This window comes from Metapseudomonas otitidis (assembly GCF_011397855.1).
In the GTDB taxonomy this organism is placed as follows: domain Bacteria; phylum Pseudomonadota; class Gammaproteobacteria; order Pseudomonadales; family Pseudomonadaceae; genus Metapseudomonas; species Metapseudomonas otitidis.
In genome coordinates, this window is record NZ_AP022642.1 from 5809962 (window position 1) to 6039346 (window position 229385).

Below are 229385 nucleotides of genomic sequence, written 5' to 3' on the forward strand. Positions count from 1 at the left end.
GGAGCAAGAGGGCAGCGACGCGGCACTGGTGGAGACCATCCTCGCCATCGGCCGCAACCTGGGCCTGGAATGCGTCGCCGAAGGCATCGAGGCGGACGCCCAGTACCAGTCCCTGCGCCGGCTGGGCTGTGCCCTGGGCCAGGGCTTCCACATCAGCGAGCCGCTGGACGGGCCGGCCTTCCTGGCCTGGCTGCAGCGCCGCGAGCGCGCCCTGGCCGACTCGGCCTGAGGGGCGGCTGGACGGGCCTCAGCCCTTGCCCTTGGTGCGAGTGAGGTTGGGGCCGGCGTGCTTTTCCAGGTGCTCGATGATGATGCCGGCGACGTCCTTGCCGGTGGTGGTCTCGATGCCCTCCAGGCCCGGCGAGGAGTTCACCTCCATCACCAGCGGGCCGTGGTTGGAGCGCAGGATGTCCACCCCGGCCACCGACAGGCCCATGACCTTGGCCGCACGGATCGCGGTCATGCGTTCCTCGGGGGTGATCTTGATCAGGCTGGCGGTGCCGCCCCGGTGCAGGTTGGAGCGGAACTCGCCGGGCTTGGCCTGGCGCATCATCGCGGCGATCACCTTGTCGCCCACCACGAAGCAGCGGATGTCGGCGCCGCCGGCTTCGCGGATGTACTCCTGCACCATGATGTTCTGCTTCAACCCCATGAAGGCCTCGATCACCGACTCGGCGGCCTTCTCCGTCTCGCACAGCACCACGCCGATGCCCTGGGTGCCTTCCAGCACCTTGATCACCAGGGGGGCGCCGTTGACCATGCGGATCAGGTCGGGGATGTCGTCCGGCGAGTGGGCGAAGCCGGTCACCGGCAGGCCGATGCCCTTGCGCGAGAGCAGTTGCAGGGAGCGCAGCTTGTCCCGCGAGCGGGAGATGGCGACGGACTCGTTGAGCGGGTAGACCCCCATCATCTCGAACTGGCGCAGCACCGCGCAGCCGTAGAAGGTGACCGAGGCGCCGATGCGCGGGATCACCGCGTCGAAGCCCTCCAGGGCACGGCCGCGGTAGTGGATCTGCGGCTTGTGGCTGGCGATGTTCATGTAGGCCCGCAGGGTGTCGATGACCACCATCTCGTGACCGCGCTGCTGGCCGGCCTCCACCAGACGACGGGTCGAATACAGACGCGGGTTGCGCGACAGCACGGCAATCTTCATTGGGCACCTGGGAGGGAATCGAACGCCGGCAGGGTCGGCTTGTCCTGTACGTAGCTGAGGGCGGGGTTGACCACCAGTTGCCCGTCCACCAGGGCCTTGGAGCCGATGAGCACGCGGTAGCGCATGGCCTTGCGGCAAGCCAGGGTGAACTCGATGGGCCAGGCGCGATCGCCCAGCACCACGGTGGTGCTGATGACGTAGCGGCTCTGGGCCTGGCCGTTGGAACTCTTGATCGTGCGCACCGAGACCAGCCGCGCCTCGCAGCGGTGGCGCCGCTGCACCAGGGTGCCCAGGTGCGCGGTGAAGCGCACCCAGCGCTCGCCATCGCGCTCGAAGGGCACGATGTCGCTGGCATGCAGGCTGGAGGTGCTCGCCCCGGTGTCGACCTTCGCTCGCAGACCGACCATGCCGAGCTCCGGCAGGGCGATCCATTCACGCAGGCCGACCACGGAGAGGTGATCGAAGGTCTTCACGGCGGGGATTCCGGTAGAGTTGCCGGCATTCTAGATGGGCCGTGTGACAACTGCATCCGCCACCGGCCGACGATGTGCGGGCGCCCGCAGGGTGCCCCGGAGGGAAAGCAACGATGCGCGAGAAAGACGACGACAAGGTGCGCCTGGACAAGTGGCTCTGGGCCGCGCGCTTCTACAAGACCCGCGCCCTGGCCAAGGAGGCCATCGAGGGCGGCAAGGTCCATCACCGGGGCGAGCGCTGCAAGCCGGGCAAGGAGCCACGGGTCGGCGACGAGTACGTGATCCGCACCGGCTTCGACGAACGTACCGTGGTGGTTCGTGCCCTGTCGGTGGTGCGCCGGGGCGCGCCCGAGGCCCAGGCGCTGTACGAAGAGACGGCGGACAGCATCGCCCGCCGTGAAGAAGCGGCCGCCCTGCGCAAGGCCGGGGCCCTGGGGGTGCAGACCGACGGACGGCCCACCAAGAAGCAGCGCCGGCAGATCCATTCCCTGCGCGGCGCCGCCAAGTAGGTCAGCGCAGGCGCTTGGTATCCAGCAGCGCCAGGCGGTTCACCAGCGGGATGTAGCCGCCCAGGCGCAGTGCCGGGCTGGCCAGCCATTGCAGCAGGTGCGCCAGGTGGCTGCCGGCCGGGGTGCAGAAGCCCCAGGCGATGACCACCAGGGTGATCACCAGGCCGCCGACCACATCGTCCGTCAGCCAGTGGGCACCGGCCACCAGGCGCGGCAGCATCAGCACCGTGGCGATGGCCAGCACGGTCACGCGCTTCCAGCCACGGGCGAAGATCGCCATGAACAGGCCCCAGAGCATCAGCACCGAAGCGTGGTCCCCCGGGAAGCTGCGGCTGGAACGGTCCTTCACCTCGAACACGCTTTCCAGCAGCGGGAACTGGTCGCTCAGCTGGATACCGCCGAGCACCACCGAAGGGCTCGCGTGCTGCCAGCCGAAGTGCACGCCGATCTTGGTGAACAGCGAGCGCACCACCAGCAGCATGGCCAGCAGGGCGATGAAGGTGAACAGCGCCGGGCGCAGCTCGTGGCGACGGAAGGTCCAGTCCTGGCGGATCAGCAGCGCCAGCATCAGGCCGCCGGCGAGGATGTCGAACAGGCGGGTGCTGGCGAAGGCCCAGAGCGCCATCCACACCGGGCGGCCTTCGAGAGAGCCATTCAGCGCCCGGTAGGCGGCATCGTCGGCCAGGTCCCAGAGTTCACGGGTGGTCGGCCACAGCCAGCTGGCCAGTACCAGGGCCGCCAGCAGGTGCAGCCCGAGCAGGGCCGGCCATCGCCAGGAGGCTTGGACGCGCATTGGTTTCTCCATAAAATTCCCATCCTCATCTATCGCGGGCAGCGGAATGGCGCGCTTTATAGTGCGCTGTCACCGATCTGTCACCCTCTTGTGGTTGCCCCCATGCCTATTTCCGACAATTCCCAGCGTTTTATCTTCGACGACACCGACGTACGCGGTGAAATGGTCTCCCTGGGCGAGAGCTACACCCACGTCCTGGCCAAGCACCCCTACCCGGAACCGGTGGCCCAGCTGCTGGGCGAGATGCTCGCCGCCGCCGCGCTGCTGGTGGGCACCCTGAAGTTCGACGGCCTGCTGGTGCTGCAGGCGCGCTCCAGCGGCGCCGTGCCGCTGCTGATGGTGGAGTGCTCCAGCGAGCGCGAGATCCGCGGCATCGCCCGCTATCACGCCGAGCAGATCGGCGCCGACGCCGACCTGCGGCAGCTGATGCCCGAAGGCGTGCTGACCCTCACCGTCGACCCCCGTCAGGGCCAGCGCTACCAGGGCATCGTCACCCTCGAAGGCGCCAACCTGGCCGAGTGCCTGTCCACCTACTTCGCCAACTCCGAACAGCTGCCGACCCGCTTCTGGCTCAACGCCGACGGCCGCAACGCCCGTGGCCTGCTGCTGCAGGCCCTGCCCGCCGACCGCCTGAAGGACCCGGAAGCCCGTGCCGCCAGCTGGCAGCACCTGACCACCCTGGCCGACACCCTCACCGCCGAGGAACTGCTGGGTCTGGACAACGAAACCGTCCTGCACCGCCTGTTCCACGAAGAGACCGTGCGCCTGTTCGACCCCCGCCCGCTGCGCTTCCACTGCAGCTGCTCGCGGGAGCGCTCGGCCAATGCCCTGGTCAGCCTCGGCCAGGCCGACGCCGAGGCCCTGGTGGAGGAACAGGGCGGCGCCGTGGTGATCGACTGCCAGTTCTGCAACCAGCGCTACCGCTTCGACGCCGCCGACGTGGCCCAGCTGTTCGCCGGTGGCGGCAGCCGCGCGCCGTCGGAAACCCGCCACTGAGCACCGTTCGGCGGAATTCGTAAGGCTGCTACCCATTTGTAGCGAGGGCGCCCCTGTGGATATGTCGCCGGGGCCCCCGCTGCATCGTCGCTTCAGCAGCTGCGGTCCGGAACGTGACCGGCAGGTGCGATTCAAGTCTTGTAGCGGTCTTTCGGCCCCCGATGAGTGGTCACGGAGAACCCCTCCAGCACCCCCTGATTTCGCCTGGAACCCAGGCAGGACGTGCCTTACATCCAGTCATCTCGCAATCGCCCGGTTTCCTCTGGCATAATCCGGCGCACTTTTTTCGCTGTAGCGGGTCGCAAGGCTCACTACATTTCGCATTGGAGGACTCGGCCTCTGGCCGACGGGGAACCACATGACGCAAGCCACTAAAGCCGTGTACACCGACATCAGCGCCGCGCAACTGGTCGAAGAAGCCATCCGCCGTGGCGAAGGTGAACTGGCCGCCAACGGTTCGCTGGTCGTGCAGACCGGCCATCGCACCGGCCGTTCTCCGGCTGACCGCTTCATCGTCCAGGAGCCGAGCACCGACGCCAAGATCGCCTGGGGCGCCATCAACCGTCCCTTCCCGGCGGACAAGTTCGATGCACTGTGGGCCCGTGTCGAAGCCTATGTGACCGAACGCGAGCGTTTCGTCTCCCACGTGCACGTCGGTGCCGACCCCGCGCACTACCTGGCCGTCAAGATGACCACCGAGACCGCCTGGCACAACCTGTTCGGCCGCTGCCTGTTCATCAACCCCGAGCAGTACAACCCGCAGGGCCGCCAGGAATGGCAGATCATCAACGCCCCGAACTTCGTCTGCGAGCCCGAGCGTGACGGCACCAACTCCGATGGTTGCGTGATCCTCAACTTCGCCCAGCAGAAAGTCCTGATCGCCGGCATGCGCTACGCCGGTGAGATGAAGAAAGCCATGTTCTCCGTGCAGAACTTCCTGCTGCCGGAAAAAGACGTGCTGCCGATGCACTGCGCCGCCAACGTCGGCGAAGACGGCGACACCACCCTGTTCTTCGGCCTGTCCGGCACCGGCAAGACCACCCTCTCCGCCGACCCGAGCCGTTACCTGATCGGTGACGACGAGCACGGCTGGGGCGTGGGCACCGTGTTCAACGTCGAAGGCGGCTGCTACGCCAAGTGCATCGACCTGTCCGAGAAGAACGAGCCGGTGATCTGGAAAGCCATCCAGTTCGGCGCCGTGCTGGAAAACGTCGTGCTCAACCCGGAAACCCGCCTGCCCGACTACAGCGACGACAGCCTGACCCAGAACACCCGTGCCGCCTACCCGCTGCACCTGGTGGAGAAGCGCGTCGAAGCCAACCGTGCCGGCGAGCCGAACGCGGTCATCTTCCTGACCTGCGACCTGACCGGCGTACTGCCGCCCGTCTCCATCCTCAACAACGAACAGGCGGCCTACCACTTCCTGTCCGGCTACACCGCCCTGGTCGGCTCCACCGAAATGGGTTCCGGCGGCGGTATCAAGTCCACCTTCTCCACCTGCTTCGGCGCCCCCTTCTTCCCGCGCCCGGCCGGTGAGTACGCCGAACTGCTGATCAAGCGCATCCAGGGCTTCGGCTCCAAGGTGTACCTGGTCAACACCGGCTGGACCGGCGGTGGCTACGGCGTCGGCAAGCGCTTCAGCATCCCCACCACCCGTGGCGTGATCGCAGCCATCCAGAGCGGCGCACTGGTGGGTGCCGAGACCGAGCACCTGGACATCATCAACCTGGACGTGCCGAAGGCCGTTCCGGGCGTCGAGACCGAGCTGCTCAACCCGCGCAACACCTGGGCTGACAAAGCTGCCTACGACGCGGCCGCCAAGGCCCTGGCCGAGAAATTCGTCGAGAACTTCAAGAAGTTCGACGTCTCCGACGCCATCCGCAACGCCGGTCCCAAGCTGTAAGGGACCCGTTGTACGAAGAAGCCGCCTACGGGCGGCTTTTTCATTGGCCACTGTCCCGTGCTGCAGCCCGCCACTGGCGTAGGGTGGATGACGCTCTTCTCATCCATCAACCGCGCTCCCGGGGACAGACAGTGATCGAGCTTGCTCCTCGCGGAACAACACCCGCTCCATCCTACTGACAGACCGGTCGGTGCCCTGCCCTGCAACGGCGCCACCGTGTTGCACTTCGGGCCATGATCGACAGCCCCCTCACAACGGAGTGACGCCATGCCCCTCGCCACCCTCGCCCGCGTCTTCGGCTACGACCGCTTCCGCCCCGGCCAGGAATCCGCCGTCAGCGCCGTGCTGGCCGGCCGCTCGGCCGCGGCGATCTTCCCCACCGGCTCCGGCAAGTCCCTCTGCTACCAACTGCCCGCGCTGCACCTGCCGCACCTGACCCTGGTGGTGTCGCCGCTGCTGGCGCTGATGCAGGACCAGCTGGCCTTCCTCCACGCCCACGGCATCGCCGCCGCCAGCATCGACTCGGCCCAGAGCCGCGAGGAGGCTGCAGAGGTCATGGCCCGCGCCCGCAGCGGCGAACTGAAGATCCTGATGATCTCGGTGGAGCGGCTGAAGAACGAACGCTTCCGCCACTTCATCCAGCAGGTGCCGATCTCCCTGCTGGTGGTGGACGAAGCCCACTGCATCTCCGAGTGGGGCCACAACTTCCGCCCCGACTACCTCAAGCTGCCGGACTACCAGCGCGAGTTCGGCATCCCCCAGGTGCTGCTGCTCACCGCCACGGCCACCCCGGCGGTGATCGCCGACATGCAGCGCAAGTTCGCCATCGACTCCGCCGACGTGGTCACCACCGGCTTCTACCGGCCCAACCTGCACCTGCAGGTGGAGCCCGTGGCCGGCGAGCAGCGCCGCCGCTACCTGGTGGACTGGCTGCGGGCCCGGCCCGGCAAGCCCGGCATCGTCTACGTCACCCAGCAGAAGAGCGCCGAAGAGCTGGCCGCCCACCTCACCCGCCAGGGCATCGACGCCTGCGCCTACCACGCCGGCCTCGACCACAGCGTGCGCGAAGGCCTGCAGCGGCGCTTCATGAACGGCGAGGTGAACCTGATGGTCGCCACCATCGCCTTCGGCATGGGCATCGACAAGGCCGACATCCGCCTGGTGGTGCACTACGACCTGCCCAAGTCGGTGGAGAACTACAGCCAGGAGATCGGCCGCGCCGGCCGCGACGGCCAACCCTCGGAATGCCTGGTGCTGGCCAACCGCGACGGCCTCAACGTGCTGGAGAACTTCGTCTACGGCGACACCCCCGAGCGCGACGGCATCGCCGAGGTGCTGCAGGAACTGCGCAGCGCCACCGGGCCCGACGGGCGCTGGGAGCTGATGGCCGGCGCCCTCTCCGAGCAGAGCAACATCCGCCCGCTGCCGCTGAAGACCCTGCTGGTGCAACTGGAGCTGCGCGGCCTGATCGCCCCGCTGTTCGCCTACTTCGCCGAATACCGCTTCAAGTACCTGATCGAGCCCGAGGCACTGCTGGCGCGCTTCGAGGGCGAGCGCCGGCAGTTCGTCCAGGCCCTGGTGGACACCTCCACCCGCGCGCGCACCTGGTGCACCGTGGACTTCGACCGGCTCTACCGCGACCACGCCGCCGAGCGTGCGCGGGTCGTGAAGGCCCTGGACTTCTTCCAGGAGCGCGGCTGGATCGAGCTGGAAAGCAAGCAGATGACCGAGGTCTACGCCCTGCGCCAGCCCGACTTCGACGCCGAGGCCCTGGCCGATGAGCTCTACCGCTACTTCCGCCAGCAGGAGGACAGCGAGATCGCCCGCATCCAGGCCATGCTCGCGCTGTTCGCCAGCGACACCTGCCTCAGCGCCCGGCTGGCCCGCTACTTCGGCGACCAGGCCGCCCCGGCCGCCTGCGGCCACTGCTCCGTGTGCGCCGGCCGGGTGGCGGTGCTGCCGCAGCCGGCACCGCTGGCGCCCCTCGCCGGACAGGATCTGGAAGGCCGCTGCCAGGCCTTCATCGAGCGCTACCGCGAGGCCAAGGGCCGCGCCCCCAGCGTCGACTGCCTGACCCGCCTGCTCTGCGGCATCGCCACCCCGGTGTTCACCCGCCTCAAGGCCCGCAGCCTGCCCGCCTTCGGCGCCCTGGAGGCCTACCCCTACGCCGAGGTGCGCCAGCAACTGGCCGATACCCGGAGGTGATGAATTCGATGTGTTTTATCGCCATTCCTCACTGGTCGGCGTTCACCGGCCTGCTTAGGATGGCGCACCCTTTCCACCGTTGCGCCTGACCAGGAGCCGACCATGCACATCGACGAAGCCATCCGTACCCGCCGCGCCATCAAGGGCTACGACACCCAGCACAGCCTGAGCCGCGAAGAGAAGGACGAACTGCTGAAGCTGGCCCTGCTCGCCCCCACCGCCTTCAACCTGCAGCACGTGCGCCTGGTGGAAGTCAGCGACCCCGCCCTGCGCCAGCAGATCCGCGAAGTAGCGTGGAACCAGGCCCAGGTGACCGAAGCCTCGATGCTGGTGGTGGTCTGCGCCCGCCTCGACGCCTGGGAACAGGACGCCGCCCGCGTCTGGGCCGACGCGCCGCAACCGGTGCAGGAATTCATGGCCGGCGCCATCGACAACTACTACCGTGGCAAGCCCCAGGTGCAGCGTGACGAAACCATGCGCAGCTGCGGCCTGGTGGCCCAGACCCTGATGCTGGCTGCACGCGGCCGTGGCCTGGACAGCTGCCCCATGGACGGTTTCGACTTCGACGCCGTGGCCAAGCTGATCAACCTGCCGGAGAACCACGTCATCGGCCTGATGGTCGCCGTCGGCAAGCAAGCCGTCGAAGCCAAGCCGCGCATCGGCAAGCTGGCCTTCGACGAAGCCGTGATCCGCGACCGCTTCTGATCCCCGCCCCACACCGGGCTGCGCACCCCAGGTGCGCAGCCCGCTTCGTTACAGCGCCTTCTCGAAGATCTTGGAGTTGCGCTGGTAGTTGTACAGCGAGGCCCGCGCCGCCGGCAGGCGCTCCACGCCGCTGGGCTGGAAGCCGCGCTCGCGGAACCAGTGGGCGGTACGGGTGGTGAGGACGAACAGGGTCTTCAGGCCCAGGGCCCGGGCCCGCTCCTCGATGCGCTCCAGCAACTCGTCCCCGCGACCGCCATGGCGGTACTCCGGGTTCACCGCCAGGCACGCCAGCTCCCCCGCCTCGGAATCGGCGATCGGGTAGAGCGCCGCACAGGCGATGATGTGGCCGTCGCGCTCGACGATGCTGAACTGGCCGATCTCCCGCTCCAGCACGTCCCGCGAGCGACGCACCAGGATGCCCTGCTCCTCCAGCGGAGTGATCAGCTCGATCAGCCCGCCCACGTCGTCGATGGTGGCCTCGCGCAGGGACTCGAACTGCTCCTGGTCCACCAGGGTGCCGCCGCCGTCACGGGTGAACAGCTCGGTGAGCAGCGAACCGTCCTCGGCGTAGCTCACCAGGTGGCTGCGCTTGACCCCGCTGCGGCAGGCCTGGGCCGCCGCGTCCAGCAACTCGGCCTGGTAGCCGTTGCCCAGCCGCGCCAGGTGCTGCGGCACCTGCTGCGGGCGCAGCTCGCGCACCAGCCGGCCGTGTTCGTCGATCAGCCCGCGTTCGGCGCCGAACAGCACCAGCTTGTCCGCGCCCAGGTCGATGGCGGCACGGGTCGCCACGTCCTCGCAGGCCAGGTTGAAGATCTCCCCGGTGGGGGAATAGCCCAGCGGCGAGAGCAGCACGATGGAGCGCTCGTCCAGCTGGCGGCCGATGCCCTTGCGGTCGACCCGGCGCACCTCGCCGGTGTGGTGGTAGTCGACCCCGTCGACGACGCCGATGGGCCGCGCGGTGACGAAGTTGCCGCCGGTGACCCGCAGCCGCGAGCCCTGCATCGGCGAGGCGGCGATGTCCATGGACAGCCGCGCCTCGATGGCGATACGCAGCTGGCCCACGGCGTCGATCACGCATTCCAGGGTGGGGCCGTCGGTGATGCGCAGGTCGCGGTGGAAGTGCGGGGTCAGCCCGCGCGCGGCCAGGCGTGCCTCGATCTGCGGGCGCGAACCGTGCACCAGCACCAGGCGTACGCCCAGGCTGTGCAGCAGCACCAGGTCGTGGACGATGTTGCCGAAATTCGGATGGGCAACCCCCTCGCCGGGCAGCATCACCACGAAGGTGCAGTCCCGGTGGGCGTTGATGTAGGGCGAAGCATGGCGCAGCCAGTTGACGTAGTCGTGCATGGGATTCCGAATGCCTGTGACGGGGGCGAAATGAACGGTGCTACTCCGGAAACGGAGCAGGTGGCGTTGCGTTTATCGTCGTCGCAGCAACATCAACGGAAGCCCTCCTGGGGAGTCATCTGGCGGGCACTTCTGAAACTACCTGCGTTGTCATCGCGGCGTTAAAAACCGGCTCAAAATGCTCATTTACCGTACGTAAACTGCGCTTTTTCGCCTGTTTTTGCCTTGCGCTGACGGCCTCGCCTACGTTTCAGAGGTGCCCTGGTTGGGTTGGGGTGATGCAGTAATGGCGGATCAACTGACGCAACAGCGCCACCGTAGGTGCGATCCGTGACAGTTCGAGGTGCTCGTCGGGCTGGTGTGCGCAGGCGATGTCGCCAGGGCCCAGCACCAGGGTCTGGCAGCCGAGGTGCTGAAGATACGGTGCTTCGGTGCCAAAGGCCACCGCTTCTGCGGCATGCCCGGTTAGACGTTCGGCGAGTTGCACCAGCTCGCTGTCGGCCGGCTCCTCGAACGGCGGCACCGCCGGATAGAGCGGCCGGTAGTCCAGGGACACGCCGTGGCGCTCGGCCACCGGGCGCAGGCGCTGGCCGATGGCCTCGCGCAGTACCTCGGGCTCCATGCCCGGCAAGGGCCGCAGGTCGAACTCCAGGCTGCACTGGCCGCAGATGCGGTTGGGGTTGTCGCCGCCGTGGATGCAGCCCAGGTTGAGGGTCGGCCCCGCCACGTTGAACAGCGGGTTGTGGAAGCGCGCCTGCCATTCGCGGCGCAGCGCCAGCAGCTCGCCGATGCCCTCGTGCATGGCCTCCAGGGCGTTGCGGCCCAACGCCGGGTCGGAGGAGTGGCCGCTCTGCCCGAGGATGTCGATGCGCTCCATCATCACGCCCTTGTGCAGGCGGATCGGCTTCAACCCGGTGGGCTCGCCGATCACCGCCGCCCGCGCCAGGGGCCGACCGGCCGCTGCCAGGGCGCGGGCGCCGGACATGGAGCTTTCCTCGTCGCAGGTGGCGAGAACGATCAGCGGCTGGCGTGGCACCTGCCCATCCAGCCCGCGCACCGCTTCGATCACCAGCGGGAAGAAGCCCTTCATGTCGCAGCTGCCCAGGCCGTACCAGCGGTCGCCCACCTCGGTGAGGGCGAGCGGGTCGGTTTTCCACAGCGCCGCGTCGAAGGGCACGGTGTCGCTGTGCCCGGCCAGCACCAGGCCGCCAGGGCCGCTGCCCAGGGTGGCCAGCAGGTTGGCCTTGCCCGGCGCCACGGTCTGGATCTCGCAGGTGAAGCCCAGCTCGCCCAGCCAGGCGGCCAGCAGCTCGATGACCGGCAGGTTGGACTGGTCCCAATGGGGCTGGGTGCAACTGACCGAGGGCGCGGCGATCAACGCAGCGAACTGGGTCTTCAGGTCTGGAAGGCGCATGGGGGTTCTCCACCGACGAGCGCCCATCATAAGAGCCTGTTCACGCGCTTGCGAGCTAGAGGCATGCAAGGCGAGAAACGGCGAAAAAGCACAGTTTACGTTGTGTAAATGAGCATTTTGATCGGACTCGCGCACGAGCGGGTTCTCAACGCCGCAGGCCCGACGCGCAGCCGAGCGTGGACAGGCTCGTGGAAGGCGCCACCGCTGGCAAAACCTCCCGGCAGGCCCCGCCGCGCTGCTGTAGACTTCACGCCCTCGACAGCCATCCCGCGCTGCACCAGAAAGTCCGGCCATGCAGAAAGAAACCGAAATCAAGCTCCGCGCCAGCCGCGAGACCCTCGACGCCCTCCGCGACCACCCGCTGCTGAAGAAGCGCATCAAGGGTGGCTGGGAGACCCGCGAACTGTTCAACCAGTACTACGACACCCCCGCCCGCGACCTGGCCCAGGCCCGCGTGGCGCTGCGCATGCGCCGCGACGGCGACCAGTTCATCCAGACCCTGAAGACCCGTGGCCAGAGCGTGGCCGGGCTGTCCGAGCGCAACGAGTGGGACTGGTACCTGCCCAAGGCCAAGCTGGACACCAAAAAGCTCAGCGACGAGTGCTGGCCCGCCAGCCTTGCCGAGCTGGACAAGAAGACCCTGGCCCCGCTGTTCACCACCGACTTCGTGCGCCAGCGCGCCGAAGTGGCCTGGGGCCGTGGCAAGGCCAAGGTGGTGATCGAAGCCGCCCTGGACCTGGGCAAGGTCATCGCCGGCGACCAGGCGGAAGAAATCTGCGAGCTGGAGCTGGAGCTGCGCCAGGGCGAGCCCGAGGCCCTGCTGGAGCTGGCCGAGGCCCTGGCCGCCGACCTGCCGCTGATGCCCTGCGACATCAGCAAGGCCGAGCGCGGCTACCGCCTGTATGACGCCCAGAGCTACAGCGTCAGCCTGCCCGCCCCCGAACTCGCCTTCGAACAGCCGCTGGACGACACTATCCCCGCCCTCGGCTGGACCCTGCTGGGCAACAGCCAGCGCCTGGCCGAGCAGTACCGCTTCAACGGCCACTGGAAGCTGCTGGCCGACTGGCTGCAGCAACTGGTCGACCTGCGCGCCCTGCTGGGCAGCCTCGGCCAGGCCGCTCCGCGCCCCACCAGCCATGAGCTGCGCCAGGCGCTGGATGCGTTGATCGGCGACTGGCGCCCGGTGGTCAACGCCGGCCAGGACGACGAAAGCGTGCGCCAGGCCGCCCCGGCGCGCTTCGCCGAGGAACTGGCCGGCACCCGCTGGGGCCTGTTCTCCCTGAAAGCCTCGCGCTGGCTGCTGGGCCGCAGCTGGACCCAGGGCCGCAACGCCCGCGGCGAGCGCCAGGGCCAGGCCGCCATCGGCCGCTGGCTTCCGCGCCTCTTGGCCGAGGAAGCCGTCGCCCTGCAACTGGACCGCTACCGCCGCCAGCCGGAAGACCTGGCCGAGCAGCTGCCGCGCATCGAGCGCCTGCTGGTCTGGCTGCGCCTGGCCCGTGGCGTGCTGGTGGAGGTGCCCGAGGTGGACCGCTGCTTCGGCGAACTGAGCAAGCTCGCCGAACTGGCCGCCCAGCCCCTGGACGACGCCAGCCGTGAAGCCCGCAGCGCCCAGGCCCAGCACCTGCTGACCCTGAAGGGCTGGAAACACCTGCTGAAGTGACCCGCCGGCCCGCCACCCCAGGTGGCGGGCCTGGAGCCCCCGCATGTTCAAGCACAGCCTCCGCTCCCTGATCACCACCTGGTTCACCGGCCTGCTGGCCTTGCTGCCGCTGGTCCTGACCCTGGCGCTGCTGGCCTGGATCGTCAGCCTGCTGAACCGCCTGGTGGGCCCCTCCACCCTCATCGGCCAACTGCTCGCCGCCCTCGGCCAGCCGTTCGCCAGCAATCCGGTCCTGGCCTGGTTCGTCGGCACCTTGGTGCTGCTGGGCAGCCTCTACCCCCTGGGCCTCGCCGTGCAGCTGGGCCTGCGCCGGCCGCTGGCCTGGCTGTTCGACCAGACCCTGCGCCGCACCCCGCTGATCGGCAACGTCTACAACGTCGCCGACCGCTTCGTCGGCATGCTCGACAAGGACAAGAACGCCGACATCACCACCATGCAGCCGGTGTGGTGCTTCTTCGGCGGCGACGGCGCCGCCGTGCTGGCACTGCAGCCCAGCTCCGAGCCCATCGAGCTGGAAGGCCGCGCCTACTGCGCCATCCTCGTGCCCACCGCGCCGATCCCGGTGGGCGGCGGGCTGCTCTACGTCCCGGTGGACTGGGTGCGCCCCGCCGACATGGGCGTCGACGCCCTCACCAGCGTCTATGTCTCCATGGGCCTGACGCCCCCGGGCGCCGCCCGCAAGGCCGCCGAGGAGCGCCCATCGCCGTGACCTGCAGGCCTGGTTACAATGCACGCCCCATCAGCCCCGGCTGGGGTTCCTTCGTCTTTACCGAGTGAGTCCGCCATGGTTTTCAAAGTGTTCGTAGATGGTCAGGAAGGCACCACCGGCCTCCGGTTGCTCGACTACCTGTCCGGCCGTTCCGACGTGGAGCTGCTGCGCATCGCCGATGACAAGCGCAAGGACCCGGCCGAACGTGCGCGCTTCCTCAACGCCGCCGACGTCGCCTTCCTCTGCCTGCCCGACGTCGCCTCCCGCGAGGCGGTGTCCCTGGTGACCAACCCGAACACCTGCATCATCGACGCCAGCACCGCCTTCCGCACCGACGACAGCTGGGCCTATGGCCTGCCGGAACTGGCCGCCGGCCAGCGCGAGAAGATCCGCACCAGCAAGCGCATCGCCGTCCCCGGCTGCCACGCCAGCGCCTTCATCCTCGCCGTGCGCCCGCTGATCGATGCCGGCCTGCTGCCCGCCGACTACCCGCTCTCGGCCTTCTCCCTCACCGGCTACAGCGGCGGCGGCAAAGGCATGATCGCCCAGTACGAAGCCGGCAATGACGCCAAGCTGATGAGCCCGCGCCCCTACGCCCTGGGCCTGGAGCACAAGCACCTGCCGGAAATGCGCGTCCAGGCCCGCCTGGCCCAGGCACCAGTGTTCAACCCCATCGTCGGCCCCTTCCTCAAGGGCCTGGCCGTGACCGTGCCGCTCTACACCGAGCGCCTGGCGCGCAAGGCCAGCGCCGCCGAGATCGCCGAGATCTACCGCCAGCACTACGCCGGCGAGCAGTTCGTGCGGGTGATGCCGGCCGGTGACGACGGCAACCTCGACGGCGGCTTCTTCGACGTCCAGGGCTGCAACGACACCAACCGCGTCGACCTCTTCGTCTTCGGCTCCGCCGACCGCCTGAACCTGGTCGCCCGCCTGGACAACCTCGGCAAGGGCGCCGCCGGCGCCGCCGTGCAGTGCATGAACGTGCACATCGGCGCCGACGAGGCCACCGGCCTCAACGCCTGACCCGCCGCACAACGAGAAAGGCCGGCCTCTGCCGGCCTTTTTTGTGCCTGCGGGGTTTGCATCACCCGTCCAGTAGCCCGGGCTTCAGCCCGGGGATGGTCCGCCCTGCTCCCGGGCTGAAGCCCGGGCTACACGCCAGGTGGACCGATGAAGCGCGGTCCGCCCTCCGCACGCCGGCTCATGGGCGGCTCCCGTAGGGGCGAATTCATTGGCTCTGTCTGCGTTAGCTGTTGTGGCTTTAATGCAAGCGCTCAAGCACGGCCCTTTCCGGGCGCCCAAGGGTTCGTGCCACCGACACCGCATGGGTTTCGCTTCGCTCGCGGAACGCCGCCCGCCCCATCCTACGAAAGCCCGTGCGCACCACATGGCGATGCGCTGGACGAAGAAGTTGGAGCAGCCGCCAACGCCCCTCCAGGAGGCCGAACGCAGTCGTTGCGCCGGGGGACGAGCGGCATGGATGCCGCGAGAGGCGCGCCAGGCCATGGATGGCCCATCGCGCCGGCCCCCAGAGCGGCGATGGAGTGAGGGAACCCCGGCGAAGCCGGGGCCGGATGATGGGGCAAGCGTTTTTGGTTCCTTTTTTGGCGATTGAAAAAAGGGACTCGCCCGGGGGGCGAAACCAGAAACATCATCAGAGCTCGGCAATCAGCTGGGTTCAAATCTTCTAGCAACACTTAACGCAGACAGAGCCAATTCATTCGCCCAAGGACTGCGCAGCAGTCCCGTCCCGTGCACCGTGGGCCCGCCCGGCAGGAGCGAATTCATTCGCGAAAGGGCCGCGCAGCGGTCCCGTCGTGACCTCGAGGAGCGGACCTACGGCCCGCTTGGCGACTGAAGTCGCCCCTACAAGGGTGCCCATGAAGGTTCCAGCACTACCCCTCCACCGGCAAGCAGGTGGTGGACTTGATCTCCGACAGGGCGACGATGGAGTTCACCTCCTGGATGCCCGGCACCATGGACAGCTTCTCGAAGAAGAAGCGCTCATAGGCCTCGATGTCCCGGGTGACGATGCGCAGCATGAAATCCACCGCCCCCATCAGCACATGGCACTCCAGCACTTCCGGGAAGCCGCGCATGGCCTCGGCGAATTCGGTGAGGTTGGAGCGGCCGTGGGCGTTGAGCTTCACCTGGGCGAAGATCTGCGCGTTGAGGCCGATCTTGCGCCGGTCCAGCAGGGTGACCTGGCGACGGATCACCCCCTCCTCCTTGAGCCGCTGGATGCGTCGCCAGCACGGCGACTGGGACAACCCGACGCGCTCGGCGATCTCGGCGGTGGAAAGCCCGGCGTCTTCCTGCAACAGGTCGAGGATGCGGCGGTCGTAGGCGTCCAGTTCCAAAGGCATGTTTTTCCCCTCATCAGGCAATACGGGGAAATTCTATGTGCAAAAAGCCGGATCAGCCCGCGAGATAGGCAGATATTTTGCCGCTTCGGCTGGGAAACTGTGCCCATCCCAACCGGAGCCCCCGCCATGTTCGAACGCGAATCCGCCGCCTGCCAGCCGCTGCCCGCAACCCCGTCCACCGAAGGGACGCGCAGCGACCCCTGGAAGCCCCACGAGGCCCCTCGCCCGCTGCGCTTCGCCGTGCACGCCGCCGCCGAACCGGACATGCTGCTGCGCCTGCTCGGCCACTTCGCCCAGTTGCAGGTGCTGCCGCGGCGGGTGGAGGCCCGCCACCTGGACGACGACCTGCGCATCGACGTGGTCCTCACCGACCTGCCGCTGCACCGCGCCGAGGTCATCGCCCGGCGCCTGCGCAGCCAGGTCGGCATCCTCGGCGTGGAGCTGCAGGTTACTGGCTGATCGGTCAGGCTGCCGACCGGGTCACGCAAACAGCTTGGCCCTGGGAGGGTGGTTTCGGGCATCCTTGGCACCCTGCGGGGAAGGCGCATTGACTACGCTTTCCCGTCGGGACTGCACGACCAAGGAGAACGCATGTCGGCTTTCGCATCGGCCGCCCAGGATCGCTGGCTGGATCTCAATGACCTGCTCCGGGAGCTGGTGAACCAGGGCCGGATCGCCCAGGACACCGCCGAGCAATGCCTGGCCATCCGCCGCAGCGCGGTGAACAACCAGCAGCACCCGCTGGAGTTCCTCGCCAGCCAGCAGGTGGACGACCTCAAGCGCCCCGGCCGCAAGCTGGAGCTGGAGACCCTCACCCAGTGGCTGGCCGACTATTGCGGCCAGCCCTACCTGCGCATCGACCCGCTGAAGATCGACGTCGCCGCCGTCACCCCGCTGATGTCCTACGCCTTCGCCCAGCGCCACAAGATCCTCGCCGTGGCGGTGGACAGCGAGAGCGTCACCATCGCCAGCGCCCAGCCCTTCGTGCACAGCTGGGAGAGCAACCTCACCCACGTGCTCAAGCGCCCCATCCGGCGCGTGGTGGCCAACCCCGCTGACCTGCAACGCTTCACCACCGAGTTCTACCGCCTGGCCAAATCGGTCAGCGGCGCCACCGCCGTGGACCAGAAGATCAGCGGCGTGGGCAACTTCGAGCAACTGCTCAAGCTCGGCGCCAGCGACCAGGAACCGGACGCCAACGACGCCCACATCGTCAACATCGTCGACTGGCTGTTCCAGTACGCCTACCAGCAGCGCGCCAGCGACATCCACATCGAGCCACGCCGCGAGCAGGGCACCGTGCGCTTCCGCATCGACGGCGTGCTGCACAACGTCTACCAGTTCCCGCCCCAGGTCACGATGGCCATCGTCAGCCGCCTGAAGAGCCTCGGGCGGATGAACGTGGCCGAGAAGCGCAAGCCCCAGGACGGCCGGGTCAAGACCAAGACCCCGGACGGCGGCGAGGTGGAACTGCGCCTGTCGACCCTGCCCACCGCCTTCGGCGAGAAGATGGTGATGCGGATCTTCGACCCCGAGGTGCTGCTCAAGAGCTTCGACCAGCTGGGCTTCTCCCAGGACGACCTGAAGCGCTGGCAGAGCATGACCCACCAGCCCAACGGCATCATTCTGGTCACCGGCCCCACCGGCTCGGGCAAGACCACCACGCTCTACACCACGCTCAAGCAGCTGGCCACCAGCGAGGTGAACGTCTGCACCATCGAAGACCCCATCGAGATGATCGAAGGCGCCTTCAACCAGATGCAGGTGCAGCACAACATCGACCTCAGCTTCGCCAGCGGCGTGCGCGCGCTGATGCGCCAGGACCCGGACATCATCATGGTCGGCGAGATCCGCGACCTGGAGACCGCCGAGATGGCCATCCAGGCCGCCCTCACCGGCCACCTGGTGCTCTCCACCCTGCACACCAACGACGCCCCCAGCGCCATCACCCGCCTGCTGGAACTGGGCGTGCCCTACTACCTGCTGCGCGCCACCCTGCTCGGCGTCATGGCCCAGCGCCTGGTGCGCACCCTGTGCCCGCACTGCAAGGCGCCCATGGAGCTGGAGGAAGAGGACTGGCAGAACCTCACCCGCCCCTGGAGCGCCCCGCTGCCCACCGGCGCGCACCGCGCCGTGGGCTGTCTGGAATGCCGCGACACCGGCTACCGCGGCCGTGCCGGGGTCTACGAGATCATGCTGCTGAGCGACGGCGTGAAGAGCCTGATCACCGCCGACACCGACCTCGTCGCCCTGCGTCGCCAGGCCTTCAAGGACGGGATGCGCAGCCTGCGCCTGTCCGGCGCGCAGAAGATCGCCGCCGGCCAGACCACGGTGGAGGAAGTGCTGCGCGTCACCCCCCAGAGCGAACAGAAATAACCACGGGACTCGGCGGCGCCCCGCGTATTTGCAGGCCACACTGAGCTGTGCAAAGGTGCCGGGCCAACCGACCTGGACCACGGGGCGCAACGCCCCGCCCGACACACTGCCAAGGAGTACAGCATGGGCATCAGTACCGTCGTCATCCTCTTCGTCGCCCTCGCGGTGGCCATCGTCTTCATGGGGTTCAAGATCGTGCCCCAGGGCTTCGAGTGGACCGTCGAGCGCTTCGGCCGCTACACCACCACCCTCAAGCCCGGCCTGAACATCATCGTCCCGGTGGTGGACCGCATCGGCCGTCGGGTCAACGTCATGGAAAGCGTGCTGGACATCCCCCCGCAGGAAGCCATCAGCGCCGACAACGCCATGGTGCAGATCGACGCCGTGTGCTTCTTCCAGGTGGTCAACACCGCCCAGGCCGCCTACGAGGTGAACAACCTCGAACACGCCATCCGCAACCTGGTGATGACCAACATCCGCACCGTGCTCGGCTCCATGGAGCTGGACGCCATGCTCAGCCAGCGCGACGCCATCAACGAACGTCTGCTGCACACCGTGGATGAAGCCACCGCCCCCTGGGGCGTGAAGGTCACCCGCATCGAGATCAAGGACATCAGCCCGCCCAACGACCTGGTCGAAGCCATGGCCAGCCAGATGAAGGCCGAGCGCCTGAAGCGCGCGCAGATCCTCGAAGCGGAAGGTTCCCGCTCCGCCGCCATCCTCACCGCCGAAGGCCAGAAGCAGGCCGAGATACTCCGCGCCGAAGGCCAGCGCGCCGCCGCCTTCCTCGAAGCCGAAGCCCGCGAACGGGCCGCCGCCGCCGAAGCCGAGGCCACCCGCGTGGTGTCCAACGCCATCGCCACCGGCAACGTCCAGGCGGTGAACTACTTCGTCGCCCAGAAGTACGTCGAAGCCCTCGGCAACCTGGCCAGCGCCAACAACAGCAAGGTGATCCTCATGCCGCTGGAAGCCAGCCAGGTGATCGGCTCGGTCGGCGGCATCGGCGAGATCGTCAAGGCCACCTTCGGCGACAAGAAGGGCTGATCATGCTGGCGTACCTGCAGAACCTCGCCTTCTGGGACTGGCTGGCCCTCGGCACCCTGCTGCTGATCCTCGAAGTCTTCGGCGCCGGCGGCTACCTGCTGTGGATCGGCCTGGCCGCCGCCGGGGTCGGTGCCCTGGTGTTCTTCGTGCCGGACCTGCCCTGGCAGGCGCAGTTCGTGCTCTTCGGCCTGCTCGCCGTGGCCACCGCCGCCTACTGGTGGCGGCGCCAGCAGGTGGCCGTGCGCGCCTCCGACCAGCCGGGCCTGAACCGCCGCGGCCAGGAGCTGCTGGGCCGGCAGTTCACCCTGTTGCAGGCCATCGAGGGCGGGCGCGGCAAGATCCGCGCCGGCGACTCGGTGTGGCTGGTGGTCGGCCCGGACCTGCCGGCCGGCAGCCACGTCCGCGTGGTCGGCCAGGACGGCGTGCTGCTGAAGGTCGAGCCCGCCCCGGCGGACTGAGCCCCTTGCCCCGGCCCCGGCGGCTGGCGTCCAATAGCGCCTCACCGCCGAGGAGCCGCCGATGTCCCGCCCTGCCACCGCCCGCAAGCCCCGCGCCAGCAGCCAGTTGCGCATCGCCGCCATCCTCGACGCCGCCCGGGGCCTGCTCGCCGAACAGGGCGTGGCCAACCTGTCGATCTACAGCGTCGCCGAGCGGGCGGAGATGCCGCCCTCCTCCGTCTACCACTTCTTCTCCAGCGTCCCGGCGATCCTCGAAGCGCTGACCGCCGACGTTCACGCCGCCTTCCGCGCCAGCCTGCAGCAACCGGTGGACCACGCCGCACTGCGCAGCTGGCGCGACCTGTCGCGGATCGTCGAGGAGCGCATGCTGGCGATCTACGACGCCGACGCCGCCGCCCGCCAGCTGATCCTCGCCCAGCACGGGCTCACCGAAGTGACCCAGGCCGACCGCCAGCTGGACATCGAGCTGGGCCACCTGATGCACGCCGTGTTCGAGCGCCACTTCCCGCTGCCCGCCCTGCCCGAGGACCTGAACGTCTTCTCCCTGGCCATGGAGCTGGGCGACCGCGTCTACGCGCGTTCCGTGCAGCAGCACGGCCACATCACCCCGCGCCTGGCCGAGGAAGGCATGCGCGTGTTCGACGCCTACCTGGGGCTCTACCTGCCGCACTGCCTGCCCAAGCGCGACGCCATCCAGGACGCCTGAAAAGCCGATAGTTATCGAGCTTAAAGCCTCTTCACGCTGTGCATGCGCTAAAAATCCCTTTCAAAACGGATTTTTATCGAATATAACGGTGCCATCCGCGCGACTGGACCGCGACCGATCGCACGGAATCCCCCGGAATGCCGATGAATATCCGGCACCGGTCCGCAACCGTTCGACGAGGTGTTCCATGTCCCGCATCGTTACCGTCGCCGCCACCCAGATGGCCTGCTCCTGGGATCGTGCCGCGAATATCGCCAATGCCGAGAAGCTGGTGCGCCAGGCCGCCGCCCAGGGCGCGCAGATCATCCTGATCCAGGAACTGTTCGAGACGCCCTACTTCTGCCAGAAGCCCAACGCCGACTACGCCCAGCTGGCCACCCCGGTGGAGGAGAACGCCGCCATCGCCCACTTCAGCCGGCTCGCCGCCGAACTCAAGGTGGTGCTGCCCATCAGCTTCTTCGAACGCGCCGGCCGTGCCCGCTTCAACAGCATCGCCATCCTCGACGCCGACGGCAGCAACCTCGGCGTCTACCGCAAGAGCCACATCCCGGACGGCCCCGGCTACCACGAGAAGTACTACTTCAACCCCGGCGACACCGGCTTCAAGGTCTGGGACACCGCCTACGCCCGCATCGGCGTCGGCATCTGCTGGGACCAGTGGTTCCCCGAATGCGCCCGCAGCATGGCGCTGATGGGCGCCGAACTGCTGTTCTACCCCACCGCCATCGGCAGCGAACCCCACGACGCCACCATCACCTCCCGCGACCACTGGCAGCGCGTGCAGCAGGGCCATGCCGGCGCCAACGTCATGCCGCTGATCGCCTCCAACCGCATCGGCCGCGAAGAGCAGGACGGCTACGACATCACCTTCTACGGCTCCTCCTTCATCGCCGATCAGTTCGGCCGCAAGGTGGCTGAACTCAACGAGGTCGAAGAAGGTATCCTTGTCCACCGCTTCGACCTCGACGAACTGGAGAAGGTACGCACCGCCTGGGGCGTGTTCCGCGACCGCCGTCCTAACCTGTACTGGCCGATCGCGACCCTCGACGGCGAAACCCTCTCCGAATGACCGACCCGGCGCCGCAGGCCGGCCTCATCAACGGCCTGCGCCCTCCACCAAGGACCGCCCCATGAGCACCCCGATCCGCACGCCCCGCGCCGATGGCTTCCACATGCCCGCCGAGTGGGCGCCCCACACCCGCACCTGGATGGTCTGGCCCGAGCGCCCGGACAACTGGCGCCTCGGCGGCAAGCCCGCCCAGGCCGCCTTCACCGCCGTGGCCAAGGCCATCGCCCGCTTCGAGCCGGTGACCGTGTGCGCCTCCGCCGCCCAGTACGAGAACGCCCGCGCGCGCCTGGACGACGCCAACATCCGCGTGGTGGAGATCACCACCGACGACGCCTGGGTGCGTGACACCGGCCCCACCTTCGTCATCGACGACCAGGGCGAAGTGCGCGGCGTGGACTGGGCGTTCAACGCCTGGGGCGGCTTCGACGGCGGCCTCTACTTCCCCTGGCAGCGTGACGACCAGGTGGCCCGCAAGATCCTCGAGATCGAAGGCTGCGCCCGCTACCGCACCGAAGGCTTCGTGCTGGAAGGCGGCTCCATCCACGTCGATGGCGAAGGCACCCTGATCACCACCGAGGAATGCCTGCTCAACCGCAACCGCAACCCGCACCTGAACCGCGAGGAGATCGAAGCGGTGCTGCGCGACCACCTGGCGGTGGACACCATCATCTGGCTGCCGGATGGCCTCTACAACGACGAGACCGACGGCCATGTGGATAACTTCTGCTGCTACGTGCGCCCGGGCGAAGTGCTGCTGGCCTGGACCGACGACCCGGCCAACCCCAACTACTCGCGCTGCCAGGCCGCGATGAAGGTGCTGGAGCAGGCACGCGACGCCAAGGGCCGCCAGCTGGTGGTGCACAAGATGCCGATCCCCGGCCCGATTCACGCCACCGAGGAAGAATGCGCCGGCGTCGACCTGGTGGAAGGCACCCAGGAGCGCGACCCGTCGATCCGGCTGGCGGGCTCCTACGTCAACTTCCTGATCGTCAACGGCGGCATCGTCGCGCCGAAGTTCGACGACCCGAAGGACGCCGAGGCCGAAGCGATCCTCAAGCGCCTGTTCCCGCAGCACGACGTGGTGATGGTGCCCGGCCGCGAGATCCTCCTCGGCGGCGGCAACATCCACTGCATCACCCAGCAGCAGCCGGCACCGCAGAAGCGCTGAGCCACCGCTGGATGAACGAAGCCCCGCGAACGCGGGGCTTTCTCATTCCGGCACAAGGCACTTTCCTGTGGGAGCGGTTTCGTCGGGCAATCCCCTACACCCCGAGGGCGCACCGTGCGTCATCACGAATGCGTTCCCACACGGATCGGTTTGTAGGGGCGAATTCATTCGCCCAAGGACCACGCAGCGGTCCCCAACGAACGAGCCCCCGCAAACGCGGGGGCTCTTCATGTCGGTACAAGGCACGGTCATGTGGGAGCGGATTCATCCGCGAAGGATCGCGCAGCGATCCCCGCTTCTCCCCACGATCACACCCCGCTGCCTCACAGCTTGGCGATGGACACCTCGGTGGACTTCACGAAGGCGATCACCTCGGAGCCGATACCCAGTTCCAGTTCGCGCACGGAGCGGGTGGTGATCACCGAGGTGACGATGCCGGCGGCGGTCTGCACGTCGATCTCCGACAGCACCGGGCCTTCGATGATTTCCTTGATGGTGCCCTTGAACTGGTTGCGGACGTTGATGGCTTTGATGGTCATGGCGTTTTTCCTTTGCTCGGGGTCGTGGGATGAAGATCAGAGAGCCCAGCGCAACTGCGTGGGCAGGGGTGAAACAGGTTCGGGTTCCGGCGGCGGCGCCGGCTGCGACAGCACGCGTTCGAGGACCTGGGCCTCCAGCGCCGCCAGCCGGGCCGAGCCACGGGTACGCGGCCGGGGCAGGTCGACCGTGAGGTCGAGGCCGATGGCGCCGTCCTCGATCAGGATCACCCGGTCGGCGATGGCCACCGCCTCGTTCACGTCGTGGGTCACCAACAGCACGGTGAAGCCGTGTTGCTGCCAGAGCCGCTCGATCAGTTGCTGCATCTCGATGCGGGTCAGCGCGTCCAGCGCGCCCAGCGGTTCGTCCAGCAGCAGCAGGCGCGGCTGGTGGATCAGCGCACGGGCCAGGGCCACGCGCTGCTTCTGGCCGCCGGACAGCGCCGCCGGCCATTCCCGGGCGCGGTCGGCCAGGCCCACCGCCTCCAGGGCTTCCAGGGCCTTGGGCCGCCAGTCGCCGGAGAGGCCCAGGCCGACGTTGTCGATCACCCGTTTCCAGGGCAGCAGGCGCGCGTCCTGGAACATCAGCCGGGTGTCCTCACGGGCCTCGGCCAGGGGGGCCGAACCGGCCAGCAGCTCGCCCCGGCTGGGCTGGTCGAGGCCGGCCAGCAGGCGCAGCAGGGTGCTCTTGCCGCAGCCGCTGCGGCCGACCACGGCGACGAACTGGCCGGCGGGGATGCGCAGGTCGATGCCCTTGAGCACCTCCCGCTCACCGAAGGATTTGCCGATGCCCTGCACCGCCAGAGGAATGCCGCGCTTGAGGTGCTGCGGCGTGGACAACGCATTCATGCCGCACCTCCCTTGGGCTGGTAGGCCGGGTGCCAGCGCAGCCAGGCGCGCTCCAGGCCCCGGGCGGCGAGATCGGCCAGCTTGCCGAGGACGGCATAGAGCACGATCGCCAGCACCACCACGTCGGTCTGCAGGAACTCCCGGGCGTTCATCGCCAGGTAGCCGATGCCGGCATTGGCGGAGATGGTCTCGGCGACGATCAGCGTCAGCCACATGAAGCCGAGGGCGAAGCGCACCCCCACCAGGATCGAGGGCAGCGCGCCGGGCAGGATCACCTGGCGGAACAGGCCGAAGCCGGAGAGGCCGTAGCTGCGCGCCATCTCCACCAGCGCCGGGTCGACGTTGCGGATGCCGTGGTAGGTGTTGAGGTAGATGGGGAACAGGGTGCCGAGGGCAACGAGGAAGATCTTCGCCGACTCATCGATGCCGAACCACAGGATCACCAGCGGGATCAGCGCCAGGTGCGGCACGTTGCGGATCATCTGCACCGAGCTGTCCAGCAGCCGCTCGCCCCAGGCGGAAAGCCCGGTGATGAAGCCTAGCAGCAGGCCGATGCTGCCGCCGATGGCGAAGCCGATGCCGGCGCGCCAGCCGCTGATGGCCAGGTGGGTCCAGATATCACCGCTGGCCACCAGGTGCCAGCCGGCGGTGACCACGGCGCTGGGCGCCGGGAGGATGCGGGTGGAAAGCAGGCCGGTCTCGACGGCGACCTGCCAGGCGACCAGCAACGCCACCGGCAAGGCCCAGGGCGCGAGGCGCTGGAGGATTGATTGGACGTTCATCTCGGCACCCTCAGCTCTGCGAGACCTTGAGGCGACGCTCGGGCAGCGCCTCGTTGGCCACCATCTCGCCGAAGGGGCTGACGAAGGCCAGGCCATCGCTCGCCTGCGGGCGCGCCACGTCCAGGTGGGGGAACAGCAGCTCCGCCACGCGGTAGGACTCTTCCAGGTGCGGGTAGCCGGAGAAGATGAAGGTATCGATGCCGAGGTCGGCGTACTCCTTGACCCGCGCGGCCACGGTGGGGCCATCGCCCACCAGTGCGGTACCGGCACCACCACGCACCAGGCCGACGCCGGCCCAGAGGTTGGGGCTGACTTCCAGCTGGTCGCGCTTGCCGTTGTGCAGGGCGGCCATGCGTTGCTGGCCGACGGAATCGAAGCGGGCGAAGGCCGCCTGGGCCTTGGCAATGGTGGCGTCGTCGAGGTGGGCGATCAGGCGGTCGGCGGCAGCCCAGGCTTCTTCGTTGGTTTCGCGCACGATGACGTGCAGGCGGATGCCGAAGCGCACGCTGCGGCCAAGCTTGGCGGCTTTCGCGCGCACCTGTTCGATCTTCTCCTTCACGGCGGCCGGTGGCTCGCCCCAGGTCAGGTACAGCTCCACCTGCTCGGCGGCCAGGTCCTGGGCAGCCTCGGAGGAACCGCCGAAGTACAGCGGCGGGCGCGGTTGCTGCAGCGGCGGGTAGAACAGCTTGGCGCCCTTCACCTGGATGTGCTTGCCGTCGTAGTCGACGGTCTCGCCCTCCAGCACGCGGCGCCAGATGCGGGTGAATTCGACGGAAGCCTCGTAACGCTCCTCATGGTTCAGGTGCAGGCCGTCGCCGGCCAGCTCGTCCGGGTCGCCCCCGGTCACCAGGTTGAACAGGGCCCGGCCACCGGAGAGGCGGTCGAGGGTGGCGGCCTGGCGCGCGGCGACGGTGGGCGAAATGATCCCCGGGCGCAGGGCCACGAGGAACTTCAGGCGCTGGGTCACCGGGATCAGCGAGGCGGCGACCAGCCAGGAGTCCTCGCAGGAACGGCCGGTGGGGATCAGCACGCCGCCGAAACCGAGGCGGTCGGCCGCCTGGGCGATCTGCTGCAGGTAGCCGTGGTCGACGGCACGGGCGCCCTCGGATGTGCCGAGGTAGTGGCCGTCGCCGTGGGTCGGCAGGAACCAGAAGAGGTTGAGACTCATCGCAATAACTCCAGGGTGAGCGCGCCGGCGTGGCGTAGCCGCGCGATGATGGTTCGTGTGCGGTAGCAGGGCCTTCCCCGCGCCGTCCGGGCGCGGGGACAGGCGTGGGTCAGGGTTGCTGGGCGACCTTGGCGGGCGGCGTCCAGATCACGTCCTTGATGCTGAGTTTTTTCGGGATCAGCTTCAGGTCGGTGAAGGTGTCGGCGATCTTCTGCTGCGCCGTGACCACCTCCGGGCTGAGGAACTGGGCACCGTAGCCCTGGCGCTTCACCGCGATGGCGGTGATGTCCCTGGGCAGGCCGAGCAGCGGTGCGACCTGCTCGGTCACCTTGTCCGGGTCGGCCTTGGAGTCCTCGCCCACGGCGCGGACCTCTTCCACCAGGGCGCTGATCACCTGCGGGTGCTGGGTCGCGTACGCCCGGGTGGCCAGGTAGAACTGGTGGTTATCCACAAGCTGGCTGCCGTTGCGCAGGGTGCGGGCCTGCAGCTGTTGCTCGGCGGCGGCCTGGAAGGGGTCCCAGATCACCCAGGCGTCGACGCTGCCACGCTCGAAGGCGGCGCGGGCATCGGCCGGGGGCAGGTACACGGGCTGGATGTCGCTGTACTTCAGGCCCGCCTCTTCGAGGGCGCGGACCAGCAGGTAGTGCACGTTGGAGCCCTTGTTCAGGGCGACCTTCTTGCCGGCCAGGTCCTTCACCGACTGGATCGCCGAGCCCTTGGGCACGAGGATCGCCTCGCTGGTGGGCGCCGGCGGTTCGTAGGCGACGTAGAGCAGGTCGGCGCCGGCAGCCTGGGCGAACACCGGCGGGGTCTCGCCGGTGACGCCGAAGTCGATGGAGCCGACGTTGAGGCCTTCCAGCAGCTGCGGGCCGCCGGGGAACTCGGTCCATTTGACGTCGATGCCCTGGGCGGCCAGGCGCTTCTCCAGGGAGCCCTTGGCCTTGAGCAGCACCAGGGTGCCGTACTTCTGGTAGCCGATCCGCAGGGTCTCGGCCTGTGCCTGGGTGATGGCGCCGAATGCCAGGGCCGCGGTGAACAGCGCAGCCAGGCTCCGACGCAAAGTGATGGTGCGCATGGCGCTCTCCTCGTACTTCGCTCGTGCTTGTGTGCGCCTGCTCGCCTCGTTGGCGGGAGAGTAAGGCCGGTTCGGTTGCTCCACAGGGAGCGGGTTGTTCGTGTCAGACGCTCCAGCGCGCGTGGCGCAGGGCGTTCGGGTCCAGCGGGCGCGGCCGGCGGGCCAGGGCCTGGTGGAACCGTTCAAGGGCTTCGTCCAGGCGCTGTTCCAGGGACGGGGCCAGTTGCACCCCGCCGTTCTCGAACGCCACCTGGCTGTCGTCGGCGAACACGCCGTGCTGCACGTCCTCGGCCTTGAGGGCCGCCAGGACCGGGCGCAGGGCGTAGTCCACCGCCAGCATGTGGGCCTTGCTGCCGCCGGTGGCGATGGGCAGCACCACCTTGCCGGCCAGGGCCCGCTCGGGCAGCAGGTCCAGCAGGGTCTTCAGGGCGCCGGCGAACGACGCCTTGTAGACCGGCGTGGCCACCAGCACCCCGTCGGCCTGGCCGACCTGTTCGATCAGGTGCTGCACGCGGGGGCTGTCGAAGCGCGCGTGCAGCAGGTCCTCGGCGGGGAAGTCGCGCACGGCGAACCCCGTCACCTCGACCCCGTGCCGCTCCAGCCAGTGCCGCGCACGCGCCACCAGGGCGGCAGAGCGGGAATTCGGGCTGGGACTGCCGGATAGGGTCACCACCACCATGGTCGTGCCTCCAGGCTCAGCGGTTGGGCTGCGGGGTCAGGCGCAGGTAGGGGCGTACGGCCTTGTAGCCGCGGGGGAAGCGCTGCTTGATCTCGTCCTCGTCCTTGAGCGAGGGGACGATCACCACGTCGTCGCCGTCCTGCCAGTTGGCCGGGGTGGCGACCTTGTGGTTGTCGGTCAGCTGCAGGGAGTCGATCACCCGCAGGATCTCGTTGAAGTTGCGGCCGGTGCTGGCCGGGTAGGTGATGATCAGCCGCACCTTCTTGTTCGGGTCGATGATGAACAGCGAACGCACGGTGAGGGTGTCGTTGGCGTTGGGGTGGATCAGGTCGTAGAGGTCGGACACCTTGCGGTCGGCGTCGGCGATGATCGGGAAGTTGACCACGGTGTTCTGGGTCTCGTTGATGTCATCGATCCAGCGGATGTGGGAGTCCACCGGGTCCACCGACAGGGCGATGGCCTTGACGCCGCGGGCGGCGAATTCGTCCTTGAGCTTGGCGGTCAGGCCCAGCTCGGTGGTGCACACCGGGGTGAAGTCCGCCGGGTGGGAGAAAAGGATGCCCCAGTTGCCACCGAGCCACTCATGGAAGCGGATGCGGCCTTCGCTGGAATCCTGTTCGAAGTCGGGGGCGATGTCGCCGAGTCGGATGGTCATGGTGTGGCTCCTCTGTCGTGGGGTGGCGTTCCGTGGAGCTCACTATGCGCAAGGTTTTTGAAAATTAAAAAGAATAAATGACAATTTATTTATAACTTTAAGAGCTATGCAGATCAGCTCACTTCCCTCCCCGCAGGAGCGCGCGCTGCTCGCCAAATCCGTGCCCCGGACGACCGCTTTGCCTGGCGTCGTGGACCGGCTGGGACGCCGTACCGCACGCCAGGCGAACACCTTCCCAGCAGGCCAACGCCCTGCCCTCCCCCGAATCCCAGGCACAAAAAAGCCCCGCCTCCGCCAGGGGCGGAAGCGGGGCTCGATGACGCCGCTTACAGCAGGGTCAGGGTGTAGCTGACGATCAGGCGGTTCTCGTCCTGGTCGCGGGTGGTGCCGCCGACGTCGCTGCGGAAGGCAGCGTTACGCCAGGAGAAGCCCAGGCCTTTCAGCGGGCCGTCCTGCAGGGTGTAGTCCAGGCGGAAGTCACGCTCCCATTCGCCGAGGTCGCCACCGGTGGGGTTGTCGATGCCGCTGCCCTTCAGGTAGGTGGCGACGGCCTTCAGGCCCGGTACGCCGGCCTTGGTGAAGTCGTAACCGTACTCAGCCACCCAGGTGCGCTCGCCGGCGCTGAGGAACTTGCCGATCTGACGGTCGGTGATCAGGTAGGCGGTGGCACCGTCGCCCTGGTTCAGGAACGGGAAGGCGCTGTCGCCGGAAACCTGCTGGTAGCCCAGGCTGGCGGCGTGGCTGCCCAGGGTGTAGGTGAACATGCCGCTCCAGGTGCGGTTGTCCACTTCGCCACGCAGCGGGTCAGTGCTGGCCCATTTGCCGGAGCTGCGGTAGCCCAGGCTGCGGCCGGCGGCGCTGGAGTTCAGGCCATCGGAAGTGCTGTAGAAGTAGCGCAGGTCGGACTTCAGGCTGCCCGGACCGATCGGCAGGTTGTGGGTCAGGCCCAGGAAGTGCTGCTTGTAGAAGTCTTCCAGGTTGCCGTAGTAGTACTGCGCGGTGAGGTCCTTGGTGACCTTGTAGTCGCCACCGGCGAAGTAGAACTTGTTGCTGAACTGGCCGTTCCGGTAGTTGGTGGGGCTGTTGGCACCACCGATGGACAGGCCACGGGCGTCGCTGGAGTTACGGCCCTTGGCGTGCTCGAGCTGGCCACCGGTCAGGGTCAGGCCATCGATCTCGTTGGAGGTGACCTGGCCACCTTCGAAGGTCTGCGGCAGCAGGCGGCCGTCGTTGAAGGACACCACCGGCAGCTTCGGCTGCAGGGTGCCGAGACGAGCCTCGGTCTTGGAGAAGCGGACCTTGGCGGTCAGGCCCAGGCTGCTGAAGTTATCCACAGCGCGGCCATTGCTTTCGGAGGGGAATACAGTGCCGCCGTAGGCATTGCTGCCGTTGTTGAAGTGGGTGCCCTTGCCGGAATCCAGGCGCACACCCAGCAGGCCCAGGGCGTCGACGCCGAAGCCCACGGTGCCTTCGGTGTAGCCGGAGGTGTAGTTGAGGATGAAGCCCTGGCCCCACTCTTCCTGCTTGGAAGGATTGGCAGTGCCTTCGCGGTTGTCCTGGTTGATGTAGAAGTTGCGCAGGCCGAGGGTGGCCTTGCTGTCTTCGATGAAACCGCCTGCAACGGCCTGTTGGGCCAGCAGGCCGCCAGCGATGGCCAGGGCCAGGGTAGATTTGTTCATGCAATGCTCCAGTGGTGCGTGTTTCTAGGTTGTTCTGGTCGGTGACGTGCACACCGCTATGTACAGACGACTAGCGAAGTGGAATGACCCGTGGGTCAGAAAATCCCCGTAGCGCCCCTTGCAGTGGGCCTGCCTCAGGTGGCGGCCAATCTAGGACAAGGGATTTAATTCTTAAAAAGAATTTATCGTCACGTTGTTGTAACTAAATCGAATAAAACGCCTGATAGCCTCCCTCTGGCGGGGAGCTGCCCTTGGACGGGTCACATCAGTTACTCGAAAGGGCGCGCAAATTACCGACTTTGGTCGCCTGGCGCCATCCCCAATGACTCGGCAGCGGACGGAATTCGCAGTCCCACGCCTCTCCTGGCCTGCAAAGGCGTCGGCACCCTCACGGCCGCTCATAAACTAATAACCAAATAGTATTTATTGAGCTGTTTTTAGATCATTTAGATTTCGCTTCACCGGACCACCGGACACCCTGAGAAAACCCCGATTCCCGTCCCGTGGCCCGGCCTCCGAACCGGCCCGTCGCCCGTTTAGGAGCACCACCATGATCAGCTCTCTGTTTCCCCGTCGCCTGCTGGCGGCACTGACCCTCGGCGGCCTGGCCATCAGCGCGCAGGCCGCGGATTTCACCGTCGCCTACCAGACCACCGTGGACCCGGCGAAAGTCGCCCAGGCCGACGGTGCCTATGAAAAGGCCAGCAACGCCAAGATCGACTGGCGCAAGTTCGACAGCGGCGCCGAAGTCATCACCGCCGTCGCCTCCGGTGACGTGCAGATCGGCTACGTCGGCTCCAGCCCCCTGGCGGCGGCCGCCACCCGCCAGCTGCCGATCCAGACCTTCCTCATCGCCACCCAGATCGGCGACGCCGAGGCCCTGGTCGCCCGCAACGGCGCCGGCATCGCCAAGCCCGAGGACCTGGTCGGCAAGAAGATCGCCGTGCCCTTCGTCTCCACCGGCCACTACAGCCTGCTGGCCGCCCTCAAGCACTGGAAGATCGACCCGAGCAAGGTGACCATCCTCAACCTCGCGCCGCCGGCCATCATCGCCGCCTGGCAGCGCGGCGACATCGACGCCACCTACGTCTGGGACCCGGCCCTCGGCGTGGCCAAGTCCAACGGCAAGGTGCTGATCAGCTCCGGTGAGCTGGGCAAGCTCGGCGCCCCGACCTTCGACGCCTGGATCGTGCGCAAGGACTTCGCCGAGAAGCACCCCGAGGCGGTCCGCGCCTTCGCCAAGGTGACCCTCGACGCCTACGCCGACTACCGCAAGGACCCGCAAGCCTGGCTGGCCGACAAGGCCAACATCGACAAGGTGGTGAAGCTCTCCGGCGCCAAGGCCGAGGACATCCCGCTGCTGCTGCAGGGCAACGTCTTCCCGCTGGCCGCCGACCAGGTCACCGCCCTCGGCGCGCCAACCACCCAGGCCATCAACCAGACCGCCACCTTCCTCAAGGAGCAGGGCAAGGTCGATGCGGTGCTGCCGGACTACGCCCCCTACGTGAGCGCCAAGTACGTCACCAACTGATCGGCTGCGCGTCGGCGGGGCGTTGTTGAAAACGACCTGGGCTTGCTCACCTGCAGCAGCCCCGGTCGTTTGCGACTGGCCCCGCTCCAACTCGCTCGATCCGACACATTCAGAAGAGCGTCGAAGAAAATGGCCTTACTCCAGCTGGAGCGCATCAGCGCACAGTACCCCGGCACGGCCGAGCCGGTACTGACCGACATCTCCCTCTCCCTCGGGCCACAGCAGCTGCTGGTCGCCCTGGGGCCTTCCGGCAGCGGCAAGACCACGCTGCTCAACCTCATCGCCGGCTTCGTGCCCCCCAGCGACGGTCGCATCAGCCTCGACGGCAAGCCCGTGCAGGGCCCCTCCGCCGAGCGTGGCGTGGTGTTCCAGGACGACGCCCTGCTGCCCTGGCAGAACGTCCTCGGCAACGTCGCCTTCGGCCTCGAACTGGCCGGCGTGCCCCGTGCGCGGCGTGAAGCCAAGGCCCGCGAGATGCTCGCCCTGGTCGACCTCGCCGGCTTCGAGAAGCGGCAGATCTGGGAACTCTCCGGGGGCCAGCGCCAGCGCGTCGGCATCGCCCGGGCCCTGGCCGCCGACCCGCGCGTGCTGCTGATGGACGAACCCTTCGGCGCCCTCGACGCCTTCACCCGCGAACAGATGCAGGAGCTGCTGCTGCAGGTCTGGCAGCGCGCCGCCAAGCCGGTGTTCCTGATCACCCACGACATTGAGGAAGCGGTGTTCCTCGCCACCGACCTGATCCTCCTGTCACCCAACCCCGGTCGCATCAGCGAGCGCCTGACCCTCGACTTCGGCCGCCGCTACGCCGCCGGCGAGAGTGCACGGGCGATCAAGTCCGACCGGGCCTTCATCGAAACCCGCGAACACGTCCTCGCCCAGGTCTTCGCCGAACGGCAAAGGAGAAGCGCATGAGCAGCCTCGACCTGCCCCTGCCGGAAAACAAGGCAGCGGCCGCCGCACCCCGCACCTGGCGCCTCTCCACCTTCGCCATCAGCAGCCTGACCCTCGTCGGCCTGCTGCTGGCCTGGTGGGCGGTGACCACCGCCGGCCTGATCGAGCCGCTGTTCCTGCCCAGCCCCCAGGCGGTGCTGCGCAAGGGCTGGCAGCTGGCCACCCAGGGCTACATGGATTCCAGCCTCTGGGCGCACCTGCTGGCGAGCCTGGCGCGCATCGGCACCGCCCTGCTGGCCGCCGTGCTCACCGCCATCCCGCTGGGCATCGCCATCGGCCGCAACCGCATCGCCCACGGCATCTTCGACCCGCTGATCGAGTTCTACCGGCCGATCCCGCCGCTGGCCTACCTGCCGCTGATCGTCATCTGGTGCGGCATCGGCGAGCTGTCCAAGGTGCTGCTGATCTTCCTCGCCATCTTCGCCCCCATCGCCATCGCCACCGCCACCGGCGTGCGCAACGTCAACCCGGCGCGCCTGCGTGCAGCGCAGTCACTCGGAGCCACCCCGGCGCAGCTGATCCGCCACGTGGTCCTGCCCAGCGCCCTGCCGGACATCCTCACCGGCGTGCGCATCGGCCTCGGCGTCGGCTGGTCGACCCTGGTCGCCGCCGAACTGGTGGCCGCCACCCAGGGCCTCGGCTTCATGGTCCAGTCGGCCGCGCAGTTCCTGGTCACCGACGTCGTGGTGCTCGGCATCCTGGTCATCGCCCTGGTCGCCTTCGCCCTGGAACTCGGCCTGCGCACCCTGCAACGCAAGCTCGTGCCCTGGCACGGGCAGAACCACTGATCGAGGCCCGTCATGCCCCTGCACATCACCCCCCTCAGCCCCGCCCTTGGCGCCCTCGTCGGCGGCGTCGACCTGCGCGAGCCGCTGAGTGCCGAACACCGCGATGGCATCGAGGCCGCCCTGCTCAAGCACCAGGTGCTGTTCTTCCGCGCCCAGCCCCTGGAGCCCACCCAGCAGGCACGCTTCGCCGCCCAGTTCGGCGACCTGCACATCCACCCCATCTACCCCAACATCCCCGAGCAGCCGGAAGTGCTGGTGCTCGACACCGCCGTCACCGACGTGCGCGACAACGCCCTCTGGCACACCGACGTGACCTTCATGGAAACCCCGGCCCTGGGCGCCGTGCTCAGCGCCAAGCTGCTGCCGCCGGTGGGGGGCGACACCCTCTGGGCCAGCAGCAGCGCCGCCTTCGAGGCGCTGTCGGCGCCGCTGCAGCGGATGCTCGAAGGCCTCACCGCCACCCACGACCTGGCCCGCTCCTTCCCCGAGGAGCGCTTCAGCCTGACGGCGGAGGAACGCGAGAAGCTGGAAGCGGCCAAGCGCAAGCACCCGCCGGTCAGCCACCCGGTGGTGCGCACCCACCCGGTCACCGGGCGCAAGGGCCTGTTCGTCAGCGAAGGCTTCACCACCCGCATCAACGAGCTGTCGGCGGCGGAAAGCGACGCCCTGCTGCGTTTCCTCTTCGCCCACGCCACCCGCCCGGAGTTCACCCTGCGCTGGCGCTGGCAGGAGAACGACGTGGCCTTCTGGGACAACCGCATCACCCAGCACTTCGCCGTCGACGACTACCGCCCCGCCCGCCGCGTGATGCACCGCGCCACCATCCTCGGCGACAAGCCGTTCTGAACGGTCCCCTCCCGCTCTGTTACGGAGCGGGGGCGAGCCGCTTGTCCACCGATCTTCGGACGGGTCCGAATGGCCTTCTGCCAGCCTTTTGCCAAGGCGCAACACAGTTCCTGAAACCGGTGTGAACGTCGTTGCAAAGCTGGCCGTTGACCCCTTTCGCGGGTGGAACTGTCGCTATGCTGGGGCCCCTAAAGCAGTGTGTTCCATCACCGTCAGGGCCCGTCAGCCATGAGTGCAGCCATCTACATCGTTCCTGAGAAACCCGTCGCCGGGCTCGATGATTTCGTCCACGGCAGTACCGTCGTCCAGGTGGACGAAGTCGAGGTCGACGACCTCTGCAAACGGCTCAAGGTGAAGTCGCTGTGGGACTTCGTCAGCCAGGATCCGAACGAGTTCGCCGACCTGCTCGAAGGCCTCGAACTGGACGACCAGCTCGCCTGCGAGCAGTGGTTCAGCCCCGAGGATGGGCTGCGCACCGTGCGTGCCCTGCAGGGGCACCTGGTGAGCCAGCCGCGTTCGCTGTCCAACGCCGATGCCTTCCTCGAAGACCTGCAGGACTACGAGTGGGTGCTCAGCGCCCTCGCCGAGCAGGACGTGCGCTGGCATTTCGCCGTCGCCGTCTGAGCCCTCCCCCGGGCCCGGGGCCGGTCAGAGCCGGTCCAGGGCCTGCACGAAGTCGCCGATGATGTCGGCGGCGTCCTCGATCCCCACCGACACGCGGATGGTCCCCTCGTGGATGTCCAGCTCCGCCAGGGCCTCGGCCGACAGGGCGCGGTGGCTGGTCTTGCCCGGGTGGGTGATGCTGCTGGCCACGCCGGCCAGCGAGGGCGCGAACGCGGTGCGCTGCAGGCCGCGGATCAGGCCGTCCACCTCCGCCAGGCCGCCCTTGAGGGTGAAGCTCAGCATGCCCGAGGCGCCCTTGGGGAACAGCCGCTGGGCCAGCGCGAAGTCCGGGTGCGAGGGCAGCCCCGGGTAGAACACCTTCGCCACCTGCGGATGGGCCTCCAGCGCTTCGGCCAGGGCCTGGGCGTTGGCCGAGTGCGCCTTCATGCGCAGGGCCAGGGTCTTGGCGCCACGGAAGGTCAGCCAGGCTTCGAAGGGGCTGGAACTGCCGCCGGCATTGATCTGGAAGCGCCGTGCCTGGGCGATCCACTCGGCGTCGCCGACGAGGATGCCGCCAGTGGCGTCGCTGTGGCCGTTGAGGTACTTGGTGGTGCTGTGCAGCACCAGGTCGGCGCCAGCGGCCAGCGGGTTGTAGAGCGCCGGCGAGAGGAAGGTGTTGTCCACCAGCAGCTTGAGCCCGTGGGCCTTGGCCAGCTTGGCCAGGGCGGGGATGTCGCTGATGCGCACCAGCGGGTTGGAGGCCGTCTCGGTGTAGATCAGCCGCGTGGCCGGGGTGATGGCCGCCTCCACCGCCGCCAGGTCGTTGATCTCCACCAGGGTGGCGCTGATGCCGAAGCGCGCCAGCTCCTTCTCGATCAGGCTCTGGGTGGTGCCGTACAGCTCGCGGCTGGCGATCAGGTGGTCGCCGGCATTCAGCCGGCCCAGCAGCGCCGCGCTCACCGAAGCCATGCCGGAAGCGGAGAACAGCGCCGCCTCGCCGCCTTCCAGGTCCCGCACCAGTTGCTCCAGCGCCGCCTGGTTGGGGTTGGCGATGCGGGTGTACATGTAGTTGTCCGGGTTGCCGGCGAGGAAGTCGTCCACCTGCTCCAGGTTGTCGTAGACGAACACCGAGGACTCGTAGATGGGCAGCGTCTTGGGGCGGGTGACCATCTGCTGGTCGACGTCGTTGCCGCTGTGCACCGCGCGGGTGGAAAGGCCGGGTCTGGATTCAGGCATGGAGTCCTCCGAGAAATCGTGCGGAATGTGGGCAATGCCACCACATAAAAAAGAACGCCGACGATAGTCGAGACTCGTCGGCGTGAGGAGAGGCGCGGCGTTCGCCGCACCACCGTGGCTTGCGGTTGATCAGAAGGCCGGCACGACCGCGCCGGAGTATTTCTGCTCGATGAAGGCCTTCACTTCCGGGCTGGTCAGCGCGGCGGAGAGTTTCTTGATGGCGTCGCTGTCCTTGTTGTCAGGACGGGCCACCAGGTAGTTCACGTAGGGCGAGCTGCGGTCTTCCAGCACCAGCGCGTCCTTGGACGGGTTGAGCTTGGCCTCCAGCGCGTAGTTGGTGTTGATCAGCGCCAGGTCGACCTGGTTCAGCACGCGCGGCAGCAGGGCCGCTTCCAGTTCCTTGAACTTGAAGTGGTGCGGGTTCTCGGCGATGTCCTTCGGGGTCGCCAGGGCGTTGCTCGGATCCTTCAGCTTCAACAGGCCGGATTTCTGCAGCAGGAGCAGGGCACGGCCGCTGTTGCTGCCCTCGTTGGGGATGGCGATGGTGGCGCCGTCCGGCAGGTCCTTCAGGGATTTGTACTTGCTGGAGTAACCGCCGAAGGGCTCGACGTGCACGCCCTGCACGATCACCAGGTGGGTGCCCTTGCCGCTGTTGAAATTGTCCAGGTAGGGCTTGGTCTGGAAGTAGTTGGCGTCCAGGCGCTTCTCTTCCACCTGCACGTTGGGTTGCACGTAGTCGGTGAACACCTTCACCTCCAGATCGACCCCTTCCTTCGCCAGCTGCGGCTTGATCAGTTCGAGGATCTCGGCGTGGGGCACCGGGGTGGCGGCGACGACGAGCTTCTCGCCGGCGTGGGCCAGGGTGACGGAAAGGGCGGCAGCCAGAGCGGTCAACAGCAGGGACTTCTTCATGATGTTCCTTGATCTCAGGGGCTCCGGCTGGATCGTCAGCCATGAGCGGGGGTTCGGGTCCCGGCCTGGATGGTGCCGGGTTGGAGCGGACGTTACGGTGATTTTTTATAACGAACAAATACCAATTTTTTATTCATATATTCTTTTATGGAATTAAAAGACACCCCAGCCCGTACCCGACACGGTCCCCGTGCCCACATCGAATGTCGCCCTCGTGAATTGCCTGACCCGGCCCGCCTCACTAGAGTGGCGGCCTGTACCAGACACCCTCGGATGCCCGCCATGCTCGCCACTGCCCTCGCCCGCTTTCCCCGCCTGGAACTGGTCACCGCACCGACCCCGCTGGAAAAGCTGGAGCGCCTCTCCCGGGAGCTGGGGCGCGGCCTGTACGTCAAGCGCGACGACCTGACCCCCTTCGCCCTCGGCGGCAACAAGGTGCGCAAGCTCGAATACCTCGCCCAGGACGCCCTGGCCCAGGGCGCGGACGTGCTGGTCACCGCCGGCGCCATCCAGTCCAACCATGTGCGCCAGACCGCCGCCCTGGCCGCGCGCCTGGGCCTGGGTTGCGTGGCCCTGCTGGAAAACCCCATCGGCACCACCGACCGCAACTACCTGGAGAACGGCAACCGCCTGCTGCTGGACCTGTTCGGCACCGAGGTGCAACTGGTGCCCAACCTCGACACCGCCGACCAGTTGCTGGCCGAAGCCGCCGAGCGCCTGCGCGCCGAAGGCCGCACCCCCTACGTGGTGCCCATCGGCGGCTCCAACGCCCTCGGCGCCCTGGGCTACGTGCGTGCCGGCCTGGAACTGGCCGAGCAGATCAAGGCCAGTGGCGAGCGCTTCGCCGCCGTGGTGCTCGCCTCCGGCAGCGCCGGCACCCACGCCGGGCTCGCCCTGGCCCTGGAGCACGCCCTGCCCGGCACCCGCGTGGTGGGCGTCACCGTGTCGCGCCCCGACGCCACCCAGCGCCCCAAGGTGGAAGGCCTGCTGCAGCGCACCGCCGAGCTGCTGGGCGTGCCGGTGCCCAACGGCCTGAAGGTGGAGCTGTGGGACCAGTACTTCGCCCCGCGCTACGGCGAAGCCAATGCCGGCACCCTCGCCGCCGTACGCCGTGCCGCTGCCTGTGAAGGGCTGCTGCTGGACCCGGTCTACACCGGCAAGGCCTTCGCCGGTCTGCTGGACGGCATCGCCCGCCAGGCCTTCGACGGCGACGGTCCGCTGCTGTTCCTGCACACCGGCGGCTCACCGGCGCTGTTCGCCTATCATCCAGCGGGTGATGCGAACCACGACTTATAACCAGAAATGCATTTTGTGGTTTTTTATGTATTTAAACGAATATATGGAACTCCCTTAGAGTGGCGACCCTCCATTCGCCAACTGCCCCCGCGAGGCCCCTTATGCACGCAGCAACTCTCCGTCGTCCCGCCCTCTTCGCCAGCCTGGCACTGGCCCTCGGTCTCGGCCTGGCCGGCACCGCCGCCGCCGACCTGAAGGACATCCAGCAGAAAGGCGCCCTGAAGATCGGCCTGGAAGGCACCTACCCGCCCTTCAACTACCAGGACGAGAGCGGCAAGCTCACCGGCTTCGAAGTCGAGCTGGCACAAGCCCTGGCCAAGGAGCTGGGCGTGAAGGCCGAGTTCCAGCCGACCAAGTGGGACGGCATCCTCGCCGCCCTGGAATCCCGTCGCCTGGACGTGGCCATCAACCAGGTGACCATCTCCGAAGAGCGCAAGAAGAAGTACGACTTCACCACCCCCTACACCGTCTCCGGCATCCAGGCCCTGGTGCGCAAGGGCAAGGAAGGCGAGATCAAGAGCGCCGCCGACCTGGCCGGCAAGAAGGTCGGCGTGGGCCTGGGCACCAACTACGAGCAGTGGCTGAAGGAGAATGTCCCGCAGGCCGACATCCGCACCTACGACGACGACCCCACCAAGTTCCAGGACCTCAACGTCGGCCGCATCGACGTGATCCTGGTGGACCGCCTGGCCGCCTTCGAAATGGTCGACAAGACCGGCGGCCGCCTGGCCGTGGCCGGCGAGCCCTTCTCCCGCCAGGAGTCCGGCATCGCCCTGCGCAAGGGCAACCCCGAGCTGCTCGCCGCGCTGGACAAGGCCCTGGCCAAGCTCAAGGCCGACGGCACCCTCAAGGCCCTGTCCGAGAAGTGGTTCAAGGCTGACGTGACCCAATGATCGAAGACGGCAGCCTGCAACTGGTGCTGGATTCCGCGCCCTTCCTGTTGAAGGGCGCGCTCTACACCGTAGTCCTCAGCCTCGGCGGCATGTTCTTCGGCCTGCTGCTGGGCTTCGCCCTGGCCCTGGCGCGCCTCTACGCCATCGCCCCGGTGCGCGGCCTGGCGCGGGTCTACGTGTCGTTCTTCCGCGGTACCCCGCTGCTGGTGCAGCTGTTCATCATCTACTACGGCCTGCCCCAGCTCGGCCTGGAGCTGAGCCCGCTGCTGGCGGCGCTGATCGGCTTCTCGCTGAACATGGCCGCCTACACCTCGGAAATCCTCCGCGCCGCCATCGCCTCCATCGACAAGGGGCAATGGGAAGCCGCCGCCAGCATCGGCATGAGCCGCAGCCAGGCGCTGACGCGCGCCATCCTCCCCCAGGCCGCGCGCACCGCCCTGCCGCCGCTGGGCAACAGCTTCATCTCGCTGGTCAAGGACACCGCCCTGGCCGCCACCATCCAGGTGCCGGAGCTGTTCCGCCAGGCGCAGCTGATCACCGCGCGCACCTTCGAGATCTTCACCATGTACCTGGCCGCCGCGCTGATGTACTGGGTGCTGGCCACCCTGCTGGCCCACGTCCAGGCGCGTCTCGAAGCCCGGGTCAACCGCCACGAACAGGACAGCTGATGATCACCGTCCGTAACCTGACCAAGTCCTTCAAGGGCCAGGCGGTGCTAAAGGGCATCGACCTGACCATCGAACCGGGCGAAGTGGTCGCCATCATCGGCCCCAGCGGCTCGGGCAAGACCACCCTGCTGCGCTGCCTCAACCTGCTGGAAGAGCCCGACGGCGGCACCCTCCAGCTGGGGCGGATCGAGATCGACGCCAACCAGCCCCTGAAGCAGCAGCAATGGCTGATCCGCCAGTTGCGCCAGCACGTCGGCTTCGTGTTCCAGAACTTCAACCTCTTCCCCCACCGCACCGCGCTGGAGAACGTCATCGAAGGCCCGGTGGTGGTGAAGAAGGAACCCCGCGAGCGCGCCATCGCAAGGGCCCGCGCGCTGCTGGCCAAGGTCGGCCTGGCGGGCAAGGAAGACGCCTACCCCAAGCGCCTTTCCGGCGGCCAGCAACAGCGGGTGGCCATCGCCCGCGCCCTGGCAATGGAACCGGACGTGATCCTCTTCGACGAACCCACCTCCGCCCTCGATCCCGAGCTGGTGGGCGAGGTGCTGACCACCATCCGCGGCCTGGCCGAGGAGAAGCGCACCATGGTCATCGTCACCCACGAGATGAGCTTCGCCCGCGACGTGGCCAACCGCGCGATCTTCATCGACAAGGGCGTGATCGTCGAACAGGGCGACGCCAAGACCCTGTTCAGCGCCCCGAAGGAAGAACGCACCCGGCAATTCCTCGCCAAGTTCCTGGTGGGCTAACGCCTATCGCTCTTGATCCTGTAGGGGCGACTTCAGTCGCCAAGCGGGCCACAGGCCCGCCCTGCGGAATCCATGGGACCGCTGCGCGGTCCTCGGGCGAATGAATTCGCCCCTACACGACCAAAGCCCATGCATGGGGCCTCTACGGCCGCCACACCGCGCTGCCGACATCCACCCGCTTCGGCAGCAGCCGGCTCTCCAGGAACAGGTCGGCCGTGCGCTGCTGGGCGGCGGCGATGTCGTCGGTGACCGGGCCGATGGGCGAGGCCGGGCGGTGCTGGAAGCTGCGCTCGATCACCGCCGGGGGCAGGCCCATGAACTTCGCCAGCAGGGCGATGCTGCCGTCGCGGTCGCTGCGGGTCAGGGCCTCGGCCTCGGAGATCACCCCCAGCACCTGCTGCACGAACGCCGGGTCGGCCTCGGCGTACCCCCGCGCGGCCAGGTAGAAGGGCCCGCTCAGCCCCAGTCCCTCGCCGTTGGCCAGCAGCCGTGCATGGCCCTCCAGTTCCATGGCCGAGTAGTAGGGGTCCCAGATCGCCCAGGCGTCCACGCTGCCCTGCTCGAAGGCGGCACGGGCATCGGCCGGGGTGAGGAACAGCGGCTGGATGTCGGCCATGGACAGCCCCGCCGCCTTGAGCGCGCGCAGCAGCAGGTTGTGGGCGCTGGAGCCCTTCTGGAAGGCCACCTTGCGCCCCTTGAGCTCGGCCACCGAGCGGATCGGGCTGCCCTCCGGCACCAGGATCACCTCGGCCTGGGGCTTGGGCGGTTCGGCGCCGACGTAGAGCAGGTCGGCCCCGGCGGCCTGGGCGAAGATCGGCGGGATGTCGCCGGTGGAGCCCACATCCAGGCTGCCGACGTTGAGCGCCTCGAGCATCTGCGGGCCGGCGGGGAATTCGATCCACTGCACCCGGGTGGCGGGGAAGCGCTGCTCCAGCAGGCCGTGCTCCTTGGCCAGCACCAGGCTGGCGGAGCCCTTCTGGTAGCCGATGCGCAGGGCCGCGGGGTCGGCCAGGGCGCTCTGTGCCAGGGCCAGCAGCGCCAGCAACGCGGCGCCCAGTCGAAGTCGTTGCATGGTCAGGCCTGCCAGTCGGTGGAGGGTTTTTCCCAGAGGTTGATGCCGCCTTCCACGGCGTGGCGGTCGATCTCCGCCAGCTCCTCGGCACTGAAGGCGAGGTTGTCCAGGGCGGCGACGTTCTCGACGATCTGCTCCGGGCGGCTGGCGCCGATCAGCGCCGAGGTCACCCGTGCATCGCGCAGGGTCCAGGCCAGGGCCAGCTGGGCCAGGCTCTGGCCCCGGCGCCGGGCGATCTCGGCGAGGGCGCGGGCGCGGGTGATGTTGGCCTCGGCCAGGTGCTCCGGGCGCAGCGAGGCGCCGCCGGGGCGGTTGACCCGCGCATCCGCCGGCACGCCGGCGAGGTACTTGTCGGTGAGCAGGCCCTGGGCCAGCGGAGTGAAGGCGATGACGCCGGTGCCCAGTTCCTCGGTGGTGGCCAGCAGGTCCTTCTCCACCCAGCGGTTGAACAGGTTGTAGGCCGGCTGGTGGATCAGCAGCGGCACCTTCCACTCCCGCAGCAGCGCGGCGAGCTCGCGGGTCTTGCCCGCCGAATAGGACGAGATGCCCACGTACAGCGCCTTGCCCTGCTGCACCGCGCTGGCCAGGGCGCCGGCGGTTTCCTCCAGGGGCGTGTCGGGGTCGAAGCGGTGGGAATAGAAGATATCCACATAGTCCAGCCCCAGGCGCGCCAGGCTCTGGTCGAGGCTGGCGAGCAGGTACTTGCGCGAGCTGCCGCCCTGGCCGTAGGGGCCGGGCCACATGTCCCAGCCGGCCTTGGTGGAGATCACCAGCTCATCGCGGTAGGCGCGGAAGTCTTCCTTGAGCAGGCGGCCGAAGTTGATCTCGGCGCTGCCGTAGGGCGGGCCGTAGTTGTTGGCCAGGTCGAAGTGGTTGATGCCCAGGTCGAAGGCGGTGCGCAGCAGGGCGCGCTGGGTGTCGAGGGGCGTGGCGTCGCCGAAGTTGTGCCACAGCCCCAGGGACAGGGCCGGCAGCACCAGCCCGCTGCGGCCGACGCGGCGATAGGGGATGCGCTCGTAGCGGTCGGGGGCGGCGATGTAGGTCATGGAAGGGTCTCGCTTCAGGTTGTCGGGGCCGCGCTGGCGCGTGGCCCCGGTGAATGTCAGGCGGGGCGGGCGAAGCGGTTCGCCGGCCGCGCCAGGCCGAGGTGTTCGCGCAGGGTGCGGCCCTGGTACTCGGTGCGGAACAGGCCGCGCCGCTGCAACTCCGGCACCACCTGGATGGCGAAGTCCTCCAGGCCGGCCGGCAGGTGCGGCACCAGCATGTTGAAGCCGTCGGCGGCGCGGCCTTCGAACCAGGCCTGCAGCTCGTCGGCGATCTGTGCCGGGGTGCCGATCAGGCTGTGGTGGCCGCGCCCGCCGGCGATGCGCCGGCCGAGCTGTGCCAGGGTGAGGTTCTCCTGGCCGGCCAGCTCGGTGAGCAGCTTCTGCCGGCTCTGCTGGCCGTCCTGGGTCAGCGGCAGCTCGGGCAGCGGGCCGTCCAGCGGGTATTCGGAGAGGTCGAAGTTGCCGAGCATGCGCCCCAGCAGGGCGACGCCGACGCGGGGCTCCACCAGCGTCTGGAACTGCTCGAACTTCTCCTTCGCCTCGGCCTCGCTGGCGCCGACGACGACGAAGGCGCCGGGCATGATCTTCAGCTCGTCCTCGTGGCGGCCGAACCTGGCCAGGCGCCCCTTGAGGTCGGCGTAGAAGGCCTGGGCCTTGGCCAGGGAGGTCTGCGCGGTGAACACCACGTCGGCGGTCTCGGCGGCCAGTTCGCGGCCGGTCTCCGAGGAGCCGGCCTGCACCACCACCGGCCGGCCCTGGGGCGAGCGGGCGACGTTGAGCGGGCCCTGCACGCGGAAGTGCTCGCCCTGGTGGGCCAGCACGTGGAGCTTGCCCGGGTCGTAGTACTGGCCGCTGGCCTTGTCGCGGAGGAAGGCGTCGTCCTCCCAGCTGTCCCACAGGCCGGTGACCACCTGGTGGAACTCCCGGGCGCGGGCGTAGCGCTCGGCATGGCCCAGGTGGGCCTCGCGGTTGAAGTTGAGCGCCTCGGCGGCGGCGTCGGAGGTCACCAGGTTCCAGCCCGAGCGGCCGCCGGAGATGTGGTCCAGCGAGGCGAACTTGCGCGCCACGTGGTACGGCTCGTTGTAGCTGGTGGTGACGGTGCTCACCAGGCCGATGCGCTCGGTGACGGCGGCCAGGGCGCTGAGCAGGGTCAGCGGTTCGAAGTAGGTGGAGCGGGCCATGTGGCTGGCGATGTCGCCGGTGGGCGCGGCGACGCTGTCGGCGACGAACAGGGCGTCGAACTTCGCCGCTTCGGCGATGCGTGCCAGGTGTCTGTACTGGGCGAAGTCGAGGGTGTCGGCGGGAACGTCCGGGTGGCGCCAGGCGGCCACGTGGTGACCGGTGGCCATCAGGAAGGCGCCGAGGGAGAGCTGTCGGGATCGGGTCATGGTGTCGTTACCGGGGTCGGTGGGGGTGCCGCCCGGCCGCTCTGCGGCGGCTCGGGCGGTTCCTGCACGCAGGCGCGGGTCAGAAGTCGAAATCCTTGCGCAGCTGGACGCCGAAGTAGCGCTCGTCGTCCCGTGGCACGGCGCGGTAGATGTAGCTGCCGCCGCTGGCCAGGGACTGGGCGTAGGAGGTGTCGGCGAGGTTCTTGCCCAGCAGCGCCACGCGCCAGCCGGCGTTGTAGTCGGCCAGGGCGACGCTGGCGTTCCAGATGCCGTAGGCGCCCTGCACGGTGTCCGGGTTCTGGTCGAGGCTGAACTGCACCTCATCCTGCCAGCTGTAGTCGGTGGACAGTTCCACATCCAGGCCGTTGTCCAGCGGGATGCTGTAGTCGGCGCGCACGTAGGCCTTCCAGTCCGGGGTGAAGGGCAAGCGGCCGCCGTCGATGTTGCAGGTGGCGGCGGCGCCGGGCGGGCAGTTGAAGTGGTCCACCCGCGCCTTGGTGTAGGCCAGGGCGGCGGACAGCTTGAGCTGGCGGGTGGCCTGGAAGCTGGTGTCCAGCTCCACGCCCTGGGTCTTCACGCTGCCGGCGTTGATCAGGCGGGTCACCACCTGGTTGGCCACGGTGTCGAAGAAGTTCGCCTGGTAGTCGTCGTAGTCGGTGTGGAACACCGCCAGGTTGGCACTCAGGCGCTTGTCCAGGGCGGTGGCCTTGAGGCCCAGCTCGTAGGAGTCGGAGGTCTCCGGCTTGAGCGCCCCGGTGTCGCGCGGCTGCATGTTGAAGAACACGTTGTAGGCAGGGCCCTTGTAGCCGCGCGAGTAGGTGGCGTAGCCCATCAGGTCGTCGCTGAAGTCGTACTGCAGGCCGGCGCGGCCGGACCAGCCGTCCTCGTCCACCGAACCCGAGCTGGCGGTGGAGGGCTGGATGCCGGTGACGGCGGTGGCGGAGGTGGACGTGCGGCGGTGGTCGTACTCCAGGTCGTCGTGGGTCCAGCGCAGGCCGAACAGCGCGCGGAAGTCGTCGGTGAGGTTGAAGGTGTTCTCGCCGAACAGCGCGACGCTGTCGTTGGTCACGCTGTAGTCGGCGCGGCCGCTGTTGGGGGTGCCGCCGTTGACCGACAGGCGCCGGTAGGTCTCCTCGGAGCGGCCATGGAAGTAGTAGGCGCCGACCACGTATTCGTTGAAGCCGCCCTTGGGCGAGGCCAGGCGGAACTCCTGGGAGTACTGGTCGTAGTCCACCTCGCCCTTGTCGTGGGAGGCGGTCAGCGGCAGCTGCGCCGAGCGGTCGCCGTCCTGGTACTGGGTGTTGTCCCAGCCGCGCCAGGCGGTGATGGAGGTGAGGGTGAAGTCGCCCAGCTTCCAGTCCACCTGCCCGGACAGGCCGCTGTTGGTGTCCTCGACGTAGGTCTTGTAGTCGCTGCGGATGTCGCGGTTGTGGTCGCTCGGCACCACCGGACGCAGAGCGCTGGCGAAGGCCGCGCTGCTGGTGGAGGTGATCACGCCGCTGGGCAGGGTGTCCTCGCCCTCCATGCGGTCGGCGATCAGGGTCACCTTGAGCGCGTCGTCCGGCTCGAACACCAGCTTGCCGCGCACGCCCTTGCGGTCGTAGCCGTTGACGTCATGGCCGTTGGCGAGGTTCTCGACGTTGCCGTCATAGCGCCCCAGCAGGGTGCTCAAGGAGCCTTTCAGGGTGTCGCTCAGGCGTCCGCCGATGCCGAAGCGCAGGCGGTTCTCGTTGCCACCGCCGAAGTGCGAGTAGTCCACGTAGCCGTGGCCCTGCTCGGGCGGGTCCTGGCTGACGATGTTGAGCACGCCGGCCGAGGCGTTCTTGCCGAACAGGGTGCCCTGGGGGCCGCGCAGCACTTCGATGCGCTCCAGGTCCAGCAGGTCCAGGGTGGACTGCCCAGGGCGGCCGAACACCACGCCGTCCACCACCGTGGCCACCGTGGGCTCGACCCCCGGCGAGGTGGAGATGGTGCCGACGCCGCGGATGAACAGCGAGGTGTCCTTGTTGGAGGCACCGGTGCGGTAGTTGAGGGTCGGCACCTGCTGGACGATGGCGCCGACGTTGTTGCGGTTGTCGCGCTCCAGCTGCTCGCCCTGCACCACGGAGACGGCCACCGGCACGTCCTGCAGGCTGGCTTCGCGGCGGGTGGCGGTGACGGTCACCGTCTTCAGCGTGGGCGCGGCCTTCCGGCCGTCGGCGGTGCTGTCGGGGGTGCGCTCGGCGGCCCCGGCGGCGCTCCCCAGCGCCGCCAGGAGGATGCCGATGGCCAGCGGGCTGCGGCGCCCGCCGTGGGAGGTGCGAAGGCCGCTGGAGGCGACCGGGAAGCTGAGGGGGTTCATGTTCGTTTCACTGCCCTGCGGAGACCAGACGTGCCTGCTGCTTGGCAGGCTCCTTGTGGGCTGTCGCGGTCTGGTCTCGCTCGTGCGAGTGGCAGCAAAAAGGCAGACAGCCGTTGGTTGTTAGCGCTAACATCGTCAGTATCCGAGCGACGCCAATAGATCGTCAAATAATTAAAAATTACTTTTATATGCCTACAAGGATGGTCAATCCATGAGCAGCCCCCGCAAGCGCCGAGGCGCGGGACGCGTCACCCTCAGCGCCGTGGCCGAGCGCGTCGGCGTGTCCGCCATCACCGTGTCGCGCTACTTCAACCAGCCGGAGCAGGTCTCCGAGGAACTGCGCGGGCGCATCGAAACGGCGGTGGCCGAGCTGGGCTACGTGCCCAACCTGGTGGCCGGCGGCCTGGCCTCGGCGCGCGGGCGCATCGTCGGCATGGTCATCCCCAACATCTCCGGGCCGATCTTCGCCAACACGATCCAGGGCTTCAGCGACACCCTGGCGCGCCACGGCTACCAGCTGCTGCTGGCCTCCAGCTACTTCTCCGAGGAACAGGAAGAGAGCGCCGTGCGCGCCTTCCTCGGCTGGTCGCCGGCGGCCCTGGTGGTCACCAGCCATTTCCACAGCCCCGGCACCGAGAAGATGCTCGCCGAGGCGGACATCCCGGTCGTCGAGGTCTGGGACTACCAGCCCGAGCGCGCGCCCATGCAGGTGGGGTTCCTCCACCGCGACGTGGGCGTCGCCGCCGCCCGCTACCTGCTGGACAAGGGGCACACGCGCATCGCCTTCGTGCAGAACAGCGCCGCCGGCGACTTCAGCGCCCTGGACCGCCGCGACGGCTACGCCGACACCCTGCGTGCCGCCGGCCACGAGCCCTGGGTCTTCGTGCCCAGCAGCGGGCTGGCGCCCTTCGAGGCCGGCAAGCAGGCCATGGAGGCGCTGATGAAGCGCTCCCCACGGCTGGACGCGATCATCTTCGCCAACGACAACCTCGCCGCCGGTGGCCTGCTCGCCGGCCAGCGGGCGGGCCTGGACCTGCCGGGCGACTGCGCGGTGATGGGCTTCGGCGACTACCCGTTCGCCGAGATGCTGCTGCCCAGCCTCACCACCATCCGACCGCCGGCGCTGGAGATCGGCGAGCGCGCCGCCACCCGGGTGCTGGAGGCACTGGGCGTGCTGCCGGTGGAGGGCGAGGTGGAGCGCCTGAATCTGCTCGACTGCCAGGTCATCGCCCGGGAAAGCGCGTAGAATCCGCGCGCCCTCGCAACAAGCCCTGCCTCTTGCCATGAATCCCTCGACCCTCCTCTCCCTCCCCCTGCTCGCCCTGGCCCTTGGCGGCTTCGTCGTCGGCAGCAGCGAATTCATCATCATGGGCCTGCTGCCCGAGGTGGCCCAGGACCTCTCCGTGAGCCTCTCCGACGCCGGCCTGCTGGTCAGCGCCTACGCCATGGGCGTGGTCATCGGCGCGCCGCTGCTGGGCCCGCTGCTGGGGCGCCTGCCCCGGCGCCAGGCGCTGCTGTGGCTGATGGGCGCCTACGCCCTGGGCAACCTCGCCTGCGCCCTGGCCCCCAGCTACGAATGGCTGCTGGCGGCGCGCATGTTCACCGCCTTCAGCCATGCCGGCTTCTTCGGCTGCGCCACCCTGCTGGCCGCCGAGCTGGCGCCGCCCCATCGCCGCGCCTCGGCCATGGCGCTGGTGCTCAGCGGGCTGACCATCGCCAACGTGCTCGGGGTGCCGGCCGGCGCCTGGCTGGGCCAGGCCACCAGCTGGCGGGTGACCTTCATGGTGGTGGCAGGCCTGGGCCTGCTGACGCTGCTGGCGCAGTTCCTCTGGCTGCCGGCCACTGCCAGGCCGCAGCCCAATGCCGCCGGCGCCTGGGACGGCATCTTCCGGCGCCCGGTGCTGCATGCACTGGGGGTGTGCAGCCTGTCGTCGGTGGCGCTGTTCGGCGTGTTCACCTACATCAGCCCGCTGCTGCGCGATGTCTCCGGCTTCAGCCCGGAGCACGCCAATTTCGCCCTGCTGCTGTTCGGCATCGGCCTGACCCTCGGCAACCTGCTGGGCGGGCGCCTGGCGGACAAGGGCTTCCGCTTCGCCCTGCCCGGGGCCTTCGCGGTGAGTGCGCTGTGCCTGGTGGGGCTGTTCGTCTTCGCCCAGGTGCCGGTGCTGGCGCTGGCCTGCCTGTTCCTCTGGGGCGTGGCGAGCTTCGCCATCTCCTCGCCGCTGCAGTTGCTGCTAGTGGAACAGGCCGGCGAATCCGCCAGCCTCGCCGCCACCCTCAGCCACGCGGCCTTCAACCTGGGCAACGCCAGCGGTGCCTTCGTCGGCGGCCTGTGGCTGAGCACCGGGATGGGCCTGGCCAACCTGCCGCTGATGGGCGTGGCCGTGCTGGTCGCCACCCTGCTGGTGTGCCTGCCCCTGCCGCGCCTGCGCGCCACCCGCGAGCGCCTCCAGGCGGCCGGGCAGATCCATTGATCCAGACTCCGTGAGATGAAGCGCCCGTAGGGTGGATCGCGCTTCATCGATCCACCGCCCAGCTCCGGGCCGCGCGCCGTGAATCGAGGACGATTGAGGGCTCGCGGTACGGAACCCCGGGAGCTGCGGGATCGGCCCGGGCGGGCTAGGCTCTGGCCTTTCCCACGCGACAGGAGCACGGACATGGAAGCGGAACGCCAGGCCATCGAGGCGGTGGTACGGGATTACGTGGAAGGCATGGTGCGGGCGGACGCGACGCTGCTGCGCGGCGCCTTCCACCCCGACAGCCGCATCGTCGGGCACTTCGGCCCGGACCTGCAGTGGATCTCGCCGGAAGCCTTCATCGCCGGCCTGCAGGCCAAGGGGCCGGTGGTGGCCGAGGGCGAAGCGCCGGTGTGGCGGCTGGAGTCCCTGGACCTGACCGGCGACACCGCCCTGGCCAAGGTCACCGACGTCTACGCCGGCCTGGACTTCACCGATTACCTCTCGCTGCTGAAGATCGACGGCCGCTGGCGCATCGTGCACAAGCTGTTCCACCTGCACGGCTAAGGCCTGTCTCCGGGTGGGTCGCATCGATCCACCCCTTGCCCCCTCGACGCCCTACCCCGCCAGCACCTCGGCGAACAGCTGGCGCAGGTTGTCCACATCGTTGGCCGCCAGCTGGCGCAGTTGCTGGGCGAGCTGTGCATAACTCGGTGCGGGCGGCAGGTTGAGGTGGTGCGGCAGGATCTCCTCGCCGTCGCTCACCAGCAGGGCGAAGTGGATGCTGTTCTCCAGCTCGCGGGTGTTGCCCGGCCAGGGGTAGCCCTCCAGCGCCGCCTGGGCCTGGGCGCCGATCAGCGGCAGCGGCAGGTCGAGGCGCTGGGCGTAGATGCCGAGGAAGTACTCGGCCAGCGGCAGGATGTCGTCCGGGCGCTCGCGCAGCGGCGGCAGTTCCACGCGCCCTTCGTTGAGGTACTGGTAGAGCCGCTCGTCGAACTTGCCGGCACGCACCGCCTGGGCCAGGTCGATGCTGGTGGCGGCCACCAGGCGCACGTCCACCGGGGTCGGCTGCTGGGCGCCGACGCGGGTCACCTCGCGGCTTTCCAGGGCCGCCAGCAGGCGCGCCTGGAGCGGCAGCGGCAGGTCGCCGATCTCGTCCAGGTAGAGCGTCCCGCCATTGGCCGAGCCGAACCAGCCGGCACGGCTGCTGGCCGAGCCCGCATGGGCGCCGGGGGCGTGGCCGAACAGCTCGGCCTCGGCGTAGGCCTTGCTGATGGCGCCGCAGTTGACCGCGACGAACAGCCCCGGCCGCTCGCTGGCGCGGTGGATCTGCCGCGCCAGCAGCTCCTTGCCGGTGCCGGTCTCGCCCTGGATCAGCACCGGCACGGCGGCCGGTGCCAGGTGTTCGATTTCCTCCCGCAGGCGCCGCGAACGGGCATCGACGAACACCAGCGCGCGGGCACGGATGCTCAGCGGGCTGCGGTCGGCGTCGGCGAAGGTCAGCAGGGGTTGGCCATTGGCTGGCTGGCTCATGGACGAAATCTCCCGCCGGGGCCTGCGCGCTGGCAGGTCCCGGACGTCACGCGATGAATGGAGGCGCGCCCGGCTCAGGCGCGCAGGCGGGCCAGTTGCTCGATGCGCCCCTGCAGGCGGTAGAGGTAGGCGAAGCCCTGCTCCCAGCGCTGGTGGCCGGACTTCACATTGATGTGCCCGGCGCCGGCGAGGATGGCCGGCTCGGCGCCCCAGTCACGGGCCAGTTGCAGGGCCCGCTGCGGGCTGGCCGCATGATCGTTGTCGGAGCCCACCAGCAGCGTGGGGAACGGCAGGGCCGTACGGGGAATCGGCGCGAAGCCGGTGAGCGCCTCCGGGCAGCCGGGGCGCTCCACATCCGCCGGGGCGACCAGCAGCGCACCGCGCACCCGGCGCAGCACGTCCGGGTCGGCCTGGGCCGCCCAGTGGGCCACGGTGACGCAGCCCAGGCTGTGGGCGACGAGGATCACCGGGGTGCGCTCGGCATCGATGGCGCGCTCCAGCGCCGCCACCCAGGCCGCGCGGTCGGGTTGGTCCCAGTCGGCCTGCTCCACCCGCTGCGCGTTGGGCAGCGTGCGCTCCCAGTGGCTCTGCCAATGGTCGTCAGGGGAGCCCTGCCATCCTGGCAGGATCAAGTAGCGAATGGCCTGGCTGCGCATGGCGAGCCCTCCTTGCGAGACGTTCGATGAAGGGCAGTCTAGGGGCTCGTCATATATCTGTTAAGGAATAAGAATTTATTTACTTATGCATTATTAGCTTATAGCTGCAGGTCATCCTCGCCCCGCCAGACCGAACGAGTAGGATGAGCCCCTCGCTCCCCAGCACCGGAACGCGGCGCCATGCAGATCGACGACGAGCTGACCCTGAAGAAACTGGAGACCTTCCTCGCCTTCATGCGCGCGGGCAACCTGTCCCGCGCGGCGGCGGCGCTGGGCACCAGCAACGTCAGCGTGCACCGCGCCATCCACTCCCTGGAGAGTGCCCTGCGCTGCCCGCTGTTCAAGCACGAGGGGCGCAACCTGACGCCGCTGGAAAGCGCCTACGTGCTGGAGGAGAAGGCCCAGAAGCTGGTGCAGGACGTGCTCGACATGGTGCGCCTGACCCGCGAGGCGGCGGGCTTTTCCGCCGAGCGCTTCAAGCTCGGTGCGCTCTATTCGCTGACGGTGAAGACCGTGCCGCAACTGGTGATGGGCCTGAAGATCCGCCGCAGCGAGCTGAACATCGACCTCACCCTGGGCTCCAACGCCGACCTGCTCTACCGCCTGAAGAACCTGGAGCTGGACGCCATGCTGGTGTCCCTCGACGAGAGCGTCAGCGACCCGGACTGCGAGCAGCTGCCGCTGTTCTCCGACGACATCTTCCTCGCCGTGCCCACCGACTCGCCCTTCGCCGAGCAGCCGGAGGTGGACCTGGCGGACCTGGCCGACTCCACCTTCATCACCCTCACCCAGGGCTTCGCCACCCACCGCGACGGCGCGCGGGTGTTCCAGCAGGCGGGCTTCGAGCCGAAGGTGGCGATGCAGGTGAACGACATCTTCACCCTGCTCAGCATGGTCAGTTCCGGGGTCGGCTACGCCCTGCTGCCCGGGCGCATTGCGGCGGTGTACGAGAACCGCGTGAAGCTCATCCCGCTGCAGGCGCGCTACCGTCTGCAGCAGCACATCGGCGTGGTCTTCCTCAAGGCCCGCGAGCGCGACCCCAACCTGCTCGCGCTGCTGGCCGAATGCCGCATGTACAGCCTGCGGCAGGGCCCGCACTGACCGCCGTCGAAAAACCCGGCGAGCCCCTCAGCCGGCCAGGCCGCGCATCATGAAGAACAGCAGCGACGGGCCCAGCAGGCAGCCCAGGGCGGTGTAGAAGGCGGCGGTCAGGCAGCCGTAGGGCACCAGCTTCGGATCGGTGGCCGCCAGGCCCCCGGCCACGCCGCTGGAGGTGCCCATCAGGCCGCCGAAGATCACCGCCGTGCGCGGGTTGTCGAGGCCGATGAAGGGCGCGACGAAGGGCGTCGCCACCATCACCAGGATGGCCTTCACCAGGCCGGCGGCGATGGACAGCGCCATCACCTCGGAGCTGGCGCCGATGGCCGCGCCGGTCACCGGGCCGACGATGTAGGTCACCGCCCCCGCGCCGATGGTGGTCAGGCTCACCGCGTCGGTGTAGCCGAAGGCCAGCGCCACGCCGACCCCGGCGACGAAGGAGGTGCCGATGCCGAAGAACAGCGCCACCACCCCGGACACGCCGGCGCGCTTGAGTTCCTCGATGTTCACCCCGAAGGCCGTGGCGACGATGGCGAAGTCCCGCAGCATGGCGCCGCCCAGCAGGCCGATGCCGGACAGCAGCGGCACGTCCACCAGGCCCTTCTGCCCGCCGGTCATCACCCCGCCCACGTAGGACAGCACCAGGCCGAGGAAGATGGCGATGGCCGAGCCGTGCAGGCGGCCGCGCGTCAGCTTGTCGGAGAGCCAGTAGGACAGCCACATGGTGACGCCGATGACGGCGAAGCCGCTGATCAGCCCGTAGCCGTTGATCACTTTCAGCATGGATTCGTACATGGCGGTCACCGTTGCAGAGGCTTCAGGGCATCAGCAGCGGCCGCCGCGTCGGGCTTCTTTTGGCCGAGGCGATCCAGCACCGGGACCATGGCGAAGCCGAGGACCACCGCCGCGATGCCGGCGAGGATCGCCATGGGCCCGCCGGACAGCGCGCCGAGCACGTTCTGCTGGGCGGCCATGGCGACCACGATGGGGATGTAGATGGCGCTCCAGAATTCCACGCCCTGCTCGCTCTTGGCGCCCATCAGGCCGCGCTTGTGCAGGGCGCTGCCGACGAAGATGAGCAGCAGCATGGCGATGCCGACACCGCCGACGTTGGCGGGAACGCCCAGGAGCTTGCCCAGGAGTTCGCCGATGAACAGGCCGACAAGGGTGCACAGGGCCAGGAAGGCCACACCGTAGATGATCATTGTTGTTGTCCTCGTGTTCGGGTCGAAGTGGCTTGTTTTTATCCTTCGAGTTGCACGGCGTTTATCGGGAGTGCTCCACCTCCTGGCGCAACAGGGCGTCCAGCGTATCCAGGCGGGCGCCCTGAAAGGCGATCACCGTTCCTTTTTCGAACACCCGCCGCGCCAGGCCGCTGAGCACGGCGCCGGGGGGCAGCTCGATGAACAGGCGCACGCCGCGCTCATAGGCGGTGCGCAGGGTGCCGTGCCAGTCGACCACGCGGCACATGTTGAAGGCGAGGTCGTCGCGCAGGCGCTCCGGGTCGTGGATCAGCCGCGCGGTGGTGCCGCTGAGGTAGCGGATCGCCGGGCGCCGCAGCGACACCTCGGCGAAGGCCGCCGCCAGCTCACGGGCCGGCGCTTCCAGCAGCGGGCAGTGGGACGGCACGCTCATCGCCAGGCGCTTCGCCAGGCCGGCCCCCAGGGCGCGGGCCCGCTCGGCGACGGCGGCCATGGCGGCGTCGCTGCCGGCGATGACGATCTGGTTGTCGGCGTTGAGGTTGCCGATGAACACCGGGCCCTCGGCCTCGGCCAGCAGCCCTTCCACCGTGGTCAGGTCCAGCCCCTGCAGGGCGGTCATGCCGTAGCCCTGTGGATAAGCCCGCTGCATCAGCTCGCCACGCAGGGCCACCAGGCGCAGGGCATCGGCGAAGTCCAGGGCGCCGGCCACCACCGCCGCCGGGTAGGCGCCGATGGACAGCCCGGCGACGTAGTCCGGCGCCGGGCTGCGCGCCAGCAGCAGGCGGGCGCTGGCGACCCCGGCGATGAGCAGGCAGAGCTGCACCGCACGGGTGGAGCGCAGGGCCTCGGCGCTGTCGAGCCGGGCCAGGTCCTGCCCCAGCACCTCGGCGGCCTCGTCCAGGCAGGCACGCACTTCCGGCGCTGCCGGCAGGGCCTGGAGCATGCCGGGCTGCTGGGCACCCTGGCCGGGGAAGGCGAACAGGCTGCTCATGCCACATCCTCCAGGGGCTGCCAGGGGTTATCCACAAGCCGCGCGCCAGCGTCGCACTTGAGCAGCACGCGACGGGCGCTGCCGCCCCACTCGCGCAGGGCCACGCCGCCCTGGGGGGTCTGCAGTTGCAGGTCGACGCGACAGGGCAGGTCTTCGAACAGCACCAGCAGCTCCCGCGCCCAGGCGCGCGGCAGGGGCTCGGTGGTGCGCAGCAGCAGGTCGAGGTCACTCTCCGCGTGCAGCACGTTGCGCCCGGTGGCGAGCTGGTAGCCCACCCCGCCAGTGGGGCCCCAGGGCAGGCCGAGGGCGTCCATCAAGGGCGTCACCTGGGCCAGGGCCCGCAGGGCCGGCAGTTCCCCCGGCGCGCGCAGGCGCAGTTGCTCGGGGGCGAGGCGTCGCTGCACGGCGGCGACCGGCATGCAGGCGGCGAAACGCTCGGCGCGGGTGGCGCCGCGCACCCCCACGGCCACCTGGCCCGCCGGGCAGCACGCACGGCGCACCACCACCGGTTGCCCGGCGGCCAGCACCTGCCGCGCCCAGGCCGGAGCCTCGGCGGGCAGTTGGTCCGGGGCCAGGCCCCAGAGCAGGTCGTGTGGCTGGAGGCGGTCCATGGCGGGCTCCCGGCCGGGCCTTACCACTGCGCCCGCAGCTGCGCGCGCACCGCCGAGGAGGCGGCGCGGTTCTCGGCGCCCAGGCGGTTGGACAGGTCGGTGCCGGTGCCGATGTCCGCCACGGCGCGCACCAGGCAGTCGCGCACCCGGTCGAGGTCGGCGGCGCCGGGGCTGTCGGGGTTATCCACAGCCAGGCGCTCCCAGAGCAGGCCGAGGGAGGCGTAGTTGTCCAGGTCGTAGGCCATGGGCGGCACCTTGGCCGCCAGGGCTTCCAGCTCGTCGACGCTGCGCAGGGTGATGCGCGCGGCAGCGGCCTTGCCCATGGCGTGGACCATCACCCCGGCATCGTCCAGGGCGATCAGCCGCTGGGCCTGGTACCCGTGGGCGAGAAAGGCGCCGGACATGGCCTTGCCCACCAGCAGGCCGATCACCGGGTGCCCGGCGAGGCGGGCACGGGCGTAGGCGTCCACCGCGCCGGCCAGGGCCTGGTGGATCCCCAAGGCTTCTTCGCGGCGGCCGTAGGCCTGGCTGGGCACGTCCACGACGGCCACCAGCACGCGCTTGTCGGCACGCCTGGCATCGGCCTGGATGGCGTCATCCACGGCCTTGGCCAGGCCCCAGCCTTCCAGCAGCCCCACCTCGCCGTTGCGGGCGCGGGGGAAGGGGTTGCGCGGGTCGGGCACCACGGCGATGAAGCGCGCGGCGCGGCTGCCCACCTCGCCGTCGATCACCTGCACCGAAGCGGGGAAGCCCGCCAGCGGGGTGCCGCCGGCCAGGCCGTGCAGCCAGTTCAGTCCTCGGCTCATTGCAGCTCTCCCTGGTAGAGGGCGCGCACCTGGGCGGCGTCCAGTTGGTCACAGTCCTCCCCCAGCCGGGCCAGGCGGGCGAGGAATTCGTCGGGGCGGCGGCAGCGCGGGGCGGCGGGTTCGCCGGCCGCCAAAAGGCCGGCCAGGGCCTCGCGCAGGGCCGCCACGTCATCGGCCACGTAGGCGTCGGCCAGCCCGCAGGCGTGGCGCTGTTCGCCACCGGTGAGGCTCCAGATGAAGGGCCGGTCGCGGGCGTCGTACTCCTCGATGCCGGCTTCCTGCTCGATCACCTGGGGGCCGTTGAGGCCCAGGCGCGCCTCGCGGGTCACCAGCAGGTGGCTGCACAGGCCGGCGGCGATGGACATGCCGCCGAAGCAGCCGACGGCCCCGGCGATCACGCCCACCACCGGCTGGTGCTGGCGCAGGGCGACGATGGCGGCCTGGATCTCGGCGATGGCGGCCAGGCCCAGGTTGGCTTCCTGCAGGCGCACGCCGCCAGTTTCCAGCAGCAGCACGGCGGCGGTGGGTATGCCCTGGCGGTTGTCTTCCACCGCCAGCTCCAGGGCGCCGGCAATCTTGGCGCCGCCGACCTCGCCCAGGCTGCCGCCCTGGAAGGCGCCCTCGATGGCGGCAATCACCAGGGGGCGGCTATCGAGGCTGCCCTTGGCCACCACCACGCCGTCATCGGCCTGGGGCACGATGCCCTGCTGCACCAGCCAGGGCGACATGACGCGATCGAAGGGGCCGAGCAGTTCGCGGAAGCTGCCGTCGTCCAGCAGCGCGCGGGCGCGCTGGCGGGCACCCAGTTCGACGAAGCTGCGGGCCGCCAGCAGGCGGGCGGTATCAGTCATGGGCCACCTCCTCCAGGGCCTGCTCCAGGCGCAGGCGCACCACCCCCGGCGTGGCGCCGAAGTCGTGGATGTCGATGTTCAGGGCCGGCAGCTGCTGGCCGGCGAAGAGGCGCTGGAACAGCTGCGTCCAGCGCGGGCCGCTGCCGTTCACCGAGGTGATCACCTGGATCGCCAGGGTGCCGGCACGGCCGGGCTCCAGCAGCACTTCCAGGTCGCCGGAGCCGACGCAGCCCACCAGGGCGCGGCCGCGAGCGGGTTGCCCGGCGGGGAATTCGAAGGTCAGGGTTTCCATGTCACAGGCTCCCGGCTTGATCGAGGAACAGGCAGGCGGCCAGCAGATCGGCGGCTCCGCCCGGGGATACGTTGAGGGCCAGCAGGCGCGCCTCCAGTGCGCGCAGCTGACGGCGCCCGGCGAGGCTGGCGGCGCCCCCGGCGGCGAGCACCGCGCGGGCACCGTCGCGGGTGGTCTGCAGCCCCTCCGGGCCGGCGCGCCAGAGCACGCAGGTGTCGGACAGCTCGGCCATGATCGCCAGCAGCGCATCGAGCCGGGCGTTCTGCTCGCCGGCTCCGGCCGCGCGGCTGCGCTGCAGCTGTGGCAGGCCGTGGTCGAGGGCGGCGGGGAAGCCCAGTTGTGCTTCTTCCCGCGCACCGCGCACACCGTAGCGACGGCACACCTCGGCCCCGTGGCTGCGCGGTGCGGGGGCGGCCGGGTCGTCGATCAGGGCGATGCGCGCGGCCCGCATGGCGATGGCGCGGGCGTCGCGGCTGTCGGGCTCCAGCGCCCAGGCCGCCACCAGCAGGCCGAGGGCCCAGATGGCCCCCCGGTGGGTGTTGACCCCGGCGGTGGTGGCGAGCATCGCCGCCTCGCCTTCGCGGCCGATGCGGCCCAGGGCTTCGCGCAGGGGCACGCCGACCTCGCCGTGCTGCAGGGCAGCCTCGGCCATCTGCCGGAAGCAGGGCCAGAGCGACAGCGCCGAGGCGTGCATCAGGCCCAGGTGCAGGTCGGTGTGGGCACCGCTGCCGCGCCGGTCCACCAGGCCCGGCTTGGGCGTGAGGTCGGCCTCGTCGATCAGGGCGTCCACCGCCCGGTCCGCCAGCCAGTCGGCCAGGGGCAGGTCGGCGTCGCGTAACGTGAGTGCGCTCATCACCAACTCCTGAAACGGGCGGGCGGGTTGTAGAGGCCGCCGGACCACTCCACCAGCTCGGCGATGCTCTTGGCGGCGAGCAGTTCGCGGCTGGCGTCGGTGCGGCGGATGCCGAGGTCCTCGGGCAGGGCAATCAGCCCTTCGCGGCGCATGCGCTCGGTGTCCCTGGGGTCGTGGCGCAGGCCGATGGCGGTGACCCCGGCGACGGCGGCGATCATGGCGCGGCGTTCCTCTTCGGAACGCGCCTTGTACAGGTAGGCGATGCCTTCCTCGGTGAGCAGGTGGGTGACGTCGTCGCCGTAGATCATGATCGGCGCCAGGGGCATGCCGGTCTTGCGGGCCACGTCGACGGCGTCGAGGGTCTCGACGAAGGTGGGTTTGCCGCCTTCCTGGAAGGTCTCGACCATCTGCACTACCAGCTTCTTGCCGCGCGCCAGCAGGGCCTCGGGTTCGGCGCGCATGTCCAGCCAGGCGGGGGTGGAGTGGCGCCGGCCGCGCGGGTCGTGGCCCATGTTCGGCGCACCGCCGAAGCCCGCCAGGCGGCCCCGGGTGACGGTGGAGGAATGGCCGTCGCCGTCCACCTGCAGGGTGGCGCCGATGAACAGGTCCACCGCGTACTGCCCGGCCAGCTGGCACAGCATGCGGTTGGAGCGCAGGGAGCCGTCGCGGCCGGTGAAGAACACGTCCGGGCGCTGGGCGATGTAGCCCTCCATGCCCAGCTCGGTGCCGAAGCAGTGCACGCTTTCCACCCAGCCGGTCTCGATGGCGGGGATCAGCGTCGGGTGCGGGTTGAGCGTCCAGTTGCGGCAGATCTTGCCTTTGAGGCCCAGGGACTCGCCGTAGGTGGGCAGGATCAGCTCGATGGCGGCGGTGTTGAAGCCGATGCCGTGGTTGAGGGACTGGACGTTGTGTTTCTCGTAGATGCCGCGGATCGCCATCATCGCCATCAGCACGTGCACCGGCTTGATGTGGCGCGGGTCGCGGGTGAACAGCGGCTCGATGTAGAAGGGCTTGTCGGCCACCACCACGAAGTCCACCCAGGAGGCGGGGATGTCCACGCGCGGCAGGTCGCGCACGTCGTCCACCAGCTGGTTGACCTGGGCGATGACGATGCCGTCGGAGAAGGCCGTTGGCTCCACCAGGGCCGGGGTGTCCTCAGTGCTGGGGCCGGTGTAGAGGTTGCCCTCGCGGTCGGCCATGAAGCCGGCCACCAGGGTGACGTTGGGGATCAGGTCCACCACCAGCCGCGAGTACAGCTCGATGTAGGTGTGGATGGCGCCGACTTCCAGCAGGCCGTCTTCCATCAGCTGGCCGATGCGCAGGCTCTGCGGGCCGGCGAAGGAGAAGTCCAGCTTGCGGGCGATGCCGCGCTCGAACAGGTCCAGGTGCTCGGCGCGGCTGACGCTGGGCATGATCATGTGCAGGTCGTGCAGGCGGCCGGGGTCGGCCTTGGCCAGGGCGCGGGAGAGGAAGTCCGCCTGCTTCTGGTTGTTGCCTTCGAGCACCACCCGGTCGCCGGGGGCGATCAGGGCCTCCAGCGCGGCGACGATGCGCTCGCCGGGCAGCACCGCGCCGTCGGCGAGGTGGTGCACGCGGTCGAGGCGGCGCTGCTTTTCCGCGCGCCGGCGCGACCACTGCGGCGGTGGGGAGATTGTCGTTGTCATTGGATGCTCCACGGGTTCCGCTGTCGTGGAGCGAACCTTAGGAGCGCGACCGGTGGGTCATCAATCAAGCCCGGCGGCGGATCGTTACGGCCAGATTAACGATCCGCTGCGGTGGGGGCCGGATGTAGGGCGGACCCCGCTTCACCGGTCCACCATGCGGAGTGGACCGGTACTCAGAACTCCAGGGTGCTGGAGAGCTGCACCAGGCGCGGGTCGCCGATGGAGACGTTGAAGTTGTTCACCGAGGAGCTGTAGTAGGTCTTGTCGAAGAGGTTCTTCACGTTGAGCTGGAGCTTGAGGCGCTTGTCGTTGCCCAGGGGCGTTTCGTAGCTGGCGAAGGCGTCGGCGACGGTGTAATGCGGCAGCTCGAAGGTGTTCTCGGCATCCCCCTCGCGGTCGCCGACGTAACGGCCCCCCAGGCCGGCACGCAGGCGGTCGCCGTCGAACAGCGGGCCGAAGTCATAGACGGCGGACAGCGAGGCGGTGTGACGGGCGACGTTCTGTAACGCGTTGCCCTTGAGCTTGGGGTCGCGGGTCACTTCGGCATCGGTGAAGGCGTAGGTGCCGATCAGGCTGAGGTTGTCGGTCAGTTGCCCGGTCACATCCAGTTCGATGCCCCGTGAGCGCACTTCACCAGCCCCGCTGGCGACGGTGTCGGATTTCCCGTCGATCGTCACGTTCTGGGTCACCAGGACGTTCTCCTTGACGATGTCGAACAGCGCCAGGGTGCCGGTGATGCGGCCGGGCATGTCCAGCTTGGCGCCGAGTTCCCAGCTCTTGCCCTCCTCCGGGGCGATGCCGTTGATGGACGCGGTGCCGGTCAGCGGCGCAATGGTGGAGTTGGGCTTGAACGACTCGGTGTAGCCGCCGTAGAGGGACAGCTCGTCGGTCATTTTGTAGACCAGGCCGACCCGGGGCACCCAGAGCTGGCCGTCGATGTCGGTGCTTTTCTTGAACGGGCGGCCCCGGCCGGCGAGCTGGTCGTAGAGCTGGTAGCGCGCACCGGCGATGAAGATCCACTGCTCGTTGAGGTGCACCGAGTCCTGGAAGAAGGCGGACTGGCTGACCACGCGGTCGGTCTGGTCGCTGTCGCCGGCGGCCACCGTGGTGGGCACCGGTACCTGGCCATACACCGGGTTCCAGGGGTTGAAGCCGAGGCTGGTGTTCTGGCGGATCAGGTCCTCGCGGAAGAACTTGCGGTACTCGTGGTCCACGCCCATCAGCAGGTCGTGCTGCATGCCGCCCAGCTGCACCTGGCCGTCCAGGTCGAAGGTGGCGAAGTGTTCGGTGCTCACCGCGCCCCGGGTGCCGTCCAGACGGCGCCGCAGCGTGCCGTTGGGGTTCTGGCTCTGCACCCGCGCCTGGTAATCGTCGTAGGTGTCGCGGTTGTAGCTGTAGGCGAAGTGGGCCTTCCAGGCCTCGTTCAGCTGGTGTTCGAGGTCGAGGATCATCAGGTCCGACCGGCCCTCGGTGACGTTGTAGGGCTCGTCCAGGCGGCGGGTGGCGGGCACCGCCAGGGGCTTGCCGTTGAGGAAGATGGTGCCGCGGTCGAAGGGGGTGCTGTACTCGCGGTGCTCGAAGCTGAGGTTCACCGTGGTGTCTTCGCCGTACCAGGCGAAGGACGGGGCGAAGGTCTTGTCGCGGCTGTGGCCGAAGTTGCGCCAGTAGTCGGCGTCGTCGTAGTCGGCGATCACCCGGTAGGCCAGGCCGGAATCCCCCAGCGGGCCGGTGACGTCGAGGGTGCCGCCGCTGCCGTCCTTGCCGTCGCCGTAGGTGGAGGCGCGCGCGGTGATGGCGCGGTAGGCCTGCAGTTGCGGCTTCTTGCTGATGACGTTGATCACCCCGCCCGGGTCGAGGATGCCGTAGAGCATCGAGGACGGGCCCTTGAGCACTTCCACGCGCTCGGCGCTGGCGGTGAGGTTGCGGCCCTGGATGGTGCGCATGCCGTCACGCAGGATCGAGCCGTCGCGGTTGTCGCCGAAGCCGCGCTTCATCACCGCGTCCAGGGTGCTGCCGAGGGTGTTGGCCTGGGTGATGCCGCTGACGTTGGCCAGGGCGTCGTCGAGGTTCTGTGGCTGCTGGTCCACCAGCGCCTGCGCCGGGACCACGGCCACCGCCTGGGGGATGTCCAGCAGCGGGGTGTCGCTGCGGGCCAGGCGGGTGGTGGGCGGTGGCTGGTAGCTGGCGGCGCTCTCCGCCTGGCGGGTGCCATCGACGTTCACCGCGCCCAGGTCGAGGGCGTCGGAGCTGGCCACCGGCACCAGCGTCAGGGTGCCCGGCGCCGCCTCGGTGAAGCTGAAGCCGCTGCCGGCCAGCAGGCGTGCCAGGGCCTGCTCGGCGCTCATACGGCCCTTCACGGCCGGCGCATTGCGCCCTTCCGGCAGGGCCTGGGTGTAGACCACCGCCAGCCCGGTGCTGCGGGTGAAGGCAGCCAGGGCCGGGGCCAGGGGCTGCGCCTCGATGGCGAAGACCTGCTCCCGCGCCAGCGCCGCCGGGGCCTCGGCCAGGGCCTGGGGCACCCAGGGTGCGCTCCCCAGGGCGAGCAGGGCCGAGACCAGTCCGAGGCGCTTGAAGGCGCCGCGCTGCAACCGCGATGAGCTGTGATTCATGTAAGGCGTACCCCTGGCTGTGGCTTCTCGTTGCGAATAAATCGCATTCCATCACCCCTACACGGATGCCGAGCGGGAACACCTCACCCCTGCCCTGAAGTTTTTTTCCACAGGCGGCAGGCGACGTCGGAGCGGCGCGGACGGTTTTCCACAGGCCACGGCGTTGCCATGACCGACAGGCGGGGGAGACGCGAGAAGGAAGGGCAGCGGAACGTGGCTGACAGCTCAGCGCAGGAGCATCACCCGGCCCAGCACTTCGTGGCGCTGGAAGCCGAGCACGGCGCCCAGGGCATCCACCACGGCGCGGGGGTCGTTGTTGGGGAAGCTGCCGCTGACCCGTTGCCCGGCGAGGTCGGTGTCCAGCAGCAGGATGCGGCCGGGGTAATAGCGGCCCAGTTCGTCGAGCACGTCGGCCAGCGGCGTCTTGTAGAAGGTCAGCCGGCCCTGGCGCCAGGCCAGCTGGGCCTCGGCATCCACCGGGTAGACCTCACCCCCGCGGCCGTCGAGGTAGCGCACCTGCTGGTTGGCGGTGAGCACCTGCTGCGGGGCATCCGCCCGGGCACGGACGCCCACCCGCCCCTGCTCCACGGTGACCCGTGCGCCGCCGAGCTGCAGGCGCACGCCGAAGCGGGTGCCCAGCACGCGCGCCTCGCCCCCGGCCGCTTCCACCACGAAGGGCGGCTCGCCATGGGTGACCTGGAAGTAGGCACCGCCCCGGTGCAGCACCACGTGGCGCTCATCGGCGCGGTAGTCGACGCTGAGGGCGCTGTCGGCATCCAGCACCACCCGGGAGCCGTCGGCCAGGGTGAGGGTGCGCACTTCCCCCGGCGCGGACACGTAGTCGGCGCCCAGGTCCTGCAAGCGGTCCAGCGGGTGCCAGCCGCCGGCCCACACCATCAGCACCAGGCTGGCGGCCATGGCCAGCACGCCACCCCAGCGGGCGCGCCGTTGCGAGGGCACGGAACGCGGCGCCAGGTACTGGCGCAGCTGGTCCGCCTCCTCGTCCGCCAGCAGCGCGGCGGCCGGCCAGGTGCGGCGCCAGAGCGCCTCGGCCTGGGCATAGGCATCGATGTGGCGGACGTCGGCGTAGAGCCAGCGCTCGAAGGCCTCGCGCTGGCCGGCGTCGGGATCGTCCTGCATGCGCCCCGCCCACAGCCAGGCCGCCTGTTCGACGGCGCTCTGGCGAGGGCTGGCCGCTGGCGGCCGCTGTGGATCGGGCTTCATCAGGTCGCGCTCCCGGGCGATGGGCCGGCGGAGGGCTCCGCCAGGCTGGCCTTGCAGGCCTCCAAGGCGCGCATCATATGTTTTTCCACCGCGCTCTGGGACAGCCCCATGGCCTGGGCGATCTCGCCGTAGGTGCGGCCGTGGATGCGGTTGAGCAGGAAGATGTGCCGGGTGCGTTCAGGCAGCGCACGCAGGGCTGCCTGCACGTGGCGCAGGTCGTGCCCGGCGGCCAGGGCCGCCTCCGGGTCGGTGGGCTCCGGCAGGTGCTGCTCGGCCAGCAGGCCGGCCTCGGTACGCGAGCGCGAACCCTCGCTGCGCAGGTGGTCGATGGCCATGTTGCGCGCGCTGCGCAGCAGGTAGGTGGCGAGGTCCTCCACCTGGGCGTCGGCGCGCCGCCAGAAGCGCAGGAACAGCTCCTGCACCAGGTCCGCCGCCGTGGCCCGGCAGCGCACCTGGCGATTCACCAGCGCCTCCATGCGCGAGCGCTCGGCGAGGAAGGTGCGCAGCAGCACCTCGCGCGGCGCGGCTTTCGCGCGCTCGGCCTCGGCAAGGGTCGGCGGGAGGGGCTGGTCGGGCATGGAGAAGCCGGCGGGGCCAGGAAGGGAGCGAGATGATAATGCTTATCAAATAGACCTGACTAGGGACGATCCCCCTGCCGCCGACCGGTGACTGCCTTTAAAATGGCCGCCCCATGGACGACACGACCCCACCCCGAATGGACAAACGCCTCACCACCCTAAGCAAGTACCTCAGCTACCTCCTGCGCCACCAGCCCGGCGCCATCGGCCTGACCCTGGACCGCGAAGGCTGGGCCGACCTCGACACCCTCATCCGCCTCGCCCGCGCCGCGGGCCAGGCCATCGACCGCGAGCAGGTGCTGGAGGTGGTGGCGAGCAACGACAAGAAGCGCTTCAGCCTCTCCGACGACGGCCAGCGCATCCGCGCCGCCCAGGGCCACACCGCCACCGGCGTGGCCATCGACTACGCCGAGCAGGTGCCGCCGGAGCACCTCTTCCACGGCACCGCCTCGCGCTTCATGGACGCCATCCGCGCCCAGGGCCTGCGCCCCGGCCGCCGCCACCATGTGCACCTCTCGGACCAGCGCGACACCGCCATCGCCGTCGGCACCCGCTACGGCCAGCCGGTGCTGCTGCGCATCGCCGCCGCACGCATGCACCAGGCCGGGCATCGTTTCTACCGGGCGGACAACGGCGTGTGGCTGGCCGATGCCGTGCCGCCGGCGTTCTTCGAGGTGGAGGATTGAGGGCCACGCCCCACCGCTCTGCCCCTCCGCCGGGGCAGTGAACGCGGTCGGGCAGGCTACAGGGCGCATCGGCCCCGCGTGGTCATAAAAAAGGCCGCCCGCCCCCTGCCTGAAGGCGGGCAGCCAATCCTTCAGCGAGCGGTGATCACCGCCAGCTTGGTGATCCCGGCCCGCTCGATGGAGGCCATGGCCTTGGCCACCGCGCCGTAGTCCACCTTGTCGTCGGCCTGCAGTTGCACCCGCAGCTCGGCGTCCTTGGCCTTGGCGGCCTCCAGGTTGGCCTGCAGCAGGTCGGGCTGGATCTCGTCCTTGTTGATGAACACCTTGCCCTCGCCATCGATGCTCACCACCAGCGGGTCCTTCTGGTCCGGCGGGGCGACGGCCTCGGTCTTGGGCAGGTTGATGGGGATGGCGTTGGTGAGCAGCGGCGCGGTGACGATGAACACCACCAGCAGCACCAGCATCACGTCCACCAGCGGGGTGACGTTGATCTCGGAAAGGACCTCGTCGCTGTCCTGGGTGGAGAAGGCCATGTCAGGACGCCTCCTTCACAGCGCCGGCCGCACGGGCCGGAGCGGGGCTGACGATCAGCCTGAAGGCGCTCTTCTGGGCCAGCAGGTAGAAGTCGTGGGCGAAGTCGTCGAGGTCGGCGGCGGTCAGCTTGAGGCTGCGTAGGAAGTAGTTGTAGACCAGCACCGCCGGCACCGCGACGGCGATGCCCACCCCGGTGGCGACGAGCGCCGCACCGATGGGGCCGGCCACGGTCTCCAGGCTGGCGGAGCCGGCCAGGCTGATGCCCTTGAGCGCCTCCATGATCCCCCACACGGTGCCGAACAGCCCGATGAAGGGCGACGTAGAGCCGATGGAGGCCACCACCGCCAGGCCCGACTCGAGGGCGCGGCGCTGACGCTGGATCTGCTGGCGCAGGGCGCGTTCGAGGCGGTCCTGGTGGTTGATCGCCTGGCTCAGGTCACCGGGCTGGCCACCGGGCACCTGCAGAGCAGCAAAGCCGGCGCGGGCCACATCGGCCACGGCCCCGCCATGGCCCTGCACCAGCTCGGCGGCGCTGTCCAGGCTGGTGGCGCTCCAGAAGCGCTTCTGGAACTGACGGTCGCGGTGCTTCAGGCGGGCGAACTGGATGGCCTTGACCAGGGCCAGGCCCCAGGTGACGACCGAGAAGCCGATGAGCAGCCAGATGACCAGGTGCTCGACGGAGCCGAAGGGGTTGCTGATTAGGTCCATGGTGCAGTCCTCACAGGGCGCAGGGCGCCGGTATTCAGTTCAGTTTGAAATCGATGGGCACGCTGACCCAGCCGTCCTGGGCCACGTCGCCGCGCTTGGCGGGGACGAAGGTCCAGCGCTTGACGGCCTTGACCGCCGCCTCGTCGAGCAGGTCGCGGCCGCTGCTCTTCTGCACCTGCACCTCGCTGGGCGAGCCGCTGGCCAGCACATGGACCCGCAGCAGCACCGTGCCTTCCCAGCCACGGCGCTGGGCGAAGGCGGGGTACTCCGGCGCCGGGTTGCGCAGGTAGCCGGCGTTGGCCGAGGGCGGCGTGACCGGAGCCGGAGCGGGCGGAGCCGGGGGTGCCGGCGGCGCGGGCGGGGCCTCGACCTTCGGCGGCGGTGGCGGAGCCTCCACCGGCTTGGGAGCCGGTTTCGGCGCGGGCTTGAGCACGGGTTTCGGCTTGGGCACCGGCTTGGGCGGCGGCGGTTTCACCGCCAGCTCCTCCACCACCGGCGGCGGCGGCTCGACGACCGGCGGCGGGGGTGGTGGCTCAGGGGGCGGCGGCTCCACCACGGGCGGGGCCGGTGTGGTGAATTCGATGGTCATCGGCGGCACCTGGGGCGGCACCTCGGGCAGCGGTGGCGTGGGCTTGCTGCTGACCCAGTAGAGGACGCCGGCATGCAGCACCAGGGCGAAGGCCCCCAGCAGCCACGCCTCGCGGCGACCGAGCACGCGGGCCTGGCCGCTGCGGAAGCGGGAGGCGGCCAGCGCCTGGCGCACCTGCACGCCCAGGTCGCGCACCTCACCCGGCGCGCGCACATCAGGCCTCGGCAGGCCACTTGCGCTGTCGGCCTTGAGGACATTGCCCATCGGCAGGACTCCTGGTTGAAGAAACCGGCCGGGGCCGGTGAACGAAAACGGGCGGCTGGGCCGCGTGAGGGCCGATCCAGAGCGGTCGGCCACGGCGGGAATGATTGGTTCGGACGCTTATCCCATAAAGTAATTTTTAATGATTTTGCAATTACTTTAAGGAATATAAATTCCTAACCAATTGATTAGTAAGGGGTTTTAAAACCGAATGCCTTGGCGGCATTGAAAATATGCCGGGAAGGCATCGAAAGACCGCGCAGGCGACGGTTTGAGATGAACGCCGTGTCGGGTGGACGTCGCTTTTCACACCCACCCGCGGTGTTGCAGGTGGCGCCAGCGGTGGACCGGTGAAGTAGGGCCCACGCCACCGATCCGCAGCCAGCCACAACGATGGGCTTCGCACAGCTCAGCCCATCCTACGGACGGAGCGGGCACGTAGGATGCGGTGAGCTCGGCGAACCGCATCGATGCGTGACAGCAGGGGCTCCCGTAGCCCGGGCTTCAGCCCGGGAAGCTGCACGGGATTCATCGAATACCCCCGAGCGAGTGGGAGCGGTTTCAACCGCGATGGGCGCAACCGCAGGAGCGAGCTCTGCTCGCGAAGCGTTAGCCCCGAGGTCGGAAGCGGGGGCCTCCCGGACTGAAGTCCGGGCTACGGCGGGGATCGGTAAAGTGGGTCCACGCCACCGATCCGCAGTCAGCCACAACGATGGGCTTCGCACAGCTCAGCCCATCCTACGGACGGAGCGGGCCAGTAGGATGCGGTGAGTTCGGCGAACCGCATCGATGCATGACAGGGGATGTAGGAGCGAGCTCTGCTCGCGAAACGTCAGCCCCAAGGTCGGGAGCGGGGCCTCCCGGACTGAAGTCCGGGCTACGGTGGGGATCGGTGAAGCGAGGTCCCTACCACCGATCCGCAGCCAGCCACAACGATGGGCTTCGCACAGCTCAGCCCATCCTACGGACGGAGCGGGTCGGTAGGATGCGGTGAGCTCGGCGAACCGCATCGATGCGTGACAGGGGTGCGGGGGTGGTTCAACCACGATGCAGGTGCTGATCGCGAACGAGACCGGGAAGCCGCCGGGCGACGAGCGTCGCCCTGCGGAGGGTGGCGGGGTCAGCCCTTGCGGGTGGTGCGGCTGCGCTGGCCGTCGATGCCCACCGGCACGTCACCGGCCAGGGTCACGCGGCGGACGATGCGCGGCTGGGTGTCGTAGTCGTCGACGGCGTAGTGCTGGGTGGAGCGGTTGTCCCAGATGGCCACGTCACCGGGCTGCCAGCGCCAGCGCACGGTGTTCTCCAGGCGCGTCACGTAGCCCTGGAGGACGGCGAAGATGTGCGCCGAGTCGGACTGGGACAGGCCCTTGAGGCGTTTGACGAAATGCCCCAGCAGCAGGCTGCGTTCGCCGCTGACGGGGTGCACGCGCACCACCGGGTGCTCGGTCTCGTAGACGGTGGAGGTGAACACCTTGCGGTACTCCTCCAGCTTTTCCACCGGGGCATTGGGGCGCACGCCGGCGTAGTCGTATTCGTTGCTGTGGATGGCCCAGAGCTTGTCGACCAGCTCGCGCAGTTCGCCCGGCAGGTCGTTGTAGGCGGTGGCGGTGTTGGCCCAGACGGTGTCGCCGCCGGCAGCCGGGGCCACCACGTTGCGCAGGATGGAGGCCTTGGGGTAGGCGTCGACGAAGGTCACGTCGGTGTGCCAGGAGTTGGCCCGCTGGCCTTCGGCGCCGTCGAGCTGCAGCAGGTAGCGGGTGCCTTCGCGCACCGGCACCGTGGGGTGGGCGACGGGGTCGCCGAGCAGCTTGGCGAAGGCCTCCTGGCCCTGGTCGTCGAGGTGCGTCTGCCCACGGAAGAAGATCACCTTGTGACGGACCAGGGCGGCCTGGATGGCGTCGACGGTGGCGGCGTCCAGCTCGGCGGAGAGGCGGATGCCACGGATCTCGGCGCCGATGCGTCCGGCGATGGGGTGGATGTCCAGCTGGATATCGGGCTGCTGGGTGGCCAGTGCTGCGTTGCTCATGGTGCGGTCCTCGCGTTGGGTGGGTGGTGCTGGGGGTCAGAAGTCGTAGCGCAGGGAGACGCCGGCGGTGCGCGGGGCGCCCACCGAGGCGGTGTAGGCGCCGTTCAGGTAGGCGAAGGCGCTCAGGTAGTAGTCGGTGTCGGTGGCGTTGCGCACCCAGATGGAGGCGTCCACCTGGCCGTCGCCCAGGTCGCGGCGCACGCCGGCCGAGAGGTTGACCAGGCCGTAGCCGTCGATCTTGGAAAGGTCGGAGTTGTCCAGGGTGCCTTCGGCCTCGGAGCGGTAGGCGTAGCTGGCGGTGAGGTAGGGCTCGATGCGGTTCTCCAGCTGCCACTTGTATTCGCCGCTGAGGTTGGCGATCCATTTCGAGGCGCCGACCACGCGCTCGCCGGTGAGGTCGCAGGTGGCCGGCGCGCCGGGAGCGGTGCTCACCTCGCCGGGGCACGGGGCGTCCTTGAAGCTGAGGTAGGTGACGTCGTTGTAGGAGCCGTTGAAGCGCAGGGTCAGCCCGCGCAGGGGCAGCGCGGTGGCCTCGAACTCCAGGCCGCGCGAGCGCACGCTGCCGGCGTTGGCCAGCACCTGCACGACGTTGGTGGAGCCCGGCGCCTGGTACAGGGTGGTGGCCTGGTAGCCGTGGATGCCGGTCCAGAACAGGTTGGCGTTGAGCTGCAGGCGGTTGTCCAGCAGGGTGCTCTTGAAGCCCAGCTCCGCGTCGTTGGCGCGCTCCGGCCCGACCACCAGGGAGTCGGCACCGGCCACCGGGGCCGAGCCCACCGCCAGGTTCACCCCGCCGGACTTCTCGCCATGGGCCAGGGAGGCGTAGCCCAGCAGGTCGTCGTCGAATTTGTAGGCCAGGTTCAGCAGGAAGGACGGTGCGGCGTTGTGCAGGCTGAGGTCGCCCGAGTCGTAGGCGCCCAGTTGCGCCGCGCGGATGGCGGCGGCCTGGCCGCTGACGGCAGCGCCGCCCACCGGGGCGAAACGCTCGACCTTGGCGTCCTTCTCCTCGTAGGTGCCGCGCAGGCCGGCGGTGAAGTCGAGGCGGTCGGTGAGGTGCCAGGTGCCCTGGGCGAACAGCGCGTAGCTGTCGGTCTCGATCTTGCCGTTGGCCTGGGTGCTGACGTTGTTGAAGGCGTTGAGGTTGGCACCGAGCAGGAACAGGTCGGCCCGAGACCCGTAGTCGGTGAAGGACTTGTTGCCGAGGTTCTGGTTGAACACGTAGGCACCGACCACATAGTCGAAGGCGCCGCCGGTGGGCGAGGCCAGGCGGATCTCCTGGGAGAACTGGCGGTCGTGCACTTCCACGCCGGTGTTGAGCAGCGCCGGTACGTTGAGGCTCTCGTCGTTGGCCGGGGTGAAGTGCCAGTAGCGGTAGGCACTGATGGAGGTGAGGGTGTAGCCGCCGGCGAGGTTCCAGTTGGCCTCCACCGAGCTGCCGCCCTGGTGCACGCTGACGTTCTGGCGGCCGTCGATGTTGACCTTCCTGTCGTCCGGGTCGCGCACCGGCGAGGCACCCGCCAGCGCCGCGCGCTGCCAGTAACGGGCCGGCGCGCCGTAGACCACCATGGTGCCGGTGCTGGAATCCTCCTCGTTGTAGTCGTTGATCCAGCGCAGGTTGAAGTCGTCGTTGGGCTTGAACAGCAGTTGCCCGCGCACGCCCTGGCGCTCGCCACCGTTGAGGTAATCACCGGTGTGGATGTTCTTGATGAAGCCGTCGTCGCGGGTGCGGTAGGCCGACAGGCGTGCGGCGAGGGTGTCGGTGAGGGCGCCGTTGACCGTGCCCTTGGCCTGGAAGTAGCCGTCCTGGCCGCCGGAGACCTCCACCGTGCGCTCGGGGCTGAAGGTGGGGGCGCGGGTGCTGATGTTGAGCACGCCGGCGGTGGTGTTCTTGCCGAACAGGGTGCCCTGGGGGCCACGCAGCAGCTCCAGCTGCTCGATGTCCAGCAGGTCGAACACGGCCATGCCCGGGCGACCGAGGTAGACGTTGTCGAGGTAGACCCCGGCGCTGCCTTCGAGGCCGTCGCTGGCCGGGTTGTTGCCAATGCCACGCACCGCGACGCTGGATTGCCGCGCATGGATGAACGCGACGTTGACGCTGGGTAGCACCTGCTGCAGGTCCTGCACCTTGTAGATGCGTTGGGCTTCGAGGTTTTCCCCGCCCAGGGTGGTGATCGGCGTGGGGACGTCCTGGGCGTTTTCCTCACGGCGACGGGCGGTGACGGTGACCTTCTGCAGGGCCACGTCCTCCTCGGCCTTCGGGTTGTCGGCAGGCCGCTCGGCGGCCCAGGCGGGGGCGCTGCCGAAGGCCAGCAGCAGGGCCAGGCTGGCGTCGAGGCGGCGCAGGGTGAAGGGCGGTCGCAAGGCGGTACGGCGGTTTCTCATGATCGGTTCCTTGGCATCGGGCCCGGCGCCGGGCCGAGCGGGGCCGCGTCACCCAGGCGGGCAACGGCAGCGCGGTGTTCAGGGAGTGCGGCGCGGCGCGGGGCGCTCAGCCGCTGGGACGGTGCCTCAGCGACACCCCATCCGGACGGACATGGGGCACGGGCACGGCGGCAAGGCGATGGGCATGGCAAGCGGTTTCATGGTGCAGGTCCCCCTCTGGGCTGGGCCATATGCTTATTCCATTTAAATCTTATTTATCTATTTAAGCTTCGTTGACGGAATAAGAGCCTGCATTTAAAACCAGCCCCCAGAGGCCGGCAAATGCCTTCGCCCTATATTTTCGATGCCGGAAGAGCATGTATGGACCTGCGCCAACTCCGTTACTTCGTCGCCCTGATCGAATACCGCAGCTTCGTCCGCGCGGCCGATGCCATGGGCATCACCCAGCCGGCCTTCAGCCGCAGCATCCAGGGCCTGGAGCAGGCGCTGGGCTGCCAGCTGGTGGACCGGGGCAACAAGGACCTGCGCCCCACACCGGAGGGCCAGGTGGTGCTGCAGCACGCGCTGCGCCTGGTGCAGGGCGCCAGCAACCTGGTGCACGAGATCAACCAGATGACCAAGCTGGACGCCGGCGAGCTGCACTTCGGCTGCGGCCCGGCGCCGGCGGCGAGCCTGGTGCCGGATGCGCTGGCAGCGTTCATCCGCCGCCATCCACGGGTGAATGCGCGCTTTGAGGTGAACAACTGGGAGACCCTGGGCCGTTTGCTGGCGCGGGAGGAGATCGAGTTCTTCATCGCCGACATCCGCCAGTTCGAGACCGATCCGAACTTCCAGACCCGCGAATTGAGCCCGCGCCGGGGGCGTTTCTTCTGCCGGACGGGGCATCCGCTGCTGGCCAAGGACAGCCTCTCCACCAACGACCTGTTCGACTACCCGCTGGCCGCCACGCGCTTGCCGGCGGGCGTGCGCAAGCTGCTGGCCGGCTTCAGCGGCAAGGCCGATTTCAGCCTCAACGTGGAATGCGAGCACGTGCCCGCGCTGGTGCAGGTGGTGAGCCAGACCGATGCGGTGGGCCTGGCCATGCTGGAAACCCTGGCGCCCCACCTGGAGCGCGGCGAGCTGGCGCTGCTGGGCTTTCGCAACCTGCCGGACAACCTGGACAGCCTCTCCGCCCGCTGCGGCATCGTCACCCGCACCGGCTACCGCCTCTCCCCCGCCGCGCGGGCGCTGATCGAGATCATCGTCGAGCGGGACCAGGCCGACGCGGCGCCAGAACGCCAGAGCGCCTGACGGACCCGGCCCGTGGGGGCACCTGTCGGTGGGCTGAAGCACACCCAAACGAATCGGCGCGCAGAGGCGAAGCCCATCATTGCCGGGCGCCCGGGGTGCGAAGCCCATCGTTGCAGGGCGCCTGAGGTGCGATGCGGTTCGCACAGCTCACCGCATCCTACGGACGGCTCCCAGGCGCATAGGGGGCGGCTCACCGCCCCACTATCGGGGCCAACCGCGACTCCGTCGGTGGGCTGAAGCCCACCCTGCGAATCGGAGTTCAGCGCGAGGCCTGGGCCTGCTCGGCCAGGGCGGCATCGAGGAAGCGCGGTTCGGCCCAGTCGCTCACCTGGAAGGGTTTGCGGATCAGGCGCTGTTCGGCGGCGAAGTCGACGCCCTTCTGCAGGCGGGCGAGGAAGTCGGCATCCAGGCGCGGGTCGAAGATCGTGTGGAAGCTGTCGTCCTTGAGGTCGGTGCCGAGGATCACCGGCGGGTAGCTGGCCAGGCGCGAGACCAGTTCGACGTAGGCCTGCTTGTGGTTGTCGTCGCGCAGCCACTCCACCGCCTGCTGCTGGGCCTTGACCAGGCGCGCGGTGATCTCGGGGTACTCGCGGACGAAGGCACCCGTGCCCACCAGCACCGCCTGGGTGCTGCCGGCGCCGCCCAGGTCGCGGGTGCTGAGCGGCAGTTCGGCGAGGCCCTTCTCACGCAGGGCGATGAGCCCGGCCAGACCCCAGGAGGCGTCCACCTGCTTGGCCGCGAGGGCGGCGTTGGCGGCGTTGAAGTCGAGGTTGATCACCTTGTAGTCGCGTTCGGACAGGCCTCGGCTGGCCAGCGCGTTGGCGAAGGACAACTGGTTGGCGGTGCCGCGGAACACCGCGACGCGCTTGCCCTTGAGGTCCTCCAGGGTCTTGATTCCCGAGCCGGGCACCACGCCCAGGTAGCTCTTCACGTCGCGGGCGGTGGCGCTGAGCAGGCGGGTGTCGAGGCCGCTGGCCTTGCCGATGATGGCGGCCAGGTCGCCGAGGTAGGCGAAGTCCACCTGGCCGTTGGCCAGGGCTTCGTTGATCACCGGGCCGGCGCCCTTGAAGAACAGCCATTCGACGCGGATGCCGTCGGCGGCGAATTCCTGTTCGAGGATCTGCCGGCTGCGCAGCACGTCCACCACGCCACCGCCGCTGTGTTCACTGCCGGCGCTGAGGTCGGGCACGGCGATGCGCAGGGTGCTGGGGGCGGCTGCCTGGGCAGGCAGGGCGAAGGTGCCCAGCCAGCCCGCCAACAAGGCGGGGACGAAGCGCCCGATGAGGCGCGGCAGGGAAAGGGACATGGCGGGGCTCCTGTGGATAAGGTCGATGGCGGCACCTTATCCACAGGCTGAACGGCAAATTAAATAATAAAAACTCATTCACTTATTCCCTGGATGCTTAAGCCAGCACTGCCGCACCCGCCAGGCCGGTATGCGCCGCGCGCATGGAAAATATTCGGCAAATGCATTTGCCGCCCTCCCCCGCCGCTCCCTATGAATAGCCCTTCTTATCCCTGGAACAGCAGAAGCCAGCGCTTCTTATGCCTCCGGGAAATATTCATGGCGCGCCGGGAGACCCGATGAGCACGATCCAGACGCCGTTCCCCACCCTGCCCCTGCCAGCCGTGCGCCGACGCCCCCGGGTCGGTGCCGTGCTGCTGCCCTGGGCCCTGCCCGCCGCGCTCCTGCTGCTGTGGTGGCTGGCCGCGCGGGGCCAGTGGATGTCCGGGCAGATCCTGCCGTCTCCGGCGCTGGTGTGGCAGAGCGCGGTGGAATTCGGCTCCGGCGAACTCTGGGCGCACCTGTGGATAAGCCTGCAGCGGCTGCTGCTGGGCTTTGCCCTCGGCGTGGCCGCCGGCACCCTGCTGGGCACCTGGCTGGGGCTGTCACGGCGGGCCGAGGCGCTGGTCTACCCGAGCTTCGTGGCCCTGGCGCAGATCCCCACCCTGGCGTGGATCCCGCTGTTCATGCTGCTGTTCGGCATCGGCGAGGCGCTGAAGCTGGTGGTGCTGGTCAAGGCCGTGGTGGTGCCGGTGACCCTGCACACTCTGGCCGGCGTGCGCGATGCCCAGCCACGCCTGCGCGAGGCGGCGGCGGTGCTGCGCCTGCCGCCGCACCTGCTGGCCTGGCGCCTGGTCGTGCCGGCGGCCCTGCCCGCCTTCATGGCCGGGTTGCGCCTGGCCCTGGCCACCGGCTGGACCTCGCTGCTGGCGGTGGAGCTGCTGGCCTCCAGCGAGGGCATCGGCTACCTGATGGTCTGGGGCCGCCAGCTGTTCATGCTCGACCTGGTGTTCGTCTGCATCCTGGTGATCGGCCTGGTGGGCGCGCTGATGGATCGCGGCATCAACCTGCTCGACGCCCGCCTGCTGTTCTGGCCGCACCCGGCCACCGCCGAGCGCCCGCGCGGCCCGCGCCTGCGGGGCTGGCAGCGCTTGCAGGCGGCGGTGCTGCCCCTGGTGTTGCTGGCGGTGTGGCAGGCCAGCAGCAGCCTGGGCTGGGTCGACGCCAATATCCTCGCTTCCCCGCTGGCGGTGCTGCGTGCCCTGCACCTGGGGCTGCTGGATGGCAGCCTGCCCACGGCCATGGGTGCCAGCCTCGAGCGCACCGTGGCAGGCCTGGCGCTGGGGGGCGGCGCGGGGCTGGCGCTGGGCCTGCTGCTGGGGCTCTCCGCCCGTGCCGAGCGCTTCGCCGGCCCCAGCCTCTCGGCCCTGCGCCAGGTGGCGATCTTCGCCTGGGTGCCGCTGCTCACCGCCTGGTTCGGCCTCGGCGAGGCGGCCAAGCTGGCCTTCGTCGCCCTGGCGGCCTTCTTCCCCCTGTTCATCGCCACCCAGCGCGGCGTCCTGGCACTTTCGCCGCAGCTCGGCGAGGCAGCGCAGGTGATGCGCCTCGGCCTGGGCCAGCGCCTGCGCCTGCTGGTGCTGCCGGGTGCGGCACCAGCGATCTTCGCCGGCCTGCGCCTGGGGCTGATCTACGCCTGGCTGGGCACCATCGGTGCCGAGTACTTCATGCCTTCGGACGGCGGCATCGCCAGCTACATGCTCGGCGCGCAGCAGCTGTTCCGCATGGACCAGGTGATGGCCGCCATGGTCCTGGTGGGCCTGGTGGGCGCGCTGCTGGGCACCCTCGGACAACGCATCGAAGCGCGCGCGACGCGCTGGAGAACCGCATGAACGCATTCCACCGGGTGTCGCCACCCGCCACGACCCGCGCGCCGACGGTGCGCTTCGCCGGGGTCGGCAAGGTCTTCGAGGTGGATGGCCAGGATTTCCAGGCCATCCAGGACTTCAGCCTGGATATCGAAGAGGGCGAGTTCATCGCCATCGTCGGCTCCAGCGGCTGCGGCAAATCCACCCTGCTGCGCCTGCTGGTGGGCCTGGACACCGCCTTCGACGGCCGCATCGAGGTGGACGGCCAGCCGGTGCGCGGCATCGGTGGCGAACGCGGCATCGTGTTCCAGGAGCACCGCCTGTTCCCCTGGCTGACGGTGGCGCAGAACATCGGCCTGGGCCTGGTCAACGAGAAGCTGGAACAGGGCGAGCGCGCCCGGCGCATCCAGCAGTTCGTGCAGCTGGTGGGGCTGGGCGGCTTCGAGGGGGCCTACCCGCACCAGCTCTCCGGTGGCATGGCCCAGCGCGTGGCCATCGCCCGGGGGCTGGTGGCGAGCCCGCGCATCCTGCTGCTGGACGAGCCCTTCGGCGCCCTCGATGCGCTGACCCGCCAGCAGATGCAGGACGAGTTGCTGGCCATCCGCGCGCGCCAGCGCATCACCACCCTGCTGGTCACCCATGACGCCGAGGAGGCCATCTACCTGGCCGACCGCGTGGTGGTGATGGCGCCCCGCCCCGGGCGCATCAAGCAGGTGGTGCCGATCGACCTGCCGCGCCCGCGCCAGCGCACCGGTCATGACTTCCACCAGGTGCGCGAGGCGCTGCTGCACCAGCTCACCGGCGATGGCGACTACCGCCCGCCGCAGCCGCCCCGGCTGGCCGACCTGCCCTTCGAATCCATCGCCCTCTGACCCTGGAGCCTCCATGAGCAAACGCCCGAACTTCCTGATCATCGTCGCCGACGACCTGGGCTTCTCCGACCTGGGCGCCTTCGGCGGCGAGATCGCCACGCCGAACCTGGACCGCCTGGCCTTCGACGGCCTGCGCCTGACCGACTTCCACACCGCGCCCACCTGCTCGCCGACCCGCTCGATGCTGCTCACCGGCACCGACCACCACATCGCCGGCATCGGCACCATGGCCGAGGCGCTGACCCCGGAGCTGATCGGCAAGCCGGGCTACGAGGGCTACCTCAACGACCGCGTGGTGGCGCTGCCGGAGCTGCTGCGCGAGGCGGGCTACCAGACGCTGATGTCCGGCAAGTGGCACCTGGGCCTGACCGCCGAGCGGGCGCCCCATGCACGGGGCTTCGAGCGCTCCTTCTCGCTGCTGCCGGGGGCAGCCAACCACTATGGCTACGAGCCGCCCTACGACGAGACCACGCCGGGCATCCTCAAGGCGACACCGGCGCTGTACGTGGAAGACGACCGCTTCATCGAGCAGCTGCCGGAGGGTTTCTATTCCTCCGACGCCTTCGCCGACCGGCTGATCCAGTACCTGAAGGAGCGCGACCAGAGCCGACCGTTCTTCGCCTACCTGCCCTTCTCGGCGCCGCACTGGCCGCTGCAGGCGCCGGCCGAGGTTGTGGATAACTACAGGGGCCGCTACGACGCCGGGCCCGAGGCGCTGCGCCTGGAACGCCTGGAGAAGCTCAAGGCGCTGGGGCTGGTGGCGGCGGATGTGGAAGCGCACCCGGTGCGGGCGATCAGCGCCGAGTGGGACGCGCTGAGCGAGGCGCAACGCCAGGTGTCGGCGCGGACCATGGAGGTCTATGCGGCGATGGTGGAGCGCATGGACTGGAACATCGGCCGGGTACTGGACTACCTGCGCCAGCAGGGCCTGGAGGACGACACCTTCATCCTCTTCATGTCCGACAACGGCGCCGAGGGCGCGCTGCTGGAGGCCTTCCCCAAGTTCGGCCCGAACCTGAAGAGCTTCCTCGACCAGCACTACGACAACAGCCTGGAGAACATCGGCCGTGCCAACTCCTACGTCTGGTACGGGCCGCGCTGGGCCCAGGCGGCCACGGCGCCGTCGCGCCTGTACAAGGCCTTCACCACCGAGGGCGGCATCCGCGTGCCGGCGCTGGTGCGTTATCCACAGCTGCGCCGGCAGAAGCAGGTGAGCCACACCTTCGCCACGGTGATGGACATCACCCCGACGGTGCTGGACCTGGCCGGCGTGCGACACCCGGGTACCCGCTGGCGCGGCCGCGAGGTGGCACCGGTGCGCGGGCGCTCCTGGCTGGGCTACCTCTCGGGCGAGACGCCCCAGGTGCACGACGGCAGGACGGCCACCGGCTGGGAGCTGTTCGGCATGCGTGCCATCCGCCAGGGGCACCTGAAGGCGGTGTACATCCCCGCGCCGGTGGGACCGGAAACCTGGCAGCTGTACGACCTGGAGAAGGACCCCGGGGAAATCCACGACCTGGCCCAGGAGCGGCCGGAAGCGCTGGCCGGGCTGATCGAGGCCTGGCAGCGCTATGTGGACGAGACGGGGGTGATCCTCAGCGAGTCGCCGTTCCAGCCGTAGGGCGAGCGCGAAGAATGGGGGCGCAGGGTGGACCGTGGTGGCGATGAACCTGTAGGGGCGAATTCATTCGCCCAAGGACCGCATAGCGGTCCCATGGATTCCGAAGGGCGGGCCTGCGGCCCGCTTGGCGGCTGAAGCCGCCCCTACGGCACGAAGCCCGCATGGCCGGGTGGCTAGACCTGCACGATGCGGTTCTTGCCGCTGCGCTTGGCGGTGTACATGGCCTCGTCGGCGCGGGTGTAGAGCTGTTCGAGGGTGTCGCCGGGGCGCAGGGTGGTGAGGCCCTGGCTGAGGGTGACGCTGAACACCTTGCCGTTGGCGCTGAACGACAGCCGCTGCACTTCGCGCTCCAGGCGCTCGGCCACCTGCAGGGCCTGGGCCGGGTCGCAGCCGGGGAACACGGCGGCGAACTCCTCGCCGCCGATGCGGCCGAAATGGTCGACCCGCCGCAGGGCACCGGCACCGCACTGGGCGATGCGCTGCAGCACCACGTCGCCCACCTGGTGGCCGAAGGTGTCGTTGATCTGCTTGAAGTCATCGATGTCCAGCAGCAGGAAGGCCAGGGACCGCTCGTAGCGTTCGGCGACGTCGAACTCGCGCTGGGCGCATTCGAAGAAGTGCCGGCGGTTGCTGGTGCCGGTCAGCACGTCGGTGGTGGCCAGGCGCTGCAGCTCGGCCTCCAGGGTTTTCTTCTCGGTGATGTCTTCGGCGATGCCCACCACCAGGGTGGTCTGCCCGGCCTGGCCCTGGCGGCTGACGAAGCACTTGTCGCTGAGCCAGCGCACCTGGCCGTCGCCACGGATGATGCGGTACTCGCGGGCCTCGATGGCGCCCTTCTCCAGCACCTGGGCGAGGCTGCTGGCGGCGTACTCGACGTCGTCGGGGTAGATGCAATTGCGCCATTCGTTGACGTCCACCATCAGCAGTTCGGCCGGGCGGCCGAACAGGCGCTCGTAGTGGGGGCTGACGTAGACGATCTTCTGCGCCTCCCAGTCCAGCGCCCAGAGCACGGCGTTGACGCTGCCCAGCAGCACGTTGAACAGCGCCTCGCGTTCGCGCAGGCGCTCCACCTCACCCCGGCTGTGCAGCAGCGCCAGGGTGAGCTTTTCCGCCTCGCTGGGTATTTCGTCCAGGTTTTCCATCCGTCCCATAGCCTTCCTTCGCGTCCTCGATCGGGTTGAGCCCGCCCATCCCGGGCAGGCGGGGCAAGGCCGAATCAAGCATGGCTCTGGTGGCGGGTGGCGGCAAAACGGTTGAGGAGCCGGTGTAGGACGAACACCGCAAGGAGGGTGACGAAGACCGCTACGCAAACCGAACTGAGCCGATAGGCCAGGCTGAACATCATGTCGTGACTCGGCGTCAGGTATTGACCGAAAACGATGGCCAAAGTTGTCAACGCGCCGAAGCCAACCCCCTGTGCACCCTCCAATACGTGCACCCGGGCACAGAAAAACGCGGCGATCCAGTACAGCGAGGTGACGAGCGGTAGTACGTCGTAGTGGTCGTAGAGCAGCAGTTGCAGGCTGAGGGCGATGACGCAGCCGAGCAGGGTTCCGAGGGCGCGGATACGCCCGGCGAAGCGGATGCCGTGCCAGTGCATCGGAAACAGCACCAGGATCGAGGCGATCTGGGCCGACAGCGAGTCCCTGAGGTCGAGGGTCTGGAAGAGCATGAAGGACAGTGTGGCGAGGCTGGCGCCGAGCACGGCCTCGTGGCGTCGGCTGGGCAGGTCCTTCTCCGGGAGGACGCGGGGCGCGCGCGGCTCGGCGTCGGGGAAGCAGTAGAACATCAGCCAGGCGATCAGCACCGTGAGGCCGGCGGCCACCAGGTTGCTGGCCACCAGGTCGTAGAGGCGGGTGTCGGGGTAGCTGGCGAAGTGCAGCTGCATGGAGAGGAACACGCAGCCCAGGGCGCCGAACAGGAACAGCGGGCCACGCGCCATGAGGGCGAAGCGCCAGAAGAAGGCAAGGAACACCAGGGGCACGATGAGCAGCGGGCGGTCGCCGAACAGGCCGTAGATGACCAGTGTCTCCAGGCTCACCAGCACCGCCTGGGCGAGGAACTGGCGGATCAGGTGGGCGTTGAGGGTGGGCACCAGGCCGAGCAGCAGCATGGGGTAGACGCAGAAGAAGGAGCCGTTGTCCCAGTTCATCAGCTTGCAGACGAACAGCCCGAGGGTGCCGCCGCAGGCCAGGCGCAGGCACTGGCGCAGGCCGTTTTCGTCGAGGGCGCGCTTCATTGTCGGACTCAGTAGATGTAGTGGAGCCAGGCGATGAGGCGGATCTGCGCGCGGCCCAGGGCGCTGGCCAGCGGCGAGTCGTGGGGGTAGAGCTGCACCGTGGCCTTGGCGCCGCTGGGCAGGGGCGCCTCGAGCGCCTGCTCCAGCACCACGTGCAGGCGCTGGCGCTGGGCATCACGGACCCAGCGGTCGGAGCTGGCGGGAGCCGCCAGGTCGCCGTTGGCATCGAGCTGGCCCTCGCGCACGCCGGCGTCGATGGCGCTGACCCGGGCCGGGAAGATGTGCCCCGGCCAGGCGTCGAAGACCACGGCGGCGGCATCGCCCGGGCCGACATAGCGCAAGGCCTTTTCGCGGAAGTCGGCGCTGATGTCCACCTCGTCGGCCACCAGGGCGGCCACCGGGGTGCCGGCGGCGACGTAGGCGCCCGGCGAGAGCTGCAGGTTGCTGACCACCCCGGCACGCTCGGCGCGGACCTCGGTGTAGGCCAGTTGCAGGCGGGCCTGCTCCAGCTGGTTGCGGGCCTGGCGCAGGCGCAGGTTGTCGGCGCCTGCGGTGCCCCGGCGGGCCTCCTGCTCGCGGATGCGTGCCTGGGCGGCGAGGACGTCGGCGCGGGCGGCGCTGCGGCGCGACTCGGTCTGTTCGTAGAGCTGGCGGGAGACGTGCTGGGTCTGCACCAGGCGCGCAAGGCGGTCGGTCTCGCGCTCCAGCTCGCGGGCGGTCACCTCGGCGGCGTGCAGCGAGGCCCGGGCGGCGGCGAGGCCGGCGTCCAGCTCGGCGTTGTCCCGCGCAGCCGCCTCCACGGCCAGCTCGGCGGCGGCCACGGCGAGGCGATAGGGCTCGGGGTCGAGGCGGAACAGCACCTGGCCGGCCTCGACGTGGCGGTTGTTGGCCACGGCCACGTCCAGCACCTGGCCACCGACACGGGGCGCCAGGCGCACCACCGGACGGGTCAGCTGGGCCTGGGGCGTGACGGGCATCCACAGGTCGGCGGCGAGGAAGTAGGCGAACAGCAGGACGAAGGCGACGATGGCGGCGCGGACCCGGCGCGCGAAGCGTTGATCGGGGGTCATGAATTACCTCTGGCGGCGCTGGACGAACAGGCCGCAAGGCCACGGAACGGGCCGGAAGGCGGCACACCAGCGAAATGGGAAACAGTTCGGCACCGCAGTATATTGGGCCGCTTTTCCCTGATAATCCGCGTCCCCAGAGAAGCAGCCTTGCGCGAGGAGTAACAATGGACACCCTGAACAGCATGCGTGTGTTCGTTCGCGTCATCGAGACCGGCAGCTTCACGGCCGCCGCCCAGGCCCTGGACCTGTCCACTGCCCAGGTGTCGCGCCTGGTGTCGGAGTTGGAGCAGCAGCTGCAGGCCCGGCTGCTGCACCGCACCACCCGGCGCCTGGGGCTGACGGAAGTGGGTGAGCGCTACCTGCAGCGCTGCCGCTCGATCCTCGACGAGGTGGACCAGGCCGCTGCCGAGGCGCGCGGGGCGCACCTCAAGCCCAGCGGCCGCCTGCGGGTGCACACCATGACCGGCCTCGGCCTGCAGCACGTCACCGGGCTGGTGGCCCGCTACAGCGCGCTGTACCCGGAGGTGGTGGTGGAGCTGACGCTGTCGCAGCGCAACCCCGACCCCATCGAGGACGGCCAGGACGTGGTGCTGACCTTCGCCCGCGAGCTGCCGGACTCCCAGCGCATCGCCCAGTCACTGGGGCAGATGTACAGCGTGCTCTGCGCCTCGCCCGACTACCTGGCCCGCCACGGCGTGCCCAGCGGCCCGGCGGACCTGCGCCGGCACCGCTACCTGCGCCTGCTGGACCCGCTCTACCAGGACAACTGGACCCTGAGCGACGAGCACGGCGAATACGACGTGCTGCCGGCGGAGGCCTTCCAGGTGAACGTGGCCGAGTCCCTGGCGCGGGCGGCCCAGGCCGGCATGGGCTTCTGCCTGCTGCCCTCCTTCGTCGCCTGCCAGCCCTTGCGCGAAGGCAGCCTGCTGCGGCTGTTGCCGGAACACCGCCTGCGCGAGCGCAACATCTATGCGATCTACCCGTCGCGGCACTTCATCGACGCGAAGATCCGCACCTGGGTGGACTTCCTCAAGGCCGAACTGCCCCCGCTGTTCGCCCAGGACGACGCGGTGCTGGACGACCCTCGGCACTGGGCGCGACCGAATTCATTGTTGCGCTAGAAGCAATTGTGATTCACCTGCCTGGCGGTTTTTCCGGGTGGGGCCGGCGCCTAAGATGGCCCCCGTTCCCAGATGCATCCCGCCGAGGATCACGCCATGCACCGCAATCTCTTCATTACTGCCAGCTTCGCCGCTTTCGCCCTGTCCTTCGCCCAGTTCTCCTTCGCTGAAGAGTCCTCCGCCTTTGTTGCGCGAAATGCGCAGTATCAGCAGCGCGCCATCGACGCCGCTCACGAGCAGGCCGTCGCCCGCCAGGGTGCCGAGCAACCGGCCGACACCGCCCAGGACAGCTGATTGACCGCGTTTCCTTCCTTCCCTGACCTCCTGACACCGGGTATCCGCTCCTAACCCGCCCGGTGTCTTGTTCCAGCCGCCCCTCCCCGGGCGGCTTTTTTTTGCGCGCTCATCGGGTGGAGGGCGTGATGCGCGGGCATGAAAAAGGCCGGCATGTGCCGGCCTTTCCGTAACCCACTGACCTCAGGCTGTCGCCGGGCGCAGCGAGTAGGTCTTGAGCTGCTCGGCGAAGTCCCGCAGGGACTGGATGCCGCTGGCCTCGGCCTCGTGCACCCACTGCTTGATGGCTTCGAGCATCTCGTGGCCGTTGGCGCTGGTCTTGGCCCAGATGTGCTGCAGGGCCAGGCGCTTCTCGTAGATGGTGCGCAGGGCCTGGCTCTGCTCCAGCATGGCGGCGATGCGGGCGTGGTGGCCGTCGTCCAGCAGGCTGGTCTCGCGGGAGAGCAGGCGCTTGGCGCGGCGGAACAGGTGGCGAACCGACTCGTCGGCCTTGGCCAGCTCCTGCTTCACCAGCGGGGCGATCACCAGGCGGCGGTACTGGGCCATGATCTGGAAGCGGTTGTTGAGGATGGCCATGGCGGTGTCCATGTCCAGGCTGCCCTTGCCTTCCACGCGATGAGCGATGGGCGCGACGCGTTGCACCTTGGCCAGGCCGAGCAGGCTGAACAGCTTGATCCAGGCCCAGCCCAGGTCGAACTCCCACTTCTTCACCGAGAGCTTGGCGGAGTTGGGGTAGGTGTGGTGGTTGTTGTGCAGCTCTTCACCGCCGATGAGGATGCCCCAGGGCACCAGGTTGGTGGCGGCGTCGCGGCATTCGAAGTTGCGGTAGCCGATGGCGTGGCCGAGGCCGTTGATGACGCCGGCGGCCCAGACGGGGATCCACATCATCTGCACGGCCCAGACGGTCATGCCGGCGGCGCCGAACAGCGCCAGGTCGATGATCGCCATCAGGGTCACGCCGCCGATGGGGTAGCGCGAGTAGACGTTGCGTTCGAGCCAGTCATCCGGGCAGTTCTTGCCGTAGATGCGCAGGGTCTCCTCGTTGCGGGCCTCTTCGCGGTAGAGTTCCGCGCCGCGCCGCAGCACGGTGGACAGGCCCTTGTGCACGGGGCTGTGGGGATCGTCCACGGTTTCGCACTTGGCGTGGTGCTTGCGGTGGATGGCCGTCCACTCACGGGTGTTCATGGCGGTGGTCATCCACAGCCAGAACCGGAAGAAGTGCTTGAGGGCCGGGTGGAGTTCGAGGGATCGATGGGCGGAATAGCGATGCAGGTAGACCGTGACGCTGACGATGGTGATGTGGGTCATCACCAGGGTGACTGCCACGAGCTGCCAGGCCGACAGGTCGAGAAAACCGTTGTACCACATGGGGTGCATAACCTCGGGGGAAGAAGGAACGAGATCTGCCCGCGATGATTTGTCGGACAAACGACCTCATTATCCCCATGCTTCGTGAGAAAACCATCCTGTTCTTTAGATAAGAAAGAGATGAATGCGCGTTCATCTATAATGCGCAACCGATCACAAATCCGACACGGCCCCGACCACCCCATGAGAGCCCGATTCAGCGCCATGCGCGTGGTGTTGCCCTACTTCCTGCTGTCCTGCCTGTGGGTCATCTTCAGTGACTACCTGCTGCGCCAGCTGCCGCTCGGCGATGCCCAGCGCGACCTGCTGCAATCGGCGAAGGGCCTGTTCTTCGTACTGCTCAGCAGCGCCTTCCTGTATCTGCTGATCTGCCTGTACCTGCGCCGCCTGAGGGCGTACCTGCAGGCGCGCCGGGAGCAGGACGCCAGTCTGCGCCAGGCGGCAGCGGTGTTCGACAGCACCCAGGAAGGGGTGCTGGTCACCGACGCGGAGCAGCGCATCGTCCACGTCAACCGGGCCTTCGCCCGCATCACCGGCTACAGCGAGGAGGAGGTGATCGGCCGTACACCGATGCTGTTCAAGTCCGGCCGGCACGATGGAACGTTCTACCAGTCGATGTGGAACGCCCTGGCCAACCGCAACGAGTGGAGCGGGGAGATCTGGAACCGCCGGCGCAACGGCGAGACCTACCCGCTGTGGCAGAACATCCGCGCCATCCACGACGAGGACGGAGCGCTGACCCACTACGTGGCGGTGTTCTCCGACATCAGCGCCATCAAGCGCTCGCAGAACGAGCTGGACTTCCTCGCCCACCACGACCCGCTGACCGGCCTGCCCAACCGCCTGCTGTTCACCGAACGCGTGGAGCACGCCCTGGAGCGCGCCCGTCGGGAAGGCAGCGAGGGCATCGTGGTGCTGCTGGACCTGGACCACTTCAAGCACATCAACGAAAGCCTCGGCCACAACGTCGGCGACCAGTTGCTCAAGGCCGTGGGTGAACGCCTGGGGCCGCTGGCCGAGGGCGGCATGACCCTGGCCCGGCTGGGGGGCGACGAGTTCGGCCTGCTGGCCGAGCGACGCAGCGCCGAGCAGGCCGCCGATCTCGCCGGGCGCATCCAGCAACGCCTGGAGGCCCCCTTCGAATCCGGCGGCCGCGCGCTATTCATGAGTGCCAGCCTGGGTATCGCCCGCTTCCCGGGGGACGCGACCAACGTCGAGCAGGTGCTGCGCAACGCCGACTCGGCCCTGTTCAAGGCCAAGAGCGCCGGGCGCCAGACGTTCGCCTTCTACAGCCAGGACCTCACCGAGCAGGCCCGCCAGCGGGTGGAGCTGGTCAGCGCCCTGCGCCAGGCCCTGGAGCGGGACGAGCTGCGGGTCTACTTCCAACCCATCCACGCCCTGGCCACCGGTCGCCTGCTGGGCGCCGAGGCCCTGGTGCGCTGGGAGCACCCGCAACGCGGGCTGGTGCCGCCCGGCGAGTTCCTCCCGGTAGCGGAGGAAAGCGGCCTGGTGGGCGCCATCGACGCCTGGGTGCTGGAGCGCGCCTGCCGCCAGATGCAGGCCTGGAGCGAGCGCGGCCTGGCGCTCTCGTTCATCTCGGTGAACGTCTCCTGCCGCCTGTTCAGCCGGGGCGAGCTGGACACCCGCGTCGCCCGTGTCCTCAAGGAAACCGGCCTGGAGCCGGGGCGCCTGGAGCTGGAGATCACCGAAAGCGCGGTGATGGAAGACCCGGACACCGCCCTGGAGCTGCTCCAGCGCCTCTGCGCCCTGGGCGTGCGCCTGGCCATCGATGACTTCGGCACGGGCTACTCCTCCCTGCAGCGCCTCAAGCGCCTGCCGGTGCAGAAGCTGAAGATCGACCAGAGCTTCGTGCGCAACCTGCCCCAGGACCAGGACGACATGGCCATCGCCCGCGCGGTGACCGCCCTCGGCCACAGCCTGGGCCTGCAGGTACTGGCCGAAGGCATCGAGCGCCAGGACCAGATCGAGACGCTGCTGGGCCTGGGCTGCGACCAGGGCCAGGGCTACCTGTTCAACCGCCCGCGCCCGGCGGCGGAGCTGGAGGCGGAGTGGTACCAGGTGACTCATCCGCAGGAGCACCCGGGGCAGATTCCGCTGATCTGACGCCAACCTGCCTGAAAGTTATATAAAAATTCTTAAATAGTATTTTTAAGAATATTCGCGCCTTGCTTAAATGCGCCCACGCCACGCGAACAACCCTGTTCATCGACGCGGGGCCTCTTATCAAGGAGCACGATCATGAGCGCAACCCTCCGTAGCATCGACGGGCAGGACGAGGCCAGCATCCTGCGCGAAATCCAGAGTGCACTGAACGGCCTGCGGTTCGGTGCCGTCGAGATCACCGTCCACAACGGGCAGGTGGTCCAGATCGAACGCAAGGAAAAATTCCGCCTGCAGCAACCGGCCAAGCACGGTTGAGACACAGGCCCGACTGGACCACCGGAGGGCTGCCGCGCCGACCACCTCGGCGGGCCACACGCACGTCGCCGCTCGGCCGTGCCCAATAACAACACCCTCGCCGACACGACCAAATTCTGAGGAGCCTCCATGTCCATCCGCCGTTTCGCCCTGGCCAGCCTGGCCGGCGCCCTGCTCTCCACCCTGGTGGTCGGCCCCGTGGCCGCCGCGACCGAACTGCTCAACGTCTCCTACGACCCGACCCGTGAGCTGTACCAGGCCTACAACGCCGCCTTCGCCAAGCACTGGAAAGCCCAGGGCGGCGAAGACGTGAAGATCCAGCAATCCCACGGTGGCTCGGGCAAGCAGGCCCGTGCGGTGATCGATGGCCTCAAGGCCGACGTGGTGACCCTGGCGCTGGCCGGCGATATCGACGAGCTGCAGAAGCTCGGCAAGCTGATCCCCGAGAACTGGCAGGCACGCCTGCCGGACAACAGCACCCCCTACACCTCGACCATCGTGTTCCTGGTGCGCAAGGGCAACCCCAAGGGCATCAAGGACTGGGGCGACCTGACCAAGGACGGCGTGGAAGTCATCACCCCGAACCCGAAGACCTCCGGCGGCGCCCGCTGGAACTTCCTGGCCGCCTGGGCCTGGGCCAAGAAGCAGTACGGCAGCGACGCCAAGGCTCAGGAATACGTGCAGGCCCTGTACAAGCACGTGCCGGTTCTCGACACTGGCGCCCGCGGTTCGACCATCACCTTCGTCAACAACAACATCGGCGACGTGCTGCTGGCCTGGGAGAACGAAGCCTTCCTGGCCCTCAAGGAGCAGGGCGGCGAGAACTTCGAGATCGTCGCGCCCAGCCTGTCGATCCTCGCCGAGCCGCCGGTTTCCGTGGTCGACAAGAACGTCGACAAGAAGGGCACCCGCAAGGTCGCCGAAGCCTACCTGCAGTACCTGTACAGCGAGGAAGGCCAGCGCATCGCCGCGCAGAACTTCTACCGCCCGCGCAATGCGAAGGTCGCTGCCGAGTTCGCCAACCAGTTCCCGAAACTGGATCTGGTGACCGTGGACAAGGACTTCAACGGCTGGAAGGAAGCGCAACCGAAGTTCTTCAACGACGGCGGCATCTTCGACCAGATCTACCAGGCGCAATGACGCGCCGCTGAAGCAGAAACAAGGGCGGGTTCCAATCCCGCCCGGACAAGGGGAAGCGCGCGCTTCCCTTTGCCGTGCCCGGGCCAGCGACGGCCGGCATCGGGCTTGAGCGTTCCAACGCAGAAAAAGGACAGATGATGTCTCGACGTATCTCCCCCGTCATACCCGGCTTCGGGCTGACGCTGGGCTACACGCTGGTGTACCTCAGCCTGCTGGTCCTGATCCCGCTGGGTGCCATGTTCCTTCGGACCTTCGACCTGAGCTGGACCCAGTTCTGGGGCATCGTCAGTTCACCCCGTGTGCTGGCCGCGCTGAAGCTGAGCTTCGGCACCGCACTGGCCGCCGCCGTGATCAACGGTCTGATCGGTACCCTGCTGGCCTGGGTGCTGGTGCGCTACGACTTCCCCGGGCGCAAGATCATCGACGCCATGATCGACCTGCCCTTCGCCCTGCCCACCGCCGTCGCCGGCATCGCCCTCACCGCGCTGTACGCGCCGGCCGGCCTGGTCGGCCAGTTCGCCACCGACCTGGGCTTCAAGATCGCCTACACCCCGCTGGGCATCACCCTGGCGCTGACCTTCGTCACCCTGCCCTTCGTGGTGCGCACGGTACAGCCGGTGCTGGCCGACATCCCCCGCGAGGTGGAAGAGGCTGCCGCCTGCCTGGGCGCCAAGCCGCTGCAGGTGTTCCGCCACATCCTCCTGCCGGCGCTGCTGCCCGCCTGGCTGACCGGCTTCGCCCTGGCCTTCGCCCGGGGCGTGGGCGAATACGGCTCGGTGATCTTCATCGCCGGCAACATGCCGATGAAGACCGAGATCCTGCCGCTGCTGATCATGGTCAAGCTGGACCAGTACGACTACACCGGCGCCACCGCCATCGGCGTGCTGATGCTGGTGGTCTCCTTCATCCTGCTGCTGCTGATCAACCTGCTGCAGCGCCGCATCGAAACCCCCTGAGGAGGCCGCCATGAGTTCCGCTACCCTGACCGCCGCCTCCGCCAACGCTGCCCGTCGCGGCAACCCCTGGGGGCGCTTCGCGCTGATCGCCGCCGCCTGGCTGGTGTTCGCACTGTTCCTGCTGCTGCCGCTGTACATCGTCCTGAGCGAGGCGCTGAAGCAGGGCTTCGGCACCTTCTTCGAAGCCATCATCGAACCGGACGCCCTCTCCGCCCTGAAGCTGACGCTGATCGCCGTGGGCATCTCCGTGCCGCTGAACCTGGTGTTCGGTGTCGCTGCCGCCTGGTGCGTGAGCAAGTTCGAGTTCCGTGGCAAGAGCATCCTGGTCACCCTGATCGACCTGCCCTTCTCCGTCTCCCCGGTGATCGCCGGCCTGATCTACGTGCTGCTGTTCGGCGCCCAGGGCTACTTCGGCAAGTGGCTGAGCGACCACGACATCCAGATCGTCTTCGCCCTGCCCGGCATCGTCCTGGCCACCGTCTTCGTCACCGTGCCCTTCGTCGCCCGCGAGCTGATCCCGCTGATGCAGGAACAGGGCACCCAGGAAGAGGAAGCCGCGCGCCTGCTGGGCGCCAACGGCTGGCAGATGTTCTGGCACGTGACCCTGCCCAACATCAAATGGGGCCTGATCTACGGCGTGGTGCTGTGCACCGCGCGGGCGATGGGCGAGTTCGGCGCGGTGTCGGTGGTGTCCGGCCACATCCGCGGCGTCACCAACACCCTGCCCCTGCACGTCGAGATTCTCTACAACGAGTACAACCACGTCGCCGCGTTCAGCGTCGCCAGCCTGCTGCTGCTCCTGGCGCTGTTCATCCTGCTGCTCAAGCAGTGGAGCGAAGCCCGTCTGTCCCGCCTACGTCACGCCGACGCGGAGGAGTAACCCATGTCCATCGAAATCCGTAACGTCAGCAAGAACTTCAACGCCTTCCGTGCGCTGAACGCCATCAACCTGGACATCCAGAGCGGCGAACTGGTCGCCCTGCTCGGCCCGTCCGGCTGCGGCAAGACCACCCTGCTGCGCATCATCGCCGGCCTGGAGACCCCGGACGCCGGCAACATCGTGTTCCACGGCGAGGACGTCTCCCAGCACGACGTGCGTGATCGCAACGTCGGCTTCGTGTTCCAGCACTACGCCCTGTTCCGCCACATGAGCGTGTTCGACAACGTCGCCTTCGGCCTGCGCATGAAGCCCAAGGGCGAGCGCCCCAGCGAGCCGGAGATCGCCGAGAAGGTCCACGAGCTGCTGAACATGGTGCAGCTGGACTGGCTCGCCGACCGCTACCCGGAACAGCTCTCCGGCGGCCAGCGCCAGCGCATCGCCCTGGCCCGCGCCCTGGCGGTGAAGCCGAAGATCCTGCTGCTGGACGAACCCTTCGGCGCCCTCGACGCCAAGGTGCGCAAGGAGCTGCGCCGCTGGCTGGCGCGCCTGCACGAAGAGATCAACCTGACCTCCGTGTTCGTCACCCACGACCAGGAAGAAGCCATGGAAGTGGCCGACCGCATCGTGGTGATGAACAAGGGCGTGATCGAGCAGATCGGCGCCCCGGGCGAGGTCTACGAGAACCCGGCCAGCGACTTCGTCTACCACTTCCTCGGTGACTCCAACCGCCTCTACCTGGGCAGCGACGAGCACGTGCTGTTCCGCCCCCACGAGGTGTCCCTGTCGCGCCAGGCGGTGGACGAACACCGCGCCGCCGAAGTGCGCGACATCCGCCCGCTGGGCGCCATCACCCGCGTCACCCTGAAGGTGGACGGGCAGGACGAGCTGATCGAGGCCGAGGTGGTCAAGGACCACGACAGCCTGGTGGGCCTGGCCCGCGGCGAGACGCTGTTCTTCAAGCCCAAGGCCTGGCAGGCCGCGTCCTCGCTCTGAGCCGGTGACCCGCAAGCCCCTCCCCGGAGGGGCTTTTTCATGGGCGCGCGACCCTGGGCGGGGTGGACCCCGCTCAAGCGAACGCCCAGGGCGCATGGACAGCAGCGACCGGCTTGCCCGGGTTATCCACAGACCGCCTCGGCCGAGCGCTTCAGCCCCAGGTACTGCAGCTCGGCGAACAGCACCACCGCCAGCGCCTGGGCGATGACGAAGGCCTGGCCCCAGAAGGTCGGCTGCACCCAGCCGCTGGCCAGCAGCAGGAGGCTGTCCACCACCCAGGCGGCGTTGACGGCGATCACCGCCCACACCGCGCGCCGGTCCAGGGGCGCGCGGCGGGCCATCCACAGCAGCACACCGCACCAGGGCAGCATCAGCAGGCCGGCGATCTGCAGCAGCGCGAGGGGCAGCCCCAGCAGGGCCGACAGGGGCGCCGCCCCCAGGCAGAGCAGCAGGCCGGCGCCGCCGCTGAGCAGGGCATCGAGTTGCAGGACACGGCGGAGCAGAGGATTCGGTTGCACGGTGTTCATGGCGAGTCTCCTGGCTGGACGAGGCGGCGGCGAAGGCCACTGCCGACGGGCCGAGGATTCGCCGTCCCGCAGCATCGCGTCGATTACCTGGCAGGTAATGGCCAGCCCTACCGGCCTCGACTATCGTCGCTGCCATGAACGCACCGACTCTCCCCATCGGCGCCCTGCTGCGTCACTGGCGTCAGCGCCGCCGCCTCAGCCAGCTCGACCTGGCCTGCAGCGCCGACATCTCCACCCGCCACCTGAGCTTCGTCGAGACCGGACGGGCACAGCCGAGCCGGGAGATGCTCCTGCACCTGGCCGAGCACCTGGAGATCCCCCTGCGCGAGCGCAACCGGCTGCTGGCCAGCGCCGGCTTTGCCCCGCTCTACCCGCAGCACAGCCTCGACGACCCGGCCCTGGACGCCGCGCGCCAGGCCATCGGGCAACTGCTCAAGGCCCATGAGCCGAACCCGGCCCTGGCCATCGACCGGCACTGGAACCTGCTGGCCGCCAACGACGCGGTGATGGCGCTGGTGGCGGGCGTCTCGCCGGCGCTGCTGGCGCCGCCGATCAACGCCCTGCGCCTGTCGCTGCACCCCGAGGGGCTGGCGCCGCGCATCCTCAACCTCGGCACGTGGCGCGCCCACCTGCTGGCGCGCCTGCGCCGGGACCTGGAAGCGAGCGGTGACGAGGCCCTGGCCGCCCTGCATGCCGAGCTGGCGGCCTACCCGGCGCCACCCAGCGCAGAGACGCCGAGCGGCGATGCGGTGCTGGTGCCGCTGCTGCTCGACACGCCGCTGGGGGTGATCCGCTTCATCAGCACCATCACCGTGTTCGGCACGCCGGTGGACATCACCCTCTCGGAGCTGGCCCTGGAGACCCTGTTCCCCGCCGACCCGGAGAGCGCCGAGCGCCTGCGCCAACTGGTTCGACCGTCGGAATGAAGGCCCCGCCGGCACCAAATCACTCTTTCGGGTAATTCCGTCCATCCCGCGTCGCAGTAGGCTGTGCGCGCACCGGGCGGGCCCCACGGGCCCGTCCTTCGTCTGCTCACAACAACAAGAAAAGGAGCACGCCGGGATGCTTTCAGACGCTCTATCACGCGCTTTCATCGGATTGCTGCTGGGCCTTGCCGGGGCCGGGATGGCCCTGGCCGCCGAGCTGGCCCCCATCGATCAGGTCCAGGTCCACGCCTGCCGCGCCACCAGCAGCCTGCTGCTGTACCGGGGCGAAGGTTTCCAGGAGACCCACAAGGCCCGCTTCGAGGCCGACCTCCAGGCCCTGGATGCCGCGTTCCAGGCGGTGCCGCAGCCCAGCGACGGGCTTCGGCAAAAGTACCGCGCCCTTGTTACCCAGCTGCAGCAGGGTGTTTCCTACGGCCACAACGAGGAGGACGTGCCCTGGCGCTTCCCCCAGGAGCTGGCCAAATCCCTGCGCGACCTGCTGATCGCCGCCCGCGCCGCCCCCGGCAACACCCCCCAGGGCGAGCTGCCGGCCAAGGTCGAGTACCTCGCCGTGCAGTACCTCAGCCGCGCCTACATCGGCACCTTCGAGATCGCACGGGAGAACGGCGACACCTACATCGGCCAGGACGAACGCACCCTGCTGCCGGCCATCGACGCCCAGCTCCAGCCCCTGGACAAGGCCGACCCGGTGGTGGGCAAGTTGAAGACCCGCTGGGGCTTCCTCAAGGCCGCGCTGGCCGACATGAACAGCCAGAGCAACACCCTGGTCAGCGCCTCCGGCCGCCCCTACGCACCGATGATGGTGGACCGCCACGCGCGCTCCATGAGCACCCAGTTGCTGGCGGCAGGGGGTTGAGGGAACAGGTCGCAGCGCGGGTTATCCACAGTTGCGTTTGCGCCTATCGCAGATGAATCCGCTCCCGCAGGGGCGCGGGGATCGGCCGGGCGCGGGGTGGACGTCGCTTTTCACGTCCACCCTCGGTGTGGCGGGTATCGCCGGAGGTGGACCGGTGAAGCGCGGTCCACCCTGGCGCGGGTTATCCACAGAGCGGCTCAGGCGGTGGCCTTTTTCTCGCGGATGCAGGTGGGGCCGGAGCGTTCCTCGATGGCGCGCTCCACCTCCTTGCGCAGGCCGAGCATGAAGCCCAGTTCCGCCACCACGAACAGCGGGCCCACCACCAGACCCATCAGGTCGTCGACGAAGGCGGGCTTGCGGCCCTCGTAGTAGTGGCCGATGAACTGGATGACCCAACCGACGAAGAACAACCCCAGCCCGGCGCCCAGCCACACGGCGGTGGACTGCACGGCCAGGTGCTGGCCGGCCCAGAGGCTGAGGCCGAGCAGCGCGGTCATCACCACGCCGAAGCGCGTGTCGAGGCGGAAGTAGAACAGCGCGGCGGCCAGGGCCACGACGCTGGCGGGCGACAGCCACAGGCCGGCGACGGGCAGGCCCGGGCGGGACAGCAGCACGGCCACGGCGACCACGATCATGGGGATGCCGATGAAGTGGCTGAAGATGTTGCGCCGGTCGCGGTGGTAGTCGGCGTACTGGCTCAGGTGATCGATGAGGGTTTTCATTGTTGTTTCCTCGGGTTCGGGCAGTGCGGTCGATAATGGCGCCTGCACTGGCCTATCCTCTGTCACCTAGCCGACAAACCCCAGCCCGCCATGCCCGAACTTTCCGACTGTCACCAACGCCTGCTCGCCGGCCACTGGTTCGCCAGCCTGCCGCAGGACTTCCGCGAGGCCCTGCTGGGTGCCGCGCGCCCGCTGGAACTGGCGGCGGGGCAGCGCCTGTTCCGTCGCGGCGATCCGCCCTGCGGCCTGTACGCGGTGCTGGGCGGGGCGATCCGCGTGGGCGGCAGCACGGAGAACGGCAAGGAAGCGCTGCTGGCGCTGGTGGAGCCGCCCCACTGGTTCGGCGAGATCTGCCTGTTCGACGGCCAGCCGCGTACCCACGACGCCTTTGCCGAAAGCCCCAGCCACCTGCTCAACGTGCCCCAGGCAGCGCTGCTGCGCCTGCTGGAACAGCACCCGGCCCGCTGGCGCGACATGGCCCTGCTGATGAGCCAGAAGCTGCGCCTGGCGTTCATCGCCCTGGAAGAGATGAGCCTGCTGCCGGCGCCCCAGCGCCTGGCCCGGCGCCTGCTGCTGATCGCCGAGGGCTACGGCGAGGCGGACGGCCAGCGCCGGGTGATCCACCTGGCCCAGGAGCAGCTGGCGCAGATGCTGGCGATTTCCCGGCAGACCACCAACCAGATCCTCAAGGAGCTGGAGGCGCTGGGCCTGGTGCGCCTCACCTACGGCGGCATCGAGCTGCTGGACCTGGACGGCCTGCGCCAGCGCGCCGCTGGCGGGCGCTGACGACTCAGCCCTGCACCAGCCCCTGGCGAGCCCACTCCGCCCAGGCGTCGCAACGGGCCTGCTGCCGGGCGTGACATGCCGACCATTCCGCCTGCAGCGGCGCCAGCACCTCGCCGACCGCCTGGCTGTCCCGGTCGAGCCGTTGCAGGGTTTCGCCGAGCGGTGCCAGGGCGGCCACCCCGTCGACCAGACCCTGGTCCTGGCTGGCCAGGTGTTCGACGGCGGCGGCGGTCTGCTGGCGGATGTCCTCGGCCATGCGCCCGACTTCCTCGGTGGCCTGGGCGGTGCGTGCCGCGAGGTTGCGGACTTCATCGGCCACCACGGCGAAGCCGCGTCCGGCATCCCCGGCGCGGGCGGCTTCGATGGCGGCGTTGAGGGCCAGCAGGTTGGTCTGGCTGGCGATGGACTGGATGCTCTGGGCCACCTGCTGGATGGCTTCGCTGCGGGTGGCCAGGGCCTCGACCCGCTGGCGCCCTTCCCCGCTGCGCGCCAGTTGGGCGGTGAGCCGCTGCTGGGCGGCGTCGAGGGTGGCGCGCCCCTGTTCGACCGCGTCGCGTACCTGCCGGGTGGCGGCGTCGAGCCCCTCGGCGTGGGGCAGCGGCTGTGCCTCGGCGGCTTCGTCCAGCAGCGCCTGGGCGTGTTGTCGGTGGGTGTGCAACCGGGCGCGCGCGTCGGCCAGTTCGGCCTCCAGTTGCCGCCGCTCGGCGGCGTCCTGTTCCAGGTGGCGCTCCCGTTCAAGACGGGCATCGGCGGCTGGATCGATGAGCGGGGCCGGCTCTTCCGGCACCTTCCACGGGCCCAGCCAGGGCCACAGGGCGAGGATCAGGTAGGCCGGCACGCTCCAGGCCAGCGGCACCTGCCAGCGGCCGTAGACCAGCATCAGCAGGGCCAGGCCCAGGGCGTGGAGGATGAAGGCGTAGGGATGGCGGGCATAGGCGGGACGCATGCGGGCCTCGGCGGTTCTTGTTATGGGTAGGCATTCTGGCTGCTCGGCCGGCCCCTCGCCAGCACGGGCAGCCGTCGGGACCGAGCTCAGCGGGACAGGCCCTCGCGGTACTGACTGGGGCTCTGCCCGGTCCAGCGCTTGAAGGCACGGCTGAAGCTGCTGGTGTCGGCAAAGCCGAGCAGGTAGGCGATCTCGCTGATGGAACAGCGCGGGTCGCGCATGTGGGCCAGGGCCAGGGCGTGGCGGGTGTCGCTGAGGAGGTGCTCGTAGCGGGTGCCTTCGTCGGCCAGGTGGCGCTGCAGGCTGCGCAGGCTGAGGTGCAGCGTCTGGGCGATGCCTTCGGCGGAGGGTTCGCCATTGGGCAGGCGCGCTTCCAGGCAGGCCCGTACGCGGCTCGACCAGCTCGGGCCCTGCAGGTGTTCGAGGGTGCGCTTGAGCACCGCTTCGTTGTGTTCGGCCAGCTCGGGGTTGGCGCCTTCCAGGGGCCGCTCGAAGTCGGTGCGGGCGAATTCCAGGCGATTCTCCTCGGCAGCGAAGCGCAGCGGGCAGCGGAACACCTGGTGCCAGGGCGCCGGGTCGGCGGGTTCGGGGCGACGCAGGTGCACGGCCAGGGGGGCGTAGTCGCGCCCCAGGCGATTGCGGCAGGTGCGGACGTAGAGCGCGGCGAAGGCGTCGATGGCTTCATCGGCCGGGGCGGGGCCATCGACCGGCACCTGCAGGTGGAAGGCGTAGCGTTCGCCTTCCAGGCGCAGGCGGAGGCTGAGGGCGTCGCTGACCACCCGGTGGTAGCGCTCGATGCGCTCGAACACCTCGCGCAGGCTGGCGCTGGCGTTCAGGGCGTAGCCCAGGGCGTGGAAGGTGGTGGGGCCGACGAAGGCCGAGACCCGCAAGCCGAGGGCGGGGTCGCCACTGGCGGCGACGGCCAGGTGCCAGAGGCGGGTGGTGGCGGACAGCGGGTAGCGGGCGTTGGGGTCGTCCATCAGCGCCGGGTCCAGCCCGGCCTGCCGGCAGAGGGCGGCGCTGTCGAGGCCGAGGGCGTCGAGCTGCTTGCGCAGGGCGCGGGTCCAGCTGGCCAGGGTGGTGGGTTCGGCGCTCATGCAGGTTGGCGTGTCCGGTCAACAGGTTGGCGTGCTCGGTCGGGCGGCACCGCCGGGGCGGCGGCACAGTGGTGCCCACAAGACGGACAAGAGGATGTAAGCATGCCCCCGATCACCGCAAGCCCCACGCCCCTCGATGACCCGCAGCGATCAGCCCACATTCGCGAAGTGGTGATGGCCCGTGGCGCGGAGTTGCGCCAGCGCTACCCCTTTCTGCGTCACCAGGACTTCATCGGTGCGGCGATCCTGGCCTTCGCCCTGGCCGGGATGGTGGGCTCGGCACTGCTCTACCTGAACGATGTGCTGCCTGGGTGGGCGTGCCTGCTGCTGAATGCGTTCTTCGCTTCGCTGACCCACGAACTGGAGCACGACCTGATCCACAGCATGTACTTCCGCAAGCGCAAGGTGCCGCACAACCTGATGATGGCGCTGGTGTGGCTGGCCCGGCCGAGCACCATCAACCCGTGGGTCCGTCGCCACCTGCACCTGAACCACCACAAGGTCTCCGGCACCGAGGCCGACATGGAGGAGCGCGCCATCACCAACGGCGAGCCCTGGGGCATCGCCCGGCTGCTGATGGTGGGCGACAACGTGATGTCCTCGCTGATCCGCATGCTGCGGGCCAGGAGCTGGGAGCACAGGAAGTTCATCCTGGTGCGCACGCTGAAGGTCTATGCACCGCTGGCCCTGCTGAACTGGGGCACCTGGTACGTCTTCCTCGGCTTCCACGCCATCAACGGCGTGAGCGCGCTGCTGGGCACGCCGGTGGCCTGGTCGGCGACCACGCTGGCGGTGATGCACGGCGTGGACATCGCGGTGGTGGTACTAGTGGGCCCCAACGTGCTGCGCACCTTCTGCCTGCATTTCGTCAGCTCCAACATGCACTACTACGGCGACGTGGAGCCGGGCAACGTGATCCAGCAGACCCAGGTGCTCAACCCCTGGTGGCTGTGGCCGCTGCAGGCGTTCTGCTTCAACTTCGGCAGCACCCACGCGATCCACCACTTTGTGGTGAAGGAGCCCTTCTACATCCGCCAGATGACCGCGCCGGTGGCCCACCGGGTGATGCGCGAGATGGGGGTGCGCTTCAACGACATCGGCACCTTCGCCCGCGCCAACCGCTGGCGTGCCCGCGAACAGGAACGCCCGCTCCAGGCCCACACGGCCTGACCTTCCGCCCCAACCTTGGATGGGCCGCCGTGCGGCCCGTCTGCACGTACTATCGCTGCCCGCTGGCCGAGCCCCTCGACCCGCTTCCTGCCCCCGTGAACGACAAGAGGTAACGGCATGAAAACCTGGATCTGTGTGGTCTGCGGCCTGATCTACGACGAAGCCAAGGGCTGGCCCGAGGAAGGCATCCCGGCCGGCACGGCCTGGGGCGATGTGCCGGAGGACTGGGTCTGCCCGGATTGCGGCGTGGGCAAGGCCGACTTCGACATGCAGGAAATCTGACCCCTCCGGGGCGCCTCCAGAAACGTGGGCGAGGCCGTCAGGCCGGCAGCCCCTGGAAGTGCCCCTCTAGGCGCTGCGCGCGCCCTTCAGGCAGTCGTCCACCCACCGGCGGCTACCCTGCAACACCGCTTCCTGCGCGGGCTGGCTGGCCAGCATGCGCGCCACCACCAGGGCACCTACGCACTGGGCGAGCAGCGCCCAGGCCAGGTCGCCATCCTCGAGGATCGACGCCCAGGCGCGCTGCAGTTGCAGCAGCCAGTGCTCGGCCGTTTCCCTGACCACGGCATCCGCCCGGGCGATCTCGGCCCCGAGGGCGGGAATGGCGCAGCCGGCAGCAGGGTCCTGCACGTGGGCCAGGCTCAGGTAGTGGTGCAGGCAGCGCTGCAGGCGGGCGCGGTCGAAGCCCGGTTCACGCGCGGCCTGGCCGATCAGGCTGCCGGACAGTTCGCGCTCGACCACGGCGGTGAAGAGGTCGTCCTTGGAGGGGAAGTGGCTGTAGAAGGCGCCGCCGGTGAGGCCGATGGCCTTCATCAGGGCGTCCACGCCGGTGCTGGCGAAACCGCCGCCCTTGGCGATGGCGCCGCTGCTTTCCAGCAGTTTCTGGCGGGTTTCTTCCTTGTGGCTGGGGGAGTAACGCATGGGGCTTTCCTCGCTTGACGCTGGCGCGGACTGTAGCATAACGTCCGTTCACCTAACGATCGTTTACCCAAGGTGATCCGCGATGACCCGTCAGGACAATACGAACAAGGTGGTGCTGGTGATCGGCGCCGGGGACGCCACGGGCGGAGCCATCGCCAAGCGTTTCGCCCGCGAGGGCTATATCGCCTGCGTGACCCGCCGCAGCGCGGACAAGCTGCAGGCGCTGGTGGACGAGATCCGCGCCGAAGGCGGCCAGGCCTTCGGCTTCGGCTCGGACGCCCGCAAGGAGGAGGAGGTGAACGCGCTGGTGGAGCAGATCGAGCGTGACATCGGCCTGATCGAGGCCTTCGTCTTCAACATCGGCGCCAACGTTCCGTGCAGCATCCTCGACGAGACGCCGCGCAAGTACTTCAAGATCTGGGAGATGGCCTGCTTCGCCGGCTTCCTCACCAGCCAGGCGGTGGCCAAGCGCATGGTCACCCGCGAGCGCGGCACGCTGCTGTTCACCGGGGCCACGGCGGGCTTGCGCGGGGCGGCCGGTTTCGCCGCCTTCGCCGGGGCCAAGCACGCCATCCGCGCGCTGGCCCAGAGCATGGCGCGGGAGCTGGGGCCGAGGAACATCCACGTCGCTCATGTGGTGGTGGACGGTGCCATCGACACGGCGTTCATCCGCGACACCTTCCCCGACCTCTACGCGCGCAAGGACCAGGACGGCATCCTCGACCCCGAGCACATCGCCGACAACTACTGGTTCCTGCACAGCCAGCCGCGGGATGCGTGGACGTTCGAGCTGGATCTACGCCCCTGGATGGAACGCTGGTGATTACTGACGGCCGGCTGCGCGACGCTCAGGCGTTGTTGGCGTGGCGCCGTGAAATGCTCATTGGCAGACGCCAACTCCGCTTTCCCGACGCGCCGCCGCCTAGCCTGAGTGCCGCTCGCTCGGCCTCGACTCCGTAGCGTTATTTGAAGGACAAAAAATGAACAAGAGCGTCGAATTCTTCTTTGATCTGGGCAGCCCGGCCAGCTACCTGGCCTGGACCCAGCTGCCGGCACTGTGCGCCCGCCACGGTGCAGCGCTGCGCTACCGGCCGATGTTGCTGGGCGGGGTGTTCCAGGCCACCGGCAACGCCTCGCCCATCAGCGTGCCGGCCAAGGGGCGCTACACCCTGGTGGACATGCTGCGCTTCGCCCGCCGCTACGGCGTGCCGATGGTGTTCAACCCGCACTTCCCGATCAACACCCTGGCCCTGATGCGCATCGCCACCGGCCTGCAGCTGCACGAACCGGAGCGCTTCGAGGCGTACCTGGACGCGGCCTTCCGCGCGCTCTGGCAGGATTCGAAGAACCTGGGCGATCCGGCCGTGCTGGCGGCCGTGCTGGAAGGGGCCGGCTTCGACCCGGCGGCCGTGCAGGCACTGGCGGCCGACACGGAGGTGAAGGAGGCGCTGAAGGCGGCCACCGAGGAGGCGGTCAGGCGCGGGGTGTTCGGGGCGCCCACCTGCTTCGTGGGCACGGAGATGTTCTTCGGTCAGGACCGCCTGGACTTCGTCGAGGAGGCCCTCAGGCCTGCATGAGGCGGGCCGGCAGGCGATCCAGCAGCGAGGGGTCGAGGCGCAGCAGGCGGGCGGAGCGCTCGTCCAGCAGGTCACGCGGGGCGGCGTTGGCGGGCAGGCGCAGGAGGCCGGCGCAGAGGTTCATGGTCAGCGCCTCGCGGGAGAACACGCCGCTGCCCAGGCCGTAGAAGGCCGCCACCAGTTCGCGCAGGCCGAAGGGCAGGCGCCAGCGGATGCGCAGGGCGGAGCCGAAACCGGCGGCGCGCTTGCGCATCACGGTTTCCAGGGCATCGTCCTCCAGGGTGCCGCCGGCGTCCTGCCAGTCCTGCAGGCTGCGCAGCAGGGCCAGTTCGCCCATGTTGTGCAGCAGGCCGGCGGTGTAGCAGAGCTCGGCATCCAGGTCGAGTTCGCTGGCCATCCAGTAGCCCAGCTCGGCGCTGCGCTGGGCCTCGCGCCAGGCGATGTCGGCCAGCTCGGCCAGGCGCGGGTCGCGCAGCCGGGCGTTGCGCTCCAGGGCCATGCCGAGCACGAGGTTGAGCACACGGGTCACGCCCAGGCGCTGCAGGGCCTGGGTGAGGGTCTGGCAGGGCGTGCCCAGGTGCTGGGCGGCGCTGTTGGCGGCGGCGATCAGCCGGGCGGTGATCTGCGGGTCGCGGGAGAAGACTTCGTCGAGGTCACGCAGGTCGAGGTCGCTGGCCTGCAGGCAGCGGCTGACGGCGTCGCGCACGTCACTGAGCAGGGGGGCGCCCTGCCCTTCCTCGCGCACGCTGTCGAGGTATTCCTCCAGGGTGGCCACCAGCAGCGGCGCGGCCGGCTCGCGGCCTTCGCCGGCGGGCAGCAGGCTGGCCAGGCGCTGGCGCAGGCTCTCGGCATTGAAGGGCTTGCCCAGGTAAGCGGACGGCGCCAGGGGCAGCACGGCGCGCACGCTGCCGGCATCCACCCGGGCGCTGATGAGCACGAACGGCAGCATGGGGGTGCGCGGGTGGCGACGCAGCTGGCGCAGCAGCTCCAGGCCGCCACCGCCCTGCAGTTCACCGTCGGCGATCACCAGGTCGGGCAGGCGGCGCTTGCAGCGCGCCAGGGCGGTGGGCGCGTCGGCGACGCGGACGAGGTTGGCGTCGGCGCGGATATCCAGCACCAGTTGGGCGAGCAGGTCGGCCGTCCACGGGTCTGCCTCGGCAATCAGGACTTCCGGAACCTTGGCGTGGGCGGTCATGGGTACCTCGGGCTACTGCGGGAGTGCCGTGAGTGGGTGCGACGGAGTTGGCAAAAATGAAGGCGACAAGTCTAAAGCGCCGATGAAGGGCTGAGTAGTGGCCCGATGGCATATTGACCGACTGGATGAAATCGGCTTGATCCGGGGCAAAAAAAGACCCGCCGAAGCGGGTCTCAAGTACGCCTGGCTGGTGAGCCTCAGGCGAGTTCGTCGAAGCACTCGGCGACGATGGCCAGGCCCTTGTCGAGCTGGGCATCGGGGATGGTCACCGGCATCAGGAAGCGGATCACGTTGTAGTAGGTGCCGCAGGACAGCAGGATCAGGCCTTTCTCACGGGCACGGGCCACGATCTTGCCAACCAGCTCGGCAGCGGGCTTGTGCACGTCGCCGCCTTCGAACAGTTCGATGGCGATCATGGAGCCCAGGCCGCGGACGTCGCCGATGACCTTGTGCTTGGCAGCGATGTCACGCAGGCCAGCCTTGAGGCGCTCGCCAACAGCCTGGCTGCGCTCCAGCAGTTTCTCTTCGTCGAACACCTTCAACACGGCCAGGGCCGCGGCGCAGGCGATCGGGCTGCCGGCGTAGGTGCCGCCCAGGCCACCGGGGGCGATGGCGTCCATGATCTCGGCCTTGCCGCACACGCCGGAGATGGGGAAGCCGCCGCCGACGGATTTGGCGAAGGTGGTCAGGTCCGGGGTGATGCCCAGTTGCTCGGTGGCGAAGAAGGTGCCGGTACGGCCGGCGCCGGTCTGTACTTCGTCAGCGATCAGCAGGATGCCGTGCTGGTCGCACAGGGCGCGCAGGCGCTGCATGAAGGCCTTGGAGTTGACGTAGAAGCCACCTTCGCCCTGGACCGGCTCGATGATGATCGCGGCGATGTCCTGGGGCTGGGCGTCGTTCTTGAAGATGCGCTCGATGCTGGCGATGGAGTCGTCTTCGCTCACGCCGTGCAGTTCGCACGGGGCCAGGGCACGGAACACGCCGCCGGGCATCAGGCCCATGCCGGCGGAGTACGGAACCACCTTGCCGGTCAGGGACAGGGTCATCATGGTGCGGCCGTGGTAGGCGCCGGTGAAGGCGATGACGCCGGCACGGCCGGTGGCGGCGCGGGCGATCTTGACGGCGTTCTCGACGGCTTCGGAGCCGGAGGTGACCAGCAGGGTCTTCTTGGCGAAGTCACCCGGTACGCGCTTGGCGATCTCTTCGCAGAGCTCGATGTAGGGCTCGTAGGCCAGTACCTGGAAGCAGGTGTGGGACAGCTTGGTCAGCTGCTCCTGGACAGCGGCGATCACCTTCGGGTGCAGGTGGCCGGTGTTCAGCACGGCGATGCCGCCGGCGAAGTCGATGTACTCGCGGCCATCCACGTCCCAGACGGTGGCGTTCTCGGCGCGCTCGGCGACGACCGGGTGGATCTGGCCAACACCACGGGCTACAGCGGCGGCACGGCGTTTCAGCAGGGATTCGTTCTTGCTCATGTCTTCCTCACGGCCGCTCATCGGGCGGCGCAGTCTCAAGGATGAATACCCCCGGTGGGCGCTTGCGCAGCATTCGATGATCGACTGCGCAGGCCCGCCGGAGGTTCGTCGGTTCAGGTTGTGGAGCTGGGGCGCCGCGCGCTCTTTCGCGCCTTGCCCCGTCTTTGCATCAGGTTCAGATCCCGCCGAGGCAGAGGTACTTGATTTCCAGGTAGTCCTCGATGCCGTACTTGGAGCCTTCGCGACCCAGGCCGGAGGCCTTGATGCCGCCGAACGGCGCCACTTCGTTGGAGATCAGGCCGGTGTTGATGCCCACCATGCCGTATTCCAGCGCCTCGGCCACGCGGAACACGCGGCCCAGGTCACGGGCGTAGAAGTAGGAGGCCAGGCCGAACTCGGTGTCGTTGGACATGGCGATGACTTCGGCCTCGTCCTTGAAGCGGAACAGCGGGGCCAGCGGGCCGAAGGTCTCTTCCTTGGCGACAGCGGCGTTCTTCGGTACGTCGACCAGGATGGTCGGCTCGAAGAAGGTGCCACCCAGGGCGTGGGGCTTGCCGCCGGAAACGACCTTGGCGCCTTTGCTGACGGCGTCCTGGATGTGTTCCTGGACCTTGGCCACGGCCTTCTCGTCGATCAGCGGGCCGGTGGTGACGCCGTCTTCGAGGCCGTTGCCGATGTTGAGCTTGGCCACGGCGGCCTTGAGCTTCTCGACGAAGGCGTCATACACGCCGTCCTGCACGTACAGGCGGTTGGCGCAGACGCAGGTCTGGCCGTTGTTGCGGTACTTGGAGATCAATGCGCCTTCGACGGCGGCGTCCAGGTCGGCGTCGTCGAACACGATGAAGGGGGCGTTGCCGCCCAGCTCCAGGGACACCTTCTTGATGTCCTGGGCGCATTCGGCCATCAGCTGGCGACCGATCTCGGTGGAGCCGGTGAAGGACAGCTTGCGCACGGTGGGGTTGCTGGTCAGCTCGCTACCCACTTCACCGGCGCTGCCGGTGACGACGCTGAACACGCCTTTGGGGATGCCGGCGCGCTCGGCCAGCTCGGCCAGGGCGAGGGCGGAGTACGGGGTCTGGGAAGCAGGCTTGAGCACCATGGTGCAGCCGGCGGCCAGGGCCGGGCCGGCCTTGCGGGTGATCATCGCAGCGGGGAAGTTCCACGGGGTGATGGCCGCGGTCACGCCGATGGGCTGCTTGATGACGATCAGGCGCTTGTCCGGCTGGTGGCCGGGGATGACGTCGCCGTAGATGCGCTTGGCTTCTTCGGCAAACCATTCGATGAAGGAGGCGGCGTAGGCGATCTCACCCTTGGCTTCGGCCAGCGGCTTGCCCTGCTCCAGGGTCATCAGGCGGCCCAGGTCGTCCTGGTTGGCCATCATCAGTTCGAACCAGCGACGCAGCTTGGCCGCACGCTCCTTGGCAGTGAGGGCACGCCAGGCCGGCAGAGCACGTTCGGCAGCTTCGATGGCACGGCGGGTCTCGGCAGCGCCCATCTTCGGAACGGTACCCAGGATCTCACCCGTGGCCGGGTTGTTGACCTTGATGGTCTGGCCGCTGTCAGCGTCCAGCCAGGCCCCGTCGATGTAGGCTTTCTGGCGGAACAGCGTGGCATCTTTCAATTGCATCTCTGTCTCCTTCGCACCGGTTACAAGGAGCCGGGGTCCGTTGTTTTTGTTCGGCCAACCCCAGGATTGGCCAGGAAAGGAAGTCGATTGCAGCAGCCGGGCTTGGCAGTGCAAGGGGCGTTTGAAATCTCAAACGAATGCTAGGGCCAGAGGCATCAAAGGGCAATACTACGTTCGATAAAACAGACAAAAAAATGAGCGCCCGTCGGGTTTTGCTGTGCAGAATCCGTTACGAGGAGCGTGCGCGTTCAATATTCAGAACACACCACGCAAAATGGACTCCGACGTCACGTGCAGGTATGATTGCGCGCTCTCAAGCATCCGTAGCTCAGCTGGATAGAGTACTGCCCTCCGAAGGCAGGGGTCGTGGGTTCGAATCCCGCCGGATGCGCCAGACAACGAAAGGCCCCCTGGAGAAATCCAGGGGGCCTTTGTGTTTCTGCCTCCGTCCGGAGGCTGCCTCTTCACGACGGCCCGATTCCCGCGAGGCGAGCCGCCCGCAGGGCGAGCCAGAGAACGGTGACGTCTTCGGTGCTGTCCAGGGAACGGCCCGTGATCGCTTCGATACGCCGCATGCGATACACCAGGGTCTGCTTGTGGACATGTAGGCGCTGGGCGGCCGCCTGCCAGGAGCGATTCTCTTCGAGAAAGACCTGCAGGCTGTGCAGCAGCGGCGCACCTTGGGCTCGCTCCTGTTCCAGCAATGGGCCTAGCGTCTGCCGCGCAGTGCGCTCGGCTTCATCCAGGGAGCGGGGCAGCCAGGGCGCCCCCGGCCCCAGGGTGGCGTAGAGGATCAGGGGCATCAGGGGGCCTGCATGCGCGAGAGCGAGACGTGCTTCGCGCAGCGCGTCGGCAAATCGCTCGGGCCGTTCCACCGGGTTGCTCGCTCCCAGCTCTGCGCCCAACTCGGCCTGCAGTTCGCCAATCCGCTCAGCGGGTTGAAGCAGGACGATCTCATGGCCCTGGATCCGCAGCAGACCGCGCTGGCCCCAGCGCTGCAGAATGTCTTCCCTGCCTGGAGCGTCTTCGAGCGGCATCCGAGCAATGCACAGCTGCAATGCGGTGAGCGGCAGGCCCGGCATGAGCGCCTGCAGGCGCTGCTCGGCTTGATGGGACGCTGCGCGCCCGTTCAACAGGTCATCCAGAAGCTCGGAACCCAGGCGCAGCCGGCGCTCGCTCTCGACGTGCATGCGTTCGAGCTCGATTCCCACGATCGCGAGCAGGTGATGCAGCAGCGCGTAGTCGGGCAGTTCACCAGCGCGGACCACCAGCAGGCAGTCGGGCTTCGATGGCAGGGCCATGCCCAGCATCTCGCCATCGGGATGGGGATAACGCTGCAACATGGGCGAGAGCCCTGTGCGCCCATGAGCGCGCGTTTGCCTGATGGTCAGTCGGGCGCTTTCGGCAAGGGCTGGCAAGGCTTCATCCCAAGGCGACAGGGTGCGGCTGTCGATCAGGTGAAGTGCCGCTGCGACGTCCTTTTCCAGCCGGGCCAGGAGTGGCGCCAGCCCGAGGCCACCCAGGCTCAACCGGGCGGTTTCGTAGATGCGCTGGAGCGCCAGGTGCCGTTCGCGCTCGATGCTGCGTCCGGCATCGGCGATGGCGCGGGTAACTGCGGCAAAGGGGACGCCGTACTCGGTGAAGACAAGGGGAAAGCCCAGGCACTCCGCGGCGTCGCACAGCGCTGCGAGGTCAGCTGGCGCTTGCATGTCTTCGCCGATCATCAGGCCGGCCAGACCGGCCTCCATGAGTCGCTGGACATAGCGACGCTGCTCCGAGGGAGCGGCGGGGATACCGAGACCTGTGCTCATGAGCAGGTCCCCCTCCCCGAGCCATTCGGTGGGATCGGGGAGCTCGCAGACATGGGCCCAGCGAACGGGTCGATCAAGGCCGGCGGCTCCGCTCACCAGTCGCGAGCGGAGTGCCGGTAGGGTGAGGAGTTCTCGCAGGGTGAAGGGCATGTCCAGGCTGCTCCAGGGTTGAGCGACCAGTGTAATCGCCAGGGGCCGCCGGTCCGGACCTCACCAGCTGGCCGGCAGCATGCCGAGTGCGGAGGCGATGGCGTAGAGGCCACTGGCGGCGAAGATGAGGATGATCGCGACCTGGATCATGGGGTGCGCATACCAGCCACAGGTGAATGCAGGCGCCTGGTCACCGGAGCGGCGCGCGGCGTTGAGCAGCAGGATAGGGATGATGCCCATCAACACACCACCGAAGGTGCCGGCGAAATAGAGGGCGTTGACGAAGCCGCCGATGCCGGAATAGGCCAGCAGGAAGGGCGGTACGGAGACCAGGGCGAGAACCAGGAGGCGCTTGCGCCGGTTGCGCTCGCTACCCAGGCGGAAATGGTCGAAGAAGTTGGTGAACAGGCAGCCACCCAGCCCCCAGTAAGAGGTCAGCATGGCCAGCAAGGCGAAGGTGTTGGCGGTGTAGTAGGCCCACTGCCCGAGGGATCGGCCCCAACTGAGCGTGGCCACTTCGCTGAGATTCTCGGGCCCTACCAGGGCGATCACGGAAGCGGGTATCGCGGCGACCAGGATAAAGGTGAGGACCATGCCGAGGATGATCAGCCATGGGAGTCGCCTGGGCGTCGTGAGGTTACCGCGCACCAGTTCCGGCACCAGGAACTGAGCGCCAAAGACGAATACGGCGAGGTTGAAGATGGGGACCACGTACTGCCAGTCACTTCGCCACAGGTAGGCGATGCGGGTGTCCGCATGAGTGAGGGTGGCGGCGATCAGTACGCAGACGATCAGCACCATGCCGGTACTGATGAGCTTTTCTCCGATGCCAAGGGCCTTGAGGCCGAGGTAGAGAACCAGCGCGGAGGGGATGAAGAACACCAGGCTGCCCATCTCCCGAGTCAGGCCGTACTGGCCGAAGAAGTCGGCCATGATGTTGCCGCTGCCGCTCATGTAGGCGACCAGGGCGCCATAGCTGTTGGCAGCGACGGCAATGAAGATCAGCCAACCTCCGAACGTGCCCAGGTAGCGCCGCGCGAGGCCGCTGAGCTGATTGTTGCCACGTGTGCGCAGGCAGGCTTCTGCGACGTAGAGCATGGTGATGATGCAGAAGAAACAGGTGATGGCGAGGCAGGCGAGCAACGGCAGGTAGCCGACCTTGCGTGCGGCGTAGGCCATGCTGAGCACGCCGGCGCCGATATTGGTGCCGATGATGATGGCGACGGTCTCGAGCGAGCCCAGGGCATGGGCTTCGAGGCCGGATTCCGTTTCGATTCGTTGGTTGATGCCCATTTGTTATGTCCTCTTTTATTGGGATCAGGGGGGAGTGAGGCGGCCTCTCAGGTGCAGCACGCTGCGGGATACAGCCCTTCAGCCTTTATCCTCCAGGCCGGCGGGGGCGAAGCGGGCGAGGAAGCGGTAGAGGGGGGCAGGCTCATCGTTCTTCAGCTCTGCGCGCTCCTTGCGCATCACGGCGCTGCGCACCAGAGAACCGCCGATGTAGCGCAGGGGTTCAGGCGGGAACCGGCGACAGCGACGCTCCACCAGCGGGCAGCGACTCCAGGCATCGTCACGCCCCAGGGCCAGGCTGGCGAGGATGCGGCCGCCGAGGCGACTGGGGCCGACGCCATTGCCGCTCCAGCCGATGCCGTAGTGGATGTTGGTATGTCCGGCGAGCCGACCGAATACGGGCAGGCTGTCGTAGGTGCGGTCGATCGGGCCGGACCAGCGGTGAGTGATGCCGACGTCGTTGAGCATGGGATAGGTACGGCGCAGATCGGCCTCGGTAAGGCGAAGACTGGGCGAGTGATCACTGAAGGTGGCGTCAATCTGCGAACCATACGCGAGGGCTCCGGTGCCCTTGCCGAATGCGATGCGACCGTCGTGGGTGGTTCGGTAGTAGTCGACCATCAACTGGGAGTCGGTAATGGCTTCGCCACCGGTCCAGCCGATCTCGGCCAGTCGATGGGGAATCGCCTCGGTAACGACGATGGAGCTGTTGACGGGCACTATCGCACTGGCGAGTTCGGGCAATGCGGCTGCCCAGGCGTTGGTGGCAAGCACGACGCGGTCCGCTCGGATACTGGCACTGGCTGTACTCACCTCCACGGGCTCGCCGGGGCTGATGGCGGTCACTCCGGTGTGCTCGTGGATCTCCACACCGTTGGCCAGCGCTACCCGTCGCATTCCGCTTACCAACAGAGCGGGCTGAACGGTGGCGTTGCTGCGTTCGAAGACTCCTGCCAGATGCACGCGGGAGCCTGTTCGCCGGGCCACCTCATTGGCATCGACCCGCTCGAATGGGCTCACACCCAGTCGCTCACAGGCAGCGAGCGTCGTATTCCAGGTATCGACGTGTCGTGAGGTGGTGGCGGTCCACAGCCAACCTGCCTGCCGGTAATGGGCGTCGATCTGGTGCTCCTCGCAGAACTCCCCGAGCTCGGAAATGGCACGCTCGGCCTGTTCGCCCAGGAAGCGTGCCTGGTTGGCATCGCAGAAGCTCAGGAGGGTTCCGATCTTGGGCCACCAGGACATCACGAATCCTCCATTGCGTCCGGATGCACCGCCGCCACAGACATCCTGCTCGACCAGCATGACGCGCGCCTGGGGCTCCATTTGCTTGATGGAAAGGGCTGTCCAAAGCCCGACGAAGCCACCACCGACGATGAGGACATCAACCTTGTGCTTGCCAGTCAGAGGAGCGAACGGGCTCTCATCATGCTCGATGGACTCCATCCAATAGCTGGCCTTGAGGGGAGGGGTAAGCGTTAGCTTCATGTCGAAGACCGGGCTCGAAGAGTAATTCGAGCCAGTCTCAGGGAGGGCCACCCAGGCAACAATCAGGCGTTATTAGGAAATGTCACGCCCTGTTCGTACGAAGGTATGAAGCTACTTGGCCAAGCGAGCGTGCTGCAAAGGAAGGGGAGTCGGAAATACTCGAAGCGGGACTGGGGTTATCCCCAGCAGACTTTTCTTTCGCTCAAAGTCAAACCCCCGACCATCTTTCGATGATCGGGGGTTTGGTATAGGTGCTTGACGATGACCTACTCTCACATGGGGAAACCCCACACTACCATCGGCGATGCATCGTTTCACTACTGAGTTCGGGATGGGATCAGGTGGTTCCAACGCTCTATGGTCGTCAAGCAATTCTTTAGGGTGATCGTCGAGACGCTCACCCGAATTCGGGTATGTGACAGTACTTTGCGGTTCAATCGAACTTTCGGTTTGTCGACTTCACCAACAACACCAGATTGTTTGGGTGTTATATGGTCAAGCCTCACGGGCAATTAGTATTGGTTAGCTCAACGCCTCACAGCGCTTACACACCCAACCTATCAACGTCGTAGTCTTCGACGGCCCTTTAGGGGATTCAAGATCCCAGTGAGATCTCATCTTGAGGCGAGTTTCCCGCTTAGATGCTTTCAGCGGTTATCTCTTCCGAACATAGCTACCCGGCAGTGCCACTGGCGTGACAACCGGAACACCAGAGGTTCGTCCACTCCGGTCCTCTCGTACTAGGAGCAGCCCCTCTCAAATCTCAAACGTCCACGGCAGATAGGGACCGAACTGTCTCACGACGTTCTAAACCCAGCTCGCGTACCACTTTAAATGGCGAACAGCCATACCCTTGGGACCGGCTTCAGCCCCAGGATGTGATGAGCCGACATCGAGGTGCCAAACACCGCCGTCGATATGAACTCTTGGGCGGTATCAGCCTGTTATCCCCGGAGTACCTTTTATCCGTTGAGCGATGGCCCTTCCATACAGAACCACCGGATCACTAAGACCTACTTTCGTACCTGCTCGACGTGTCTGTCTCGCAGTCAAGCGCGCTTTTGCCTTTATACTCTGCGACCGATTTCCGACCGGTCTGAGCGCACCTTCGTACTCCTCCGTTACTCTTTGGGAGGAGACCGCCCCAGTCAAACTGCCCACCATACACTGTCCTCGATCCGGATGACGGACCAGAGTTAGAACCTCAAGCATGCCAGGGTGGTATTTCAAGGATGGCTCCACGAGAACTGGCGTCCTCGCTTCAAAGCCTCCCACCTATCCTACACAAGCAGGCTCAAAGTCCAGTGCAAAGCTACAGTAAAGGTTCACGGGGTCTTTCCGTCTAGCCGCGGATACACTGCATCTTCACAGCGATTTCAATTTCACTGAGTCTCGGGTGGAGACAGCGCCGCCATCGTTACGCCATTCGTGCAGGTCGGAACTTACCCGACAAGGAATTTCGCTACCTTAGGACCGTTATAGTTACGGCCGCCGTTTACCGGGGCTTCGATCAAGAGCTTCGCTTGCGCTAACCCCATCAATTAACCTTCCGGCACCGGGCAGGCGTCACACCCTATACGTCCACTTTCGTGTTTGCAGAGTGCTGTGTTTTTAATAAACAGTCGCAGCGGCCTGGTATCTTCGACCGGCATGGGCTTACGGAGTAAATCCTTCACCCTCACCGGCGCACCTTCTCCCGAAGTTACGGTGCCATTTTGCCTAGTTCCTTCACCCGAGTTCTCTCAAGCGCCTTGGTATTCTCTACCCAACCACCTGTGTCGGTTTGGGGTACGGTTCCTAGTTACCTGAAGCTTAGAAGCTTTTCCTGGAAGCATGGCATCGACCACTTCGTCATCTAAAAGATAACTCGTCATCAGCTCTCGGCATTGAGCGCCCGGATTTTCCTAAGCACCCTGCCTACCACCTTAAACTTGGACAACCAACGCCAAGCTGGCCTAGCCTTCTCCGTCCCTCCATCGCAGTAACTAGAAGTACGGGAATATTAACCCGTTTCCCATCGACTACGCTTTTCAGCCTCGCCTTAGGGGCCGACTCACCCTGCGTCGATTAACGTTGCGCAGGAACCCTTGGTCTTTCGGCGTGGGTGTTTTTCACACCCATTGTCGTTACTCATGTCAGCATTCGCACTTCTGATACCTCCAGCGAGCTTCTCAACTCACCTTCACAGGCTTACAGAACGCTCCTCTACCGCGTCACTTACGTGACACCCGCAGCTTCGGTGTGTGGTTTGAGCCCCGTTACATCTTCCGCGCAGGCCGACTCGACTAGTGAGCTATTACGCTTTCTTTAAAGGATGGCTGCTTCTAAGCCAACCTCCTAGCTGTCTAAGCCTTCCCACATCGTTTCCCACTTAACCACAACTTTGGGACCTTAGCTGGCGGTCTGGGTTGTTTCCCTTTTCACGACGGACGTTAGCACCCGCCGTGTGTCTCCCACGCTCGGCACTTCCAGGTATTCGGAGTTTGCATCGGTTTGGTAAGTCGGGATGACCCCCTAGCCGAAACAGTGCTCTACCCCCTGGAGTGATACGTGAGGCGCTACCTAAATAGCTTTCGAGGAGAACCAGCTATCTCCGAGCTTGATTAGCCTTTCACTCCGATCCACAAGTCATCCGCTACCTTTTCAACGGGAGTCGGTTCGGTCCTCCAGTCAGTGTTACCTAACCTTCAACCTGCTCATGGATAGATCGCCCGGTTTCGGGTCTATACCCAGCGACTAAACGCCCTATTAAGACTCGCTTTCGCTACGCCTCCCCTATTCGGTTAAGCTCGCCACTGAATATAAGTCGCTGACCCATTATACAAAAGGTACGCAGTCACCTAACAAAGTAGGCTCCCACTGCTTGTACGCATACGGTTTCAGGTTCTATTTCACTCCCCTCTCCGGGGTTCTTTTCGCCTTTCCCTCACGGTACTGGTTCACTATCGGTCAGTCAGTAGTATTTAGCCTTGGAGGATGGTCCCCCCATGTTCAGACAAAGTTTCACGTGCTCCGTCCTACTCGATTTCACTTCAAGGACCTTTTCGCGTACGGGGCTATCACCCACTATGGCCGCACTTTCCAGAGCGTTCCGCTAAAATCCAAGAAGCTTAAGGGCTAATCCCCGTTCGCTCGCCACTACTAAGGGAATCTCGGTTGATTTCTTTTCCTCAGGGTACTTAGATGTTTCAGTTCCCCTGGTTCGCCTCTTGCACCTATGGATTCAGTACAAGATACCTAGGTTATCCTAGGTGGGTTCCCCCATTCAGAGATCTCCGGATCAAAGTCTGTTTGCCGACTCCCCGAAGCTTATCGCAGGCTACCACGTCTTTCATCGCCTCTGACTGCCAAGGCATCCACCGTATGCGCTTCTTCACTTGACCATATAACCCCAAGCAATCTGCCAGTGGCCATGGTGTGAAGACGACATTCGCCGAAAATTCGCGCTTGAACTCGCAAATTTTGCCTTGAGTTGCTGAGTGCAGTGAAACACTCAACAAGTCACTTCTATCACATACCCAAATTTTTAAAGAACGTTCTGGCGCAAAGACCAGAAATCAATACCTGAACCAGGTACTCATTTCTGAACTTTCAGCGATTGTGTGGATGGTGGAGCCAAGGAGGATCGAACTCCTGACCTCCTGCGTGCAAAGCAGGCGCTCTCCCAGCTGAGCTATGGCCCCTTCAGACCTGCTGCGCCCTCGACAATTGGTGGGTCTGGGCAGATTCGAACTGCCGACCTCACCCTTATCAGGGGTGCGCTCTAACCAACTGAGCTACAGACCCAATCGTCACACTTTCGGGTCTAAACCCAATCGCTTTTCGCAAGTGAATCAAGCAATTCGTGTGGGAGCTTATGAAGAAGCTGATGTCTTCGATTAAGGAGGTGATCCAGCCGCAGGTTCCCCTACGGCTACCTTGTTACGACTTCACCCCAGTCATGAATCACTCCGTGGTAACCGTCCTCCTTGCGGTTAGACTAGCTACTTCTGGAGCAACCCACTCCCATGGTGTGACGGGCGGTGTGTACAAGGCCCGGGAACGTATTCACCGTGACATTCTGATTCACGATTACTAGCGATTCCGACTTCACGCAGTCGAGTTGCAGACTGCGATCCGGACTACGATCGGTTTTATGGGATTAGCTCCACCTCGCGGCTTGGCAACCCTTTGTACCGACCATTGTAGCACGTGTGTAGCCCTGGCCGTAAGGGCCATGATGACTTGACGTCATCCCCACCTTCCTCCGGTTTGTCACCGGCAGTCTCCTTAGAGTGCCCACCCGAGGTGCTGGTAACTAAGGACAAGGGTTGCGCTCGTTACGGGACTTAACCCAACATCTCACGACACGAGCTGACGACAGCCATGCAGCACCTGTGTCAGAGTTCCCGAAGGCACCAATCCATCTCTGGAAAGTTCTCTGCATGTCAAGGCCAGGTAAGGTTCTTCGCGTTGCTTCGAATTAAACCACATGCTCCACCGCTTGTGCGGGCCCCCGTCAATTCATTTGAGTTTTAACCTTGCGGCCGTACTCCCCAGGCGGTCGACTTATCGCGTTAGCTGCGCCACTAAGATCTCAAGGATCCCAACGGCTAGTCGACATCGTTTACGGCGTGGACTACCAGGGTATCTAATCCTGTTTGCTCCCCACGCTTTCGCACCTCAGTGTCAGTATCAGTCCAGGTGGTCGCCTTCGCCACTGGTGTTCCTTCCTATATCTACGCATTTCACCGCTACACAGGAAATTCCACCACCCTCTACCGTACTCTAGCTCAGTAGTTTTGGATGCAATTCCCAGGTTGAGCCCGGGGCTTTCACATCCAACTTGCTGAACCACCTACGCGCGCTTTACGCCCAGTAATTCCGATTAACGCTTGCACCCTTCGTATTACCGCGGCTGCTGGCACGAAGTTAGCCGGTGCTTATTCTGTTGGTAACGTCAAAACAGCAAGGTATTAACTTACTGCCCTTCCTCCCAACTTAAAGTGCTTTACAATCCGAAGACCTTCTTCACACACGCGGCATGGCTGGATCAGGCTTTCGCCCATTGTCCAATATTCCCCACTGCTGCCTCCCGTAGGAGTCTGGACCGTGTCTCAGTTCCAGTGTGACTGATCATCCTCTCAGACCAGTTACGGATCGTCGCCTTGGTGGGCCATTACCCCACCAACTAGCTAATCCGACCTAGGCTCATCTGATAGCGTGAGGTCCGAAGATCCCCCACTTTCTCCCGTAGGACGTATGCGGTATTAGCGTTCCTTTCGAAACGTTATCCCCCACTACCAGGCAGATTCCTAGGCATTACTCACCCGTCCGCCGCTGAATCATGGAGCAAGCTCCACTCATCCGCTCGACTTGCATGTGTTAGGCCTGCCGCCAGCGTTCAATCTGAGCCATGATCAAACTCTTCAGTTCAATACTGCTTGGGTTTTGAGAAAACCCTAAACTTGGCTCAGCAATCGCAAATAAACTCTCGAATTCACGAGTGTTACTTGTGTTGCTGATAATCAGTCGACTACCAGTCTTACATCACAAGCACCCACACGAATTGCTTGATTCAAATTTTTAAAGAGCGTTTCGATCAAGTCTTTCGTCTCAACCGAGGCCGCGCATTCTACAGCAGCCTTTCTTTCTGTCAAGCTGTTTTTCGAAGAATTTTTTCTTTCTACTCAACAACTTGCGCTTCGTTCGATTTCTCTTCCGAAGCGAGGCGCGCATTCTACAGCACCTCTTTCTTCCGTCAAGCTGTTTTTCGAAATTTTCTTTTCTACTCAACAACTTAGCTCGCTTGGCAGAGCGTTCCGCTTCAGCGAGGCGCGCATTCTACATGAGTGAAGATGGGTGTAAACCCCCTTTTCGGAAAAAGTTTACGCCTGGCTTCCAGGCCTCTTTATAGAGGTGGCTACACCACTCCTTCCTGCCGCAGACGCTCGATAGCCTCCGCCGACAGCCCCAGCACACGCTCCAGTACGGATGCCGTGTGCTCGCCCAGGCGCGGCGGTGCCATCCGGTACTCCACCGGCGTATCGGAGAGGCGCAGAGGGCTGGCCACCTGGGCCACCGCACCGGCCAGTGCATGGGGCAGTTCGACTTTCAGCCCCCGGGCCAGCACCTGGGGATCCTCGAATACCGCCGCCAGGTCGTTGATCGGTCCGCAGGGCACGCCGACCGCCTCCAGTGCAGCCACCCACTCGGCCGTGGTCTTGAATACGGTGGCCTGGCGAATCAGCGGGATCAGCTCCGCCCGGTTTGCCACCCGTGCCTTGTTGCTGGCAAAGCGCGGATCGTCCGCCCATTCCGGATGCCCGGCCACCTCACAGAACTTGCGGAACTGCCCGTCGTTGCCAACCGTGAGGATGAAATCACCATCCGCCGTGGGGAAATCCTGGTACGGCACGATATTCGGATGCGCATTGCCCAGGCGCCGAGGAGGAACGCCCGTAGTCAGGTAGTTCATCGCCTGGTTCGCCAGGCAGGCCACCTGCACATCCAGCAGCGCCATGTCGATGTGCTGTCCCCGGCCGGTGGTCTCACGGGCGGTCAGGGCCGCCAGGATGGCCACGCTGGAATAGAGCCCGGTAAGAATATCCGTCAGCGCCACCCCCACCTTCACAGGCCCGGCACCCTCTTCCTGGTCCGAACGACCGGTCAGGCTCATCAGCCCACCCAGCCCCTGGATCATGAAGTCGTAACCCGCCCGCTTGGCATAAGGGCCGAACTGACCGAAGCCGGTGATGGAGCAATAGATGAGCCGCGGGTTGATCGCCTTGAGCGACGCGTAGTCCAGCCCATAGGCCGCCAGCCCACCGACCTTGAAGTTCTCGATGAGGATGTCCGACTCCGCCGCCAACTTTCGCACCAGCGCCTGGCCTTCCGGCCGGGTGAAGTCGATGGTCACCGACTGCTTGTTGCGGTTGGCCGAGAGGAAGTACGCCGCCTCGCTGGTATCCCGCCCGCTTCCGTCCTTGAGGAAGGGCGGCCCCCAGGCGCGGGTATCGTCGCCACTCCCCGGCCGCTCCACCTTGATCACGTCGGCACCGAGGTCAGCAAGGATCTGCCCCGACCAAGGCCCGGCAAGCACACGGGACAGGTCGAGCACGCGGATATGGGAGAGGGCACCAGCCATGGAATCACCTGCGGAAGAAGAAAGAAGCAGAGCCGGGCCCCTCTATATATAGAAGGGCCCGGACAGGGACCGGATCAGAAGAACGCCTGGATACCGGTCTGCGCGCGGCCGAGGATCAGCGCATGCACGTCATGAGTGCCCTCGTAGGTGTTGACCACCTCCAGGTTCACCAGGTGACGGGCGATGCCGAACTCGTCGGAGATGCCGTTGCCGCCCAGCATGTCGCGAGCCATGCGCGCGATGTCCAGCGCCTTGCCGCAGCTGTTGCGCTTCATGATCGAAGTGATCTCCACCGCCGCCGTACCCTCGTCCTTCATCCGGCCGAGGCGCAGGCAGCCCTGCAGGGCCAGGGTGATCTCGGTCTGCATGTCGGCCAGCTTCTTCTGGATCAGCTGGTTGGCCGCCAGCGGGCGACCGAACTGGTGACGGTCCAGCACGTACTGGCGCGCGGTGTGCCAGCAGAACTCAGCGGCACCCAGCGCCCCCCAGGAGATGCCGTAGCGAGCCGAGTTCAGGCAGGTGAACGGACCTTTCAGGCCACGCACCTCAGGGAATGCGTTCTCCTCCGGCACGAACACGTTGTCCATCACGATCTCGCCGGTGATGGATGCACGCAGGCCCACCTTGCCGTGGATCGCCGGCGCACTCAGGCCTTCCCAGCCCTTCTCCAGCACGAAGCCGCGGATGTCGCCGGCATCGTCCTTCGCCCAGACCACGAACACATCGGCGATCGGGCTGTTGGTGATCCACATCTTGCTGCCGCTCAGGCGATAGCCGCCGTCCACCTTCTTCGCACGGGTCACCATCGAACCCGGGTCGGAACCATGGTTCGGCTCGGTCAGGCCGAAGCAGCCGATCCACTCACCGCTGGCCAGCTTCGGCAGGTACTTCTGCTTCTGCGCCTCGCTGCCGAACTCGTTGATCGGCACCATCACCAGAGACGACTGCACGCTCATCATCGAGCGGTAGCCGGAGTCGATGCGTTCCACTTCGCGGGCGATCAGCCCGTAGCACACGTAGTTCAGACCGCTGCCGCCGTACTCCACCGGAATGGTCGCGCCCAGCAGGCCCACTTCGCCCATCTCGCGGAAGATCGCCGGATCGGTCTGCTCATGACGGAAGGCCTCCAGCACGCGCGGCGCCAGCTTGTCCTCGGCGAACTGCTGGGCGCTCTCGCGCACCATGCGCTCCTCTTCGGTCAATTGCTGGTCCAGCAGCAACGGGTCGATCCAATTGAAGGAAGCTTTGGCAGCCATGGGCAGGTCCTCGAATAAGGGATGGGATCAGGCGGAGTGTCCGCGCGTTGTGGGGAACAATCCTAGACAGCGCCCCCAAGCCCGGCAAACGAGGTTTTCGCACCCTCTTGTGCTAATTTCTCACTCCGAACGCTTCATAGCCCCGCCAAAGGCCCGTCATTTGTGAGGTAGCCGTACAAAATGCGCCGCAAGATTCCCAGCACCAGCGCACTGGTCGCATTCGAATCCGCCGCCCGCCACCAGAGCTTCACCAAGGCGGCCGAAGAGCTGGCCCTCACCCAGAGCGCCATCTGCCGCCAGATCGGCGGCCTGGAGGACTTCCTCGGCATCGAACTGTTCCGCCGCTCCCGACGTGGCGTGAAGCTCACCGAAGCCGGCCTCGCCTACTCCCGGCGCATCGCCAGCCAGCTCGACGCCGTCGAGCGGGACACCCTCGCCGTCATGGGCCAGCAGGGCGCCATGGCCATCGAACTCGCCGTGGTCCCCACCTTCGGCACCCAATGGCTGCTGCCCCGGCTGAAGGACTTCCAGCGCCTGCACCCCGAAGTCACCGTCAACCTCACCAACCGCACCCGCCCCTTCCTGTTCGCCGACACCGACTTCGACGCCGCCCTGCACTTCGGCACCGCCGACTGGTCCGGCACCCAGTCCCACTTCCTCATGCACGAACATTCCGTACCGGTGTGCAGCCCCAGCCTGCTGGGCGGCCGGACCAGCCTCAGCGCCGAGGACATCGCCCGCCTGCCGCTGCTGCAGCAGACCACCCGCCCCTACGCCTGGCGCCAGTGGTTCAACTCCCTCGGCCTGAACGTCGCCCGCGACCTCAGCGGCCCACGCTACGAACTCTTCTCCATGCTCGCCCAGGCCGCCATGCACGAAATGGGCGTCGCCCTCATCCCCCCCTTCCTCATCCAGCGCGAACTGGAGGAAGGCCGTCTGGTCACCGCCCTCACCCACAGCTGCCGCAGCGACAAGGCCTATTACCTGTTCATTCCCGAGCGCAAGGTCGAGTCCGCCGTGCTCGGCGCCTTCCGCGACTGGCTGCTGGAAGCCGCCGCCCGGTATCGCCAGGAAGCAGGCGAATCCTGAGGCGAAACACCCCGCCCGGCTCCCTGTCACGCAAGGTGACAGCCCAGCCCGAATCGCCGCCCGACGCACCAGAACAGGTCATTTCCCCGCGCCCCATCCCACCGCATCACCCACACGGGTGATGCCGCAAATCGCCCATTCAGGCAGTTATGGGCTCCGACCGCGCTGACTAGCATGAAGCCTCCCTCATTCCTTCACTGGAGAGCCGCATGACAACAAGAACAATGCGCGGAATCTTCCGGCCGCACGCGCTGGCCGCCGCCGTGGCACTGGGGCTGAGCGCCCCCGCCTTCGCCATCAACTTCAACATCGGGGAGATCGAAGGGCAGCTGGACTCCTCGCTGTCCGTCGGCGCCAGCTGGAGCACCCGCGCCCCGGACCGGGACTTCATCTCCACCGCCAGCGGCGGCACCGCCCTGTCCCGGACCAGCGACGACGGCCGCCTCAACTTCAAGAAGGGCGAGACCTTCTCGAAGATCTTCAAGGGCATCCACGACCTCGAACTGAAGTACGGCGACACCGGCGTCTTCATCCGTGGCAAGTACTGGTATGACTTCGAACTCAAGGACGAGCACCGCGAGTTCTACGACATCGACGACCACAACCGGAAGGAAGGTGCCAAGGCCTCCGGCGCGCAGATCCTCGATGCCTTCCTCTACCACAACTACAACCTCGGCGACCTGCCCGGCTCGGTCCGGGTCGGCAAGCAGGTGGTGAGCTGGGGCGAGAGCACCTTCATCGGCAACAGCATCAACAGCATCAACCCCATCGACGCCGCCGCCTTCCGCCGCCCGGGTGCCGAGATCAAGGAAGGCCTCATCCCGGTCAACATGATCTACCTGTCCCAGAGCCTCACCGAGAACCTCTCGGCCGAAGCCTTCTACCAGCTGGAATGGGACCAGACCGTCGCCGACAACTGCGGCACCTTCTTCTCCACCTCCGACGTGGTCGCCGACGGCTGCACCGACCGCCTCATCGTCAACGGGCCCGACCTTGCACCCGGCGTTTCCACCAACACCGGCAGCACCCTCTACATCCCCCGCGCCGGTGACAAGGACGCCCGCGACAGCGGCCAGTTCGGCGTCGCCCTGCGCTGGTTCGTGCCGGAGTTCAACGACACCGAATTCGGCGCCTACGCCATGAACTACCACAGCCGTGGCCCGGTGTTCAGCACCATCCGCACCACCAGCCCGAGCCTCGCGGTGATCCCCGGTGCACCGGGCGCCCGCTACTTCATCGAATACCCCGAAGACATCCGCCTCTACGGCCTGAGCTTCCAGACCAACATCGAAGGCACCTCCGTGGCCGGCGAGATCAGCTACCGCCCCAACATGCCGCTGCAGCTCAACAGCACCGACCTGTCCTTCGCCGCCCTGGCCGTACCCTCCTCACCGGTGTTCGAGAGCGGCCACAGCAGCAACACCGCCGGCGCCATCATCCATGGCTACGAGCGCAAGCCGGTCACCCAGGCCCAGGTCACCGCTACCCAGTTCGTCGACCAGGTCATGGGCGCCAGCCGCCTCACCCTGGTGGCCGAGGTCGGCTACAACCACATCAGCGGCCTCGACGACGACATCGGCTCCCTGCGCTACGGCCGCGACCCGATCTACGGCCCCGGCCAGCTCTCCTCCCAGGCCACCTGCATCGCCCTCACCGCCTCCAGCCCCGCCCAGCGCGAGTGCAACGACAAGGGCTTCTACACCAGCAACTCCTGGGGCTACCGCGCCCGTGCGGTGCTCGACTACCCCAACGTCATCGCCGGCATCAACCTCAGCCCGAGCCTCGCCTGGTCCCATGACGTCGACGGCTACGGCCCCAACTTCAACGAAGGCTCCAAGGCCATCAGCCTCGGCCTCACCGCCGAATACCAGAACACCTACACCGCCAGCCTCAGCTACACCGACTTCTTCGGCGGCCACTACAACCCCACCACTGATCGCGACTTCGTCGCCCTCAGCTTCGGTCTGAACTTCTGACCCCGCGCATAGGACTCGCACCATGAAAACCATAAGAATCCTGCAAGGTGGCGCACTGGTACTCGGCCTGCTGGCCTGCCAGGTCATGGCGGCCGTCAGCCCCGAAGAGGCCGCCCAACTCGGCACCACCCTCACCCCCCTGGGCGCCGAGAAGGCCGGCAACGCCGACGGCAGCATCCCCGCCTGGACCGGCGGCCTGGCGAAGAACGCCGCACCGATCGACGCCAACGGCTTCCTCGCCGACCCCTTCGCCAGCGAGAAGCCGCTGTTCACCATCACCGCCCAGAACGTCGACCAGTACAAAGCCAGGCTCTCCGAAGGGCAGCTGGCGATGTTCAAGCGCTACCCCGAGACCTACAAGATCCCGGTCTACCCCACCCACCGCACCGCCGCCGCGCCGGAGGCCATCTACGCCGCCGCCCGGCAGAGCGCCCTCAACACCCAGCCGGTGGACGGCGGCAACGGCCTCTCCAACTTCGCCGACAGCCACTACTACGCCTTCCCGATTCCCAAGGACGGCGTCCAGGTGCTGTGGAACCACATCACCCGCTACCGCGGCGGCAACGCCCGGCGCCTGGTGGTCCAGGTCACCCCGCAGACCAACGGCTCCTTCTCCCCCGTGCAGTTCCAGGACGAGGTCGCCTTCCCCGCCGACATGACCGACCTGGACAAGGACAAGGCCGCCAACATCCTCCTCTACTTCAAGCAGCGGGTCCTCGCGCCCTCGCGCCTGGCCGGCAACGTGCTGCTGGTCCACGAGACCATCGACCAGGTCAAGGAGCCGCGCCTGGCGTGGATCTACAACGCCGGCCAGCGCCGCGTGCGCCGTGCCCCCCAGGTCGCCTACGACGGCCCCGGTACCGCCGCCGACGGCATGCGCACCGCCGACAACTTCGACATGTTCTCCGGCGCCCCCGACCGCTATGACTGGAAGCTGATCGGCAAGAAGGAGATGTACATCCCCTACAACAGCTACAAGCTCGACTCCACCAGCCTCAAGTACGCCGACATCGTCCGCCCCGGCCACATCAACCAGGACCTCACCCGCTACGAGCTGCACCGGGTCTGGGAAGTGGTCGCCACCCTCAAGTCCGGCGAGCGGCACATCTACGCCAAGCGCCACATGTACCTCGACGAGGACAGCTGGCAGGTGGCCCTGGTGGACCACTACGACGGTCGCGGCCAACTGTGGCGCGTCGGCGAAGGCCACGCCGAGTACCACTACGGCCAGCAGGTCTCCGCCTACACCCTCGAAGCCCTCTACGACATCATCGCCGGCCGCTACATCGCCCTCGGCCTGAAGAACGAGGAGAAGCACGGCACCGAGTTCGGCTTCAAGGCCAGCGGCGCCGACTACACCCCCGCCGCCCTGCGCAACGCCGGCATCCGCTGAGCACACCGCGCCCAGGGACGGGCGCCCCCTTATGACCCGCCATCACGCCGGCGCATGGGCCTTTGCGCGATGGCAGCGGATGTCTAGCCTGAACGACCACGGTTCACCATAACGACAACACCGAGAACCGCCATGCCCCGCACCGCCCCCCGACCCGACCGTCCCGGCGTGCCCCGCCTGCCGCCCGCGCACGTGCCCCGACCGCGCCTGGTGGCGCCGCTGCTGGAGCAACCGGCGCGCCTGCGCCTGCTCTGTGCCCCCGCCGGCTTCGGCAAGAGCGTGCTGCTCAGCGAACTGCTGCGGGCCGGCGCCGAAACCCACGACGCCATCGCCTGGATCGGCCTCGGTGGCGAAGCCCTCCCCGTGGAGCGCCTGGTCGCCCAGGTCGCCACCGCCCTGCAGCGCCCGGCCCCCGACCTGCCCCCGCAACAGGCCCTCTGGCAACTGCTGGGCGACCCCTCGCGGCCGCTGTGGCTGGTACTCGACGACTACCCCGCCGACCCGCCACCCGAACTGGACGCCTGCATCGACCTGCTGCTCGCCCGCACCCCACCCAACCTGCAGCTGCTGGTCAGCGCCCGCCAGCGCCCCGAATGGAACCTGCCGCGCCTACTGCTGGCCGGTGACCTGCAAGAGCTGGACGCCGCCCAGCTCGCCCTGACCCGTGACGAGCAGGAGCGCCTGGTGGACCTGATCGCCCCCCAGGCCAACCCGACCCTGCGCGACGAGCTGTGGGCGGAAAGCGAAGGCTGGTGCGCCGGCGTCCGCCTGCAACTGTGCAGCCGCTTCCCCCCGTCCGCCGCCAGCAACGTCGGCGCCCACCACTGCTGGCTCAAGGAATACCTCGACCACGAACTGCTGGCCCGCCTGGACGACGACGAAGCCCGCTGCCTGTTCGCCCTGGTGCACCTGCCCCGGGTCAGCGCCGAACTCTGCCAGCAACTCTGGGAGGACGGCGATGGCGCCGCCCTGTTCGCCCGTCTTCTCGCCCGCCATGCCTTCTTCATGCCGCTGGACGAAGAAGGCCGCTGGTACCGCGTCCTGCCCATCGTCGCCCGGGTGCTGCGCAACCGCCTCGCCCCCGCAGCCGCCACCCACCTGCACCTGGCCGCCTGCCGGGTCTTCATCGCCGCCGGCCAGGTGGAAGACGCCATCGAACAGGCCCTCTGCGCCCAGCAGCCGGAAGTGGCCGCCAACTACCTCGAACACCTCGGCCAGGAATGGCTCACCGGCGAACAGCACCTCGCCCACCTGCTCGCCTGGCGCGACCGCCTGCCCCAGGTGCTGCTGGAAAGCACCCCGCGCCTGCTCACCCTCAGCGCCTGGGCCCTGTTGCTGGCCTGGCGCCTGGACGAAGCCCAGGCCTGCATCGAGCACCTCGGCCGTTTCCTGCCCCAGGCCGACGCACGGCGCAACCGCAAGCTGATCGCCAACGGCCAGGCCCTGCAGGGCGTGCTCACCGCCCTGCGCGGACGCTCCGCCAGCGAAGCCCGGCAGCACTGCCACGAAGCCCTGGAACACCTGCCCGAACGGGACTGGATGCCACTGCTGCTGTGCCACTCCGCCCTGGCCCGGCTGGCCATGGCCGAAGGCGAGCCCGACCAGGCCGCCGCCATGCTGCACGACGCCCTCGAACTGGCACGGCGCCAGGGCAGCGTGCTCTTCGAGGTGCTGATCAACCTCGACCGCATTCGCCTGCTGGTCCTGCGGGGCGAGCTCACCCGTGCCCAGAGCCTGGTCACCCAGAGCTTCGCCCTCACCGCCCGGCGCCGGGGCGTCGACGGCCTGCTGCTGGGCCGCCTGCACCTGATCCAGGCCGAACTGCACCTGCTCCACGGCCGTCTCGACGAAGCCGGCCCCGCCCTGGACAGCGGCCTGGAACAGGCCCTGGCCTGCGCCGACCCCTTCGCCCTGCACGGCTACCTCGGCCTCGCCGAACGCAGCTCGCGCCAGGGCGAGTTCGACCAGGCCTTCCTCCACCTGCGCGAAGCCGAGCGGCAGATGCACTGCCGGCAGGTCTGGCGCCTGTGCTTCAACGGCGCCCTCAGCCTGCAGAGCATGCGCGTGCTGGCCCGCCAGGGCCGCTGGGAACGGGTCGAGCCGGTGGGCCTGCGCATCCAGCGCTACTTCGAGGGCGAACACCCCTGGATGGCCCCGCTCGACTACCCCACCCTGCCCCTGCGCAACCAACTGCTGCTGGCCCGGGTGCACCTCAGTGCCGGTCGCCCGCAGCAGGCCGAAGCGGCATTGCGCAGCCTCCTGCAACGCTGCGAGCGCCTGCAGTACCGGCCGCTGGCCTGTGAAGTCGGCCTGGTACTGGCCGAGGCCGCGCGGCAACTCGGCCAGGAGGACGCCGCCCAGCTGGAGCGCGAGGCCCGCCAGCAGGCCTCGGCCCTGGGCCTCAACGGCCTGCTGCAGGAATGGGCCGCCCTGCCGAACGGCACCCCGGCGGCCGTGGCACTGCTCAGCCAGCGGGAACAGGCGGTGCTGCACCTGCTGGCCGAGGGCTGCTCGAACGAAGAGATCGGCGGGCGGCTGTTCATCTCGGTCAACACCGTCAAGACCCACACCAAGAAGATCAACAGCAAGCTCGGCGTGAAACGCCGCACCCAGGCCGTGATGCGCGCCAAGACCCTTGGCCTGCTGGTCTGAGGCAACATCGCGACAATCCGCCACACCCACCCCGCACACCCAGCTCAAAGCCCCGCCGCAGAGCGACCTGACCCTGTAGTCAACTATTCATGAAAACTACAGAAGCCCGAATTTCCGGGACCTTATGGCAACTATAAAAAACGCTGACTAACAGTCCCCACGCTGGACACGGCAGGATTGCGCAGCCTTCCCGAGGTTCCGGCGTGCCCGGCTCTTTTCCACGAGCCCCGGCGCCTCACGGAAGACAAAAGAACGCCGAAAGGCCCATTAGACAAGGGCTGGAGGCAGATCGAACCTTATCACCGGGAAAACGGTCAGTAGGTGACTTGTAGTTCTTGTTGCGTTTTGCTCCAGAACTCCTTGATGGCCATTCGGTTCACCTGCAAAATGCCGCGCCCGTCCTGGTCGCGCCATGCGCACCCGGCGGCGTCGTGCTGATCCGCCCGCCAGAGCGCCATCGCAGTGCACTGGACTCATAAGTAAAACGATCACGCAGGAGGTTTTTACGTGCACATCGGTGTTCCTCTCGAAACCCAGGCCGGCGAAACGCGGGTTGCCGCGACGCCAGAGACCATCAAGAAGCTGATCGGCCAAGGCCATCAGGTCACCGTGCAGCGCGGGGCCGGCATCAACGCCAGCATTCCCGACGCCGCCTTCGAAGCCGTCGGCGCCACCCTGGGTGATGCCGCTGCCGCCTTCGGTGCCGACCTGGTGCTCAAGGTCGTGGCCCCCAGCGACGACGAAGCCGCCCTGATGAAGGCCGGTGCCGTCCTGGTGGGGATGCTCAACCCCTTCAGCAACGAAACCATCGCCCGGCTCAACGCCCGTGGCCTGACCGCCTTCGCCCTGGAGGCCGCCCCGCGTACCTCCCGCGCCCAGAGCCTGGACGTGCTGTCGTCCCAGGCCAACATCGCCGGCTACAAGGCGGTGATGCTGGCGGCCAACCACTACCCGCGCTTCATGCCCATGCTGATGACCGCCGCCGGCACCGTGAAGGCCGCTCGCGTGCTGATCCTCGGCGCCGGTGTCGCCGGCCTGCAGGCCATCGCCACGGCCAAGCGCCTGGGTGCGGTGATCGAAGCCTCCGACGTGCGTCCGGCGGTGAAGGAGCAGATCGAGTCCCTCGGCGCCAAGTTCGTCGACGTGCCCTTCGAGACCGATGAAGAGCGCGAATGCGCCCAGGGCGTCGGCGGCTATGCCCGTCCCATGCCCGCCTCCTGGATGGAGCGCCAGGCCAAGGCCGTGCACGAGCGCGCCAAGCAGTCCGACATCGTCATCACCACCGCGCTGATCCCCGGCCGCAAGGCCCCGACCCTGCTCCACGAGGCCACCGTCGCCGAAATGAAGCCGGGCTCCGTGGTCATCGACCTGGCCGCCGCCCAGGGTGGCAACTGCCCGCTCACCGAGCTGGACCAGGTGGTGGTCAAGCACGGCGTCACCATCGTCGGCCACGGCAACCTCGCGGCCCTGGTGCCGGCCGATGCCTCCGCGCTGTACGCCCGCAACCTGCTGGATTTCCTCAAGCTGGTCATCGACAAGGACGGCCAGTTCCACCTCAACCTCGAAGACGACATCGTCGCCGCGTGCCTGATGTGCCGCGACGGGCAAGTCGTCCGCACCAACGGCTAAGGGGCAGCGGACATGGACCTGATTTCTGACGGCATCTACAACCTGATCATCTTCGTGCTGGCCATCTACGTCGGCTACCACGTGGTGTGGAACGTGACCCCCGCCCTGCACACCCCGCTGATGGCCGTGACCAACGCCATCTCCGCGATCGTGATCGTCGGCGCCATGCTGGCTGCCGCGCTCACCGTCACCCCCCTGGGCAAGGCCATGGGCACCCTGGCGGTGGCCCTGGCCGCGGTGAACGTCTTCGGTGGCTTCCTGGTCACCCGCCGCATGCTGGAAATGTTCAAGAAGAAAGCGCCGAAAGCGGCTGCGGAGAAACACTGACCATGAGCATGAACCTGATCACTGTTCTCTACCTCGTCGCCTCGGTGTGCTTCATCCAGGCGCTGAAAGGCCTGTCGCACCCAACCACGTCCCGTCGCGGCAACCTGTTCGGCATGATCGGCATGGCCATCGCGGTGTTCACCACCGTCGGCCTGATCTACAAGCTCGGCGCTGAGCTCGCCACCCAGGGCATCGGCTACGTCATCGTCGGCCTGCTGGTCGGAGGCACCGCCGGCTCGATCATGGCCAAGCGCGTCGAAATGACCAAGATGCCGGAGCTGGTCGCCTTCATGCACAGCATGATCGGCCTGGCCGCCGTGTTCATCGCCATCGCCGCCGTGGTCGAACCCCAGTCCCTGGGCATCGTCGCCACCCTGGGCGACGCCATTCCCAAGGGCAACCGCCTGGAACTGTTCCTCGGCGCGGCCATCGGTGCCATCACCTTCTCCGGTTCGGTGATCGCCTTCGGCAAGCTCTCCGGCAAGTACAAGTTCCGCCTGTTCCAGGGCGCCCCGGTGGTGTTCAAGGGCCAGCACATGGTCAACCTGCTGGTGGGCCTGGCCATCCTCGCACTGGGCCTGTACTTCACCTTCACCGGTGACATCCGCGCCTTCGCCGTGCTGGTGGCCCTGGCCTTCGTCATCGGCGTGCTGATCATCATCCCGATCGGCGGCGCCGACATGCCGGTGGTGGTGTCGATGCTCAACAGCTACTCGGGCTGGGCGGCGGCCGGCATCGGCTTCTCGCTGAACAACTCGATGCTGATCATCGCCGGTTCGCTGGTGGGCTCCTCGGGCGCGATCCTCTCCTACATCATGTGCAAGGCGATGAACCGCTCGTTCTTCAACGTCATCCTCGGCGGCTTCGGTGCTGACGCGGACGCCGGCAGCTCGGGCGGCAGCCAGGAGCAACGCCCGGTGAAGTCGGGCTCCTCCGACGACGCGGCCTTCCTGCTGACCAACGCCGACACCGTCATCATCGTCCCCGGCTACGGCCTGGCCGTGGCCCGTGCCCAGCACGCGCTGATGGAACTGTCGGAGAAGCTGAGCCACCGTGGCGTGACCGTGAAATTCGCCATCCACCCGGTCGCCGGCCGCATGCCCGGCCACATGAACGTCCTGCTGGCCGAGGCCGAAGTGCCCTACGAGCAGGTGTTCGAGATGGAAGACATCAACTCCGAGTTCGGCCAGGCCGACGTGGTGCTGGTCCTGGGCGCCAACGACGTGGTCAACCCGGCCGCGAAGAACGACCCCAAGTCGCCCATCGCCGGCATGCCGATCCTCGAGGCCTACAAGGCCAAGACCGTGATCGTCAACAAACGCTCCATGGCCAGCGGCTACGCCGGCCTGGACAACGAACTGTTCTACCTGGACAAGACCATGATGGTCTTCGGCGACGCCAAGAAAGTCCTGGAAGACATGGTCAAGGCCGTGGACTGAGATCACACGCCTGCGCTCCACCTTTCCCAGCCCCGGCCTTCGTGCCGGGGTTTTTTATGGGGGCGCCATCAGGCCAAGAACTCACGCGGGGATAGACACCGACGATGATTCGGCCAGACGCTCATGGGCGGCCAACAAGATGCGCTCCAAGCGCTCGAGTTCCAGAATCACCACCTCGTAGGCGGCTTCCATACGCCCTGCCCCCAAGGCGGCACGCTCCAGGGCCAGGCAGGCATTGGCAAGACCGAGGTCACCGACCACCCGGGCACCGCCTTTCAACCGGTGCGCAAAGCGCGCAACTGCTTTCCGATCACACAGTCCGTAGCAGCGAATCAGACCATCGCGGTCACTGCGGTTGCTGCGTACAACCTCACTCAGCAGGCCAATCAGTGCCTGCGGGTCACCACTCGCCATACGCAGCAACGTACGGGGTGGTGCATTACCGTTGCCTCCTCTTTCCCCGCGCAGGGGAAAAACCCGAGGCCGGTTCATTATTTCTCGCTCCAAGCGTTCAACCATGCCAGATCCTCCCAAGGACCAGATTTAGCCGGGCAGGCCTGCCCGACGGACTCATGAAGGGCCGTTACGTAAAAAGGGCACCAATTCACCCGCAGCGGCGTATTGCCTGAAAGTGGCCAGATAGCTATCGAAACGGTTGTTCACTTCACTCACACGATTGCCATAGTGATCGGTCTCTGCAGTCAGCACGTCGAGCAACGTGCGCCGCCCCAGGTGATACCACTGGTCGAAGAAGTCGGAACGAATCCGGTCGGACTCCAACGTCAGCTTTTGATAGAGGTCTGCCCGCTCAGCCATGGTGCGGGCGTCATGGTCAGCAGCCCGGATACGCTGACGCAGGTCGTCAAGAATATCGTCTGTACGCTGTCGCCCGGCTTCTGCCCGACTGAGCGCCGCGCGCTCCGCAGCGCGGGACGAGCCGCCCGAAAACGCGTTCCAGGTGACTTGGATACTGGTTTTCCAGGGATTGGAATCGCCCTGCAGGTTCTCCCCGGTATCCTTGCCTACCACCCAGTTCACCTGGGGCCTTCCTGAGGCACGAACAGCGCGGGCATAGTCCTCAGCCGATAGCGACTCCGCACGTGACTGTTGAATCGAGGGATGACGCTCCAGACTCGCAACCAGAGCGCGAGCGTTTGCAAAGCCCAGGCTCCAGGCCGAGGGGTGCGGAAGGCTGATAGCGGTGTCGCCCAGGAGACGCTGCAAGGCAATTTCGGCGTCCCTTTCCCTGGCCAGAGCACCGTCGAGCGCGGCCTGGGCTTGCAGGAGCCGCCCTCTGGCCTGGGTTAGCTCGCTATTGCGTCCCGGATCTACCTGGACGATTTTCGCCAGCATCTCCACCAGCTCAGTCATGCGGTCGGCATAGGCACGGCTGAGCACTCCGATGTGCTGCTGTTTGGTCCGCTCGACGAGCAGCCCGACCACTTCGAACGCGATGTTCTCCTGCTCGCCGTCAAGCTTGTGCGCGTTTGCCTGTAGCAATGCCTCACGACTGGAAATGGTGTTCGAGATCTGCCCCCAGTCGTAGAGGCTGGTGCTCAGTTGAACAGCTGCAAGTCCTTTGTCGCTGCTCCCCGACGAGCCGCCGAAGGATGCGGCGCGACTCGCTCCGCTCACCTCCAGTTGTGGCCAGCGGCGCCCCTTGGCCTCGTCCAGCTCCGCCTCTGCGACCTCAGTATCAGCGCGGGCGGCCTTGATGCGCGCACTGCGCTGGAGCGCCACCTGCACCGCATGGGCCAAGCGCTCCCGTAGTACAGCTTCATTGATACGACGAACATCCTCCATGCCCCGTTGGCGCCAGTATTCAACAGCAGAAACACTGCCCTTATCAGGATCAGGGCTTTCTAGCGCCCAGGCTGGGGACGAACTGCAGCCAAGCAAAACACAGAGCCCGACCACTCGGACACCTGACTCAGCGCTCACGGAAAGCCTCCCTCGCCTTGAGTACGGGCTTGAGCAGGTAGTCGAGAATGGTCTTCTCTCCCGTCCGAATCTCAACCGACGCCACCATTCCAGGGATGATCGGCAACGACTTTCCCCCGGCCTCCAGCACACTGCTTTCGGTAAGGACAAGCACACGGTAATAGGTATCGTCCTGGCGGCCGGCCGCGGCCTTCTGGTCATCTTTAAGCGTATCGGGGCTGATGTGCTCGACCCGGCCACTCAGGCCACCATAAATGGCGTAGTCATAAGCCGTGATCTTGACGGTGGCCGGCAAACCCGGTCGCAGGAAGGCAACATCGGAGGGGCGAATACGCCCTTCTACCAGCAGTTGCTCCTCCAGGGGCACGATCTCAAGGATGTGTTCTCCCGGCTGGATGACCCCTCCCAACGTGTTGACCCTGACGTTCTTGATGGTGCCGCGCACAGGGGCGGTCAGCGTAGTGCGCTCTACGACGTCCGCGCGCCCGACAAGGTTCTCGTTGGTTTGAGAGAGCTCCAGTTCGAGCCGGGTCAGCTCAGCATTCGCATCGGCCTGGTAGCGATTGTTCCGCTCGATGATCTGAGCCTTGATGTCGTTGGCCTGGCGCCGCATCCGCAGGAGCTCTACATCGGAAAGCAGGCCTCGCGCGGCCAAGGGCTCCGCCAGCCGGATTTCCTGCATGGACAGGTCATGGCTGCGCTCGAGAGAGGCCACGCTGTCCAGCAGCGCCCGGCGGCGCGACTGGTAGGCGAGGGTTTCCTGCTCGACAACCTCAGGCGCCTGGCGAACCTGTTCATCAAACTGCAAAGGCACGCCATAGGCCTCGGCCCGCAAGCGCGCAATGCTGCCCTTCAAGCCCACCACCTTGCTCAATGCTTCGCGATAGCTGGCTTGTGCCCGTGTAGGGTCGATCTTCAGCAGTACCTGGCCTGCCTCCACCACGTCGCCCTCTCGCACGGCCATTTCTGCCAGGATGCCGCCTTCCAAGCTTTGAATGACCTGCTCACGACTCTTTGAAATGATCCGGGCCTCCCCCTGAGTGATCTCCTCCACCCGGGCAAAGTGCGCCCAGATCGCCCCGACGATGAACACCGCCAGGATCAGGTAGATGACCAGCAGGGAGCCTGGCGAGCGCTGGGCGAGCAGTGACTCCTGGACATCGTTCATGAACCGGGTTTCTTCAGCACTTAGCCGTTTACGCGTCCATCGCATACCCATGGCGAACCGGCTCACGACGCACCTCCCGGCGCAACCGGGCTAAGCGATGACAAGTCCCCCATGTTGATGGTGCTTTTGCCCCGCGCCACGGACGGTTGCTTCACAGTACTGTCGCTGTTCAGCGCGGCCAGGACCGCCGACTTGGGGCCATCGGCGACTATGCGCCCCTCCTCGACCACGACGACACGGTCCACCAGGGCCAACACCGCCGGACGGTGGGTGACCACGACCAGAGTCTGACCCTGAAGGGCTCTTTTCATGTGCGCCAGGAACTGCGTTTCGGTCTGCACATCCATCGCACTGGTGGGCTCGTCCATCAGCAAAAGGCGAGGGCGAGCCAAAAGGCTGCGCGCCAAGGCGACCAGCTGCCGTTGCCCGCCTGAAAGCCCCTCTCCCATTTCACCGATTGGGAGGTTAAGACCACGCGGATGGCGGGCAGCTACTTGGTCAAGCCCGGTGAGGCGCATGACCGCAAGTAATTCGTCGGAGCTTGCTTCCGGGCGGCCGATCGTCAGGTTTTCCCTCAGCGTTCCGTAGAACAACCGGGCGTCTTGCCCGACATAACCCGTCGCGTTACGCCAGTCAGCCGGATCGACCTGGTTCAGGTCCAGGCCTTCGCTGAATACCTGGCCGGAAACCGGTGCATACAACCGCGCCATGACCCGCAACAGGGTGGACTTACCGCTTCCTACCCGACCGATGATCGCTACACGTTCGCCTGGCTGGATGTCCAGATTGATATCGACCAGTACCGGAGGGTTGGGCTGAAGAGGCGGGGCGGGGTATGCAAATCCCAAGGCACGGAGACTGATCTGCCCGCGTAGCACCGGCTTGGGCAGGTAGTTCTGTTTCGCATCCCGCTCGACCGGCAGAGCCATCAGCTTGTCCAGGCTGGCGAGCGCGGCCTTTGCCTGCTGCAGACGCACAGCCAATGCCACGACCTGGCCGAGCGGAGCAGTCACCCGCCCGCCTAGCATCACCGTGGCGATCAGGGCACCCATGGTCAGTTGGCCGGCATCGATGAGGTAGACGCCCACGATGATCAGCACAACCGTCTGCAGTTGCTGAAGCAGCATCACGGAGCCGGTTGCCAGATTGGTCAGTTGGCGGGATTTCATGCTCGTCGCCGCCTGGAGGGCGCTGAAATGTTGCCAGCGGTGCTGCATGAACCCCGAGCCGCCAGTTGCCTTGAGGGTTTCCAGCCCCTCGATGGATTCCACCAGCACACCCTGTTTGAGAGACGACTCCTGCAGGTTTTCACGCATGGCACGAGCCAGCGGCCACTGGATTGCCGTGCAAATCAGCAGAATGAGCGGGATCATCAACAAAGGAATCCAACCAAGCCCCCCTCCGATGACGAAAATCACGCCGACGAAGAGCAGCACGAACGGCAGGTCGGCCAGTGCAGCCAGCGTCGCCGACGCAGTGAAATCGCGAACAGACTCGAACTCACGCAACTGGTTGGCAAAGCTGCCGGACGAGGCCGGTTTGTATTCCATTCGGACCGATAACGCCTGACGGAAGAGCATCGCCCCCAATATCAGGTCCGCTTTCTTTCCCGCCGTATCGAGCAGGTAAGCCCTGACATACCGCGTGATCGCCTCAAACAACATCGCAAGGGCGACCCCGATCCCCAGGGACCAGAGCGTGACGAACGCCTGATTTGGCACGACCCGGTCGTAGACGTTCATGGTGAAAAAGATGCTTGCCAGCGAAAGGACGTTCACCATCACCGTTGCAATGACCGCGCTCCGGTAATAGCGCCGGTAGCGCCACAGCGTGCTGAAGAGCCAGTGCCGCTTCGGCTCGGGCAGCGCTTCGCCTGCCCGCTCATCAACGCAGGCACGCGGCTTGGCAAGAATGAGACAGCCGCTATACAGCGCCTCAAGTTCCTCGCGGCCCATCTCGACAGGCTCAGCCGCAACCTCCGGAAGCCACACCTTGTAGCGCTGCTGGTCATGACCGTCCGCCGAACGCACCTTACGTGCACCCAGCAGAATCGCACCGCCGCTTCCTCGTCGCAGCAAAACCAGAGGAACAATCTGCATGGGCAGGGCGTCCAGGCTTCGCTTCACCAGTCCGGCTGCAAACCCGCACTGCTCCAGTGCTCGCAGAGCCAGCGATGGGCCTATCAAGCCAGCACGCGGCAGATCGGCTACCAATGCCTCTCGGCTTCTGCCCATGCCATGCCGCTCACACAGCCAGACAAGACAGTCCAGCAACGTATCGGCACTGCCTCCAGGCTCAGCGGCAGCATCGGAGGGGAGCTCTTCATTGAGCGGAACGACGTTGTCTGAGGTCATTGGGTGCGCATCCGGGAAATGTTTCGGCCACGCGCAGCCATGTCGGGCACGTCATTGGAGAGCGAGGCGGGGGTTGCGAGTATTCTGAGATCGCCCCAATTAGCCCCCAATGAGAATTGTCTTAAATTAAGGGCTTCACCTCTTCATTCCGACCAAACGAGCTATAAGGGAGCCACCCTCGGCATCGCCAGGCAGCATTGCTTTCAGGCAGAACTCCAAGGATTCGGAGACGACGCTGGACCAACACGACGCAACTCCCTCGTAGTCAAATGAAAAACAACAGTTCTTGACCCTGTTTCGGCGGAGCGCGTTGAATGCGCGCCTTTTTACTCAGTGCGGCTCGCTGAGCGACGCCATGGTAGTCAGGTCAGTCCAGTGGAAAGCCTCGCAGTCAGCGCACTGACAGCCCAGATGGATGTGAATGATGAGATGGTCCAAACAGCCCCCCATACGCATAGCCGTACTGGATGACCACTCACTGATCCGTAGAGCCTTGCAGCTCTGCCTATCGGCCGAGCCGGACTTCGAGCTGACGGGACTGTATGCCTCGAGCCGCAGCCTGCTGGATGCCTTGCGCAGCACAGAGACCGATGTCCTGCTGATGGACTACTCCTTGGGCGAAGGTGAAGTGGACGGCCAGGCACTGATCCGGATCCTGCGCGCCCGCTACCCCGAGATGTACATCCTGGTGTCGTCGTCCATCGAGCGCCCGGCCATTGTTCAAGTTGCGCTCAAAGCCGGCGCAATGGGATTCGTGGGCAAAAGCCAGGAGATCGACGAACTGCTGGCAGCTATTCGGCGAGTCGCCAGTGGGCGAATCTATCTCACCCGGGAAATGGCCTATCAGATCAAGAGTCTTCCCGAGGCTTGTGAGGAAGGAAGCACCGAAACCTCACCGAGCACTCCGCTGACCCAGCGCGAGCATGAAGTCATCCGCTGCTGCCTGGCCGGCATGAGCGTTTCGCAGATCGCCACCAAGTTCAACCGAAGCCGAAAAACGGTAAGCGGACAGAAGCAATCCGCCTTTCGCAAGCTTGGCATTCGCACGGATGCAGAGCTGTTCAAGTACCAAGACGAACTAGGCAACCTCTGACACGCCGCTTCACACAACCATCCGCCTGAGCCGGTAGACGGCTCCCTCCTGCCCTACGGCCGCCCTTTTTGGGACAAATCTCGTATCGGGCCCGAGAACAGGAATGAAGAATTCGCGCCTTCCGCGAGTTTTCCCCCGGTTCCGGAGACCTCGCCTGGCAAACACCCCGTGATTGCCAGTGCAACAGGAACCCGTGCATGCGAGGACATCCCGTGAGCAGCAATACCGTCCGAGTAGCCGTCATAGATGGCGTCAAGATCAGCCAAACCGAAGAGATACGCCCCACCAGCGGCCAAGTCATCCGAGTAAAAGCCATTGCTGGAGGTAAATACATCCTCGCAGAAGGTGATCAGGGAATAGCCCCCGAGAACATCACCCTGACGCGGCAAGGCGATGATCTGCTCGTCCACCTGGAAGATGCACCTGCTGACCAGCCCGACCTCATCATCGAAGGCTTCTACACCGCCCCCGGACAACTGATCGGTATGGCGGAAGACGGCGTGTATCACCCATTCGTCGCTTCGGATGGTGAAAGCGAGCATGAAGCCGCATTCCTGGTCAACGACGTTTCCTCCCCTCACGCTCTCGGCATCGAAACCATCAGCGGACTCGACGAACTGGAAGCAGCCGGAGGCATCTTCTGGCCAACAGCCTGGGGGCTCGGCGCCTTAGGTCTGGGCGGAGCAGCCGCAGCCGGCCTGGGAGGAGGTGGGGGTGGAGGTGGAGGCGGTGGTAGTGGCGGCGGAACCTCCGGCGGCAGCAACGAGGCGCAGCCCGTCTTGCCGGATCAGACAGAGCTGCCGACCCCAAAACTGGAAAGTGTCATCGACACTGTCGGCAGTGTTACCGGACCGCTCGCCCCCCACGATGCTACCGATGACACGCGCCCTACCTTCAATGGCCAGGGAACGCCAGGCAACGTGATCGATATTTACGATCAGGGCAGCCTGATCGGTCGCGTGGACATCAATTCCGGCGGCCAGTGGAGCTTCACGCCGAGCGTACCGCTCGAAGAAGGCGCGCACAGCATCACCACCGTAGAAAAGGACCCGGCTGGCAACACCAGTGCCCCAAGTGACCCCTTCGACTTCATCGTCGACACCACACCCCCGGACGCACCGGTGATCACGACTGTCTACGACGACCAGGGCAGCAAGACCGGCAACCTCGTCGCCGGCGAAACCACCGATGACGACAAACCCACCGTCTCCGGCACCGCCGAGCCGCAAGCCACTGTCGTGCTCTACGACAACGGCAAGGAGGTCGGACGCACCACCGCCGATGCCAATGGCAACTGGTCCCTGGAGCCCAAACTGCCCCTGGCCAACGGCAACCACACCCTGACCACCCAGGCCATCGACAAGGCCGGCAACGTCAGTGTGCCCTCCGCCGGCTTCGACTTCGTGCTCGCCAACAACGGCCAGCCGAACAAGCCCGACATCAATGATGTGCTCGTCGAAGACGACAAGGGTCCCATCACCGGCCCCATCCACGATGGCGACACCACCGACGACGACACCCCCACCCTCAGTGGGACCGGCAAGCCCGGCGACACCATCGGGGTCATCGTCGATGGCAACGAAGCGGGCAACACCGTGGTCGATGACAACGGCAACTGGACCTGGACCCCTGACCAGCCCCTGGGCGAGGGGGAACACGACATCGGCATCGTGGTGAAGAACCCGGCTGGCAACACCAGCCCGCCTTCCGACACCATCACCGTCATCGTCGACACCACACCCCCGGACGCACCGGTGATCTCGGCTGTCTACGACGACCAGGGCAGCAAGACCGGCAACCTTGTCCCCGGTGAAACCACCGATGACGACAAACCCACTGTCTCCGGCACCGCCGAGCCGCAAGCCACTGTCGTGCTCTACGACAACGGCAAGGAGGTCGGACGCACCACCGCCGATGCCAATGGCAACTGGTCCCTGGAGCCCAAACTGCCCCTGGCCAACGGCAACCACACCCTGACCACCCAGGCCATCGACAAGGCCGGCAACGTCAGTGTGCCCTCCGCCGGCTTCGACTTCGTGCTCGCCAACAACGGCCAGCCGAACAAGCCCGACATCAATGATGTGCTCGTCGAAGACGACAAGGGTCCCATCACCGGCCCCATCCACGATGGCGACACCACCGACGACGACACCCCCACCCTCAGTGGGACCGGCAAGCCCGGCGACACCATCGGGGTCATCGTCGATGGCAACGAAGCGGGCAACACCGTGGTCGATGACAACGGCAACTGGACCTGGACCCCTGACCAGCCCCTGGGCGAGGGGGAACACGACATCGGCATCGTGGTGAAGGACCCGGCTGGCAACACCAGTGCCCCAAGTGACCCCTTCGACTTCATCGTCGACACCACACCCCCGGACGCACCGGTGATCACGACTGTCTACGACGACCAGGGCAGCAAGACCGGCAACCTCGTCGCCGGCGAAACCACCGATGACGACAAACCCACTGTCTCCGGCACCGCCGAGCCGCAAGCCACTGTCGTGCTCTACGACAACGGCAAGGAGGTCGGACGCACCACCGCCGATGCCAATGGCAACTGGTCCCTGGAGCCCAAACTGCCCCTGGCCAACGGCAACCACACCCTGACCACCCAGGCCATCGACAAGGCCGGCAACGTCAGTGTGCCCTCCGCCGGCTTCGACTTCGTGCTCGCCAACAACGGCCAGCCGAACAAGCCCGACATCAATGATGTGCTCGTCGAAGACGACAAGGGTCCCATCACCGGCCCCATCCACGATGGCGACACCACCGACGACGACACCCCCACCCTCAGTGGGACCGGCAAGCCCGGCGACACCATCGGGGTCATCGTCGATGGCAACGAAGCGGGCAACACCGTGGTCGATGACAACGGCAACTGGACCTGGACCCCTGACCAGCCCCTGGGCGAGGGGGAACACGACATCGGCATCGTGGTGAAGGACCCGGCTGGCAACACCAGTGCCCCAAGTGACCCCTTCGACTTCATCGTCGACACCACACCCCCGGACGCACCGGTGATCACGACTGTCTACGACGACCAGGGCAGCAAGACCGGCAACCTTGTCCCCGGTGAAACCACCGATGACGACAAACCCACTGTCTCCGGCACCGCCGAGCCGCAAGCCACTGTCGTGCTCTACGACAACGGCAAGGAGGTCGGACGCACCACCGCCGATGCCAATGGCAACTGGTCCCTGGAGCCCAAACTGCCCCTGGCCAACGGCAACCACACCCTGACCACCCAGGCCATCGACAAGGCCGGCAACGTCAGTGTGCCCTCCGCCGGCTTCGACTTCGTGCTCGCCAACAACGGCCAGCCGAACAAGCCCGACATCAATGATGTGCTCGTCGAAGACGACAAGGGTCCCATCACCGGCCCCATCCACGATGGCGACACCACCGACGACGACACCCCCACCCTCAGTGGGACCGGCAAGCCCGGCGACACCATCGGGGTCATCGTCGATGGCAACGAAGCGGGCAACACCGTGGTCGATGACAACGGCAACTGGACCTGGACCCCTGACCAGCCCCTGGGCGAGGGGGAACACGACATCGGCATCGTGGTGAAGGACCCGGCTGGCAACACCAGTGCCCCAAGTGACCCCTTCGACTTCATCGTCGACACCACACCCCCGGACGCACCGGTGATCACGACTGTCTACGACGACCAGGGCAGCAAGACCGGCAACCTTGTCCCCGGTGAAACCACCGATGACGACAAACCCACTGTCTCCGGCACCGCCGAGCCGCAAGCCACTGTCGTGCTCTACGACAACGGCAAGGAGGTCGGACGCACCACCGCCGATGCCAATGGCAACTGGTCCCTGGAGCCCAAACTGCCCCTGGCCAACGGCAACCACACCCTGACCACCCAGGCCATCGACAAGGCCGGCAACGTCAGTGTGCCCTCCGCCGGCTTCGACTTCGTGCTCGCCAACAACGGCCAGCCGAACAAGCCCGACATCAATGATGTGCTCGTCGAAGACGACAAGGGTCCCATCACCGGCCCCATCCACGATGGCGACACCACCGACGACGACACCCCCACCCTCAGTGGGACCGGCAAGCCCGGCGACACCATCGGGGTCATCGTCGATGGCAACGAAGCGGGCAACACCGTGGTCGATGACAACGGCAACTGGACCTGGACCCCTGACCAGCCCCTGGGCGAGGGGGAACACGACATCGGCATCGTGGTGAAGGACCCGGCTGGCAACACCAGTGCCCCAAGTGACCCCTTCGACTTCATCGTCGACACCACACCCCCGGACGCACCGGTGATCACGACTGTCTACGACGACCAGGGCAGCAAGACCGGCAACCTCGTCGCCGGCGAAACCACCGATGACGACAAACCCACCGTCTCCGGCACCGCCGAGCCGCAAGCCACTGTCGTGCTCTACGACAACGGCAAGGAGGTCGGACGCACCACCGCCGATGCCAATGGCAACTGGTCCCTGGAGCCCAAACTGCCCCTGGCCAACGGCAACCACACCCTGACCACCCAGGCCATCGACAAGGCCGGCAACGTCAGTGTGCCCTCCGCCGGCTTCGACTTCGTGCTCGCCAACAACGGCCAGCCGAACAAGCCCGACATCAATGATGTGCTCGTCGAAGACGACAAGGGTCCCATCACCGGCCCCATCCACGATGGCGACACCACCGACGACGACACCCCCACCCTCAGTGGGACCGGCAAGCCCGGCGACACCATCGGGGTCATCGTCGATGGCAACGAAGCGGGCAACACCGTGGTCGATGACAACGGCAACTGGACCTGGACTCCTGACCAGCCCCTGGGCGAGGGGGAACACGACATCGGCATCGTGGTGAAGGACCCGGCTGGCAACACCAGCCCGCCTTCCGACACCATCACCGTCATCGTCGACACCACGCCGCCGGCACCGCCCTACATTGCGGCCGTCTACGACGACCAGGGCAGCAAGACCGGCAACCTTGTCCCCGGTGAAACCACCGATGATGATCGCCCCACCGTTTCAGGTATCTGGACGGAGCCGAACGCTACGGTGGTGCTCTACGACAACGGTGTGGAAATCGGCCGGACCGTGGCCGATGCCAACGGCAACTGGAGCTTGGAGCCTACCCAACCCTTGGCCAACGGAGCCCATCTGCTCACAGCCAAGGCTATCGACCCGGCTGGGAACATCAGCGGTCCCTCCACGGGTTTCCACTTCACGGTGGCACCACTGGTCAAGCCGAACGCCCCAACCATCGACAGCGTTTATGACGATGAGGACATCCGCGTTGGCTACCTGCAACCGGGCGACATTACCGATGACTGGACACCGCTGATCGCGGGCAGTGCAGACGCTGGCGCGAAAGTGAATATCTATGCCAATGACGAACTCATCGGCACAGCGACTGCTGGCAGTGACGGAAAGTGGACATTCGACCGTGCCGATCTCGATGAAGGACTGGTCGTGCTCACGGCACGCACCGAAAGCAGCGCGGGGAACCTGAGCGAGCCTAGCGCGCCATTCGAGCTGAATCTGGATTTCTCTGCCCCATGGCGGCCCTATCTGGAGCGCATCGTCGACGATACCGGGCCGGTACAAGGTAACGTCTACCACAACACCACCACCGATGACCGAACCCCGACATTGGTCGGTACGGGCCAACCGGGCGACCGGATCATCGTGCGGGACAACGGCACGATCATTGGCGAAACGCTGGTGGATGAGAAGGGTGAGTGGAGCTTCACGCCCTCGACGCCCCTGTCGGAAGGGCGCCATGACTTCAACGTCAAGGCGACCACCGCCAATGGACGGGAGTCGGGCTGGATGGTGGACGATGAGACCATCTTCATTGACCTGACGCCCCCCGAGCCGCCGGTGATATTGACCCTTCAGGACAATAGCGGCCATGTCGTCGGGGACATTCCCCAAGGCGGCGTCAGCGACGAAGAGGTCCCCATCGCTACTGGTACGGCCGAACCCTTCTCGACTGTCATCATGTACAACGCAGAAGGCACCGTCGTGGGTCAGAGCAAGGCAGACGCCACTGGCTTCTGGCGTCTGTTCGTGTCCGTTCCCCTGGCGCTCGGCCCGCAGTCGCTCACTGTCACTGCGACCGATAAGGCCGGCAATACCAGCCAACCCTCTGAGCCAAGGGAGTTCACCAAGCTCGAGTCGGGTACACCCGGTAAGCCCGTCATCGAGGGGGTGTATGACGATCAAGGCCGAATCGTCGGCAATGTGCCGCACGAAGGCCTGACCGACGACACACGCCCGCTGGTACATGGCACCGCGCAACCGGGCACATTGGTCAAGCTCTACTCGCTGTACACCCTTGTCGGCGAGGTGATCGCCGATCAGAACGGTCGCTGGGAGCTGGAGGTCGATCTGGGCAGCATCGGCATCTACCACAACCTCACGGCTCGAGCGACCACGGCTGCCGGCAACTTCAGCGAGCTGAGCGATCCTTACATCATCTACATCGATACCTCGGTGCCTCCCGCACCCTCGGCAGAGATTCACGACGATGTGGGCATCAAACAGGGAGAGCTGGGTTACGGTGAAACCACCGATGACGCCATGCCACTGATCATCGGCAGAGGCAGGGAAGGCGACAGCATCTTCATCACCGTGGACGGCGACGTCATTGCCGAGGTGAAAGTGAATCCGCAAGGCGAATGGCGCTATGCATTCGACAAGCCCCTCGCCGACGGCCCCCATGTGATCACCTTCCAGGCCATGAGCGAAACGGGCCTGCTGGGCAAGGTCTCCGAGGACTACCGGATCACGGTCGATACCTCCTCGCTGGGTCGGATGGCACCGGAAACAGCTGGCGCCCCTGACCTGCCCCTGACCGGGCGCAGCGTACTGTCCCTGGAGGACGTGCTGGGTCAAGACGACACCGAACTGTTCCGTCCGGATGCCTCAAAGCCCGCCTTGGAGGCCATGACACCGAAGGAAGCCAACACGCAGGACAGCGCCGAACCACGCTGGGCGCACACCGTGATCGACACCCAGCTTTGGGAGCAGTTGGAGACGAACCCACCGTTCCCGCTGGCATAACTCCTGACCTGCCCCTATCCCTCTTCAAATAGAACGACCCCCTGCGGGGGGTCGCGGAGACTCCATGAGCACTTTGAAACACGCGCTCCCATCGCTTGCCTTGGCCCTTTCCATCAGTTGCGTTCCCGTTGCCTCGGCAGCACTTTCCGAACGAGCATTTGACGAGCCTTACAGTTCGACGCCTGAACCAAGCGTGGATCAGGCACAGGTCATCTACTACCGTCTCGATGGCAATCAGGTCAGCCCAGACGGCGCGCTCCTGTACATAGATGGAGAACTGCATACCAGCTTGCTAAACGGCGGTTTCACTCGCTTTTGCCTGAGCCCAGGCCAGCACACCCTGGGAACGTTCCTGAGCGAGAGCCCAGCCTATCCAGGCAAGGCAAACACTCCATTCGAACTGAACCTTGAGGGAGGCAAGACCTATTTCATGCAGGTCGAACTCGCCTCGGGCCGCCCCCTGCCCCTCTCGCGTCAGGAGGCCGAGCCCCGGCTGACCCAGACGCGCCGACAGGCTCATCTGCTCTCGCGAGCATCCAATATCCAAACTTGCGTAGAAACAGCCCCTGCGTCGGAGCCAGTTGCAGTGCCTGTCTACAAGGACTACGCCCTGTCCGGCGATGTGTTGTTCGCCTTCGGCAAGTCCGATAGGAAGGATATGACTCGTGCTGGACGGCGGGCGATCAGTGATCTGATCGCCACGCTCCACCGAGAGCATGCCAATCTGCGCCGCATTCTCGTCGTCGGCCATACCGACCCCATCGGCCGCCCAGAAACCAATCTTGCGCTCGGTCTGCAGCGTGCCCAGACCGTACGCGATTTGCTGGTGGATGGCGGTATCCCGGAAAGCGTGCTGGAAACGGCCAGCATGGGCAGTACCGAGTTGGTGGTGAGCGAGTGCGTGGGCTCGCGTGCTGCGCGGGTCGACTGCTACGCACCTAACCGCCGTGTGGTGGTGCGTGTGGACGTCAGCCAGTAACGCAGTACCCACTGAACACACACCGGAACCTGGCCTGTAGGCCAGGTTCTACGGTTGGATGACCACACGGCTTTTTGAGACAAATCTCGTATCGGCGAACGCCTCTGGAACGAAAGAATCCGCGCCCCGAAACCCAGGCCCGCGGTATCGATAGACGCTTTCCTCGTCGTGGTTACCGCTGGTAGTCACACCGCGAGGACCCCCCATTGAGCACCAGCAACGCTAGCGTCCATATCCTTCATAACGGCACGACCAGGCGGTTTGAAGCTCCCTCAGCCACGACTGCCGCCACGACCACGCAAGTGATGGCACAGCCCGGCGCACTTTACCTGCTCGACACAAGCAGCCAGGGCGACACTCTACTCTGGCCCGAAATGCAACGCCGGGGTCAGGACCTTGAGCTAGGCACCGAGCAGCCCTGGCTGGTCATCCAGGATTTTTTCAGCACCCCAGGCACCTTGGGAGTGCGTGGACATGATGGCTCGCACCACATCTATGTCAGCGCTGAGGCCCTGGAGGCCCGCCTGGATGACGGAGCCACACTCCAGTTCTCGCCGGGGCCGGAACCAATCGCCACGGCACTGTTGTCTGCTACCCCTTTCGCCCATGTTCCGCGCCCCACCTTACTCAACATCCTTGACGATATCGGTACGATCCAGGGCTCCGTCGCCCACCTACAGGCAACCGATGACAACCGCCCAACCCTGCAGGGCACGGCCCGGCCTGGTGATCGCATTCTGATCAAGGATGGTGATCGCAAGCTGGGGGAAACCGTCACCGACGACCAAGGCAACTGGAGCTTCACCCCCCGCACCCCATTGGCCGAGGGCCGCCATGACTTCACCATCCAGGCGCAAGATCCACAGGGCGACCTCAGCGAGCCTAGCGATGTCCACAGCCTGATCGTAGATCGCACGGCCCCCAGGCGGCCCAGCATCGACGACCTCTACGACGACCAGGGGCAGATCACCGGGCCGATTCCCCAGGGCGGGAGTACCGATGACGCCCGTCCCAGCATTTCCGGTACCGCTGAACCCCTGGCCACTGTAGTCGTGCTCGACCGCGGTCAGGAAGTGGGGCGCACCCAAGCCCTGGCGGATGGATCCTGGAGCCTGACGCCATCCATCCCCCTGTCGCAGGGGATCCACAGCCTCACTGCCCTTGCAATTGACCAGGCCGGCAACACCAGCCAACCCTCCGACGCTTTCGAGTTGCAGGTGCTGTCTGCCCAGCCACCCGCCGCCCCCAGCATCGACGAACTCCAGGATACGGCCGGACGTGTGACTGGCAGCATTCCACGTGACGGCCTGACCGATGATCCCCGTCCGCTGGTACGCGGCAGCGCAACCGCAGGCCTGAAGGTCACCCTCTACGCCAATGGCAAAGCCATCGGCAGCGCTTTCGCCGACCAGAACGGCCAATGGTCCATAACCCCTCCTGCCGCCCTTGAAAGCGGGGCGATTACCTTGACCGCCGTGGCGCAAAGCGAAGCGGGGAATTTCAGTCGTGAAAGCCTCCCCTATGGGTTCAAGCTGACCACTGGCCTGCCGGACACCCCGCAACTGCTGGAAATTCGCGATGACGCAGGCTTGGACCATGGCCCCATTGCCGATCGCCAAGCCACTGACGACGCCCGGCCAACCTTCATCGGCAAGGGTGCCGCTGGCCAGCGCATCCTGATCCATGACCAAGGACAATTGGTGGGCGAAACCCGCGTGGACAGCCGGGGCAACTGGCGCTTTACGCCCAAGTCCAACCTGGCCGAGGGTGAACACAGTTTCACCATCACGGCCATGGATGCCACCGGGGCCACCAGCATCACAACACCACCCCACCGCTTGTCGATCGACACCTCGCCACCCGCCCGCCCGCAGGTAATCGATCTTCAGGACAACCAAGGCGACCTGACCGGCAGTATCGCGCTCAACGGCGTGACCGATGATGCGCAACCCATTCTGACCGGGACCGGCGAACCCCATGCCACGGTCCGTGTCTACGACAACGGCCGTGAGATTGGCCGGACCACCATCGGCGCAAACGGCCAGTGGACCTTCGAGCCGACCCGACCGCTGGAGCTGGGCGAGCACATTCTTTCAGCCCGGGTCTTCGACCAAGCCGACAACGCCAGCGCATTGTCCGACCTACTGCCCTTTACCGTATTGCCCGGCGGCCAACCGCAGGCGCCGACCATCACTGGCGTGGTCGATGACCAGGGCAGCATCGTCGGCCCAGTCAGCCAAGGCGGCGAGACCGACGATACGCTGCCGCTGGTCCGCGGGATCGCGGAACCCAACATGGTCATCACGCTCTACGCCAATGGCAGTGAGGTGGGACGAACCACCTCCAATACCAGTGGCCAATGGTCTCTGGAACCGAGCAGCCCGTTGCCCGAGGGCACCATCGTCTTCACGGCCAAGGCCACCAGCCCAGCCGGCAACACCAGTACCGAGAGCAACGGCTATTCGATCATCATTGACATCACCGCACCGGGCTTGCCTGAACTCCTGGACGTCATTGATGACGTTGGGTCGATCCAAGGCTCCGTACCTCACCTGGGCACCACTGACGACACCCTGCCCACCTTGGTCGGTTCAGGCCAGCCGGGTGCGCGGGTACTGATCCGCGACAACGGCCAGCCCCTTGGTGAAGCCACGGTCGATGCACTCGGAAACTGGCAGTTCGTACCCCCCTATCGGCTGCCAGAAGGCACGCACACCTTCACCATCCTGGCGGTTGACGCGGCGGGTAATCGCAGCCAGGAGTCCCCCCCTCGCACACTCATCGTCGACACCACCGCGCCGGACCGCCCAGTCATCCTTTCAGTCTTGGACGACCAGGGTGATGTCACCGGCCCAGTGCTACCTGGTGGCATCACGGACGACGCACAGCCGCTGATCAGCGGCACTGCCGAGGCGGGTTCGACCCTTGTGCTCTACGACAACGGCATCGAGATCGGCCGCACCCTCGTGGAAAGCAACGGTACCTGGCTTTTCGAGCCTTCCAGCCCATTGAGCGGTGGCGCGCACAGTCTCACCGCACGCGCCATGGATGCTGCCGGTAATACCAGTGCAGCCTCCCTCCCCCATGGGTTCACCCTCGTTACAGGCGGGCGCCCGCTTGCGCCCAGCATCGACGGCCTGATTGACGACCAGGGCGATCTCACAGGTTCCATTCCCTCAGGCGGCATCACTGACGACGCACAGCCTCAGGTAACAGGACGAGGCCAACCAAACACCACGCTCGTGCTGTTCGACAACGGCCGCGAGATCGGTCGCACCACGGTCGAAGCCAACGGCACCTGGACATTCGAACCCAAGTCGCCTCTGACCACAGGGCCGCATGCACTCAAGGCGCAGGTCATCGACAGTGCCGGCAACGCTAGCCCCTGGTCGCCGGACTACACCTTTACCCTGGTCGCTGCCGGGCAGCCCAATGCGCCGACCATCGAAGGGGTTTATGACGACCAGGGCAGCATCATCGGCAATGTCCCGCGCGGCGGCGTCACAGATGATGCCCAGCCGCAACTCAACGGTAAGGCTCCCGCCCACAGCACCGTAACGGTCAAGGCCAATGGTCAAATCATCGGCACCACCACGGCAGATGCCAACGGCACCTGGCTGCTGACCCCGGCGACTCCGCTGGCTGACGGCCCGCAGACACTGACCGCGCAAAGCACCAACACGGCTGGCAATACCAGTGCACCGAGCACGGATTACGTGATTGTCATCGACACCATCGCACCCGAAACCCCTTCACTGCAGAAGGTGCTAGATGACGTCGGACCTCTCCAGGGGCCGATCCCCCACCAGGGCATCACGGATGACAACCGTCCTACGCTAACGGGCAACGGCCAACCGGGTGATCGAATCCTCATCAAGGACAACGGCCAGGTCATCGGCGAGGTGATCGTCGACAGCAATGGCAGCTGGCAATATGTTCCGCCGAAAGCATTGACTGATGGTCAGCACGATTTTGTCCTGCAGGCGGTGGACGCTGCCGGCAACCTCAGCATCGAGTCGAAGCCACACACCATTCTCGTAGACACCCGGGCACCGGACCGCCCCGCCATAGAGCGCGTGTTCGACGACCAAGGCAGCATCACCGGCCCGATTGCCCAAGGCGGCACCACAGACGATGCCCGTCCCCTGATTTCCGGCACAGCAGAGCCCCTGTCTACGCTGGTGGTCTACGACGCCGGCCGCGAAATCGCACGGACCCAGACGGATGCCAATGGACGCTGGTCCGTAGAGCCGACCCTGCCTCTGGCAGACGGTGAACACAGGCTGAGCGCCATCGCGATCGATCAGGCCGGAAACGCAAGCTTGCCCTCGGCCGACCACGTGTTCAGCGTGGATACCCTCGCCCCTGCACGTCCTGTCATTACACAGGTCTTCGACGACCAGGGCGATGTCACTGGCCCGCTCAACCCAGGCGATACCACCGACGACTCGCGACCGCTGATCAGCGGAACCGCCGAAGCCAACACCACACTGGTGGTGTTCGACAACGGTGTCGAGATCGGCAGGGCCCGTGTCGATACCAACGGCCAATGGACCTTCGAACCCAGCCTGCCCATGCCCCTGGGCAGCCACAATCTGAGTGCCCAATCGATCAACACGGCGGGCAACACCAGCCTGCCCTCCAATGCCTTTGCGTTCACCCTGGCCTCCTCCAGCCGCCCGAGCAGCCCCACTATCGAGAGCGTCTACGACGACCAGGGCAGCATCATCGGAAACGTCCCGCGTGGCGGCGTCACCGATGACGCCCGCCCCCTGATCCAGGGCAGCGCAGGCGCAGGCCTTACGGTCATGGTGCTGGCAAATGGCAAGGTCATAGGCAGCACAGTGGCCGGTAGCGACGGCAAGTGGTCGTTCGAGCCTGGCACCGACCTCGCCGATGGGCTCCAAAACATCACGGCCAAGGCCGCTTCGGCAACGGGTAACCTGAGCCTGGACAGCGCTCGTTATCCCATTCAGGTCGACACACAAGCACCTGCCTCAGCCAAGCAGAAGCTGATGGACGATGTGGGACCGGTACAAGGCGAAATCACCCCCGGTACGGTGACAGATGACAATCGCCCCACCTTCATCGGCACTGCCGAGCCTGGCAGCACCATCATCATCTACGACTGGGGAATGGAAATCGGGCGCACCACGGCTGCCGGGAATGGAGCCTGGACATTTACACCGGCCGACGCGCTGACCGATGGCCTGCACTCTTTCAGCACCCAGGTCCAGGACATCGCCGGCAACCGTAGCGATGAAAGTGCGCCGCTCGATTTCCAGGTGGACACCTATGTGCCCCAGGCTGTCGCATTGATCAGCCAAATGACCAAGGACAGCGGCACCGATACCCAGGACTTCCGCACCAATGACGGCTCGGCAGGCCGCCTCGTCAGCGGGAGCGTCCAGGGGCAGCTCGGCTTTGGCGAGCGTATCCAGGTCTCGGTGGACAATGGAGCCAGTTGGCACGATGCGCTGGACCTGGGCAACGGTCGCTGGAGCTACACAGACCACACACCGCACCAGAGCGACTGGGCGATCCAGACTCGCGTGATCGATGACGCGGGTCGCACCGGGCCAGTAGAGATCAAGAACGTCGTACTTGACCAATGGGTCACCCCACCAACCGACGTGTCATGGGCCAACGGTGTGTTGACGGTCAGCTTCAACGGGGGTGACTTCCGAGTGGGCTCGCTGATCGAGGCCACCGTGGATGGCACCGCCATCAGTCATCGCCTGTCTGCCCAGGAAATCGCCAATGGTCGCGCCAACCTCAGCGCCCCCAACGCAGGAACACCTCCTGCAGTCTACGGGGCCTCGATGGTCGATGAGGTGGGCAACCTTTCGCAGCAGCTCACCGTCAGCAGCGCTCTGGGCCTCGAGCAGAGCTTCAACGCAGCAGGGCACTATCTGCCACTGTTCAAGGACTTCAGCTACGACGTCGGTACCATGGTCATCACCGGGGAGCGCTACGACCGCAATGTCCTGCAAGGCATCTTTGGCCCGAACTACCGGAACCCCACGCTGCTGCCCATCAGCAAACCCGTGCTGATGGTGTCCGACATCGTGACGCTGGACCTGAAGGTCGGCTCCGCCAGCCGGCTTCAGTGCAACATCAGTGAAAATCACTTCATGAGCTCCCTGCCGCCTGGCGAGTACGACACGACCCGTTTCTACGGAACCTTCAGCCTGAACTTCTACAACGAACAAGGCACGATGGTTCACAGCCACTCTGTACAGTTCAATGGGCGCCAGTTCGGGGAGAGTCTTGATATCCGCATGCTTGAAGGCGTGACCTTCTCAAAGGTCTCGCTACAGGTTTCGAGCCAGTACGCCATCAATCAATCCTTCATCACACTGGATGACATACGTTTCGAAGTCACCTCAGGTGACTACACTCGGCTCTACGAGCAGAACTTCGACAACACCAGCCACGCGAACCTGAACAGCACCAACAAGGCCATCGATCTAGGTGGCTTCGTCATCCGCGACGAAGGCCTGAGGACCACTGCCCAGCAAGGGATTTTCAACGGGACCTGGATCGAGAACAGCTACTACAAGCTGAGTACACCGGTCACCGGCTCCGCCCTGTTCATCACTGAAAAGGTGGCGCTCGAACTCAAGAGTACGACTGCCAACCGCTTTACTGCCAAGCTGGGCGACCTGCTCGGCGAGTCGGTCAACCTGACCTTCTATGACGCATCAGGTAAAGCCGTACACTTCCTCAACCTACGCAATGACAAGCTGGACAACACGTTGCACAACATTGACGTGCGCCTGCCCAACGGACAGACCTTCACCCAGGTAAAGGTGCAGGTATTCAACGATCCGGGCATTGACGGCAAAGCACCGCTGATATGGCTCGACGAGCTGAAATTCCACGGTGTGTCCGGTGAGATTGGTGGTACGCCCAGCGGCAGCAACACCATAGAACTGCTTCCCCCTCCATCCGAACAATCGGTCCAGACAGCACACCCCTACTACGGTGGTGACAGCAACAACACCTTCCTTCTGGCAGACATACGGATACTCAACGGACCCGGCGCCTCAATCAATGGCGGTGAAGGCATGGATTGCATCACCCTGACTGGCGCGGGTCAGGTCATGGACCTCACCGCGCTGGCCGGAAAGGTCCGCTCCATCGAAGTGCTGGACATCACCGGCAGCGGCAACAACACCCTTAAACTCTCGGCGGCAGATGTACTCAGCCAGGGCCAGACTGACCTGTTCCACAACAGCGGCCACGTCCAGATGCTGGTCAAGGGTGATGCAGGCGACCTGGTCCAATTACAGAAGCAGGCAGGGGCCAACGACGGGGGGCGCTGGCAGTCGCAGGGCAATGTCAACGTCGATGGCGTGGGCTACCAAGTCTGGCAGCACAGCTCCCTGGAGGCTGAGCTCCTTGTCCAGATGGGCGTGACCACACAATTGGTATAACCCCCCCGAAGCCCGGCCTATGCGCCGGGCTTTTTCTTGGTCGGCTCATCAATGGCCAGAGAACGTGAAGCCGGTCACGTCCTCGCCCCACTCAAGAAGTCTTGCTTAGTCAACCATCCGTCGGCGTCGCAACTAAGCTTCACACTGAACAGGCCCGTTAGGAGTGAAGTCATGTCCGCTCGTGTGGTTGCACTGTTATCCGTACTGTTGATGGCTGGCTGCAACGGCACGTTGACTCCCCTCCCTCCGGATTCGAAGGCCGAAGGGCTGATGCGGGTCAGCTCCGGATTTCCCATGCCCTACCTGTTCCTCGGTAGCGCCGTGCAGTGGAACGAGCATTACGCCGTCAGCGTTGGACACATCCCATGGCTCCCCAACGTGGTGCACCGCTGCAGCACGGGCTGCGATCTGGTTTTCATCCATCACGAGGCCACAGGCCCGATACCTCACTGGAGAGCGGCTGTACCAGGCGAGTCAGTCCGCACAGCAGGTGTGAGCCCTCTGTTGGTTCTGGTGGAGGGAACAGGAACCGCCAAACGCTCCCACATCCGCCCGGGTGGTGGCGATACCACCGCCTATGCGGTGAGTGACGCACCGATCAGCCAAGGCATGTCGGGAGGCCCGGTGTACGGTGCAGATGGCGCCGCAGTGGGCATGACGGTCGGTATGTTCAAGGCTTTCGGGCCACAACTGCCTGAGCTGGCCAGCAGCGAGCGCCTCAGCCTGTACGTGCCCTACGACATCCTTGCGCGTGAATGGCAGCTGTTCAGCAAGAATCGCCAGGGATCGGGCGTCCAGCTTTTCACGCTGAACACCCCCGCCCCCGGCAGCGCACTACAAATCCCCTGAGGACAGAGCCGCCTCAGAGCGGCTGCAACTTCGCGTAGGCCAGCATCAGCCACTTGCTGCCTTCGCTCTCGAACTTCACCTGCACCCGCGCCTGGGCGCCGGCGCCTTCGAAGTTGAGGATGGTGCCCTCGCCGAACAGCGCGTGCTGCACACGCTGGCCGAGGGTGAAGCCGGTCTCCGGCACTTCGGCACCGCTGAACATCGACGGCGTGCGCGTGGCGCTGCCGGCCATCGGGCGGCTGACGGTATTGCCCAGGCGCACTTCGCGCACCAGCGAGGCGGGAATCTCGCGGACGAAGCGCGAGACCTTGTTGTAGGTCTCGCTGCCGTACAGGCGCCGGGTCTCGGCGTAGGTCAGCACCAGGCGCTGCATGGCGCGGGTGACGCCGACGTAGGCCAGGCGGCGTTCCTCTTCCAGGCGGCCGGGTTCCTCCATGCTCATCTTGTGGGGGAACAGGCCCTCTTCCATGCCCACCAGGAACACCAGGGGGAACTCCAGGCCCTTGGCGCTGTGCAGGGTCATCAGCTGGACGCTGTCCTCGAAGGCATCGGCCTGGGCTTCGCCGGCTTCCAGGGACGCGTGGCTAAGGAAGGCCTGCAGCGGCGTCAGCTCCTCGTCCTCCTCGCTGTTCTCGAAGGCACGGGCGGCACTGACCAGTTCCTCCAGGTTCTCCACCCGGGCCTGGCCTTTCTCGCCTTTTTCTTCCTTGTGGTAGGTGATCAGCCCGGTCTGCTCGATGACGGTCTGAGTCATCAGGTGCAACGGCATCTCCAGGACCTTGGCGGCAAGGTTCTCCACCAGTTCGACGAACACCGCCAGGGCCGACGCCGCGCGCCCCGACAAGCCCTTGTTGGCCAGCAGCAGGCGGATCGCCTCCCACATGGACACGTCCTGGGCGCGGGCGAACTCGCGGATGCTCTCCACGGTCTTCTCGCCGATGCCGCGCGGCGGCACGTTGATCACCCGCTCCAGCGCAGCGTCGTTGCCACGGCCGTCCAGCAGGCGCAGGTAGGCCATGGCGTTCTTGATCTCGGCGCGCTCGAAGAAGCGCTGGCCGCCGTAGATGCGGTAGGGGATCTTCTCCCGCAGCAGCGCCTCTTCCAGCACCCGCGACTGGGCGTTGGAGCGGTAGAGGATGGCGATCTCGCTGCGCGCCATGCCGTCCTTCAGCGCGCTCTCGATGCTTTCCACCACGTAGCGGGCTTCGTCGTGCTCGTTGTAGGCGGCATAGAGGCCCAGCGGCTCGCCGTCCGGACCGTCGGTCCAGAGTTCCTTGCCCAGGCGGCCGTTGTTGTTGGCGATCAGGGCGTTGGCGGCCTTGAGGATGGCCGCGGTGGAGCGGTAGTTCTGCTCCAGGCGGATGGTCTGCACATCCGGGAAGTCGCTGGCGAACTGCTGGATGTTCTCGATCCGCGCGCCGCGCCAGCCGTAGATGGACTGGTCATCGTCGCCCACCACCATCAGGCTCTCGCCACCCTGGGCGAGCAGGCGCAGCCAGGCGTACTGCACGGCGTTGGTGTCCTGGAACTCGTCCACCAGCAGGTGGCGGAAGCGCCGCTGGTAGTGCGCCAGCAGGCTCGGCTTGTCGCGCCAGAGGTCGAGGGCGCGCAGCAGCAGCTCGGAGAAGTCGATGACCCCGGTGCGCGCGCAGGCGGCCTCGTAGGCCTCGTAGATCTTCAGCATGGTGGCGAGGAACAGGTCGCCGCCGGCCTGGATGTGCTGCGGGCGCAGGCCCTCGTCCTTCTGCCCGTTGATGAACCACTGCGCCTGGCGCGCCGGCCAGCGCTGCTCGTCCAGCCCGAGGTCGCGGATCACCCGCTTGATCAGCCGCTGCTGGTCGTCGCCATCGAGGATCTGGAAGTTCTCCGCCAGCCCGGCCTCCTGCCAGTGCGCGCGCAACAGGCGGTGCGCCAGGCCGTGGAAGGTGCCCACCCACATGCCGGCCGGGTTGATGCCCAGCAGCTGCTCGATGCGGTGGCGCATCTCGGCGGCAGCCTTGTTGGTGAAGGTCACCGAGAGGATGGAATGAGGCGAGGCGCCCTCGGTGAGGATCAGCCAGGCGATGCGATGCACCAGCACGCGGGTCTTGCCGGAGCCGGCGCCGGCCAGCACCAGCTGGCGGCCCAGCGGAGCGGCCACAGCCTGCACCTGGGCATCGTTGAGGGACGCGATGAGGAGTTCGGGGTCGTTTTGCATCGCGGCATTCTAGGGGGGCGGCCCAGGCAGGGCAAACCGATGACCGGGCGGTCGGCCAGACGGCACGCAGCCTGCGTGCCAGAGCGCCCGCCAAAAGTTGGGAGGCGCAAGGGAGAAAGGCATCACATAACCCTTTGGCGACTCCGCAGGCTCGGGTAAGCTCCGCCGACGCCTAGGCAACCATTACAAGAACATCGCCTATGACCGCGACTCCCAACCAGGCTTCCCTTGCGTTTGCCGACGACGATTCCGCGCCGCTGCGCCCCCCGTTCGCCGCCGATCTGGCGATCGAGCGCACGCGCCTGCTCTACCAGGGCTCCCGGGTCCCGACCCTGTTCATGCTGCTCAACGGGCTGGCTTGTGCCTGCCTGCTGTGGCGTTCCGAACTGGCGGCCCTGCTCTCCGGCTGGCTGATCTGGCTGGTCCTGCTGGCCGTGCTGCGGCTCACCCAGGTCGCCGCCTTCAACCGCGCCCTGCCCTCGCGCCAGGCCCAGCCGCACTGGCACCGCACCTTCCTGCTCGGCGCCGGCGCCTCGGGGCTGACCCTGGCCTTCCCGGTGGTCTTCCTGGTGCCGGCGGACGCCTTCCTGCAGCAGGCGCTGGTCTACGGGCTCGTCGCCGCCGCCATCCTCTCCGCCAGCGTCGCCTATGCCGTCAGCCTGCCGGCCTTCCTCGCCTTCGCCCTGCCCTGCCTGCTGCCCACGGTCAGCTGGCTGCTCGCCAGCGGCCACCCGATGCTGCGCGGCTGGGGCCTGCTGAGCCTGACCCTGCTGGCGGCGCTGATGGTGGTGGCGCTGCAGGTCAACCGCCTGGTGCGCAACAGCCTGCTGCAGCGCCTGCAGAACCAGGCCCTGATCGACAACCTGGAGCACGCCAAGAGCCGCGCCGAAGGGCTCAACGCCGAACTGGCCCGCGAAGTGGAACAACGCCGCCGTGCCGAGCGGGAGCTGCGCGGTACCCACGACGAACTGGAGATCCGCGTCGCCCAGCGCACCCTGGAACTGGCCGACGCCACCCACGCCCTGGCCAAGAGCGAGGCGCGCCTGGCCCTGGCCCTGGAGGCCAGCGAGCTGGGCCTGTGGGACTGGAACCTGGAAACGGACGAGGTGCACCACACCCAGCTCAAGGCCATCTTCGGCCTGGAGAGCGACGAGGTGTCCCGGGTGCTCAGCGACCTGCGCCCCTGCCTGCACCCCGATGACGTGCCGCTGCTGCGCCGTGCCCTGGTGGACCACCTCAAGGGCCGCAGCGAGGACTACGCGGTGGACTACCGCGTGCGCCACCGCGACGGCCGCTGGATCTGGGTGGAAGACCGCGGCCGCGCCGTGGAGCGCGACGCGCGCGGGCGCGTGCTGCGCATGGTCGGCACCCGCCGCGACGTCACCGCCCGGCGCCAGGCCGAGGAGCAGCAGCGCCTCGCCGCCACGGTGTTCGAGGCCGCCAGCGAAGGCATCGTCATCCTCGACCCGGACTACCGCCTGCTGGCGGTCAACCAGGCCTTCACCCAGGTCACCGGCTACCGCGCCGAGGAAGTGCTCGGCCGCGCCGTGGCGGAAATCAGCGGCACCCGCGAGAGCCGCCGCCAGTACCACCTGATCCACCAGCAGCTGGAGCACGACGGCTGCTGGCAGGGCGAGCTGGTGGACACCCGCAAGAACGGCGAGCTCTACCCGCAGTGGCTGCAGCTCAACGTGGTGCGCGACTCACGCGGCCAGGCCAGCCACATCGTCGGCTTCTTCTCCGACCTCTCGGCCCGGCGCGAGGCCGAGGAGCGCCTGCGCTACCTTTCCCACTACGACGACCTCACCGGCCTGGCCAACCGCACGCTGTTCCGCGACCGCCTGCACCAGGCCAGCGAGCGGGCCCGCGAGCACGGCCACGGCCTGGCGCTGCTGCACATCGACCTGGACCGCTTCAAGGTGCTCAACGACAGCCTCGGCCACGAACTGGCCGACCAGCTGCTGCGGCAGATGGGCCGGCGCCTGGCCCAGGCCGCGCCAGAGGCGGACACCATCGCGCGGCTGTCCGGCGACGAGTTCGCGCTGATCCTCGACCGCTACGGCAGCCTCTCCAGCCTCGCGCGCACCGCCAGCCGCCTGCTGGCCAAGCTGCGCACGCCGATGACGGTGGGCGGGGAGGAACTGGTGGTCAGCGCCTCCCTGGGCATCAGCCTGCTGCCGGACAACGCGCGGGAGATCACCACCCTGGTCAGCCAGGCCAACATGGCCATGCAGCACGCCAAGCACCTGGGCGGGAACACCTTCCAGTTCTTCACCGACAACCTGCAAGCCTGCACCCTGGAGCGCCTGCAATTGGAGACCCAGCTGCGCAAGGCCATCGACGAGGGTCAGCTGGAGGTCTTCTACCAGCCCAAGCTGTGCCTGGCCGACGACAGCCTCAACGCCGCCGAGGCCCTGGTGCGCTGGCGCCACCCGCAGATGGGGCTGGTCCCACCGGGGGACTTCATCGGCCTGGCCGAGGAAACCGGGCTGATCGCCCCCATCGGCGAGTTCGTCCTGCGCCAGGCCTGCCTGCAGGCCCGCGACTGGCAGCGCCAGGGCGTGGCGGACATCCGCGTCTCGGTGAACCTCTCCGGCCACCAACTTCGCCAGGGCAACCTGGTGGCCCTGGTGCGCCAGGTGCTGGCGGAAACCGGCCTGCCGCCGCGCCTGCTGGAACTGGAGCTGACCGAGAGCCACCTGCTGGAGAACGTCGAGCACGTCATCGCCACCTTCCACCAGCTGCGCGAGCTGGGGGTGAAGCTGGCCATCGACGATTTCGGCACCGGCTACTCGTCCCTGAGCTACCTCAAGCGCTTCCCGGTGCACTACGTGAAGATCGACCAGACCTTCATCCGCGACCTGTCGCTGGGCGGCGAGGATGCCGCCATCACCCGCGCCATCATCGCCATGGCCCACGGCCTGGAACTGAAGGTGGTGGCCGAGGGCGTGGAGACCACCGAGCAGCTGGACTTCCTCAAGGAGCAGGGCTGCGACGAGATCCAGGGCTACCTGCTGAGCCCGCCGGTGGAGGCCTCGGCCTTCACCGCGCTGCTCCGCGAACAGAGCGCTACGCTGTGGCGCTGACCGGCTCCGGCAGGTCGCGCAGCAGCAGCCCGTGCTCCAGGTCGAGGTCGGCAGGCAGCGGAATGTAGAGGACGTGGCCGTCCCCCGGCGCCACTTCGCGGCGGCTGCCGTCGCCGGCCTGCAGCCCATGGAGGATGAAGCCGAGGTTGCCGGCGGGGGTCATCAGCTCCAGGCGGTCGCCCACCTCGAAGCGGTTCTTCACCACCACCTCGGCCAGTTCGCCCCGGCGCACGCCGGTCAGCTCGCCGACGAACTGCTGGCGCGACGGCCGCGAGCTGCCGAAGGCGTAGTTCTGGTAGTGGTCGTGGGTGTGCCGGCGCAGAAAGCCCTCGGTGTAGCCCCGGTTGGCCAGTGACTCCAGGCGCTCCAGCAGGCGCGGCTCGAAGGGCCGGCCGGCCACGGCGTCGTCGATGGCCTGGCGGTAGGCCTGGGCCGTGCGGGCCACATAGAAGTGCGACTTGGTGCGCCCCTCGATCTTCAGCGAATGCACCCCCATGGCCACCAGGCGCTCCACGTGCTGCACGGCGCGCAGGTCCTTGGAATTCATGATGTAGGTGCCGTGCTCGTCCTCGAAGGCGGGCATGAAATCGCCGGGGCGGGTCTCGTCCTCCAGCAGGAAGACCCGCTCGGTGCTCGGCCCCTCGCCCAGGGTCGGCGCCGGCTGGCAGGCGTGGACGATGTCGCCGAGGGTGTCTTCCCGCGCTTCACCGGCCTTGTACTGCCAGCGGCAGGCGTTGGTGCAGGTGCCCTGGTTGGGGTCGCGGTGGTTGATGTAGCCGGAGAGCAGGCAGCGCCCGGAATAGGCCATGCACAGGGCGCCGTGGACGAACACCTCCAGCTCGATGCCGGGCACGGCCTGGCGGATCTCGCCGATCTCCTCCAGGGACAGCTCGCGGGAGAGGATCACCCGCTCCAGCCCCTGGCGGTGCCAGAACTCGACGCTGGCCCAGTTCACCGCGTTGGCCTGCACCGACAGGTGGATGGGCATGGCCGGGAAGTGCTCGCGCACCAGCATGATCAGCCCGGGGTCGGACATGATCAGCGCATCCGGCCCCATGGCCACCACCGGCTCCAGGTCCTTGAGGAAGGTCTTCAGCTTGGCGTTGTGCGGGGCGATGTTGACCACCACGTAGAAGCGCTTGCCGGCGGCATGGGCCTCGGCGATGCCCAGCGCCAGGTTGGCGTGGTCGAACTCGTTGTTGCGCACCCGCAGGCTGTAGCGCGGCTGCCCGGCGTAGACGGCATCGGCGCCGTAGGCAAAGGCGTGGCGCATGGACTTGAGGGTGCCGGCGGGGCACAGCAGTTCGGGGGCGGGAAGGCGGGACATGGGCGGTGCTCGTGACGCGAAAAATCGCGCATTCTAGGCAAGCCCCCAGCCACGGGTATTGCGCTGGAGCAATGCCGCTGCACGCCCACGACGCCGTGACCGATCGATGCGGTTCGCCGAGCTCACCGCATCCTACGGGCCCGCCCCATTCGTAGGATGGGCTGAGCCGTGCGAAGCCCATCGTTGGCGCTGCGGCCCCCTTTAGCGGTCCATCAGCGGAGCCGGGCCGAGCCCAGCCGGTGACGTCCAGCCTAGGCAGCGGTCTGGCTTTTTTGTGGAAGCGAATTCATTCGCGAAAGAATGGGGCTCAGTCGTTCCAGGCCCGCCCCTGCAGCTCCAGCAGGCTGTGGGCCTGCTCCGGGCCGCTGGAGCCGGCGGGGTAGCTGCGGGGGCTCTGGTAGTGCTCGTGCCAGCCTTCGAGGATCGGGTCGACCCAGCGCCAGGCGGCCTCCACCTCGTCGCGGCGCATGAACAGCGTCGAGTCACCCTCGATCACGTCCAGCAGCAACCGCTCGTAGGCATCCCAGCGCCGCTGGCTGAAGGCCTGGGCCAGGTTCAGGTCCAGCTCCACCGGTTCCAGGCGCATGCCCTTGCCGGGGTTCTTGGCCATGAGTTGCAGGCTGATGCGCTCCTCCGGCTGCAGGCGGATCAGCAGGCGGTTGGCCTCGCCGCCGTTGAACAGGCGGTGGGGCACCGGCTTGAACTGGATGACGATCTCCGAGTACTTGCGCGCCAGGCGCTTGCCGGTGCGCAGGTAGAAGGGCACGCCGGCCCAGCGCCAGTTGTCGATCTCCACCTGCAGGGCGACGAAGGTCTCGGTGTCGCTGTCGTTGTCGACGTTCTTCTCGAAGTAGTAGGCCGGCACTTCCTGGCCGCCGATCTTGCCGGCGCTGTACTGGCCGCGCACGGTCTTGTCCTGCACGTCGAGCCCGGAGATGGGCTTGAGCGCTTCGAGGATCTTCACCTTCTCGTTGCGCACCGCCTCGGCGTCGAAACGCACCGGCGCCTCCATGGCCACCAGGCAGAGCAGCTGCAGCAGGTGGTTCTGCACCATGTCGCGCATGGCGCCGGCCTGGTCGTAGTAGCTGCCACGGTTCTCCACACCCAGGGTCTCGCACACGCTGATCTGCACGTGGTCGATGTGGCCGGCGCGCCAGATCGGCTCGAACAGGGCATTGGCGAAGCGCAGCGCCATGAGGTTCTGCACCGTCTCCTTGCCCAGGTAGTGGTCGATGCGGAACACCTGGGATTCGCTGAACACCTTGCCGATGGCGGCGTTGATCGCCCGGGCCGACTCCAGGGAATGGCCGATGGGCTTCTCCAGCACGATGCGGTCGTCCGGCCCGCCGAGCCCGGCGATCTGCAGGTGCCGGGCGATGTCCTCGAACAGGCGCGGGGCGATGGCCAGGTAGTGGACGCGGGTGCGCCCCTCCAGCGGGCCGAGGTGGCGCGCCAGGCGGCCGAAGTCGGCGCTCTGGGACACGTCCATGGCGAAGTAGTCCAGCCGCTCGGCGAACCCGGCCCAGGCCTGCTCGGTGAACTCGGCACGGGCCACCTGGGCGCGGCAATGACGCTCGGCCAGGGCGCGGTAGCGGTCGATGTCCAGGGGATTGCGGGCAATGGCGAGGATGCGCAGCTGCGGATGCAGCCGGCCGTCGCGATGCAGGTGATAGAGCGCCGGCAGCAGCTTGTGAAGCGCCAGATCGCCGGTGCCGCCAAAGACCAACATGTCGCAAGGCTGGGTCACGTGTGCACTCCTGCGTGGTTTGCCTGGGCGGGGAAGCGGGTCGTGTAGTATAACTACACGGTCACTACAGCCTGACCGTCGCCGATCATAACCGAGTTGCCCGGCCGAATAGATCGCGACCTGCGGCGTACTTCCCCACTTCGAAGAGCCTGCCCAGTGAATCTGCTGCAACATATCGCCCAATCGCGCCATCTGCTGCGCAAGTCGGAATTGAAAGTCGCCGATCACGTCCTGCTCGACCCCGCCGCCGTCATGCACAGCTCCATGGCCGACCTGGCGCAGAGCGTCGGGGTCAGCGAGCCCACCATCGTGCGCTTCTGCCGTGCCATCGGGTGTGGCGGCTTCCAGGACCTCAAGCTGAAGCTGGCGCAGAGCCTGGCGGCGGGCGCCAGCTTCGGCCAGTTCGCCATCCACGAGAACGACTCGGTGGCGGACTTCAGCCTGAAGATCTTCGACACCACCCTGCACACCCTGATGGACGTGCGCGAGAAGCTCGACCCGCAGGCCCTGCAGGCCGCCATCGCCGCCTGCGCCCAGGCCCAGCGCGTGGAGTTCTACGGCTTCGGTGCCTCCGGTGCGGTGGCGGCCGATGCCCAGCACAAGTTCTTCCGCCTGCTGCTGACCGCCGCGGCCTATTCCGACCCGCACATGCAGGCGATGTCGGCGGTGACCCTCAAGCCCACCGACGTGGCCATCTGCATCTCCCAGTCGGGCCGCTCCAAGGACCTGCTGATCACCGCCAACCTGGTCCGCGAGACCGGCGCCACGCTGATCACCCTGTGCCCCAGCCAGACCCCCCTGGCGGACCTGGCCACCGTCAACCTGGCCATCGACGTGCAGGAAGACACCGAGATCTACACCCCGCTGACCTCGCGCATCGCCCACCTGGTGGTGATCGACGTACTGGCCATGGGCGTGGCCATGGCCCGTGGCCCGAGCCTGGTCAACCACCTCAAGAGCGTGAAGCGCAGCCTGCGCAGCCTGCGTCTATCGCCGAAGTCGATCAAGAACGCCGAGGACTGAGCCGCCCGCTGAAAGCGACCGGCTAGAGCGTGCGGATCGAGGTGCGGATGGCCCGCGCGCACTCGATCACCGCCGGCGCCAGGCGGCGCTCGGCTTCCTCCTGGGTCCAGCGACTGGTGGGCGCCACCACATGCACCGAGGCCACCGGGCGGCCAGCATGGACTGCTGGACGCCCTGTTCTAGCGGCAGTACGGCTTACCAGTCGTAGGTGACTTCAAGGCTCGCCGTGCGCTCCTGGCCGTAGTAGCAGCCGAAGGCATAGTTGCAGTCCGACACATAGTCGCGGTCGAAGAGGTTCTGCACGTTCAGGCTGGCCTGCAGGCCCTTGAGGTCAGCCGACAGTTCCCCCAGCTGGTAGCGCAGGGTGGTGTCGTAGACGACATAGGCGGGGGTGCTGAAGCTGTTGGCCGCGTCGCCGGGCTTGCGTCCGGTGTAACGGGCACCTGCTCCCCAGGTGACACCGGGCAGCCCGACCAGGTGGTAATCCACCCAGGCAGCGGCGGATACGGGCGCCTGGGCCTCGCTGCGGCTTCCTTCGTTGCCGTAGGTGTCGCGGGTGTAGAAAGCGTCGAGGTAGCTGCCGGAGAGCAGGACATCGAAGCGCCCGAGGCGCGCCTTGGCCTCCAGCTCCGCACCCCGCGTGCGCATTTGCCCGGACTGGATCTCGTACTGGGGATAGTCGACATCGCCGGTCCGCACGTTCTTCTGGGTGATCTCGAAGACCGATGCGGTCAGCAGCAGCTCCTCGTGGGGCTGGTACTTCACGCCCGCCTCGTACTGGACGCCCTCGATGGGCTCGAACGCCTTGCCACCCCGCTCCGGCGCGCCCGTCCCGACGGTGGGCATGAAGGACTCGGAATAGCTGATGTAAGGCGCCAGGCCGAATGCGGTCAGGTAGGTCAGCCCGGCCCGTGCGGTGAACCGGTTATCTCGCTGCGTCGTCTCGGTACGCGCCAGCAGGTCCTTGTTCTCAACCTCCGCCCAATCCTGGCGACCGCCAAGAGTCAGCAGCCAATTGCCCAGGCGCAGTTGGTCCTGCAGGTAGAGACCGGTCTGGCGGACCGTGTTGTCCCAGCGGGTATCCAACTGCGGGGTGACGCTGCTGGTGTCGTAGTTGTTGCGGCCGTACAGGTCGATGGGCAGCACGCTGTAGGCGTTGTAGCCCTGGTACTTGCGGTTGAAGTCGCGGTAGTCCACGCCCACCAGCGTGGTGTGCTGCACGGGGCCGGTGTCGAAGCTGTAGGTCAGGTTGTTGTCGAGGGTGTAGGTGGTGTTGTGCTGGCGCCAATCCAACTTCACGCGGTTGACCCGCGTGTAGTCGGTCTGGCCGAGTCCGTCGACGACGAAACCCCGCAGGTAGAAGCCCTTGTAGCGGTCACGGACATCGATGTAGCGCGCGGTGGAACGGAACTTCAGGTCATCGTCGAAACGGTGCTCGAAGTCGTAGCCGAGGACGTACTGGTCGCGCTGGTAGTCGTTGTAGTTCGAGTCTCCGGAGAAGAAGTCGCGGTCGATCCGCCGCCCATTCGGCCCCCGGACCAGGCTGCCGATCCTGGGCAGGGCCTGGTAGTCCGCCTTGCCATCGTCCCGCTGCACCTGCGCCAGCAAGGTCAGGTCGGTGTCATCCGACACCGCCCAGCTGAAGCTCGGCGCCAGCAGCAGACGGCCATTGCGGGTGTGATCGACCTGGCCATTGCCCTTGCGCGCCAGGGCCACCAGCCGGTAGGCCAGGTCCTGCTCGGTATCCAGTACACCCTGGGTGTCCAGCGCACCATTGACCCGATGGTCGTCGCCCAGGCCGAACTTGACCTGGTTGCGTGTTTCACCGGTAGGTCGCTTGGACACGAGGTTGACCAGGCCACCCGGCTGGTTCTGCCCATAGAGCACGGACGCCGGCCCCTTGAGGACCTCGGCCCGCTCCAGCGTGTAGGGGTCGATCTGCGGGGCTCCGCCCAGGCTGCCGGCATACGGGAGGTAGGCTCCATCCAGATAAAGCGCTGCCGGCGCGAATCCGCGACTGGTGATTTCGTCGGCAATCACGTTGCGATCGGTGAAACCGTTCACCCCGATACCCGGCGTATAGCGCAGGGCCTGGGTGAGGTCCTGCGCGCCCTGGGCCTGCATCTGGTCGGCGGTGACCACGTTGATGCTCTGCGGAACCTCCAGCAACGACGCGTCGGTCTTGGTTCCGGTGGCGCTGCGCGTGGCGATGTAGCCGACCACGGGGCCATAGGCCGACTCGGTTGCGGTGCTGGCGACGGTGGTGGGCGCCAGTTGCAGGCCGGCCTCGTCGCCCACCGGCTGCAACCCATAGAGCCCCTCACCCTCGCGAACAGCACGCAAACCGCTGCCATGCAGCAAAGCCTCCAACCCGGCTTCGATGCCGGTGTCACCGTTCAGGCCTGGGCTGGAACGCTCCTGGACCAGGGCCGGGTCGATCGGCAGTGTGATTCCGGCCTGCACGGCGAACTCGACCAGCGCCGTCCCCAGGGAACCGGCCGGTACGGCAAAGTGACGGACCCCATCAGCAGCATTGAGCGGAAGGGCGACGGCCGCCGTGCTGGTGGCCAGCACGAGAGCCAGGCAGCGGACCCGCTGGGCCAGTGGGTGGAGGGAGAAAAGAGTGGCGGGCTGCATCAGGGTGTCCCCGTGTTGTGGTTGGCAGTGTCGAGGAAGGGACACGCCAACCGCGAAAACACGACAACAATTCTCATTAGCGCGTATGCAGCGCCTCAGGCACGGGGAGCCAGCGTCACCCAGTATCGGGTCCGGTAGTGGATATCCACAGGCAAGGTACGCGCCAGGGATTCCAGCACCTGGTCCGTATCGGCCAACTGGAAGGCACCGGAGATGCGCAGCCCGGCAACGGCAGGGTCACAGCGCAGCACACCGGGTCGGTAGCGTCCCAGCTCCTCGATGAATGCCCCCAGGGTGAGCCCTTCGGCCCGCAGCACACCACGCACCCAGTCGTCCGTTCCGGGCTGCAACGGCCTCACCTCGCCCATCCGCAGATCGTCGAACTCACTCTGGTAGCCCGCCCCCAGCAGAGTGGCCGAAGGGGCACCGACGGGCTTCAGTTCGACGGCGCCCGACTGCACTGCCACCAGAGTGAGCCCCTCGCGTTGTCGCACGGTGAAGCGCGTCCCCACCGGTCGCACCAGGCCCTCACGGGTCTGCACCCAGAACGGTCGGCCAGACGCGTCCACGGCGGTGGACACCTGGATTTCACCAGCGTGCAGGCGCAGCAGGCGTCGCTGCTCATCGAACGCCAGATCAAGGGCACTGGCGGTGTTGAGGACGACCTGGGTGCCATCGGGCAGTTGGATCTCGCGTCGCTCGCCGACTGCCGTACGCTCGTCTGCCACCCAGCTGCGCCAGGGCGTTGCCCGATAGCCGATGACCCCGCAGGGCGCGGCAAGGGCAGCCAGGGCCAGCAGCTTCAGCAATGCTCGGCGATCCGCTGTCGCCGGCCGTCCCAGGGCCTGACCGGCAATGGCAGGCGGAATGCCTTGTAGCCGCTGATGAAACTGTTCGGCAATCTGCCAGGCGCGTTCGTGCGCCTCATGGCTGGCTCGCCAGCGGGCGCACTCGGCGTGCACCGCCTCGCTGGCCCCGGCCTGCAGGCGAACGAACCAGCGCGCCGCCTCCCGGGCAATCCTCCGTTCGATGGGACCTGCGCTCACAACAGATCCCCTGCAATCACGATGCACTCCTCATACGCCTGGGCGAGATAGCGCTGCACGGAGCGCACATGCACACACAGGCGCTGGGCGATTTCCTCCTGGGTGCAACCTTCGAGCTGGGACAGCAGGAAGGCCTCACGGGCTTTTGCAGACAACCGCTGAAGCACCTGGTCGACCTCCTGCAAGGCCTCCAGCAGGAGCGCCTGCTGCTCCACGGACGGCACCGCAGGCTCGGGCAACTCCGCCAGGGCATCGAGGTAGGCGCGTTCCAGCGACTTGCGCCGGTAGAAGTTGATCAGCAGGCGATTGGCCACGGTCGCCAGGTAGGCTCGCGGGGCGTCGATCGATTGCGGTCGGGCCACCAGCAGGCGAAGGAAGCTGTCCTGGGTCAGGTCGGCAGCATCGGCACCATTGCCCAGGCGTTTGCGCAGCCAGTTGAGCAGCCAGCCATGGTGTTCACGGTAAAGCTGCTGCAGCGGATCACCGGAGCAGCTCTGGTGGGGGGCGACTGGCATGGAGGACTTCCCTGGCGACATACGCCTGACCGACATCAAATGAGAAAAAGTCTCATTCTATGTAGAGCCCCAGCAGCGAGCAATCATCCATCGGCGTCACGGGATGTTCAACGGCACGTCTTCAAACGGTCACCTGCTGCGCAAATGCTGGGGGCTCCGACAACGGAGCCCCTGGAGACCCGACATGACTCATCCCCATGACGTGCGTTCGGACGCCCCCGTCCTCGACAGCAAGACCCGCCGCAAGCTCGAAGATCAGCGCCGGATGCGTTTCCGCCGCGCCATCGAGGCCCACGCCGAGGAACGGCGCCTGAAGGCCGAGATCGACGATTATCCCGACCTGATCGCCATCAACTACCTGTTGTCGACAACGGCAAAGCGCCGTCGAACCGCTGCGAAAGCGTGCTGATCTGGGCGCGTTCTTCGCGGATGTAGCTGATGAAGGCCTGGGCAACCGGTGACAGCCGCTTGCCCTTGGCATGCACCACGCACCAGCTGCGGTAGAGCGGCAGTTCCTCCACCGGCAGTTCCCGAAGCAACCCGGTGGCCAGCTCCAGGCTGACCGCATGACGGGGCAGCAGGCCGATGCCCAGGCCCGCCACCACACACTCGCGCAACGCATCCAGGGAGGTGACTTCCTGGGTGTGGGCGAAGTGCGCGCGCTTCTGCTGGAAGTACTCCTCGCAGGCCTTGCGGGTGCCGGAGCCGGCCTCGCGCACCAGCAACGGGAAGGGCTCCAGGTCCTTGAGGGTCAGGCTGCGGGCGTGGCACAGCGGGTGGTCCGGCGGGGCCACGGCGATGATCGGGTTGTTCAGGAACGGCAGGAATTCCAGGGCCATGTCCTGGGGCACCAGGGACATGATCACCAGGTCGTCGCGGTTGTCCGCCAGGCGCTTGATCGCCTGGGCGCGGTTGACCACCGTGAGGTGCAGGCTGACGTCCGGGTGCTGCTGGCGGAAGGCGGCGAACAGGTGCGGCACGAAGTACTTGGCGCTGGACTCCACCGCCAGGTTGAGCTGCCCCTGCAGCGAGCCCTGCAGGTCGGAGAGCTGCATGTCGAGGCTCTCCAGCCGCTGGAAGATGTCGCCGCTGGCCACGTACAGCGCCTCGGCGGCGTCGGTCTGGTAGAGCTTCTTGCCCACGTATTCGAACAGCGGCTGGCCCACCAGTTCTTCCAGCTGGCGGATCTGCAGGCTCACCGCCGGCTGGGTCAGCGCCATCTCCTCCGCCGCGCGGCTGTAGGAGCGGCTCTCGTACACGGCACGGAACACCTGGAGCTGGCGCAACGTCATGCGCAGCAGGGTCTTGCGCATCATGGACCTCGATAAATCGGGGGGTGCGGCGCCGGACTATAAGGCCTTCCTAATGGATATCCCAATAATTATTGATTTTGGTTATTCACAAACTTCGATTTAGGTTAGATACGCGACCGTCCAGCCTGGCTCGGTCACTCGCCGACCGGCCTACGCCGTTCGCCTGCCCACTTGGTCGAGGGAACACTCGTGATCAAGAAAATCCTCATCGCCAACCGGGGTGAGATCGCTGTCCGCATCGTGCGCGCCTGCGCCGAGATGGGCATCCGCTCGGTGGCCATCTACTCCGAGGCCGATCGCCATGCGCTGCACGTGAAGCGCGCTGACGAGGCCCACAGCATCGGTGAAGACCCGCTGGCCGGTTACCTGAACCCGCGCAAGCTGGTGAACCTGGCCGTGGAGACCGGCTGCGACGCCCTGCACCCCGGCTACGGCTTCCTCTCGGAGAACGCCGAGCTGGCGGAGATCTGCGCCGAGCGCGGGATCAAGTTCATCGGCCCGTCCGCCGAGGTCATCCGCCGCATGGGCGACAAGACCGAGGCGCGCCGCAGCATGATCAAGGCCGGCGTACCGGTCACCCCCGGCACCGAGGGCAACGTCGCCGACCTGGCCGAGGCCCTGCGCGAAGGCGACCGCATCGGCTACCCGGTGATGCTCAAGGCCACCTCCGGCGGCGGCGGTCGTGGTATCCGCCGCTGCAACAGCCGCGAGGAACTGGAGCAGGCCTACCCCCGGGTGATCTCCGAGGCCACCAAGGCCTTCGGCTCGGCGGAAGTGTTCCTGGAGAAGTGCATCGTCAACCCGAAGCACATCGAAGCCCAGGTGCTGGCCGACTCCTTCGGCAACACCGTGCACCTGTTCGAGCGTGACTGCTCGATCCAGCGCCGCAACCAGAAGCTCATCGAGATCGCCCCCAGCCCGCAGCTCACCCCCGAGCAGCGCGCCTACATCGGCGACCTGGCCGTGCGCGCGGCCAAGGCCGTGGGCTACGAGAACGCCGGCACCGTGGAGTTCCTGCTCGCCGAGGGCGAGGTGTACTTCATGGAGATGAACACCCGGGTCCAGGTGGAGCACACCATCACCGAGGAAATCACCGGCATCGACATCGTCCGCGAGCAGATCCGCGTCGCCTCCGGGCTGGAGCTGTCGGTCAAGCAGGACGACATCATCCACCGGGGCTACGCCCTGCAGTTCCGCATCAACGCCGAGGACCCGAAGAACAACTTCCTCCCCTCCTTCGGCAAGATCACCCGCTACTACGCCCCCGGCGGCCCCGGTGTGCGCACCGACACGGCGATCTACACCGGCTACACCATCCCGCCCTACTACGACTCGATGTGCCTGAAGCTCATCGTCTGGGCGCTGACCTGGGAAGAAGCCCTCGACCGCGGCCTGCGCGCCCTCGACGACATGCGCGTGCAGGGGGTCAAGACCACCGCCGCCTACTACCAGGAGATCCTCCGCGATCCCGAGTTCCGCAGCGGCCAGTTCAACACCAGCTTCGTCGAAGCCCACCCGGAACTGACCCAGTACTCCATCAAGCGCAACCCGTCGCACCTGGCCATCGCCATCGCCACCGCCATCGCTGCCCACGCCGGCCTGTAGGGGAAGGATTCAGAACATGAGCAAAAAAGTCACCGTCACCGACACCATCCTGCGCGACGCCCACCAGTCGCTGCTGGCCACCCGCATGCGCACCGAGGACATGCTCCCGATCTGCGACAAGCTGGACAAGGTCGGCTACTGGTCCCTGGAAGTCTGGGGCGGCGCCACCTTCGACGCCTGCGTGCGCTTCCTCAAGGAAGACCCGTGGGAGCGCCTGCGCAAGCTCAAGGCCGCCCTGCCCAACACCCGCCTGCAGATGCTCCTGCGCGGGCAGAACCTGCTGGGCTACCGCCACTACAGCGACGACGTGGTCCGCGCCTTCGTGGCCAAGGCCGCCGTCAACGGCATCGACGTGTTCCGCATCTTCGACGCCATGAACGACGTGCGTAACCTGCGCGTCTCCATCGAGGCGGTGAAGGCTGCCGGCAAGCACGCCCAGGGCACCATCTGCTACACCACCAGCCCGGTGCACACCATCGACGCCTTCGTCGAGCAGGCCAAGCAGATGGCCGCCATGGGCGTGGACTCCATCGCCATCAAGGACATGGCCGGCCTGCTGACCCCCTACGCCACTGGCGACCTGGTCAAGGCCCTGAAGGATGCCCTGCCCCTGGAAGTGGCCGTGCACTCCCACGACACCGCCGGCGTGGCCAGCATGTGCCAGCTCAAGGCCGTGGAGAACGGTGCCGACCGCATCGACACCGCCATCTCCAGCATGGCCTGGGGCACCAGCCACCCCGGCACCGAGTCCATGGTCGCGGCCCTGCGCAACACCCCCTACGACACCGGCCTGGACCTGGAGCTGATCCAGGAGATCGGCCTGTACTTCCACGCCGTGCGCAAGAAGTACCACCAGTTCGAGAGCGAGTTCACCGGCGTCGACACCCGCGTGCAGGTCAACCAGGTGCCCGGCGGCATGATCTCCAACCTGGCCAACCAGCTGAAGGAACAGGGCGCCCTGAACCGCATGGGCGAAGTGCTGGAAGAGATCCCGCGCGTGCGCGCCGACCTGGGCTACCCGCCCCTGGTCACGCCCACCTCGCAGATCGTCGGCACCCAGGCCTTCTTCAACGTCCTGGCCGGTGAGCGCTACAAGACCATCACCAACGAGGTGAAGCTCTACCTGCAAGGCCGCTACGGCAAGGCCGCCGGGCAGATCAACGAAGAACTGCGCCGCCAGGCCATCGGCAACGAGGAAGTCATCGACGTGCGCCCGGCCGACCTGCTCAAGCCCGAGCTGGACAAGCTGCGCGCCGAGATCGGCAGCCTGGCCAAGTCCGAGGAAGACGTGCTGACCTTCGCCATGTTCCCCGACATCGGCCGCAAGTTCCTCGAAGAGCGCGCCGCCGGCACCCTCAAGCCCGAGGAACTGCTGCCCATCCCCAATGGCCAGGGCCCGGCCCCGGTCGGCGGCGAGGGCGTACCCACCGAGTTCGTGGTGGACGTGCACGGCGAGAGCTACCGCGTGGACATCACCGGCGTGGGCGTGAAGAGCGACGGCAAGCGCCACTTCTACCTGTCCATCGACGGCATGCCGGAAGAAGTGGTGTTCGAGCCGCTGAACGAATTCATCGGCGGCGGCGGCAACAAGCGCAAGAGCGCCAGCGCACCGGGCGATGTCAGCACCACCATGCCGGGCAACATCGTCGACGTGCTGGTCAAGGAAGGCGACAGCGTCAAGGCCGGCCAGGCCGTGCTCATCACCGAAGCCATGAAGATGGAAACCGAGGTCCAGGCGCCCATCGCCGGCACCGTCAAGGCGATCCACGTCGCCAAGGGCGACCGGGTCAACCCGGGCGAGGTGCTGATCGAGATCGAATGATCCCGACCCGAAGTCCCCGTGGGGAGCCGAAAGGCTCCCTTTTTTTGCCTATGCCCCAACGGTTACAGCCCGGGGACCTGGAGCCGAACATCCCTGGGCTGAAGCCCAGGCTACGGGAGCCGCACCGCGTAGGGTGGGCTTCAACCCACCATCCGAGCCCGCCGCAACTCCGCTGGTTGATCGATGAAGCGCGATCCCCCCTACGGGTGCCGGTCATTGCGTAGGGTGGATAACGCTCTTTTTATCCACCGACCGGACTCACACCCGACACCGAAGCCTCCCCGCTGTGGCATCTGCACCTACCAGCCGTAGGGGCTTCAGCCCGGGGACCTGGAGTCGAATATCCCTGGGCTGAAGCCCAGGCTAAGCCGCACCGCGTAGGGTGGGCTTCAGCCCACCATCCGAGCCCGCCGCAGCACCTGGCCGGCTCATGAATTTCTCAATGGTCATCATGAAAATTCCCACTTGGCCGCCGCACCGGCTGCAGGTGCATCCTGCGCTTCCAGTCAGCGCCATCCCCAGGGAGGAGAAGCCATGAAAACCGTCGCCCAGATGCTTCACGCCAAGCCTCGCCAGCAGGTCCACACCATCGAGGCCGATGCCCCGATGCTCGAAGCCCTGCGCCTGATGGCGGAGCAGAACATCGGCGCCCTACCGGTCACCGAAGGCGGTCGCCTGGTGGGCATCGTCAGCGAGCGTGACTACGCCCGGCGCGGCGTGCTCCAGGGGCGTTCCTCGGTGGCGACGCCGGTGCGCGAGTTCATGACCGAGCCGGTGTTCACCGTCCATGCCCGGCAGAGCATCCGCGAATGCATGTCGCTGATGACCGACCGCCACATGCGCCACCTGCCGGTGGTGGAAGACGGCCAGCTGATCGGCCTGCTGTCCATCGGCGACCTGGTGAAGGAAGCCATGGCCGAGCAGGACAACCTGATCCTGCACCTGGAGCAGTACATCCGTGGCGAAGTGGCCTGAGGCCCGTCAGAGGTCCTCGTCCTGCACCACCCGCACCTCGCCGGCGTCCATCGCGTAGGCGGCGTCGGCCAGGTCGTTGCTGACCTGCTCCACCTTGAGCGTGCCGCTCACCCATAGCGGGGTGTAGATGTCGTCCAGGGCGATGCCCTTGGGGAAGCGCACCAGCACGATCTGGTTCGGCGGCGGCGGCGGTACGTGGATGCAGGCGCCCGGGTAGGGCACGAGGAAGAACAACGTGTTGCGTCCCTTGGCATCGGTCTCCAGCGGCACCGGGTAGCCCCCCAGGCGGATCTTCTTGCCGTTGAGCGTGGCCACCGTCTTCGCCGAATACATCACCGCCGGCAGGTCCTTGTCCTGCTGCTTCAGCCCGCCCTTGTTGGTGAAGGTGCCTTCGCCTTCGGGGGTGTTGTGGCTGATGTCCGGCATCTCTTCCAGGGCCTTGCGGTCCTCCGGGGGCATCAGCTCCAGCCAGTCGGTCTCGGGGAGCTGGGCGTGGGCCAGGGCGCTGCACAGCAGCAGGGGAAACAGCAGGGTACGGCGCATGGTGCGGGCTCGCGGGCGGGAAACAGGCGCTAAGACTAGCCGCGCCCGTTCCCGGTTCCCAGCCCTCAGTCCTTCTTGATGGCGCTGTAGATCATCAGCAGGACGATGGCGCCGACCACCGCACCGATGAAGCCCGCCCCCTGCCCGGCACGGTAGATGCCCAGCGCCTGGCCGCCGTAGGTGGCGGCGATGGAGCCGCCGATGCCCAGCAGGATGGTCCAGATCCAGCCCATGCTGTCATCGCCCGGTTTGAGGAAGCGTGCGACCAGGCCCACGACCAGGCCGATGAATAGCGTTCCGATGAGCCCCATGGCAGTCACTCCTGAATCCTGAATGAAAAAGGGCGTGTCCGTGGACACGCCCTTGATCAGACAGCAGCGCAGCGGCAGGGGTTCAGCCGGCGATCAGCGCCTCGACCTCGGCGATGCGCGCCTTCAGGGTCGGCAGGTCGGCGCTGCGCAGGGTGGCGTGGCCGACCTTGCGCCCGGCCTTGAAGGCCTTGCCGTAGTGGTGCAGGTGGCAGTCGCCGACGGCGATCACCTTCTCCACCGGCGGCACTTCGCCGATGAAGTTGAGCATGGCGCTCTCGCCCACCTTGGCGGTGGAACCCAGCGGCAGGCCGGCGACGGCGCGCAGGTGGTTCTCGAACTGGCTGCACTCGGCGCCTTCGATGGTCCAGTGGCCGGAGTTGTGCACGCGCGGGGCGATCTCGTTGGCCTTCAGGCCGCCGTCCACTTCGAAGAACTCGAAGGCCAGCACGCCGACGTAGTCCAGCTCGCGCAGCACGCGGCCTACGTAGTCCTCGGCCAGGCTCTGCAGCGGGTGGTCGGTGCTGGCGATGGACAGGCGCAGGATGCCGTTCTCGTGGGTGTTGTGCACCAGCGGGTAGAAGCGCGTCTCGCCGTCACGGGCGCGCACCGCCACCAGGGACACTTCGCCGGTGAAGGGCACGAAGCCTTCGAGGATGCAGGGCACGCTGCCCAGCTCGGCGAAGGCACCGGCCACGTCCGCCGGGCTGTGCAGGACCTTCTGGCCCTTGCCGTCATAGCCCAGGGTGCGGGTCTTCATCACCGCCGGCAGGCCGATGGTGGCCACGGCGGCGTCCAGGTCCGCCTGGGACTGGATGTCGGCGAACTCGGGGGTGGGGATGCCCAGGTCCTTGAACATCGACTTCTCGAACCAGCGGTCACGGGCGATGCGCAGGGCATTGGCCGAGGGATAGACCGGCACGAACTGGGAGAGGAAGGCCACGGTCTCGGCCGGCACGCTCTCGAACTCGAAGGTCACCAGGTCCACTTCGTCCGCCAGCTGGCGCAGGTGGTCCTGGTCGCCGTAGTCGGCGCGGATGTGCTCGCCGAGCGCCTGGGCGCAGGCGTCGGGGGCCGGGTCGAGGAAGGCGAAGTCCATGCCCAGCGGGGTGCCCGCCAGGGCCATCATGCGGCCGAGCTGGCCGCCGCCGATCACGCCGATCTTCATGGGTCAGGCCTCGCGCGGGTCCGGATTGTCGAGAACGGTGCGGGTCTGCTCCTCGCGGAAGGCCTTCAGCGCCGCGTGGTACTGCGGGTGCTGGTGACCGAGGATGCTGGCGGCCAGCAGGGCGGCATTCACCGCACCAGCCTTGCCGATGGCCAGGGTGGCGACCGGGATGCCCGCCGGCATCTGCACGATGGAGAGCAGCGAGTCGACGCCCGAGAGCATGGACGACTGCACCGGCACGCCGAGCACCGGCAGGTGGGTCTTGGCCGCGCACATGCCCGGCAGGTGGGCGGCACCGCCGGCACCGGCGATGATCACCTGGATGCCGCGGGCCTCGGCCTCTTCGGCGTACTGGAACAGCAGGTCCGGGGTACGGTGGGCGGAGACCACCTTCACTTCATAGGGGATGCCCAGCTTGTCCAGCATCTCGGCGGTGTGGCTGAGGGTGCTCCAATCGGACTTGGAGCCCATGATCACGCCTACCAGTGCGCTCATCGTCGTACCTCATCAAGGGTCGAAAACCAACAAGCCACGCTCAAGGGCGTGGCTTGTCTGCGATGTGGGCCGGCGTGCGCTGCCGGCCGAAGGCCGCGCAGTATACCGCAAAGGCGGGCGCGGTAATCACCCGCCTCGACCGTCCGTCACGCGGTGCCCGCCACGGGCCGTAACCTTGTCCCAGCGCAAGGTTTGTCACGCTCGGCACGGCACACTCCCAGGCTCCACAGCCAGGAGGTGAAAGCCATGAACAAGACCATGAAAGCCGCCGTCGTCCATGCCTTCGGTGAACCGTTGCGGATCGAGGAAGTGAAGGTGCCGCTGCCCGGCCCCGGCCAGATCCTGGTGAAGATCGAGGCCTCCGGCGTCTGCCACACCGACCTCCACGCCGCCGAGGGCGACTGGCCGGTGAAACCCGCCCTGCCCTTCATCCCCGGCCATGAAGGCGTCGGCTACGTCGCCGCCGTCGGCAGCGGCGTCACCCGCGTCCGCGAAGGCGACCGGGTCGGCGTGCCCTGGCTGTACACCGCCTGCGGCTGCTGCGAACACTGCCTGACCGGCTGGGAAACCCTCTGCGAAGGCCAGCAGAACACCGGCTACTCGGTGAACGGTGGCTACGCCGAATACGTGCTGGCCGACCCGAACTACGTCGGGCTGCTGCCCAAGGACGTCGAGTTCGACGAGATCGCGCCGATCCTCTGCGCCGGCGTCACCGTCTATAAAGGCCTGAAGGTCACCGGCGCCCGCCCCGGCCAGTGGGTGGCCATCTCCGGCATCGGCGGCCTCGGCCACGTGGCCGTGCAGTACGCCCGCGCCATGGGCCTGCACGTGGCGGCCATCGACGTCGACGACGCCAAGCTCGACCTGGCCCGCAAGCTCGGCGCCAGCCTGACCATCAACGCACGCAACGAGAACCCCGCCGAGGTGATCCAGCGCGACATCGGCGGCGCCCACGGCGTGCTGGTCACCGCCGTGTCCAACAGCGCCTTCGGCCAGGCCATCGGCATGGCCCGTCGCGGCGGCACCGTGGCCCTGGTGGGCCTGCCCCCGGGCGACTTCCCCACGCCGATCTTCGACGTGGTGCTCAAGGCCATCAGCATCACCGGCTCCATCGTCGGCACCCGTGCCGACCTGCAGGAAGCGCTGGACTTCGCCGGCGAAGGCCTGGTGAAGGCCACCATCCACAAGGACTCGATGGACAACATCAACGGCATCTTCGACCAGATGCGCGCCGGCAAGATCGAAGGCCGCATCGTCATCAACCCCTGACCCGCCGGGGCCGGCTCAGCCGGCCCCTCCCCCTTCCAGCGTCGCCCCCAGCCCGCCCTCCAGCTTGCGCCACAACAGGCGGATGGCCGCCTTGCGCACCAGCGCGCAGCGGTACAGGCGGATCTCCAGCGGCACGTGCCAATGCGGCCCGCCGCACACCACCAGATCCCCCCGCGCCAGCGCCGCCTCGGCACTGAAGCGCGGCACCCAGGCCACGCCCAGGCCCTGCAGCGCCATGCTCTTGAGGCTGTCGGCCATCGCCGTCTCGTACACCGTGGTGGAACGCAGGGCCCGCTGGCGCAGCAGCAGGTTCACCGAACGCCCGAGGAAGGCCCCGGCGCTGTAGGCCAGCAGCGGCACGCTCTGCCCGCTGTCCAGCTCGTAGAGCGGCTTGCCCTCGGCGTCCACCGCACACACCGGCAGCATCTCGGTGCGCCCCAGGCTCATGGACGGGAACAGTTCCGGGTCCATCTGCAGCGCCGCGTCCGGGTCATAGAAGGCCAGGATCAGGTCGCAGCCCCCCTCCCGCAGGGAATGCACCGCCTCCCCCACGTTGGTGGCGATCAGGCGGCTTGAGATGTTCAGCCCCTCGGCCCGCAACCGCGCGATCCACTGCGGGAAGAAGCCCAGCGCCAGGGAGTGGGCGGCGGCGAACTGCAGCACCTCGCCCTGCTGGCCCTCCAGGTGGTGCAGGCGGCGCACCACCTCCCCCAGCTGCTCCACCATGCTGCGCGCGGTGACCAGGAACAGCTGGCCCGAGTCGGTCAGCTCGATCGGCGTGCGCGAGCGATTCACCAGGGTCAGCCCCAGCGCCGCCTCCAGGCTGCGGATGCGCCGGCTGAACGCCGGCTGGGTGACGAAGCGCCGCTCGGCGGCCTGGGAGAAGCTGCGGGTGTTGGCCAGGGCGACGAAATCCTCCAGCCATTTGGTTTCCAGGTTCATGGGGCCTTCCAGGGAATGCTCGATTTTGGTGCGCACGCTTGCCAGCGAAGCGGCGTCACACCTGCATTATGCCGATTGTGCATAGGGCAGCGAATAACAGCATTGGTCTAAAAATGCCTGGAGCCTTAGATTAGCGGGCATCGCGGCACTAGCCGTGTTCTTCCAGAGATGAATCGCATCATGTCCGCTGCTGCATCCTTCCGCGTCGAAAAAGACCTGCTCGGTACCCTCGAAGTCCCCGCCGATGCCTACTACGGCATCCAGACCCTGCGCGCCGTGCAGAACTTCCGCCTCTCCGGCGTACCGCTGTCGCACTACCCGAAACTGGTAGTCGCCCTGGCCATGGTCAAGCAGGCCGCCGCCGACGCCAACAAGCAGCTCGGCCACCTGCCGGCCGACAAGCACGCCGCCATCACCGAGGCCTGCGCCCGCCTGATCCGTGGCGAGTACCACGACCAGTTCGTGGTGGACATGATCCAGGGCGGTGCCGGCACCTCCACCAACATGAACGCCAACGAGGTCATCGCCAACATCGGCCTCGAAGCGATGGGCAAGCAGAAGGGCGAATACAAGCACCTGCACCCGAACAACGACGTGAACATGGCGCAGTCCACCAACGACGCCTACCCCACCGCCATCCGCCTCGGCCTGCTGCTGGGCCACGACGCCCTGCTGGCCAGCCTCGACAGCCTGATCCAGGCCATCGCCGCCAAGGGTGAAGAGTTCGCCCATGTGCTGAAGATGGGCCGCACCCAGCTGCAGGACGCCGTGCCCATGACCCTGGGCCAGGAATTCCACGCCTTCGCCACCACCCTGGGCGAGGACCTGGACCGCCTGCGTCGCCTGGCACCCGAACTGCTGACCGAAGTGAACCTGGGCGGCACCGCCATCGGCACCGGCATCAACGCCGACCCCGGCTACCAGAAGCTGGCCGTCGAGCGCCTGGCCGAAATCAGCGGCCAGCCGCTGAAGCCCGCCGCCGACCTGATCGAAGCCACCTCCGACATGGGCGCCTTCGTGCTGTTCTCCGGCATGCTCAAGCGCACCGCGGTCAAGCTGTCGAAGATCTGCAACGACCTGCGCCTGCTCTCCAGCGGCCCGCGCACCGGCATCAACGAGATCAACCTGCCGGCACGCCAGCCGGGCAGCTCGATCATGCCCGGCAAGGTCAACCCGGTGATCCCGGAAGCGGTCAACCAGGTCGCCTTCGAAGTGATCGGCAACGACCTGGCCCTGACCCTCGCCGCCGAAGGCGGCCAGCTGCAGCTGAACGTGATGGAGCCGCTGATCGCCTACAAGATCTTCGACTCGATCCGCCTGCTCCAGCGCGCCATGGACATGCTCCGCGAGCACTGCATCGTCGGCATCACCGCCAATGAAGAGCACTGCCGCCGCCTGATGGAGAACTCCATCGGCCTGATCACCGCGCTCAACCCCTACATCGGCTACGAGAACTCCACCCGTATCGCCAAGGAGGCCCTGATCAGCGGCCGCGGCGTACTGGAACTGGTTCGCGAAGAGAAGCTGCTGGACGACTCCATGCTGGCGGACATCCTCCGCCCGGAAAACATGATCGCCCCGCGCCTCGTACCGCTGAAGGCCTGAGCCTTACCGTCTCACCAGGAGGGGCGTAGCCCCTCATTCCAGAGGATGGTCGTCTGACCATCCTTTTTTTTGCCTGTGGAAAAGTGCCCCAAGTAGGGTGGGCTTCAGCCCACCATGCGGACCCGCCGCAACTCCGCTGGTGGATCGATGAAGCGCGATCCCCCTACGGGTGCAAGTCCATTGCGTAGGGTGGATAACGCTCTTTTTATCCACCGGCCGGGCTACCCCCCGACAACGAAGCCTTCCCCCTGCGGCATCTACACCTGCCAGCCGTAGCCCGGGCTTCAGCCCGGGGACTTGGAGCCGAACATCCCTGGGCTGAAGCCCAGGCTACGGGGGCTGCCTAGGCGTAGGGTGGGCTTCAGCCCACCATCCGGACCCGCCGCAACTCCGCTGGTGGATCGATGAAGCGCGATCCCCCCTACGGGTGCCGGTCATTGCGTAGGATGGATAACGCTCTTTTTATCCACCGGCCGGGCTATCCCCCGACACCGAAGCCTCTACGGCCCCTACACCCGCCAGGCCCGGCGCAACACCCGCACCGCCTCGGCAATCTCCGGCTCGGGCACGGCGGCGAAGCCCAGCACCAGCCCGGCGCGGTTATCCACAGGCGTGTCGCTGTCCTCCAGCCAATAGCTGCTCAACCCGTTCATCTCCACCCCCGCCGCCCGCGCGGCGCCCAGCAGTGCCTGCTCCCGCGCCAGGCTGTCGACCCGGATGCACAGGTGAAGCCCCGCTTCCACCGCCGGCATCGGTGCACAACCGGGAATCGCCGCCGGCCAGTCCCGCAGCAAGGCATCGCGACGCGCCCGGGCGGCCTGGCGCATGCGCCGGACGTGGCGCTGGAAGTGCCCGGCGGCGATGAACTCCGCCATCACCGCCTGGGTGCCGATCTCCGAATGGCGCATGTCCAGGGCCAGCCGCCGGGCGAAGGGCTGGGCCAGGGCCGGTGGCAGCACCAGGTAGCCCAGGCGCAGGGCCGGGAAGGCGATCTTGCAGAAGGTGCCGACGTAGAGCACCCGCCCCTGCCGGTCCAGCGAGGCCAGGGGCGCCAGCGGCACCCCGCTGTAGCGGTACTCGCCGTCGTAGTCGTCCTCGATGATCCAGCCGCTCTCGCGCTCGGCCCACTCCAGCAGCTCCAGGCGCCGCGCCAGGGACAGCGTCACCCCCGTCGGGTACTGGTGGGACGGCGTCAGGTACACCAGCCGGCAGTTATCCACAGCGGACAGCGCCGGGCAGACCAGCCCCTCATTGTCCACAGGCACCCCCACCAGCTGCGCGCCGGCCACCGCGAACGCGTGGCCCGCCGCGCGATAGCCGGGGTTTTCCACAGCCACCCGGTCCCCCGGCTGCACCAGCAACTGCGCACAGAGGCTGATGGCCTGCTGCGCACCGCAGGTGATCACCACCTGCTCCGCATCGCAGGCCAGGCCCCGGCTGCTGCGCAGGTAGGCCGCCACCAGCTCGCGCAGGCCCCGGTCGCCCGCCGGGTCGCCATAGCCCAGGCGCGCCAGCGACGGCTTGCGCCAGAAGCGCGCGGACAGTCGCGCCCAGGTCTCGAAGGGAAACAGGTCGAAGGCCGGCACGCCGATGCGAAAGGCCCGGGGCACACGCCCTGGAGGAGCAGGCAGGTGATGCCGCTCCAAGCGCTCCAGGGCCACGCTCGGCGCCGGCCCGGGCGGTTCGGGCAGGGCCACCGGCGGGCTTGTGGATAACTCCACCACGTAGGTGCCGTCGCCCACCCGCCCCTCCACGTAGCCCTCGGCATAGAGCTGGTCGAAGGCGCGGGTCACGGTGTTGCGGGAGATGCCCAGCAGCGCCGCCAGGTCGCGGCTGGCGGGCAAACGCGTGCGGCTGCCCAGGCGCCCGTCGAGGATGCGTTCGCGCAGCGCCTCGTAGATCTGGCGGGACAACCCCCGCGCAGGGTCCAGGCGGATGCCGGAGAGGTCGACGGGCAAGGGGGGCGTGGCGGTCATGGCGGCCTCGATTGGCTCTATGAAAGTGGCAGCCAATGGATCTTACACAAGGCCAATTCCCTGCCTAGCATGAAGCCATCGCCGAGGAGACCGACCATGTACTGCCCCGCCACCTTCCGCCAGGACAACCTGGCCCAGCTCCACGCCCAGATCGACGCCAGCGGCCTCGCGCTGCTCACCAGCGCCGGCCCCCAGGGCCTGCAGGCGAGCCACCTGCCGCTGCTGCTGGCCCCCGGCGAAGGCGAGTTCGGCACCCTCTACGGCCACTTCGCCCGGGCCAACCCGCACTGGCGCGACCTGGCCGCTGGCAGCGAAGCCCTGGTGGTGTTCAGCGGCCCGGACGCCTACGTCCACCCCGGCTGGTACCCGAGCAAGGCCGAGCACGGCAAGGCGGTGCCTACCTGGAACTACATCGCCGTGCACGCCTGGGGCCAGGCCGAAGTGTTCGACGACCCCGAACGCCTGCTGGCCCTGGTACGCCAGCTCAGCGACCGCCACGAAGCGCGTCAGGCACGCCCCTGGTCCGTGGACGAAGCCCCGGCCGACTACCTGGCCAGCATGCTGCGCGCCATCGTCGGCTTCGCCCTGCCGATCCGCCGCCTGGAAGGCAAGTGGAAGCTCGGCCAGAACCGCTCCGCTGCCGACCAGGCCGGTGTCCGCGCCGGCCTGGAAGCCTCCGCCGACCCGCGCGACCAGGCCCTTGCGGCCCGGCTGCAGCCCACTTCCTGATCCTCAACCGAGCCCACAAGGACGCCCCATGAGCCTCGAGATCCGCCCCGTCACCGCCGATGACCACGCCGCCTGGCAGCCCCTCTGGCAGGGCTACCAGCGCTTCTACAAAACCGAGATCCCCGAGGCCACCAGCGCCGTCACCTGGCAGCGCTTCCTCGACCCGGCCGAACCCATGCACGCCGCCCTCGCCTGGCAGGACGGCCGCGCCGTCGGGATGGTGCACTGCATCGACCACCGCAGCTGCTGGACGGTGGGCAACTACTGCTACCTGCAGGACCTGTTCGTTGCCGAGGGCCTGCGCGGCGCCGGCATCGGCCGCGCGCTGATCGAATACGTCTACGCCCGCACCGGGGCCGCCGGCGGCTCGCGGGTGCACTGGCTGACCCACGAGACCAACACCGACGCCATGCAGCTCTACGACCGCATCGCCAACCGCTCCGGCTTCGTCCAGTACCGCAAAGTCCTGTGAGGACCGCCCCATGACCGACCTCAGCCACTGGCAACCCCGCCCCACCCCCGACCACCGCGCCCTGCCCGGGCGCTTCGTGCGCCTGGAAGCCCTCGACCCGGCGCGCCACGGCGACGACCTCTGGCACGCCCTGCAAGGGCCCGGCCACGACCCGGCGCTGTGGAACTACCTGCCCTACGGCCCCTTCCCCGAGCGCGTGCCCTTCGACGCCTGGCTCGCCGGCCACGCCGCCAGCCGCGACCCGCTGTTCTACGCCGTCGTCGACCTGGCCAGCGGCCGCGTCACCGGCCTGCTCAGCTACCTGCGCATCGCCCCGAAGGACGGTGCCATCGAGATCGGCCACATCGCCTTCGGCCAGGCCATGCAGCGCTCGCCGGCCTCCACCGAGGCGGTCTGGCTGCTGGCCCGCCACGCCTTCGACGACCTCGGCTACCGCCGCCTGGAATGGAAGTGCAACGCCGCCAACGCCCGCTCCATGCGCGCCGCCGAACGCCTGGGGTTCCGCTACGAAGGGCTGTTCCGCCAGCACATGGTCATCAAGGGCCAGAACCGCGACACCGCCTGGTTCTCCATCATCGACGGCGAATGGCCCGCCGTGCGCAGCACCTTCGAGGCCTGGCTGGCTGTGGATAACTTCGACGGCGAAGGCCGCCAGCGCCGCCGGCTGGAGGATCTGCGGCCGGCGTAGGCCGCACCCGGTGCCATCCCGCCCCGTTGCAGCCCGTCACCTCGACGGGCCACGCGGGATGGCCCGCCCCCACCCGACGCCCCCACTCCCTTATTCCCGTCACACCCCTGTTACGGAACGGTAAGACTTCTTCCTTATAAAGAGCGGCCAGCCAACAAGACCCCCAACAGGTTGCCGCCATGCTCCGCTCGCCGTCCCCGCTCGCCCGCTGCATCACCCTCGCCCTGGCCGGTTGCACCGGCCTGGCCAGCGCCGCCACCGTCACCGTGAACAGCGCCACCACCACCGGCCAGGTGCTCAGCGGCGAGACCACCCTCCAGGTGGGCAGCAGCGGCAGCATCACCACCAGCGGCAAGAGCGTGGAGCTGAAGAACGCCACCAGCGGCACCGGCGTGGTCGTCGACAACAGCGGCCTGATCAAGTCCACCGCCGACCGCGGCCTCGACGCCTCCGGCAGCAACCCCGCGCGCACCTACCAGATCATCAACCGCGAAGGCGCCACCCTCGACGCCGCCAAGCAGGCCATCCGCATCAGCGGCGACCTGGCCGGCACCCGCGTGTCCATCGACAACGCCGGCACCGTCATCTCCCAGACCGACCGCGCGATCATGCTCAAGGACCTCAAGACCAACGTGCAGATCGACATCACCAACCGCGCCACCGGCCTGATCCGCGGTGTGCGGGAGGACGCCATGCGCGTCGGCAACAACGCCACCATCACCAACTACGGCACCATCAGCAGCGGCGACATGACCAGCGCCGACGCCAAGTTCGACGGCATCGACTTCGACGCCTCCACCGGCGGCAAGGTGGAGAACCACGGCACCATCACCGGTGGCCGCCACGGCATCACCACCGACGCCGGCGCCGAACTGGTCAACTACGCAGGCGGCGTGATCATCGGCCGCAACGGCTCGGGCTTCGGCTCCGACGGCAACGGCCGCGTCACCAACTACGGGCGCATCACCGGTGCCTACAACGGCCTGGTGCCCGATGGCGACGGCGATGGCGTGGACATCGACGGCCAGGGCTGGATCGACAACCACGGCATCATCGAAGGCACCGGTGCCGGCGGTTCCAAGGACGGCTCGCCGAACACCAGCGAAGGCATCGCCATGGGCGGCGGGACGATCCTCAACCACGCCGGCGCCACCATCAGCGGGGCGGCCAACGCCATCCTCATCGACGACAGCGCCACCGGCGGCGCCCCCTATGCCACCCACCTGGAGAACTTCGGGCAGATCCTCGGCCTGGGCGGCGATGCCGTGCGCATCATCGGCGAGCAGGCCGACAGCGTGATCAACGGCGGGCTGATCAGCAGCACCGGCGGCGTGGCCCTGGACCTGGGCGGCGGCGCCGACAGCCTCACCCTGCGCAGCGGCAGCCGCTTCGTCGGCCGGGTGGACGGCGGCGCCGGCCGCGACGTGCTGACCCTGAACGACGTCGGCGGCGGCAGCTTCGGCAACAGCACCCGCTTCGAATGGCTGCAGGTCAGCGCCGGCCGCTGGACCCTCGACACCGACGACTTCAGCGAAGGTGGCCAGGTGCTGGCCGGCGCCGAGCTGGTCAACCTCGGGCGCATCGGCGGCACCCTGGGCATCGCCTCGGGCGCCACCTACGCCGGCGGCGGCCATGTGGATAACCTCGACCTCGCGGCCGGTTCCACCCTGGCCTTCGCCGTCGCGGCCGACGGCAGCCACAGCCCGCTGCAGGCCGACGGCCGGGTCAGCCTCGACGGCGCCCGCCTGGATGTCCGTGCCAGCGCCGGCACCTACCCGAATACCAGCCGCTACCAGGTGATCCAGGCGGCCGATGGCGTCAGCGGTCGCTTCGCCAGCGTCACCAGCACCTTCGCCTTTCTCACCCCGAGCCTGCGCTACGGCGCCAACAGCGTGGAGCTGGAACTGACCCGCAACGACGTGGCCTTCGCCAGCGTCGCCGGCAACAGCAACGCCGCCACGGTCGCGGGCAGCATCAGCGCCCAGGGCAGCCCGCAGCTGTACAACGCCCTGGTGGTGCAGGACGGCACCCGCGCCGGGCAGGCCCTCGACCAGTTGGCCGCCGCCGGCAACGCCAGCCTCGCCGGCAGCAGCCTGGCCAGTACCGGCCAGGTCACCGGCGCCATGCTCGGCGCACTGCAAAGCGTCGGGGCCAGCGGCACCGGCGGGCTGCTCAGCGCCCGCTCGCTGGAAGACGGGCCGCAACTGGCGGCCCTCGGCGTGCCTGAAGCGGCACGCAACCTCAACGACCCCGCCGCCCAAGGCCGCCTGTGGATGCAGGGCCTGGGCAGCCACGGCCGCCTGGACGGCCAGGCCGGCAGCGCCGACCTGGACAGCGATACCCGGGGGGCGGTGCTCGGCGCCGACTGGGCCCTCGACGGCCAGTGGCGCCTCGGCGTACTGGGCGGCTACTCACGCACCCGGCTGGATGCCGGGCGCAGCCTGAAGGGCGATGTGGACAGCCTGCACCTGGGCCTCTACGGCCTGCGCCAGGACGGCCCGCTGTCCCTGCGCCTGGGCGCCGCCTACAGCCGGCATGACGGCGAGAGCCGCCGTACGGTGGAATTCGACGGATTCAGCGACCGCCTCAAGGGCCGTTACGACGCCCACAGCCTGCAGGCCGTCAGCGAACTGGGCTACGCCCTGGGCAGCGGGCGCTGGCAGGCCGAGCCCTTTGCCGGGCTGGGCTACCAGTACTACGCCCGCGACGGCTACGCCGAACGGGGCGGAGCCGCCGCCCTGCGGGTGGACGACCAGCACCAGGGCAACTTCACCAGCAGCCTCGGCCTGCGCCTGGCGCACCTGGGCACCCTGGACAACGGCATGACCCTGGTGCCGCGCCTGTCCCTGGCCTGGCGCCACGTCTACGGCGACATCGACAGCAGCACCCGCCAGGCCTTCCTCAGCGGTGGTAGCGCCTTCCGCGTCGAAGGCACCGCCCTGGACCGCAACAGCCTGCTGGTGGAAACCGGCCTCGACCTCGGCCTGAGCAGCACCCAGCGCATCGGCCTCGCCTACAGCGGCGAACTGGGCAGCAACGCCCGCAACAACGCCCTCATCGCCCAGTGGCAGATGGGGTTCTGAACAAGCCGGGGAGCGAAGTCCGCGTGGATCGATGAAGCGCGGTCCACCCGACGCCTCCCGGTTAGCACTCGGGCGAACCGTAGGATGCGCTGAGGCCACGAAGCGCATCACATCGCGGTCAAGTGGCGGCACCTCGGATGGCCTCGGTGCTCGGATCGATGGGCTTCGCTGCGCTCAGCGCCATCCTACGGATGCCGATCGAGGCGTTCGGCACCGCACCCGACGCCTCCGGTTGGTCCTCGGCGAACCGTAGGATGCGCTGAGGCCACGAAGCGCATCACGTCGCGGCCAAGCGGTGGCACGGCGGGTGGTGCGGGGTCAATTGACCCGGCAGGCACCCTCGGAGAGGCGTTCCAGGAAGCGGTCGCGCAGGCGGCTTTCGCCGTCGAACTCGGCGGCGGGCGGGCCTTTGTGGACGGTGTCGGTGAAGGACAGGTTCACCAGCAGGCGGTAGACCTGGTAGCGCTCGCGCACCGGGCGGGAGCCGGGGCAGTCGCGGAAGTAGTCGGTGCGGGTCACCTGCTCGCGCCGGCAGTTCTGGTCGTCGAGGTGATCGCCGTAGCGCTCGGTGCCGCTGAGGTAGCGCTTGCCGTCGCAGTTGAGGACGCTCACGGTGCGGGTGCAATAGCCCGGCGCGGTGCAGGATTCCTGGCGATCGCGCTCGGTCTGCAGTTCGCGCTCCTCGCGCCAGCGGGCCTGGATGTCGTAGTTCAGCCCGGCCTCGCGGCCATCGATGAAGAACGAGCGCTTGCCGTAGGCGCTGCGGGGCACGTCGATGCTGACGTCGTCGCGCTCGTCCTTCAGCCGCAGGGTGCCGAACAAGCTCGGCGTGGGGCTGAACTCCAGCTCCTTGTGGCCCTGGTGCAGGGTGGCCTCGTCGTTCAGGCGCAGCGCCTGGCTGTCGCGGGTGAACAGGTAGCCCTTGCCCTTCACGCCGCCGCCGCAGCCGGCGAGCAGGAGGCCGGCGAACAGCAGCACGAGGGCACGGGCGAGGGAACGGGGGTGACGGAGAACGTCCATGGTCGGGGGGTTCCTTGAAGCAGGTGGGTCATTCGATTTCGAAGAGGTTGTTCTGCAGCGGCCCGACCTGCAGGCGGCGGCGGATGTCCTCGTCGATGCGCGGGTCGTCCGGGCGGTAGAGCATCACCTGGCGGTAGGCGCTGACGCGGTTGATCTCCGGCCCCAGGTATTCCCACACCACGCGGGTGCAGGCGGGGTTGCGCCGGTCGCCGCTGGAGACGCCGGTCTTGAGGCCGTTGAGGCGGGTGATGCGGCTCTTGAAGCTGGGGATGAGGATGGTCTGGCTCATCTCGTTGAGGGTGAGCGACTCGAAGTCGGCGAGGAACAGCCGGTCCTGCAGCTGGAACGCCGCGCCGAGGTAGCGGCAGCGCACCCAGTCCTCGGCCTCGACGTTGGAGGCGCTGGAGCGCTCCTGGCGTTCCTGGCGCTCGAACAGGAAAGTGCCGCGCTCCTCCCACAGGTGCACCAGCGACAGCAGGATGGTGCCGGGCACCGACATGCAGTTGGAGTATTCGAAGTAGTAGCCGCAGTAGCGCGACAGGTCGCCAGCGTGCTCGCGCAGGGGGCGCAGCATCTGCATCAGCGGGTCGTCGCTGGGAGCACTGCTGTCGTGGGGGCGGCGGGCACCGATCAGGCGGGCGAACTGCTCCGGTGGCAGGCCCAGCTCATAGTCCTCGACACCGAAGAAATCACCGATGCGCTTGAGGTTGTAGGCCGTCGGCGCGCTCTGACCGCTGAGGTACTTGTTGAACTGCGCACGGTTGATCGACAGCTTCCGGCAAACCTCCGAGATAGAGCGGTAGTGGCTGCACAGCAACTTCAGGTTGGCACCCAGATTGTTTGACAATTCCCGCCCCTCCAGCTGACGCGAGCGGCGCGATTGTAGCGTCAACTCGCACCATTTTGAGCCAACCTGCGAAATTGCCTGACCGACGGCCATGCCCAACCATGCGCGCCTCTGCCTCGACCCGCTCGCGGCACTCCATCGTTCGAACAATAAGAATCGAGGAATTCTCCAATGCTCGAAGCGCTCAACGACTTCCTGTCCGGGAAACTGCTTATCGTGCTGATCGTCGGGTTGGGCGGGTATTTCACCCTCCGCTCCCGTTTCGTCCAGTTCCGCCACTTCGGCCACATGTTCAGCGTTTTCAAGGAATCCATCCGCGGCCAGGCAGGCCAGCTGAGCTCCTTCCAGGCCCTGATGCTGAGCCTCGCCGGCCGCGTCGGCGCCGGTAACATCGCGGGCGTCGGCATCGCCGTGACCCTGGGCGGCCCGGGCGCCGTGTTCTGGATGTGGGTGACCGCCCTGGTCGGCATGTCCAGCAGCTTCTTCGAGTGCACCCTGGCCCAGGTCTACAAGCGCGCCGATGGCGACGGCCTGTACCGTGGCGGCCCGTCCTACTACATCGAGCACGGCCTGAAGCTGCGCTGGATGGCCGTGACCTTCGCCGTGCTGCTGCTGGTGACCTACGGCTTCGCCTTCAACGGCCTGCAATCCTTCACCGTGACCCACTCCCTGGAGAACGCCTTCGGCCTGCCGGTGCAGTACACCGGGATCGGCCTGGCCGTGCTGCTGGGCCTGGTGTTCATCGGTGGCATCAAGCGCATCGCCGCCGTCTCCGACCTGCTGGTACCGGTCAAGACCCTGGCTTACATCGGCGTGACCCTGTACGTGATCGCCACCCAGATCGAGCTGGTCCCGGGCATGCTGGTGACCATCGTCAAGAGCGCCTTCGGCCTGGAACCGGCCTTCGCCGGCCTGCTGGGCAGCGCCATCGTGATGGGCGTGAAGCGTGGCGTGTTCGCCAACGAAGCCGGCCTGGGCAGCGCCCCGAACGTGGCCGCCGTGGCCGCCGTGAAGCACCCGGCCGCCCAGGGCGTGGTCCAGGCATTCAGCGTGTTCCTCGACACCTTCGTGATCTGCACCTGCACCGCGCTGCTGATCCTGCTGTCCGGCTTCTACACCCCGGGCTTCGAAGGCGACGGCATCGTCCTGACCCAGAACTCCCTGGCCGCCGTGGTCGGTGACTGGGGCCGGATCTTCGTCAGCGTCGCGCTGAGCCTCTTCGTCTTCACCTGCATCCTCTACAACTACTACCTCGGCGAAAACGCCCTGCAGTTCCTCGCCGGCCGCAGCCGCGCCGCCCTGCTGACCTACCGTGGCCTGGTGCTGGCACTGATCTGCTGGGGTTCCATGCAGAACCTGGGCACCGTGTTCGCCTTCGCCGACATCACCATGACCTGCCTGGCCTTCGTCAACCTGCTGGCCCTGGCCCTGCTGATCAAGGTCGGCCTGCGGGTGATGCGTGACTACGACGAGCAGCGCAAGGCCGGCATCGACCAGCCGGTGTTCGACGCCAGCAAGTTCACCGACCTGGACCTGGACCGCGCCGCCTGGCCGATCAACCCGGTCACCGAAGCGGCTCTGCAGCAGGTCCCGGCCGGCCTGGCGGAAAGCCACCGCTAAGCGCCCCGCGCGTCACCGGATGCCGCTTCTCCGCCCTGCGGGGAAGCGGCATTTTCATATCAGGCAACCTTTTCTGGTGGGATCGGCTCGCGTTCGCGGCCGTATTCAGCGTTATGCTGGCCCACCGTTTTACTCCCCGTACGACCAGGGCAAGGCATGAGCGCAGTCAAGAACCTCTTCGTCCTCTACACCGGCGGCACCATCGGCATGCTGCAGAGCGCCCAGGGCCTGGCCCCGGCCGGCGGCTTCGAGGCGCGCATGCGCGAGCACCTGGCGAGCCAGCCCACTGCGCCGGCCCTGGACTTCACCTTCGCCGAGATGCTGCCCCTGCTGGACAGCGCCAACATGACCCAGGCCCAGTGGCTGGCCATGCGCGACGTCATCGTCGATGCGGTGCGCGAGGGTGGGCACGACGCCGTGCTGCTGCTGCATGGCACCGACACCCTGGCCTACAGCGCCGCGGCCCTGAGCTTCCAACTGCTCGGTCTGGGCGTACCGGTGGTGCTCACCGGCTCCATGCTGCCGGCCGGTGCCGAGGGCAGCGACGCCTGGCCCAACCTGTGCGGCGCCCTGGCGGCCCTCGCGGCTGGCGTGGCGCCCGGCGTGCACCTGTGGTTCAACGGCGCGCTGATGCACGGCGCCCGGGTCAGCAAGCTGTACAGCGAGGCGCTGGACGCCTTCACCGTGTTGCCGCGCCCGCGCCACGGCGAACACGCGCCGGTGCCTGCCGAGCTGGGCTTCGCCGTCCGTCGGCGGCCGGTCAACCTGGCGGTGGTGCCGCTGTTCCCCGGCCTGCAGGCTGCGCATCTGCGGGCCTTGCTGGGCAGCGGCGTGCAGGGCCTGCTGCTGGAGTGCTACGGCAGCGGCACCGGCCCGTCGGACAACGCCGAGCTGCTGCAGGTGCTGCGCGAGGCGCGCCAGCGCGGCGTGGTACTGGCGGCCATCAGCCAGTGCCCGGCCGGGCACGTGGAGTTCGGTGTCTACGCCGCCGGCAGCCAACTGGCCGCCAGTGGCCTGGTGTCGGCCGGCGGCATGACCCGCGAAGCCGCCCTGGCCAAGCTGTTCGCCCTGATCGGTGCCGGCCTGGACGCCGAGGCGACGGAACGCTGGTTCGCCCTGGACCTGTGCGGCGAACGCGCCGACTGACCCCCGCAGGGGCCTGCCCGGGCCCCTCGCCATGCCCCGCGCGGCCGTCTGCGCCGCGCCAATCCGCCGCATTCAAAAGCGCCCTCCGAAGCACCACCATGGCGCGCGCAAAGGCCCCGTCCAGAGCGGCCTCTTCGACCTTGGTATAGAAGTCGCCCCGCGCCGCAGCCCCTAGACTGCGCGCCTTCCTCCCCACCCTGAAGCCCTGAGGTTTTCCTCCATGTACCCTGATCGCGTACGCCTGCCCTCGTTGTTGGACAAGGTCATGAGTGCGGCCGAGGCCGCGGCCCTGATCGAAGACGGCATGACCGTCGGCATGAGCGGCTTCACCCGCGCCGGTGAAGCCAAGGCCGTGCCCCGCGCCCTGGCCGAACGCGCCAAGGCCTCGCCGCTGCGCATCACCCTGATGACCGGCGCCAGCCTGGGCAACGACCTCGACAAGCAGCTCACCGAGGCCGGCGTACTGGCGCGGCGCATGCCGTTCCAGGTGGACAGCACCCTGCGCAAGGCGATCAACGACGGCAGCGTGATGTTCATCGACCAGCACCTGTCGGAAACCGTCGAGCAGCTGCGCAACCACCAGCTCAAGCTGCCGGACATCGCCGTGATCGAGGCCACCGCCATCACCGAGCAGGGCCACATCGTGCCGACCACCTCGGTGGGCAACTCGGCCAGCTTCGCCATCTTCGCCAAGCGCGTGATCGTAGAGATCAACCTCTCCCACCACACCAACCTGGAAGGGCTGCACGACATCTACATCCCGACCTACCGCCCGACCCGCACGCCGATCCCGCTGACCCGCGTGGACGACCGCATCGGCAGTACCGCGATCCCGATCGACCCGGCGAAGATCGCCGGCATCGTCTTCACCAACCAGCCCGACTCGCTGTCCACCGTGCTGCCGCCGGACCACGAGACCCAGGCCATCGCCGACCACCTGATCGCCTTCTTCGGCCGTGAAGTGGCCGACGGCCGCATGAGCAACAACCTCGGCCCGCTACAGGCCGGCATCGGCAGCATCGCCAACGCGGTGATGTGCGGCCTGATCGACTCGCCCTTCCAGGACCTCACCATGTATTCCGAGGTGCTGCAGGACTCCACCTTCGACCTGATCGACGCCGGCAAGCTGCGCTTCGCCTCGGGCAGCTCCATCACCCTCTCCGCGCGCCGCAACGCCGACGTGTTCGGCAACCTGGAGCGCTACAAGGACAAGCTGGTGCTGCGCCCGCAGGAGATCTCCAACCACCCCGAAGTGGTACGGCGCCTGGGCATCATCGGCATCAACACCGCCCTGGAGTTCGACATCTACGGCAACGTCAACTCCACCCACGTCGGCGGCACCAGGATGATGAACGGCATCGGCGGCTCGGGCGACTTCGCCCGCAACGCCCACCTGGCGATCTTCGTCACCAAGTCCATCGCCAAGGGCGGCGCCATCTCCAGCGTGGTGCCCATGGTCAGCCACGTGGACCACACCGAGCACGACGTCGACATCCTCGTCACCGAACAGGGCCTGGCGGACCTGCGCGGCCTGGCCCCGCGCGAGCGCGCACGGGTCATCATCGACAACTGCGTGCATCCGGATTATCGTCCGGCGCTCGATGCGTACTTCAGCGCCGCCTGCGCCAAGGGCGGGCACACCCCGCACCTGCTCCGCGAGGCCATGGCCTGGCACATCAACCTGGAAGAAACCGGTCGCATGCTGGCCAGCTGAGCCCCTTCCGAACGGCCTTTTACCTGACAAACAGGTCAAAAAACTGCATCAGGTAAAAGGCCAACTGTACTGCTCCAAACCCCTGCCAAAAGGCACTTCCCCAGAGGAAAATCCGGTTTCCCGTTGAATGCCGAGGGTTTCAACGGGTGACCGGTACAGCTGACTAAAATTTTACCAATACAGTTAGTTAGCTTGCTTTCTAGTAGCCATACAATTTTCGGTAGCTGTGACTACTGGGTCGGCTGTTCCGGCTAGAAAATAGCCACCAGACAACCCCTCTAGCCCCGCCACAAGCGGGAAGGAAGCACCGCCATGGAACGTACCCTCAGTTCCGACCTGATCTTCAACTCCCACGAGTCGAGCGCCAAAGCCTCCTGGCCGCTGCGCGTCATCTCCACCCTGCTGCTGTGGCAGCGCCGCATCGCCAGCCGTCGTCAACTGGCCATGCTGGACGCCCGCCTGCTGGCTGACGCCGGCATCAGCGAAGCGCAGCGTGAACTGGAGCTGAACAAGCCCTTCTGGCGTTGAGCCAGCGCGGCGCAAGCCGCACCGCAGTACCGACAGAACCCGCCGCTCAGCCGGCGGGTTTTCGTTTTTACGGCCTCGGGAAACCGGTCGCTGGTACAGATGTGCCGGATACGGGCATAACAGTTCGCGAATATCCGCACCTGGACCCGTACAATTCCACCCCGCTGTGCCTGCCCAGGCTCCCCCCGCCGCGCGACCATGGACTGCCCCACACCAACAGGGAAGCCACCACCATGGAACGCCACCTCCACGCCCGCCCTGCCCCGCTGCCGCCCGCCCCCCGTGCGCCGCTGTTCCTGCGCCTGTACGCCCGCGTCGTCGAATGGCAGCGCAACGCCCGCACCCGCAGCCACCTGGCCCAGCTCAACGCCCAGCAGCTGGCCGACATCGGCCTCAGCGAAAGCGACCGCCGCGTCGAGCTGGACAAGCCGTTCTGGCGCTGAAACGCGACCCGGCGGTCATCTGCTCTGCCGCTGCGCTTGGCCCTGTGCGAAAATCGGCGCCGCCCCGCTCCGGGGCACCGTGTCGATGGGGCGCCCTGGCGGGCGTCCCCCTGCCGTACAGGAGTTTCCCCATGCCCTCGTTCCGCCTGCTCGGTGCCGCTGCGCTCCTGGCCTTCTCCAGCGCCACCTTCGCCTCCAGCCTTGCCGTGACCACCGACTCCCTGGTCGGCGCCCTCAGCGCCACCGCCGACGCCACCTCGGACGCCTCCTCCTCCCTGCGCGACAGCAAGCTGGTACGCGCCGCCCGTGACGACGCCGCCAGCTTCGTCGCCAGCGAAGGCGCCATCCGTGGTGCCCGCCTGGAAGCCGCCCTGGTGCACATCCGCACCCAGGCCCCGCAGCTGCAGGCCAGCGATCTGCAACTGGCCGAGGCCATCCTCGCCCTCTGAGGCCCCCGATCGGCGCCACCCGGTTCACAGCCGCGACAGCAGGCTATGGCCGCGCCTGGCGCCTTTCGCTAGCCTTGGCGCCCGCCGCGCCGGTGCCGCTGCGCTTGCGCTGAACCGGGCGGCCGCTTTGACGTCCAATGACCCGTACAGTTTTCACCTCCGGAGACCCTCCATGCGTCGCACGCTGATCGTCGCTGCCACCGCCCTCACCCTGTTCACCGGCATCGCCCAGGCCCAGACCCTGGTCGCCACCAGCAACATCGTCGTCCGTGCACTGGGCCGCAGCATCGACTTCACCTCCGACACCACCACCTCCATCCGCGACATGAAGGTGATCCGCGAGGCCCGCGACGACGCCGCCAGCTTCGTCGCCAGCGAAGGCGCCATCCGTGGCGTGCAGCTCGAAGCCGCCTTCGACACCCTGCGCACCCGCCTGCCGGAAGCCCGCGACGCCAGCGACGAAGCCCTCGCCCAGGCCATCCTCGCCCTCTGAAGCGGCGCCCTTGAGCCTGCGTCTGTGGCGCCTCGGTGCGCTCGGCCTGGCCGCCCTGCTGGCCTGCGCCAGCGCCCGGGCCGACCTGCGCCTGGCGCTGAAGACCGACGGCCTCGACGCCGCCCAGCGCCAGGCCAGCCAGGCCCTGCTCGACGAAGCCCTGCAGAAGCTGCCGCCGCGCTTCGTCGAACGCCTCGACCGCCAGGTGGAAGTCACCTGGGCCGATGACCTGCCGGACAACGCCTACGGCCGTGCCACCCGCATCGACGCCCTCGACCTCAACCGCGCCCTGCTGCCCGCCCTCGCCGACGGCAGCGCCGCCCGCGAGAAGACCACGCGCCCCCACGGCACCGTGCGCCGCGAACTGCTGGCCACCGTGCTCCACGAGCTGACCCACCTCTACGACCGCGCCCATTACCGCGACGCCGCCCAGCGCAGCCTCGGCTTCCGCTGCCGCAGCGCCCAGACCAGCACCGGCACCGTCGGCCTGCGCAGCGAATGCCGGGGGCAGACCGCCCGCCGCTTCACCTTCAGCGACGACCCGCGCCTGCTGGACCTCGCCGGCTGGCCCCAGCGCGTCGGCCAGCGCGGCGAGCGCGAAGCGGACAACCACCAGGCCGCCCGCAGCCCCGACCTCTACGAGCTGACCAACCCCCGCGAATTCGTCGCGGTGAACATGGAGTACTTCCTCCTCGACCCCGACTACCGCTGCCGGCGCCCCGCGCTGTACCGCTACTTCCGCGACCACTTCGGCTGGGCTCCGGACGCCGCCGGCAGCTGCGCCAGCGAACTGGCCTACCTCAACGCCGGGCGCGACTTCGGCCGCGAACCCCTGGGGCGCCTCGACCCCGAGCGGGTCTACGAAGTGGACTACCTGTTCGCCGAAGCCAACGACAACTGGGCAAGCCGCTGGGGCCACACCATGCTGCGCCTGGTCATCTGCGCCCCCGGTCGCCCGCGCGGCCCAGACTGCCGGCTCGACCTCGACCAGCACCTGGTGCTCTCCTACCGCGCCTTCGTCGGCGATGTGCAGCTCTCCAGCTGGGACGGCCTCACCGGCGCCTACCCCTCGCGGCTGTTCGTCCTGCCGCTGGCCCAGGTGATCGACGAGTACACCAAGGTGGAGATGCGCAGCCTCGCCTCCGTGCCCCTGCGCCTGGACCGCGAGCAGGTGCACAACCTGGTGGAGCGTGCCGCCGAAATGCACTGGAGCTACGACGGCAACTACTGGTTCCTCTCCAACAACTGCGCCGTCGAGACCCTCAAGCTGCTGCGCAGCGGCACCGCCGACCCGCGCCTGGACGACCTCGACAGCATCATGCCCAACGGCCTCCTCGCGGTGCTGGAAGGGCGCGGCGTGGCCGACCCCAGCCCCCTGCGCGACCCGAAGGAAGCCTTGCGCCTGGGCTACCGCTTCGACTCCTTCCGCGACCGCTACCAGGCCATGTTCGACATCGCCCGCCAGCGCCTGGGGCTGCCCGAGGCCGACGTGGAAACCTGGCTGGCACAGGACGCCACCCGCCGCCGCCCCTACATCGAACACGCCGACCTGCGCGGCAGCGCCGCCCTGCTGCTGCTGGAGCAGGCCGCCATGCGCCGGCAGATGCTGCTCGCCCAGGACGACCTCAAGCGCCGCTACCTGGACAACCGCGCCACCCTCGGCCAGACCGAGTTCTCCCGCGCCGGCGGCACCCTCGAACAGATCCTCGCCAACAGCGGCTTCCTCAGCCGCCCGGCCGACCTGCTGCAAGGCAGCGGCTACGGCCTGCCCCAGGCCAGCGAATGGCAGCGCCTGCAGGAAGAGAGCGCCAACCGCCAGCGCACCTTGCGCCAGCTCACCGACAGCCTCGACCGCGAACTGCGCGAACTGATCGACCCGCGCATCCTCACCGAACTCGACGCCACCCAGGCCAACCTCGACCAGCTCAGCGCCCACCTGCGTCAGCTGCACAAAGCCGCCGGCGGCCTCGAACTGCCCTGAGCCCGCTCCCACGGGTGCAGGGTGGAACACGCACCAAAGCAACGACCAACACCCCCGCAGGACGGCGCTCAGTCCGGGAATGCCCGGCGCCGCTCCCGGGCTGAAGCCCGGGCTACAGCCGTACGCTCCACCGATCCACGCGGTCCCGCGCCAACGCCACGGTCAACGCCCCGTAGGATGGCGCTGAGCGCAGCGATGCCCATCAAGCCGGGCGCAACACGTGGCGCCACGGCCTGGCATGGACGCGATGCGCTTCGTGGCCTCAGCGCATCCTACGGATCGCGCCCAGCCCGACCGGGGGGCGGCGGGAGTTGGTGGATGCGAAGAGCGGCATCCACCCTACGCGACCAGGCAGCACCAACCGTAGGGTGGATCGCGCTTCACCGATCCACGCGGTCCCGCGCCAAAGCCTCGGTCAACACCCCCCGCAGGATGGCGCTGAGCCCGTAGCCCGGACTTCAGTCCGGGAATGCCCAGCGCCGCTCCCGGGCTGAAGCCCGGGCTACAGCCGTACGCTTCACCGATCCACGCACCCGCGCCAACGCCATGGCCAGCCCCCGTAGGATGGCGCTGAGCGCAGCGATGCCCATCAAGCCGGGCGAAACATGTGGTGCCACGGCCTGGTGTGGACGCGATGCGCTTCGTGGCCTCAGCGCATCCTACGGATCGTGCCCAACCCCGCGCCAAAGCCACGGCCAACGCCCCCGTAGGATGGCGCTGAGCGCAGCGAAGCCCATCAAGCCGGGCGCAACAGGTGGTGCCACGGCCTGGCGTGGACGCGATGCGCTTCGTGGCCTCAGCGCATCCTACGGACCGTGTACAGCCCGACCGGGGGGTGGGCGGCGGGCGTTGTTGGATGCGAAGAGCGGCATCCAACCTACGCGGTGGGCGGCATCTTTACGTGGTTTCCTACAGCGCGGGATGAGGACGTTGGGGGAAATGGGTGGGTGTGCCTCCGTACAATCCGATTCCCCTGTGATCACGTTGTTTGGCCTGGTTCGGCTCTCTAGTGTCCGTCGCCGGTGCTCAACACACCTCTCACTTGGCGGTCCTCCGCACCCGATAGTCGCGGCGCTGGTCAAACAGCGGTCGTTCTGGCCGGGTAGCGCGCAGCCATAAAAGACTCCTTCGGGGGGAAATCTGCGGGCCGTTCCAAGTGCGGTGTTGAAGTACCCGGCCGCCCTCTCAACAAGGGCCCTCTCAACGACACTTGGAAATGCACTCATGAACGAGCTGCTCGACGACACCCCCATCCTCCAACCCCGTGTCTTCATCCGCCATCGCCGCCAGTTGCGGGCCTTTCTGCTGGATGACCAGGCCTGGTTCTGCGTGCGCGACCTGGGGCGGCTGATGCAGCACCCGCTGCTGGAGGACCGCATCCGCGCCAATCTCGATCCGGACCAGTGGCGCTGGGCCTGGTACCCGGACGGCGGCGGGGTGGCGGAGGAAGGTTTGCTGGTGAGCGAGTCGGCGGCCTATGGGGCGCTGATCCACTACTACCACCCGGAGAACCGCAGCATCCGCCAGTGGCTCACCCAGGAGGTGGTGCTGACGCTGCGCAGCGAGTGCCGGGGCGACCCGGTGCAGCCCCGGCAGGTGCAGCTCCACGGCGCGGGCCAGCCGGTCAGCGTGCTGGAGTGGCAGGGCCGGGTCTGGGTGCCCTGTGGGGAACTGCCGAGGGTGCTGGCCGTGCGCTGATGGGGCGCTGTGGATAACTCACAGCGCCTCTTCCTGCTCCTCCGGCAGGTGCGGGTCGAGGGTCACCCAGGGCAGGCGGCTGCGCACCCAGATGTGGCGGTCGGCCGGGGCCTGGTGGACGTCGTCGAGGGTGGCCACGGTGACGTCGAGGCTGTCCGGGCTGAGGCTGGTGTAGAGCGCCAGGTGGCAGCCGCAATGGCCACAGAAGTAGCGGCTGCAGGTGGCGGAGGAGCGGTACTCCGCCGGCTCCCCGTCGAGCCAGGTGAACGCCGCGCGGGGCACGGTGATCCAGGTGGTCACCAGGCCGCCGGTGATGCGCCGGCAGTCGCTGCAATGGCAGTGGGCGATGTCGGCCAGCGGGGCGTCGAAGCGGTAGCGCAGGCGGCCGCAGTGGCAGCCGCCGGTGTGTGCGGTGGTCATGGCGTACTCCTTGGCAAAGGCGCAGCCTAGCGCGTTGCGGGTTGCGCCGTGAGGGCCGCGGCGGACAAGATGCGGCCTTCGCCACCGGACAAACGGACGCGCCCGTGCTGACCCTGCTCCAGGCCCTCTGGCCCCTGTTCGCCCTGATCGTCGCCGGCCATGTGCTGCGGCGGGTCGACTTCCCCGGCGAGGCCTTCTGGCCGGCCGCCGAGCGTTTGAACTACTTCATCCTGTTCCCCGCGCTGCTGTTCAGCAGCCTGGCCACGGCGCCGCTGGACAACCCGGCGCTGCCGCGCCTGGCGCTGGCGGTGCTGCTGGGCCTGGGCCTCGGCTGGGCGGCGTTGCTGCTGGCGCGGCGCCTACTGGGCTGGCCGGCGGCGCGCTTCGGGGCGATCACCCAGGGCGTGCTGCGCTTCAACACTTACCTGGGGCTGGCGGCCATCGGCAGCCTGTTCGGCAAGGAGGGGCTGGCCATCGCGGCGCTGATGCTGGCGCTGATGGTGCCGACGGTGAACCTGCTGTCGGTGTGGTCGCTGACTGCCGAGCGCGGCGTCAGCGCACGGGGCCTGCTGCTGCCGATGGTGAAGAATCCGCTGATCCTCGCCTGCCTGGCTGGCGCAGCCTACAACCTGACGGCGCTGGGCCTGGGCGGCGGGCTGGACCGGCTGCTCAACCTGCTGGCGGTGGCGAGCCTGCCCCTGGGCCTGCTCTGCGTGGGGGCGGCGCTGCAGCCCCGCGAGCTGGGTGGCGAGCTGCCGGCCCTGGGCTGGAACTGCGCGGCGCGGCTGCTGGCGATGCCGGCGCTGGCCTTCGTCGTGGCGCGAGTGCTCGGGCTGCCGGCGATGGAGAGCAGCATCCTGGTGCTGTTCTTCGCCCTGCCGACGGCGCCCACCGCCTATGTGCTGACCCGCCAGCTGGGCGGCGACGGCCACCTGATGGCGGGGATCATCACCCTGCAGACGCTGCTCTCCGGCGCCACCCTGGTGGCCGTGCTGGCGCTGCTGCAAGCCGGGGCGGGCTGACCGCCCGTCCGGATTTCGCTGCACGTTCGCTGCCGGTTCGCAGCGAAAGCTGGCTGAAAGCTTCGCCCCTTAGCATCGCCCCACCGCCGGCACAGACCGGCCGCCCGGCGCTGCCCGTTCCGCGCCAGGCACCCCGACAACAACAAGATGGGTGATTGCCATGTTCCGCTCCTGCCGCCTCCCCGGCCTCGTTCCGCCCCCTCTCCGTACCCGACCCGCTGCGCGCTGACCGGCGCCCGTCCTCGTCGCCTTTCGTCCGGAGATTCCCATGCTGACCTTCCTCGGTTTCGCCATGGTCATGACCTTCATGTTCCTGATCATGACCAAGCGCCTGTCCGCCCTGATCGCCCTGATCATCGTGCCCATCACCTTCGCGCTGATCGGTGGCTTCGCCGCCGGCATCGGCCCGATGATGCTGGAGGGCATCACCAAGCTGGCGCCCACGGGCGTGATGCTGATGTTCGCCATCCTCTACTTCGCCCTGATGATCGACTCGGGCCTGTTCGACCCGCCGGTGCGCGCGATCCTGCGGCTGGTGAAGGGCGACCCGCTGAAGGTGTCCATGGGCACGGCGGCACTGGCGCTGATCGTCTCCCTCGATGGCGACGGCGCGACCACCTACATGATCTGCGTGGCGGCGCTGCTGCCGCTGTACAGCCGCCTGGGCATGAGCCCGCTGATCATGGCGGGGCTGATCATCCTGGCCGGCGGGATCATGAACATGACCCCGTGGGGCGGCCCCACCGCCCGTGCGGCCAGTGCGCTGCACGTGGACCCGTCGGACATCTTCGTGCCGATGATCCCGGCGATGGCAGCCGGTGCCGTGGCGCTGTTCGGCCTGGCCTGGGCCTACGGCAAGCGTGAGCGCGCCCGCCTGGGTGTGCTGCAGCTGCCGGACCTGCCGGAAAGCCATGTGGACATCAGCGTGTCGCAGTTCCCCGAGGCGCGCCGGCCGAAGCTGCTGTGGGTGAACGCGGCGCTGACGGCGGCGCTGATGGTGACGCTGATCCTCGGCCTGATGCCGCTGCCGGTGCTGTTCATGGTGGCCTTCAGCATCGCGATGATCATCAACTACCCCTGCCTGCAGCAGCAGAAGGAGCGCGTAGCGGCCCATGCCGGCAACGTGCTGGCGGTGGTGGGGCTGATCTTCGCGGCCGGCATCTTCACCGGCATCCTCTCCGGCACGGGGATGGTGGAGGCGATGTCCAAGAGCCTGCTGGCGGTGATCCCGCCGTCCATGGGGCCGTACATGGCGGTGATCACGGCGCTGGTGAGCATGCCGTTCACTTTCTTCATGTCCAACGACGCTTTTTATTACGGCGTGTTGCCGGTGCTGGCCGAGGCGGCGGGCCATTACGGCATCAGCCCGGTGGAGATGGCGCGGGCCTCTATCGTGGGCCAGCCGGTGCACCTGCTGAGCCCGCTGGTGCCCTCCACCTACCTGCTGGTGGGCCTGGCGAAGATCGAATTCGGCGACCACCAGCGCTTCACGTTGAAGTGGGCGGTTCTGATCTGCCTGTGTATCCTGCTCGCCGCGCTGCTGCTCGGGGTCTTCCCGCTGTTCGGCACCCCGTGAGGGTCAGGCGCCTCCTTTAATTCATTCACGCCGGAAAGGCTCGCACTTTCCGGCGTGGCCGTGCTCCAACCTAGCCGTCGACACCACGAGGTACACGCATCATGGAATGGCTGACCAGCCCGGAAATCTGGGTCGCCTTCTTCACCCTGACCGCCCTGGAGATCGTCCTGGGCATCGACAACATCATCATGATCGCCATCCTCGTGGGCCGCATGCCGCCGCACATGCAGGCACGCACCCGGCTCTTCGGCCTGGCGCTGGCGATGGTCACGCGCATCCTGCTGCTGCTGTCGATCACCTGGATCATGCGGCTCACCGCCGACCTGTTCCATGTGTTCGACCAGGGCATCTCCGGCCGTGACCTGATCCTGTTCTTCGGCGGCCTGTTCCTGCTGTGGAAGAGCAGCACCGAGATGTTCCACAGCCTGGAAGGCGAGGACGAGGCCAGCGAGGCGCCCAAGGGCAAGGGCGGCAACTTCATCGCCACCATCATCCAGATCGCCATCATCGACATCGTGTTCTCCCTGGACTCGGTGATCACCGCCGTGGGCATGGTTTCCCACGTGCCGGTGATGGTCGCCGCGATCATCGTCGCCGTGCTGGTGATGATGGCCGCCGCCGGCACCATCAGTGCCTTCATCGACAAGCACCCGAGCCTGAAGATGCTGGCCCTGGCCTTCCTGGTGGTGGTGGGCACCGTGCTCATCGCCGAGGCTTTCGAAGTCCACGTGCCGAAGGGCTACGTCTACTTCGCCATGGCCTTCTCCCTGGGCGTGGAGGCGCTGAACATCCGCATGCGCATCGCCCGTGGACGCAAGGAAGAGGCGGTGAAGCTGCGCAAGGACATCCCGGGGGAATAAGCCCGGGCGTGACCGCCAGCTGAAACGAGAACGGGGCCGAAGGGCCCCGTTTTTTGTGGGTGCGAAACGCACGGTAGAGGGAGCGTCGAGCCGGAATCAGGCTGCGCAAAGAGCGTTACTTTATAACATAATTGGCCGATCCTGCTTTCCTCGATGCGATGGAGCCCCCTCATGGATCGCCGTCATCTGCTCAAGTTCGTGCTCGCCGGTTTCACCCTGCCCTTCGCTTCCACGGCCTCCGCCGTCCAGGCCGTCACCCAGGTTCGCAGCTGGCGGACGGCCGACCGCCTGCGCATCGTGCTGGACCTCAGCGGCCCGGTGAACTTCCGCAGCTTCGCGCTGGCCGCGCCGGAGCGGGTCATCGTCGACCTGGACGACACCCGCCTGCTGGCTCAGCTGCAGGACCTGGCGCTGGGCCAGGGGCCGATCCGTTCGGTCCGCAGTGGTCTGCAGGGCCGCAGCACGCGGCTGGTGTTCGACCTGCAGGCCCCGGCCCAGCTGAGCAGCTTCCTGCTGCCACCTGGGGAGGGCAAGGGGCACCGGCTGGTGCTGGACTTCCAGCCGCTCACGCCCACCCCTGCGTTGGCGCCGGCCGCTCCGGCGGTCGCCCCTGCGGGCGGGCAGCGGGACATCGTCGTCGCCATCGACGCGGGCCACGGCGGCAAGGACCCGGGCGCCATCGGTTTCAACGGTGAGCAGGAGAAGGCGGTGGCACTGGCCATCGCCCGCCTGCTGGCCAGGAAGGTGAATGCCCAGAAGGGCTTCAAGGCCCATCTGGTGCGCAATGACGACGTGTTCGTGCCGCTGCGCAAGCGGGTCGAGATCGCCCGGCGGCGCAACGCCGATCTGTTCATCTCCGTCCATGCCGATGCGGCGCCCAGGCGCAGTGCCTCCGGGGCGTCGGTCTTCGCGCTGTCCCAGGGCGGTGCGACGTCCACCACGGCGCGCTGGCTCGCCGAGCGCGAGAACCGTGTGGACCTGATCGGTGCCGAGCGTTTGCTGTCGCTGAAGGACAAGGACCCGATGCTGGCCGGGGTGATCCTCGACATGTCGATGACCGCCACCATCGCCACCAGCCTGGACCTGGGCAAGAGCATCCTGGGCAGCCTGCAGGGTGTGGCGGGCGTGCACCAGAAGCGGGTCGAGCAGGCGGGCTTCGCCGTACTCAAGTCTCCGGACATCCCCTCGGTGCTGGTGGAAACCGGCTTCATGTCCAACCCGGGTGATTGCCGCCGGCTGATCGATGCCCGCCACCAGCAGCGGGTGGCGAACGCGATCTTCGACGGGTTGTACCGGCACTTCCGGGCAGCGCCGCCGCAAGGCACGTTGCTGGCCTCGATGAAGGCCAGCCAGAGCAGTTGATGGATTGCCGATGACGCGCAGGTGCGGGCGAACCCGACCTGCGCGCGTGTTCACACCGGCTCGAACCGCTCGCCCTTGAAGCAGCGCACCGGGTTGCCCCGCTCCACCCGGTGGTGGAACAGGCGGCGCTCCGCGCGCAGGGCGCCGTCCGCCTCGTCGGCCCGTTGCGCCAGGCGCTGGCCGATGAGGAGGATGGCCAGGCGCTTGTTGGTGTGCTGGCTGCGCTCGCTCTGCACCTTGACGCTGATGCCGCTGGCCAGGTGGGTGGCTCGCACTGCCGAGTCGGTGGTGTTGACGTGTTGCCCGCCGGGGCCGGAGGCGCGCAGGGCTTCGAAGCGGATCTCGCCTTCGAGGCTGGCCGGCGGCGGGGCGAAGCGGGCCCCGCCGAAGAACCAGTTCTTGCGCCCGTGGTTGGGCCGGTAGGGGCTGGGGCAGGTCCATTGCAGGGTGCCTTCCCAGTCCCGGGCGAGGCCGTCGGCCTGGTCACCGTCCAGGGCCAGGAGGGCGGAGACGAGGGTGCCGCGCCGGGCACCCTCCTCCCGCTCCAGTACCTGGACGCGCACCTGCCGCTGGGCGGCTTCGTGCGTCAGCCGCTGCAGCGCCTTGGCCACGGCCAGGGCGCATTCGTCCGGCCCCTGGGCCGCCGAGAGTTGCAGGAGGATCATCAGCAGCACCCTCCGCGCGTCTTGTAGGTCAGCACCGGCTTGAGCCGCGCCAGCACCTGCACCAGCCCGGCATCGCGCAGGGCGCCGACCACCGAGTCGATGGCCTTGTAGGCTTCCGGCGCTTCCTCGTAGATCAGCGCACGGTCGGCGCAGATCACCCGGCTGCCGAGGGCGGTGCGTTCCAGCTGCTCGACGCTGTAGCGCTTGGCGAGGCGGTCCTTGCACTCGCTGCGCATCCACTTGCGCCCGGCGCCATGGGCCAGGGAGTTGAGGCTGCGCTCGTCGGGCACCGGGGCCACCAGGTAGCTGTAGTCACCCCGGGAACCGGGGATGACCATCACGCCCTGATCGGCGGGGGTGGCGCCCTTGCGGTGCAGCCAGCCGTCGACGCCGCCGAGGGTCGCGGCGGAGACGAGGTTGTGGTTCACGTCCAGCAGTTGTTCGCCGTCTGCACGCAGGCGGTCGAGGATGCGTCGGGCGATCAGTTGCCGGTTGGCTTCGGCGAAGCGCAGGGCGCCGTCGTGGCGGGCCAGGTAGTGCTCGGCCTCCAGGCTGCCGGCCTCCAGGCCAGCGTGGCTGAAGCGGTCCACCTGCTCGCGCAGGATGGCTTCGCCCAGGCCACGCGAGCCGCTGTGCACCAGCAGGAGCAGGTGCTTGCGGTCGATGCCCAAGGCCGCCAGGGCGTCGGCGTCGTAGGCTTCGTCGAGCTGCTGCAGCTCGGCGAAGTGGTTGCCGCCACCGATGGTGCCCAGGGAGCGCTCGTGTCCGCAGGGCGGCAGGCCGAAGGCGGCGATCGCCTCGTGCCAGCTGTCGTCCAGCGGGGCGTCGAGGGAGCCCAGGCGCTTCTCCAGCTTGTCCAGGTGGAGCTTGGCGACGGGGATGTCGGTGCGCCAGAAGGCCATGCCGCAGCCGATGTCGTTGCCCACCAGGGCGGGGTAGAAACGCCCGCTGGAGAAGAACGCGGCGCCCACCGGGTAGCCGCGCCCCGGGTGCAGGTCCGGCATGCCGGCCACCCGTTGCATGCCCGGCAGGCGGGCGGTGGTTTCAAGTTGCTGGATCGCTTTTCCTTCGATCCAGGTGTCGTCCGCGGCGATCAGGGTGATGCCGTCGGACAGATTGCGAATGCAAGTGCCCATGGTCCAATCCAAATGGGTTGAAACGAAAATGCTTGGATTTGGCAGGCCTGGGGCCGGGCGATGCGGAACCGTCGCGAAGAAGGACGGAAGGGGCGATTAAGCCAGGCGCGACCTGCAAAGGGTGATCAGTGTTTGCATGATGAACCTCCTTTGCTGTCGGGTTGGGGGGAAAGGCGCGCATCTTAGGCGCGCCGACCGGGGTGACGCAAGCGCTGTCATTCACCGCCGACGGCGAAGTTGGGCAGGCTGTCCACCGGCTGGGCGAAGTCGAAGGGGATGGACTCCAGGGCCAGGCCGACGTTGCGCTGGATGACGAAGTGCAGGTGCGGGCCGGTGCTGTTGCCGGTGTTGCCGGAGCGGCCGATCTGCTCGCCGAGCACCACGCGCTGGCCTTCCTGGACCTGCACCGAGCCCTTCATGAGGTGCAGGTAGACGCCCATGGTGCCGTCGTCGTGGAGGATGCGCACGAAGTTGCCGGAGGGGTTCTCGCCCCGGCCGCTCTGGCGGTTCTCGGTCTTGACCACCATGCCGGCGCGGGCGGCGACGATGGGCGTGCCCTCGGGCATGGCCACGTCCTGGGCATAGCGGCCCTTGGGGGTGAAGTGGCTGTACTGGCCGTTGGCGCCCTGGGTCAGGCGGAAGGGGCCGCCGAGCCAGGGCAGCGGGTAGCGGTACAGCGAGGGTTGCTGCCGGGGGTCGCCCAGGGCGTAACGCAGGCGTGGCTTGTAGCGCAGGGCCTTGCCGGGGTTCTCGGGGCTGAGGGTGACCAGGCGGATCTTGCTGCGCGGGGGGAGCACCCAGCGGATCGGCCGGCCGGGGTCGCCGACGGCGTTGCTGACGTTCTCCAGACTCAGCTCCACTTCCACCGGGGCGAACAGGTCGTTGCGCACCAGCAGGGTCTCGCCGGCGTCGTGCTTTTGGGTCTCCAGCTTCACCGAGCGGTCCAGCCGCTCCACCATGCGGTCGCGGAAGACGAACACCTGGGCGCCGGAGACGGCCTTGTCGGTGTAGGTCACCACGCCGTTGGCGTCGGTGTACTTGTAGATGGTCAGTGCGCTGGCGGGCATGGCGGCCACCAGCAAGCAGCAGAGAAGTAGAGCGCGCCCTGGCATGACTGCACGTTTCATGAGTGTTATGAGCTGGCAAGCCTAGCAGCGCCGCCGGTCCTGTGCGAGGCGCCGGCAGTCGGGCTGTGACGGGGTTGGCTGGGGGCCGGTCCGGGCGGACCGGCGGGCATCAGGCGCCGGGGACGAAGTGCTTCTGGGCGGTGCCGCGGGCGATCAGGCGCGACAGGTAGTCGAGCTTCTGCGGGTCGCGGTCGACGAAGCGGAAGGTGAGCTGCAGCCACTCGCTGTCGGGCTTGGGCTCCAGCGCGGCGACGGCGTGCAGGTAGCCGTTGAGGCGCGCCACTTCGCCGCCTTCGCCCTGCTCCAGGTCGAGCACGGCGCTTTCCAGTACCTGGGGCAGCGGGTCGCCACGCTTCACCACCAGGTGGGCGTCCTTGAGGCTGATGGTCTTGATCACGCAGGAGAGCACCGCCGAGGGCAGGCGCAGCTGGGCCTGGCCACGGCCGGCGGGCACCTTGGGCGCGGTGCTCTTGGCCGGCGCGGCGAAGGCAGCGGCGGCCTGGACCGCCGGCTTGGCGCCGGGGCTGCTGGGCTTGACCACGTCGGCGCCCTTGCCACCGGTCAGCGCGGCCAGGGAGTCGTTGGCGAAGCCGCCGGTGCTGAGCATCTTGGGCGGTGCGGAGGCGGCCAGGGCTTCGAGGCGGCCGGCGCGGGCCAGCTGCTTCTTGACCTTGGTCACCAGCTGGTCGTTGGAGAAGGGCTTGCCGATGTAGTCGGAGACGCCGGCCTGGATGGCCTGCACCACGTTTTCCTTGTCGCCACGGCTGGTGACCATGACGAAGGGCGTGGTCTTGTGGCTTTCCTCGGCGCGGCACCAGGTGAGCAGCTCGAGGCCGGACATCTCCGGCATCTCCCAGTCGCAGAGGATCAGGTCCACCGACGAGCGGCTGAGCATCTGCTGGGCCTTGCGGCCGTTCACCGCTTCTTCGATCTGGATACCCGGGAAATGGTCGCGCAGGCCCTTTTTCACCAGGTCACGAATAAAGGACGCGTCGTCCACCACCAGCACAGTAACTTTGCTCATCAACCACTCCTCTCAGACCGGACCTAAGCATAGCTGCGGGCGATAGCGCTGTGCCAAATAGAATGCGCCCCGGGCAAGCCGGGGCGCGACGGGTCCAGCGGGAAAAGGGCGACCGGTCCGTAGGCGAAGCTTACTCGGACTTGGCCGAGCCCTTCACCTCTTCCTGCATGCGGGCCAGGCCCATGTGGCGCACGTCGGTGCCGCGAACCAGGTAGATCACCAGTTCGGCGATGTTGCGCGCGTGGTCACCGATGCGTTCCAGCGAGCGCAGGGCCCAGATGACGTTGAGCACGCGGCTGATGGCGCGGGGGTCTTCCATCATGTAGGTGACCAGCTCGCGCAGGGCGGTCTTGTACTCGCGGTCGATGTTCTTGTCGTACTGGGCCACCGACAGGGCCAGGTCGGCGTCGAAGCGGGCGAAGGCGTCCAGCGCCTCCTGGACCATCTTGCGCACCTGGTCGCCGATGTGGCGCACCTCGACGTAGCCCCGGGGCGAGACGCCCTCTTCGCACAGCTGGATGGCGCGGCGGGCGATCTTCGAGGATTCGTCGCCGATGCGCTCCAGGTCGATCACCGACTTGGAGATGCTGATGATCAGGCGCAGGTCGGAGGCGGCCGGCTGGCGACGGGCGAGGATGCGCACGCACTCCTCGTCGATGTTGCGCTCCATCTGGTTGATCTGGTCGTCGATCTCGCGCACCTGCTGGGCCAGGCCCGAGTCGGCGTCGATCAGCGCGGTGACGGCGTCGTTCACCTGCTTCTCCACCAGGCCGCCCATGGCCAGGAGGTGGCTGCGCACCTCTTCCAGCTCGGCGTTGAACTGCTGGGAGATGTGGTGGGTAAGGCTGTCTTTGTCGATCATTGTTCGCTCCGCGAAAGCTGCAGGCTCCACGCCGCCAGCTACAGGTCATTCGTGTTGTCCGGGTCCACCCGTGGGCGCCCGCGCAGGCGGGCCGCCCCGGCCACTAGCCGTAGCGGCCGGTGATGTAGTCCTCGGTCTGCTTCTTGGCCGGGTTGGTGAACAGCGTATCGGTATCGCCGAACTCGATCAGCTTGCCCATGTACATGAACGCCGTGTAGTCGGAGACGCGCGCGGCCTGCTGCATGTTGTGGGTGACGATGACGATGGTGTACTTGCTCTTCAGCTCGTAGATCAGTTCTTCCACCTTGAGGGTGGAGATCGGGTCGAGGGCCGAGCAGGGCTCGTCGAGCAGCAGCACTTCAGGCTCGACCGCGATGGTGCGGGCGATGACCAGGCGCTGCTGCTGGCCGCCGGAGAGGCCGAGGGCGGATTCGTGCAGGCGGTCCTTCACCTCGTCCCACAGGGCGGCGCCCTTCAGGGCCCACTCGACGGCTTCGTCGAGCACGCGCTTCTTGTTGATGCCCTGGATGCGCAGGCCGTAGACGACGTTCTCGTAGATGCTCTTGGGGAAGGGGTTGGGCTTCTGGAACACCATGCCGACGCGGCGGCGCAGCTCGGCCACTTCCTCGCCCTTGCGGTAGATGTTGTTGCCGTCCAGGCGGATCTCGCCGTCCACGCGACAGCCGTCCACCAGGTCGTTCATGCGGTTGAAGCAGCGCAGCAGGGTCGACTTGCCGCAGCCGGACGGGCCGATGAAGGCGGTCACGCGCTGCTTGGGGATGTTCATCCGCACGTCGTAGAGGGCCTGCTTCTCGCCGTAGAACAGGTTCAGGCCCGGCACTTCCAGGGCGACGGTCTCGTCGGCCAGGTTCAGGCTCTGCTTGCCGCGGCCCAGGGCGGAGATGTTGACGCCGTGGCTGTGGGTCTCGTGTTGCATGGTCTCGCTCCGTTCGTAGCCGGTGGCTACGCGCTCAGGTATTCAGGCGCGGCGGCCCTGGGGGCCGCCGGGCGTTCGATCAGTTTTCCAGCGCCTTGTACTTCTCGCGCAGGTGGTTGCGGATGGCCACGGCCGAGAAGTTCAGCAGGGCGATCACCAGCACCAGCAGCAGCGCGGTGGCGTACACCAGCGGGCGGGCGGCCTCGACGTTGGGGCTCTGGAAACCGACGTCGTAGATGTGGAAGCCCAGGTGCATGATCTTCTGGTCCAGGTGCAGGTACGGGTAGTTGCCGTCCACCGGCAGGCTCGGGGCCAGCTTCACCACGCCCACCAGCATCAGCGGCGCCACTTCGCCGGCGGCGCGGGCCACGGCGAGGATCAGGCCGGTCATCATGGCCGGGCTGGCCATGGGCAGGACGATCTTCCACAGGGTCTCGGCCTTGGTCGCACCGAGGGCCAGGGAGCCTTCGCGCACCGCACGGGGGATGCGCGCCAGGCCTTCCTCGGTGGCGACGATCACCACCGGCACGGCGAGGATCGCCAGGGTCAGCGAGGCCCAGAGCAGGCCCGGGGTGCCGAAGGTCGGCGCCGGGGCGGCCTCGGGGAAGAACATGCGGTCCAGCGAGCCGCCCACCACGTAGACGAAGAAGCCCAGGCCGAACACGCCGTAGACGATGGCGGGGACGCCGGCCAGGTTGTTCACGGCGATGCGGATGACGCGGGTCAGCACGCCCTGCTTGGCGTACTCGCGCAGGTAGATGGCAGCCACCACGCCGAAGGGGGTGACGATCACGGCCATGATGAGGGTCATCATCACGGTGCCGAAGATGGCCGGGAAGATGCCGCCCTCGGTGTTGGCTTCACGCGGGTCGTCGGCGAGGAATTCCCAGAGCTTCTTGAAGTAGAAGCCCAGCTTGTCCATCACGCCCATGGCGTTGGGCTGGTAGGCGTGCACCACCTTGCCCAGGGTGATTTCCTGCTCCTGGCCGCCGGCTTCGCGCACCACCACGCTGTCGCGGTTGAAGGCCTGGTGCAGCTCGGTCAGCTGGCCTTCGAGGGTCTTGTAGCGGGCGTCCAGCTCGGCGCGGCGCGCGGCCAGGTCGGCCTGGGCCACGGCGTCCAGCTCACCCTTGAGTTCCAGCTTGCGGCCTTCCAGGCGCAGGCGCTCAAGGCCGTGGTTGATGCCGCCGATCTCCTTCTTCTCCAGCCGGTAGAGCTGGGCGTAGAGGTCGTCGACGCGCTTGAGGCGCTCCTGCAGCACGGGCATGGCGGCCTCGCCTTCGGCGATCACCTTGCCGTTTTCCTTCACGCTCACCAGGCGGCCGTAGAAGTTGCCCCACTCGCGGCGCTCCATGGCGATCAGGTCGGCAGGCTTCTGCAGGTCCTTCAGCCACTCGCCCACCACCCAGGTGAAGTCCGCGCCGTAGACCTCGCGGTTGCCCACCTTGAGCAGCTCGCGGGTCATGAACTCGGGGCTGTCGTCCTGCACCGGCAGGCCGGCGCTCTTGAGGCGCGCGCTGGGCACCTCCTCGATCTGCACGGCCTCGCCGATCACCGCCTTGGGGGCCTGGCCGGGGATGCTGTACTGCGCTTCGACCAGGTCGGCCGGCCAGAAGTGGCCGAGGCCGCGCACGGCGATCACCGAGAGCAGGCCGATGGTCATGATGACGGCGATGGCCACGGCGCCACCGCTCATCCAGACGCCCGGCGCGCCGCTCTCGAACCAGTTCTTGAGGGAAACCTTTTTCACGGATGTCTCCAACTCGTGAGTCTTCCAGTGCCTCCCGCCCGGGGCCGGAGGCGCTTGTTTGTCCAAACCCCCTCCCGCCGGGAGGGGGCCGTCGCGGCGCGGGCCGCCTTACAGGGATGCGTACTTCTTGCGCAGGCGCTGGCGGATCAGTTCGGCCAGGGTGTTCATCACGAAGGTGAACATCAGCAGCACCAGCGCGGCGAGGAACAGCACACGGTAGTGCGAGCCGCCCACTTCGGATTCCGGCATCTCCACCGCGACGTTGGCCGCCAGGGTGCGCATGCCTTCGAAGATGTTCACTTCCATCACCGGGGTGTTGCCGGTGGCCATCAGCACGATCATGGTCTCGCCCACCGCACGGCCGAGGCCGATCATCAGGGCGGAGAAGATGCCCGGGCTGGCGGTGAGGATCACCACGCGGGTCAGCGTCTGCCAGGGCGTGGCACCCAGGGCCAGGGAGCCGTAGGTGAGGCTCTTGGGCACGCTGAAGATGGCGTCTTCGGCGATGGAGAAGATGTTCGGGATCACCGCGAAGCCCATGGCCAGGCCGACGATCAGGGCGTTGCGCTGGTCGTAGGTGATGCCCAGGTCGTTGCTGATCCACAGGCGCATGTCACCGCCGAAGAACCAGGTCTCCAGCAGCGGGCTCATGCCCAGGGCGAACCAGCCCACCAGCAGGACGACGGGAATCAGGATGGCGGCTTCGAAGCCGTCCGGCACGCGCAGGCGCACCGACTCCGGCATGCGGCTCCAGATGAAGCCGGCCAGCAGGATGCCGATGGGGGTCAGCAGAAGCAGGCTGAAGATGCCCGGCAGGTGGCCTTCGACGTAGGGCGCCAGGAACAGGCCGGCGAAGAAGCCGAGGATCACCGTGGGCAGCGCTTCCATCAGTTCGATCACCGGCTTGACCTTGCGGCGCATGCCGGGGGCCATGAAGTAGGCGGTGTAGATGGCGGCGGCGATGGCCAGCGGAGCGGCCAGCAGCATGGCGTAGAAGGCGGCCTTGAGGGTGCCGAAGGTCAGCGGAGCCAGGCTCAGCTTGGGCTCGAAGTCGGTGTTGGCGGCGGTGGACTGCCAGACGTACTTGGGCGCGTCGTAGCTCTCGTACCAGACCTTGCCCCACAGCGCGCTCCAGGAGACTTCCGGGTGCGGGTTGGACAGGCGGAACGGCAGGAACTTGCCATCGGCCTCCACCACCACGCGGTTGGCGCGGGGCGACAGGGCCAGCATGCCGGCACCTTCGGTCACGGGCTCGATCAGCAGGGTGCGTTCGGCGGTGCTGTGGAAGACGCCGAGCTTGCCGCTGGCATCCAGACCGAGGAAGCCCTTGCGGCGCTCTTCCGGGGCGATCTGCACCACCGGGGCGCTGCCCAGCTGGAAGCTGCGGATGTGGGTCAGGCGCGCTTCGCCGTCGGCACCACGAACCATGAACCACTGGCCGATGCTGCCCTTGGAGTCGCCCACCATGAGGGAGATGCCACCCAGCAGCAGGGCGCTGGCGGTGGTTTCGCGGTCGCCGTCCTCGAACAGCTTGTAGCGGCCGTTGAGGGCGTGCTCACGCAGGCTGAAGACGTCCGCCTGGGCGCGCCCGTTGATCACGTACAGCCACTGCTGGCGCGGGTCGACGTAGATGGCCTTGATCGGCTCGACCATCTGCGGCAGGGCGATGGCGTTCTGCTCGACGGTGGTCTCGCCGGTGAGCATGTTCTCCTGGCTCACCAGCTCCTGCACGTAGAGCTGGTTGCCGGTGGAGCCGGCCAGGACCAGGGTCTCGTCGTTCTGGTTGACGGCCACGTGCTCCAGCGGCTTGCCCTCGAGGTTCAGCGCCATGGGCTTGTCGCCGAAGGGGTAGTCGATGCGCGGGGTGATCACGCGCTTGTTGTCCGGGTAGGTCACCTGGTAGCTGTGCTTGAACAGCAGCACCTGACCGTTGGACAGGCCGAGGGCCACCAGCGGCTGGCCGGGCTGGTCCTGGCCGATGGAGGCGACGCTGACGCCTTCGGGCAGCGGCAGGGCGACGCGCTGGAGTTCGGCGCCGTCCTTCGTGGCGAAGAACACCACCTCGCCCTTGTCGGAAACGCGCATGCCCACCTGGTTCTGCTCTTCCAGGGTCAGCAACAGCGGCTTGCCGGTCTCCTGTTGCAGCCAGGCCGGGGCCTGCACCTTCTTCGCGGTCAGCTCGGCGCCCTTGAACAGGGGCAGCACCACGTAGGCGAGGTAGAAGAAGATCAGGGTGATGGCCGCGAGGACCGCGAGGCCGCCCACCAGCACGTACCAGCGGGTCAGGTTGTCTTTCAGCGCGCGAATGCGCCGCTTGCGCTGCATCGCCGGCGTATTGAAGTCGATGCGCGCGGGGGGATTCGTCGAGGTCATGGGAGAACTGGCCAGGTCATTCATGGGGCACACCCTAAAGCCTTCGTATGACAGAAAGATGACAGCGTGGTGACGCAACGAAGCCCGCCCGGGGCGTGATGCCGGGGGCGGGCCTTCGCGCCGGGGATCACCCGGCGCCGTCGCATCCTTGCGGGGCGGCCGATGGGGGAAGCCGCCCCTTCATCTGCCCTGGATTACAGGCCCAGATCCTTCAGTGCTTTTTCAGCGACCTTGGCCGGCAGCGGGATGTAGCCATCCTTCACCACGACCTGCTGGCCTTGTTGTGACAGGACCAGCTTGATGAACTCGGCTTCCAGCGGGGCCAGAGGCTTGTTCGGGGCCTTGTTGACGTAGACGTAGAGGAAGCGGGACAGCGGGTAGCTGCCGTTCAGGGCGTTCTGCTCGTTGTCTTCGATGAACTCGCCGCCTTCCTTCTTGGCCAGGGCCACGGTCTTCACGCTGGACGTCTTGTAGCCGATGCCGGAGTAGCCGATGCCGTTCAGGGACTGGCTGATGGACTGCACCACGGAGGCGGAGCCCGGCTGCTCGTTGACGTTGGCCTTGAAGTCGCCTTTGCACAGGGCTTCTTCCTTGAAGTAGCCGTAGGTGCCGGATACCGAGTTGCGGCCGAACAGCTGGATCGGCTTGTCGGCCAGGTCGCCGGTCACGCCCAGCTCACCCCAGGTCTTGATGTTGCTCTTGCCACCACACAGGCGGTTGGCGGAGAAGATGGCGTCGACCTGCTGCATGGTCAGGCCTTTGATGGGGTTGTCCTTGTGCACGAAGATCGCCAGGGCGTCGACGGCCACCGGGACGGCGGTGGGCTTGTAGCCGTACTTCTGCTCGAAGGCCTGCAGCTCGACGTCCTTCATCTTGCGGCTCATCGGGCCGAGGTTGGCGGTACCCTCGGTCAGGGCCGGCGGCGCGGTGGAGGAACCGGCAGCCTGGATCTGGATGTTCACGTTGGGGTATTCGCGCTTGTACGCTTCGGCCCACAGGGTCATCAGGTTGGCCAGGGTGTCCGAACCGACGCTGGAGAGGTTGCCCGACACACCGGTGGTCTTGGTGTAGGACGGGATGGACGGGTCGACGGCGGCAACCGCGCTGGCGGTGGCAACGCCGGCGGCGACGAAGGTCAGGGCCGCCATCAAACGCTTCAGTTTCATGCCTTGCTCCTAGCAGAGGATAGGGTTGGATGAGTCGGGGGCCAGTATCGGAAGGCCGTGTGAACACTCTATGACCCGAATATGACAATTGGATGAATGGCCATCATGCCGGTCCAACCCCTGGCGACCGCCACTCATCCCGACAGGAAGCCCACCCGGGCCCGCTCAAGGAGAACCCCATGAAAGCGCTGCACCTGCTGCCCCTCAGCCTCGCCGTCCTCTGTGCCGCCTGCGGCGAGCGTGCCGCCCTGCAGGTGGCCGACGGCACCGGCCCCACCCCGCAGCTGCCCCCGCCGAACAAGACCCTGGTCCCCACGGTGAACATCGCCCCCGCCACCGGCTGGCCCGCAGGCGGCCGTCCCCAGGCCACCCAGGGCACCGAGGTGAAGGCCTTCGCCGAAGGCCTGGACCACCCGCGCTGGCTGTACCTGCTGCCCAACGGCGACGTGCTGGTGGCCGAGAGCAACGCCCCGGCCAGTGACGGCGGCTTCAGCCTCAAGGGCTGGATCGCCGGCAAGATCATGGAGAAGGCCGGCGCCCGCACCCCCAGCGCCGACCGCATCACCCTGTTGCGAGACACCGACGGCGACGGCGTGGCCGACCTGAAGACGCCCTTCCTGGAAAACCTGCATTCGCCCTTCGGCATGGCCCTGGTGGACGACACCCTGTACGTCGCCAACGCCGACGCCCTGGTGAAGGTGCCCTACCAGCCCGGCCAGACGCGCATCGACGCCACGCCGCAGCGGGTCACCGACCTGCCGGCGGGCATCAACCACCACTGGACCAAGAACGTCATCGCCAGCCGCGACGGCACCCGGCTCTATGTCACCGTCGGCTCCAACAGCAACGTCGGCGAGAACGGCCTGGAGATGGAGCAAGGCCGCGCCGCGATCTGGGAAGTGGACCGCGCCAGCGGCACCAAGCGCCTGTTCGCCGGCGGCCTGCGCAACCCCAACGGCCTGGCCTGGGAGCCGGACAGCGGCGCGCTGTGGACGGCAGTGAACGAGCGTGACGAGATCGGCAGCGACCTGGTGCCCGACTACATCACCTCGGTGAAGGACGGCGGATTCTATGGCTGGCCCTGGAGCTACTACGGCCAGCACGTCGACGAGCGCGTGCAACCGGCCAACCCGGAGAAGGTCGCCAGCGCCCTGGTGCCGGACTACGCCCTGGGCCCGCACACCGCCTCCCTCGGCATCGCCTTCGGCCGCGGCAGCGCCCTGCCGGATTTCCAGAACGGCCTGTTCGTCGCCCAGCACGGCTCCTGGAATCGCAAGCCCCACAGCGGCTACAAGGTGATCTTCGTGCCCTTCAAGGACGGCAAACCCAATGGCCAGCCGGTGGACGTGCTGACCGGCTTCCTCGACGCCGACGGCAACGCCCAGGGCCGCCCCGTGGACGTGCGCCTGGATGCCCAGGGCGCCCTGCTGGTGACCGACGACGTCGGCAACACGGTCTGGCGGGTGACCCCCACCGCCCGGTGATAACCGGGCCAGCCCCGCAGCGCATAGAGCCGCCCCGTACGTGGCGGCCATGTAGGGTGGGCCGGGCGGCGTTCCGCTTCAGCCCACCAGCGGTGCTCAGCGTGGGCTGAAGCCCACCCTACGGGAGTGCCCCACGAAGTGCGCTCGATCAGCGCTTCTGCCCGATCAGGTACAGACCGATGAACACCGCCACCCCGCACAGGGCCGCCACGTAGTAGGCCGGCCCCAGCGGGTCCCACTTCATCAGCAGCGAGACGATCATCGGCGTCAGCCCGCCGAAGATGGCGTAGGCGAGGTTGTAGGAGAACGACAGGCCGGAGAAACGCACCACCGGCGGGAAGGCCTTGACCATCACGTAGGGCACCGCGCCGATGGTGCCAACGAACAGCCCGGTCAGCGCATAGAGCGGGAACAGCCAGTCCGGGTGTGCCTTGAGGCTGGAGTAGAAGGTCCAGGAACTGGCCGCCAGCAGCAGCCCGCCCACCAGGAAGGTACGGCCCGCACCGAAACGGTCGGCCAGGGCACCGGAGGCGATGCAGCCGACGGTCAGGCAGACAATGGCCAGGCTGTTGGCCTTGAGCGCGGTGGCCGCGTCGAAGCCGTACACGGTCTGCAGTACGGTGGGGGTCATGAGGATGACCACCACGATGCCGGCCGACAGCACCCAGGTCAGCAGCATGCTGATGGCGATGGCGCCCCGGTGCTCGCGCAGCACCGCCTTCAGCGGCACCTCCTCGGCCAGCGCCTTGCGCTGCTGCAGCTCGGCGAACACCGGCGTCTCGTGCAGCCAGCGGCGCAGGTACACGGAGAACAGGCCGAACACACCGCCCACCAGGAACGGCACGCGCCAAGCCCAGGCCTGCACCTCTTCCGGGGTGTAGAGGGTGTTGATCAGGGTCGCCATCAGCGAGCCCAGCAGGATGCCGGCGGTGAGGCCCGAGGTGAGCGTTCCGCAGGCGTAGCCGACATGCCGCGCCGGCACGTGCTCGGCCACGAACACCCAGGCGCCGGGCACCTCGCCACCGATGGCCGCGCCCTGGATCACCCGCATCAGCAGCAGCGCCAGCGGCGCCCAGATGCCGATCTGCGCGTAGGTGGGCAGCAGACCCATCACCAGGGTCGGCACCGCCATGAGGAAGATGCTCAGGGTGAACATGCGCTTGCGCCCCAGCAGGTCGCCGAAGTGCGCCATGACGATGCCCCCCAGCGGCCGTGCCAGGTAGCCGGCAGCGAAGATGCCGAAGGTCTGCAGCTGGCGCAGCCACTCGGGCATCTCGGCGGGGAAGAACAGCTTGCCCACCACAGCGGCGAAGAACACGAAGATGATGAAGTCGTAGAACTCGAGGGCGCCGCCCAGGGCGGACAGGGACAGGGTCTTGTAGTCGCTACGGGTCAGGGGACGCGCGGGCGCCTCGGAGGCGGAAACGGTGGCCATGTGGGGTCTCTTGTTCGGGGGGCAGGCAAAGCGTGCCCGCCACTGCGTTGGCGGCGGGCCGGTCCGCAACATAGCAAAAAGGCCTACCGGGCACACAATCTCTGACGTATGACCGCGACAAAGCCCGACCGGGCGGTCGTCGCCCGCCACGCCGACCTATATACTGCGCGCTGTTGCGCACGGACGACGGGCAGTGGGTCGACGGGCGCCCGGGGATTCTTTGCAGGGCAGCGTGCCCTTCCCCGCCCACCGAAGCCAAATCAGAGCAGCACAGGGGTAGAGGCACCCCAGGCATGATCGAGATCGAAGAAGAAGAAAACCTGACTCCCCAGGGCGACCTGGCCCTGCAGATCACCGCGCTCCCGCGCGAAACCAACGGATTCGGCGACATCTATGGCGGCTGGCTGGTCTCCCAGATGGACCTGGCCGGCACCGCCATGGCCAACAAGGTCGCCGGCGGACGCGTCGCCACCGTGGCCATCGACCGCATGGCCTTCCTCGTCCCGGTCGCCGTCGGCGCCCAGCTCTCCTTCTATACCCAGACCCTGGAGATCGGCCGCAGCTCGATCCAGATGCTGGTGGAAGTGTGGAGCGACGACCCCCTCTCCAGTGAATGGCGCAAGGTCACCGAAGCGGTGTTCGTGTTCGTCGCCATCGACGGCAGCGGCCGCACCCGCCCGGTTCCCCGCCGCAGCTGATGCACCGGCCGGCGGGAACCTCGCCGGCCCTGCCCTTGCCCAAGCTCGGGCCATCCCCACGAGAGAACGCCGATGACCCGCGCGACCCCGCAGATCGAACGCATCGAAATGGACTCGCTCGCCTGCTGGCGGGTACTCACCGCCGAAGCCGAGCTGCTGGTCGCCCAGCAGGGCGCCCAGGTGCTCAGCTACCGCCGCCACGGCGAGCAGCCGCTGATCTGGCTCAGCGAACAGGCCGGCTACCAGCGCGGCCAGTCGGTGCGCGGCGGCGTGCCGGTGTGCTGGCCCTGGTTCGGCGACCTGCGCCGCAACCCCGATGCCGTGCAGGCGTGCTACCCCGGTGACGGCAACGCCCCTGCCCACGGCCTGGTACGCGGCCTGGACTGGGAGCTGGACGGCGTCGAAGCCCTCGACGGCGAGGTGCAGCTGCGCTTCAGCCTCGACACCCGACGCCAGCCCCTCCCCGGCTGGCCCCACGCCGCCCGCCTGGGCCTGACCCTGCGCCTCGACGCCCAGCGCCTGCACCTGGCCCTGGACACCGAAAACCTCGGCGACGCCCCCCTGGCCATCAGCCAGGCGCTGCACACCTACTTCGCCGTGAGCGACATCCACCAGGCCCGCGTCGAAGGGCTGGACGGCTGCGACTACATCGAGACCCTGGACGGCTGGAGCCGCCGCCGGCAGGCCGGTGACGTGGCCTTCAGCGGCGAGACCGACCGCATCTACCTCGGCGTCCCACGCCGCGTCGCCATCCACGACGCAGGCTGGAACCGCCGCGTGGTGCTGGAGGCCGAGGGCTCGTCCTCGGCGGTGGTGTGGAACCCCTGGATCGACAAGTCCACCCGCCTCTCCCAGTTCGCCCCCGACGCCTGGCAGCGCATGCTCTGCATCGAGACCGCCCAGGTGATGGACGACGTTCTGCACCTGGCGCCAGGCGCGCGGCACCGCCTCGCGTTCAGCCTGTGGAGCGAAGCGCTCTGATCCCCTCCGGGGGCCGGCATGCGCCCGCCCCCACGCCTCGCTAAAAATCCCGATACATTCTCTCGCTGGTCATCACCCCGGTGACTGGGCAGCATGGCGCGCGTGATTCCCAACCCTATAGAGAGCCTGTGATGCGCCGATTCCTCAGTATCGCCCTGGCCCTGTGCGTCGGCCTGACGCTCAGCCTGGACGCCAACGCCAAGCGGATGGGCGGGGGCAAGACCTCCGGTGCCGCGCCGACCCACCAGACCCAGCAGACCCGCCAGGCCCAGCCCAACACCCCGGCCGCCGCCCCCAACGCAGCGGGCCGCCCGGCTGCCGCCAGTGGCGCCTCGCGCTGGCTCGGCCCGCTGGCCGGCCTCGCCGCCGGTGGCCTGCTGGCCTCCATGTTCATGGGCGACGGCTTCGAAGGCATGCAGATCTTCGACTTCCTGATCATCGCCCTGATCGCCTTCGTCATCTTCCGCTTCATCGCCGCTCGCAAGCGCCAGCAGATGGGCCAGCCGGCCATGGCCGGTGCCGCCGGTGGTGCCCCCTTCCAGCGTGAAATGCCGCAGCAGCAGGCGCCGATCTTCGGCAGCGCCGCCCCGGCGGCCCCGGCTCGCGCCTTCAACGCGCCGAGCTGGTTCGACGAAGCCCGCTTCGTCGAGGCCGGTCGCGAGCACTTCCTCGCGCTGCAGCAGCACTGGGACGCCGCGGAGATGGACAAGATCGCCGAGTTCGTCACCCCGCAGATGCTCAACTTCCTCAAGGAAGAGCGCGCCAGCCTGGGTGAAGGCTTCCAGTCCACCTACATCGACAACCTGCAGGTGCAGCTGGACGGCATCGACGAACTGGCCGACAAGACCGTCGCCACCCTGACCTTCAGCGGCGTCTCCAAGACCTCCCGCTTCGACCAGGGCGAAGTGTTCAGCGAAAGCTGGCGCATGGAGCGCGTCAACGGCGACAACCAGCCCTGGCTGGTGGCCGGCATCCGCCAGAACTGATCGCGACACTGGCATGAAGAAACCCCGGGCTTGTCCCGGGGTTTTCTTTTGTCGGGCCTTGAGGATGAAGGGTGGATGACGCTCTTCGCATCCACCAACTCCCGCCGCCCACCCTCCGGTCGGGCTGTACACGATCCGTAGGATGCGCTGAGGCCACGAAGCGCATCGCGTCCACGCCAGGCCGTGGCACCACCTGTTGCGCCCGGCCCGATGGGCATCGCTGCGCTCAGCGCCACCCTACGGGGGCGTTGACCATGGCTTTGGCGCGGGGCCGGGACGCTGCGCGGCATCACACCGTCTCGGTCATCCCCGCGCCCGCCGCCTTGCGCATGCCGATATGGGGGATGTCATCCTCCAGGTACACCTCGGTCACCGGCTCGAAGCCGAACCGCCCGTAGTACCCCTGCAGGTGCGCCTGGGCCGACAGGTACACCGGCATTCCCGGCCAGAGCCGTTCGCAGGCTTCCAGCGCCTGGGCCATCAGCGGCCGGCCCAGGCCCGCGCCGCGCGCGCTCGCCTCGATCACCACCCGGCCGATGACCACCTCGCCGCCCTGGCGAACCGGGTCCAGCAGGCGCAGGTAGGCCACCAGGCGTTCACCGTCACGGGCCATCAGGTGGTGGGTGTCGCCCACCAGGTCCAGCCCATCCACCTCCAGGTAGGGGCACTTCTGCTCCACCACGAACACCTGGGTGCGCAGGGCGAGGATGGCGTAGAGCGCCTCCTTGGTCAGGGCGTCGTGGTGCTGGCAGCTCCAGTCCAGGGTCATGTGCGGGCCTCGCGTAGTCGATCAGGCCGGGCAGTATGCCGGCGCAGCACGTCGCCCCGCGACGGTTTTTCCGACACGCCGGCTACTGTATAAAGCGCATCCCAATGCACGAGGGCCTGTCGCCGTGGAAGAAGTCATCGAACAGCTGCGCGAACTCAACGAACCGGTTCCCGTCCCGCTGGAGCTGCCCGACGAGGAGCTGCTGGTGGAGATCGAGGAACAGTTGCTGATCAACCTGCCCTTCGAACTCCGCGAATTCCTGCTCAAGGTCAGCGACGTGGTCTACGGCCGCCTGGAGCCGGTGACCGTCACCGACCCGCAGTCCCACACCTACCTGCCGGAAGTCACCGCCGTGGCCTGGGACCTGGGCCTGCCCCGCGACCTGGTGCCGATCTGCCAGGACGGCGACGACTACTACGTGGTCGACGCCGAAGGCGAGGTGCTGCTGTGGTCCGGCGCCGAGGGCGAGATGACCGACGAGAGCTGGGACTCCGTCTGGCACTGGGCCCGGGACGTCTGGCTCGCCAGCTGAGCCGGCGGGCCTCAGTGGGGCGGCCTGGGCGGGTTCTGCTCCAGGGTCTCCATCAGCGCGATCTGCATCCGTGAATGCACGCGGATCAGCCAGCGCCAGGCCAGTGCGATAACGCCTGCCGCCAGCAGGGCGATGAGCACCAGCAGCTCCACGGTCGGCAGGATGCTCGCCGACAGCGCCATCAGCAGCGGCATGAAGCCCACCAGGGCGAGCAGCGGGATCAGCTCGGCGATCACCTTGCGCACCCGCGCCGTGTGCCGCCCGGCCTTCTCCGGGCGCACGCCCATCTCCGCCAGGAGCATCGACAGCGCCTTGAGCTTGCGGTACGCGGCGATCAGGAAAGGCAGCGAGAGCAGCAGCGCCGCCCCCCAGACCAGCCCCTTCTGCAGGTTCTCCGCAGCCACCCAGTTCGCCACGTGCCCGGTCAGGGCACCGGCGAAGTAGGCGCCCGAAAGGAAGATGGCCACCACCAGCGCGATGTTGATCCCCACCTGCAGCAGGATCTTGCGGATCATCCCCGCCAGCAGCGCGCCCTCGCCGTGAGGCTGGATGCTGCGCAGCCAGTCGCCGTAGTGGTTGAACACCCGGGCGATGCGCGGCGGCACCAGGCTGGCGAGCCGCAGTGACAGCGGGTCGGCGGCACGGATCAGGTAGGGCGTGAGCAGCGTGGTGATGGCCGACACGGCCACCGCCACCGGATAGAGGAAGTCACTGGTCACCTTCAGGGTCATGCCCAGCGCCGCGATGATGAAGGAGAACTCGCCGATCTGGGACAGACCCATCCCCACCCGCAGCGAAGTGCGTCCGTCGTTGCCGGCGATGAAGGCGCCGACGCCGCAGGAGAGCATCTTGCCCAGCACCACGGCGACGGTGATCACCGCGATGGGCCAGGCGTAGTCCAGCAGGATGGCCGGGTCGATCATCAGGCCGATGGCGACGAAGAAGATCGCGCTGAACAGGTCCCGCACCGGCTCCACCAGGCGCTCGATCTGCGCCAGCTGGCGAGACTCGGCCATGATCGCGCCGATCAGGAAGGCCCCCAGCACCATGCTGTACTCCAGCTTCACCACCAGCAGGCAGAAGCCGAAGCACAGCCCCAGCACCGTCACCAGCAGCATCTCGTTGCTCTCGAACTTCGCCACGTAGGCCAGCAGGCGCGGCACCAGCAGGATGCCGATGACCAGCGCGACCACCATGAACAGGCTGAGCTTGCCGACGGTGGCGAACACCTGTCCGGTCTCTACCGAACCGGACAGGGCGATGCCGGACAGCAGAGCGATGATGCCGATGCCGAGGATGTCCTCGACGATCAGCACGCCGAAGATCAGTTGGGCGAAGCGCTCGTGCTTCATCTTCAGGTCGCCCAGGGCCTTGATGATGATGGTGGTGGAGGAGATCGCCAGGATTGCGCCGAGGAACAGCGAGTCCATGGTGCTCCAGCCGAAGAAGCGCCCGATCTCGTAGCCGATCCAGATCATCAGGACGATTTCCAGGAAGGCCGCGATGAAGGCCGTCGCCCCCACCTGGAAGAGCTTGCGCAGGCTGAACTCCAGCCCCAGGCAGAACATGAGGAAGATCACCCCCAGCTCGGCGAGGATCTTGATCGTGTGTTCGTCGTGGATCAGCGCGAAGGGCGGCGTATGCGGCCCGATGAGGAAGCCGGCGAGGATGTAGCCCAGCACCACCGGCTGCTTGAAGCGATGGAACAGCACCGTGACCATGGCGGCCACCAGCATGATCACGGCCAGGTCCTGGATGAAACTGATGGCATGCATGGCGCACCGGCTCCTCTTGCTCGTCAGTGCGCAGGCGTGGTCGCCGCGCCCGGGGTTACTCCCTTGGCCCCGAAGAGCCACGTAAGAATTCTGGAAGGCCTATGTCAGACCTTTCCGGAGAGTAACACCCGGCCTCACGCCATCATTTCCGCGAAACAAACCGAAACAGGTTTCAACCGCCGCTGCGGGCCTGGCTGGTTTCCAGCGCCAGCAGGTTCATCAGGAAGTTGCCGAAGAATTGCATGTCCTGCTCGATGGCCGCCCGCGCGCCACGGGCGTCGCCTGCCCGCGCGGCCTCATAGGCGTCTTCATGGAAGTCGTTCAGGCGCAGGGACAGGTCCGCCTCGGTGAACAGCTGGTTGAAGAAGGGCCCGACCTGCAGCCAGAGGGATTCGATCATGCGCAGCAGCGTCGGGTTGGCGCAGGCGCGGTAGAGGGTCAGATGGAACAGGCTGTTGTCGTCCAGGTAGCCCTGCACGTCGCGGCGCTCCAGGGCCTTTTCCATGCGCTCGACGCAGCCTTGCAAGGTCGCCAGCTCATCGGTGCTCAAGCGCGGTACGGCGGTTTCCACCGCCAGCCCTTCCAGCGCCAGGCGCACCTGGAACACCTGGGCGAAGCGTTCCCGGGTCATCACCGGCACCCGCACCGAGCGCTGCGGCTCGCCTTCCAGGGCGCCTTCGGCCACCAGGCGCTGCAACGCGGCGCGCACCGGCATCGGGCTGGTGCCCCAGGCGGCGGCAAGGTCGCGGATCTTCATGCGTTCGCCGGGTTTGAACTGGCCTGCCAGCAGGCCTTCACGGAGTCGGAGGTACAGCTGTTCCTGCAGGTTCTCGGCCATGGCGGATCACCGTGCGGAAACCGGCGGGGCCGGCAGTTGGCTGAGGGTCAGGCTGCAATCGCGCATCGTGGACACCGTCTATATCAAGGGTTGGGGAGGCCCGCACGGGCTGTGCGGGCGCGGAATTCGATCAGCAGAAGGACGGTTTCATTCGCCTCCTTGTGATCACAAAGCAGGTGAAAGGCTACTCCAAACGACGTATTCGGCCAATGCTTGACACAAATGTGATCACAAATCACGATGTGCGGAAATTCGAACGAGGTGTTCAGCATGACCGCCAGTGGTATCAGCCAAGCCGCCGTGGAAACCTTCGCCGCCCGTGAGCGCACCCGCTTCATCGAGCGCAACCCGACGTCCGTCGCCCTCGCCGAGCGCGCCCGCAACTCGCTGTATGCCGGCGTGCCGATGCACTGGATGGCCGACTGGTCCACCCCCTGCCCGCTGTTCGTCGAGCGCGCCAAGGGCGCCCGCTTCTATGACGTGGACGGCCACGAATACATCGACTTCTGCCTGGGCGACACCGGCACCATGTTCGGCCACTCGCCGGACCCGGTGGCCCGCGCCATCGCCGAGCAGGCCGGCAACGGCCTGACCACCATGCTCCCCGGCGAAGACGCCGTGGTCTGCGGCGAGCTGCTGGCCGCCCGCTTCGGCCTGCCCTACTGGCAGGTGACCGCCACCGCCACCGACTCCAACCGCTACGTGCTGCGCTGGGCCCGTGCCGTCACCGGCCGCAAGACCCTGCTGGTGTTCGACGGCTGCTACCACGGCACCGTGGACGACGTGATGGTGCGCAGCCGCGACGGCCGCACCGTGCACCGCTCCGGGCTGGTGGGCCAGGCCTACGACCTGACCCAGTACAGCCGCGCCATCCCCTTCAACGACGTCGAGGCCCTGGAGGCCGCCCTGGCCCAGGGCGACGTCTGCGCCCTGCTCTGCGAGCCGGCCATGACCAACATCGGCATGGTCCTGCCGGACCCGGGCTTCATGCAGAAGTGCCGCGAGCTGACCCGAAAGTACGGCAGCCTGCTGATCATCGACGAGACCCACACCATCTCCACCGACATCGGCGGCTGCACCCGCCTGTGGAACCTCGACCCGGACTTCTTCGTGGTCGGCAAGCCGATCGCCGGCGGCGTGCCCTGCGGCATCTTCGGCTGCAGCGCGGAGATGGCCGAACGCATGGCCGCCTCGCGCAGGCAGGCCCAGGAAGACAGCCATGGCCACGGCCACAGCGGCATGGGCACCACCCTCTCGGCCAACGCCCTGGCCATGCACTGCATGCGCGCCAACCTCGAAGCGGTCATGACCCAGGCCGCCTACGACCACATGCTGCCCCTGGCCAAGCGCCTGGCCGACGGCTTCCGCCGGCTCATCGCCCAGCACGACCTGAAGTGGTCGGTGACCGAGCTGGGCGCCCGCAGCGAATTCCAGTTCTGCCCGGTGTCCCCGCGCACCGGTGCCGAGGCCGAGGCCGCCTTCCACGACGAGCTGCAGATGGCCCTGCACCTGTACCTGATCAACCGCGGCATCCTCATCACGCCGTTCCACAACATGACCCTGTGCTGCCCCGCCACCTCCGAGGCGGACGTGGACCAGCTGATCGCCACCCTGGACCAGGCCATCACCGAGCTGCTGGCCATCCCCGGCGCCCGCGAATAGTCCGTAGACCGGTCGGGCGGATGGCGCTGTCATCCGCCCACACCCAACCACCGGTGGCTGGAGGACGCGCCAGCCACCCGACGCGAGAACCCCCATGCCCTTCGCCCATCCCCAGGAAGCCCGCGACTTCCTCGAACGCCACCCCGAAGTCCGCAGCATCGAGCTGATGCTGATCGACGCCAACGGCATCCCCCGCGGCAAGCTGCTGCACCGCGACGAGCTGCTGGCCATCTACGAGAATGGCCGCCCGCTGCCCAGCTCCATCCTCTCCCTCACCCTGCAGGGCGAGGACGTGGAAGCCAGCGGCCTGGTCTGGGAAGTGGCCGATGCCGACTGCTGGACCTACCCCCTCGCCGGCTCCCTGTGCCTGCAGCCCTGGCGCGCCACCCCAACCGGCCAGGTGCAGGTGAGCATGCACCCGACCCAGGGCCAGCCGGCCGCCGCCGGCGACCCGCGCCACGTGCTGGCGCGCACCATCGACCGGCTCAAGGCCGACGGCTACCACCCGGTGATGGCGGTGGAGCTGGAGTTCTACCTGCTGGACAAGCAGCGCGACGCCAACGGCCGCCCGCAGCCCGCCCTGCAGGCCAACGGCGTGCGCCCGCAGGCGCCCCAGGTCTACGGCGTGTACGAGCTGGAACAGTTGCAGCCCTTCCTCGACGACCTCTACGCCGCCTGCGAAGCCCAGGGCCTGCCGGTGCGCACCGCCATCTCCGAATACGCCCCCGGCCAGCTGGAACTGACCCTGGAGCACCGCTTCGACGCGCTGCAGGCGGTGGACGAAGGCCTGCGCTACAAGCGCCTGGTCAAGGGCGTGGCCAACAAGCACGGGCTGATCGCCTGCTTCATGGCCAAGCCCTTCGGCGACCTGGCCGGCAGCGGCCTGCACATGCACGTCAGCCTGGCCGACGCCGAGGGCAACAACCTGATGGCCAGCGAAGACCCCCACGGCACCCCGCTGCTGCGCCACGCCATCGGCGGCATGATGGCCACGCTCAACGACGCCCTGGCGATCTTCTGCCCCAACGCCAACTCCTACCGGCGCTTCCAGGCCAACAGCTACGCGCCGCTGGCCAAGAGCTGGGGGGTGAACAACCGCACCGTGTCCTTCCGCGTGCCCGGCGGCCCGGCGAAGAGCCGCCACGTGGAGCACCGCATCTGCGGCGCCGACGCCAACCCCTACCTGGCGGCTGCGGCCATCCTGGCCGGCATCCACACCGGCATCCGCGAACAGATCGACCCGGGCGAGCCCATCGTCGGCAACGGCTACGAGCAGGCCCGCGAAACCCTGCCCACCGACTGGCTCACCGCCTTGCGCAATCTTGAGCAGTCCGCCTGGGCGAAGGATGCCCTGGGCGAGGCGTTCCTGAAGATCTACCTCGCCATCAAGTGGGAGGAGTTCCGCCAGTTCGTCAGCGAAGTGGGCGAGCAGGACTGGCGCTGGTACCTGACCCACGCCTGACCGCTGGAAGCCCTGCCGACCCATGGGCCGGCAGGGTTATCCACAGCGTCAGCGCAACGGCAGGCAGCGGGCGTTGGGCCTGGGTTCGAGGGGCCCGGCGAAGCACACCCGGTTCCCGCCCTCCAGGCGCGCCGGCTGGCCAGGGTAATAGGGGTTATCCACAGGCGAGGCCGCCAGCGCCGCCGCCCAGCCGGACGGCTCGGCGGGCAGGTCGTCCAGCAACGCCAGCAGGCGCAGCTTCGCGTCCAGGTCCTGGATGCGGCCGGCGTAGGTGCGGAAATCCGGGCCAGCGATCCCCACCAGGCGATCCCCCATCCAGTTGCGCCAGCCCGTGGGCTGCGGAACCAGCAGAGGCTGCGCCTTCACCTCGCGGGCAAAGTCCTTCGGTTCCAGCCGGGACAGCTCGGCAACCTGGCGGAAGGGCGGAAACGCCGCGTTGACGCTGATATTCGGCCGCACCAGCAGCGCCATGGCGACGCGCTCTTTCAGTTGCGGCGATCGATCCTGCCGGATGTTCTGGAACAGCGTTGCGATCACCAGGAACTCTCGCTGCAGCGGGGGAACCAGGGAACGCTCTGCCTCGCTCAGGGGCGCGGGCAACTCCGGCATCGGCATCCAGCCCTGGCGATACAGCCGCGCCTGCAGCTCCAGGTTGTGATTGATCATGGCACTGGCCATGACCTTCACGATCAACGTGTCCGCCTGCACCAGAAGGCGGCGCAGGCCGGCCAGCTCTCCCGCCAACAGGCGCCGCGCCTCGTCACCCTCACCCCGGCGGGCCCGCTGCATGAGCTGCAGGCCGGCCATCTGCTGGGCTCGAATGAGGTAGGACAGCCTGGGCAAGGGTTCGCTGGCGCCGCCGGAGGTCAACGTCCGGTAATCATCCAACGCCAGCAGGTGGTGGTAGCGGTCGACCAGCACGGCATGGCGCTGCACCCAGGTATCCAGCTCCCCATCCCGGGCCACCAGGCTCGCCCAGCATCCTTTCTCCTCCAGGGCACAGAGTTGGGGAATCTCGGGCAACTCCAGTGCAGGCCGCCCCGGCAGCCTGAAGTCATCCGTCGCCCCGTGCTGGGCGTACCAGCGCTCGTAGAGGTCCAGCCGCTCACGGCCGTAGGCCTCCGGCGCCTGGTCGGCCGGCGCATCCATGCCCATCAGGTAAAGGAATGCCGCGCTGTCGGCGCCTTCGTGGCGGGCATCCCGCAACCAGCCGGCCACCTCCGGACGCAGCGGGTCGTCCCGCAGCAGCAGCGCGCCCCCCGTCACCAGGGCGCCCACCAGCACCGCACTGCCGAGCAGCCCGATCACGGCGCGCTTCATGGCTGCCCCCGGGCAATGGGAAGGCCGATTAAGTTTTCGCAGCGCCACGTGGGGCGCCAGGTGTAGCCTGCCGGCATGGGAGGGCGTCCTTGCTTGGGAAAAAGACGCCCATCATACGGGCGCCCATCCCGGCGCGGTCGGCACCGCGTCACGCACCCCGATTCACACTGCCTCTGGAGCCCCGATGGAACCCGGCAACGCACAACTGACGATGACCGTCCTGATGACCCCGGACATGGCCAACTTCTCCGGCAACGTCCATGGCGGCACCCTGCTCAAGTACCTCGACGAGGTGGCCTACGCCTGCGCCAGCCGCTACGCCGGCCGCTACGTGGTGACCCTCTCGGTGGACCAGGTGGTGTTCCGCCAGCCGGTGCACGTCGGCGAGCTGGTGACCTTCCTCGCCTCGGTGAACTACACCGGCACCACCTCCATGGAGATCGGCATCAAGGTGATCACCGAGAACATCCGCGAACGCTCGGTGCGCCACACCAACAGCTGCTTCTTCACCATGGTGGCGCTGGACGACGAGCGCCGCCCGGCACCGGTTCCGCCGCTGGAGCCGCAGACCCCCGACCAGAAGCGTCGTTACGTGCAGGGTCAGCAGCGGCGGGAGATCCGCCAGGAACTGGAACGCCGCTACCGCGCCTTGCGCGGCGAGGACGACGTTCAGGGTTGAGGACCCGGCTTGCACCCGGCAGGGGCGAGCGCCCCTGCTGGCGGGTGCAGGCCGGCAGGCGGTTACTGGGCGTGACCGCTGTGCTGGCTGTGGTCGCCCTGCTCGGCGTGCTCGCCGTGGGCGTGGGCCTTCTCGGCGGCGGGAGCGGCCTTCTGCACGGCGATCTCCACCTTGAGGTCGCCGGCCTTCTCGAAGTGCAGGGTCAGGGGGAAGCGCTCGCCATCCTTCAGCGGCTGCTTCAGGCCGAACATCATCAGGTGGTAGCCACCTTGCTCCAGGCGCACCTCGCCCCCGGCGGGAATGGCCAGGCCACCTTCCACCTGCTGCATCTTCATCACCCCGTCCTTGTGCACGTGCTCGTGGATCTCGGTCTTGCCGGCACGGGGGGTGTCGGCGCCCACCAGGCGGTCCGGGGTGTCACCGTTGTTGTGCACCACCAGGTAGGCCGCGCCGTTGGCGGACACCGGCGGCAGCTCCAGGGCCCACGGGTGGTCGATGTGCAGCTTGGCCACCTGGTACTCGTGGGCCAGGGCGGCGGTGCTGAACAGGCCCAGCAGGGCAGCGGCGGAAATCAGGGTCTTGCGCATGGGGTCACTCCTTGGAAAGTCGATCGGCGCCGGGCCTGAAAACGGCCATCCGGACGCCGGGAACGCCGCGAGCAGGGGCACGCGGCGGCAAACGGCTTCAGGCGAGCGACGGCGGTGCGCGGGGCCGGGCACCGGGGAATACCGAGGCGGCACCATGGCCCGCCTCCGGCTCCAGCGAGGCGAAGAACGCCGTGGCCGGCAACAGGGCGGGCAGCAGCGGTGCGGGCGTGAGTGCCGGGGAGGCGGAGAGCAGCGTGCAGTAGCCGCACTTGGCCAGCAGGTGGTCGGGGTGGGCCGGGAGCTTGGCCGAATCACGCCCGGAGGCGCAGGCCATCTCCGCCAGCCAGGCCGGCAGTTCGCCCGCCTGGGCGCGTACCTGGGACAGCAACGGACCGGCCACCACCAGCCACAGGGCCAGCAGTCCGAGCCAGGCGCCGAAGCGCATGCGTCCGTAATGAGCCAATCCCGTCTCCCGGGTCCGTTGGAGGGCGGCGTGGGCAGCGGCACCACGCCGGAAACCGCGCCATGCTAGCGATACAGCGCCGGCAAGCATAGCCGCTGAAGGGCACCTCCAAACACGGCCTGCGTTGTCATCGCGGCGTTGAAAACAGCCTCAAATGCTCATTTACCGCACGTAAACTGCGCTTTTTCGCCGGTTTTTGCCTTCGGCTTCCGGCCTCGCCGACGTTTTTGGACGTGCCCTGAGTCAGATGGCCGCAGGTCAGCCCAGGCGACGCGCCTCGAAGCGCACGCGCGGGTGGGCGATGCGGTCCTGGGCCCGCACCAGCTCCAGTTCGTAGCTGCCGCAGGCCTGGGTTTCCAGCAGCACCTCGTGCACCGCCGAAGCAGCGAACTCGAAGGCCGCCACCAGGGTGTCCCCCAGCAACAGACGGGCGAGGAACACCCCTGACGTCAGGTCGCCCACACCCACCGGCTGGCGCGGGAAGGCCAGCAGCGGCCGGCGCAGCAGCCAGCTGCCGTCGGCACTGACCAGCAGCATCTCGAAGTCCTCCGGGGCGCGACCGGGGTAGTCCAGGTGCTTCACCAGCACCGCCCGCGGGCCACGGGCCAGCAACGCGCGGGCCATGGCCACGCAGTCCTCCAGGGACTCCGGGCGGCGCCCGGCGAAGCTGTTCAGCTCCAGCTGGTTGGGGCACAGGTAGTCGGCGGCGGCCGCGGCCTCCTCCAGCAGGAAGCGGCTCACTTCGGGGGCCACCACGCAGCCCTTCTCCGGGTGGCCCATCACCGGGTCGCACAGGTACAGCGCGCGCGGGTTGGCCGCCTTGATGCGGGCCACCGCCTCGAGGATCTCGCGGCCCTGGGCGGCGCTGCCCAGGTAGCCGGACAGCACCGCATCGCAGTTGCCCAGCTCACCGATGGCGGCAATGCCCTCCACCAGCTGGGGGATCTGCCGGGGCGGCAGCACCTCGCCGGTCCACTGCCCGTACTGGGTGTGGTTGGAAAACTGCACGGTGTTCAGCGGCCAGACCTTCACCCCCAGGCGCTCGACCGGGAACACCGCCGCGCGGTTGCCGGCGTGGCCGAACACCACATGGGACTGGATGCTGAGGAGATGGGGCGTGCGCGACATGGAAGGTCCTTCGGGTCGGGGTGGATCGAATGCCAGGAGGTGCGGGCTCGGTTCGCCGGCCATAATGGCAGGATTCTCCAACCTGCCGGCACCCACCGTCACCATGGAATCCCTGTATTTTTCGCCCATGCTGCTCGGGCTCAACCTGATGCTGGGCAGCGCCCTGGCCTGCACCGGGCTCTGGTACGTCTCGCGCCCCTATCGCGGTCCCGGCTTCTGGGCGGCCGGCGCCTGGCTGCTGATCCTCGGCATCCTCGCCTTCTTCGTCTTCGTCGCCACCGGCAACCGCGTGCTCAACGTCCTCGGCAACGCCACCCAGCTGGCTGGTGAGGCGGTGCTGATGCTCGGGGTGTTCCGCTTCCTCGGCCGGCCGTTGCCGGTCTGGACGGTGCCGGCCAGCGCCGGGCTGATGGCCGCCTTCAACAGCTGGCACTGGTGGGTGGCACCGCTCAACAGCGAGCTGCTGATCGCCGTCTATGCCGCCATCGGCGGGGCGCTGCCCCTGCAGGCCGCCAGCGCCCTGCTGCGCCACCCGCGCGAACCCCAGCTGCGCGGGGTGTGTGCCGGCGTCGGCGTGGTGCTGCTGGGCTACGCCCTGGTCACCCTGCTGCGGGGCGGCAT

Annotated in this window: 189 protein-coding genes, 3 tRNA genes, 3 rRNA genes and 1 pseudogene (2 of these 196 cut by a window edge); 96 read left to right on the top strand and 100 right to left on the bottom strand. The window is 67.4% G+C overall.

Translation table 11 applies throughout. The features are described from left to right. Positions 1 to 229 carry the 3' portion of a bifunctional diguanylate cyclase/phosphodiesterase gene (locus PotMrB4_RS26870; protein ID WP_172434913.1) on the top strand. Its footprint begins 3548 nt before the window's first position, so the window shows 229 of its 3777 coding nt (coding positions 3549-3777); the start codon falls outside the window, past its left edge; the stop codon is at positions 227 to 229. Between the two features lie 18 nt (positions 230 to 247). Here PotMrB4_RS26870 and rimK read toward each other — a convergent pair whose 3' ends face one another. After that, complete coding sequence (gene rimK / locus PotMrB4_RS26875) at positions 248 to 1153, bottom strand: 30S ribosomal protein S6--L-glutamate ligase (RefSeq protein ID WP_044405301.1); 906 nt, start codon at positions 1151 to 1153, stop codon at positions 248 to 250. Further along, complete coding sequence (gene rimB / locus PotMrB4_RS26880) at positions 1150 to 1626, bottom strand: retropepsin-like aspartic endopeptidase RimB (RefSeq protein WP_044405299.1); 477 nt, start codon at positions 1624 to 1626, stop codon at positions 1150 to 1152. The genes rimK and rimB overlap by 4 nt, the downstream gene beginning before the upstream one ends. 113 nt (positions 1627 to 1739) lie before the next feature. Here rimB and PotMrB4_RS26885 point away from each other — a divergent pair, with 113 nt between their 5' ends. Beyond that, entirely contained in the window at positions 1740 to 2135 is a 396-nt protein-coding gene (locus tag PotMrB4_RS26885) for an RNA-binding S4 domain-containing protein (protein ID WP_172434914.1), read from the top strand. Position 2136: 1 nt separating this feature from the next. Here the strand turns inward: PotMrB4_RS26885 and PotMrB4_RS26890 are convergent, their stop codons facing one another. Then, positions 2137 to 2928 carry a phosphatase PAP2 family protein gene (locus tag PotMrB4_RS26890; RefSeq protein WP_082078204.1) on the bottom strand — a complete coding sequence of 264 codons (792 nt, stop codon included), beginning with the start codon at positions 2926 to 2928 and terminating at the stop codon, positions 2137 to 2139. A 102-nt stretch (positions 2929 to 3030) separates the two neighbouring features. Between PotMrB4_RS26890 and hslO the strand changes: the two genes are divergently transcribed. From hslO to PotMrB4_RS26910, 4 genes are all read left to right on the top strand, one after another. Further along, on the top strand, positions 3031 to 3924 hold the full coding sequence (gene hslO, locus PotMrB4_RS26895) for an Hsp33 family molecular chaperone HslO (RefSeq protein ID WP_044405288.1): 894 nt from the start codon (positions 3031 to 3033) through the stop codon (positions 3922 to 3924). A 358-nt stretch (positions 3925 to 4282) separates the two neighbouring features. Next, positions 4283 to 5827 (top strand): phosphoenolpyruvate carboxykinase, encoded by a 1545-nt coding sequence (locus PotMrB4_RS26900; protein WP_074972300.1) that lies wholly within the window; start codon positions 4283 to 4285, stop codon positions 5825 to 5827. A 267-nt stretch (positions 5828 to 6094) separates the two neighbouring features. Further along, a complete protein-coding gene (locus tag PotMrB4_RS26905; protein WP_172434915.1) occupies positions 6095 to 8032 on the top strand; it encodes a RecQ family ATP-dependent DNA helicase in 1938 nt (645 codons plus the stop codon). 102 nt (positions 8033 to 8134) lie between these two features. Then, the gene (locus PotMrB4_RS26910; protein WP_107330452.1) at positions 8135 to 8737 is read left to right on the top strand and encodes a nitroreductase family protein; all 603 of its coding nucleotides are present in this window, start codon (positions 8135 to 8137) and stop codon (positions 8735 to 8737) included. 48 nt (positions 8738 to 8785) lie between these two features. On the opposite strand, the gene argA is transcribed toward PotMrB4_RS26910, so the two are convergent. After that, entirely contained in the window at positions 8786 to 10084 is a 1299-nt protein-coding gene (argA, locus tag PotMrB4_RS26915; protein WP_142013558.1) for an amino-acid N-acetyltransferase, read from the bottom strand. A gap of 250 nt (positions 10085 to 10334) precedes the next feature. Beyond that, positions 10335 to 11498, bottom strand: coding sequence for an acetylornithine deacetylase (gene argE, locus PotMrB4_RS26920; RefSeq protein ID WP_172434916.1), 1164 nt, complete (start codon positions 11496 to 11498; stop codon positions 10335 to 10337). A 292-nt stretch (positions 11499 to 11790) separates the two neighbouring features. On the opposite strand from argE, the gene PotMrB4_RS26925 reads away from it, so the two are divergent. From PotMrB4_RS26925 to argC, 3 genes are all read left to right on the top strand, one after another. Then, entirely contained in the window at positions 11791 to 13158 is a 1368-nt protein-coding gene (locus PotMrB4_RS26925; protein ID WP_160481454.1) for a CYTH domain-containing protein, read from the top strand. A 43-nt stretch (positions 13159 to 13201) separates the two neighbouring features. Continuing rightward, complete coding sequence (locus tag PotMrB4_RS26930) at positions 13202 to 13867, top strand: DUF502 domain-containing protein (RefSeq protein WP_044405272.1); 666 nt, start codon at positions 13202 to 13204, stop codon at positions 13865 to 13867. Between the two features lie 75 nt (positions 13868 to 13942). Further along, the gene (argC, locus tag PotMrB4_RS26935; protein WP_074972312.1) at positions 13943 to 14890 is read left to right on the top strand and encodes an N-acetyl-gamma-glutamyl-phosphate reductase; all 948 of its coding nucleotides are present in this window, start codon (positions 13943 to 13945) and stop codon (positions 14888 to 14890) included. A gap of 872 nt (positions 14891 to 15762) precedes the next feature. On the opposite strand, the gene PotMrB4_RS26940 is transcribed toward argC, so the two are convergent. After that, positions 15763 to 16233 carry an Lrp/AsnC family transcriptional regulator gene (locus tag PotMrB4_RS26940; RefSeq protein WP_044405265.1) on the bottom strand — a complete coding sequence of 157 codons (471 nt, stop codon included), beginning with the start codon at positions 16231 to 16233 and terminating at the stop codon, positions 15763 to 15765. A gap of 126 nt (positions 16234 to 16359) precedes the next feature. Here PotMrB4_RS26940 and PotMrB4_RS26945 point away from each other — a divergent pair, with 126 nt between their 5' ends. The 7 genes from PotMrB4_RS26945 (at position 16360) to aguA (ending at position 23054) form a co-directional block, all read left to right on the top strand. Then, positions 16360 to 16692, top strand: a complete 333-nt coding sequence (locus PotMrB4_RS26945) for a hypothetical protein (RefSeq protein WP_172434917.1) — start codon at positions 16360 to 16362, stop codon at positions 16690 to 16692. Positions 16693 to 16824: 132 nt separating this feature from the next. After that, complete coding sequence (locus PotMrB4_RS26950; RefSeq protein WP_044405263.1) at positions 16825 to 18609, top strand: GspE/PulE family protein; 1785 nt, start codon at positions 16825 to 16827, stop codon at positions 18607 to 18609. Between the two features lie 123 nt (positions 18610 to 18732). Next, complete coding sequence (locus PotMrB4_RS26955) at positions 18733 to 19653, top strand: SPFH domain-containing protein (protein WP_044405260.1); 921 nt, start codon at positions 18733 to 18735, stop codon at positions 19651 to 19653. Positions 19654 to 19655: 2 nt separating this feature from the next. Next, entirely contained in the window at positions 19656 to 20111 is a 456-nt protein-coding gene (locus PotMrB4_RS26960) for an NfeD family protein (protein ID WP_044405257.1), read from the top strand. A gap of 61 nt (positions 20112 to 20172) precedes the next feature. Next, the gene (locus tag PotMrB4_RS26965; RefSeq protein ID WP_044405254.1) at positions 20173 to 20817 is read left to right on the top strand and encodes a TetR/AcrR family transcriptional regulator; all 645 of its coding nucleotides are present in this window, start codon (positions 20173 to 20175) and stop codon (positions 20815 to 20817) included. Between the two features lie 187 nt (positions 20818 to 21004). Further along, entirely contained in the window at positions 21005 to 21886 is an 882-nt protein-coding gene (aguB, locus tag PotMrB4_RS26970) for an N-carbamoylputrescine amidase (RefSeq protein ID WP_172434918.1), read from the top strand. A gap of 61 nt (positions 21887 to 21947) precedes the next feature. Then, positions 21948 to 23054, top strand: a complete 1107-nt coding sequence (aguA, locus tag PotMrB4_RS26975) for an agmatine deiminase (protein WP_172434919.1) — start codon at positions 21948 to 21950, stop codon at positions 23052 to 23054. 323 nt (positions 23055 to 23377) lie between these two features. Here the strand turns inward: aguA and PotMrB4_RS26980 are convergent, their stop codons facing one another. The 8 genes from PotMrB4_RS26980 to PotMrB4_RS27015 form a co-directional block, all read right to left on the bottom strand. Continuing rightward, the gene (locus tag PotMrB4_RS26980) at positions 23378 to 23593 is read right to left on the bottom strand and encodes a TOBE domain-containing protein (RefSeq protein WP_003455791.1); all 216 of its coding nucleotides are present in this window, start codon (positions 23591 to 23593) and stop codon (positions 23378 to 23380) included. Between the two features lie 36 nt (positions 23594 to 23629). Beyond that, on the bottom strand, positions 23630 to 24439 hold the full coding sequence (gene ssuB, locus PotMrB4_RS26985; RefSeq protein WP_172434920.1) for an aliphatic sulfonates ABC transporter ATP-binding protein: 810 nt from the start codon (positions 24437 to 24439) through the stop codon (positions 23630 to 23632). After that, positions 24436 to 25221, bottom strand: a complete 786-nt coding sequence (ssuC, locus tag PotMrB4_RS26990; RefSeq protein WP_044413872.1) for an aliphatic sulfonate ABC transporter permease SsuC — start codon at positions 25219 to 25221, stop codon at positions 24436 to 24438. Before ssuC ends, ssuB begins: the two co-directional genes overlap by 4 nt. A gap of 10 nt (positions 25222 to 25231) precedes the next feature. Then, entirely contained in the window at positions 25232 to 26389 is a 1158-nt protein-coding gene (ssuD, locus tag PotMrB4_RS26995; protein ID WP_160481459.1) for an FMNH2-dependent alkanesulfonate monooxygenase, read from the bottom strand. A gap of 109 nt (positions 26390 to 26498) precedes the next feature. Then, a complete protein-coding gene (locus PotMrB4_RS27000) occupies positions 26499 to 27464 on the bottom strand; it encodes a sulfonate ABC transporter substrate-binding protein (RefSeq protein WP_172434921.1) in 966 nt (321 codons plus the stop codon). Positions 27465 to 27567: 103 nt separating this feature from the next. Then, positions 27568 to 28143 carry an NADPH-dependent FMN reductase gene (gene ssuE, locus PotMrB4_RS27005; protein WP_172434922.1) on the bottom strand — a complete coding sequence of 192 codons (576 nt, stop codon included), beginning with the start codon at positions 28141 to 28143 and terminating at the stop codon, positions 27568 to 27570. A 16-nt stretch (positions 28144 to 28159) separates the two neighbouring features. Continuing rightward, the gene (locus PotMrB4_RS27010; protein WP_044413884.1) at positions 28160 to 28798 is read right to left on the bottom strand and encodes a peroxiredoxin; all 639 of its coding nucleotides are present in this window, start codon (positions 28796 to 28798) and stop codon (positions 28160 to 28162) included. A 326-nt stretch (positions 28799 to 29124) separates the two neighbouring features. Beyond that, the gene (locus tag PotMrB4_RS27015) at positions 29125 to 30477 is read right to left on the bottom strand and encodes an OprD family porin (protein ID WP_172434923.1); all 1353 of its coding nucleotides are present in this window, start codon (positions 30475 to 30477) and stop codon (positions 29125 to 29127) included. A 550-nt stretch (positions 30478 to 31027) separates the two neighbouring features. On the opposite strand from PotMrB4_RS27015, the gene tauA reads away from it, so the two are divergent. The 5 genes from tauA to PotMrB4_RS27040 all read left to right on the top strand — a co-directional run bounded on the left by tauA (position 31028) and on the right by PotMrB4_RS27040 (position 35217). Then, the gene (gene tauA / locus PotMrB4_RS27020) at positions 31028 to 32008 is read left to right on the top strand and encodes a taurine ABC transporter substrate-binding protein (protein WP_172434924.1); all 981 of its coding nucleotides are present in this window, start codon (positions 31028 to 31030) and stop codon (positions 32006 to 32008) included. A gap of 129 nt (positions 32009 to 32137) precedes the next feature. Next, positions 32138 to 32920 carry a taurine ABC transporter ATP-binding subunit gene (tauB, locus tag PotMrB4_RS27025; RefSeq protein ID WP_172434925.1) on the top strand — a complete coding sequence of 261 codons (783 nt, stop codon included), beginning with the start codon at positions 32138 to 32140 and terminating at the stop codon, positions 32918 to 32920. After that, complete coding sequence (gene tauC / locus PotMrB4_RS27030) at positions 32917 to 33747, top strand: taurine ABC transporter permease TauC (protein ID WP_172434926.1); 831 nt, start codon at positions 32917 to 32919, stop codon at positions 33745 to 33747. Before tauB ends, tauC begins: the two co-directional genes overlap by 4 nt. Before the next feature lie 12 nt (positions 33748 to 33759). Continuing rightward, positions 33760 to 34593: a taurine dioxygenase gene (tauD, locus tag PotMrB4_RS27035; RefSeq protein WP_172434927.1), complete on the top strand. Its 834-nt coding sequence runs from the start codon at positions 33760 to 33762 to the stop codon at positions 34591 to 34593. A 228-nt stretch (positions 34594 to 34821) separates the two neighbouring features. Then, a complete protein-coding gene (locus PotMrB4_RS27040; RefSeq protein WP_044413902.1) occupies positions 34822 to 35217 on the top strand; it encodes a hypothetical protein in 396 nt (131 codons plus the stop codon). A 24-nt stretch (positions 35218 to 35241) separates the two neighbouring features. On the opposite strand, the gene PotMrB4_RS27045 is transcribed toward PotMrB4_RS27040, so the two are convergent. Both PotMrB4_RS27045 and PotMrB4_RS27050 read right to left on the bottom strand, forming a co-directional pair. Further along, positions 35242 to 36432, bottom strand: a complete 1191-nt coding sequence (locus PotMrB4_RS27045) for a trans-sulfuration enzyme family protein (RefSeq protein ID WP_044413905.1) — start codon at positions 36430 to 36432, stop codon at positions 35242 to 35244. Positions 36433 to 36561: 129 nt separating this feature from the next. After that, positions 36562 to 37344, bottom strand: coding sequence for a MetQ/NlpA family ABC transporter substrate-binding protein (locus tag PotMrB4_RS27050; protein WP_044413907.1), 783 nt, complete (start codon positions 37342 to 37344; stop codon positions 36562 to 36564). 282 nt (positions 37345 to 37626) lie between these two features. Here PotMrB4_RS27050 and PotMrB4_RS27055 point away from each other — a divergent pair, with 282 nt between their 5' ends. The 4 genes from PotMrB4_RS27055 to tcyN all read left to right on the top strand — a co-directional run bounded on the left by PotMrB4_RS27055 (position 37627) and on the right by tcyN (position 40947). Further along, on the top strand, positions 37627 to 38640 hold the full coding sequence (locus PotMrB4_RS27055) for a D-cysteine desulfhydrase (RefSeq protein WP_172434928.1): 1014 nt from the start codon (positions 37627 to 37629) through the stop codon (positions 38638 to 38640). A 101-nt stretch (positions 38641 to 38741) separates the two neighbouring features. Continuing rightward, complete coding sequence (tcyJ, locus tag PotMrB4_RS27060) at positions 38742 to 39533, top strand: cystine ABC transporter substrate-binding protein (protein ID WP_160481468.1); 792 nt, start codon at positions 38742 to 38744, stop codon at positions 39531 to 39533. After that, a complete protein-coding gene (gene tcyL, locus PotMrB4_RS27065) occupies positions 39530 to 40201 on the top strand; it encodes a cystine ABC transporter permease (protein ID WP_074972348.1) in 672 nt (223 codons plus the stop codon). The genes tcyJ and tcyL overlap by 4 nt, the downstream gene beginning before the upstream one ends. Beyond that, complete coding sequence (gene tcyN / locus PotMrB4_RS27070) at positions 40201 to 40947, top strand: L-cystine ABC transporter ATP-binding protein TcyN (RefSeq protein WP_044413919.1); 747 nt, start codon at positions 40201 to 40203, stop codon at positions 40945 to 40947. The genes tcyL and tcyN overlap by 1 nt, the downstream gene beginning before the upstream one ends. A 142-nt stretch (positions 40948 to 41089) precedes the next feature. Here the strand turns inward: tcyN and PotMrB4_RS27075 are convergent, their stop codons facing one another. The 4 genes from PotMrB4_RS27075 to PotMrB4_RS27090 all read right to left on the bottom strand — a co-directional run bounded on the left by PotMrB4_RS27075 (position 41090) and on the right by PotMrB4_RS27090 (position 46794). Next, positions 41090 to 42019, bottom strand: coding sequence for a sulfonate ABC transporter substrate-binding protein (locus PotMrB4_RS27075; protein ID WP_172434929.1), 930 nt, complete (start codon positions 42017 to 42019; stop codon positions 41090 to 41092). A 2-nt stretch (positions 42020 to 42021) separates the two neighbouring features. Beyond that, on the bottom strand, positions 42022 to 43065 hold the full coding sequence (mgrA, locus tag PotMrB4_RS27080; RefSeq protein ID WP_172434930.1) for an L-glyceraldehyde 3-phosphate reductase: 1044 nt from the start codon (positions 43063 to 43065) through the stop codon (positions 42022 to 42024). A 56-nt stretch (positions 43066 to 43121) separates the two neighbouring features. After that, positions 43122 to 44453, bottom strand: coding sequence for an LLM class flavin-dependent oxidoreductase (locus PotMrB4_RS27085; RefSeq protein WP_172434931.1), 1332 nt, complete (start codon positions 44451 to 44453; stop codon positions 43122 to 43124). Between the two features lie 79 nt (positions 44454 to 44532). Next, positions 44533 to 46794: a TonB-dependent receptor gene (locus PotMrB4_RS27090; RefSeq protein ID WP_172434932.1), complete on the bottom strand. Its 2262-nt coding sequence runs from the start codon at positions 46792 to 46794 to the stop codon at positions 44533 to 44535. A 211-nt stretch (positions 46795 to 47005) separates the two neighbouring features. Between PotMrB4_RS27090 and PotMrB4_RS27095 the strand changes: the two genes are divergently transcribed. The 3 genes from PotMrB4_RS27095 to PotMrB4_RS27105 all read left to right on the top strand — a co-directional run bounded on the left by PotMrB4_RS27095 (position 47006) and on the right by PotMrB4_RS27105 (position 49817). Continuing rightward, positions 47006 to 48040, top strand: coding sequence for a LacI family DNA-binding transcriptional regulator (locus PotMrB4_RS27095; RefSeq protein ID WP_172434933.1), 1035 nt, complete (start codon positions 47006 to 47008; stop codon positions 48038 to 48040). Between the two features lie 37 nt (positions 48041 to 48077). Continuing rightward, complete coding sequence (locus tag PotMrB4_RS27100; RefSeq protein ID WP_044407168.1) at positions 48078 to 49268, top strand: MFS transporter; 1191 nt, start codon at positions 48078 to 48080, stop codon at positions 49266 to 49268. 183 nt (positions 49269 to 49451) lie between these two features. Further along, positions 49452 to 49817, top strand: coding sequence for a nuclear transport factor 2 family protein (locus tag PotMrB4_RS27105; protein ID WP_172434934.1), 366 nt, complete (start codon positions 49452 to 49454; stop codon positions 49815 to 49817). A 51-nt stretch (positions 49818 to 49868) separates the two neighbouring features. Here PotMrB4_RS27105 and PotMrB4_RS27110 read toward each other — a convergent pair whose 3' ends face one another. Both PotMrB4_RS27110 and PotMrB4_RS27115 read right to left on the bottom strand, forming a co-directional pair. Next, positions 49869 to 50783: a sigma 54-interacting transcriptional regulator gene (locus PotMrB4_RS27110; protein ID WP_044407162.1), complete on the bottom strand. Its 915-nt coding sequence runs from the start codon at positions 50781 to 50783 to the stop codon at positions 49869 to 49871. 74 nt (positions 50784 to 50857) lie between these two features. Then, entirely contained in the window at positions 50858 to 51439 is a 582-nt protein-coding gene (locus tag PotMrB4_RS27115; RefSeq protein WP_172434935.1) for an alpha/beta hydrolase, read from the bottom strand. Positions 51440 to 51619: 180 nt separating this feature from the next. On the opposite strand from PotMrB4_RS27115, the gene PotMrB4_RS27120 reads away from it, so the two are divergent. Then, complete coding sequence (locus PotMrB4_RS27120; RefSeq protein ID WP_044407156.1) at positions 51620 to 52540, top strand: LysR family transcriptional regulator; 921 nt, start codon at positions 51620 to 51622, stop codon at positions 52538 to 52540. A 27-nt stretch (positions 52541 to 52567) separates the two neighbouring features. On the opposite strand, the gene madM is transcribed toward PotMrB4_RS27120, so the two are convergent. The 12 genes from madM to PotMrB4_RS27180 form a co-directional block, all read right to left on the bottom strand. Beyond that, positions 52568 to 53332: a malonate transporter subunit MadM gene (madM, locus tag PotMrB4_RS27125; RefSeq protein WP_172434936.1), complete on the bottom strand. Its 765-nt coding sequence runs from the start codon at positions 53330 to 53332 to the stop codon at positions 52568 to 52570. 5 nt (positions 53333 to 53337) lie between these two features. After that, positions 53338 to 53742, bottom strand: a complete 405-nt coding sequence (gene madL / locus PotMrB4_RS27130; protein WP_172434937.1) for a malonate transporter subunit MadL — start codon at positions 53740 to 53742, stop codon at positions 53338 to 53340. Positions 53743 to 53803: 61 nt separating this feature from the next. Continuing rightward, positions 53804 to 54730: a malonate decarboxylase subunit epsilon gene (mdcH, locus tag PotMrB4_RS27135; protein ID WP_172434938.1), complete on the bottom strand. Its 927-nt coding sequence runs from the start codon at positions 54728 to 54730 to the stop codon at positions 53804 to 53806. Then, positions 54727 to 55341, bottom strand: coding sequence for a malonate decarboxylase holo-ACP synthase (locus PotMrB4_RS27140; RefSeq protein ID WP_172434939.1), 615 nt, complete (start codon positions 55339 to 55341; stop codon positions 54727 to 54729). The genes mdcH and PotMrB4_RS27140 overlap by 4 nt, the downstream gene beginning before the upstream one ends. Positions 55342 to 55361: 20 nt before the next feature. Then, the gene (gene mdcE / locus PotMrB4_RS27145; RefSeq protein WP_172434940.1) at positions 55362 to 56147 is read right to left on the bottom strand and encodes a biotin-independent malonate decarboxylase subunit gamma; all 786 of its coding nucleotides are present in this window, start codon (positions 56145 to 56147) and stop codon (positions 55362 to 55364) included. Continuing rightward, positions 56144 to 56998 (bottom strand): biotin-independent malonate decarboxylase subunit beta, encoded by an 855-nt coding sequence (locus tag PotMrB4_RS27150; RefSeq protein WP_172434941.1) that lies wholly within the window; start codon positions 56996 to 56998, stop codon positions 56144 to 56146. The genes mdcE and PotMrB4_RS27150 overlap by 4 nt, the downstream gene beginning before the upstream one ends. After that, positions 56991 to 57290, bottom strand: a complete 300-nt coding sequence (locus tag PotMrB4_RS27155; RefSeq protein ID WP_044407138.1) for a malonate decarboxylase subunit delta — start codon at positions 57288 to 57290, stop codon at positions 56991 to 56993. The genes PotMrB4_RS27150 and PotMrB4_RS27155 overlap by 8 nt, the downstream gene beginning before the upstream one ends. Before the next feature lies 1 nt (position 57291). Further along, a complete protein-coding gene (locus tag PotMrB4_RS27160) occupies positions 57292 to 58143 on the bottom strand; it encodes a triphosphoribosyl-dephospho-CoA synthase (protein WP_172434942.1) in 852 nt (283 codons plus the stop codon). Continuing rightward, positions 58143 to 59807, bottom strand: a complete 1665-nt coding sequence (gene mdcA / locus PotMrB4_RS27165) for a malonate decarboxylase subunit alpha (protein WP_172434943.1) — start codon at positions 59805 to 59807, stop codon at positions 58143 to 58145. Before mdcA ends, PotMrB4_RS27160 begins: the two co-directional genes overlap by 1 nt. 173 nt (positions 59808 to 59980) lie before the next feature. After that, positions 59981 to 62416, bottom strand: coding sequence for a TonB-dependent siderophore receptor (locus PotMrB4_RS27170; RefSeq protein WP_172434944.1), 2436 nt, complete (start codon positions 62414 to 62416; stop codon positions 59981 to 59983). Positions 62417 to 62641: 225 nt separating this feature from the next. Then, complete coding sequence (locus PotMrB4_RS27175; protein ID WP_172434945.1) at positions 62642 to 63640, bottom strand: FecR family protein; 999 nt, start codon at positions 63638 to 63640, stop codon at positions 62642 to 62644. Beyond that, positions 63640 to 64218, bottom strand: coding sequence for an RNA polymerase sigma factor (locus tag PotMrB4_RS27180; RefSeq protein ID WP_160483145.1), 579 nt, complete (start codon positions 64216 to 64218; stop codon positions 63640 to 63642). The genes PotMrB4_RS27175 and PotMrB4_RS27180 overlap by 1 nt, the downstream gene beginning before the upstream one ends. 137 nt (positions 64219 to 64355) lie before the next feature. On the opposite strand from PotMrB4_RS27180, the gene PotMrB4_RS27185 reads away from it, so the two are divergent. Beyond that, complete coding sequence (locus PotMrB4_RS27185) at positions 64356 to 64904, top strand: RNA 2'-phosphotransferase (protein WP_107330985.1); 549 nt, start codon at positions 64356 to 64358, stop codon at positions 64902 to 64904. 131 nt (positions 64905 to 65035) lie between these two features. Here the strand turns inward: PotMrB4_RS27185 and PotMrB4_RS27190 are convergent, their stop codons facing one another. The 5 genes from PotMrB4_RS27190 to PotMrB4_RS27210 all read right to left on the bottom strand — a co-directional run bounded on the left by PotMrB4_RS27190 (position 65036) and on the right by PotMrB4_RS27210 (position 71401). Continuing rightward, positions 65036 to 65437, bottom strand: a complete 402-nt coding sequence (locus PotMrB4_RS27190) for an ExbD/TolR family protein (RefSeq protein ID WP_044407112.1) — start codon at positions 65435 to 65437, stop codon at positions 65036 to 65038. Position 65438: 1 nt separating this feature from the next. Further along, entirely contained in the window at positions 65439 to 66146 is a 708-nt protein-coding gene (locus tag PotMrB4_RS27195) for a MotA/TolQ/ExbB proton channel family protein (protein WP_074972388.1), read from the bottom strand. A 34-nt stretch (positions 66147 to 66180) separates the two neighbouring features. Continuing rightward, a complete protein-coding gene (locus tag PotMrB4_RS27200; RefSeq protein WP_172434946.1) occupies positions 66181 to 66999 on the bottom strand; it encodes an energy transducer TonB in 819 nt (272 codons plus the stop codon). Between the two features lie 1117 nt (positions 67000 to 68116). Then, positions 68117 to 69022 carry a TauD/TfdA dioxygenase family protein gene (locus PotMrB4_RS27205; protein ID WP_172434947.1) on the bottom strand — a complete coding sequence of 302 codons (906 nt, stop codon included), beginning with the start codon at positions 69020 to 69022 and terminating at the stop codon, positions 68117 to 68119. Between the two features lie 36 nt (positions 69023 to 69058). After that, on the bottom strand, positions 69059 to 71401 hold the full coding sequence (locus PotMrB4_RS27210; protein WP_172434948.1) for a TonB-dependent receptor: 2343 nt from the start codon (positions 71399 to 71401) through the stop codon (positions 69059 to 69061). 360 nt (positions 71402 to 71761) lie between these two features. Here PotMrB4_RS27210 and PotMrB4_RS27215 point away from each other — a divergent pair, with 360 nt between their 5' ends. After that, positions 71762 to 72691 carry a LysR family transcriptional regulator gene (locus tag PotMrB4_RS27215; RefSeq protein WP_172434949.1) on the top strand — a complete coding sequence of 310 codons (930 nt, stop codon included), beginning with the start codon at positions 71762 to 71764 and terminating at the stop codon, positions 72689 to 72691. Positions 72692 to 72950: 259 nt separating this feature from the next. Here PotMrB4_RS27215 and PotMrB4_RS27220 read toward each other — a convergent pair whose 3' ends face one another. Then, positions 72951 to 73997: an ABC transporter substrate-binding protein gene (locus PotMrB4_RS27220; protein WP_044402038.1), complete on the bottom strand. Its 1047-nt coding sequence runs from the start codon at positions 73995 to 73997 to the stop codon at positions 72951 to 72953. A gap of 278 nt (positions 73998 to 74275) precedes the next feature. Here PotMrB4_RS27220 and PotMrB4_RS27225 point away from each other — a divergent pair, with 278 nt between their 5' ends. The 3 genes from PotMrB4_RS27225 to PotMrB4_RS27235 are packed head-to-tail and all read left to right on the top strand — an operon-like array spanning position 74276 to position 78334. Further along, entirely contained in the window at positions 74276 to 75865 is a 1590-nt protein-coding gene (locus tag PotMrB4_RS27225) for an ABC transporter permease (RefSeq protein WP_172434950.1), read from the top strand. Next, positions 75862 to 76713 (top strand): ABC transporter ATP-binding protein, encoded by an 852-nt coding sequence (locus PotMrB4_RS27230; RefSeq protein WP_074972400.1) that lies wholly within the window; start codon positions 75862 to 75864, stop codon positions 76711 to 76713. The genes PotMrB4_RS27225 and PotMrB4_RS27230 overlap by 4 nt, the downstream gene beginning before the upstream one ends. Positions 76714 to 76726: 13 nt before the next feature. Further along, positions 76727 to 78334, top strand: a complete 1608-nt coding sequence (locus PotMrB4_RS27235; protein ID WP_172434951.1) for an arylsulfatase — start codon at positions 76727 to 76729, stop codon at positions 78332 to 78334. A 173-nt stretch (positions 78335 to 78507) separates the two neighbouring features. Here PotMrB4_RS27235 and PotMrB4_RS27240 read toward each other — a convergent pair whose 3' ends face one another. The 3 genes from PotMrB4_RS27240 to PotMrB4_RS27250 form a co-directional block, all read right to left on the bottom strand. Then, positions 78508 to 79476 carry a GGDEF domain-containing protein gene (locus tag PotMrB4_RS27240; RefSeq protein ID WP_172434952.1) on the bottom strand — a complete coding sequence of 323 codons (969 nt, stop codon included), beginning with the start codon at positions 79474 to 79476 and terminating at the stop codon, positions 78508 to 78510. A 74-nt stretch (positions 79477 to 79550) separates the two neighbouring features. After that, complete coding sequence (locus PotMrB4_RS27245; protein WP_172434953.1) at positions 79551 to 80573, bottom strand: DUF2955 domain-containing protein; 1023 nt, start codon at positions 80571 to 80573, stop codon at positions 79551 to 79553. Positions 80574 to 80581: 8 nt separating this feature from the next. Then, a complete protein-coding gene (locus tag PotMrB4_RS27250; protein ID WP_172434954.1) occupies positions 80582 to 81643 on the bottom strand; it encodes an HlyD family secretion protein in 1062 nt (353 codons plus the stop codon). Positions 81644 to 81807: 164 nt separating this feature from the next. Between PotMrB4_RS27250 and PotMrB4_RS27255 the strand changes: the two genes are divergently transcribed. Together PotMrB4_RS27255 and PotMrB4_RS27260 are read left to right on the top strand one after the other, a co-directional pair. Next, the gene (locus tag PotMrB4_RS27255; protein WP_044402018.1) at positions 81808 to 82764 is read left to right on the top strand and encodes a LysR family transcriptional regulator; all 957 of its coding nucleotides are present in this window, start codon (positions 81808 to 81810) and stop codon (positions 82762 to 82764) included. Positions 82765 to 82860: 96 nt separating this feature from the next. Continuing rightward, entirely contained in the window at positions 82861 to 83058 is a 198-nt protein-coding gene (locus tag PotMrB4_RS27260) for a hypothetical protein (RefSeq protein ID WP_044402015.1), read from the top strand. Between the two features lie 183 nt (positions 83059 to 83241). Here the strand turns inward: PotMrB4_RS27260 and desA are convergent, their stop codons facing one another. Beyond that, a complete protein-coding gene (gene desA / locus PotMrB4_RS27265) occupies positions 83242 to 84426 on the bottom strand; it encodes a delta-9 fatty acid desaturase DesA (protein ID WP_074972406.1) in 1185 nt (394 codons plus the stop codon). A 183-nt stretch (positions 84427 to 84609) separates the two neighbouring features. Between desA and dibA the strand changes: the two genes are divergently transcribed. From dibA to PotMrB4_RS27295, 6 genes are all read left to right on the top strand, one after another. After that, a complete protein-coding gene (gene dibA / locus PotMrB4_RS27270; protein ID WP_074972409.1) occupies positions 84610 to 86550 on the top strand; it encodes a phosphodiesterase DibA in 1941 nt (646 codons plus the stop codon). A gap of 135 nt (positions 86551 to 86685) precedes the next feature. Further along, on the top strand, positions 86686 to 86865 hold the full coding sequence (gene oscA / locus PotMrB4_RS27275; RefSeq protein WP_044402006.1) for a sulfur starvation response protein OscA: 180 nt from the start codon (positions 86686 to 86688) through the stop codon (positions 86863 to 86865). Between the two features lie 129 nt (positions 86866 to 86994). Then, on the top strand, positions 86995 to 88005 hold the full coding sequence (locus PotMrB4_RS27280) for a sulfate ABC transporter substrate-binding protein (protein ID WP_172434955.1): 1011 nt from the start codon (positions 86995 to 86997) through the stop codon (positions 88003 to 88005). Positions 88006 to 88142: 137 nt separating this feature from the next. Further along, a complete protein-coding gene (gene cysT, locus PotMrB4_RS27285) occupies positions 88143 to 88961 on the top strand; it encodes a sulfate ABC transporter permease subunit CysT (RefSeq protein WP_044402000.1) in 819 nt (272 codons plus the stop codon). Positions 88962 to 88971: 10 nt separating this feature from the next. Continuing rightward, the gene (cysW, locus tag PotMrB4_RS27290; protein ID WP_044401997.1) at positions 88972 to 89841 is read left to right on the top strand and encodes a sulfate ABC transporter permease subunit CysW; all 870 of its coding nucleotides are present in this window, start codon (positions 88972 to 88974) and stop codon (positions 89839 to 89841) included. Between the two features lie 3 nt (positions 89842 to 89844). After that, on the top strand, positions 89845 to 90834 hold the full coding sequence (locus PotMrB4_RS27295) for a sulfate/molybdate ABC transporter ATP-binding protein (protein WP_044401994.1): 990 nt from the start codon (positions 89845 to 89847) through the stop codon (positions 90832 to 90834). A 122-nt stretch (positions 90835 to 90956) separates the two neighbouring features. Here the strand turns inward: PotMrB4_RS27295 and PotMrB4_RS27300 are convergent, their stop codons facing one another. Next, the gene (locus PotMrB4_RS27300; RefSeq protein ID WP_044401991.1) at positions 90957 to 91361 is read right to left on the bottom strand and encodes a hypothetical protein; all 405 of its coding nucleotides are present in this window, start codon (positions 91359 to 91361) and stop codon (positions 90957 to 90959) included. A 134-nt stretch (positions 91362 to 91495) separates the two neighbouring features. On the opposite strand from PotMrB4_RS27300, the gene PotMrB4_RS27305 reads away from it, so the two are divergent. After that, positions 91496 to 92287, top strand: coding sequence for a helix-turn-helix domain-containing protein (locus PotMrB4_RS27305; RefSeq protein ID WP_172434956.1), 792 nt, complete (start codon positions 91496 to 91498; stop codon positions 92285 to 92287). Positions 92288 to 92423: 136 nt separating this feature from the next. After that, positions 92424 to 93164 carry a hypothetical protein gene (locus PotMrB4_RS27310; RefSeq protein ID WP_074972419.1) on the top strand — a complete coding sequence of 247 codons (741 nt, stop codon included), beginning with the start codon at positions 92424 to 92426 and terminating at the stop codon, positions 93162 to 93164. Positions 93165 to 93361: 197 nt separating this feature from the next. On the opposite strand, the gene PotMrB4_RS27315 is transcribed toward PotMrB4_RS27310, so the two are convergent. Then, positions 93362 to 93886: an Mpo1 family 2-hydroxy fatty acid dioxygenase gene (locus PotMrB4_RS27315; RefSeq protein ID WP_044401982.1), complete on the bottom strand. Its 525-nt coding sequence runs from the start codon at positions 93884 to 93886 to the stop codon at positions 93362 to 93364. 90 nt (positions 93887 to 93976) lie between these two features. Here PotMrB4_RS27315 and PotMrB4_RS27320 point away from each other — a divergent pair, with 90 nt between their 5' ends. Then, positions 93977 to 94672: a Crp/Fnr family transcriptional regulator gene (locus PotMrB4_RS27320; protein WP_142013447.1), complete on the top strand. Its 696-nt coding sequence runs from the start codon at positions 93977 to 93979 to the stop codon at positions 94670 to 94672. A gap of 4 nt (positions 94673 to 94676) precedes the next feature. On the opposite strand, the pseudogene PotMrB4_RS28535 reads toward PotMrB4_RS27320, so the two are convergent. Both PotMrB4_RS28535 and PotMrB4_RS27330 read right to left on the bottom strand, forming a co-directional pair. Then, positions 94677 to 95087 (bottom strand): annotated as a pseudogene (locus tag PotMrB4_RS28535) (methyl-accepting chemotaxis protein); the annotation flags it as partial. 617 nt (positions 95088 to 95704) lie between these two features. Beyond that, positions 95705 to 96715 carry an AraC family transcriptional regulator gene (locus tag PotMrB4_RS27330; protein WP_172434958.1) on the bottom strand — a complete coding sequence of 337 codons (1011 nt, stop codon included), beginning with the start codon at positions 96713 to 96715 and terminating at the stop codon, positions 95705 to 95707. Positions 96716 to 96817: 102 nt separating this feature from the next. Here PotMrB4_RS27330 and PotMrB4_RS27335 point away from each other — a divergent pair, with 102 nt between their 5' ends. Both PotMrB4_RS27335 and PotMrB4_RS27340 read left to right on the top strand, forming a co-directional pair. Next, entirely contained in the window at positions 96818 to 97885 is a 1068-nt protein-coding gene (locus PotMrB4_RS27335) for a fatty acid desaturase (protein WP_172434959.1), read from the top strand. Positions 97886 to 98002: 117 nt separating this feature from the next. Next, complete coding sequence (locus PotMrB4_RS27340) at positions 98003 to 98167, top strand: rubredoxin (RefSeq protein ID WP_044401971.1); 165 nt, start codon at positions 98003 to 98005, stop codon at positions 98165 to 98167. Between the two features lie 66 nt (positions 98168 to 98233). On the opposite strand, the gene PotMrB4_RS27345 is transcribed toward PotMrB4_RS27340, so the two are convergent. Next, positions 98234 to 98806, bottom strand: a complete 573-nt coding sequence (locus tag PotMrB4_RS27345) for a TetR/AcrR family transcriptional regulator (protein WP_172434960.1) — start codon at positions 98804 to 98806, stop codon at positions 98234 to 98236. A gap of 82 nt (positions 98807 to 98888) precedes the next feature. On the opposite strand from PotMrB4_RS27345, the gene PotMrB4_RS27350 reads away from it, so the two are divergent. Next, on the top strand, positions 98889 to 99629 hold the full coding sequence (locus tag PotMrB4_RS27350) for an SDR family oxidoreductase (RefSeq protein WP_172434961.1): 741 nt from the start codon (positions 98889 to 98891) through the stop codon (positions 99627 to 99629). A gap of 157 nt (positions 99630 to 99786) precedes the next feature. Next, entirely contained in the window at positions 99787 to 100383 is a 597-nt protein-coding gene (locus PotMrB4_RS27355; RefSeq protein ID WP_172434962.1) for a 2-hydroxychromene-2-carboxylate isomerase, read from the top strand. Here PotMrB4_RS27355 and PotMrB4_RS27360 read toward each other — a convergent pair. The 3 genes from PotMrB4_RS27360 to gabD all read right to left on the bottom strand — a co-directional run bounded on the left by PotMrB4_RS27360 (position 100370) and on the right by gabD (position 104680). Beyond that, the gene (locus PotMrB4_RS27360; protein ID WP_172434963.1) at positions 100370 to 101578 is read right to left on the bottom strand and encodes an HDOD domain-containing protein; all 1209 of its coding nucleotides are present in this window, start codon (positions 101576 to 101578) and stop codon (positions 100370 to 100372) included. The genes PotMrB4_RS27355 and PotMrB4_RS27360 overlap by 14 nt on opposite strands. A gap of 197 nt (positions 101579 to 101775) precedes the next feature. Continuing rightward, positions 101776 to 103053 carry a 4-aminobutyrate--2-oxoglutarate transaminase gene (gabT, locus tag PotMrB4_RS27365; protein ID WP_044402076.1) on the bottom strand — a complete coding sequence of 426 codons (1278 nt, stop codon included), beginning with the start codon at positions 103051 to 103053 and terminating at the stop codon, positions 101776 to 101778. Between the two features lie 175 nt (positions 103054 to 103228). After that, positions 103229 to 104680, bottom strand: a complete 1452-nt coding sequence (gabD, locus tag PotMrB4_RS27370) for an NADP-dependent succinate-semialdehyde dehydrogenase (RefSeq protein WP_044401960.1) — start codon at positions 104678 to 104680, stop codon at positions 103229 to 103231. A gap of 317 nt (positions 104681 to 104997) precedes the next feature. On the opposite strand from gabD, the gene PotMrB4_RS27375 reads away from it, so the two are divergent. After that, positions 104998 to 105074, top strand: a tRNA-Arg gene (locus tag PotMrB4_RS27375). A 70-nt stretch (positions 105075 to 105144) separates the two neighbouring features. On the opposite strand, the gene PotMrB4_RS27380 is transcribed toward PotMrB4_RS27375, so the two are convergent. The 10 genes from PotMrB4_RS27380 to PotMrB4_RS27425 form a co-directional block, all read right to left on the bottom strand. Continuing rightward, positions 105145 to 106641 (bottom strand): PucR family transcriptional regulator, encoded by a 1497-nt coding sequence (locus PotMrB4_RS27380; protein ID WP_172434964.1) that lies wholly within the window; start codon positions 106639 to 106641, stop codon positions 105145 to 105147. 60 nt (positions 106642 to 106701) lie between these two features. Beyond that, positions 106702 to 107934, bottom strand: coding sequence for an aromatic amino acid transport family protein (locus tag PotMrB4_RS27385; protein WP_172434965.1), 1233 nt, complete (start codon positions 107932 to 107934; stop codon positions 106702 to 106704). 78 nt (positions 107935 to 108012) lie between these two features. Continuing rightward, positions 108013 to 109419, bottom strand: coding sequence for an NAD(P)/FAD-dependent oxidoreductase (locus PotMrB4_RS27390; protein ID WP_172434966.1), 1407 nt, complete (start codon positions 109417 to 109419; stop codon positions 108013 to 108015). A gap of 253 nt (positions 109420 to 109672) precedes the next feature. Then, positions 109673 to 109788 (bottom strand): 5S ribosomal RNA (gene rrf, locus PotMrB4_RS27395). A gap of 122 nt (positions 109789 to 109910) precedes the next feature. Continuing rightward, positions 109911 to 112802, bottom strand: a 23S ribosomal RNA gene (locus tag PotMrB4_RS27400). Positions 112803 to 113026: 224 nt separating this feature from the next. Next, positions 113027 to 113102 (bottom strand) — tRNA-Ala (locus PotMrB4_RS27405). A gap of 26 nt (positions 113103 to 113128) precedes the next feature. Next, positions 113129 to 113205: transfer RNA gene (locus PotMrB4_RS27410), tRNA-Ile, on the bottom strand. Positions 113206 to 113298: 93 nt separating this feature from the next. Continuing rightward, a 16S ribosomal RNA gene (locus tag PotMrB4_RS27415) occupies positions 113299 to 114834 on the bottom strand. Together the 16S, 23S and 5S rRNA genes with 2 tRNA genes alongside form the textbook arrangement of a ribosomal RNA operon. 487 nt (positions 114835 to 115321) lie before the next feature. Further along, complete coding sequence (locus tag PotMrB4_RS27420; protein ID WP_172434967.1) at positions 115322 to 116545, bottom strand: CaiB/BaiF CoA transferase family protein; 1224 nt, start codon at positions 116543 to 116545, stop codon at positions 115322 to 115324. 74 nt (positions 116546 to 116619) lie between these two features. Beyond that, the gene (locus tag PotMrB4_RS27425) at positions 116620 to 117801 is read right to left on the bottom strand and encodes an acyl-CoA dehydrogenase (RefSeq protein ID WP_044403414.1); all 1182 of its coding nucleotides are present in this window, start codon (positions 117799 to 117801) and stop codon (positions 116620 to 116622) included. A gap of 180 nt (positions 117802 to 117981) precedes the next feature. Between PotMrB4_RS27425 and PotMrB4_RS27430 the strand changes: the two genes are divergently transcribed. From PotMrB4_RS27430 to PotMrB4_RS27460, 7 genes are all read left to right on the top strand, one after another. Beyond that, on the top strand, positions 117982 to 118890 hold the full coding sequence (locus PotMrB4_RS27430) for a LysR family transcriptional regulator (RefSeq protein WP_044403416.1): 909 nt from the start codon (positions 117982 to 117984) through the stop codon (positions 118888 to 118890). A 209-nt stretch (positions 118891 to 119099) separates the two neighbouring features. Then, positions 119100 to 120866 (top strand): DUF1302 domain-containing protein, encoded by a 1767-nt coding sequence (locus tag PotMrB4_RS27435; RefSeq protein WP_074969652.1) that lies wholly within the window; start codon positions 119100 to 119102, stop codon positions 120864 to 120866. Between the two features lie 22 nt (positions 120867 to 120888). Beyond that, entirely contained in the window at positions 120889 to 122259 is a 1371-nt protein-coding gene (locus PotMrB4_RS27440) for a DUF1329 domain-containing protein (protein ID WP_044403420.1), read from the top strand. Positions 122260 to 122391: 132 nt separating this feature from the next. Further along, on the top strand, positions 122392 to 124911 hold the full coding sequence (locus tag PotMrB4_RS27445) for a LuxR C-terminal-related transcriptional regulator (RefSeq protein WP_172434968.1): 2520 nt from the start codon (positions 122392 to 122394) through the stop codon (positions 124909 to 124911). A gap of 507 nt (positions 124912 to 125418) precedes the next feature. Beyond that, on the top strand, positions 125419 to 126540 hold the full coding sequence (locus tag PotMrB4_RS27450) for a Re/Si-specific NAD(P)(+) transhydrogenase subunit alpha (protein ID WP_074969656.1): 1122 nt from the start codon (positions 125419 to 125421) through the stop codon (positions 126538 to 126540). A 12-nt stretch (positions 126541 to 126552) separates the two neighbouring features. Next, complete coding sequence (locus tag PotMrB4_RS27455; RefSeq protein ID WP_044405771.1) at positions 126553 to 126867, top strand: NAD(P) transhydrogenase subunit alpha; 315 nt, start codon at positions 126553 to 126555, stop codon at positions 126865 to 126867. A 2-nt stretch (positions 126868 to 126869) separates the two neighbouring features. After that, entirely contained in the window at positions 126870 to 128306 is a 1437-nt protein-coding gene (locus PotMrB4_RS27460; protein ID WP_044405769.1) for an NAD(P)(+) transhydrogenase (Re/Si-specific) subunit beta, read from the top strand. Between the two features lie 81 nt (positions 128307 to 128387). Here PotMrB4_RS27460 and PotMrB4_RS27465 read toward each other — a convergent pair whose 3' ends face one another. The 4 genes from PotMrB4_RS27465 to PotMrB4_RS27480 form a co-directional block, all read right to left on the bottom strand. Further along, positions 128388 to 128825 (bottom strand): Hpt domain-containing protein, encoded by a 438-nt coding sequence (locus PotMrB4_RS27465; RefSeq protein WP_172434969.1) that lies wholly within the window; start codon positions 128823 to 128825, stop codon positions 128388 to 128390. A gap of 51 nt (positions 128826 to 128876) precedes the next feature. Further along, entirely contained in the window at positions 128877 to 130109 is a 1233-nt protein-coding gene (locus PotMrB4_RS27470; RefSeq protein ID WP_172434970.1) for a TolC family protein, read from the bottom strand. A 127-nt stretch (positions 130110 to 130236) separates the two neighbouring features. Next, positions 130237 to 131415: an HlyD family type I secretion periplasmic adaptor subunit gene (locus PotMrB4_RS27475; RefSeq protein WP_232060775.1), complete on the bottom strand. Its 1179-nt coding sequence runs from the start codon at positions 131413 to 131415 to the stop codon at positions 130237 to 130239. Between the two features lie 62 nt (positions 131416 to 131477). Further along, positions 131478 to 133769, bottom strand: coding sequence for a type I secretion system permease/ATPase (locus tag PotMrB4_RS27480; protein WP_172434971.1), 2292 nt, complete (start codon positions 133767 to 133769; stop codon positions 131478 to 131480). Positions 133770 to 134193: 424 nt separating this feature from the next. Between PotMrB4_RS27480 and PotMrB4_RS27485 the strand changes: the two genes are divergently transcribed. After that, positions 134194 to 134862, top strand: coding sequence for a response regulator transcription factor (locus PotMrB4_RS27485; protein ID WP_172434972.1), 669 nt, complete (start codon positions 134194 to 134196; stop codon positions 134860 to 134862). Between the two features lie 53 nt (positions 134863 to 134915). Here PotMrB4_RS27485 and PotMrB4_RS27490 read toward each other — a convergent pair whose 3' ends face one another. Continuing rightward, positions 134916 to 135404 (bottom strand): hypothetical protein, encoded by a 489-nt coding sequence (locus PotMrB4_RS27490; protein ID WP_172434973.1) that lies wholly within the window; start codon positions 135402 to 135404, stop codon positions 134916 to 134918. On the opposite strand from PotMrB4_RS27490, the gene PotMrB4_RS27495 reads away from it, so the two are divergent. The 4 genes from PotMrB4_RS27495 (at position 135348) to PotMrB4_RS27510 (ending at position 151175) form a co-directional block, all read left to right on the top strand. Next, entirely contained in the window at positions 135348 to 141908 is a 6561-nt protein-coding gene (locus tag PotMrB4_RS27495; protein WP_232060880.1) for an Ig-like domain-containing protein, read from the top strand. The two genes, PotMrB4_RS27490 and PotMrB4_RS27495, sit on opposite strands and share 57 nt — an antisense overlap. A 64-nt stretch (positions 141909 to 141972) precedes the next feature. Continuing rightward, entirely contained in the window at positions 141973 to 142887 is a 915-nt protein-coding gene (locus PotMrB4_RS27500; protein WP_172434975.1) for an OmpA family protein, read from the top strand. 206 nt (positions 142888 to 143093) lie between these two features. After that, entirely contained in the window at positions 143094 to 150326 is a 7233-nt protein-coding gene (locus PotMrB4_RS27505; RefSeq protein ID WP_172434976.1) for an Ig-like domain-containing protein, read from the top strand. Between the two features lie 171 nt (positions 150327 to 150497). Next, a complete protein-coding gene (locus PotMrB4_RS27510; protein ID WP_172434977.1) occupies positions 150498 to 151175 on the top strand; it encodes a serine protease family protein in 678 nt (225 codons plus the stop codon). A 13-nt stretch (positions 151176 to 151188) separates the two neighbouring features. On the opposite strand, the gene uvrD is transcribed toward PotMrB4_RS27510, so the two are convergent. Continuing rightward, positions 151189 to 153372 carry a DNA helicase II gene (gene uvrD, locus PotMrB4_RS27515; protein WP_172434978.1) on the bottom strand — a complete coding sequence of 728 codons (2184 nt, stop codon included), beginning with the start codon at positions 153370 to 153372 and terminating at the stop codon, positions 151189 to 151191. A 200-nt stretch (positions 153373 to 153572) separates the two neighbouring features. On the opposite strand from uvrD, the gene PotMrB4_RS27520 reads away from it, so the two are divergent. Next, positions 153573 to 156458, top strand: coding sequence for an EAL domain-containing protein (locus PotMrB4_RS27520; protein ID WP_172434979.1), 2886 nt, complete (start codon positions 153573 to 153575; stop codon positions 156456 to 156458). Here PotMrB4_RS27520 and trhP read toward each other — a convergent pair. Further along, on the bottom strand, positions 156442 to 157785 hold the full coding sequence (gene trhP / locus PotMrB4_RS27525; RefSeq protein ID WP_044405765.1) for a prephenate-dependent tRNA uridine(34) hydroxylase TrhP: 1344 nt from the start codon (positions 157783 to 157785) through the stop codon (positions 156442 to 156444). The two genes, PotMrB4_RS27520 and trhP, sit on opposite strands and share 17 nt — an antisense overlap. Before the next feature lie 307 nt (positions 157786 to 158092). Further along, a complete protein-coding gene (gene zwf, locus PotMrB4_RS27530; protein WP_222902168.1) occupies positions 158093 to 159514 on the bottom strand; it encodes a glucose-6-phosphate dehydrogenase in 1422 nt (473 codons plus the stop codon). Between the two features lie 174 nt (positions 159515 to 159688). Between zwf and hexR the strand changes: the two genes are divergently transcribed. After that, positions 159689 to 160555: a transcriptional regulator HexR gene (hexR, locus tag PotMrB4_RS27535; protein WP_044405761.1), complete on the top strand. Its 867-nt coding sequence runs from the start codon at positions 159689 to 159691 to the stop codon at positions 160553 to 160555. Between the two features lie 195 nt (positions 160556 to 160750). Here hexR and PotMrB4_RS27545 read toward each other — a convergent pair whose 3' ends face one another. The 3 genes from PotMrB4_RS27545 to PotMrB4_RS27555 form a co-directional block, all read right to left on the bottom strand. Beyond that, positions 160751 to 163192, bottom strand: coding sequence for a TonB-dependent siderophore receptor (locus PotMrB4_RS27545; RefSeq protein ID WP_172434981.1), 2442 nt, complete (start codon positions 163190 to 163192; stop codon positions 160751 to 160753). A 95-nt stretch (positions 163193 to 163287) separates the two neighbouring features. Beyond that, entirely contained in the window at positions 163288 to 164238 is a 951-nt protein-coding gene (locus tag PotMrB4_RS27550) for a FecR domain-containing protein (RefSeq protein WP_172434982.1), read from the bottom strand. Further along, positions 164235 to 164753 carry a sigma-70 family RNA polymerase sigma factor gene (locus PotMrB4_RS27555; protein ID WP_197939502.1) on the bottom strand — a complete coding sequence of 173 codons (519 nt, stop codon included), beginning with the start codon at positions 164751 to 164753 and terminating at the stop codon, positions 164235 to 164237. Before PotMrB4_RS27555 ends, PotMrB4_RS27550 begins: the two co-directional genes overlap by 4 nt. Before the next feature lie 184 nt (positions 164754 to 164937). On the opposite strand from PotMrB4_RS27555, the gene PotMrB4_RS27560 reads away from it, so the two are divergent. Next, positions 164938 to 165162 (top strand): PA3496 family putative envelope integrity protein, encoded by a 225-nt coding sequence (locus PotMrB4_RS27560; protein WP_082078215.1) that lies wholly within the window; start codon positions 164938 to 164940, stop codon positions 165160 to 165162. Here the strand turns inward: PotMrB4_RS27560 and PotMrB4_RS27565 are convergent. Further along, positions 165104 to 166051: a LysR family transcriptional regulator gene (locus PotMrB4_RS27565; RefSeq protein ID WP_107331003.1), complete on the bottom strand. Its 948-nt coding sequence runs from the start codon at positions 166049 to 166051 to the stop codon at positions 165104 to 165106. The genes PotMrB4_RS27560 and PotMrB4_RS27565 overlap by 59 nt on opposite strands. 204 nt (positions 166052 to 166255) lie before the next feature. On the opposite strand from PotMrB4_RS27565, the gene PotMrB4_RS27570 reads away from it, so the two are divergent. The 3 genes from PotMrB4_RS27570 to PotMrB4_RS27580 all read left to right on the top strand — a co-directional run bounded on the left by PotMrB4_RS27570 (position 166256) and on the right by PotMrB4_RS27580 (position 170468). Beyond that, complete coding sequence (locus PotMrB4_RS27570) at positions 166256 to 167671, top strand: acetyl-CoA carboxylase biotin carboxylase subunit (protein ID WP_044405753.1); 1416 nt, start codon at positions 166256 to 166258, stop codon at positions 167669 to 167671. A gap of 16 nt (positions 167672 to 167687) precedes the next feature. Then, a complete protein-coding gene (gene oadA, locus PotMrB4_RS27575) occupies positions 167688 to 169493 on the top strand; it encodes a sodium-extruding oxaloacetate decarboxylase subunit alpha (protein WP_044405751.1) in 1806 nt (601 codons plus the stop codon). A gap of 534 nt (positions 169494 to 170027) precedes the next feature. After that, positions 170028 to 170468, top strand: coding sequence for a CBS domain-containing protein (locus tag PotMrB4_RS27580; protein ID WP_044405749.1), 441 nt, complete (start codon positions 170028 to 170030; stop codon positions 170466 to 170468). A 6-nt stretch (positions 170469 to 170474) separates the two neighbouring features. Here the strand turns inward: PotMrB4_RS27580 and PotMrB4_RS27585 are convergent, their stop codons facing one another. From PotMrB4_RS27585 to purE, 4 genes are all read right to left on the bottom strand, one after another. Further along, a complete protein-coding gene (locus PotMrB4_RS27585) occupies positions 170475 to 171011 on the bottom strand; it encodes a DUF3299 domain-containing protein (protein WP_172434984.1) in 537 nt (178 codons plus the stop codon). Between the two features lie 65 nt (positions 171012 to 171076). Then, on the bottom strand, positions 171077 to 171322 hold the full coding sequence (locus tag PotMrB4_RS27590; RefSeq protein ID WP_044405746.1) for a GlsB/YeaQ/YmgE family stress response membrane protein: 246 nt from the start codon (positions 171320 to 171322) through the stop codon (positions 171077 to 171079). A gap of 82 nt (positions 171323 to 171404) precedes the next feature. Continuing rightward, a complete protein-coding gene (locus tag PotMrB4_RS27595; RefSeq protein WP_172434985.1) occupies positions 171405 to 172487 on the bottom strand; it encodes a 5-(carboxyamino)imidazole ribonucleotide synthase in 1083 nt (360 codons plus the stop codon). 3 nt (positions 172488 to 172490) lie between these two features. Continuing rightward, entirely contained in the window at positions 172491 to 172982 is a 492-nt protein-coding gene (gene purE, locus PotMrB4_RS27600; RefSeq protein ID WP_044405744.1) for a 5-(carboxyamino)imidazole ribonucleotide mutase, read from the bottom strand. A gap of 246 nt (positions 172983 to 173228) precedes the next feature. Between purE and adhP the strand changes: the two genes are divergently transcribed. Then, on the top strand, positions 173229 to 174251 hold the full coding sequence (gene adhP, locus PotMrB4_RS27605) for an alcohol dehydrogenase AdhP (protein WP_044405743.1): 1023 nt from the start codon (positions 173229 to 173231) through the stop codon (positions 174249 to 174251). 15 nt (positions 174252 to 174266) lie between these two features. On the opposite strand, the gene PotMrB4_RS27610 is transcribed toward adhP, so the two are convergent. Then, complete coding sequence (locus PotMrB4_RS27610; protein ID WP_074969684.1) at positions 174267 to 175193, bottom strand: LysR substrate-binding domain-containing protein; 927 nt, start codon at positions 175191 to 175193, stop codon at positions 174267 to 174269. Between the two features lie 180 nt (positions 175194 to 175373). Here PotMrB4_RS27610 and aspA point away from each other — a divergent pair, with 180 nt between their 5' ends. Then, positions 175374 to 176798, top strand: coding sequence for an aspartate ammonia-lyase (aspA, locus tag PotMrB4_RS27615; protein ID WP_044400038.1), 1425 nt, complete (start codon positions 175374 to 175376; stop codon positions 176796 to 176798). A 509-nt stretch (positions 176799 to 177307) separates the two neighbouring features. Here the strand turns inward: aspA and pdxR are convergent. Beyond that, positions 177308 to 178774 carry a MocR-like pyridoxine biosynthesis transcription factor PdxR gene (gene pdxR / locus PotMrB4_RS27620; RefSeq protein WP_172434986.1) on the bottom strand — a complete coding sequence of 489 codons (1467 nt, stop codon included), beginning with the start codon at positions 178772 to 178774 and terminating at the stop codon, positions 177308 to 177310. Between the two features lie 96 nt (positions 178775 to 178870). Between pdxR and PotMrB4_RS27625 the strand changes: the two genes are divergently transcribed. The 4 genes from PotMrB4_RS27625 (at position 178871) to PotMrB4_RS27640 (ending at position 183746) form a co-directional block, all read left to right on the top strand. Next, entirely contained in the window at positions 178871 to 179503 is a 633-nt protein-coding gene (locus PotMrB4_RS27625) for an FMN-binding negative transcriptional regulator (RefSeq protein WP_172434987.1), read from the top strand. A gap of 28 nt (positions 179504 to 179531) precedes the next feature. Continuing rightward, positions 179532 to 179975 (top strand): GNAT family N-acetyltransferase, encoded by a 444-nt coding sequence (locus PotMrB4_RS27630; RefSeq protein WP_172434988.1) that lies wholly within the window; start codon positions 179532 to 179534, stop codon positions 179973 to 179975. A gap of 10 nt (positions 179976 to 179985) precedes the next feature. Continuing rightward, positions 179986 to 180663 carry a GNAT family N-acetyltransferase gene (locus PotMrB4_RS27635; protein WP_172434989.1) on the top strand — a complete coding sequence of 226 codons (678 nt, stop codon included), beginning with the start codon at positions 179986 to 179988 and terminating at the stop codon, positions 180661 to 180663. A gap of 179 nt (positions 180664 to 180842) precedes the next feature. Further along, positions 180843 to 183746, top strand: coding sequence for an autotransporter family protein (locus PotMrB4_RS27640; RefSeq protein ID WP_172434990.1), 2904 nt, complete (start codon positions 180843 to 180845; stop codon positions 183744 to 183746). 318 nt (positions 183747 to 184064) lie between these two features. Here the strand turns inward: PotMrB4_RS27640 and PotMrB4_RS27645 are convergent, their stop codons facing one another. Beyond that, positions 184065 to 184766, bottom strand: coding sequence for a hypothetical protein (locus PotMrB4_RS27645; protein WP_172434991.1), 702 nt, complete (start codon positions 184764 to 184766; stop codon positions 184065 to 184067). 28 nt (positions 184767 to 184794) lie between these two features. Further along, positions 184795 to 185613, bottom strand: a complete 819-nt coding sequence (locus tag PotMrB4_RS27650; protein WP_044403434.1) for a helix-turn-helix domain-containing protein — start codon at positions 185611 to 185613, stop codon at positions 184795 to 184797. Positions 185614 to 185784: 171 nt separating this feature from the next. On the opposite strand from PotMrB4_RS27650, the gene PotMrB4_RS27655 reads away from it, so the two are divergent. The 9 genes from PotMrB4_RS27655 (at position 185785) to PotMrB4_RS27695 (ending at position 195685) form a co-directional block, all read left to right on the top strand. Further along, positions 185785 to 187233 (top strand): alanine/glycine:cation symporter family protein, encoded by a 1449-nt coding sequence (locus tag PotMrB4_RS27655; protein ID WP_172434992.1) that lies wholly within the window; start codon positions 185785 to 185787, stop codon positions 187231 to 187233. 156 nt (positions 187234 to 187389) lie between these two features. After that, positions 187390 to 188379: an asparaginase gene (locus tag PotMrB4_RS27660; RefSeq protein WP_172434993.1), complete on the top strand. Its 990-nt coding sequence runs from the start codon at positions 187390 to 187392 to the stop codon at positions 188377 to 188379. 220 nt (positions 188380 to 188599) lie between these two features. Next, on the top strand, positions 188600 to 190093 hold the full coding sequence (locus tag PotMrB4_RS27665; protein ID WP_044403440.1) for an acetyl-CoA hydrolase/transferase family protein: 1494 nt from the start codon (positions 188600 to 188602) through the stop codon (positions 190091 to 190093). 312 nt (positions 190094 to 190405) lie between these two features. After that, positions 190406 to 190621: a DUF1127 domain-containing protein gene (locus PotMrB4_RS27670; protein WP_044403441.1), complete on the top strand. Its 216-nt coding sequence runs from the start codon at positions 190406 to 190408 to the stop codon at positions 190619 to 190621. 233 nt (positions 190622 to 190854) lie between these two features. Further along, entirely contained in the window at positions 190855 to 191064 is a 210-nt protein-coding gene (locus tag PotMrB4_RS27675; RefSeq protein ID WP_044403443.1) for a DUF1127 domain-containing protein, read from the top strand. A gap of 131 nt (positions 191065 to 191195) precedes the next feature. Then, complete coding sequence (locus tag PotMrB4_RS27680) at positions 191196 to 191513, top strand: DUF2388 domain-containing protein (protein ID WP_044403445.1); 318 nt, start codon at positions 191196 to 191198, stop codon at positions 191511 to 191513. A gap of 172 nt (positions 191514 to 191685) precedes the next feature. Next, positions 191686 to 192006, top strand: coding sequence for a DUF2388 domain-containing protein (locus PotMrB4_RS27685; protein WP_044403447.1), 321 nt, complete (start codon positions 191686 to 191688; stop codon positions 192004 to 192006). Positions 192007 to 192016: 10 nt separating this feature from the next. Beyond that, positions 192017 to 193987 (top strand): DUF7844 domain-containing protein, encoded by a 1971-nt coding sequence (locus tag PotMrB4_RS27690; RefSeq protein WP_394354012.1) that lies wholly within the window; start codon positions 192017 to 192019, stop codon positions 193985 to 193987. A 1224-nt stretch (positions 193988 to 195211) separates the two neighbouring features. Continuing rightward, complete coding sequence (locus tag PotMrB4_RS27695; RefSeq protein WP_074969703.1) at positions 195212 to 195685, top strand: BRO-N domain-containing protein; 474 nt, start codon at positions 195212 to 195214, stop codon at positions 195683 to 195685. An 18-nt stretch (positions 195686 to 195703) separates the two neighbouring features. Here PotMrB4_RS27695 and PotMrB4_RS27700 read toward each other — a convergent pair whose 3' ends face one another. Continuing rightward, entirely contained in the window at positions 195704 to 196105 is a 402-nt protein-coding gene (locus PotMrB4_RS27700; protein WP_172434994.1) for a GFA family protein, read from the bottom strand. A gap of 41 nt (positions 196106 to 196146) precedes the next feature. Here PotMrB4_RS27700 and PotMrB4_RS27705 point away from each other — a divergent pair, with 41 nt between their 5' ends. From PotMrB4_RS27705 to PotMrB4_RS27720, 4 genes are all read left to right on the top strand, one after another. Further along, complete coding sequence (locus tag PotMrB4_RS27705; protein WP_394354013.1) at positions 196147 to 197127, top strand: AEC family transporter; 981 nt, start codon at positions 196147 to 196149, stop codon at positions 197125 to 197127. Between the two features lie 268 nt (positions 197128 to 197395). Further along, positions 197396 to 198703 (top strand): CitMHS family transporter, encoded by a 1308-nt coding sequence (locus tag PotMrB4_RS27710; protein ID WP_172434996.1) that lies wholly within the window; start codon positions 197396 to 197398, stop codon positions 198701 to 198703. A 101-nt stretch (positions 198704 to 198804) separates the two neighbouring features. Continuing rightward, positions 198805 to 199563, top strand: coding sequence for a TerC family protein (locus PotMrB4_RS27715; RefSeq protein ID WP_044403457.1), 759 nt, complete (start codon positions 198805 to 198807; stop codon positions 199561 to 199563). 171 nt (positions 199564 to 199734) lie between these two features. Further along, positions 199735 to 200925, top strand: coding sequence for an N-acetylmuramoyl-L-alanine amidase (locus PotMrB4_RS27720; RefSeq protein WP_172434997.1), 1191 nt, complete (start codon positions 199735 to 199737; stop codon positions 200923 to 200925). Positions 200926 to 200975: 50 nt separating this feature from the next. On the opposite strand, the gene prfH is transcribed toward PotMrB4_RS27720, so the two are convergent. From prfH to PotMrB4_RS27765, 9 genes are all read right to left on the bottom strand, one after another. Continuing rightward, positions 200976 to 201590, bottom strand: a complete 615-nt coding sequence (gene prfH / locus PotMrB4_RS27725) for a peptide chain release factor H (RefSeq protein WP_172434998.1) — start codon at positions 201588 to 201590, stop codon at positions 200976 to 200978. Next, a complete protein-coding gene (locus tag PotMrB4_RS27730) occupies positions 201590 to 202726 on the bottom strand; it encodes an RNA ligase RtcB family protein (protein ID WP_172434999.1) in 1137 nt (378 codons plus the stop codon). The genes prfH and PotMrB4_RS27730 overlap by 1 nt, the downstream gene beginning before the upstream one ends. A gap of 215 nt (positions 202727 to 202941) precedes the next feature. Next, positions 202942 to 203838, bottom strand: a complete 897-nt coding sequence (locus PotMrB4_RS27735; RefSeq protein WP_044403464.1) for a peptidoglycan DD-metalloendopeptidase family protein — start codon at positions 203836 to 203838, stop codon at positions 202942 to 202944. Positions 203839 to 203962: 124 nt separating this feature from the next. Further along, positions 203963 to 204877: a response regulator gene (locus PotMrB4_RS27740; RefSeq protein ID WP_172435000.1), complete on the bottom strand. Its 915-nt coding sequence runs from the start codon at positions 204875 to 204877 to the stop codon at positions 203963 to 203965. Between the two features lie 130 nt (positions 204878 to 205007). Further along, on the bottom strand, positions 205008 to 205739 hold the full coding sequence (gene phoU / locus PotMrB4_RS27745; RefSeq protein ID WP_044403468.1) for a phosphate signaling complex protein PhoU: 732 nt from the start codon (positions 205737 to 205739) through the stop codon (positions 205008 to 205010). Positions 205740 to 205842: 103 nt separating this feature from the next. Continuing rightward, positions 205843 to 206676: a phosphate ABC transporter ATP-binding protein PstB gene (gene pstB, locus PotMrB4_RS27750; protein ID WP_044403471.1), complete on the bottom strand. Its 834-nt coding sequence runs from the start codon at positions 206674 to 206676 to the stop codon at positions 205843 to 205845. A gap of 79 nt (positions 206677 to 206755) precedes the next feature. Beyond that, the gene (pstA, locus tag PotMrB4_RS27755) at positions 206756 to 208372 is read right to left on the bottom strand and encodes a phosphate ABC transporter permease PstA (RefSeq protein ID WP_142016543.1); all 1617 of its coding nucleotides are present in this window, start codon (positions 208370 to 208372) and stop codon (positions 206756 to 206758) included. 162 nt (positions 208373 to 208534) lie between these two features. Further along, positions 208535 to 210823, bottom strand: coding sequence for an ABC transporter permease subunit (locus PotMrB4_RS27760; RefSeq protein WP_394354014.1), 2289 nt, complete (start codon positions 210821 to 210823; stop codon positions 208535 to 208537). Positions 210824 to 210993: 170 nt separating this feature from the next. Beyond that, a complete protein-coding gene (locus PotMrB4_RS27765; RefSeq protein WP_172435001.1) occupies positions 210994 to 211965 on the bottom strand; it encodes a phosphate ABC transporter substrate-binding protein PstS in 972 nt (323 codons plus the stop codon). Positions 211966 to 212144: 179 nt separating this feature from the next. Between PotMrB4_RS27765 and PotMrB4_RS27770 the strand changes: the two genes are divergently transcribed. Next, positions 212145 to 213449 (top strand): PQQ-dependent sugar dehydrogenase, encoded by a 1305-nt coding sequence (locus tag PotMrB4_RS27770; protein ID WP_172435002.1) that lies wholly within the window; start codon positions 212145 to 212147, stop codon positions 213447 to 213449. A gap of 148 nt (positions 213450 to 213597) precedes the next feature. Here PotMrB4_RS27770 and PotMrB4_RS27775 read toward each other — a convergent pair whose 3' ends face one another. Next, positions 213598 to 214884: an MFS transporter gene (locus tag PotMrB4_RS27775; RefSeq protein ID WP_074969726.1), complete on the bottom strand. Its 1287-nt coding sequence runs from the start codon at positions 214882 to 214884 to the stop codon at positions 213598 to 213600. Positions 214885 to 215177: 293 nt separating this feature from the next. Here PotMrB4_RS27775 and PotMrB4_RS27780 point away from each other — a divergent pair, with 293 nt between their 5' ends. From PotMrB4_RS27780 to PotMrB4_RS27790, 3 genes are all read left to right on the top strand, one after another. Next, positions 215178 to 215582 carry an acyl-CoA thioesterase gene (locus PotMrB4_RS27780; protein ID WP_044409881.1) on the top strand — a complete coding sequence of 135 codons (405 nt, stop codon included), beginning with the start codon at positions 215178 to 215180 and terminating at the stop codon, positions 215580 to 215582. Positions 215583 to 215654: 72 nt separating this feature from the next. Further along, positions 215655 to 216563: a D-hexose-6-phosphate mutarotase gene (locus tag PotMrB4_RS27785; protein WP_142013350.1), complete on the top strand. Its 909-nt coding sequence runs from the start codon at positions 215655 to 215657 to the stop codon at positions 216561 to 216563. Between the two features lie 131 nt (positions 216564 to 216694). Then, on the top strand, positions 216695 to 217549 hold the full coding sequence (locus PotMrB4_RS27790; protein WP_044409887.1) for a Tim44 domain-containing protein: 855 nt from the start codon (positions 216695 to 216697) through the stop codon (positions 217547 to 217549). A gap of 289 nt (positions 217550 to 217838) precedes the next feature. Here the strand turns inward: PotMrB4_RS27790 and PotMrB4_RS27795 are convergent, their stop codons facing one another. Further along, positions 217839 to 218318, bottom strand: a complete 480-nt coding sequence (locus PotMrB4_RS27795; protein WP_074969731.1) for a GNAT family N-acetyltransferase — start codon at positions 218316 to 218318, stop codon at positions 217839 to 217841. A gap of 124 nt (positions 218319 to 218442) precedes the next feature. Here PotMrB4_RS27795 and PotMrB4_RS27800 point away from each other — a divergent pair, with 124 nt between their 5' ends. Continuing rightward, positions 218443 to 218850, top strand: coding sequence for an SMI1/KNR4 family protein (locus tag PotMrB4_RS27800; protein WP_074969733.1), 408 nt, complete (start codon positions 218443 to 218445; stop codon positions 218848 to 218850). Positions 218851 to 218861: 11 nt separating this feature from the next. Here PotMrB4_RS27800 and PotMrB4_RS27805 read toward each other — a convergent pair whose 3' ends face one another. After that, positions 218862 to 220625 carry a cation:proton antiporter gene (locus PotMrB4_RS27805; protein WP_074969735.1) on the bottom strand — a complete coding sequence of 588 codons (1764 nt, stop codon included), beginning with the start codon at positions 220623 to 220625 and terminating at the stop codon, positions 218862 to 218864. 172 nt (positions 220626 to 220797) lie between these two features. Continuing rightward, positions 220798 to 221463, bottom strand: a complete 666-nt coding sequence (locus PotMrB4_RS27810) for a GntR family transcriptional regulator (protein WP_074969737.1) — start codon at positions 221461 to 221463, stop codon at positions 220798 to 220800. Positions 221464 to 221733: 270 nt separating this feature from the next. On the opposite strand from PotMrB4_RS27810, the gene PotMrB4_RS27815 reads away from it, so the two are divergent. Next, positions 221734 to 223125, top strand: a complete 1392-nt coding sequence (locus PotMrB4_RS27815) for an aspartate aminotransferase family protein (protein WP_074969739.1) — start codon at positions 221734 to 221736, stop codon at positions 223123 to 223125. Positions 223126 to 223219: 94 nt separating this feature from the next. Further along, positions 223220 to 224587: a glutamine synthetase family protein gene (locus tag PotMrB4_RS27820; protein ID WP_044409902.1), complete on the top strand. Its 1368-nt coding sequence runs from the start codon at positions 223220 to 223222 to the stop codon at positions 224585 to 224587. A gap of 48 nt (positions 224588 to 224635) precedes the next feature. Here PotMrB4_RS27820 and PotMrB4_RS27825 read toward each other — a convergent pair whose 3' ends face one another. Next, positions 224636 to 225907: a hypothetical protein gene (locus PotMrB4_RS27825; protein WP_172435003.1), complete on the bottom strand. Its 1272-nt coding sequence runs from the start codon at positions 225905 to 225907 to the stop codon at positions 224636 to 224638. Between the two features lie 184 nt (positions 225908 to 226091). On the opposite strand from PotMrB4_RS27825, the gene PotMrB4_RS27830 reads away from it, so the two are divergent. Continuing rightward, the gene (locus PotMrB4_RS27830; RefSeq protein WP_044409907.1) at positions 226092 to 226586 is read left to right on the top strand and encodes an acyl-CoA thioesterase; all 495 of its coding nucleotides are present in this window, start codon (positions 226092 to 226094) and stop codon (positions 226584 to 226586) included. A 62-nt stretch (positions 226587 to 226648) separates the two neighbouring features. Here PotMrB4_RS27830 and PotMrB4_RS27835 read toward each other — a convergent pair whose 3' ends face one another. The 3 genes from PotMrB4_RS27835 to pdxY all read right to left on the bottom strand — a co-directional run bounded on the left by PotMrB4_RS27835 (position 226649) and on the right by pdxY (position 228764). Next, on the bottom strand, positions 226649 to 227173 hold the full coding sequence (locus PotMrB4_RS27835; RefSeq protein WP_044409910.1) for a copper chaperone PCu(A)C: 525 nt from the start codon (positions 227171 to 227173) through the stop codon (positions 226649 to 226651). 97 nt (positions 227174 to 227270) lie between these two features. Then, complete coding sequence (locus tag PotMrB4_RS27840; protein WP_232060777.1) at positions 227271 to 227636, bottom strand: DUF2946 family protein; 366 nt, start codon at positions 227634 to 227636, stop codon at positions 227271 to 227273. 258 nt (positions 227637 to 227894) lie between these two features. After that, entirely contained in the window at positions 227895 to 228764 is an 870-nt protein-coding gene (gene pdxY, locus PotMrB4_RS27845) for a pyridoxal kinase PdxY (RefSeq protein WP_107330307.1), read from the bottom strand. Between the two features lie 64 nt (positions 228765 to 228828). Between pdxY and PotMrB4_RS27850 the strand changes: the two genes are divergently transcribed. Then, positions 228829 to 229385, top strand: the start of a protein-coding gene (locus tag PotMrB4_RS27850; protein ID WP_172435004.1) for a GGDEF domain-containing protein. The gene runs 1018 nt beyond the window's last position; only the first 557 of its 1575 coding nucleotides appear in the window; the start codon lies at positions 228829 to 228831; its stop codon lies beyond the right edge, outside the window.

Bases quoted from the DNA above. Each gene is read 5' to 3' on its own strand.
- rimK (WP_044405301.1), bottom strand. From the start codon at position 1,153: ATGAAGATTGCCGTGCTGTCGCGCAACCCGCGTCTGTATTCGACCCGT.
- PotMrB4_RS26885 (WP_172434914.1), top strand. From the start codon at position 1,740: ATGCGCGAGAAAGACGACGACAAGGTGCGCCTGGACAAGTGGCTCTGG.
- PotMrB4_RS26890 (WP_082078204.1), bottom strand. From the start codon at position 2,928: ATGCGCGTCCAAGCCTCCTGGCGATGGCCGGCCCTGCTCGGGCTGCAC.
- hslO (WP_044405288.1), top strand. From the start codon at position 3,031: ATGCCTATTTCCGACAATTCCCAGCGTTTTATCTTCGACGACACCGAC.
- PotMrB4_RS26900 (WP_074972300.1), top strand. From the start codon at position 4,283: ATGACGCAAGCCACTAAAGCCGTGTACACCGACATCAGCGCCGCGCAA.
- PotMrB4_RS26905 (WP_172434915.1), top strand. From the start codon at position 6,095: ATGCCCCTCGCCACCCTCGCCCGCGTCTTCGGCTACGACCGCTTCCGC.
- PotMrB4_RS26910 (WP_107330452.1), top strand. From the start codon at position 8,135: ATGCACATCGACGAAGCCATCCGTACCCGCCGCGCCATCAAGGGCTAC.
- argA (WP_142013558.1), bottom strand. From the start codon at position 10,084: ATGCACGACTACGTCAACTGGCTGCGCCATGCTTCGCCCTACATCAAC.
- argE (WP_172434916.1), bottom strand. From the start codon at position 11,498: ATGCGCCTTCCAGACCTGAAGACCCAGTTCGCTGCGTTGATCGCCGCG.
- PotMrB4_RS26925 (WP_160481454.1), top strand. From the start codon at position 11,791: ATGCAGAAAGAAACCGAAATCAAGCTCCGCGCCAGCCGCGAGACCCTC.
- PotMrB4_RS26930 (WP_044405272.1), top strand. From the start codon at position 13,202: ATGTTCAAGCACAGCCTCCGCTCCCTGATCACCACCTGGTTCACCGGC.
- argC (WP_074972312.1), top strand. From the start codon at position 13,943: ATGGTTTTCAAAGTGTTCGTAGATGGTCAGGAAGGCACCACCGGCCTC.
- PotMrB4_RS26940 (WP_044405265.1), bottom strand. From the start codon at position 16,233: ATGCCTTTGGAACTGGACGCCTACGACCGCCGCATCCTCGACCTGTTG.
- PotMrB4_RS26945 (WP_172434917.1), top strand. From the start codon at position 16,360: ATGTTCGAACGCGAATCCGCCGCCTGCCAGCCGCTGCCCGCAACCCCG.
- PotMrB4_RS26950 (WP_044405263.1), top strand. From the start codon at position 16,825: ATGTCGGCTTTCGCATCGGCCGCCCAGGATCGCTGGCTGGATCTCAAT.
- PotMrB4_RS26955 (WP_044405260.1), top strand. From the start codon at position 18,733: ATGGGCATCAGTACCGTCGTCATCCTCTTCGTCGCCCTCGCGGTGGCC.
- PotMrB4_RS26960 (WP_044405257.1), top strand. From the start codon at position 19,656: ATGCTGGCGTACCTGCAGAACCTCGCCTTCTGGGACTGGCTGGCCCTC.
- PotMrB4_RS26965 (WP_044405254.1), top strand. From the start codon at position 20,173: ATGTCCCGCCCTGCCACCGCCCGCAAGCCCCGCGCCAGCAGCCAGTTG.
- aguB (WP_172434918.1), top strand. From the start codon at position 21,005: ATGTCCCGCATCGTTACCGTCGCCGCCACCCAGATGGCCTGCTCCTGG.
- aguA (WP_172434919.1), top strand. From the start codon at position 21,948: ATGAGCACCCCGATCCGCACGCCCCGCGCCGATGGCTTCCACATGCCC.
- PotMrB4_RS26980 (WP_003455791.1), bottom strand. From the start codon at position 23,593: ATGACCATCAAAGCCATCAACGTCCGCAACCAGTTCAAGGGCACCATC.
- ssuB (WP_172434920.1), bottom strand. From the start codon at position 24,439: ATGAATGCGTTGTCCACGCCGCAGCACCTCAAGCGCGGCATTCCTCTG.
- ssuC (WP_044413872.1), bottom strand. From the start codon at position 25,221: ATGAACGTCCAATCAATCCTCCAGCGCCTCGCGCCCTGGGCCTTGCCG.
- ssuD (WP_160481459.1), bottom strand. From the start codon at position 26,389: ATGAGTCTCAACCTCTTCTGGTTCCTGCCGACCCACGGCGACGGCCAC.
- PotMrB4_RS27000 (WP_172434921.1), bottom strand. From the start codon at position 27,464: ATGCGCACCATCACTTTGCGTCGGAGCCTGGCTGCGCTGTTCACCGCG.
- ssuE (WP_172434922.1), bottom strand. From the start codon at position 28,143: ATGGTGGTGGTGACCCTATCCGGCAGTCCCAGCCCGAATTCCCGCTCT.
- PotMrB4_RS27010 (WP_044413884.1), bottom strand. From the start codon at position 28,798: ATGACCATCCGACTCGGCGACATCGCCCCCGACTTCGAACAGGATTCC.
- PotMrB4_RS27015 (WP_172434923.1), bottom strand. From the start codon at position 30,477: ATGAACAAATCTACCCTGGCCCTGGCCATCGCTGGCGGCCTGCTGGCC.
- tauA (WP_172434924.1), top strand. From the start codon at position 31,028: ATGATCAGCTCTCTGTTTCCCCGTCGCCTGCTGGCGGCACTGACCCTC.
- tauB (WP_172434925.1), top strand. From the start codon at position 32,138: ATGGCCTTACTCCAGCTGGAGCGCATCAGCGCACAGTACCCCGGCACG.
- tauC (WP_172434926.1), top strand. From the start codon at position 32,917: ATGAGCAGCCTCGACCTGCCCCTGCCGGAAAACAAGGCAGCGGCCGCC.
- tauD (WP_172434927.1), top strand. From the start codon at position 33,760: ATGCCCCTGCACATCACCCCCCTCAGCCCCGCCCTTGGCGCCCTCGTC.
- PotMrB4_RS27040 (WP_044413902.1), top strand. From the start codon at position 34,822: ATGAGTGCAGCCATCTACATCGTTCCTGAGAAACCCGTCGCCGGGCTC.
- PotMrB4_RS27045 (WP_044413905.1), bottom strand. From the start codon at position 36,432: ATGCCTGAATCCAGACCCGGCCTTTCCACCCGCGCGGTGCACAGCGGC.
- PotMrB4_RS27050 (WP_044413907.1), bottom strand. From the start codon at position 37,344: ATGAAGAAGTCCCTGCTGTTGACCGCTCTGGCTGCCGCCCTTTCCGTC.
- PotMrB4_RS27055 (WP_172434928.1), top strand. From the start codon at position 37,627: ATGCTCGCCACTGCCCTCGCCCGCTTTCCCCGCCTGGAACTGGTCACC.
- tcyJ (WP_160481468.1), top strand. From the start codon at position 38,742: ATGCACGCAGCAACTCTCCGTCGTCCCGCCCTCTTCGCCAGCCTGGCA.
- tcyL (WP_074972348.1), top strand. From the start codon at position 39,530: ATGATCGAAGACGGCAGCCTGCAACTGGTGCTGGATTCCGCGCCCTTC.
- tcyN (WP_044413919.1), top strand. From the start codon at position 40,201: ATGATCACCGTCCGTAACCTGACCAAGTCCTTCAAGGGCCAGGCGGTG.
- PotMrB4_RS27075 (WP_172434929.1), bottom strand. From the start codon at position 42,019: ATGCAACGACTTCGACTGGGCGCCGCGTTGCTGGCGCTGCTGGCCCTG.
- mgrA (WP_172434930.1), bottom strand. From the start codon at position 43,065: ATGACCTACATCGCCGCCCCCGACCGCTACGAGCGCATCCCCTATCGC.
- PotMrB4_RS27085 (WP_172434931.1), bottom strand. From the start codon at position 44,453: ATGACCCGATCCCGACAGCTCTCCCTCGGCGCCTTCCTGATGGCCACC.
- PotMrB4_RS27090 (WP_172434932.1), bottom strand. From the start codon at position 46,794: ATGAACCCCCTCAGCTTCCCGGTCGCCTCCAGCGGCCTTCGCACCTCC.
- PotMrB4_RS27095 (WP_172434933.1), top strand. From the start codon at position 47,006: ATGAGCAGCCCCCGCAAGCGCCGAGGCGCGGGACGCGTCACCCTCAGC.
- PotMrB4_RS27100 (WP_044407168.1), top strand. From the start codon at position 48,078: ATGAATCCCTCGACCCTCCTCTCCCTCCCCCTGCTCGCCCTGGCCCTT.
- PotMrB4_RS27105 (WP_172434934.1), top strand. From the start codon at position 49,452: ATGGAAGCGGAACGCCAGGCCATCGAGGCGGTGGTACGGGATTACGTG.
- PotMrB4_RS27110 (WP_044407162.1), bottom strand. From the start codon at position 50,783: ATGAGCCAGCCAGCCAATGGCCAACCCCTGCTGACCTTCGCCGACGCC.
- PotMrB4_RS27115 (WP_172434935.1), bottom strand. From the start codon at position 51,439: ATGCGCAGCCAGGCCATTCGCTACTTGATCCTGCCAGGATGGCAGGGC.
- PotMrB4_RS27120 (WP_044407156.1), top strand. From the start codon at position 51,620: ATGCAGATCGACGACGAGCTGACCCTGAAGAAACTGGAGACCTTCCTC.
- madM (WP_172434936.1), bottom strand. From the start codon at position 53,332: ATGTACGAATCCATGCTGAAAGTGATCAACGGCTACGGGCTGATCAGC.
- madL (WP_172434937.1), bottom strand. From the start codon at position 53,742: ATGATCATCTACGGTGTGGCCTTCCTGGCCCTGTGCACCCTTGTCGGC.
- mdcH (WP_172434938.1), bottom strand. From the start codon at position 54,730: ATGAGCAGCCTGTTCGCCTTCCCCGGCCAGGGTGCCCAGCAGCCCGGC.
- PotMrB4_RS27140 (WP_172434939.1), bottom strand. From the start codon at position 55,341: ATGGACCGCCTCCAGCCACACGACCTGCTCTGGGGCCTGGCCCCGGAC.
- mdcE (WP_172434940.1), bottom strand. From the start codon at position 56,147: ATGAGCCGAGGACTGAACTGGCTGCACGGCCTGGCCGGCGGCACCCCG.
- PotMrB4_RS27150 (WP_172434941.1), bottom strand. From the start codon at position 56,998: ATGACTGATACCGCCCGCCTGCTGGCGGCCCGCAGCTTCGTCGAACTG.
- PotMrB4_RS27155 (WP_044407138.1), bottom strand. From the start codon at position 57,290: ATGGAAACCCTGACCTTCGAATTCCCCGCCGGGCAACCCGCTCGCGGC.
- PotMrB4_RS27160 (WP_172434942.1), bottom strand. From the start codon at position 58,143: ATGAGCGCACTCACGTTACGCGACGCCGACCTGCCCCTGGCCGACTGG.
- mdcA (WP_172434943.1), bottom strand. From the start codon at position 59,807: ATGACAACGACAATCTCCCCACCGCCGCAGTGGTCGCGCCGGCGCGCG.
- PotMrB4_RS27170 (WP_172434944.1), bottom strand. From the start codon at position 62,416: ATGAATCACAGCTCATCGCGGTTGCAGCGCGGCGCCTTCAAGCGCCTC.
- PotMrB4_RS27175 (WP_172434945.1), bottom strand. From the start codon at position 63,640: ATGAAGCCCGATCCACAGCGGCCGCCAGCGGCCAGCCCTCGCCAGAGC.
- PotMrB4_RS27180 (WP_160483145.1), bottom strand. From the start codon at position 64,218: ATGCCCGACCAGCCCCTCCCGCCGACCCTTGCCGAGGCCGAGCGCGCG.
- PotMrB4_RS27185 (WP_107330985.1), top strand. From the start codon at position 64,356: ATGGACAAACGCCTCACCACCCTAAGCAAGTACCTCAGCTACCTCCTG.
- PotMrB4_RS27190 (WP_044407112.1), bottom strand. From the start codon at position 65,437: ATGGCCTTCTCCACCCAGGACAGCGACGAGGTCCTTTCCGAGATCAAC.
- PotMrB4_RS27195 (WP_074972388.1), bottom strand. From the start codon at position 66,146: ATGGACCTAATCAGCAACCCCTTCGGCTCCGTCGAGCACCTGGTCATC.
- PotMrB4_RS27200 (WP_172434946.1), bottom strand. From the start codon at position 66,999: ATGGGCAATGTCCTCAAGGCCGACAGCGCAAGTGGCCTGCCGAGGCCT.
- PotMrB4_RS27205 (WP_172434947.1), bottom strand. From the start codon at position 69,022: ATGAGCAACGCAGCACTGGCCACCCAGCAGCCCGATATCCAGCTGGAC.
- PotMrB4_RS27210 (WP_172434948.1), bottom strand. From the start codon at position 71,401: ATGAGAAACCGCCGTACCGCCTTGCGACCGCCCTTCACCCTGCGCCGC.
- PotMrB4_RS27215 (WP_172434949.1), top strand. From the start codon at position 71,762: ATGGACCTGCGCCAACTCCGTTACTTCGTCGCCCTGATCGAATACCGC.
- PotMrB4_RS27220 (WP_044402038.1), bottom strand. From the start codon at position 73,997: ATGTCCCTTTCCCTGCCGCGCCTCATCGGGCGCTTCGTCCCCGCCTTG.
- PotMrB4_RS27225 (WP_172434950.1), top strand. From the start codon at position 74,276: ATGAGCACGATCCAGACGCCGTTCCCCACCCTGCCCCTGCCAGCCGTG.
- PotMrB4_RS27230 (WP_074972400.1), top strand. From the start codon at position 75,862: ATGAACGCATTCCACCGGGTGTCGCCACCCGCCACGACCCGCGCGCCG.
- PotMrB4_RS27235 (WP_172434951.1), top strand. From the start codon at position 76,727: ATGAGCAAACGCCCGAACTTCCTGATCATCGTCGCCGACGACCTGGGC.
- PotMrB4_RS27240 (WP_172434952.1), bottom strand. From the start codon at position 79,476: ATGGAAAACCTGGACGAAATACCCAGCGAGGCGGAAAAGCTCACCCTG.
- PotMrB4_RS27245 (WP_172434953.1), bottom strand. From the start codon at position 80,573: ATGAAGCGCGCCCTCGACGAAAACGGCCTGCGCCAGTGCCTGCGCCTG.
- PotMrB4_RS27250 (WP_172434954.1), bottom strand. From the start codon at position 81,643: ATGACCCCCGATCAACGCTTCGCGCGCCGGGTCCGCGCCGCCATCGTC.
- PotMrB4_RS27255 (WP_044402018.1), top strand. From the start codon at position 81,808: ATGGACACCCTGAACAGCATGCGTGTGTTCGTTCGCGTCATCGAGACC.
- PotMrB4_RS27260 (WP_044402015.1), top strand. From the start codon at position 82,861: ATGCACCGCAATCTCTTCATTACTGCCAGCTTCGCCGCTTTCGCCCTG.
- desA (WP_074972406.1), bottom strand. From the start codon at position 84,426: ATGTGGTACAACGGTTTTCTCGACCTGTCGGCCTGGCAGCTCGTGGCA.
- dibA (WP_074972409.1), top strand. From the start codon at position 84,610: ATGAGAGCCCGATTCAGCGCCATGCGCGTGGTGTTGCCCTACTTCCTG.
- oscA (WP_044402006.1), top strand. From the start codon at position 86,686: ATGAGCGCAACCCTCCGTAGCATCGACGGGCAGGACGAGGCCAGCATC.
- PotMrB4_RS27280 (WP_172434955.1), top strand. From the start codon at position 86,995: ATGTCCATCCGCCGTTTCGCCCTGGCCAGCCTGGCCGGCGCCCTGCTC.
- cysT (WP_044402000.1), top strand. From the start codon at position 88,143: ATGTCTCGACGTATCTCCCCCGTCATACCCGGCTTCGGGCTGACGCTG.
- cysW (WP_044401997.1), top strand. From the start codon at position 88,972: ATGAGTTCCGCTACCCTGACCGCCGCCTCCGCCAACGCTGCCCGTCGC.
- PotMrB4_RS27295 (WP_044401994.1), top strand. From the start codon at position 89,845: ATGTCCATCGAAATCCGTAACGTCAGCAAGAACTTCAACGCCTTCCGT.
- PotMrB4_RS27300 (WP_044401991.1), bottom strand. From the start codon at position 91,361: ATGAACACCGTGCAACCGAATCCTCTGCTCCGCCGTGTCCTGCAACTC.
- PotMrB4_RS27305 (WP_172434956.1), top strand. From the start codon at position 91,496: ATGAACGCACCGACTCTCCCCATCGGCGCCCTGCTGCGTCACTGGCGT.
- PotMrB4_RS27310 (WP_074972419.1), top strand. From the start codon at position 92,424: ATGCTTTCAGACGCTCTATCACGCGCTTTCATCGGATTGCTGCTGGGC.
- PotMrB4_RS27315 (WP_044401982.1), bottom strand. From the start codon at position 93,886: ATGAAAACCCTCATCGATCACCTGAGCCAGTACGCCGACTACCACCGC.
- PotMrB4_RS27320 (WP_142013447.1), top strand. From the start codon at position 93,977: ATGCCCGAACTTTCCGACTGTCACCAACGCCTGCTCGCCGGCCACTGG.
- PotMrB4_RS27330 (WP_172434958.1), bottom strand. From the start codon at position 96,715: ATGAGCGCCGAACCCACCACCCTGGCCAGCTGGACCCGCGCCCTGCGC.
- PotMrB4_RS27335 (WP_172434959.1), top strand. From the start codon at position 96,818: ATGCCCCCGATCACCGCAAGCCCCACGCCCCTCGATGACCCGCAGCGA.
- PotMrB4_RS27340 (WP_044401971.1), top strand. From the start codon at position 98,003: ATGAAAACCTGGATCTGTGTGGTCTGCGGCCTGATCTACGACGAAGCC.
- PotMrB4_RS27345 (WP_172434960.1), bottom strand. From the start codon at position 98,806: ATGCGTTACTCCCCCAGCCACAAGGAAGAAACCCGCCAGAAACTGCTG.
- PotMrB4_RS27350 (WP_172434961.1), top strand. From the start codon at position 98,889: ATGACCCGTCAGGACAATACGAACAAGGTGGTGCTGGTGATCGGCGCC.
- PotMrB4_RS27355 (WP_172434962.1), top strand. From the start codon at position 99,787: ATGAACAAGAGCGTCGAATTCTTCTTTGATCTGGGCAGCCCGGCCAGC.
- PotMrB4_RS27360 (WP_172434963.1), bottom strand. From the start codon at position 101,578: ATGACCGCCCACGCCAAGGTTCCGGAAGTCCTGATTGCCGAGGCAGAC.
- gabT (WP_044402076.1), bottom strand. From the start codon at position 103,053: ATGAGCAAGAACGAATCCCTGCTGAAACGCCGTGCCGCCGCTGTAGCC.
- gabD (WP_044401960.1), bottom strand. From the start codon at position 104,680: ATGCAATTGAAAGATGCCACGCTGTTCCGCCAGAAAGCCTACATCGAC.
- PotMrB4_RS27380 (WP_172434964.1), bottom strand. From the start codon at position 106,641: ATGCCCTTCACCCTGCGAGAACTCCTCACCCTACCGGCACTCCGCTCG.
- PotMrB4_RS27385 (WP_172434965.1), bottom strand. From the start codon at position 107,934: ATGGGCATCAACCAACGAATCGAAACGGAATCCGGCCTCGAAGCCCAT.
- PotMrB4_RS27390 (WP_172434966.1), bottom strand. From the start codon at position 109,419: ATGAAGCTAACGCTTACCCCTCCCCTCAAGGCCAGCTATTGGATGGAG.
- PotMrB4_RS27420 (WP_172434967.1), bottom strand. From the start codon at position 116,545: ATGGCTGGTGCCCTCTCCCATATCCGCGTGCTCGACCTGTCCCGTGTG.
- PotMrB4_RS27425 (WP_044403414.1), bottom strand. From the start codon at position 117,801: ATGGCTGCCAAAGCTTCCTTCAATTGGATCGACCCGTTGCTGCTGGAC.
- PotMrB4_RS27430 (WP_044403416.1), top strand. From the start codon at position 117,982: ATGCGCCGCAAGATTCCCAGCACCAGCGCACTGGTCGCATTCGAATCC.
- PotMrB4_RS27435 (WP_074969652.1), top strand. From the start codon at position 119,100: ATGACAACAAGAACAATGCGCGGAATCTTCCGGCCGCACGCGCTGGCC.
- PotMrB4_RS27440 (WP_044403420.1), top strand. From the start codon at position 120,889: ATGAAAACCATAAGAATCCTGCAAGGTGGCGCACTGGTACTCGGCCTG.
- PotMrB4_RS27445 (WP_172434968.1), top strand. From the start codon at position 122,392: ATGCCCCGCACCGCCCCCCGACCCGACCGTCCCGGCGTGCCCCGCCTG.
- PotMrB4_RS27455 (WP_044405771.1), top strand. From the start codon at position 126,553: ATGGACCTGATTTCTGACGGCATCTACAACCTGATCATCTTCGTGCTG.
- PotMrB4_RS27460 (WP_044405769.1), top strand. From the start codon at position 126,870: ATGAGCATGAACCTGATCACTGTTCTCTACCTCGTCGCCTCGGTGTGC.
- PotMrB4_RS27465 (WP_172434969.1), bottom strand. From the start codon at position 128,825: ATGGTTGAACGCTTGGAGCGAGAAATAATGAACCGGCCTCGGGTTTTT.
- PotMrB4_RS27470 (WP_172434970.1), bottom strand. From the start codon at position 130,109: ATGGAGGATGTTCGTCGTATCAATGAAGCTGTACTACGGGAGCGCTTG.
- PotMrB4_RS27475 (WP_232060775.1), bottom strand. From the start codon at position 131,415: ATGAACGATGTCCAGGAGTCACTGCTCGCCCAGCGCTCGCCAGGCTCC.
- PotMrB4_RS27480 (WP_172434971.1), bottom strand. From the start codon at position 133,769: ATGACCTCAGACAACGTCGTTCCGCTCAATGAAGAGCTCCCCTCCGAT.
- PotMrB4_RS27485 (WP_172434972.1), top strand. From the start codon at position 134,194: ATGAGATGGTCCAAACAGCCCCCCATACGCATAGCCGTACTGGATGAC.
- PotMrB4_RS27495 (WP_232060880.1), top strand. From the start codon at position 135,348: ATGGCGGAAGACGGCGTGTATCACCCATTCGTCGCTTCGGATGGTGAA.
- PotMrB4_RS27490 (WP_172434973.1), bottom strand. From the start codon at position 135,404: ATGCTCGCTTTCACCATCCGAAGCGACGAATGGGTGATACACGCCGTC.
- PotMrB4_RS27500 (WP_172434975.1), top strand. From the start codon at position 141,973: ATGAGCACTTTGAAACACGCGCTCCCATCGCTTGCCTTGGCCCTTTCC.
- PotMrB4_RS27510 (WP_172434977.1), top strand. From the start codon at position 150,498: ATGTCCGCTCGTGTGGTTGCACTGTTATCCGTACTGTTGATGGCTGGC.
- uvrD (WP_172434978.1), bottom strand. From the start codon at position 153,372: ATGCAAAACGACCCCGAACTCCTCATCGCGTCCCTCAACGATGCCCAG.
- PotMrB4_RS27520 (WP_172434979.1), top strand. From the start codon at position 153,573: ATGACCGCGACTCCCAACCAGGCTTCCCTTGCGTTTGCCGACGACGAT.
- trhP (WP_044405765.1), bottom strand. From the start codon at position 157,785: ATGTCCCGCCTTCCCGCCCCCGAACTGCTGTGCCCCGCCGGCACCCTC.
- zwf (WP_222902168.1), bottom strand. From the start codon at position 159,514: ATGTTGGTCTTTGGCGGCACCGGCGATCTGGCGCTTCACAAGCTGCTG.
- PotMrB4_RS27545 (WP_172434981.1), bottom strand. From the start codon at position 163,192: ATGCAGCCCGCCACTCTTTTCTCCCTCCACCCACTGGCCCAGCGGGTC.
- PotMrB4_RS27555 (WP_197939502.1), bottom strand. From the start codon at position 164,753: ATGCCAGTCGCCCCCCACCAGAGCTGCTCCGGTGATCCGCTGCAGCAG.
- PotMrB4_RS27560 (WP_082078215.1), top strand. From the start codon at position 164,938: ATGACTCATCCCCATGACGTGCGTTCGGACGCCCCCGTCCTCGACAGC.
- oadA (WP_044405751.1), top strand. From the start codon at position 167,688: ATGAGCAAAAAAGTCACCGTCACCGACACCATCCTGCGCGACGCCCAC.
- PotMrB4_RS27580 (WP_044405749.1), top strand. From the start codon at position 170,028: ATGAAAACCGTCGCCCAGATGCTTCACGCCAAGCCTCGCCAGCAGGTC.
- PotMrB4_RS27585 (WP_172434984.1), bottom strand. From the start codon at position 171,011: ATGCGCCGTACCCTGCTGTTTCCCCTGCTGCTGTGCAGCGCCCTGGCC.
- PotMrB4_RS27590 (WP_044405746.1), bottom strand. From the start codon at position 171,322: ATGGGGCTCATCGGAACGCTATTCATCGGCCTGGTCGTGGGCCTGGTC.
- PotMrB4_RS27595 (WP_172434985.1), bottom strand. From the start codon at position 172,487: ATGAAGATCGGCGTGATCGGCGGCGGCCAGCTCGGCCGCATGATGGCC.
- purE (WP_044405744.1), bottom strand. From the start codon at position 172,982: ATGAGCGCACTGGTAGGCGTGATCATGGGCTCCAAGTCCGATTGGAGC.
- adhP (WP_044405743.1), top strand. From the start codon at position 173,229: ATGAACAAGACCATGAAAGCCGCCGTCGTCCATGCCTTCGGTGAACCG.
- PotMrB4_RS27610 (WP_074969684.1), bottom strand. From the start codon at position 175,193: ATGAACCTGGAAACCAAATGGCTGGAGGATTTCGTCGCCCTGGCCAAC.
- aspA (WP_044400038.1), top strand. From the start codon at position 175,374: ATGTCCGCTGCTGCATCCTTCCGCGTCGAAAAAGACCTGCTCGGTACC.
- pdxR (WP_172434986.1), bottom strand. From the start codon at position 178,774: ATGACCGCCACGCCCCCCTTGCCCGTCGACCTCTCCGGCATCCGCCTG.
- PotMrB4_RS27625 (WP_172434987.1), top strand. From the start codon at position 178,871: ATGTACTGCCCCGCCACCTTCCGCCAGGACAACCTGGCCCAGCTCCAC.
- PotMrB4_RS27630 (WP_172434988.1), top strand. From the start codon at position 179,532: ATGAGCCTCGAGATCCGCCCCGTCACCGCCGATGACCACGCCGCCTGG.
- PotMrB4_RS27635 (WP_172434989.1), top strand. From the start codon at position 179,986: ATGACCGACCTCAGCCACTGGCAACCCCGCCCCACCCCCGACCACCGC.
- PotMrB4_RS27640 (WP_172434990.1), top strand. From the start codon at position 180,843: ATGCTCCGCTCGCCGTCCCCGCTCGCCCGCTGCATCACCCTCGCCCTG.
- PotMrB4_RS27645 (WP_172434991.1), bottom strand. From the start codon at position 184,766: ATGGACGTTCTCCGTCACCCCCGTTCCCTCGCCCGTGCCCTCGTGCTG.
- PotMrB4_RS27655 (WP_172434992.1), top strand. From the start codon at position 185,785: ATGCTCGAAGCGCTCAACGACTTCCTGTCCGGGAAACTGCTTATCGTG.
- PotMrB4_RS27660 (WP_172434993.1), top strand. From the start codon at position 187,390: ATGAGCGCAGTCAAGAACCTCTTCGTCCTCTACACCGGCGGCACCATC.
- PotMrB4_RS27665 (WP_044403440.1), top strand. From the start codon at position 188,600: ATGTACCCTGATCGCGTACGCCTGCCCTCGTTGTTGGACAAGGTCATG.
- PotMrB4_RS27670 (WP_044403441.1), top strand. From the start codon at position 190,406: ATGGAACGTACCCTCAGTTCCGACCTGATCTTCAACTCCCACGAGTCG.
- PotMrB4_RS27675 (WP_044403443.1), top strand. From the start codon at position 190,855: ATGGAACGCCACCTCCACGCCCGCCCTGCCCCGCTGCCGCCCGCCCCC.
- PotMrB4_RS27680 (WP_044403445.1), top strand. From the start codon at position 191,196: ATGCCCTCGTTCCGCCTGCTCGGTGCCGCTGCGCTCCTGGCCTTCTCC.
- PotMrB4_RS27685 (WP_044403447.1), top strand. From the start codon at position 191,686: ATGCGTCGCACGCTGATCGTCGCTGCCACCGCCCTCACCCTGTTCACC.
- PotMrB4_RS27695 (WP_074969703.1), top strand. From the start codon at position 195,212: ATGAACGAGCTGCTCGACGACACCCCCATCCTCCAACCCCGTGTCTTC.
- PotMrB4_RS27700 (WP_172434994.1), bottom strand. From the start codon at position 196,105: ATGACCACCGCACACACCGGCGGCTGCCACTGCGGCCGCCTGCGCTAC.
- PotMrB4_RS27710 (WP_172434996.1), top strand. From the start codon at position 197,396: ATGCTGACCTTCCTCGGTTTCGCCATGGTCATGACCTTCATGTTCCTG.
- PotMrB4_RS27715 (WP_044403457.1), top strand. From the start codon at position 198,805: ATGGAATGGCTGACCAGCCCGGAAATCTGGGTCGCCTTCTTCACCCTG.
- PotMrB4_RS27720 (WP_172434997.1), top strand. From the start codon at position 199,735: ATGGATCGCCGTCATCTGCTCAAGTTCGTGCTCGCCGGTTTCACCCTG.
- prfH (WP_172434998.1), bottom strand. From the start codon at position 201,590: ATGATCCTCCTGCAACTCTCGGCGGCCCAGGGGCCGGACGAATGCGCC.
- PotMrB4_RS27730 (WP_172434999.1), bottom strand. From the start codon at position 202,726: ATGGGCACTTGCATTCGCAATCTGTCCGACGGCATCACCCTGATCGCC.
- PotMrB4_RS27735 (WP_044403464.1), bottom strand. From the start codon at position 203,838: ATGCCAGGGCGCGCTCTACTTCTCTGCTGCTTGCTGGTGGCCGCCATG.
- PotMrB4_RS27740 (WP_172435000.1), bottom strand. From the start codon at position 204,877: ATGAGCAAAGTTACTGTGCTGGTGGTGGACGACGCGTCCTTTATTCGT.
- phoU (WP_044403468.1), bottom strand. From the start codon at position 205,739: ATGATCGACAAAGACAGCCTTACCCACCACATCTCCCAGCAGTTCAAC.
- pstB (WP_044403471.1), bottom strand. From the start codon at position 206,676: ATGCAACACGAGACCCACAGCCACGGCGTCAACATCTCCGCCCTGGGC.
- pstA (WP_142016543.1), bottom strand. From the start codon at position 208,372: ATGAGCGGTGGCGCCGTGGCCATCGCCGTCATCATGACCATCGGCCTG.
- PotMrB4_RS27760 (WP_394354014.1), bottom strand. From the start codon at position 210,823: ATGAATGACCTGGCCAGTTCTCCCATGACCTCGACGAATCCCCCCGCG.
- PotMrB4_RS27765 (WP_172435001.1), bottom strand. From the start codon at position 211,965: ATGAAACTGAAGCGTTTGATGGCGGCCCTGACCTTCGTCGCCGCCGGC.
- PotMrB4_RS27770 (WP_172435002.1), top strand. From the start codon at position 212,145: ATGAAAGCGCTGCACCTGCTGCCCCTCAGCCTCGCCGTCCTCTGTGCC.
- PotMrB4_RS27775 (WP_074969726.1), bottom strand. From the start codon at position 214,884: ATGGCCACCGTTTCCGCCTCCGAGGCGCCCGCGCGTCCCCTGACCCGT.
- PotMrB4_RS27780 (WP_044409881.1), top strand. From the start codon at position 215,178: ATGATCGAGATCGAAGAAGAAGAAAACCTGACTCCCCAGGGCGACCTG.
- PotMrB4_RS27785 (WP_142013350.1), top strand. From the start codon at position 215,655: ATGACCCGCGCGACCCCGCAGATCGAACGCATCGAAATGGACTCGCTC.
- PotMrB4_RS27790 (WP_044409887.1), top strand. From the start codon at position 216,695: ATGCGCCGATTCCTCAGTATCGCCCTGGCCCTGTGCGTCGGCCTGACG.
- PotMrB4_RS27795 (WP_074969731.1), bottom strand. From the start codon at position 218,318: ATGACCCTGGACTGGAGCTGCCAGCACCACGACGCCCTGACCAAGGAG.
- PotMrB4_RS27805 (WP_074969735.1), bottom strand. From the start codon at position 220,625: ATGCATGCCATCAGTTTCATCCAGGACCTGGCCGTGATCATGCTGGTG.
- PotMrB4_RS27810 (WP_074969737.1), bottom strand. From the start codon at position 221,463: ATGGCCGAGAACCTGCAGGAACAGCTGTACCTCCGACTCCGTGAAGGC.
- PotMrB4_RS27815 (WP_074969739.1), top strand. From the start codon at position 221,734: ATGACCGCCAGTGGTATCAGCCAAGCCGCCGTGGAAACCTTCGCCGCC.
- PotMrB4_RS27820 (WP_044409902.1), top strand. From the start codon at position 223,220: ATGCCCTTCGCCCATCCCCAGGAAGCCCGCGACTTCCTCGAACGCCAC.
- PotMrB4_RS27825 (WP_172435003.1), bottom strand. From the start codon at position 225,907: ATGAAGCGCGCCGTGATCGGGCTGCTCGGCAGTGCGGTGCTGGTGGGC.
- PotMrB4_RS27830 (WP_044409907.1), top strand. From the start codon at position 226,092: ATGGAACCCGGCAACGCACAACTGACGATGACCGTCCTGATGACCCCG.
- PotMrB4_RS27835 (WP_044409910.1), bottom strand. From the start codon at position 227,173: ATGCGCAAGACCCTGATTTCCGCCGCTGCCCTGCTGGGCCTGTTCAGC.
- pdxY (WP_107330307.1), bottom strand. From the start codon at position 228,764: ATGTCGCGCACGCCCCATCTCCTCAGCATCCAGTCCCATGTGGTGTTC.